This is a genomic window from Prosthecobacter dejongeii (assembly GCF_014203045.1).
GTDB lineage: Bacteria > Verrucomicrobiota > Verrucomicrobiia > Verrucomicrobiales > Verrucomicrobiaceae > Prosthecobacter > Prosthecobacter dejongeii.
Genome location: NZ_JACHIF010000003.1, coordinates 288,358 through 519,043, shown reverse-complemented (window position 1 = coordinate 519,043; position 230,686 = coordinate 288,358). Strand labels below are relative to the sequence as shown.

Below are 230,686 nucleotides of genomic sequence, written 5' to 3'. Positions count from 1 at the left end.
CCAAGCTTCTCGGTTACTCCTCTGACGCCATCACTTTCGCTGACGGCACCACCGCCAAGGGCAAGTTGATTGACGACAAGATGACTCTTACCGTGGACGGCGTGGATACTCGCTCCGTACCCGACGCTGAGAAGTCCCTGGCCTGGAACAGCCAGTATCTCGGTGAAGGTTGGAAGAAGGCCTTCATTGCCAAACGCGACGAAGCGCAGGCTGAATTCAAGGAACACTACCCGAACCGCGATCCTCAAAAGAGTGCCACGCACCAGAAAGAAGCTTTTTACCTGCACATTCATTCTGCCACACCTCCTGCTGAAGGTGCCCATGGAGACGGTCATGCAGCTGAGGCTAAAGCTGAACACGGTGAATCCCACGACGCGCACGCCGCCCACGGACCAAAAGTGGTGCTGGAAAAGAAAGACATCGCTTTCTACTCCAACTACACACCGAAACTGAACACCTACTACGCTATCTACTTCACCCTCACAGGCCTGCACGGCCTTCACGTGGTGGCCGGTGCACTGGTGCTCACCTACTTCCTCTTGTTTGACGGCAAAATGCTTCGCAACGACCCTGAGCGCCTTGCGAACCGCGTGGAAGTCGGTGGCCTGTTCTGGCACTTTGTGGACTTGGTGTGGATCTTCCTGTTCCCACTTCTTTATCTCCTGTAATCGCCAGCTCTCCTCTTCACCTTTTCCCTCTCAAGTTTTATGGCCGACAGTCCTGAAGAAATCCACAAGTCGATCAAGAAGATCCTCATCGTCGGAGGAGCCCTTGCATTCCTCACCGCCGCTACAGTGGGTCTTTCCTATGTGGAATTGCCCACCCACAGCATGAACATTCTGGCGGGCATGATCCTGGCTGCTTTCAAGGCAGGTCTTGTCGCGCTGATCTTCATGCACTTGAATCATGAAAGCCCCCTGATTTACAAAATCTTGGCTTTCACAGGAGCCTTCGCCATCGCGTTGTTCTTTCTGTTCGTATTCTCTGCCAGTGATCCACTCGTGTTCAGTGGATTCTACGACAGCAACAACTGATCTCCCCCTTCACTGGTTATGTCCCTCAAGCACTTCCACATTGTCTTTCTCTTTTTCGCCATTCTCGGTGACCTGGGTTTTTGGCTGTGGACTCGCATGCTCCCAGAGCAGGCGGCTTCTTTGGGGGTGACTGGCCTGGGTGCTTTCGCTGGTTGGCTCAGTCTTGTCATGACGGCCTATGGCATCTGGTATGTGGTGAAAAAGAGCCGCACCATCATTGTCTGAATCCTCTCACCTTGCTTCCACCATGAGCGCTTTCTTTTTCCAGCTTGCCTGCGCCACCTGCCGCCCAGATCCGGGCAGTGTGATGGCTCAGGCTCAGGATTTAGCCGTTCTGGTGATGTTGGGTTTCCTTGCCCTCGGTATGGGTGCCGTGGGTTTGATCTTCATTAACTTTGTCCGTAAACAAAACCGTCTCTCCGCTGACGCGCAGCTTTAATTTTCTCTCGTAATCTCTCATGAGCGTCTCTGACATCAATACCTGGATCGGCATCACTCAAAACGCCTCTGAGCACGGCGGTCTTGTGGATCACATGCTCGGCTTCGTCCATTGGTTCATGCTGGCCCTGTTCATCGGCTGGTCCATCTTCCTCACGATCGCCTTCACGCGTTTCCGTAAGTCGAAAAATCCCTCTGCGGATTACCACGGCGTTCGCGGCCATGCCTCCACCCACATCGAAATCGGCGTGGTCGTGGTGGAAGCCATCCTTCTCTTGGGTTTCGCCTTTCCTCTGTGGTCCCGCCAAGCTGATGACTTCCCGACCAGCCCAGACACCATCAAAATCCGCGCCCTTGGCGAGAAATTCCTCTGGAACTTCCAGTATCCTGGCAATGACATGATGCTGAGCACCTGGAGCATGAAGGGAATCACCCCGTCAAACGTGACTGGCCGTGATCTCATGGACCCGAATGGTAAGGATGACTTTGTCAGCCCTAGCACCATGAAACTCCCTGTCGGCCGCCCAGTCATTGTGGACGTCAGCAGCAAAGATGTGATTCATAATCTGGCTCTCGTGCCAATGCGTTCCGCCCAGGATGCTATACCAGGCGTGAAAGCTCATATGTGGTTCAAGCCGGTGAAGACAGGCACTTGGGATATTATCTGTGGTCAGCTTTGCGGCCCAGGTCATGCCCAGATGCGAGCTGTGCTGGAAGTCATGGATGGCAAAGAATATGATGAGTGGGCCAAGGAGCAGTCCGCAAGTGCCGCAGCGAAGTCTGCAGCAGCCACTGCACCTGTGACCGCAGCTAAGTAACTCGACGCATCCCTGTTCAGTTTTTTTCGGGAATGTCCCGCTTCTGATCAGGGAGCGGGACATTTTTTTGACTAACTTCCATTGACCATGATCTGGACCCGCTTTCAAAAACTCGCCCTCATCGCTTTCATCACTGTCGAAGTGTTGATCTTTGTCGGCGCTGTGGTGCGGGCCACAGGTTCAGGGCTAGGTTGCCCGGATTGGCCAAAATGCTATGGTTGCTGGGTCCCACCAACGAGCGCGGAGGACATTGATTTCAGCCAACTGAAGATCGAGAAATTCCGCGCCAAGGCCGCCGCGCATGGACGCGATCCCGCGACGATCACGCCTGAAACGATCAAAGCGGAGTTCGATGCTACGGCGACCTGGATCGAATACTTTAACCGCCTCACCAGCATCCCTGTCGGTATTGCCACAATCGCTCTATTCATCGCCGCGTTTGGTGAATACCGCAAAGGGCGGACTCGTGTTTTCCTTGCTGCGATAGCTTCAGCTTTGTTGGTGGGGATCAATGCTTGGCTCGGGGCCAAAGTGGTCTTCAGCGCCCTGAAACCTGGCACCATCACGGTGCACATGGCTTTAGCTATTCTATTGCAATGTGTCCTGGTCTATACAGCCTGGAGTGCCAATGATCAGCCGTGGAAACTTTCTTGGAAACAACACGTCCACAACGGTTTACGCTGGATCGCTTGGATTCTGTTCGGTCTCATCGCCATTGAAGGCGTTCTGGGCTCCCAAGTTCGCCAATTAACGGATATGTTGGCTCAGACTCATGCTGGACATCCGCGTAGCGAATGGGTAACAGAGCTGGAGCAGAGCTGGGTCTATCTCCTCCACCGCAGTTTCTCCTGGCTCATTCTCTTTGCAGGGGCTGCCTTTCTACATCTCAGTCGGCGTCACCTGACACGCGTGGGTTGGTTGGAATGGAGTGTTTTTGGCCTGATCTTCAGTCAAATGATGCTGGGGGTTGTCTTGGCCCATATCGGTATTGTGGGCATCGCTCAGGTGCTGCACATCGGTCTGTCCTCGTTGCTGGTCAGTGCGTTGTTTCTCTGGCTGCTGGGTTCCACAGGAAAGGTTGTCAGTGTTTCTGGCGAATCGTCACCAGCGCGTTAAGTTGTCACCCCAATGTCTGAAAGCGCTAGCCCCTCCCCCGAGACTGCCTCCAAAACCTGGAGCATGAATGACTTGCTCGTGCTCACCAAGTTCCGGCTGAGTGCTTTGGTTATCGTCACCACTTTCGTGGGCTTTTGGCTGCGGGTAGGCACAAACTTGGATGGATGGCTGCTTTTCCACACTATTTTAGGCAGCAGCTTGGCCGCCTTCGGAGCCGCCGTGTTTAACCAGCTCATGGAGATCGAGCCTGATTCGCGCATGCTGCGCACGGCAGATCGTCCCCTGCCCTCAGGCCGCATCAGTCCCAGTGCCGCATTCGGCATCGGCTGGCTGCTGAGTTCTTTCGCTCTCATTCACCTTGTCGCCAAAGTGAACTTTGAAGCTGCGGCGCTCACGGCGCTGACGCTCTTCACCTACCTCTTTATTTACACTCCTCTGAAAAAACAATCGCCTACCAACACGCTTGTGGGTGCGGTTTCAGGGGCACTGCCTCCATTGATCGGCTGGGCAGGTGCGGCGGGTCAATTGCCTCACGAAGCCGCCTACGTGCGCTGGGAGCTTTTGTGGGAGCCCGGGGCCATTTACCTTTTCTCTTTACTCTTCCTTTGGCAGCTCCCTCACTTCCTGGCCATCAACTGGATGTATCGTGATGAATACCGCCGTGGGGGATTTGTCATGCTGGCCAATGATGATGAAGCAGGGGTGCGTACCTCCAAACATGCCTTGGCTTACTCCATCGCCACGCTTCTGCTGATGTTTTATCCGGTGCAGCAGGGCCTGGTCGTCACCTGGCTTTTCCTGCCGCTAGCTCTGGCCCTGGCAGGTTGGCTGTGCAAACTGGCGGTGGATTTCCAAAAGAATCCCGAACGCGCGTCTGCCCGTAAGCTTTTCTTTTGCACCTTGATGTATCTGCCCGGCATCCTTTTCATCTCTGCCATCGCCTGGAAGCGAGCTTGATGAGGACCTCTGCCGCAAAGCCCTACCTATTTGATTTTTCACTATGTCCCAGCCCCTTTCTCCCTCCAAACCTTCCCTCACCCCGTGGGCCATCTGGATTCCGATCATCATTGCGGTACTTGGCGTGGTGGTTTTCTACAATTACCTCATCGCCATGCAGCAGCAGGCCAAGAGCGAAGATAAAAATCGCCCGGCCATCCTAGGTCGCTTGGAGCGGGATCTGGAACTGACAGAGCGCGATGGCCGAAAGGTCCACCTAGATGAATTGCGGGGAAAAGTCCTGCTGGTGTCCTGGGTTTACACCCGCTGCCCACGAGGCTGTGCGGGGGTTATTGCCAAGCTGAAGAAGCTTCAGGAAGAGTACAAAAATAATCCGAATGTGCATTTCATCTCCTTCACTTTGGATCCTGAAGACACCCCGGAAATGATGCAGAAATTTGCCCGTGGTATCAATGTGCAAGATAAGGATCCCTGGTGGTTTGTGAACGGAACGAAGGATGAAGTGCGCAACTACATGACCCAATTCATGAAATTCCGCCCGGTGCAGGATCTCCCTGAGGCTGACCGTCTGTCTCCGGATGACAAATACATTCACGACCTGCGCGTAGCCCTGGTAGATCACAAAGGTCACGTGCGTGGCACGCAGTACGATCTGATGAATGCCGATCCTCAATTTGGAGATTACTTTGAGGCCCAACTTCGCAAGGACCTGGACTTCGTGCTCAAGGAAAAGGAACAGGGCAAATAAACAGCCTCGTTTTCACACCCCTCACATTCCTCTCTCGAATGACTGTTTACGACCTACCGCCGATCAATGCCACCTTGAATGCCTGTGCCACGGTGTTCATCATCTTGGGCCTCATCTTCATCAAGACCGGCAACAAGAAAGCTCACATTGCCTGCATGGCCACAGCGCTGACGTTTTCGGCGGCGTTTTTGGGTTGTTATCTGTATTACCACTTTCATGTGCTGCATGTGAAATTCGCCGGCACAGGGGGTATCAAAACGTTCTACTATGGGTTGCTCATCACCCACGTTTTCCTCGCCATCGTGAACTTACCCATGATCATCATGACGGTGATCCCAGCACTCCGGCAGCGCTTTGATAAGCATAAGCGCATTGCCAAATGGACCGCGCCCATCTGGCTGTATGTCTCCATCACGGGGGTGATCGTTTACCTCATGTGCTATCAGTGGTACGGCCCGCCGATCCGCTGAGCAGGCCATTGTTGAATCTTTTACTTCAGCGATTCCAGTTCCACGCGTCGGATTCGCAGGCGATTGAGCCCGCCGATTTTGGAATCTCCTGCGCAGTAGGCTAGCAGAACTGCGTCCGGCACCCAGTGAATGGCGGTGTAGCAATACCAGCCTTCGGGATCGGACTCGATGAGTTTCTTGCGGCTCCAGGTTAGGCCACCGTCTGAAGACAGGCCAATCACCAGCGGCGTGCGCTTTTTCTCCACCATGGGATGGTCACCACTGTGGTCATTCCAGACGGCCAATAGGTCCGGAGAGCCAGGCACGCGCTCAATGCTGGCGGGGGAAGTAGGAGACCTCAGGGGGCCTGGGGAGACAGGAGTCCAAGTCTGGCCACGATCACGCGAGCGGCACTCATACTGCACGCCCTGATCCGTGCGGAAGAAGGTGAGCAAGGAGGAGTCGGCCAGTTCCACAATGCCAGGTTCTTGCAGGCCAGATTGGGTGGAGGGGACTGGCAGTGCTTGCCACTGAGGAGCCTCTTTCCAGGTCTTTCCTTCGTCATCGGAGATCACCCACAGACCGATGGCCCGACCATCGAAAGACTTGCTGCTATCCGGGTTCGAATTCCGAGACCGATGGGAAGCCAGGGGGGCGATGAGTCTGCCGCTGCTGTGCTGAATGACGCGGTCATTATTCATCACAAAGTAACCCGGTGCCTCCAGCATGAGCACGGGGTCACTCCATGTTTGTCCTTCATCATCGCTGAAACGCACATGAGGGCGGCAGTCCAGCCAAGTGTTTTTAAGCAGGTAGAAAAAGGCGATGCGACCGCTTTGCAGTCGAAGGAGGGAGACGCTCATCACATTCGCGCCGCCTTTGTTTTCCAAGATGATGCGTGGGGCATCCCAGGTGCGGCCTTGATCATCCGACTGGATGGAAACAATGCGGGCCGCACTGTGATCTGAGGCTCCACCGAAAAATTGGGTGTAGTAATAGAGCAATCGGCCCGACTTGAGTGTGATAAAAGAGCCTTCTGAGTTGCGAGGGAACTCTGGTGTCGGTTCCAAATTTAAAACCACAGTGTCAGCGGCAGCCTGGAGTTGCAGGGCCAAGAGCAGAGCGAGGAAAAAGCGCATGGGGCTACTAACGTTCATCATCGCGCTCTCCCTTCGTGCGAATATGACATGATAATATCTCTTGCGTGCCCCTAGGTCGCACGCTGGACTGAGAAGCATGGCTCAAAACCTCGATGCCCTTCGTCTGGCCCTGCAACATTCCCCGGATAATGTGCCCCTGCTGCTGCTCTATGCCTCTGGCTGCATGGAAGAAATGATGCATGATGAAGCGGAGGCGGCCTATACCAGCGCCCTGAAATACGACACTGAAAATGCGGAAGCTCGCACGGGGCTAGCCCAGGTGGCCCTCCTGCAAGGACGCCTCTCTGAGGCGGCAGTGCGAGCCGAACAACTGATTGCGCAAAAACCTGACTACGCGCCAGGTTACCTCCTGCTCGCCCGTATCTTGGTCACTGAAGGGGAGCTGGGCCGTGCCCGCAGCCTCTATGATAAGGCTTTGATCCTCAACCCAGCCCTTTCCGATCCAGGTCTGGAAAAGAATCTTCGCAACATCAAACCCAACGATGAGGGAACTGAGGGGCGCAAGCGCGCGGGCCTGGCTTCCAATGGTGATTATGTCGAGGCAGATGATGAAGACGAAGATGAGGACGACAGCCAGCCCCGAGGAGGATCGGCGTTTGACTTGGGCCTTGCTGACTTTGAAAAACCCAAGCTAAACTTCAGCAGCGTGGGCGGCATGGAGGCGCTGAAGGAAGAGATCCGCATGAAGATCATGTATCCGCTTCAGCACGCAGAACTGTTCAAAGCCTACGACAAGAAGGTGGGCGGTGGAGTCCTTCTGTATGGTCCTCCAGGCTGTGGTAAGACGCTCATCAGCAAAGCCACGGCTGGAGAGATCAAGGCCAACTTCATTGCCCTCGGGCTGCATCAGATCCTGGACATGTGGATCGGCAACTCCGAGAAAAACATGCATGAGGTCTTCGAGCTGGCCCGCAAGAATGCGCCCTGCGTGCTCTTCTTTGATGAAGTGGATGCACTGGCCGCTGACCGCCGGGATCTGCGCCAAAGCGCGGGGCGAAACCTCATCAACCAATTCCTCTCTGAGATGGATGGAGCCGACTCCCAAAATGATGGAGTATTGATCCTGGGCGCGACGAATGCTCCTTGGCACATTGATCCCGCCTTTCGGCGGCCAGGCCGCTTCGACCGCACTCTCTTCGTGCCGCCGCCAGATGAACCTGGCCGCGCCTCCATCATTGAAGTGATGGCCGAGAAAAAGCCCATTGGAGAACTGGACCCACGTGCTCTGGCAAAGAAAACGCCTGACTTTTCCGGGGCCGATCTCAAGGCCGTCTTTGACCTCGCCACTGAGGAGGTTTTGACCGAAGTCATGCGCACTGGCAAGGTGGTGCCCCTGACCACCAAGGAACTGATCAAGGCCGCAGGCCGCCATAAACCGACCACGAAGGCCTGGTTTGAGAGTGCCAAAAACTACGCCATGTACTCGAATCAAAGCGGATTCTATGACGATGTGTTAAAGTACCTCGGGCTCCTCAAACGCTAGTACCTCATGTCTGATTACGAAGCCACCAACGCCAGTATGCACTTCGCACGCGGCCGTCTCTTGCAGACGCAGCATCGCTACACCGATGCCGTGCAATCCTATCAACAGGCACTGGAACTGGATCCCAATCACACACCCAGCTACGTCATGCTGGCGCTGTGCTGGCTGAACGATGATAGCACGGTGGCCAAGGCGGTGGATGCCGCCCAGCGCGCGGTGGGACTGGAGCCTGAAGATCCCTTTGCCCATGGTGTCTTGGCTCTGACGCTGAATGCCAAGGCTAAGGATGGCCAGACAAGTGCCATTCAAGAGGCGCTGAAGCATGCGGAAGCAGCCATCTCGATTGACCCCGACAGTGACTTTGCCCACGCCGTCACTGCCCGCATTCATCTACGGCTGCGCGATTACCCGCAGGCGGAAGCTTCGGCGCGGAAAGCCCTGCAACTGGATACGGAAAACACCATGGCCACCGAAGTCCTCTCGGCTGCCCTGTTGATGCAAAAGAAGGACCAGGATCACCAAAGCCTGATTGATTATCAGCTCCAAAGAGATCCTGATGATGACAGTGCGCACACCAGTGCCGGGTGGCAGGCGCTGATGCAGGGAGATCACAAACGTGCCAACCAGCATTTCATGGAAGCCCTGAGGCTGAGCCCGATGAGCGAAAGCGCGCGCATGGGCCTGGTAGAATCCTTACGTGCACGTTCAACCATCTATCGGCTGCAGCTTCGCTTTGCCCATTTCATGAATCAGTTCACCGAAGGTCGGCAGAACATGATCATGTTAGGAGGATTCGTGGCCTACAAGGTGGCCAGTACCCTGCTCAAGGGCGTGTCTCCAGTACTCAGTTCGATCGTGATTGGTGCCTGGCTTTTGTTTGCCCTCTGGTCGCATCTAGCGCGTGGCTTCAGCTCCTTCTTCCTTGTCATGGATCGCTTCGCTAGGCAGGCTTTGCGCCCTCGAGAATATTGGGAAGGCGTTGTCGTGGGCGGGCTGATCTTTGCATCCTTGGGTGCCCTAGTGATGGGTTATGTCTGGCAGATTGAGGCGGGCAGCTACAGCTCCTTGGTCTTCCTTCTGTCCGCCGTGGCCAATGCAGCTGCCTTCACCAATGACCACCATCTAGGCCGTTACCTTTACGCTATCGCAGCAGGCATCGCTGGCTTTGGAGCTCTCTACACCGCCACTGCCATCTTCGGTGGAATCGCCCTGCCCTCAGCCGAACTGTTTGGAGTCACGGCCCTGCTGATTGGAGTGGTGGTGAGCTGGCTGCGGCCCTTCCGCGTGCTGTATGCCTGAGCAGCCTAACCATTCATTTAGCAAAAACGCTCACGGCAGCTTCATCAGGTAAGCGAAGAAATCCTTGAGGTCGGCATCGGTCATGCCGGTGGTCAGGGCCTCGGGCATAAGGGAAATCGGTGAGGCTTCCAGTTTTTCGATCTCTGGCTGTTTCACGGGAGTCTTGTTACCGGCGATGTCCTTGAGCACGATGCCACTGGCGTCCTGGGCATCCATGATGCCAGTGAGCATCTGGCCATTCTTCAACTTGACGATGTAGTTGCCGAAACCTTCGCGGATCTCCAGGCTGGGGTTGAAGATATTGTCGAGCCAGAAGTCAGGGTTGGCGCGATCATAACCAGTGAGCTCCGGGCCGATGATGTTGCCTTCACCGAAGAGCTTGTGGCAGATGGCGCAGCGGGCCATGAACTGGAGCTTGCCTTTATCAGCATCTCCCAGGCCGGTTTTGATGACGGCCTTGATGCGTGCCATCTCCTTTACTTTGGCTTCGGTGGGGCCGGTCATGAGAAGATTCTTCCAATGCTTCTCGATGGCCGCATCCATCTCCGGATCTTTGTAAAGGCTGAGCTGCCGGGCAGTATCAAGGGTGATGTGTTTAGGCTGCACTTTGCCATCGTTGACAAAGTTAATCAGTAGGAGTGCCCATTCCTTGCGGCCCGCCAAAGTGCGTAGAGCATCTTCACGCAGAGCTTTATCGCCGGCGATCTGGGCCTCATAACCGGTGAGCAGGGCTTCGGGGATGCGGCGGTCGTCGAACTTCGCCGCCGCCTGCAGGATGCCGCGTTTCAGGCTGGGGGCATTGGCCCCTCCTTTCAGAATGGCCACCATGGGGGCCACGGATTCCTGTTTGCCCAGTTCCGCCAGGGTCTTGGCGATGGAGATGCGTTGCGCGTTTGAAGCTTTGGAGTCCGAGAGGAGCTTGAGCGCGTCTTTGAGAGCAGCGGCATTGCCCGTGCGCAGGGCCAGGGCTAAATTGCCACCAGACTGCTTGGCCATGTAGTCGTTCAGAGCCTTGGACAGGCTGTCTGGCAGTGGCGGCATTTCAGCGCCTTCAAAAGCTGCCGCGATACCTGCGATGATCTTGCCACGCAATACTTCATCTTCAGACAAGGCCAGCAGATCGGCGCAGGTCTGTAAATTCTCCTCACCACCGGCAAGGGCATAACGTTTGGCCAGCTTCTCCGCGAGATGCTCTCTGAAAGGTCCTTTGGCAAAATCCGGGCTGTCTTTCAAAAAGCTCAATATCACGTCCCTGTTCTTCTCTGCTTTGGATTCCAGAGCCCACCAGGCCAGAAGAGGTAGATGACCGCTTGCGTCATCAAGATTGACATCACGGATCACAGAGAGCGCCAAACCGGCTTGAAGGCGTTTCGCAGAAGCCAATAATTGCGCCCGAACTTCAATGTTCTGACTCTTGGACAAATGGTTCAATGTTTGCAGCGCATTCCAAGACATTGGGCGCTCCCCGACAATCTTGGCAGCCCACCGTTGCACGTATGGGTCCTTGTGGCTTGTAATCTCAGGGGACATCAACACCTTATGGATAAACTCGTTAGCCATGGGATCCTCATAAGCCATTAACATGTCCAGCGTCCAGAGTGCATCCAGCGCATGCGGATCGTTGCTGCGGGCCAATTTTGCGAGTGGCTCGGTCAGCTCTTTCAAACCACGCCAGGCAATCTCCAGTGCGGCCTGTTTTCTAAACCATTCGTTGGTGTGGCTAAGGTGGCTGAGCAGTTCTTCAGGGGAGGCTTTGGCCAGATCAAAGGGCTTGAGCTTGGGGGCGCCTGCCGCAGGACGCACACGATAGATGCGGCCGCTGGTCTTGTGCCAGTCATCCACCGGGCTGACGTGGCTGAGGCGGGTGTCATACCAGTCGGCCATGTAGAAACCACCATCGGGGCCAACGCCTGCCCACACTGGGCGGAACCAGCGATCAGGCGAGCTCATCAGATTCTCCTCGTCCTTGCTGCGGAAGGTGGAGCCATCGGGGAAACGCTCACTGACATAGACGACATTCGCCAGGGAGTTGGGGGCGATGATCTTGCCTTCATAACCGCTGCCGAGTAGACCGCCTTCATAGATCGCGAAGGCCTGAGGGAAACGTTTGTTGTCTCCTTCGTGCTTCATGTGCTCGAACCAACCGAAGGCGTAGGGGTTGGTCAGAGGACCGTGCTTACCCCAACCTTTGATGCCGTAGCTGCCCTGCTCATAATGCATGCCTCGGGTGCTGCCGTTGTTGGTGCCAGAGAAAACCCGACCCTTGCTGTCAATGTCCAGGCTGAAGGTATTGCCACCGCCCTCGGCGTAGATCTCGAAAAGCTTTTTGTTAGGATGATAGCGCCAGATGCACTGGCCTTCCCACTTCACATTTTTGGTATTGGCACTGCTGACGTTACCGGTGGTGGTGCTGCCATTGGCCCCATAAAGCCAGCCATCCAGGCCCCACTGAAGATTGGTGGCCACAGCATGGGTATCTTCCAGGCCGAATCCGGTGAGTTCCACTTCAGGGTCGCCATCGGGCAGACTATCCTGGTTGGCATCGGGATAACTGAGCAGGTAAGGCGGGTTCAGCACCCAGATGCGGCCCATCCCGGGTAGGGCGGCGCTGGCGATATTCAGGCCCGTAATGACATCCGTGTGCTTGTCGAAAGCGCCGTCGCCATCGGTGTCTTCAAAGACGGTGATTTTGTCTGCGCCTTTTTCGCCACGCGGCGGTGGCAGAGGCACCTTGTCAAACTTGGCACGCAGATGCTGGTCGTAACTGACGATCTTCAGACCTGCCGGAAACTGATACTGGCGATACTGAGTGACCCACATGCGGCCTTTGGAATCCCAACTTGCGTAAAGAGGCTGCTCGACGGCAGGTTCCGAGGCCATGAGATCCACCGCCACATCGCTGCGGGTGGCAAATTTTTTCACGGCCTCCATAGGAGGCGTCGGCGGGGTGTCGTCCGCCATCACTCCACGGCCTTTGCGTGTCTCCATGATCTTTTTGACCTCTTCATTGCCAGCCACGGCACCGGGCTGCTGCGCAGAGATGGGCAGGCTGAGGCCAAGCAAGGCGGGAAGGAGAATACGGGCGGAGGTCATTGGAGATAGAACAGCAGAGGAGATGTGGTTTCCGGCGGGCTTGTTATGAGAGGTGGTATTCCTGTGACTTTGGGCGTAAGCGGAAGATGGAACGCAACAAGGGAGATGCAGCACCCTGAGAAGGCAGGATACTTAGATGCAAGGGAGCTTCGAGGTTCCAGATGCCGCACTCGGAGAGTGCAGGGTACTGTACTATTCGCGTGAGCCGGGGGTGATCTTCAGTTCGACCTCCTTGCCTTCGCGAATGACGGTGATGGAGGTTTCTTTACCGATCTTTAGCTCGCCCATGAGGGAGGTGTAATCATAGATATTCAGGACATCCCTGCCGGCGAGCTTGACGATGATGTCTCCACCTTTGACGCCGGCTTTACCCGCAGGGCCGATGGGGGACACGCCGCTGAGTTTCACGCCTTTGACATCGCCCTGGGCATAGTCGGGAATGGTGCCGAGGTAGGCTCGCAGACCGCCACGGCTGTCTTTGTTTTTCGGAGCCTCCATGGCCACGAAGTCAGGATTGCTATCCGCTGTGGCAACGCCGCGTGCAATGAGGCCCATGAGTTTGGTGATCTTGGCCGCATTGACGTAGTCAATCTTATCCGCTGTATCGCTAGGTTTGTGATAGTCCTCGTGGCTGCCGGTGAAGGCGTTCAGCGTGGGGATGCCGCGCTGGTAGAAGATGGTGCTATCAGTCGGCAGGTAAGCATCGGTCTGCGTGGTGATGGGTAGGCCGATGGGGGCATTGCGTTTCTCGATCTCCTTCGGCCACCAGGTGCTGGAGCCGACCCCTTGAAGCACGAGCGTTTTCTGGAAACGGCCAATCATGTCCATGTTCAGGCAGGCAGCAAACATGCCGGTGAGCTTGCCATTCGGATCACCCTTGAACATCTTGGCCAAGGCCTCCACATAGTGGCTGCTGCCTAACAAACCGAGTTCTTCACCGGACCAGGTGGCGAAGATGACATCGCGGGTGAGCTTCACTTTTCCCTGCTTCTTTTGCTCGGCCAGCCACTGGGCGATTTCGATCACGCCAGCCACGCCGCTAGCATTGTCATCGGCCCCATGGTGGATCTTGTTGGACTCATCGCCTTTGGCGCGTGAGTTGCTGCCGCCTTTGCTGCCCAGGTGGTCAATGTGGGCGCAAACGATGAGCGGGGCCACATGTGGATCGGGTTTGTCCCGCGCGGGCAAGACACCGATGACATTGCGTCCGGTTTTCTTTTCCTGTCGGATATCAATCTGAGCGCTGAACTTCAGGCCTTTGCAGTCAATGCCGCCCATGAGATCGCCCGTATCCAGCTTGTCCTGAAGTTCTTTCAGGGTCTTGCCCGCAGGTTTCAGGAGGTCATTGGCCAGGGCATCAGTGATGCTGATGGCAGCGAGGCCGGAACTGGCCAGAGAGGCATCGAAGGACATGGGCACGAGCTGCTCCACCACTTTGCTATTCGGCCCACTGACGATGATGAGACCGCGTGCGCCTTTCTGGCGGGCGACGAGGGCCTTATGCCGAAGGCTGGCGTAGCGGGTGAGTTCATTGCGTCGTTCCTGGGTGATGCCTTCCGGCAGGTAACGCAGCACGAGCACCCATTTATCCTTCACCTCCAGGTGAGCGTAGCTGCTGTAAGTCTCCATCTTTTTCCCGTTCTCGCTGGTGGCCTCATCCGGGGTCTCAATGCCGTAACCTGCAAAGACAATGTCGCTGGCCGCCACTTCGCCTAACTGAGAGAATGACAAGGGGCGCCAGTCTTTATCGGTCACGAGACTTTTGCCTTCAGGCTGAAGGGTCAAGCGATTGCCATCGCCCAAGGCGACACCGGCGGTGAATTCGAAAGGCTCGAACCACTCTTCATCTCCATAAGGCACGAGGCCGATGCCTTTAAACACATCCGCCACATATTGAGTGGCCAGCTTTTCGCCAGGCGTTCCGGTGAGGCGACCGTCGAGAGCATCGCTGGCGAGGTAGGTCACATGCTGGCGCAGATCGGCCTCCGTCACCTCGCCTTGAGTGGTGGCGAAGTCGGGTTGTTCAGCAGGCGGGACGGCCTTGACCGCTGACTCATCTTTGACCAAACCCAGGGCTTTCCGTGCGGCTTCGTGGTTCCAGTCGGCCAGGAAAATCTGGCTCTGGCCATTGCTGGTGCGGCCTGTGGTCCAGGAGAGTTTTTTGCCATCGGGTGTGAAGACGGGCAGGCCATCAAAACCATCGGTGGTGGTCACGCGCACGGGGTCGTGCTTGCCTGCGGCATCCACGATGTAGAGCTCGAAATTGGCGAAGCCATTGAGATTTGTAGTGAAGATGAGGTAGTCACCACTGGGATGAAAGTACGGGGCCCAGCTCATGGCGCCTAGCCTAGTGATGGGGCGTGCGTCGCTGCCATCGGTGTGCATCGTCCACACTTCTGCCACATCGCCCTTCGGAGTGAAACGGCGCCAGCAGATGCGTTTGCCATCGGCACTGAAAAAGGGTCCGCCATCGTAGCCGGGCACGTCGGTCAGCTGCTTCACATTCTGGCCATCAGCATCGCTGATGTAGATGTCCATGAAGTACTGCTTGTCCACCTTCAGGCGCTCGGCGTCTTCTTTGGACAGTTCCTTTTCATAAGCCGAGCGGTTGCTGGCAAAGACGAGTTGCTTGCCATCCGGGGACCAGCCGCCTTCGGCATCGTAACCACGTGTGTGGGTCAGGTTTTTCAGACTTTTATCCGCCAGGGTGTATTCCCAGAGGTCGTAATTTTCATCGTAGTCCCAGGAGTATTTGCGCACACGGCTGGTGGCGCGGTCTTTGATTTCCGCCTCCTGGAGTTCCTTGGATTTGGGGTCGGTGTGCGTGCTGGCGAAGAGGACTCGTTTGCCATCGGGATGGATCCACGCGCAGGTGGTTTTGCCCATGCCAGGGGAGATGCGTTCTTGATCGCCCGTCTCCAAGTCCATGAGGTAGATCTGGTAAAAGGGGTTTCCCTCTTCACGCTCTGACTGGAAGACCATCTTCGTTCCATCAGCACTGAAATACCCTTCCCCGGCCCGGCGACCTTCAAAGGTGAGCTGGCGGATGTTCGTGAGGTAGTCGGCCTCCGTCTGGGCGAAGGCCGAGGTGAGAATCAAGCAAAGGGGGACGAGCAAGCGCATGATGAGAATGGGAAGAACATACGCACCCAGACGCGTCTTGCAGTCAAGGGAACGTCCAGATCTAGAAATCCGTATCTGGAGTCGCGAGGTCCAGTTCCTTGATCCAGGCGTTGCGGTAGCGGACGTCGTGGCCTTCGCATTGGAGCTTTAAACCTTGGGGGGTATCGGTGATGCCTTTGCCGCCGTCGTTGCCGCCATCCACTCCGGAGTTGGGGCCGCCCCAGACTTTTTGGATCTCGACATTGGTGTGTACTTTCTGGCCGTTGAAGTACATGGAGACGCGGGGTTTTTCCACCAGGACGCCGTCTTTGAACCGGGCGGCGCGGAAGGTGATGTCGTAGGCGTTCCATTTGCCCAGGCCCGCGAAGGCGTGGTATGGCGAGTCGGTCTCATTGATCACGGCGCCCATGCCGTGCTTGGTGCGGTCGCCTTCCTGAATCTGGATTTCGTAGCGGTTTTGCAGATAGACGCCGCTGTTGCCACGGGGGTTCATGACGAGGAACTCAATGTGCAGACGGAAGTCGCGATAGGCTTTGTTCGTGACGATGTCTGCCGCGCCGTATTTGCCACCATCGGCCGCGCGATCATCGGTCATGATGCAGGTGCCGCCATTGACGGGATCTTCGACGACCTTCCACTTGATGGGCAGGGCTGAGGCAAAACGGGGACCTTTCCAGTAGGTCCATTTGCTGTCCAAAGTTTCGCGGCTGCCATCGAGGATGACCTCGGCCCCTTCGATGGGTTTGGCCCCGAGGCCGATGGGCTTGTCTTCAGCATGGAGGGCTGTGGCGAGGGCGATGAGGAGACAGGCGGAGAAAGTGCTTTTGAACATGGCTGCCTTTACCAACGCTGTTCAGAGTCCTGAAATTCAAGGGAACTTAGGCGAGGCGAAAGCGCTCCTGAATGGCGCGGACAGCCCACACGGTGCTGAGTCCTACTAGTACGCCGAGGGCCATGGATGGCGGAATATCCGAGGGCCAATGGGCGGCGACGTAGAGGCGGGAATAGGCCACCAGGGCAGCCAGCCCATACAGAAGGATGCCCCAGCGGCGATGGAAAAGCGCGACCACGGTGGCGAGGGCAAACATATTGACGGTGTGGCTGCTGGGGAAGGACTTGCCTCGGGTCTCCGAGCGCGGTTTGCTCGGGTGCTGCTCGGGTGCTTTGAACAGCCGCAGGATATCCGGTTTGCCAGGGGCCAGGTCACGGACAATGAGGCCCTCGACAGCATCGCGAGGCCGGACACGGCCCACCGTTTTCTTAAGCGTGTTCGAGACGAGTCCATCGCCGATGCCGATGGCCAAAGCGATGCACAGCAGCAGCCAGCGGCCCTGTTTCCCACCACGCCAGAGAACCAGTAGCGCCACGATGGCGAGGAGAGGAATCCAGGCATTGATGGCGGAAACAGCGGGCATCAGCCAATCCAGCACTGGATGGGTCCAGTGGAGATTGATGCGCTGCAGAAGCTGGAGATCCCAGGGGAACATCAGGGGGCGGGAATGGCAGGAACGGGGGCTTTGCCAGGCTTCACCCACTGGTGAAGTTTGTGGCCAAGGAATACATCGAGGATGCGGGGCTCGCCCTTGCCCAGGGTGACGTTCACTTGGCCGAGGAACTCGACTTTTTCAAAGCAACTGGAGATGGCAGGGAAGACATTGCCGGGTTTTTCGCGACCATTTTGGAAGATGAGGGCATCGTCCCCCAGGCGCTCCTCGGGCCCGGGCCAGACTTCATACTGGGACAGGACCTGGCCGGAGCGCTCCCACCGATAGACGCGTGGGTGCTGCGGCATGGTGAAGGCGAGCTGGGCGGCATCCGTCCGCAGATTGCTGGTGAGAACGAAGGTGTTTTGCGGGCGTGGGACGCGATCCAGGAAGGCTCCAGCCTGACGGCCTGTTTCTGTCCAGCCGCACATCTCATGGAATTTTTTCAGCTTCTTACTCCCTTTCAGATCCGTGAGCAAGACGACGCCCACAGCAAGGTGAGCGAGGACAAAAAAGGCGATGCCAAGACGCAGGGGCCAAGTTTTCCAAAAAGGGTGAGCCGTGAAGGGCAGCTTCCCATTCACCCAGGCAGCCAGCAGGATGAAAGCGGGCACATAAAAGACCGCAGGCCAGTTGGGATTGATCTCCTGGCGCAGTGACAGGGCCAAGATCGCTAGAAGCGCCGGCACGGAGCAGAGCAAGAGGTAATGGGAACGGCGATCCAGTGACCGGTAAGACTTGACCGCGAGGAATAGGACGGTCATCAGGCCCGCGAAGGTGAAGGGAGAATAGACGAGCGTTTGCAGCGTGGGATACTGGAGGGTACGGCCGAGCCAGCCGACCAAGTCCAGCTTATCGCCCTGAAAGTGGTGCTTCGTATGCTCCAGGGTGATCCAGTCATGCTGGGTATTCCACCAGAGCACGGGGGTGATAAAACCGGTACCTATGATGACGGTGAGCCAGAGGCGGGGGTTCCACAGCAGGGCGCGGTCCTGCCTGGACACGATGGCGAAGACGACCATGAGCAGAGGGAAAACGAGCATCATCTGCTTGCTCAAGGTGCCCAGGCCGATGGTCAGCGTGAGACCCGCCCAGCGCCAGAGGCAGGTGGGTTTCTCCAGGGCTAGCCAGAAGAGCAGCAGCGCCAGCGACCAGAAAAACAAGAGGGGGGCATCAATGGTGAAGAAGAGATTCAGCCCGATGTTCCCGGGAGTAAATAGGATGAGGAGCGCAGCCAGGAAAGCGGTGGCTGCACCAAAAAGGCGACGACTCAGCACGAACAAGGTGGCCAAGGTGGCCGTGCCGAAAAGCAGCGGTGCTAGACGAATGCCCCACTCTGCATCGCCCGTGAGGCGACCGATGAGGCCCATAAGCCAGCCGATCATGGGCGGCTTGCTAAAATAACCCCAGTCCAAGCGGCGGCCCCAGTCCCAGTAGTAAGCTTCATCGCCAGCCAGATCGGCCTGGGAGGTGAAAAAAAGCATGAAACCCAGGCGAAACATGAAAACGCACGCCAGCAGCCAGGCAAAACGGCGGCTCCAGAGAGCGTCGGGGGAGGAGTCGGTCGAGGAGGTCAAGAGGGTAGGCTAGGCGGGGAATGGGCGCTGGCAAGATGTGGCATGTTCCACAACCGATGAATTTCGATGCAAAAGTGCAACGTTGGCCCTACCTGTGCGGTCAGAATCCATATCATGCCGACCACCCCCGACGCGCCGCCCCTCACCGGGAATCTGCTGCTGGCTGTGCCCTCCATGCAGGACCCCAATTTTAAACGCACGGTCATCTTTGTGGCCGCGCACAATCAAGAAGACGGGGCCTTTGGCTACGTGCTGAACCGCCCTCTGGACCAGCGGGTGGCGGACCTGCTACCTGACCAAAATCTAGGTGCCCTCGGCCAAGTGCCCGTTTACATCGGCGGGCCCGTAGCCACGGACAAGCTGGCCTTTGCCTCCCTGCAATGGAACCGGAAAAAGAGCATCCTCCGCTGCCAGACCCACCTATCCGTAGCAGATGCCATCCATGAACTGAGCATGGGGCATGAAGTACGTGGTTTTGTGGGTTACTCTGGCTGGTCGAGCGGCCAAATCGAAGGCGAAATCGAACGCAAATCCTGGATCATCTCCCCGGCGAAAAAAGTCATCCTCACCGTGGATCAACCGTCCGCCATGTGGGGAGCTGTGCTGGATGAGATGGGCCCTATTTATCAACTGATGGCCAACACACCGGAACGGGTGGATCTGAATTGAGGTCTTTAAGTGATGCGGGCACTCCCACTTGCAAAACGAGGGGATAAGAAAAACACTTTGGGAAATGAGCGCCGTCAAAGCAGTGCAGGCAGGAGTGCCCGCATCACTTATTTTTGCCTGAATGAAGGTCATTACACGAGCTGACTTCACACCTTTTGACTGGGAGGCTGTCATGATTTCTCGACGAAGGAGACTCCCACATCTGACTTTACCAGGAGCCATTTATTTCGTGACATTTCGACTAGGTGATGCAGTGCCTTTGGAAGTGGCGCAGCAGTGGAAACAGGCACGCACGGCATGGTTGGAGCAAAATCCGCCGCCCTGGTCCGAAGAGACCGAAAAGGAATATCACCGCCGTTTTACGATGCGAATGGAAAGGTATCTGGACGCTGGGTATGGGGCTTGTGATCTACGCACAGAAAATCTACGTAAAGAGGTGCTGACGAGCTTGTACCACGATGATGGTCGCCACTATGATCTAGGCGATGTGGTGATCATGCCTAACCATGTGCATGTTTTATTAAAACCGCTTTCGCCAACACCGGTCTCGAAGTTGATGGGGCCTGCCAAAGGAGCGAGTGCGAGACGGATCAACCAGATGACCGGCAGGTCTGGGGTGCTATGGATGGACGAGTCTTTCGACCACATTGTGCGAAGCTTGGAGTCATTGAAGAAATTCCAGCGCTATCTGGCAGCTAATCCCAACAAAGCAGGTCTGTCGGAAGGAACTTATTTCTATGAACAAAGATGGGCGATTCGAGACGAGTGAGGTTCACTTTTCCTGGCACCGGATTCTGGAAAGTGATGCGGGCACTCCTGCCTGCAAAACGAAGGCCGAGAGAGGTCCTTACGGAAAGGTGCATCGTCAAAGCATTGCAGGCAGGAGTGCCCGCATCACTTTCACCTGGACCTAACGTTCTTTAACGAAGAGCAGTCTCAGGCTATTCAGGCATACGACGACCGTGCTACCCTCATGCGTTAGCACGCCCAGGGTCAAAGGCACGAGGCCAAACAAGGAGGCCACCGCCATGATGATGACGGATCCCAGGGAGATGGCCAAATTTTGCCGGATGATGCGGCGGGCCTGCTGGCTGATGTGACGGGCGGAAAGAAGTTTTTCAATCTTGTCCTGCATGAGAACGACATCCGCCTGCTCCAAGGCGGCATCGCTGCCACGCGCACCCATGGCGATGCTGACGTAGGCCGCGGCGAGGCTGGGGGCATCGTTCACGCCATCTCCCACCATGGCCACTTTTTTACCTTTCTGGGTTAGCTCGCGGATGGCCTTCACTTTATCTTCGGGGTGCAATCCTGCGCGGACATCCGCCACGCCCAATTCCTCTGCCACCTGCACCGCAGCGGCCCGGCGATCTCCCGTAAGCATGATGGTGCGCACGTTTTCAGCAGCCAGGGCCGAGAGCACAGCCTTGCTACCGCTGCGAATTTCATCTTTCAGCAGTATCCGGCCCATGGTCTGGGCATTCAGCACCCAGACTTCGGAAAAGCCTAAAGGCGCATCTGGCACGTCCTTCAGCCAGCGGGCAAAGTCCCCCTGATTCATCAATTCGCGCCGCCCCACGTAGGTAACGCCATCTTTGGTTAGGCCACGCAGCCCCTGCCCTGGAATGGACTGAAACTCCAGCAACTCACCGGGTTCGATCCCCAGCTCTTTGGCATGACGCGTGATGGCGTGGGCGATGGGGTGATTTGAATTGGCATCCAGCGTCACGCACAGACGCAGCACATCGGTCTCATGCCCTGGAGGGAAGCTTTCCACCAGTGCTACCTTCAAATTGCCTTCTGTCAGCGTACCCGTTTTATCCATGGCAATGACATCCACCTCGGCCAATTTTTCGATGGCAGCACCACCACGAAAGAGAATACCACGCCGCGCCCCCCAAGCGATGGCCGCCAAAATGGCGGAGGGAATGGAGAGAACGAGAGCACAAGGACTCATGACGACCAGGAGTGTCATGGCCCGATAAAAGGCTGACTTCGAAACCTCCGTATTCTCAAATGGGAGGATGCCGAGGGCGAGCCACCAGACCAAGAACATGGTCGCCACAGTCGCGAGCGTCAGCAGCGTGTAGTTGGTGCCAAAACGATCTGTGAAACGCTGGCTCGGAGCCCGCAGATGCTGGGCGTTCTGGATCATGGTGATGATCTTCGCCAACGCACTCTGGGTGGCAAGACGGTCCACTCGCATCTGAACGAGGCCCCAGAGATTCAGGGTTCCGCCGAAGACCTCGGCCCCGACACCTTTGTCAATCGGTACCGCCTCGCCTGTTAGGGTAGATTCATCAGCCGCAGACTCTCCCAGAGTGATGGTGCCATCCACGGGGAAAAGCTCTGCCGGACGTACTTGCAGGACATCGCCAATTCGAAGAGCGGAAACTGCACGCTCTTCGGTTTTGCCATCTGGCAGCATCACACGCGCATGTTTCGGGGCCGCCTTCGTAAGGGCATTAATCTCGCGATGGGTGCGGTGCAGAACGTAATGCTCTAAAGCACCTGAAGTGGAGAAAAGAAACAAAAGCAGAGCCCCTTCCTCCCAGGCCCCGATAGCCACCGTGCCCGCTGCCACAGCCAGCATGAGGAAGTGAACGTCCAGGCGCTTTTCCTTGAGGTTTTCCCACGCATCCTTGGCCGCATCCCAGCCACCACTGACGAGAGCGATGCCGAACAAACTTTGCACCAACCAAGCAGGCGAAGAAAAAACCTTTTCTGCGAGCAATCCACTCACAAGCGTCACTCCGCAGATGGCAGCCTGAACGGCCATCTCCTTCCATTCCTCCGCACTTTGTTGCTCGATTTCCTCGGCTGCAGGCCATTCGAAATCACGCCATTTCCAAAAACGCGGAGCCGTGATGCAGCTCGGTTTTTGTAGAGTTAGTGCGCCTTCTTTACGGGTCAGCGTGAGGCCGCTCACCGTTGCGTTGGAAGAGCTAGGCCGCGTTTCCGCATCCAGGGCTCGCAGCACTTCATTGAGCTGCGCCTGGAGCAGTGCGGTATCGACCTGCCCCAGCGTGGCGATTTGAACACTGCGCTCTTCAGGATTCAGACGAATGGCCTCCACCCCTTGCTGATCGAGGAGGAAATCCGCCAGCGCGTGTGTCCAGGAGGTGTCTTGCGATGTCAAATCAGCCATGGGCTGGAAAATACGCAGGATCGGGCGTATTGCTATGTGTCTTATTGGCCGAAAACTTGCGCCTTTTTGCGACGTAGTATCTGTAATCCCCCCAATGAAAAGTTCCTCTCAGTTTTCCCGCCGTCAGTTTCTGCGTGGTGCCGGCATCATGCTCGGCCTACCGTGGTTTGAGTCGGTGTCGTCCTTTGGCGCTCCGGTGGTCAAAGGCACACCACAGGCCCCTCGGCGTCTGGGAATCTGCTTTTTTGGCAACGGGGTGAACCCACATCATTGGGGCGCGTCCAACACACCCGGAGGTTTAGAGTTTCTGCAAACGCTGAAACCTTTGGAGCCCGTGAAAAACAAGGTCATGGTCTTCAAAGGCCTGTGGAATCCCTCGACGGTTACTGGGCCCGGAGGCCACTACCCGAAGATGAATATTCTTTCAGGCTTGAAGGTGAAGCAAACGACTACGGATGTGGAAGTAGGCCTGACCATGGACCAAATCATCGCCAACAAGATCGGCCAGCAGACCCCTGTGGCCAGTCTTGCCATCGGCACGGAAGGGCCTAAATACAGCACTGACAGCGGTTACACTTCCCTTTATTCGGCCTACCTTTCCTGGAGCAGCCCCACGACACCTGCACCGAAGGAGATCTATCCTCAGCAGGCTTTTGACCAACTCTTTGACGACGGTAGCAAACGCGCCCGTGACAAGAGCGTGCTGGATCTGGTGATGCAAGACGCCAGCAGCCTGCGGGGTAAGCTGAGCCGCCGCGATGGCCAGAAGCTGGATGAATACCTCACCTCCGTCCGGGATCTGGAGCAGCGCATCGCACGTTCTGAAAAACTCAGCACCGCTGAGGCAGCGACCCGTGGGTGGCAGCCCAGCGTGAAGACGCCTTGGCTCGCCCGTCCCGCCTCAGGCATCCCAGCGCAGCAGGAAGAGCACGTGAAACTCATGCTGGACATCATGGTCCTGGCCTTCCAGATGGATCGCACTCGCGTGGTGACGAACATGCTGACGAACGACCTTTCCAACATGAACTTTGGCTTCCTAGGCGTGAAAGGCGGCCAGCATGAGTTGTCTCACCATGCCAATGATGCGGACCGGCTGGCCTCCTACCAAAAGGGCAATGAATACATGGTGAAGGTATGGTCCGAGGCCCTGCAGAAGATGGAAGCGACCAACGAAGGCGAACGAACTCTGCTGGATAATAGCATGATCATGCTGACCTCCAGCCTCTACGATGGCAATGCCCATGACTCAACCCAGCTCCCCCTCCTCCTCGCCGGTGGTGGCGGCGGCACCCTGCGTGGTGGCCGTTATTTCGACTACAGCAAGGACCCAAACCGCAAGCTCTGCCGCCTGCATCTAGCCATGATGGAACGCATGGGCGTGAAGACTGCGCATTTTGGAGATGCAGATAATCCGCTGCCTGATCTCGTGTAATCTAGGCAGCTTTATCTGACCTGCGCGTTAAGCCTGCGGCCTGAGACTGGTCAGTTTCTCTTCGGCCTCCTTCCAGGCTACCTCGTGGGGCAGGCGCTTGGAGGTGGCGGCAATCGCGGCGGTGACGCCAGCGGCTTCTCCCATGGCGACAGCATTGCCTGTCACACGGTAGCTGGCGTGGGCCACGAAGTCGCCACTGATGCAGCGGCCTGCCATCATGAGACCGTCCACATCCTTGGCAATGAGCGCACGCAAAGGGATGTCATAGGGGGTAAATTTCGTCACGCCACCTCGCTCAATGGTAAGCTGGTCATTGTCCTTCTTGGACTTCGCATGGATGTCCACGCCAAAGGTCACACGGGCAACACCGTCTTCGTGACGCGCTCCGTTGACGAGGTCATCCTTCACCACCGTGTAGCGGCCATGGATGCGTTTGCCATCCCGCACGCCGATCTGCTCTGCCGAGGCGATAATCTGGAACCCCTCCCAGACACCGCCCAATTTCCGCAGGGCACGGGTGATGGCAAAGATCTCTTTGCGAGCACGAACCGTGGCTGCGGTGAGGGCATCGGCATCATCAGGGCGAATGCCATACTCATGGTTAGCCATGATGAGCACCACATTGTCCCGCACATGAAAAAGGGTGGGCATTCCGTAGGAGGGATCTATGCCTGCTTTTTGGATGTCCGCTTTGAAGTTCTTCGTCGCCTCCACATGCCACTTCAGATCGCCTTCATAAAAGGAGATGTACTTCTGCATCTGCGTGACATCCTTCACCACCGCCAGAGCATTCATGGTGAGAGGCTGGCACAGGCACTGGCTGGATTTGTCCTGCCCCATATTTCCGAGGTCCCAGGAGCATCCAGCCAGGGCACCGAGCACCCCATCGCCGGTAGTATCAATAAAAACGGGGGCGCGCCAAGCCTCGCGGCCGGAGGCAGATTCCGTGATGACGGTGGTGAGGCGTTTGCCTTCCTTGTAAGCGGCCACGGCGCGGGTGTGCAGTCGAAATTTCACCCCGGCCTCCACGCAGAGATCCTCTAGCAGCAGCTTCATTTCATCGGGCTCATACACGAAACGCCCGTTGTCGCTGCCACGTCGGGCACCACGTTCATCCAGTTTGGCGATGATCTCACGAGTGAGCCCCGGTTTATCGAAGTCAAAGATCCAGGTCAGCAGTCCTGCGGTCCACACACCGCCCAAGCAACCATGCACCTCAAACAAACGCACCTTTGCGCCTGCACGCGCCGCCGTGATGGCCGCTGCCACGCCTGCTGGCCCAGCGCCGCAGACGATGACATCCGCATCCTGCACACAAGCCAAGTCATGCCCTGGCTCCGCATAGCGTGAAGGGTCCGCCGGTGTTCCCGCAGCAGCCTGAACCAGTGAGGGAGCCGCAAGGGCACCTCCCAGAGCTGTTTGAAAAAAGTGGCGGCGATTGAGATCGGTTTTGGCAGGCATGGTAATGAATACTGAGCCAAAATGAGGCCTCTTGCCAAGAACGATTGAGGGCAAAAGGAAGACTTTACATGGAGACCAGAGGCCCTTCGCAAAGAAGGATTCTTTCTTTTTTGGCAACTCGTGTCAGCTCTGCGGTAAAACCAGATTTTGAGAACAAGGCAAAGTGCTTCTTCCACTTTTTGAGGCGGGGAAAGCTCTCCGCTTTGGTCTGCAATTCGGTAAGCACGGACACGTCCATTTTACGAGAGTTCCAGCGACACTCGCCAAACAAGGCCGCTTGCGATTTACGGCTGATGGCAAAGACGTCCACCTCAGCACGCGGAGTCCAGGCACGCCCCACGGCGTCCGGTTTGAACGGCAGTTTGCCGACCAGACCCAGAGACTCCAAGTGACGTCGTGCCAGCTCTTCGTAACCCGTTTTACCCACGTAGGCATCAAAGCGGGAGGTGATCTTCTCCATGTGTTCCGTCATTCGATTTCTCTCCACCAGATCTGGATGCGGATGAATGAATTCAAAATGAAAACGCATGAAGGGATCGCGGATCTCATATCTGCTGAGGCGAGTCTGTGCCACATTCGGAGCTTCGGCTGACTGCACCCGGCGTACCAGTTTGAGAGCCAGGAGATGATGCAGGTATTTGCCCACATGCGTGATTGGCAACCCTGTAATTTTGGCAATGGTCACAGGTGTGCGCAACCCGCCGCCAATGGCCTCCAGCAAGCCCAAATAAGTACGCGGCTCGGCGATTTCATCATGAATCAAGAACAAGGCCTCATGCCTGAACAAGGTAGCCGGAGACAGCAGCAATTCACGAATGTTGGTCAGCACGGGTGAGCGGTCATCCCACATCTCCAGGTACTTTGGCACCCCGCCCAGCACGCTGTAGGTTTCGACAATCTGGGGGGCACTGTAATGCGGCAGGAATTGACTAAGGTGAGTGGGAGAAACCTCATCCAACAACAGCGAAGCCGTGGCACGACCGTAGAGCGGCTGCTTCGGCGTGAAGAACTGCTCATGCATCATGTGATACTGGGAGCCGCACAAAATCAGCTTGAGTTGGGAGCCTTGTTTATGGCCATCCCAGATTTTCTGCAGCAATGAAGCGAGGCCCGGAACGCTTTCCAGAAGGTAGGGAAACTCATCAATCCCCGCCACCAAAGCCTCCGTTTTAGCTAGGGCGAACATTTGCTTAAAGGCATCTTCCCAAGTGGCAAAGCTAAGCCTCGCGGCAATCTCGGCCTCCAAGCAAGAAGCCAGGGCTTCGGAAAAACTTCGCAGCAGGATCTCCGGCGTGCTGCGATGTGCCACCCAGTAAAAACCACGAATTTTTGTCCGTGGACGCCCTGACATCCAGTGAGTGATTAACGCAGTTTTACCGATACGGCGCCGCCCATAAACCACCATGAACTGCGCGCCAGCCTTACGGCGAAAGGCATCCAACAAACCAATCTCCTCCTGACGATTCACAAAAACCGGGCGGTCCAGCGTCGGATATTCTTCAAGTGACATAATTTGTAATATACTCACTTTGTCACTTATTCAAGATCTCATTCTCAGCTCACTTTCTTCAATAATTATTGAATTGAGTAATATACTGATCTTGTCACTTGTTATAAATGTCGTTTTATGACTGCATTCGTTTCTTGTGCGATTAAAAATCTGCGACCAGTTTTAGGGCTCGTCTCCCCACTCCATGAATCGCATTGACCGCCTCACGGGCATGATCCTGCTGCTGCAAAGCCACCGCGTCATCACGGCGGAGCAGATTGCTGAACATTATGAGATGAGCGTGCGCACAGTGTATCGAGACCTTGCGGCACTGGGAGAAGCTGGGGTGCCCATCGTGGCAGAAGCAGGAGTGGGCTACAGCCTCATGCGCGGTTATCACATGCCTCCGGTGATGTTCACGGAGCATGAAGCCAGCGCCCTCTTCATGAGCGGTGAAGTAACAGAGCAAGTGGCGGATGATTCCCTGCGCGGTGCCCTGAGGTCGGCCCTGCTCAAGATCCGGGCGGTCCTGCCGAAAGAGCGTCAAGACCAACTGAATCGGCTCAAGAATGCCGTGGGTGTTTGGCTCTCCTCACCGCGCAAGGACGAGGAGCAGCGCTCCATCATGCCTCTGCAACATGCGGTGATTCAACGCCGCTGTGTAAGCCTGGCGTACAATGCAGGAGGACGCGGGGATATCACCAGCCGCACGGTGGAGCCTCTAGGGATGATGTTTTATGCACGGGAATGGCACCTCATCGCCTACTGCCGTCTGCGCAGTGAATTTCGCGACTTCCGGTTAGACCGAATCGTGCGCTGGGAAGTCCTGACCGAAGGTTTTCAAGGGCACGAAGGCTTTTCAGTGAAGACCTTTCTGGCTGAAAATCTGGATGCGCACGAAATCGTACCGACCACCGTTCTTTTCGGCCCCGCCATCATGGATCGAGTTCGTCGTGAGATGCCCTGCACCTGTGCCCCAGAGCAAGTGCAGCCCGATGGACGGACGCGGATCGAACTGCTTGCCTGGTCTCAGGAATGGCTGATCGGCTGGCTCATGAGCCTGGGCCCGCAGGCAGTGGTGGAGCATCCGCCCGCGATGCGGCAACGGATGCGTGAAGCGGCGTTGCAGATGGCAGCCCTTCATGCCTGAAGTTTTTTCAGTCTTTCGAAATCACTGCTGACATAGGGTTGTCAGTCCCCCCTGCTTTCATGCGTGTGTCCTGCATCAACAGCAGGCATGAACTTCAATCCTATACACACACCATGAAAAACAACGCCATCAACTGGTTCGAAATCTTTGTCACCGACCTCAGCCGCGCACGCACTTTTTACGAAACCATTCTGAACGCCAAGCTCCAAGATTCCGGCATGGATTGCTGCGAAATGGCCATCTTTCCCTATGACAACATGCAGGGCATCGGCGGTGCCCTGACCAAAATGGAAGGCTGCAACCCAGGCCCCGGTGGCTCCATGGTTTACCTCAATGTCGAGGGCGATCTGGATGCCGTCCTTTCCCGCATCCCAGTGGCCGGAGGCAAAGTGATCCGCGACCGTTTTGCCATCCCACCTCACGGTTTCATCGGCATCCTTGAGGACACCGAAGGCAATGTGGTGGGACTGCACAGCATGGTCTGAGGATATTTAGCGGCCTGAGGTATCTGACTTCAGGCCGCACAAATTCTTATGAAGCCCGTTGGCCCATGGCGACTAGTTTTTGCTCCCCTTCACTCCACGTCACCTCATGAGGCAGGCGCTTTGACTTGGCGGCCAGAGCGGCCACCACGCCTGCTCCTTCGCCCATGCCCACGGCATTGCCGGTCACTCGGTAGCTGGAATGCGAAATGAAGTCACCACTGATGCAGCGCCCTGCCATCATGAGGCCGTCCACATCGGCAGCGATCATGGCGCGCAGGGGAATGTCATAGGGCTTCACTTTGATTTTGGTAGCATGAATGGGGGCCTTCTTGTTGTGATCTGCCGTGGTGGCATGGACATCCACGCTAAAGGTGGCCCGGGTGACACCATCTTCATGGCGGGCACCCACGACCAAGTCGTCCTGCTTTACCACATAACGACCCACAATTCGGCGGCCATCGCGCACGCCGATCTGTTCCGCCGTGGCCACGATTTGAAGCCCCTCCCATGCGCCCCCGAGGCTGCGCAGTCCGTTGATCATTTTGTGCATCTCCGCGCGAGCCCGCACGGTCGCTGCGGTGATCTCCGCAGCATCCCAGGGTTTGATGCCATACTCATGATTAAACATGGCAAACACGAGATTGCCGTGAACATGCCAGAGTGTGGCCCCTGCATACGAAGGGAAATGCCCGGTGCTAGCGATGGTGTCCTTGATGAGCTTTTTCTTGTCCGCATCTTTATTCTCACCGGGCTTCGGCACGCCAAAGCGGACAAACTCACGCAGTTGCTCGACATCCTTCACCATCAGCAGTGCATTCAGCGACATGGGCTGGCAGGGACACTCTTTGGCCTCCCCGATTTCAAATTGGCAACCGGCCTGCGCGCCCAGGTCACCATCGCCCGTGGCATCAATGAAAACGGGGGCGGTCCAGGCCTGGCGGCCAGATTTTGACTCTGTCACAATCGTGGTTAAGCGGCGACCTTCTTTAAATGCAGCGGCCACGCGCGTGTGAAGTTGGAATTTCACGCCCGCCTCGACACAAAGCTCCTCCAGCAACTGCTTCAAAGCCTCAGGATCATAACAAAACCGGGAAGTGCTGGTGGAGTTTGCCCGGGCTCCTCGCGCATCCAGTTGATCTCGCAGTTCCTTAGCGAAACCAGGTTTGTTAAAGTCGAGAAAATACCCCAGCAACCCCGCTGTCCACACACCGCCCAGGCAGCCACGCCATTCAAACAAACGCACCCGCGCCCCTGCACGGGCAGCAGTGATGGCAGCGGTGACTCCCGCGGGCCCCGCACCACAAACGATGACATCCGCATCCTGCACCAGAGGTAGTTCGTGCGCGGGCTCCTGGAAAACGCCCGGCTTGGCATCCACCTCCTCTGCGGCCAGTGTCAGCCCAGTCGGCAGGATGGCACCCGAGAGGGCAGCACGAAGAAAGGCGCGACGTTTAAAATCGGAGGAGGAATTGAGGTCAGACATGGCAGGATATGACAAACGCTGCCATGCACCTCCGTTTTACCAAAGGTTTTCCCATTTGGCAGCCCCAGCATTCCCTGTGTAGAAATGCAACACACCCACCGTGCCCGCTTACTTCGACCACAACGCCACCACGCCCCTGTCTCCTGCGGCCCGCGCGGCCTGGCTACGTGCCAGCGATCAACATTGGCACAATGCCTCCAGTCTTTATCGTGAGGCGGGCCTCACCAGTCAGGCCCTGGAAGCAGCGCGGGAGCAATTCGCCGATCTCCTGGGCGTGGAACCTGAGCGCGTGGTCTTCACCTCCGGCGCGACCGAGTCTAACAATACGTTGTTTGCCGGGCTTTCGAAATGCCTGCCTGCGGATGGGGTCGTGGCCATTTCTGCCATTGAGCACCCCAGCGTTCGTGAAGCCGCGCGCGCCTGGCTGGGGCGAGGGCGCGTGATCGAAATTCCCGTGAATGACCAAGGTGTGGTCCAACCAGAAGTGTTGCAAGGCATTCTCCAGCAGCATTCCCCTGCCCTGGTCTCCCTCATGGCGGCCAACAATGAAAGCGGCGTGCTGCAGCCCTGGGAGGAACTGCTGAAAATCTGCCGCGAATCCGGTGCACGTTTCCACAGCGATGCTGCGCAATGGATCGGCAAGCAGCCTGCCGACCAGCTCGGCACTTGCGACTACCTCACCGGCAGCGCTCATAAATTTGGTGGGCCTAAAGGCATCGGCTTTCTCATCCTGGCCGATGCCGAAGAGAGCTTCCCCCTCCTGCACGGCGGCCCCCAGGAAAATAGCCGCCGGGCTGGGACCGAAAACTATCCCGCCATCGCCGCCATGGTAGCAGCCCTGGAATCCGCGACTGAAAACATCGAAGCCGCTCAAGAGACTCAAAGACAGCACCGGAATGCCTTCGAAGTCGAGATGGAAAGCACCTTTCCCGGATTGCGCGTGATTTCGGAAAAAGCCCCTCGCCTCAGCAACACATCGTTGTTGGTGATGCCGCGACATGACAATCTCAAATGGCTCACCCGACTCACCCGGCGCGGTTTTGCCATCTCCACCGGCTCCGCTTGTAGCTCCGGCAAAGAGGGATCCTCCGTCGTCGTCCAGGCGCTCGGGGCCAGTTGGGAGGAGCTGAAGCGAGTCGTTCGGATCAGCAGCGGTCCCGACACCTCGGCGGAGGACTGGCAATCTCTCGCCGTAGGCTTTGCAGAAGTGGGTGCGGAGCTGGATGCAGGTGGCAGGCCCAAGTGACGCAGGCACTCTTGCCTGCACATTATGGAGCATTAAATCTCGAATGACCCGGCCTAACGAGCGATGAACATAATGGCATAAGTAAGGTACCAAACGAAAGTGGACCATCAGGAAGATGGCCCACTCGGAGTCGCAGGGCTGGTCAGGACCAAGGATGTTGCGATATTCGGAGACCTGCAGGCAAGAGTGCCTGCATCACCTCACGCCGCGTTGACCAACAGGTCCTTCGCAGCTTTCTCGATGCCTGGAAGAAGTTCATCAGGCAGCTCGGTGAGCAAAGGCAGGACAGGGCCGGTTTTAGCGATGCCAGCGAGGGCAACAGCGTGATGAAGGACTAAGATCGGACTATGGGCATTGCGCTGATCTTCCAATGGCAGGAAGATCTCGCGAATCTGCTCCGCGCGATCGTAGTCCTTAGCGTCAATGGCACGAAGGAGGTCCATGCTCAGGCGAGGGGCGACGCAGACGCAGCCTGCGGTGAAGCCCGTGATGCCGAAATCGCGCAGGTGAATGATGGCAGGCTGCTCGCCAATACCGCTGACGATGAGGTCCGGGTTCACCAGGGAGACCAGCTTGGTAAGGTAGAGGTCATCGGCCGGGTTCGGCTTCACCACGGCGTATTTAATCCAGGAAATGAGGCCGTCATTGACGAGCTCTGCCGCATGCTCGGGGGTGATGTAGGATTCATCCTTGATGTAGAGCACCAACTTCATGCCCGCTTTTTCCACCAGATGACGGATGGCCGTGGCCACACCCGCAGGCTTGGAAGGGAAAAGCGTCGGCAGCAGCATGGCTGTCGGGAATTTGTGATCCTTCAGGATGGCTGCCTGGTCCATCGCGGTGCCGTACATCGGCCCGATGCTGGGCACCATCCAGAGATCGTCTGGGGCCAGATCTGCGAGTATGGTCAGCAGCGCATCGTATTCGGAGATGGCGATGTTGTAGAGATTCGCATTGCCACCATAAAGCAGGGTGCGGATGCCACCCGCATACATGTGATCGATCAGCTTTTTGTTCTCCTCACGGCTGAGGCTGAGGTCCGCATTCCGGCACAGCGGCGGGACGGCGATGACGGAGCTGCGGAGGTCGGCGGTGGTGACAGGCGTGGTCTTCATGAAGTGTCGCGCAGGAAAGAGGTGGCAGGCGAGAGGTCAACTAGAATCACCCGAGGTTGCAGAATCGCTGATTCTGACGCATGAACAGGGATTCATATGGCCAAAAAACCCGTTGTACTGATTATCCGTGATGGCTGGGGCATCAATCCCGGCGGCAAAGCGCAAGCTGAAGCCAATGGCGATGCCACCCTGCTGGCACGCACGCCGTTTCACGATCACCTCTACGCCACCTACCCACGCGGCACCGTGAGCGCCAGTGGTGAAGATGTGGGCCTGCCAGATGGCCAGATGGGCAACAGCGAAGTGGGCCACCTGAATCTGGGTGCCGGGCGCGTGGTTTACCAGGACCTCACCCGCATCAATAAAAGCATCCGCGAAGGTGAGCTAGCTACAATGCCAGCTCTCGTGGAGGCTTTTGACAAAGCCAAAGGCAAACGCCTGCACTTCCTGGGTCTGGTCAGTGATGGCGGTGTGCATTCCCACCAGGAGCACCTTGTGGCCCTCTGCAATGCCGCTAAAATGGCAGGTGTGGAGGACATCATGGTCCATGCCATCACCGATGGCCGCGATACCGACCCGAAAGGCGGCGCTGCCTACGTGGCCAAGCTGGAAACGGACCTCACCTTCAGCGGGGCCAAGATCGCCACCGTCATCGGCCGTTATTATGCCATGGATCGCGATACCCGTTGGGACCGCAACAAGCTGGCTTGGGACGCCATTGTTCTGGGCCGGGGTGAAAAGCGCACCGATGCGCCCCACACCGCCATTCGTGCCGCTTACGATCTGGACCCACGCGGCGACGAGTTCCTACTGCCGATGATTTTCTCCAACGCCGATGAGCAGCGCATTCGCGATGGGGACGTCATCGTCTGGTTCAACTTCCGTGCTGACCGCGCCCGCCAGCTCAGCGACGCCTTTTTGAAGACAGGGTTTGAAGGCTTTGACCGGGAAGTCCACCCGCTGGTCAAATATTACACCCTCACCGAGTACGATGCTACTTACTACGCCCTGGGCTGCCGAGTCATCTTTGATCCTGAAAGCCTGAGCAATAACCTAGGCCAGATCATTTCCGCCGCCGGGCTTACCCAGCTACGTGCCGCTGAAACGGAGAAGTATCCGCATGTGACTTTCTTCTTCAACAGCGGGGTGGAAGAGCCGAATCCTGGCGAGGACCGCTATCTGGCCATCAGCCCAAAGGAGGTGCCCACCTACGACAAAAAACCGCAGATGAGCGCCCCAGACCTCACCTTTGAAGTCCTGCGCCGTCTGGAAAACTACGATGCCGTGATCATGAACTTTGCCAACCCAGACATGGTGGGCCACACTGGCGTGGTGCCTGCCGGGATTCACGCCTGCGAGACGATTGACTTCGGCGTGGAGCTCATTGTCAAAAAGGTGCTAGAACTGGGTGGCAAACTCTTCATCACTGCCGACCACGGCAACTGCGAACTCATGCGCAATCCTGATGGCAGCCCGAACACGGCCCACACCACCAACCTCGTCCATGGCATCTACGTGGCCGCGGATGCCGCCGATTACACCGTAAAAAACGGCAGGCTGGCTGACATTGCTCCGACTCTGCTGGACATGCTAGGTGTAGCACAACCTGCGGAAATGACCGGAGAAAGCTTGATCGTCCGCAAGTAATCTGCCCTACATTCCTCCCTCCTTTTCCGTCTTTAGCAGGGAAAAGGGGGGCAAGAGGGTCTGGAAAGACCGAATCAGCTCCTGTTCCTGTTTTTTTGACACTCCTTCTTGCACGCCTTGCCCAGTGAAAATGGGCAAGAGTTCGGGCATGGCAGCAATCTTCGGCGTCTGAAAGCTTGCAGTTTCGCCACATGCCCCTAGCTTTGCCCTTCCCTACGTCTCTTTTCAAACGAACACATGCGTTTCCGTAATCTTACCCGCCGCCGCGAGATCGGGGCCAACTGCTACCTTCTCGAGTCCGGCAAAAATCGAGTCGTCCTGGACGCCGGGATGCACCCGAAAGAGGTGGGTTTTAATGCTCTGCCAGACTTTGGCGCCTTGCCGCATGAAACGGCGGACAGCATTCTCATCACTCACGCTCACCACGACCACATCGGCGCGCTGCCGGTGCTGATGCGCAAGCAGCCGAAGACGCCTGTGTTCATGACGGAACCGACTGGGGAAATCACCAGCGCCATGCTGCATAACTCGGTGAATGTGATGACCTCTCAGCGTGAGGAGCAGAGCATCCATGAGTATCCCCTTTTCACCCACCGTGAATTGGATGAAAACCGCGCCCAGTATGTGTATCGCGATCTGGAGCGCCCTTTTGAGCTGCCCAATAGCGAGCTCATGGCCAGCTTTCACGATGCGGGCCACATCATGGGCTCTGCTGGCATCATGATCCGCCAAAATGGCAGCAGCCTGTTCTACACGGGCGATGTGAATTTTGAGAACCAGACCATCTCACGCGCCGCCGATTTCCCGACTGAAGGCATTGATGTCCTGGTGGTGGAAACCACCCGTGGCACCTATGAGCGGCCTGCCGACTACTCCCGCAAGGGTGAAAAAGAGCGTCTCGCTGCGCTGATCCGCGATACTTTTGATGCCAATGGCTCGGTCCTCATCCCGGTCTTTGCTCTGGGCAAGACCCAGGAAGTGATGCTGATGCTGCATGAACTGCGTGAGGAAGGCCTCATTCCTGAAATGCCCCTGCGCATCGGCGGTCTCGGCACCAAGGTGACAGTGCTTTACGATCACTACGCAGACCGTGTGCGGCGCAACTACCCCGGCTTCCGCCTGCTGGAAGATGTGAGCATGCTGGTACCCCCACGTCGCAAACGCGGCCCAGGACGCCCACAAATTGATTACCAGCCGCGCACCATTTATGCCCTCTCCAGCGGCATGATGACCGAAGGCACAACTTCGAATTCCTTCGCCAGCAAGTTCATTGATAACCCGCGTAACGCTGTCGCCTTCGTGGGTTACACAGATCCCCTTTCCCCAGGTTATCGTCTGCGCACGGCCAAGGCGGGAGAGAAGATCAAACTTTCCCCAGACCTGCCTGCGGTCGAGCTACACGCTCGCATCGAAAGCTTCGACCTCAGCGCTCACGCCACTCGCGAACAAATCGCTGAATACGTGGAGAAAGTGAAGCCGAAGAAGCTGCTCATGGTTCACGGTGAAGAACCCTCGCAAGCCTGGTTCAGCGCTCGCTTTGCCGAGACTCTCAACCGTGACACCGAAATCATCCGGCCCGAGACTCATTCGCCGATTGATCTCTGGTAATGCCCTTCGTAGCCGCCCGCGCCAGCCAGGGGGCTGAACGAAGGCTCAGCTTTCGTCTCCCAAACCCACCTCCTGGCGGACGCTATCACATGGGGCAGGAGTCTATTTGACTTCGGACGGTTTGCCAGCACTTTCTCCGCTGGGCAACCGCCCTTTTTCCCATGCCTCTTCTTGACCGTCTGGAACGTGTCTTCTTCTGGCTCTCTGGAGCTTCCGCCGACCACCTCGATAGCTGCCCAGCCTGGGAGCGACGAAAGTATGTGGCCTTTGGTGCCACGGTGCTGGTGCCCTGCACCTTTGCCACCATCGCCTGCGCGTATGCGCTATCCACGTTAACAAACAATGGGTTCGTCATCGCGGCGGTGTCGCTAGTTTGGGCTTTCATCATCCTGACGGTGGACCGCGCCCTGCTGGCCACCTACCGTGCGTACCAAAACATCTTCCGCAAGCTCTCGCAGTTCAGTCTGCGCATCGTGGTGGCGGCACTCATGGGCATCACGATTTCGCACCCGCTGACGTTGCTGCTTTTCAAGGATACCATCACCTCGGTGGTGGAAAAGGAACGGCAGCAGGAGATCGAAGCGGCACGCAAACAAGCTGCTGATCAAAAGGCGCTGGTAGAGGCGCGAGTGAAACCGCTTGAGGAGCAGATCGTCAAACAGCGTGAGGCCTGGAACGCAAGCTTCACGGCAGCCTTTCTCGATGAAAATGGCAAGCCCGTGGAGAAGCCTCTGACGGATGATGAGAAGAAGGCCAAGGCGGAGCGCGAAACAAAAATCGCCGAAGCAGTGGCACCCGGCAAACTGCGCCTGGAAGCTCTAGACAAAGAGATGGCTAAGCTGAGTGCGGACTACCAAAAGATCGCCGCCGAACTGAACCAGTGGCAGACGGATTTCGAGCGTGAGGTCAATGGCCAGCGCAGCGGCATTGTGGGCCTGGGGCCACGTGCGAAGAGCATCCAGGAAGACCAACTCACCTGGCGGCGGGCGGAGTCAGCTAGGCTCAGTGGGCTGCTGGACACGCTGACAAAAAACCGTGTGGCTCTGGTAGCGGAAATCAAAGCGGCAGAAGATGGCGTGAATGCGGCGCTGGATACCCAGGCGGAGGAGGCGGCAGCAAAGCTTAAGGCTGAGGAGAATCGCATCGCCGGACTGCGCCAGCAGGTGCAGCAGCAGCAGGCGGATGCCTTTGTGGGCCAGCAAAACTCGATCCGTGAGACGCTGAAGGTGCAGATTGATACTTTGTTAGGCCAGCTCAGTGCGCTGCATGTCGAAATCGCCCAACTGGCGAAAGATGAGGAGGCCCGCATAGCAGGCATTCGTGCCGAGCCACGTCGCGACATCCTCACGCAAACGCTGGCTCTGCATAACTTGTTTGAAAACGGGGCGGAAGGTGGTCGCTTCGCTTTTATCGCCTACATGGTACTTTCAGCCCTGTTCATGCTGGTGGATACGATCCCGCTGGTGGTGAAGTTCTTTTCCAAAGCCGGGCCTTATGACTCCCTGGTGGACTGTGATGAGGTGAAGTATGCCCGTGAACGCATGGCCTTCTTGAAAAGCTTTGACCGCTACATGAAGCAACTGACGGAGAGCCCGTTTTTGCACATCACGCAAAATCGCCCTCTGGAGCGCGCGCTCATTGAGGGCGTGGATCGCAGCCGTGCGGCGAAGGCTTTCCTGGAGCACCTCATGGACCTGGAGCAGGCGTTTCAGGAAAAGGTACGTCTGGAGCGCGAGCGCATGGCCGCTGGTGGGGTGGCGGGCAAGGCCGAAATGCTGGAAGAAATGGCCGCGACTTTTTACGCGGATCTTCGCGAACGCATGGAATCGTTCTTCCGTGACGATGGCCGCCGCACACCCGTGACCGGACGGGCCTGAGTCCTTCCCTTTTTCAGCCGTCTTCCTGACTTCTCTCCAACTCGGAGAGAAGGATGTCGTATCGTTTTTCTAGACTGGACTCCATGAGCAGGCTGCGTTGAGCTGCGCTGCGCCTGACAAAGTGGTAGGAGAGGATATCGCAGACCATTTCTGGGCAATCAATCTTCAGAAGGGCCGCACGCAGATTTCTCATGGATTCACCCGCGCAGGCAGTGGCATCTGGCAGGAGGTCGAGTGACCGATCTTTCAGCTCGTTGATGTAGTCGGCCTCTGTCTCGATGATGGTATCCAGAGGTTTGACATTGGCGATTACAAAGGGTTTCTCCTGTTGCCAACTGTCGAAACGGATACGCTTCACTCCCTGAAGCATGACGTGAGAGGTGCCATCTTCTTGTTTTTTACACGCGCGGATGAGGCCTGCGGTGCTGACGGGAAGGAGATCGTAGCCGCCGTCGTCGTTTTTCACTCGAGTACCGATGCAGAACATACGATCCGTCTTCAGGGCATGGGCCAACATGAGACGATATCTTTCTTCAAAGATGAACAAAGGCAGAAGACAGCCGGGAAACAAATAACAGTCTCCTAGCACCATGACCGGCATGGTATCCGGCAGGGAAAAGGAAGAGTGAGACTGGCTTGAGGGGTCCATAAACAGCGATGATGCGTGAGAGTTACGCACCAAAGCGCTGCTTGGCGCAAACTGTCTTCTCGAGAAAAAAATGAGGGACCCGGAGCAAATGGCCCGAGTCCCTCAGAATGAGCAAATGCCCGCCTAGCGTTGATTAAAGACCACCCTGGCGCCGGGGTTCAGATCCTGGGCGAGATTCGCTCTCGGGTGGATTCGGCGCGCGACGACTAGGGGCCACATTTTCACTGCCGCGAATTTCCTCCAGCATGCGGAGTTTTTCCTGCATGGGTGCGGGGATGGTGCGGCGCTCCTCTTCGTTGTTCAGGTTCCAGCTTTGCTCCTGGCCATCCTTCGGCTTGGCCGTGAAGATGGTGCGGTCACGCTCCTTTCGCAGGCTGTAGATGCCACTGTCATCACTGCGGGTGACATTGGCGGTCTCGCGTTGTTCGAAAGTCTGGGTACGGCGTTCGCCATCGCGAGCATTGCGGGAGTGACCGCGATCTCCATCCCTGGAGGGGCCATTGCCGTCTCGACGATCTGAGTCGCGGTGCCCAGGTCCACTCCAGGAGGGAGCAGGTGGGACGGGCCCTTTATTGCCATCCCGGCCCCATTCGCGCATGCGCTCCTGATATTCACGCATTTGGTTCTGGTACCGCTCCATGGATTCACGCATCTCATTCATCATCTCGGGGCTGCCGCGGCCACCGCCGAAATACGTGCCTCCAAAAGGCTGGAAGTAACCGTCTCCACGCCGAGGTTCGTCCCGACGCGTGGGCATCATCCGCTCTGCGATGGTGACGATGACCTGCTTTTCACTGCCGCCAGAAATGACGGTGAGAGGCACGGCATCGCCCTTCTTTTTGCTACGAACAAGAGTCTGCAACTGCTCCATATTGACGAGTTTTTGGTCTTCAAAACGGATGAGAATATCATCCACCTGAAGCCCAGCAGCCTTGGCCGGAGTGTCTGGCATCACTTCCTCCACCAGAAGGCCAAACCCCTCGGCCAGACCAAAGTGGGAACGCAGCTCCCGAGTCACATTGCCAGTGAGAACGCCGATGAAAGGGGTGGGCTTTTCATCTTCTGCGCGGGGATTCGGCGACCGCTCGAGATCTGGCGGGGTGGGGCGACGAGAAGGCGGGGCCTCTGCAGATTTAGGGGCCGACTCAGGGGCAGGTGCGGGTGGTGAATCTTGAGCACGCAGGGGCGCATTCAGCAGGGCTAGCAGGCCCGCCATGGCGGTGATGATGGCGTAGGTAGGTTTCATGGTTGGGGGTGTTTTGAGTTTTGGAAAAGTTACTGGAAGGAGACCGGCAGGACCACGCTGTCCTCACGGGGCATTTCTAGAGTGATGTGCGCCCCGTCCCGAGGATCAATCCAGGCGTGACGTTCCATGGATACCAGCTTCACGTGCTGCTCAGGTAGGCGAGAGTCTTCATTATACTGGATGCCTTCATCTTGAGCGCCGACGACTTCACGAATGGTGCTGATAGGCATCACCGTGGGGGGTGAAATGGCGGCGTAGGTGGGCTGTGCGGTCGTGGCCCCGGTGCTGGGCAGAGCACTCATCACCGCCACGGCAGCGGCTGCGCCTAGGGAAGACCAAAGGACGGGGGTAAACCATTTTTGACGTGGGCTTTTCACGGGCGCGCGCATCCACTGGCTGTCCAGTTCCAGCTCATGCTCGACCTGGCGAGTGAGGGCTGCGGAAGGTCCACGCGGCTGTAGGCCTGTGAGTAGAGATTCTATTTCATGTTCGTTCATGTCAGGGCCTCCTGAGTGGGGGTGAAGGGAAAGACATTGGTCAGGGGTGGGGCAGCGGGCTGGATCACCAGATCTTCACGCCGCGGTGAAAGGCGTTTTTCCAGAGCCTGGAGCGCATAACGATAGCGCCCCGAGACGGTGTTGATGGACTCGCCTGTCGTCTGGGCGATCTCGGCAAAGGTAAGCCCGCCCCAGAGTTTCAGAGAGATGACTTCGCGCTGGTCTTCAGGCAGGGTTTGCAGGGCCTCCTGCACGATGGCAGCGGTCTCGCGCTGCTCCGGGCTGGTATCAAAAACGGGGGCATCTCCCATGGGCAAGGCCACCTCTGAGGCGGACTCACGTTTCGCCCGGCGGGTATCGCTGCGGCGCTGGTCCAGAGCGATGGTGCGGACAGCGGCATACAGCAGAGGGATGTGCTCGGCATTGCCCTCAGGAAAGCGGCGCCACCAGCGCACGAAGGCCATCTGCACCACGTCTTCCGCATCTGCCCGGGTAGGACAGAGCTGGACGGCGTAGAGCAACAGCTTCGGCGCGACTTGGTCGAAGCAGTATTTCCAGGCGGTGGTGGCGGCTTCCATGAGAGGGCGTGGCAGGTTTCCAGGGGCTTAACGTCACCCCTCCTTTGTTTTGTGTGCGAAAACCGCCTTTTTGCTGAATGATGGGCAATGACGGTAGGGCGAGCCTGCTTTTCCCCTTCCCCCTTGGGCCAGAATCCGCTACCCAGAGAGGCATGGCAGACGAGACTCCCCATTCATCGCACCCGACGGAACTGAAACAAACCATCGGCGGCTGGCAGATCCTCTTTTACGGTCTGGGCTCCATGCTGGGAGCGGGGATTTATGCCTTGATCGGACGCGCAGCCGAAACCCTGGGAAATGCGGTATGGCTGGCTTTCTTGATGGCCATGTTAGCGGCCCTGCTCACGGGCCTGTCTTATGCCTGTGTGGGCAGCCGGTATGCGCGCGCAGGGGGAGCGGCGTATGTGACCCAGCGCTCGCTACGCAAACCGTGGCTCAGTTATGTGGTCGGCATCGCCGTGATGATGAGCGGGCTCACGAGCATGGCCACGGGATCCCAGGCCATTGCGGAAAATTTAGCCCGGGCTTTGAATGTGGAATTGCCCATCAAGCTGGTGGCCATCGGCCTCGTTTTTCTCGTCGGTTGCATCATCTATCGCGGTCTGCGTGAGAGCATGTGGGCAAACATCGTCTGCACCGTGGTGGAGGCATCGGGCTTGATCTTCATCATCGCCGTGGGTGTGCGCTACTGGGGCGGAGTGGACTACTTTGAAACAGCGAATGACACCGTAGCTGGTGGCTCAGGCTCTGGCATCACACTGACCATCATCATGCAGGGGGCGGTTCTCACCTTTTATTCGTTCATCGGTTTCGAGGACATTTTGAATGTGAGCGAGGAGGTGAAAAACCCGCGTCGCAATGTGCCCTTTGGCCTTGTGGGCGCGATGATCCTGGCGACTCTGATTTACATGGCGGTGGCCATCACAGCCGTTTCGGTGGTGCCATGGCGGGAACTGGCGGCCAGCAAGACACCGCTCATGGAGGTAGCGCACCGCGCGGCCCCGTGGTTTCAGGGCATAGACGGTGTGTATGTGGCCATCACCATTTTCGCCATCGGCAATACGGCCCTGCTCAATTACATCATGGGATCTCGCCTGCTTTATGGCATGAGCAAACAAGGTCTGCTGCCCGCGCTGCTGTCTCGCGTGCATCCCGTGCGACGCTCGCCCCATGTCGCCATTGCGGTGCTCTTTTTCATCGTCAGCGCGCTCATTTTGAGTGGCGGTGTGAAGCAATTGGCCGAGTCCACGGTGCTGCTGCTGCTGACGGTTTTCACCGTGGTGAATGTCTCCCTAGTGGTGCTGAAACTCCGCCCCGGTGAGGAAAAAGGCGGCTTTGAAATCCCCATCCTCATCCCGGCCTTGGGTGCCTTCGTCTGCGCGGCTCTCATCGCTGTGCGCTTGCAGGCGGCCTTCACGACCGGTGGAGAAGCCGAACGCACCGCCCCCATCATTGCCCTAGCCATCATCGGCACAAGTTTGCTCCTTTATCGAGTCTTGAAACCGAAGAACGTGGTGCCGCAGGTGGATCTTTAGTGCCGCTAAGCCGCACGTAGGCCGGATGTGTTCGGCGCGAAGAGTCCCACCAGAGCATCAATCCTATTCGCCGAACTATCCGGCTGGTTTCTGAAGGTGCGGGCGACGAGGAGAACTCCACCTTTCCCTGAAGCCGGATAGTTTGGCGATGGCGGCTAGCGGCTTTACGATCTTTTTTTCGCCAAACACATCCGGCCTACGAAAGGGCCGCGAGGAGATTCCTTCTTACTTGTGTTAAATCGGTCGAACAAAATTCGAGGTGTTCCCATCCAAGAGGATAGACATTCCTGGCACGACCAATGCTTGGAGGGTCTATCGAATCCAAAACCAAACATTATGATGAGGTTCCCTCGCCCCGGTTGCTGGTATCGTTTCACGTCTGCCGATTGGCAATTCATCCGAGATGCTTTAGCGCTCACACAGCGAGAGAAAGAGAGTCTCGTCTCACTGCTGGATGATCCGGACACTGTCCGCATGATCCTGGATCACCCCAAACTTTTTGAAGCGCTTCTGGTTAGTCGGCAGGCAGCGTTTCTTTCGCCAGAGTTGTTCTTTTATGTCACTGTGCGCCACACGCTGAAGCGGGTAGGGGTGGATGACCTGGAGGTGGCCGACTACATCGCCGCCGTCTGTGCAGACTTCGGCCTGCCAGCGACGGCCGCGCAGAATCTACCGGAGCGTAAGCTGGAAAGCCTCTACAGCATTGACTACATCACCGCCCTGGAAAGTGCGGGCAGTCATGAACGCTTCTTTATTCATGTGCAGTGCGCGAATCAATTTCTTGTACTCACCAGTTTGTACCCAGACTTCTTGCATCGCCGCGCGGAGAGACGGGGCGCGCCGGATCTGGAATTTTATGAGCAGGTAGTAGTGAGCCACCTGGAGGCCGCTGGCAAACACGCTTTAGCCGAAGAATTCGCTCTGGATGATACTCTGGCCCATGTGGCGCAGAGCTTCCCCCCCGCGCGCCGGGCCATGAATCACACGGTGCGTGAATACCTCAGCCTAGGCGCTTGACCTCTTGACCATGCCGCCTGTGCAGTAGAGCATGGGCGGCACGGATGAGCGACGCATCAACACCCCAGATCCTGGCCTGTTTAGGGCCCGAAGGCAGCTTTTCACACCTGCTCACGCAGATGCGTTTCCCGACAGCCCAGGTACAGCTCATGGCCAGCATTGGCGAGGTGTTTGACTTCATCCGCAGCCATGAAGAGGCCCTGGGCATCGTGCCCATCGAAAATTCTTCCGGCGGTTTCATCGTTGATACCGTGGATCGCCTGGTGGATGAACGCTGCGGCCTGAATATCTTGGAGGAACTGACCCTGGATGTAAAGCTGGCCCTCCTGGGCCGAAAAGGAGTGGAGGTCAAAACCATTCATTCTCACGCCATGCCTTTCTTTCACGGTGATGAGTGGCTGAAAGCCAATTACCCCGAGGCGAAACGCATCGTGGAAGCCAGTACGGCCAAAGCGGCTGAAAAGGCAGCCACATTGGAATGCGCAGCCGCTATCGGCCCCCGGCAAAATGCGGAGCGCCACGCGCTGGACATCCTGCATTTCCCCATCGCAGGAGAAGTGCCCAACATCACTCAATTCTTTTTGTTAGGCCACAAAGCCAACGCGGTTTCCACAGCCAATAACCGCACGGCTTTGGTGGTGGAGTTGCCAGATCGAGCAGGCAGCCTGTGCCGTTTCCTCACTCCGCTGAGCGACAGCGCCATCAACATGAAACGGCTGGAGTCCCGCCCCATCCGTGGCCAGCCTAACAAGTATCGTTTTTACATCGAGATCGAAGGTTCCCCTGCTGAATCCACCGTGCAGGCAGCCCTTGAGCAAACCCGGGCGGATGGTGCCGTCATCCGGAGTGTGGGTTCCTATCCTGCCGGGCGTCGGTTTGAATCTTGATGCCATCGGTTAGGCACGAAAACATGCCTACACAGTCCAGAAAGGTGCGAAGTCGTTGCGAAAATGGTCACCTTTCTGCGTTAATTCCATTCCCCCCATGCCACCCCTACCTTTGAAAAAATCCACGATGGCCTTGGCTGCGATGGGCCTTCTCGGCCTGCCAGCTCTAGCTTTGCACACTAAAAACGCTGGTCCGGCGAAAGTCGAAATCAAATTTAACCTGCCACCACCGCCGCCGCTTTCTCCCGAGGAAGCACTGAAGGCCTTCAAGATCGAAGAAGGATTCCGTATCGAACTGGTGGCCGCTGAACCCATGGTGGAGGCCCCCATCGCTATCAGCTTCGATGACCAGGGCCGGCTGTATGTGGTGGAGATGCGCGGCTACATGCGCGATGTTGAAGGCACGACCGAAAATGAACCCACGGGCCGCATCAAACTGCTGGAGGATACGGATGGCGACGGTCGCATGGACAAGGCCAGTGTTTTTGTGGATGAACTGGTGATGCCACGCTCCGTCATGGCCGTGAATGGTGGCGCCCTGGTGGCGGCCCCGCCTAACCTCTACTTCTGCAAAGACACAGATGGCGATGGCAAGGCAGATGTGAAAGACATCGTGGCAACGGATTACGGCACTGCGGGTGGCCAGCCCGAGCACATGGCAAACACACCCACCTGGGCCATGGACAATGCCATCTGGAGCGCGGGATACAGCAGCCGCTTCCGCCTGCGCGGGGGTGTGTGGCAGAAAGACACGGGTCTGGGCCGTGGCCAGTATGGCCTATGCCAGGACGACAAGGGTCGCCTCTACTTCAACTACAACTCCGACCTCCTGCGCTGCGATCTGCTGCCCACCGAGGCGTTTTCTCGCAATCCCCTGCTGCGCAATGCCACCAGTGTGAATGCCAAGGTCGTCACCGATCAAACCGTGTGGCCCACCCACCCGACGCCGGGTGTAAATCGCGGTTACGACCCCAAATCTCTGCGGGCGGATGGCACTCTGACCAAGGCCACTGCGACCTGTGGTGCGCTGATTTACCGAGGTGATGCCTTCCCGGCCTCGCACTACGGTAACGCCTTCATTCCTGAGCCTTCAGCAAACCTCATGAAGCGCATGATCGTCACGGAAAAAGACGGCGTCGTGACCGGAGTCAATGCCACTGAAAACAAGGAATTCCTGACCTCCACCGACGAACGCTTCCGCCCGGTGCAGGCCACGAATGCGCCAGATGGTGCAGTTTACGTGGTGGACATGTATCGGGGGATCATCCAGCACAGCAGCTTTCTCACCCATTACTTGGTCGCAAACATCGAGGCTCGTAAACTGGACCGCCCTTTTGATCAGGGCCGCATCTGGCGCATCGTGCCCATCAAGGAAACATCCGTGAAGTCCACCAAGATCCCTGCCACCACAGCAGAGCGCGTCGCCAGCCTGAGTCATGCAAATGGCTGGGTGCGTGATACCGCCCAGCGTCTGCTTGTCGAATCTGCCGATGTCAAAGCCGGTCCCGCACTCATAGAACTGGTGCAAGCTCCTACCGCCAAACCTCTGGCGCGCCTGCATGCGCTCTGGACGCTGGATGGCCTGGGCCTGCTGACGCCTGACCTGCTGCGCACGACGTTGAAGGATAAAGACCCCACCTTAAAAGCCACGGCGGTGCGCCTGGCGGGTCGTGATCTCGCTCCCGAAGTTCTGGCCATGACGACCGAGGCGGATACGCTGGTGCGCGCACAGCTTGCCATCAAGCTTTCCTCCTTCAACCTGCCCGATGCCGATGCCGCTTTGGCCAAACTGCTAGCCGCAGGTGCGGGTGAAAACTTACTGGTGCGTGAAGGTGCCATGACAGGGCTGCGGGGTCGTGAAGATGCTTTTGCCAAACTGGTGGCCCAGCAAGCAACCGCTGATAACAAAGCCAGTGTCTCACCTACTTTGGAAATGCTGGGCAGCTTCATCGCCATGGCCGGGAAAGCGCAGCCCTTTGAAGAAACACTGACACTCGCCGCCAGTCAGCCCAAGGGCAGTGCGGTGCAGGCGGCTCTCATCAAAGGCCTGTCCAATCCCAGCGGCGGCAACACCAAATCCGCCCCGAAACCCAAGCTGCTATGGCTGGACAAAGAGCCAGAATCTCTGGCCGTGCTGAAGAAATCCGTCACGGCTAAAACGGCGTCGGCCCAGTTTGCCAGCATCACTTCCCGCCTCGCTTGGGTGGGCAAACCCGGCGCACCACCTCCGCCAAAGATCGTTCCCCTGACAGCAGATCAGCAGGCTCGTTTTGAAAAGGGCAAAGTCATCTATGCGGGACTCTGCGCCGCCTGCCATCAGGCCCACGGTTTTGGCCTGGACGGTCTGGCCCCGCCGCTGGTGGATAGCGAGTGGGTGCTGGGTAAGCCGGATGTGGCTGCGCGCATCGTACTGCATGGCCTCGCGGGTCCGGTGAAAGTGAGCGGCCGCACCTGGAATTTGGCCATGCCACCCCTGCCCCACCTGACGGATGAAGATGTCTCCAGCGTTCTGACCTATCTGCGCCGCGAGTGGGAGCACAATGCCTCACCCGTGGAACCCAAAGACGTGGCCAAACTTCGCGCCCAATTCAAAGATCGCGTGGGCATGTGGACGGCGGAAGAACTGAATCCGCCGAAGAAATAGCCGCACCTCGGCGTTTGATCTTTTTCCTATGCCGCATTCCTCCCAAGGGGATGCGGCACCTTTTTGACCGCTCGCATTCACCATGAAATCCCTCTTCTTTCTCCCTCTGCTCGCCCTGACGGCCCAGGCCGCCACACCGGCATTCGACGACCCGAAACCGCAGCGTTACGACTTGACGAAACGCGCCAGTGAGATTGACCCACGGGCCAAGGAGTACCCGGCCATTGACTTCGTGTTTACAGATAAAAAAGGCAAACCGCAGGACCTGCAGCATGCCAATGTGGACACCCGGGTGAAACCGCAGGGCAAGCTCGTGATCTGGCTCATGGGTTACAGCGGACCGTTGTTCGAGCGTGTGAACAGCTACGGCCTGCACGCCATCCAGGTGCATTACGCCAACAAATGGTTTGGCCTCATTCCGGCCGCCCGGCGTGACGATGGCAAAAGTCTGGGCAACATGCGCCTGGAAGCCACAACAGGCCAGGACCACACGGACCTCGCCATCATTGAGCCCCAAGATGGCATGATGGAGCGCTCTTTTCAGTTTGTGAAATGGCTGGCCAAAGAAAATCCCCAGGGCAAGTGGGAGCAGTTTCTCAATGCGAAGGGAGACGGACTCGACTGGGATAAAGTGATCGTTTCAGGAGCTTCTCACGGAGCCACCAGTGCGGCTCGTTTTGCCAAGCAGCAGAAGGTGGATCGAGTGGTGTGCTTCTGTGGGCCGCGCGATAATCTGGACGAATGGCAGGGATACCCCTCAGCCACGCCTGCAAATCGCTACTTTGGCTTCAGCCACGTGCTGGATGGCGGCTGGACGGATGACCATTATTGCCGCTCCTGGGAAATGATGGGGCTGCATCAATTCGGCCCCTTGGTGGATGTGGACATCAGCGCGCCGCCGTATACGAACAGCCGCCGCTTGATTACGAATTTCGATGTTAAGGGCGATGCCAAACGCGCCCACAGTTCCGTCACCCCTGGTGGTGCAGCGGCGAAAGGGCCCGATGGCAAATTCCTGCATGAAGAGGTGTGGAAGTACCTTTTCAACCACCCCGTGGACGAGGTAGGCAGCGCCGTGCCGCAGGATGGGGACTGCGTGAAGGACCAGAAGAAGTAGAGGAAACAAGCGAGCCGTGGGGAGGGCGAGATGCGTTGGGCATCGGCCTTTCCAGCGTCTCTCCTGGACGCCATGGAGAGGGAAATGTCCTCGTTGGCAAAACCGGTGGTTCCCAGTGGCTTCGCCACCTCCACCACCGGCTACTTTCCAAGCTCCCTTCCGGGAGCCAAGGCGGGGATTGATCAACAGCAGTCCCACCCTCAGGCTATGCTCCCGCAGGGAACGTGGCAAACGCAGGCGTGCCTGGAACCGCAGGCTTTGCTCCTGGGGGCAGAGTTGAGGCTAGCCAATCGAAACTACGCCAAACCTTGCCGATATTTCCCGAATCGCGAGGCTTTGCTCCCGGAGGGAGCGTGGAGGGTAGCTGGTGGTGAATACTGCGGAGCAGGCGGGAACCACCGGATCGAAAAGGTCAAAACACCCCGATCTCACAGGCGTCCTGGAGGGACGCTGGAAGGGCCGAGGCACCTATTGCACCGCAGGGCTTTTCAGCAGGCGAGCCACGGCGCGGATCTGAGAGAGCTCCAGGCCTCGACGGCGCATCTGGCGTTCATTCCAATGAAGCACGAGGCTGCGACCGTAATTACGCATGGGTGCAAAGGGGGTGATCAAGATCTCCTTTTCATCCAGACCCCGCACGCCAATCTCTGGCAAGACTGCTGCACAGGCCCCCATCTCCACCAGTTGCCTAACCTGAAGCATAGAACCGCACTCGAACTGCGGACGAAAGTCCACGCCAGCCTCTGCCATGGCATTGCGCAAAGAGGTATCCATCTGGCCGCCATCGCGCCCGGCAGCAAAGGGGAGCGTCTGCCACAGACTGGGCTGGCTGGCATCACGAGTGCCCTTTTTCATTAGCTTTTTAGGAATGCAGAGAACGAAGCCGAGACGCATGAGTTTTTCCACTCGGGCATGGGGGCCCAAAGCATCTTGACGAACGACGGCGAAGTCCACCACCCCTTCATGGATGGCGGCGGCAAGGTTTCGACTGCGGTAGGGCACGACGCTGAGATTGGCCCCGCCGAGCAGTGTGGCGATCTGTGGTAACGCGGGCATGACCAGCCATTCCAGCACGCTGGCCCCGGTGCCAATGGTGAAGGATTTTGCCTGCCCAGATTGCTCACGGCGGAAGTCTTCCAAGTCCTGCAACTGTTCTTGGATCAAGGTGGCCAAACGCTCACCCGCAGGGGATAACGAGAGCGTCTTGCCCCGGCGACGAGTGAGCTCCGTGCCGAAGAACTGCTCGAGCTCGCGGATCTGCCGACTGATCTGGCTCTGCCGATTCGTGTCATAAGGAGCGGCTTTGGCGATGCTGCCCGCCTGGGCCATCTGCATGAAACTGCGCAGCCTATCCAGCGTGAGACCACCTTTGGAGAAGAGATTTTCAAACATGACTGTTGAGTCATGTATCCTGCAAATACCGATGTTTTTCAAGCTCAGCTCTGTGGCAGGGTGCGAGTGGAATGAAACAGCAAGCTTACGACCTTATCGGAGACATCCACGGCCAGCACGGTAAACTGGCAGCTCTCCTCCAGCACCTGGGCTATAAACCACAAGGGGATAGCCACCGCCACCCAGAAGGGCGGCAGGTGATCTTCCTGGGTGACTACATTGACCGTGGCCCGGCCATCCGCGAGGTGCTGCACACCGTGCGTGGCATGGTGGAGGGGGGCGATGCCCTGGCCATCATGGGCAATCACGAATACAACTGCATCTGTGCCCTCACGCCGAATGGACTGGGTGGTTTTCTTCGCAGTGAAAAGCAGAACCGCGGAGGGCAACTGGAGACCCTGGCGCAGTTTGAAAATCACCCGACCGAGTGGCAGGAGTGGCTGCTGTGGATGAAGCGCCTGCCCATGTTTTTAGACCTGGGCGGCCTGCGCGCTGTGCATGCCTGCTGGGATGGCAAGCGCCTGCCCCGACTGGCGGGAAAAAGCATCGAAGATCCAGACTTCCTCCTGGCCTGTGCCACGCGGGGCACACCGGAATTTCGTGCTGCTGAAAATGCGCTCAAAGGGCCGGAGCTTTCGATGCCTGCGGGACTGGTGTATCACGATAAAGAAAACATTCCCCGCCGCAGCGTGCGGGTCCGCTGGTGGGACATCCCAGAGACCGCGCGAGTCACCGCCCTGGCCATGCCGGAACCTTTTGATGCGGAAGGTGAGGCGGAAAGCTTTAACCTCAAGCGCATCCCACGCTACCTGCCGGAGGAACCGCCTGTTTTCTGCGGCCACTACTGGATGCCGCCGCACAAAGAAAAAGCACCGCTGGCTGACAACATCGCCTGTCTGGATTACAGCGCAGCGCGCGAAGGCCCGCTGGTGGCCTATCGTTGGGACGGTGAGCAAAAGCTCAGTGCCCAAAAATACCTCACGGCGACTCTTTAAATCCTCTCCCCAGCCTCTACGAATGCCTTTGATCCAACTCATCCGCCATGGTGAAAGCATCGCCAATTCTGGCGGCGTCTCCAAAACGCCAGCTTGCATCCCACTCAGCAAGCGCGGGGAAGACCAGGCGCTGGCATTAGTGGCGCAGTTCCTGCGGCCTCCAGATCTCATCGTCGTCTCACCCTACATCCGCACGCACCAGACGGCGGCTCCGTTGTGCGCCCGCTTTCCAGCAGTCCCCGTGGAGACCTGGCCCGTGCATGAATTCACCTACCTGAATGAAGTCCAGTATGCGAACACCACGGAGGACCAGCGCACGCCGGGAGCCCGTGCGTACTGGCAGCGCCGTGATCCTTCACATTGTGAAGGCGCAGGGGCGGAGAGTTTCGCCAGCTTCATGGCTCGTGTGGATGATTTGATCGAGCGCCTCACGACGCGGCATGAGCGCCACATCTGCATCTTCACCCACAGCTTTTTCATCAATGCCGTGCAGTGGCGCTGCCTGCACCCCGAGGCGGAAGTGGATGCCCACTTTATCGAGGGGTATCTAGACTTTCGACTCGCCAATCCCGTGGCCAATGCTGAAGCGGTGATTTATGCAGCCCCGAAAGCACATTCCCAATCGGTGTTGGTTTGAATTTAGCGGCTTGCATCGCAAGACCACCCCTGTCTGGTGACGTTCTCTCTTTCCGTTCCGACCATGATTACCAAACGCCGTCATCTCCTCCTTCTGGCCACCCTCGGTTTTACCTCCCTGGCCCAGGCTGCTGAAAATCCCTTCACGGGCCGCTGGGCGCTCACCCTCCAGGGTGATCGCGCTGGCTGGCTGGGCGTGGAGGAAAAGGGCGGTGCTCTTTCTTCCAGCATCCTCTGGGGTGGCGGCAGTGTGCTGCCGACCGATGGCACGAAGATCGAGGGTGACAACCTCGTCGTCACCCGCCTTTCCAATGCCAAGCGCAAGGATAAGGCAGGCAAAGAGATCACTGAAAAAGTGACCGAAACGCTCACCGTCACCGTTTCTGGCGATAGCCTCAAGGGCAACACCGTAAAGACTAAGGCCGATGGCAAACCCTTCGGCCAAGCCGAATTCACCGGCAAGCGCATCCCAGCCATCCCAGCGACACCCGATTTATCCAAGGTGAAGTTTGGCGAGCCGATCAACCTCTTCAATGGCAAGGACCTCAGCGGCTGGCGCTTGGTCAAGGAGGATGACCTCAATGGCTGGGGCGTCGAAGACGGAGCCCTGATCAACCGCGTGGTGAAAGAGCCCGGCAAACACTTCGGCAACCTGCGCACGGAGGCGGAATTTGAAGACTTCAATCTCAAGCTGGAAGTCCGCACCCAGGAAAACAGCAACAGCGGCATCTATCTGCGTGGCGTTTATGAAGTGCAGGTGATGGAAAGCTTTGGCCGTCCTCTCGACTCCCACCACATGGGTGCCCTATATAGCCGCATTACCCCCTCGGTAGCCGCAGAAAAAGCCATCGGCGAATGGCAGACCATGGACATTACCCTGGTGGACCGTCATCTGACGGTGATCCTCAATGGCAAAACCATCATTGATAACCAGCCTGTGCTCGGCTGCACCGGCGGTGCTCTGACCAGTGACGAATTCAAGCCCGGCCCCCTCTTTCTCCAGGGTGACCACACCAATGTGGATTTCCGCAACATGGTGCTGCGCCCGGTGGTGAAGTGAGACCGCACTGACCTTCCAGGCCCGCCCTCCACAGTGAGGGCGGGCTTTTTTGTGGGCAATGAGCCCCGCAGTTTCCTGCGAGAGATGCACCTGCCACTTGCGACCCCGACAAAGTCGCCTACTCTGCCCGCCCCTATGGCCCAGCAGTTCAAGATTCTCATCGCCGGTAATAACGACCCCATTTCGAGCAAAGGTATCGATCTCCTCAAAGCGGAGCCGTCCTTTTCCGTCGAGGTGAACATGGATCTCAAGGCGGAAGACGCCATGGTGGAAGCCTCCCGCGATGCCCACGCGATCATCGTCCGCAGCGGTGCCAAGGTCACCTCGAAGGTGCTGGACGCCGCTCCCCTGCTGAAAGTGGTGGGACGCGCCGGCGTGGGTGTGGATAACATTGACGTCCCAGTCGCCAGCAAGCGCGGCGTAGTGGTGATGAACACCCCAGGTGGCAACACCATCTCCACCGCAGAGCAGGCCTTCACCCTCATGATGGCCCTTTCCCGCAAGACGCCCCAGGCGCACGCGACCATCGTCAGCGGCAAGTGGGACCGCAAAAGCTTCCAGGGCACTGAAGTCTATGGCAAGACGCTCGTCGTCCTCGGCATGGGCCGTATCGGCGCAGAATTCGCCAAACGAGCCAAGGCTTTTGGCATGCGCGTGGTGGCGTATGACCCTTACCTTTCCAAAAACCGCGCTGAAAGTCTAGGTGTGGAGCTGTGTGAAGACCTGGATGCCGCCATCGTGCAGGCAGACTACATCACCATGCACATGCCGCTGACGCCGGAGACGAAGCACATGATCAATGCGAAGCGCCTAGCCTCTCTGAAGAAAAGCTGCCGCATCATCAACTGCGCCCGTGGTGGCCTGATTGACGACGCTGCCCTGGCTGCCGCCCTCACGGATGGCACTATCTCCGGCGCTGCGCTGGACGTCTTCGAGGTGGAACCCCCACCGGCTGACTACCCGCTGCTGAAGGCCCCGAACACGGTCTTCACCCCCCACCTCGGTGCCTCCACCGAAGAAGCCCAGGAAAACGTCGGCATCGAGATCGCTGAAGTCATCAAGGCCCACCTGCTGCAAGGCACCGTGGTGAACGCGGTGAACATGCCGAACGTGGACCCGAAGACCCTGGCTGACCTGGGGCCTTTCCTGAAGTTTGGCGAGCTCCTCGGCCGCCTGCTTTCCCAGTTCGCTCCGGCCCGCTCAAACGTCGTCAGCATCAGCTACAGCGGCAAAGTAGGGACCGGAGACACCACGCTCATCTCCCGTTCCGTGCTGAAAGGCTTCCTGGAGCGCGCCGTCGGCGCTGAGCAGGTGAACTACATCAACGCCAATGGCGTGGCGGAAGGCCTGGGCCTGCGCACCACCGAAAGCCGAGTGCCTGACGCGAGCGAGTTCACGGACCTCATCGAAGTCCAGGCCAGCAATGGCACGGAGACGGCCAGCATCGCCGGCACCTTCTTCGCTGGGGAGCCTCGCATCGTGAAGGTCAATGGCCGCCACATCGAGACGCGCCCAGAAGGCACCCTGCTGCTGATCGAAAACCAGGACCGCCCTGGCATGATCGCCGCCTACTCCACCATCTTGGGCAAGCACAAGATCAACATCGCCGACATGTCCCTGAGCCGGAACAAAGAAGGTGGCACCGCCCTGACCCTCCTGACCTTGGATTCGACCCCGAGCACGACCGTCATCAGCGAGTTGGAATCCATCGAAGGCATCAGCCGCGTGCATTGCGTGGTGGTCTAACTCACCGATTTACCCTCCCCGAAAGGCCGACGAGCAATCGTCGGCCTTTTTTTGGATTGGTTGGATACGACGAGGATGAGGGGCGACTGGACTACCACTGTAGCGCTGTTACAGACTAGCTTCATACCTCGGTAAATTCATCTAAGACGCTTGCAAAATGCCCTAGAGAAAGCAACGTCATCGAAGAATGAGCACGCCATCAAGCATTCGTTACGAGATAGAAAACAAGACGAAAGAGCTGCGTCAGATTGATCTGGAATACCACATGCAATTGGCGGCTTCAAACTCGGGTGAAATCGCCGATTCGATGCGTCACCTGATCAAGTCTCAAGCTGCGCAAGCCTCAGAGATGCTTAGAGTCAATCAAAACCAATTGAGCACTTCAATCAAAATGGTTGAGATGATGGAAATGGAGAATGATGCTCTTGGTGATATTGCTGCGGGTCTGGATACTCTGAGCTACCATTTTTCCGAGGCCAACGAGACACTCGGCGAGATCTCCGAAAAGCTAAGCGAAATAGGCCAGACATTGACCCAAATGGGACAACTGATGTGGGAAAATCATCAGCAGTTACGCCTGATTGTGGATGCACTGCAACGTCCTTACGAGACAAAGTTGAAGGAGCTGCGACGTGAGGGTGAAAAATGGCTTCGGCAGGGCGCGAGGCGAGGTGGCGAGGACCGGATTGAGGACTGGAAGGATGCCATGCGGTTGTTTGAACTAGTCGTGGAAAATCCGATTGGGAAACAAGACTTCACGGCATGGTTTCATCTCGGTTTCTTAAAGTGGAAGCTGCAAAGCAACTATGTGGAGGCGGAAGCCGCTTTTGGCAGAGCCCAAAGGTTAAGTGCCGTGGACGCAGATGTGTCAAATACACGTCAGGTGGAGTGGCATATCATAAGCCTGCGTCATCAGGCTCTCATGCAGCAGGAGCAGAATAAGAATGAAGTCGCCTTGGCCACGATTCAGAAAGCTCTCCAGATCAAAAAGAATGATGCGTGGCTGACTTTTGAGGCTGCACGTTACGCGGCTGGGTGTGGACTGGCCAGTGATGCAGGCCAATTCCTTGAACAAGCGCTTGATCTGGAGCCGCTTGTCTATGTTCAGATGCTTGCAGACCCCCAACTTTGCTCTCTGTGAATACTGTCACTGATATCGCTGCCCGCCGCCTGGAGAAAGCAAACGTGCGCATGGTGGAGCTGCGTCGCTCCGCTGCTGCATGGAAAAAGACCTTGGAGCCGATCATCGGCTCGGTAGACCCCAAAGTCATTCCTAGTGGAGTTGAGCTTCTGAATGTTCTGCACGCCATAGTCACCGAAGAGGAGACAAAGGGTTACCTAGCGATAACGTTTTGGTCTAACAAGAAAGTTGAACAGCTTTCAATGGTGTTGGAAGCCTGCAAACAGCAGGTTGATGGTCATCGTCGATTTTTGCAATCTTCTGAGAATTCCGCCATGAACGAGTGGCCTCAAGAGATGCAGGCCATGGAAAAAGCCCTCGCAGCACTGAAAGTGGATACGCAAAAGCGCGCCGAAAAAAAATCCGATGAACTGCGGGAGGAGCACATCAAGAAGTTGTCCTCAGTGGACGCTACCCTTGGGATGGGATGTCTCGGTTTGTTAGCAGGAGGAGCTATTTTTATTGTCGTGGCTATCGTCGCTGTGATTTTCCAAGAAGCTGTAAAGGAATATGCAAAGACCCCCCTCTTGAAACAATTTGAAGAAGAAGTGAAGAGTAATGGTGTCATGGGTTTTATGAATTTTATCCCTACCATTTCAGACCAGTGGATGACGCCTGAATTTTGGTGGGTAATCGCAGGCGGCTTAGGTTATTACGGTTGGATAATTTTCCCAATCATATTCTTTGTCGTTGGCATATTGAACCACATCCGCCATATGATGAAAATTAATCGCATGGCGGAGCAAGTGGAAGCGCAGTCTAAAGCGGAGAACGCTGGTAAGTTGGAAAAGATGAAAGTCGAACTTACGGAGCTTCAAAAGAAGATTGCAGATCATTTGCCAACGAATCGACTGCATGCCGCCACCAAAAAACAGGTAGCAGAGTTATCGAACGCATTAACTGACATCGTGGGGCAACTGCTGACATACAGGCGAAAAACGGGCGAGTGATTTTGCAAAGGCCCGTGCTTTCGTTTTTGTATCATCAACGCGGCCGCCGCCCTATGAACGTTTTTTTCACCCGCCTGGCTCGCCTGGCCGTTTGCGGATGCCTGGGCCTCGCCGGCTGCGGGGGTGAAAGGCCGCCCGCCCTCCTCCAGGGCAGCACCATGGGCACCACCTGGAGCCTGCAAATCGCCGACTCGATCCCAGAAACCACAGCCCAAGAGATCGCCACTGTCATCCGCCAGGATTTACAGAAACTGGAAGCCGAACTCTCCCACTGGCAGGCAGATTCTGACCTCACTCGCTGGAATCAAAACCTGAGCACGGAGTGGAAAGAAGTTCCCGCTGCCTTAGCGGAAACGGTGGCCCTGGCTCAGCGCATTTCCCAGGAAACCGATGAGGCGCTGGATGTCACCCTCGCGCCCCTGGTTGCCCTCTGGGGATTCAACCAAAAGGAACGCCGCACTCAGCTCCCAACTGAGCCTGAGATCCAAGCCGCCCTGGCGCTGGTAGGCTGGGACAAACTGGAGGTAGAAACCCAGCCGCCCCGGCTAAAAAAACACCATCCGAGGGTGCAGATCAATGTGGCTGCCGTGACGGAAGGCTACGCCATGGACCTACTGAACCAAAAGCTCCAGGACCGGGGGCTGAAAAACTTCCTGCTCGAACTGGGAGGCGAAGTTTTAGCCCGAGGCAATGCGCCTGATGGCCACCCCTGGCGGGTCGGCGTACAGGCACCCGACGGGGACAAGGCCGAAAGCCTCGAAACTCTAGCGCTGAGGGAGACCTGCATCGCCACCAGTGGCAGTTACCGGCATCGGTTTGAAAAAGACGGCCGCACTTACAGCCATTTGCTGGATCCACGCACAGGGCGGCCCATTGAGCATCGGTTGGTCTCCGTTTCCGTCCTTCACCCGCAATGTGCGCTGGCGGATGGATATGCCACGGCCCTGATGGTCCTCGGGCCAGAAAAAGGCCGGCAAGTGGCGCAAAAGCTGGGGCTGAGGGTGATTTGGCTGGAGGAACCGTGAAGGAAATCCTTCTTCGCATTCGCAAGGGGCGAGTGCTAGTCGTATGCTCTTTACCCATGCCATTGATTGACTCTCTCGAATCCCGTCTCGGCCGTTTCGCCATTCCGGGCATCATCCAGGCGATTGCCGCCCTCCAGCTCTTTACCCTCATCATTTCTATCTTCATTGGAGATGAGTCACGCCCAGCGTATGAGCAGTTTCTTTTGCTGAAGCCGGACCTCATCCTGCAGGGGCAGGTGTGGCGGCTTTTCACCTACATTTTCATTCCGAGCCAGCAGCCTTTGTTTGCCGTGATTGGGGCCCTTTTCATGATGTGGCTAGGCCGTGGGCTGGATGAGGCCTGGGGGCCCTTCCGGGTGAATCTGTACGTCATCGGCGGCATGATTTCTCTGGCTACGGGAGCCCTCATTTTCGGCTATGAGGCAAATGCCATGTGGTTTTACTTCGCGGCACTTTTTGCCTTTGCTACCTTTTTCCCGAATGAGGAAATCCTGCTGTTTTTCATCCTGCCAGTGAAGATCAAATGGATCGCCATCTTTGCCGCCGCCACGCTGGGGCTGAATGCCGTAGGCTCCCCTGCCCTGCTTATTCCCATCTTCTTTGCACTTCTGAATTACGCCGTCGCCTTCGGCCCAGGTTTTATCAAAGGCCGCCTCCACTCTGCCAAGGTGGCGAGTCGCCGGAACGAATTTGCCCAGGCAGCCAACAGCGGGGCAGCGTTCTTCCACCAGTGCAAAGTGTGCGGAAAAACCGAGGTGGATGACCCCGCCCTGAACTTCCGTGTGACCGATGCCGGGGATGAAATTTGTTCTACGTGTCGAAAGTTAGGCTGATTGGCACGCCGCCACTTGCTAAGTGGTGGCAAGGTGTCACCTTTCCCACCCCACCTATGCGCTGTCCTAAATGCGGTAGCTCCCAAGATAAGGTCATTGACTCCCGCGAGGCACGCGAGGGCCATTCCATCCGCCGTCGGCGCGAGTGCATGAAGTGCAACTTCCGCTTCACCACCTATGAAATCGTGGAACGGGAAGAACTGCGGGTGGTGAAACGCAATGGGGCACGGCAGAGCTTTGACCGGGAAAAGCTCATGTCCGGCCTGCGCAAAGCCTGCGAAAAACGCCCCGTGAAGATGGAGCAACTGGAACAGCTCGTGGACGATATTGCCAATGAGCTGGAGGAAGAAGGCTATCGCGAAATCCCCTCCACCGTCATCGGAGCCAAAGTCATGCGCCGCCTGGAGGCCATTGATCATGTGGCCTATGTCCGTTACGCCTCCGTCTATCGCCAGTTTGAGGACGTGGGTGAGTTCATTGATGAGATCAAGTCCCTGGATAGCCGACGCGTGCGAGACAGCAGCCAGGAAGAGCTGTTTCATTGATGAAAACCTGCCGCCGTGATGCCTCTGGCTATCATTTGGCCCCTTTCCTTTCATGTCTGAAAAAACCATCTTTCAAAAGATCGTGGATCGCGAGATCCCAGCACCTCTGGTTTACGAGGATGAGCTCGTGGCTGCATTCAATGACATCGCCCCCCAGGCACCCATCCATGTCTTGATCGTGCCCAAAAAAGTCATCCCCCGCGTGGGTGAGGCGGTAGCAGAAGACCAGGCCACCCTGGGCGCGCTGTTGCTCGCCGCCGGGAAAATCGCCGATAAACTGGGCATCAAGGATCGCAGCCAAGGCTTCCGCCTGGTCATCAATCATGGCAAAGACGCGGGTGAAACCGTGCCCCACCTGCACGTTCACCTGCTGGCAGGTCGGGATCTCGCCTGGCCTCCGGGTTAAAAGGGGGAGAAAAAGTTGGGCCATAGGCGCAACTTTCACCCCCATCCGTAGTTTTAGTCTCAGAGATGAACATGGAACCGCTCACCCCCAACGACCCCCTTTGGAAAGTGCTTGGCCAGGCCAAGCCGGTCGAGCCACGTCCAAATTTCACTCAAAACGTTGTCCGTCTCGCCCGTCAAACCCCGCAAGAGCGTGGATGGCTGGCGCAGATGCAGGCCTGGTGGCAGGAAAAGGAAGGTGCGAGCATCGGCCTCACCTGGGCCGCTGTGGCTGCCGTGGTTTTGCTGACGACAACCCTGGTGTATCAACCCACAGCCTCTTCACCCCAGGTAGCGCAGACGGCCGCGCCTACCGCTGAAGCGACCGCTGTTGAAAATGACTTTCCCCTTGTGCCTGAATTTGAGACTGAGTGGAAAAATCTGGAACAAGTCGGGGATCTCCTCGCCGTGCATGACACATCTCTCCTGACCGATTCGGAGATCAATGTGCTGCTCTACTGAGGCTCCGCAGGGTAGCCGATTGAGCCATTAGGATTCGCATACCAGAAGCCAGCACATTTGGCTGCATAGAATCCTGCAATGCGGCACAGAGCATGCCCGTAGAGATGAGATGCCCGAAGCTCCCACGAAGGTCCGTCACTCCATCCTGGCAGCGACGACGCTTGCTGCTTTTTTGATGTATCTGGACCGGGTCTGCCTGGCCTGGATCGTGGGTTCAGAGTCTTTCAAGGAAAGCCTGCACGTCACCCGTGACGAGATGGACTGGGTCAAAGGGGCATTCTTCTGGGCCTATGCCCTGGCTCAAGTGCCGGCGGGTTGGCTGAGCGACCGCTTTGGCGGTCGTGTGCTGATGACGGTGTACATCGCCAGTTGGTCGCTCTTCACCCTGGCCACCAGTTTCTCGGTGGGTTTTGTCACCCTTTTCATCGCGCGGCTGGGATGTGGGTTAGCAGAGGCTGGGGCCTACCCCGCCAGCAGCAGCTTCATGACCAAATGGGCGCAGGTGGAGTCCCGTGGCCTCGCCAGCAGCATCATCTCCATGGGTGGGCGCATCGGCGGTGCTCTGGCACCTTGGCTGACCGCCACTGTCATTTTGAGTCTGGGTGACTGGCGCTGGGCAGGTTGGCTGTATGGTGCCTTTGGCATCGTCGTAGCCGGGGTCTTTTGGACGGTTTACCGCGAGCACCCCAAACTCCACCCCGCCTGCAATGCTAGCGAGGTAGCCCTGCTGGCGGAAGGGCGTGGCGACTTCTCCCCCACCAAAGCACCGCCACGCCGCTTTCCCTGGGTGCCCGTGCTGCAAAGTGGCAACTTGTGGCTGATGAATGGCTACCAGTTTCTCACCAATATTGGTTGGGCCTTCCTCATTCTCTCCCTGCCCGACTACCTGACCAAGGCCGTGGGGCTCAGCGAAAAAGAGACGGGGACCATCTCCACTCTGGCCCTGACCATCGGCATTGCCTCGCTGCCGCTGGGAGGCATGCTCACGGACTACTGCACGCGCAAGCTGGGCTGCCGCTGGGGACGCCGCCTACCACTGGCGACCACGCGCTTTCTCGCAGCGGGATCTTACCTCATCGCTTTGACCCTGGACTCCCCCATTCCTCTCGCCATCGCCTTCGGGGCTGTGGCTTTTTTTGCCGATCTAGCCCTGCCTGCCGCCTGGGCCTGCATGCAGGACATCAGTGGTCGGCATCAGGCGCAGCTCTTTGGCTGGTCCAACATGTGGGGGAACTTTGGTGCTGCCATCCAGCCGAAACTTTTCGCCTTTGTCCTGCTGACCTTTGATGACAACCATGACTACCAGGAAGGCATCCTTCTCTGCGCCGTGGCCTTCGTACTCGCCGGCGTCTTGGCTTTAGGAATCAATGCCCAAAAGCAGGTGGTGGAAGAGACCAATCTGGAGGCGACCGTGAATGCCTGAGAAATGCGGGCGCACGCATACAAGGAAGTTCGAGGGGGAATAATCGCGCTTGCAGGCAGCCATGGAGCGCGGCCAAAATAGGCCTTAATCATGATGACGAAGATTTTTCTCACCCTGCTGATGCTCGGCACTTTAATGGCGCGGGGACAGACGCCTGAAGAGATTGAAAAGGACTATGAAACCAAAGCCTCTAAGGCCACGGAGAAACTCCAAGCGACACTCCAGCGGGAAGGCACAGCCATCGCCGCGAACTTAGTTTCCAAAGGCGATACCGCAGGTGCGGCCACCGTCTCAGAACAATTAAGTGCTAAACTCGATGGGACCAAAATTCCTTCGGCTCACCCGGCGATTACCCATCTTCTAGGGCAGTATGATGCGGCTCGAGCCAACGCCCTGAAGCCGATCCAAGACAGCACCCTTCAACGGTTAGACGCGCTGCTGAAATCGCCCACGGGCAAGGACATGCAGGCCGTTTTAAAGATCGCTAAAATTCGTGAAAAAGTGACCTTGGGCAGCGTGTCCTCGGCCGCTGCTGAAGCCAGTCCCCAGGCAAAGTCGTCGAAGGTCGAAGAGTTCTTTGTGGAAAAATCTTGGTACAGCGCAGTGGGCACGGAATACCATTTCACCAAAGACCAAAAGGGCTTTCGCAAGCACGGCGCGACGAAGACGCCTCTGAAATGGAAAGTCCGCGCGGGCGACATCGTGGAAGCTGAAGGGCAAATGTTCCCAGACTCCCCACCGGTCCTGTTTTATTTTAAATTCACCAATGACAAAGAGGCCACCTTTGGGCGAGGAAGCGTGAACGCTTTGGGAGATCCGCTCACGGCCGAAAAGCCGTGATGCCCTCCTACTTCACCCGCAGCCAAGCGCGCCAGTGAGGCAGCAGCCAGAGGACGATGAACAAGATCCACAGGGTGCCCACACAGCAAGCGAGGCCCAAGCTGGAGATACCACGATTCCCAGCAAAGAAGAGGCTGGCAAAACCGATGACGGTGGTCATGCCTGAAAAGAACACGGCTTTGCCCGTGGTGGCCTGCACATAACGGATGTCATTGCCCGTGCGTTTCAGGGCCAGCAAGATGTGGATGCCATAGTCAATGCCGGTGCCTAACAGCAAGGGTATCGCGGCCAAACTGGCCAGATTCCACCCCAGGCCTAACAAACTCATGGTCGCTGCCAGGCCGCCTAAACCCCCTGCGAGGAGGAGGACGGAAAGCAGCAGATCTTTAGCGCCGCGGAAAGTGATCAAAAGGGTGATGCTGATGATGCCGATGATGGGAAGTAGCTGCTGATTGAGGTCATGCTGGACGATGGAGGAGAGGGCTCCACCCAGTGTTTCCCACCCCGCCACCCAGGCCCCGGTATCCGGTGTGAGCAGCTTTTGCACGGCGGCCAGTTTCGCCCGGTCCGGAAGGCCTGGTTTACCCGCGAGGCTGATGGAGGCCAGGGCCACACCTTCGCCCGCTTTCATGTCCGCTTTAGCAGCGCGTGCGCCCGTCGCCAAGAGGCGGCCTAGCACGGGTGCGGCGGCGGAGGTAGCTTCATCCTGAGGCCAGGGGCCGTCAAGAGCTGGCTTCCAGACACCACAGACACCTCGCAGCAGAGCTACTGCCGCCTCGGCAAACCCGGCTGCGTCCACGGCCTTTTCCAGACGCGGTTGCTCAGCCAACAGCCATTGAATGAATTCGCGATTCGCCGTCTGGGCTGCAGGATCGCTGATGAGCAAGGTGGGCAAAGCCTGACGGATAAGCGTGCCGTCTTTGACCGCTGCATCGAGCTTCACCGAGAGTGCCTGGGCGCGAGCGCGGAGGTCCCCCTCTGGCCCTGTGATGAGGATGGGCAGGCTGGCTTCGTTTTGCTGGCCGAGGCGGTCCTGCATCCACTGCAAAGTGTCCATAGACTCGCTATTGGTTGGGCGCAGAGACTCCGCTCCCGTCATGAACTTGGGCAGACCGTAGGTGGCAAACACCCACGCCATGCCACCTAACAAAAAGAGCGTTGCCAAGATCGCCAAACCCGGGCGAGCTGGTGGCCCGGTGATTTCCACCACTGAATTCGGCGGTTGTTTACCTGCTGTGAAACGAGGCGCAAAGGCCAGCATCACACACAACCCCACAAGGACACCTAAAGCCACCAGCAGGCCCAATTCAGCCAAGCCTGGCAGACCACTGAACAGTAGAGAAAGAAACACCGTGGCCGTGGTGCAAGCCCCGGCGATGATCCCGGGTGCGGCCAAACGACGCAGCCCTTTGGCATCCAAGTGCGGGTGCTGCCTAGCTTCCTGAATGATGAGCACGGCGTAATCCACGATGATACCCAGGACGATGGCGGCAAAGCCCAGGCTCATGATGGAAAGTTTTCCCACCAGCAAGCCCCCCGCGCCCATGGTGAGCACCATGCTGAGCATGAGGAGGCCCTGGATCCAGAGCAGCGGCTTCAAGCGCCGAAACATGACCCAGAAAAGCAGCGCAATGAGAACCTCTGTGATGCCAATGGTGCTGGACATGTCCTTTTCAATTCCCGCGCCGATCTCGGCCTGGAAGGCTGGCTCACCTGTGTAGCGCAGCGTCAGTTTTTGGTCACCGCGCCAGTCGGCCACCTCGGCTTTGATCTGCTGGAGCCACGCCTCAGCGGATTTGTAATTGCCCACACTCGTGGCAGGGGTCACTAGCAGCAGGCGGAACATGCCATCTTCGGAAACGAGGCCGAACATGGAACCTTCCAGCGCACTCATGGCAGAGGCGTCTAGACTATCCAGCAGGCCCAGCGGATCATACGAGGCGCGCTGCACCTTTTCGGCATCCAGGGAATTGGCCACCGTTTGTAGAGACTGCTGGATTTTCACCTGGGCCCCTTCCCCCTCCAACCGGGCGCGCACAGCCCGCAATTGAGCGGGGTCTGCGTTTTGCAGAGACCAAGCCATCAAGGCCGCCCCAGACTGAGCCTGCTGCTCCATGGGCTGGGCCCAGCGCACCTCCTTCACCAAATCCGTGCGCTTTTGCAGGCGCTCGGCCAGGGTCGTCATGGCGGTCTCCGCCGCCGCTTCATCTTCAGCCTCCAGGGCAATGAGCAAATCACTGCCGCCAGCAAAGCCGTCCCGCAGCAGTTTCAGCGCGCGCACTTCAGGGACCTCACCCGGCAGCGTGGCGAGGATATCCGTCTCCAGTTTTAGCCGCACTAGCCCGCCGATGAAAAGCGGCAGGATCAAAAGGGCAATGAACCAAGGTTTGGAAAAAAGCGCGCGCATGGGGAGGGCTGCTATCAAAGGACCAGCCGTGGCCTCTGGAAAGGAGGTTTTTCACAGAATGCAGAGCAAGAGCCCCTTCCCCGACCCCGTTTCGATGGCATGATTCGTCCACTTTTTGCCGCCATTCTGGCGCTGGCCATGACTCTTTCTCTGCCTGCTGCGGAATTGACCCCTCAATCCTTCGAGGGAGAGGTCACCCTGAAAGTCGGTTATAAGTATCTGCTGTCCCTCCCGGAAGGCTATGCGGCCGCTGCCGATAAGAAGTGGCCCCTCCTCGTCTTCCTGCACGGCGCAGGGGAGCGCGGGGATAATCTGGAACTGCTGAAAAAACACGGCCCGCCGAAACTCATCGCGGCGGGGAAAAAGTTCGAAGCCATCGTGGTCTGCCCACAGGTCCCCACGGGAAACGTCTGGAATGAACAGGGCGTGAAAGCGCTGACGGATGAGATCATCCGCACTCACCGGGTGGACACCTCCCGACTTTACCTCACTGGCATCAGCATGGGGGGTTTTGGCACCTGGGATACCGCGCTGGCCTACCCAGACACGTATGCCGCCATCGCCCCGATTTGCGGCGGCGCTGGCATCGGCTTCCTCCTGGCAGATCGCCTCAAAACCCAGCCCTGCTGGATCTTCCATGGCGATCAAGACAAGGCCGTGCCGGTAGAATACTCTCTGCAGATGCATAAGGCCCTGCAAAAGGTGGGCAGCCCGGCCAAACTCACCCTTTACCCAGGAGTCGCTCACGATTCCTGGACACAGACCTACGACAATGAGGAATTTTGGACTTGGCTCTTCGCTCAGAAGAAGCCCTGAGCCCATGACACCTCACCTGACGATGACGCGCGACTCTGGCCGCACCAGAGTCGGCAAGCGAATGGCATCCCAATTCGCCAAGCGCACGCAGCCCGCGCTCTGACTGCGACCGATCGTGCGAGGGCTGGCGGTGCCGTGCAGGCCGATGCCCGACTTGCTCAATCCACACCAAATAATGCCCACGGGGCTGTTCGGTCCGGGGGGCAGTTGATAAGCCTCTTTGCCACGCACACCGGCTTCGAGGAATTGTTTGTCATAACGGAAGCTCGGGGTGGTCATCATCGTCTTCACACTCCAGGTGCCCACGGGGATGAATTCCGGTTTCCCCGGGGTGATGGGAAAGGCGGCCAGGAGCTTTTCATCGCTGGTATAGACAGCAGCCATGCGCTCCGTAGTATCCACTACGATGGTGTGTGTGCTGAGTGCGGGGTCTTTGGCAAAGCTCTGCACAGGCTTCACGTCCTCAATGCGGAAAGAGCGCACATTGGGCACCACCACCACGTCTCCAGGTTGCAACTGGGCCATGTTCAGCTCCGGATTGCACTTGGCTAAAAAACCTTCGTCGGTGTGAAAGCGCTCTGCCACCAACTCGGCATAACTGCGGTAGGCCATGTAGTCGTACTTCACCTGGTCCTCTGGTTTTTCGGGCAACTTGGGGTTCACAAACTTGGCCAGATCACTGCGGATCTTAAAGGCGGCAAAAACCACCGGCACCTCTTTGGCAGCGGCTTTGAGAGCAGGTGTCCAGTCATAAAGATCCCTGTTACCACTGGCAAAGTTGTAATTCACCACGGCTTTGTAAGTGAACTCCCCCACGGCTCCATCCAGCTTGCCAGGGCCAAAGAGGTGCTTGTCCAAAAAGATCTGCAATTGCAAAATCGTGTTTTGGTCCTTCGGCACCTGAGCATCCGCTGCACGATCAGCACCTTCCTGAGCCTGAAGCATGGCCGAGCCACAGCCCAGCAAGAATAAAACAATCCAACGCATGCGCCTGACCATGACGCGAAAATCCAGCTTGGCGAGGAGAGGTTGCAGGGGAAAAATAACGCCTTCGCTGGGGACCGCCTGGAAACACACTTGAGCGAAAAAACCCATTGGCAGGGACTTGTGACCATGTAGGTAAGCGTTTCTCGATCTCCGCCATGCTTTTCCCTCTCGATGCTCTCCTCGCCTTTGCCCTGCCCTCCACGGCGGAATTGATGGATGCCTTCCCGATCATCATCTCCCTGATCATCATCGAAGGTCTGCTGAGTGTGGACAATGCCCTGGCCATCGCTGCCATGGCGAATCACCTGCCGGAGAAGCAGAAGTTCTTGGCCCTCAAGTTTGGTATCATCGGGGCCTATCTTTTCCGTGGGATCTGCCTGGCTTTTGCCGCCTACATCATTGCCAATCCTTGGCTAAAAATCTGTGGGGCCGCTTACCTCGTGTATCTCATGAGTGAGCACTTCACGGGCGGTGGGGATGAAGACAATGATGGGAAACCGGACAGTGCGAATCAGCGCGGCTTTTGGCCTACGGTGATCGGCATCGAAATCATGGACCTCAGCCTGAGCGTGGATAATGTGGTGGCTGCCGTGGCGATGAGCCCGAAACTCTGGGTGGTCTGCACGGGCGTCTTCATTGGCATCCTGGCCTTGCGCTTCGTCGCCGGGGCCTGCATCCGACTGCTGGAAAAATTTCCCATCTTGGCAGACACCGCGTTTGTCCTCATCGGTTACGTGGGCGGCATCCTGGTTTACGAATTGCTCAGTGATCCGGCCAGTGGCTTTCAGGTCTTTCCAGGCCCGGTGCATGTCGGCCCAGAGCGCAAGTTTATCGGCATCGTCCTCATCCTGGGCATCTCCATTTTGTATGCGAAGGTGCCTGGAGTTCAGGTGGCGTTAAAGCCCCTCTTCAAAGCCTTGCTGGTGCCGATGAAAATCGTCGCGATGACCGTGGGCTTGGCGCTGAAAATCATTCTGCTGCCGTTCACGCTCATCATCAAACTCTTCAAGTCCAAGGAAGTCACGCCGACCCCTCCGCCGAGCCTGTGATACCCCCTGGCGCGGCTACTCCCGCGTGATGGTTTCATCCAGATTAAGGAGCACACGAGAGATTTCTTGGGGGCTCAGTAGGCTGAGAGTGGCACGCTCTTCTGCCGTGGGCAGACGGGCGGTGCAGCGCTGAAACGCCGCCTCCAACCCGTCTTTCTTGACGATCTTTTCCAACGCCTGGGCGAACTCCACAAAAGCGGTGTCGTTGAGCAGGGTCAGGGCCTGAAGGGGGGTGTTGCTACGCAGACGGCGCGTGCAAGTACTGAAGCCATCTGGCGCATCAAAAACACTCAGCCCTGGAGGAGGTGTGGCGCGAAAGATGAAGGTGTAGAGGCCACGACGATAACGGTCTGCACCTTTGCTCAAAGGCCAGCTTCTTTTCACCTGACCGAGGCTGAGCACGCCCTCTGGAATAGGTGGGTAAACAGGCGGGCCACCCAGCTTCGGCACCAGCAGGCCACTGGAGGTAAGGCAGACATCGCGCACGATCTCGGCATCCAGGCGCAAGCGGTTCTGACGCCCGAGCCACATATTGTTAGGATCTCGCGTGACGGCCTGCGGATTCTGAGAGGCCACGCTGCTCTGCCGATACGTCTGACTGGTGACGATGAGGCGGTGCATGTGCTTGAGGCTCCAGCCGTTTTCCATGAATTCCACAGCGAGCCAATCCAGCAATTCAGGATGGGTAGGCAGGCTGCCCATGGTGCCAAAGTCATTTTCAGTGTCCACCAAACCCCGGCCAAAGTACTGCTGCCAGAGGCGATTCACGATGACCCGCGCGGTGAGGGGATTGTCCCGACTGACCAGCCATTTGGCTAGGTCTAACCGGGTGGGGTTGGCCACCGTCAGATCATGCAAAACGGCGGGCACAGCGGGCTTTTGCTCAGCAGCCGGGCGGGTAAAATCGCCTTTGATAAAAAGCGTGGTTTTGCGTGGCTGAGGCAGCTCCTTCATGACCAAGGTGGTCAGGCCTCGCTCCAGCAGGCCGGTGATCTCCATGTAGCGCTCATTGAAAGCACGAAACTCCTGGTCTGCCACCCCCGGACCACTGGCGAAGAGCAGCCGCTGCTGCGTGAGGCTACGCTGAGCGGCGGGCCGCTTCAGCGCGGCTTGCCGATCTTTGGGCAGTTGTGCACGGCTAGCTGGAGAAAGCTCTGCCTCCCACTGCGTGAAGTCTTTTTGATGACGAGCGATGTAGGCGGTGATCTTTTCTTGAAGCGCTTTTTGTTCGGCCTGAAGTGCGGCTTTATCCAGATGCGGGTCTGGCAGGTTGAGAGTGGGTTCGTCCTGGTTATTGAGGAAGGCGAAGAACTGGAAGTATTCCTCATGGCTGATGGCATCGAACTTATGATCATGGCACTGGGCGCAGCCGATGGTGAGGCCTAACCAAACAGTGCCGGTGGTGGCCACACGATCAAAGACGGACTCGATGCGGAATTGCTCCTTATCAATGCCGCCCTCTTGGTTGATCTGGGTATTGCGATGAAAACCCGTGGCCACGAGCTGGGCCAGGGTGGGCTGGGGCAACATATCGCCGGCGAGTTGTTCGATGCTGAAACGATCAAACGGCATGTCGGCATTCAGCGCCTGGATCACCCAGTCGCGGTAGGGCCAGATGCTGCGCGGGGCATCTATGCTGTAGCCGTGGCTGTCCGCATACCGGGCTTGGTCCAGCCACCAGCGGCCCCAGCGCTCCCCGTAGTGCGGGCTTTCGAGCAATTGGCTGACTTCCTTTTCATAAGCTTTTGGAGACGTCTGTGCAGCCTGCACAAATGCTGTCACCTGGGCCGGGGATGGGGGAAGGCCGGTGAGATCCAAATACAAACGGCGGAGCTGGGTCTCCATCACCGCAGGTGGGGCCAAAGACAGGCCTTCCTGAGTCAAGCGTGCCTGGATAAAATGATCCACCGGATTCAGCTTCTGTGCTGCTGCTGGGATCCCCGCTTTCTTTGGGGCGATGTAGGCCCAATGCCGGTCATCGCTGAGCGGCTCATTGGCGGGAGCCTGGGCACCTTCGGCGATCCACTGCTGGATGAGCGCGATCTGAGGGGTATCCAGAGGACCGCGCTTGTAAGGCATCTGAGCGATTTCGCCATGGGTGCCCGCGATGACTTGATACAGCAGACTTTCTTGGGCTTTTCCTGGCAGCACGGCGGCCCCTCGCCCTCCCCCTTGAAGGGCAGCGGCAGCGGTATCTAGGCGTAGCTTCGCTTTTTGAGTGGTGGCACCGTGGCATTTCACGCAATGCGTCTGCAGCAGCGGCTTGATCTGGGCCATGTAATCCACCGCCCCGGAAAGGGGAGCTTCCAGGGCCAGAAAAACGAGGAGGGGCACGCGCATCATCAGAAAGCTATTTCGTCGGCATCAGGCTCTGGCTTTCACCGGCCTGAAAACAAAAAACCGCACCCAGGTGAGTGGGTGCGGCTGGGAAATGAAAGCGGCGGGTTGGGGCGTCGCTTTCAAAGGATCATGCGTCCTTCTTCTTTTTCTTTGGAGCTGCGGTGAACTCTTCCTTGCTCAGTTTGCCATCTTTGTCCTTGTCCTTGCCAGTGAAGGCTTTTTCGGCCTTGGCGGCGTCTTTTTTGGCCTGTGGGGAAGCGGCCCACTCTTCTTTGGTGATGGAGCCGTCGCTGTTTGCGTCCAGCTTGGCGAAGGCCTTTTCAGGGTCCATTTTGGCTTTCTTCGGAGCGTCGCCTTCAGCGGCGTTCAGAGTGAAGCTAGCAAGGGCCAGTACGGAGAGGATCGTGGTGATCGCTTTCATGATTGTTCTTTAGTTCTGTTTGGTTTTAGCAGAGGGGGTTGAGATCAACTGACCCATCCGCGCCATTAAACGCGGGGGCTCTCACACAGTTTCAGCTATTTTTTCTAGAACGCTGTTTTTTCGTTTCAGAGCAGCCGGGCCCCAGCCTCCGCCAGCGGGCTGCGCTCGCCCTTCGCCAACGGAACATGGGCGGCAAAAGACTGCCCACGCATGCGCTGGCGAGTGTAAACGAGGCCGTTTGAGCGGCTATCCACGTACGGATTGTCAATCTGCGCGGGATCTCCCACGAGGACGAGTTTGGAACCACGGGACATGCGAGTCACGACGGTTTTGGCCTCTAAAGGGGTGAGTTGCTGTGCTTCATCCAAGATGAAGAAACGATCTGGAATGCTGCGGCCACGGATGTAGCAGAGAGCTTCGATCTCGATGACCCCCTGCTGGATGAGACCATCATAGGGCGCGGCCCCTTCTGGCTGGGCAGGAGTGCGGTCGGGGAGGAAGCGATTCTTTTTCCGCTGGGGTCCTTGATTGCTATCCACCGGGCGCATCAACAGATCCAGCGCATCATAAACGGGCTGCAGCCAGGGGCGCATTTTTTCCTGGAGTGATCCGGGTAAGAAACCCACGGTCTGCCCCATGGCCACGATAGGGCGGCTGACGGTGAGACCATTGTAGGTGCGGCCAAAGACCTGCGAAAGACCGGCCGCCACGGCGAGCAGCGTTTTACCCGTGCCCGCCTGGCCGTAGCAGGTCACGAGGCTGATTTCTGGATCCAGCAGCGCATCCAGCAGACAGGCTTGGCCCAGATTCATGGGCTTCACATTGCGGCCTTGCCCCACCTTGATGGATTCAGGCGTGTGGAGCAGCCGCACGAGATCGCCGTGGGCATTTAACTTCGCGGGCATGGAGGTTTTCTCCCCGGCCATGAGCAGGACGTAATCGTTGACCACCGCATCGCCTAACCGATTGGCCGAAATGGAAAGTTTGCCACTGCTGGCGAAACGCTGGATTTCATGGGCACTGACCTCTAGGCGCGCGATTTCAAAATTGGAGACCTCTCGGGGTTCCACCTTGTCATGCAGGTAGTCTTCGCACTCGATGCCGACCGCGCGGGCTTTGAGCTGCATGTTTAGATCCTTGCTCACCAAGATGACGGGTGGGCTGATCTGCTCGCGCAACCATAGGGCGCAGGCCAGGATGCGGTGATCCACCTTGTCAATGTTTGGAAAGATGCGCTCAAACTCGCGCACGCTGGCCACTTGCTTGGCCGCTTCTGGATCATAAATGAGGACGCGGATGTTTCCTCCGCCTGCTGTTTTAACCCCATCGGTGACGGAGGCATCGGGCGCGGAAAAGGTCTTCATTAATGCCCGGTGCACCTCGCGCGCATTGGCCCCCCGCTCCGTCATTTCATTTTTAAAGCGGTCTAGCTCACTGAGGACATCCACGGGAATGCAGACGTGATGCTCAGCAAAGCGGTGGATACAGGCAGGGTCATGAAGGAGGACATTGGTGTCCAGAATGAAGGTCTTGGTGCCGACAGGACTGGCTGAGTGGCGGTGACTGGCCGCTGATTTGCGTTTGCGTGGAGAGGGAGATCGAAGGACGTGCTGACTGGAGCCAAGATTGACGTTATCAATGAAGGTTGGGGCTACGTTGGCAGGATGGTCGTCGCGGTCCATGAGGTAGTTGGGTTATTGGTTAGGCGTGGACTTGCCGGGTGGGGTTAGTCTTTTCACCTGGCGCATTTGGGATGCCAGGTCTGTCAGTCCACAGTGTGATTTTTGAATTTGAATCACGGGCGTTTACAGGCTGCCAGATTGTAAAGCAGGCAACAAGCCATTTATTCACAATGAATTGTAATTCTGTGAAGAACTTATCCGTGACGATGATGTCACGCCATGAGGTCTGCTAGATGGCCTCCAGAAAAAGCAAAACCCGCACCAGTGAAGGAGCGGGTCTGCAAAGAAAGAATTTGGGAACGAAAGACTAGGAACCAGAGATAGCGTCAGAACCGCGCTCACCCGTACGGATGCGGACAGCTTCGATCACGTCACTGACGAAAACCTTGCCATCACCGATCTTGCCGGTGTTAGCAGCCTTCACGATGGCATCAACGACAGTCTCGCTACGGGCGTCTTCGACGACCACCTCGATCTTCACCTTCGGAAGGAAGTCCACCGTGTATTCGGAACCACGGTAAATTTCTGTGTGGCCTTTTTGGCGGCCGAATCCTTTGACCTCAACGACGGTCATTCCTTCCACTCCCACTTCAGAGAGAGCTTCTTTGACGTCCTCGAGTTTGAAGGGCTTGATGATCGCTTCGACTTTTTTCATGGCTGTCGCTATTAGATGTGTGGTTTGGCGGGATTGCAACGACCATAGAGAATCATTTGTGATTTTCCTGATCGAAGTTCGTGAAAACAATGAAGCGGAAACCATGCCAAGTTTTAAAATCATTCAAAACTCATGTTAAAGTTACGCTTTTCCGCCAAGGTTCTTCTCATGGTGAAAGTCCTCGTCGAATGCTGATTGCAGTTTCCCGGGCAACTGCTCTTTATTGCGCACTTTCCTCGCCTCTTGAATTTATCGCATGAGCCTAGACACCGCCGCAGCCCCCCCACCGAGCAAGCGCCGTGTTTTTGCGTCCCGACTGTTTAGCACACTTATTTTGTGGGCCATCATCTGGGCGGCGGTACAGTGGGAAAAGAATTGGCTCCTCATCGCACTCACAGGTTTCTTTGGTGTGGCGGGTGCGGTGGAGTATTATCGCCTGTTACGCATTGATGCGCAGGCCCGCTCCTTTAACATCCTGGGGCTGACGATCTGCCTGGCCTACTGGGCGACGATGACGTGGTGGGTGATGACGCAGAAAAAAGCCCCGCCCATGTGGCTGGAGTTGGCGGCTCTGACGACCAGTGTGCATGGGGCCTTTCTGCTGTGCTATCGGCACCAGCTCGAAGGCACGGTGACTCTGCAGCGCATTTTTTCCACGGTCTTCGGCGTGGTTTACACGGTGATCTTCTTCGGCTTCATCGCCCGTCTCATGTACTTCAATGGTGATGGCCACAACCCCACCGGACTTTTCCTGGTGATCTACCTCGTCATGGTGACGAAGTTTAGTGACATGGGGGCCTATGCTTTTGGGGTAGTCTTCGGGAAGCACAAGATGATTCCCCACATCAGCCCTGCGAAGTCGTGGGAAGGTTTGGTCGGTGCTTTTGTGACATCCTTTCTCGCGGCGGTCATCATGCTGTGGTGGAAGCCGCTGGAGCTTCAGCCGCTGAACTGGCTGCATGGCCTCATCCTCGCCCCCATTCTTTGTGCCGCCGGCATCACGGGAGATCTAGCGGAGTCTGTGATCAAACGCTGCACGTCCATCAAGGATTCTGGGCATGCCTTTCCTGGCATCGGCGGCATCCTGGACCTAACGGATAGTTTGCTGTTCACGGCCCCGGTGTTTTACTTCTACCTGGAAGCCATCTCCGCTTAAATTATTGAAGTCGGCACTGCCCACCCTCTAGGGGAATGAAGAAAACCTGCGGCAGCCACTCCCACCCACGTGTTTCTTTTTTCTGATGTCTTCTCTGACTGACCGCCCGTCCTCGTCTCCTCGCAAAGTCCTGCTGCTGGGCTCCACAGGCTCCATCGGCACCAGTGCTCTCAAAGTCGCGCAAGACATCCCTGATCGCATGCAGGTGGTGGGACTGGCTGCGGCGCGCAGTGTGGAGGCCCTGGTACAGCAAGTGAAGGAAACGGGAGTGAAGCAAGTGGCGCTCACCGATGAAGCTGCCGCGGCCAAGGCGCGTGCGCTTTTACCTTCGGATGTGATTCTTCATGTGGGCCCGCAGGGCCTGGTGGATCTGGTGCGGGCGAGTGATGCTGACATGGTGCTGGTGGCCATCGTGGGCGTGGCGGGTCTAGCCCCCGCTCTGGCAGCAATTGAAGAAGGCAAACACCTCGCCGTGGCGAGCAAAGAGATCCTGGTCATGGCAGGGGAGGCGGTGATGGCGGCTGCGAAGCGCAAGGGCGTGAATGTCCTTCCCGTGGACAGTGAACACAACGCGATCTTCCAATGCCTGGAAGGCCACCGTGGCAGCGATGTGCGGCGTCTTTTAGTCACGGCCAGTGGCGGCCCGTTCCGCCAATTGCCAGCGGATCAACTGCCACACGTGACGGTGGCGCAGGCCCTGAAGCACCCGACTTGGAGCATGGGCCGGAAGATCACGATCGATTCCGCCACGCTGTTTAACAAAGGGTTAGAAATGATCGAAGCCCGTTGGCTGTTCGATGTGCCCATGAGCCAGATCGAGGTGGTGGTGCACCCGCAGAGCATCGTGCATAGCATGGTGGAGTTTGTGGATAACAGCGTGATCGCGCAGCTAAGCCACAGCGACATGTGTTTCCCCATTCAATATGCCGTCACGTGGCCTGAACGGGTGCCCAATAACCTGCGCCCGCTGGATTTCGCGCAACTGGCCTCCCTGCACTTTGAAGCTCCACGCACCCAGGACTTCCCTGCCCTGGACCTGGCCAGGCATGCTGGGGAAGTGGGGGGCACCCTGCCTGCCGTTTTAAACGCGGCCAATGAGGTGGCCGTGGAGGCTTTTTTGACTGAGCGCACCACCTTCCCAGACATCTGGAAAACAGTGGCTCGGGTGATGGAAAAACATCAGGTCATCCAGCATCCGGATCTCACCACACTGATCGAGGCCGATGCATGGGCACGCCAAGAAGCGGGCCTGAAATAATCCCCGAATCAAAGACAAAAAAGCCGACGGCTTACACCGTCGGCTTTGATGGAATCTAATGATGAGTTCGAGATCCTATTAGCGGATACCTAGCGCACTCAAGGTCTGATTGTTGACATTGCCAGTCACGGCCAGGCCACGAGAGGACTGATAACGAGAGATGGCCGATTTCGAGGCAGGGCCAAGACGTCCATCCACAGGACCACGGTAGTAACCACGACGGCGAAGCTCTGACTGCACGGCCGCATTCAGCTCGGCCAGACGTGCTCCACGCCAGTAGTCATAGGGTACACGCTCGCGGCTGCTGTAATAAGAGACGCCAGTGCCCTGGTAGTAGTAGGGTGCGTTTGGTGGGCCGTAATAGTAACCGCGGCCTGCATAACCGTTGCCCAACGTGATAGCCCAGGATGTGCGTGGATGAGCAAAAAAGCGGCGGCGGTCGTCATCGTCGCGGTGATCATGATGATCATGACCGCGACCGCGATCACCAAACCACGAGCGAGAGCTGCTGGACGGTTTCTTACCCGGACCACGGCGGTCATCTTTGTCTTTGGCTGAGGCCTCTGGAGAGATGGCCAGCAGACTGATCGCAGCCAGGGCGGCAATGCCCAAAGTCCGGGACGATTTATAAAAGGGAGTTTTCATAAGCATTGAGTTGGATCGAATGGCTTCAAATTTTATTCGAATGATTGAGTTTTTTTGGTTGTATCGAGGGATGAATTGAATGGAGTTTTTCACTTAGCCTAACCAAAAAGACCACCGGATTTTTGACCGGTGGTCTTGATGATTCACCGCTTACCAATACCTGGAAGGCACTAGCCCACGGCGGCTGTAAAACACCACACCGGGCTGCCTAGAATAATAGGAGCGGCGGGGTGGGCCATAGTAGTAACCACGGCCTGCATAACCGTTTCCAAACGAGATCACAAAGCCCGAGGAGCGAGGATAGCTGTAGTAGGGATTGCGGATGACGCGGTGCCCACGATAACGCGGCTGGTAGTGGTGATGATGGTGATGCCCACGATAGACACGGCTGTAATGATGGCCGTGGTGACGATGGTCACGGGCTTCTGAATTCATGGGAAAAGCAAAAAGACACACGGCCGCAAGAGCTGCGGTGCCCCATGCTCGCACAGAGGAGATGAGTGAGGTTTTCATAGCGGTGGGTTTGACCCGCCCAATGTGGCCTCTATTCAAGATTTCTTCATTTCATGCACATAGCCCTGCGATTCGCATTTTGCCTTTCAGCGCTTAAGAATTTCCTTTCCCTGGGCGGTAAATTTCCACCAAGAGAATGCTTCCGAATGCTGTAAAAAATGCCTCACTGCTAGCAAGGTGTAGAACACACAAGGGTCATGGCGCGGCCCCATGATGGGGGCCAAGTCCCGAAACAAAGACAGGGGTTCACGATTCAAAAGATCCAGCGGCTGCATCACCCCTGCTAGGCGCAGGTCTGCTGCTAGCTTTTGACCGATATTGGGCAGATCCTCCAGACGCCGGATTTCCGCCGGTGCTTTGATCTTGGAGCGTGATGGAGAAGCAGACATGGGGCTAGGCTAACCGCTGAATGTCCCTGGAAGCAACCTCCGAAGCCATGAACGATCCGGTTCGCCCCCCCAAAAGCTCTGCTACGCTCTTGACCCACCCGGTGCGCCTGCGCCACACTCGCAGTCCTTTTTCAAAACTAACCCCAGAATCCAGAACACCTGTTTATGAGTCGGAAAATTCGTTATGGCATGGTCGGCGGCGGGCGTGGTGCCTTCATCGGCGCAGTACACCGCATCGCAGCCGCAATTGATCAGCAGATCGAACTCGTCTGTGGAGCTTTTTCGTCCGATCCACAAAAGTCCAAGGACAGCGGGGCAGACCTGTTTCTGCCAGCGGACCGCTGCTACGGCAGCTACGAAGAAATGATCAAAGCGGAAGCTGCCCTGCCGGAAGGTGAGCGCATGGACTTCATCGCCATCGTGACGCCTAACCACGTGCATTTCCCACCCGCTAAGATGGCCCTGGAGCATGGCTTTCACGTCCTCAGCGACAAGCCTGCCACCTTTGACCTCAAGGAAGCCCAAGAGCTGGCTAAGCTGGTGGAAAAGACGGGCCTCATCTATGGCCTCACGCACAACTACACGGGCTACCCGCTGGTGAAGCAGGCCCGCGAGATGGTGCACAACGGCACTCTGGGCAAGATCCGCAAAGTGGTGGTGGAATACCCCCAGGGCTGGCTGGCCACGAAAGTGGAGGAGAGCGGTCAAAAGCAGGCAGCCTGGCGCACGGACCCCACCAAGTCCGGTGCAGCGGGTTGTGTGGGTGACATCGGCACGCACGCAGAAAATTTGGCGGAATACATCTCCGGCCTGAAGATCAGTGAACTGGCGGCAGACCTTTCCACCTTCGTTGAAGGTCGCCTGCTGGATGACGATGCAAACATCCTGCTGCGCTTTGACAATGGCGCCAAGGGCGTGCTGCACTGCTCCCAGATCAGCGTGGGTGAGGAGAATAACCTCAACATCCGCGTGTATGGTGAAAAAGGCAGCCTGGAGTGGCACCAGAAGGAGCCTAACACCATGTTGGTCAAATGGCTGGACCAGCCGATGCAGGTGTATCGCACGGCCAATGGTTATCTCGGTGCTGCCGCTGCCGCTGGTAGCCGCACACCACCGGCTCACCCAGAGGGCTACCTGGAAGGCTTTGCGAACATCTACAAGAACTTTGCCAACACCATCCGCGCGCGCATGGAAGGCCGTGAGCCGACCGTGATCGAGAACGACTTTCCGAAGATCGAAGACGGTGTCCGTGGCATGGCTTTCATCGAGGCCGTGGTGGCTTCTAGCAAGGCCAATGCCGCGTGGACGAAGGTGGGCTAAAATGACGGGAAAATGATCCGGGGGAGGTCGCTAGGCAAGTCTCCCCCGGCATTCGTTGTTTGGAAGAGCAAGCAGGGTAGCAATATCTCTCCACCCCTCCCAGAAAGCCGGATAGTTTGGCGGTGGGACTCGAGAAACATCAGTGCTTGTCGCGCCAAACACATCCGGCCTACGGCTGCCTGAGGTTTCGCGCGTTTCAGGTGCTTCCTAAACTTTTAAACAGCATTAAAAAAGGCACCGGGTTTTCCCGGTGCCTTTCTTTTTGAGGAATGTGTCCGTCGCTTATGCGCCCACCACGTACTCATACATGCCGTGACGGCCTGGGTATGGGATGGGGTATTTGCCGCTGGCATCTGCCAGGAGAGGCGCAGGGCCGTCCAGAGACAGCTTGTCCGCATTCGGGGCGAACTCATGGTCATGGTTGACGACTTGGTCGTAAGTCACCAACTGGCCCGTGTGGGCAGACATACGGCCCATGACGGTGACGAGGCTGGCCTTGGCTCCGCGCTCGACTTCGTTGTAGGGCTTGTTGTTAACGATGGCGTCAATGAGGTCTTCCCACTCCATGTCGTAAGGGTTTGGCTCCTGCTTCGGACCACGCCAGATGATTTCCTTGGGGTTCTTGTTCTGCCCTTTAAAGGTCATCGCACGAGAGGGGAAGTGACCTGCGGTGGAGATGACGGCCATGCCTTTGCTGCCGTGCACGTAGGAGGCGAACTCGTTGTGCGTTTTCATGGCATTGCGGCCTTCCAGCCAGAATTTGCTGCCATCGCGGAAGGTGTATTCCACGCTGTAATGGTCGAAGTTCTGGTCAATGTGGTCGCCACGCTCCGTGCGGCCGCCGGTGGCCTTTGCCTCGATCGGGAAGTCGTTTTTCATCCAGCAGATTTCATCAATGTTGTGGATGTTGAAATCGCTGAAAGCCCCACCGCTGGCCCAGAGGAAGGAGTGGAAGTTTTTGATCTGCCAGACGAGTTCGCTCGGGTCTGCCTTTGGATCACGCGGCAGGGTAAAGCAGGTGCCCACTGGACCCTGGAGACGGTAGGCACGACCCAGGATGATATCACCGATTTCGCCCTGCTGGATGCGGTCGAAAAGCTCACCCCGCACGCGGCAGTGGCGGCACATGAGGCCGACGCCGACTTTCAGCCCCTTGGCTTCCGCTTCCTTGCCCAGCTCCAGCATGCGCTTGCCACTGGGGCCGTCCACGCAGATGGGTTTCTCCATGAAGACGTTCACGCCTTTTTCGATGGCGTATTTGAACTGTACCCAGCGGAAAGCGGGGGGCGTGGCCAGCACGACGACGTCGCCAGGCTTCAGCATATCAATGGCGTTTTTGTACGCATCGAAGCCGATGAACTTGGCATCGGCAGAGACGGAGAAACGATCTGGATGTTTGCCGCTGAGGCCATTGAAGCTGGCTTCCAAGCGGTTTTCCTGGACGTCTGCCATGGCGATGAGGCGGGTGGACTGCTTCACCCCCATGGAGTTGCTGGCAGCGCCCGTGCCACGGCCGCCGCAGCCGACGAGGGCGATGTTGATGGTGTCATTCCCAGCCGCGTGGACGTGCGGCAGAGTGACCCCAGAAAGGGCGGATAACCCGGCAAAGGTCTTGCCCGTGGTTTTGAGAAACTCGCGACGCGAGGAGATGGAGGAGTTGGTTTCCATAAAAAGGATATAAGCGTGGCAGAAAAATACGCATTTAGGCAAGCATTACTTGCCAGGGAAATCAGGGCTGCACGCGCGGTGTCTGGGGAAGCTCGGCAGGTTCAAAGTCGAGGACGTCCTGGTGGGTGCGCAGAGCCTGGCGGGCTTTGTCAAAAAAGGAGGACAAGTCTTCGGCATTGGCCAATTTTTTATCCTCGATCAGTTCGGTGAGTTTCTTGATCTGGGCATCGGCATCCAGGTTCACACTGCGCATGGAACGCTGGGCGGAGGCATAAACGCCCTCAAATTTACCCTGGGCTTCAGTGAAGGCGCGGCGGGCACCTTCCTCACGAAGGTGCTCTTTTTCAGCTTCGCGGAAGTCTTTGCTGAACATGCGTTTGAAGAATCCAAAATTGGATTTCGGTTTCTCATTGGGGCGCTTGGAGGCCGCCTCGAAGTAATCCTGAAGCGCAGCAAATTCCTGCATGGGTTTTTGATACTGCTTTTGCAGGAAACCGATGCCGCTGGTGATGACGCTGAGCCGCTCGACCTCGTTTTTTGAAAGGGCCTGTCCAGCCTTCACCTTGCCTTCCAGCAGGTTGATGTACTCGATGGTCTGTTTGTTCCCTGAGAAGATGTTTTCAAACTCTTTGTAGGCGGTGGCCATCTGCTGGCGCTGCTCCTGGCGCATGCCGATGAGCTTTTTATCATACTCGTCATTCAGCCCCTGGAGAGCAGCCTGGTGCTGGGCATTTTGCGCGGCGAGGCTGCGCTGCATTTCTTCATCCTTCGCCTGCAAGGCCAGCTCCTGCGCGGCTTTGAGCTGATCCATTTCCTCACGCAGGCGACCTGCGTCCGAATGATAGTGCCAGATGCCATAGCCTAGAGAGGCAATGACCAGGGTGAGGGCAATGTAGCGGGGATTCATGAGCTTTTGGGGGTAGGGTCCAAAAGCTTCCGCCTCCAGCGCCCAGGCGCAAGGTGGATTACTACCCGGCGATTGGGGGTCAATGAGCGGAATTGGCCCCGATGGCCTCCGTCATGGCCCGTGCAGCGGGGGCACGCCAGGAGATGGCCACGGTAGGCAGCAGCCCGCCCAAAATGAGAAAGGCCACACAGGCCACCAGCGGCCAGCGCTCACGTGGAAGGGCATCAGGGATGTCAATGACATGCTTTGGCAGCACCCCCAGAAATAGCACTCCAAAGAGGCGGATGAGATTGATGGCATTGAAAGCAGTCGCTAAAACGATGGCGATGCCGAGCCATGGATGACTTTCTAAAGATCCATGGAACAGCAGATCCTCCGCACAATAACCCAGCGTGCCTGGCAACCCGGCGAGAGCCAAACCAAAGATGAGGAAAAAGGTGGCGAGGCGGGGTGCCTTCACCGCGAGGCCTAGGTAGTCCGCCGGGTCTGCGGCATCGCGAATGCGCACCTCAATGACACGCACCACCGCGATGAGACCTGAGGATGAAGCGGCGACCACGAGCCAGTGGATCAATGCACCTGTGATGCCTTGCGCATTGGCCGTAGCTAGGCCTGCCAGAATGAAGCTGGCCTGACTGACACAGATGTAAGCCAGCAAGCGACGGGGTTTTTTCTCAGCAAACCCGCGCAGGCTCGTCACAAGGGCCGTCACCAAAGCGGCCATGCCGAGGATCTGCAGAGCGTGCCGCGCCGTCTGCGGTAGGGAGGTCGCCTCACTGCGAGCGATGAGCAAAGCGCCCAAATGACCATTAAAAAGCAGGGCTGTGGGCAGCAGCGGACCGTGCTCAAAAGCACTCACCAACCAGGAGTGAAAAGGAAAGATCCCTTTGCGCAAAATGACGGCAAGAATCAACAGACTGAAAGCGAGGATGCTGACATGGGAAAGATCCTGCATCTCCACCGTGTGTAGGATGAGCACCGATGCGGAGAAGGCCACGCAACTGGCGATGAGGAAACCCTGGGCGAGCTTCTGACCTTTCATGGGGCCAAAGAAGCCCAAGATAAAAGGCACACTGGCCAACCACCATCCCACCATCATCACCACTAGATTACCCGCGGCATAAGACAACTGAGTGGAGAGGGCGATGAGCAGCATGCCGCCGAGTTGGCGGCCATCCGAATCCCGCTGAGGTGCCAGCAGAATGAAAAACAACGTCAAAGCAGCCAGAAAGATCATGGGCACCGCATTGAGTGTATCCACATCAAGCCAGGGCAGAAATGAATCCAGCAAGCCGGGAGCATGAGGCACCGCCATGGCCTGCAGACCGGCTGCCAAGAAGCCTAACAAAGAAAGAAAACCAAAGAGCAAGGCCCGTGGGCGGGCGACCTTTGCGCTGCCTGAGGCAAGGCAAATCCCTGCCCCCACCAAGAGAGAGGCAAGACCCGCCGTGAGAAATGGAAAAGATAAAGAGTCCATGAAATCAAAGAAGAAAATCAGACGTCGGTTTTGTCAGAGTGACCCAGTTCAAAAAGGGCCAAAGCACCCGCGACTTTTTTGACCGGAGCGATGACAAAACGGTCCACGATGCTGTCATAAAAACCGCGCCCGAGCGCCACGCGGTATAACCAAAGTTGCACCGACTTTGGCAGCAGAGACTCATAATGCTCTCCCGTTGGGTCTAGGTGACCGCCGGCGGCGGCATGCACCCGGTGATAGTCATGCAGCATGGACGGAGCGCGGAGAAACTGCATGGTGCGCACCATGGCGTGGCCGATGATGTGGAAGATGGCCAGCGTGGTCCATCCCAGACCGATTTCGGCAAAGATGATGCCGAGCTGCGTCTGTGAGGCGTAAGCGAGGGAAGTCTTCGCATCGGCACAGGTACGATGAACGAGGGTGCCCAAAATAGCCGTGGTGAGGCCGATGAAAATGACCAAGCCAGTGGCCACCCAAGAACTGCGGATGAGGGGCTCGATCCGTAGCAGGAGGTAAGCGCCCGCATGAACGGAAATGGCCCCGTAAAACACGGCACTGGAGGGGGTAGGCCCTTCCATGGCCCGTGGTAACCAGCCGCAGAAGGGCCCCTGCGAGGATTTCCCCGAGGCCGCAAAGATGAGCAGCACGGCAATGACCGTAGCAGCCGTGCCATTCAGATTATTGATATGACCGGGCCACTCACCCCTGAACATGCCAGTCCAAGCAGCCGTGCCGAACCAATGATGCGCCAAAAAGATGGCAAGCAAAAGAGTCACATCCGCGATGCGGTAGATGCCAAAAACCCGCAGCGCATTCCGCACAGGCTCACGCCGATATTGAAAGAAACCTACCAGCATGACAGCGGTGATGCCCACGATCTCCCAGCCCGCCATGAGCAAGTCTAAGGAACCTGCGGTAAAGACTAGCAGCGCCCCGAAGGTGAAGAGATGCAGGAGGAGAAAGAAGCGATAGAAGCCTGGGTCCCGATGCAAATAACGCACTGAAAAGGAACCTACGATGCCAGCCAGCACCACGGTGACGCCCATCATGGGCAGGGACAGACGATCCACCAGGAACGACAGTGGGTAACCGTAATGATCTACGTGAAACCAATCCCCCAAAGAAAGCTGAATGGAAGGCGTGCCGGCCTGCCACATTTTCAGCCCGATGGAAGCCACCGCGAGAGTGAGTAGGGCATAGGCACCCCTAGTGAGGCGAGAGAGCGCCCTTTCTGAAAGGTGCCCTCCAAGAAGCCAGACGAGGCCTAACAAAAGAAAGAAAACACCGGGCAGGGCGACCACGGATAGGATGATTTTTTCAGGGGACATGGGAAGGACAAAGGTCGAATCAAAGGAAGGCACCGATCACGCTGCGTGGGTGAGATGGGGATCAATCCGAGCGACAGGCAGGTGCTCGATCTTACCGGAGTAATAAGCCATGGAGGAAGCGGCTACGGGGAGAGGCTCCTCATCTCCTTCCAGTTTTTCAAAGACACCATCGCGATAGATTTCGATGTGGCCATCTTCGGGGTCCATGGTAGCGAGACGGATCCAGCGATTCACCAAAAACTCCTTCAGCAAGGGATTCGCCAAGATGGTGCTCATGACACGCTCAGGCGTGGTTTCCACCACAAAGAGGATGCGCACGGGTTCATGGATCTCCACCATCTGAAGAGGCAAACCTGTGCGGAGGTCACCCTGAAAACCATTCATGACGCCCACAAGACCCGTGACATTGTGCGGCAGCTTGGTCCCACAGCCGTAGCCTTCGTTGTCCACAAAAGAAAAATAGTATTCCAAACTGATGCCGCCACAGACGGGGATCACCGCGCCCAAGACAGCAGCGAGCGCCTTGTTTTCCAGGTCTTTCGTCGCATCATAACTGACCAAGAAAGCACGACGATCAAAGAACAGACCACGGGTGGCCTCACGCCGACCCACCAGGGTGACGGCATTTGTACAATGCCCATACTCAGGTCGTGGCTCGCCCAGGTGCTCGGCGCGCTCTTGCACGTGATGCAGCCCGCCGGAAGCATCCAGGCCCTTTCCAGCAGCTTCAAAGCGCCGGGCACGCTCATGCGCACTCATCGCACGGGCCTTGTCCAAAGACTCGCGCACACTGGCTAGGTCACCTCGATGTGAGTCTGGCACAGCATCCAGATCATAGAGATCAATGTTGTCATTGCAGGTGTCATGATAGCCACCGATGAACCAAGTATCGTCAGGTATGACGATGCCTTTGGCGCGCAGGCTTTCACGCACTTCAGGCCGATTCGCCATAGCAGCAAAGACGCGGGCATTCGGGCCACCTCGGCGGCCGCCGCATGCGCCACAATCATGCGCAGATTCATGGGGATTATTCAGGCTGGTAGAGCCGTGGCCCAGCACCACGACCAGACGGGCATGGCCTTTGTGCAAACCAGCAGGCCCCAGCACGCTGGCCACACGATCAGCCTTCTCCTGCGTGCTGAATCCCAGCAGGAGCCCCGACGTGGCATCCTTTGACGTGGCGTCATCACGCATGAAGGAAAGCTCTGTGCGGGGCTCCGGCAGGAAGATGTCATTCAGTTTACCCATGAAGCGTGCATAACTCAGTGGGCTGAGCACACGCAGAGCCATGGGGAAGAGGCTAAAAAAACCAAGGAAGGCGGTGCTGAAAGAGCCACGCACCAACGTCCGGGAAGAGATGTAACCATGGCGCACCACCTTCGCCCATACCCGGCGCAAAGACTGGCGCTTTGCATCCGTGGCAGAGTGCCCATCCATGGGCTTTTCGCGCACCTCATGCGCGGGCTTTACCACCACGGGGCAAAGGGGCACACCATGGGCATCATCAATGCCTGTGTAATCAATGGCGCAGCCAAAGAACCCGGCGGCACCGTGAGTTTCAATGCTGGGGTCAATCTCTTCCAAAGCACGCCGGATGGACTCCTCACGCTCATCAATGCAGAACATGACCTGAGCTGCAAGACGGCAGGTATCAGGCCCGATGCGTGGCATGGCGCGGTGTTTGGCCAGAGGTATCAGGATCTGGCGTTCGTGACGCCGCTCATAGGCGATGTGCAGCAGGCGACGGCGCTCCAGTTCATTGCAGGCTTCCAGCTCTTCACAGAGGCCTGTGAACACGCCTTCAGGCAGGGCCTGGAGGTCTTTGCTCGGCAAGCCTAAAAGCTGGGCTGCATCGTAAAGACGGGCCTGGTGAGTGAGGGGGTCTGATGACACCACCGGGGCCTTCAGCCGACGCCAGGACTTGGTATCTCCCATGACGGATTCAAGCGCGACCGCTGTGTAGGTGAGGCGGAGCGCCAAAAACTCCATGAGGGAGCAGCGCACGCGATCATGCGGAGCCAGGGAGGGATCTTTTTCCAAACAACGGACGAGGCCCGCCCAACCAGCAAGAGGCAATAGCTCGGCGATGATGTAGTCTTGCCACTCTGCCTCTGGCACCCCGAGTTTAACCAACATTTCGTTCACCACCGCCTCAGCCTCAAGCCCACGCTTTTCCTGGTCGGAAAAGACTTGGCCAATGCGGCTAAGGTGAGCAGGATAGACGGAGAATGGCAGCGCGATGATCTGGCGGGCGGCTTTGAGCAGGCCTTGCTCCCGCAGTGGCATGGGCCAGTAGGCGATGCCCTGATCCAGGTAGGCGCCAGTGAGGCGAATCAATGGCGGATGCACGATGAGGTCCAGATCTACCCCACGACTGGCCATAACAGCCTCGCGGGGGCGCTTGGGCCTCGGCAGAGCGGGGGCTGGCTGGGGCTTGTAACGGCGGGTGCAGACCTCCCAGAGAGCTTGGGGAGAATCCGTGGCCAATGCACGCGCAGCGAGGGGATCCAGATCTGTGCGGAAGGCCTGGAGCATCTCTCCCTCCTCCACGTGCCAGGCGATGTTGCGGCCATTGACACGGCGCACGCCTGGGATGAGCAAGGCGCGGCGAAGCTGGCGGCGTGTCAAGCGGCCGGGGATGATCTCAGCATCGGCCTCGTTCTTCACCGCAGCATCAATGTCCTGATCCAGGATGCGCCCGCGCTGGCGTTCTTTTTGGTAGGCCTCTTCCGACATGTAGGGCTCCGTCTTGAAAACGTGAGCGGCTTCTAGCACAGCTTTTTCAAAAGGCTGGTGCTGGAAAGCATGCAGCGTATTGTGATGGATGAACACGCCGATGGGCCCCTGGGCAGGAAGGTAGTGGGAGGCGTGGTCCAACAAATGATGCAACTTCTCATTCACATCTCCAGAGGCCGGAGCGGCAGGGTGACCGTGACAGTCGCAGGGGGCAGAGGAAGGGGATGCGCTCATGAGTCAGTGATGCCATGAACTAACGCGAGGCCGGGCCTTCATGCTATCCCCTCGACAAGGGGTATTCCCCCCCTGAGGAGGGGACCCCCAAAACGGGGGAGAAATTTACCCTGCCGAGGGGATGGGATTTCAGCAGCGGACCTGCGTCTTTGTTCACGTCCCAAACTACATCCACATGTCAGCACCTACCGCCCCAACAGTTAAGCCCCCCGGCCCCGTCCCCGTCGGTAACTTGAAAGGTTTTCAGGCCTATCTGAAAAACGATCTCGTTTCCGGCTTTCTGGTTTTCCTCATTGCTCTGCCTTTGTGCCTGGGCATCTCCATTGCCTCAGGGGTACCCCCCATTGCCGGTATCTTCACAGCGGTCATCGGCGGATTGCTCACCCCTTTCTTGAGCAACTCAGAGCTCACCATCAAAGGCCCTGCCGCAGGGATGATCATCATCGTCTTGGGCTCAGTGCAGGAGTTGGGTTACGAAAAAGCCCTGGCCGTGGGAGCGGTGGCAGGCGTCATTCAGATCTTATTCGGTGCTTTCCGTCTCGGTACCCTGGGCGAGTTTTTCCCGGTAGCCGCTGTGCACGGGATGTTGGCCGCCATCGGTGTCATCATCGTAGCGAAGCAGGTCCATGTGGCCCTAGGCGTGGCCGCTCATGCGAAAGAGCCGCTGGAATTGCTGGCTGAGATCCCAGAAAGTATCATGCACATGAACCCGGAGATCGCCCTCATTGGGGCCATTTCTCTGCTGCTGCTCTTTGGCCGTTTGTTCATCAAAAACAAAGTCGTGCAGGCCATTCCCGGTCCCATGCTGGTCCTCATCGTCGCCACACCCCTGGCCGTGTATTTCGACATCGCTCATGAGCACATGTACCAGTTCCACGGCCACGCCTACTCCGTCGGTCCCAAGAACCTGGTGACCCTGCCTGGCAACATGCTGAAGGCCATCACCCATCCTGATTTCTCCGGCCTGCTCAGCCTCACCAGCCTGAAATGGATCGTCATGTATGCCCTCGTAGGCACGCTGGAATCTCTACTCAGCGCCAAGGCCATTGACCTCCTAGACCCATGGCAACGCCGCACGAATCTGAATCGCGACCTTCTGGCCGTGGGTGTCGCCAATACCTTAGTCTCTTTCATCGGCGGTATCCCGATGATTTCTGAAATCGTCCGCTCTTCCTCCAATCGTAACAACGGTGCGCGTACACGTTGGGCGAATTTTTGGCATGGTGCTCTGCTGCTGATCTTAGTGGCCAGTGTGCCCTGGTTGCTGAATATGATTCCCTTAGCAGCCCTGGCCGCCATGCTGGTCTTCACCGGTTACAATCTCGCCTCGCCAAAGGAATTTTACCACATGTGGCATGTCGGCAAGGGCCAACTCCTCATCTTCCTGGCCACCATGATCGCGACGCTGGCGACCGATCTCCTCATTGGCATTGCCTTCGGCATCGTGGTGAAACTGATCCTGCACATGATCAGCGGTACCAGCGTGGGCAATCTCTTCGTTCCACATGCCGAAATGAGTCAGGATGAAATCGCTGGTCACCCAGTCTTGACGGTCAAAAAAGCCGCTGTGTTCAGCAACTGGCTTCCCCTGCGCAAACAGCTTCTGGGTCTGTCTCAACACCCCAAGGTGAAGGTGGACCTCTCCCAGACGCACCTCGTGGATCACTCCGTGATGAAAAAGCTCGAAGAGATGGTACAGGACTGGAAGTTGGAGAATCGAGAGCTCATCATTGAAGGTCTTGAAGACCACCGCCCCGTGTCCGAACATCCCCAGGCAGCCCGCCTGCTGAGACAGCGCGCTTAATCCACCAACCTCTCTCCCTCAATTCATGCCCGGGCCAGACACGGCCCGGGCATGGATTTCACATGTCTTTTATCCCCCTGCTCAAAACATGACCCCAAGCCCGACATTGAAAAAAAGGTTTCTCCTGTCAGCCCTCGCCCTGCTGCCCTGGATGAGCCATGCTGGCACTTCGGCAGTTTCCCCCAGCCCGGTGGAAACCGTGGCTAAAACGGATCTCATCACCTTCGACACAGAGCTGAAAGGCCGGGTGGAAGTGCGCGACAACAACTATGATTTCAACAGCTCCGTCAACGGTCCTCAAGACGCCTCGTGGTTGCTCACCCGCTTTCGACTGGGCATGCTGGTGACGCCGACTTCCTGGTTCAAAGTGTATGTGCAAGGGCAGGACATTCGCGAGATCGGCGGCAGTCGGCCAAACAACATCGGCAGTTTCGGGGCCGATGGGGACGATGTTTTTGATGTGCTGCAAGCCTGGGCCGATTTCGGTCATGATGCAGATGGCCTGAGCTTACGCGCGGGACGGCAGCCCCTCAATTATGGCGATCAACGCCTGCTGGGGAATCCGCAATGGTCCAACCCCACACGCGCCTGGGATGCGCTGAGACTGCGCTATGCCCAGGAGACGTGGCAACTGGATCTGTTCGTGGGCAGCCCGGTGAACTTTGTCAACAACCGCTGGAATCAGTCGGACTACTTCAGCACTCGTGAAGCGCGCAACGCGATCGTCAGCGGGCTGTATTTCTCCTCGAAATCTTTGATTCCGTGGCAGAGCGTAACGGACTTTTATCTCTTGAATGAACAGGCCAACAAGGCCGCTGGCGCGCCAGGTTCGCCGCTAGGAGCCGTGGGTAAGACCAACTTCTTCACCCTGGGAACCCTCATGAAAGGCGACCCGAAAAAGCTGCACAATTGGGACTACGAAATGGAAATGGCCCTGCAATATGGCCGCGTGGCTGGGCTGGATCATCTGGCCTTCGCTGGCCACTGGGGCACGGGCTATAACTTTGAGCATGCGTGGAAACCACGTCTGGGTGTGCAATATAACTACGCCAGTGGTGATGACGATGCGACGGACGGCACCAACAACACCTTCCAAAACATGTTCCCCGGCAATCATGCCCTCTATGGTTTCATGGACACCACTGGCTGGATGAACCTGCAGAATCCGCAGTTGAATTTCTCCATCCAACCCACGAGTAAACTCAAGCTGACTCTGGACTACAATCTCTACTGGAACGCCACTAACAACGACGCCTGGTATGGGGCCAACACCACCTCCACCGTCCGCCCGGTAAATGCCGATGCACGCCGCGCCAGCAGCTTTCGCGGTCAAGAAGTGGACCTAAATGCCTACTACAAGCTGAATACTCATGTGGCCCTCCAAGCAGGATACAGCGTGTTCTTCGCCGGCAAGTATCTGGCACAGACGGGTGCCAGTGATACAGCCCAGTTTGGCTATGCGCAGGTCCAGGTGAATTTCTAAAACCCCACAAAGAATCAGTCGATGCAACACCAAGGGCTGAGCCTAAAGTAGCCAGAGCTTAGCTCGTCAAGGCTCCGCCTTTGGTGCGACTCGTTGTCTGTTGGGCTGGGTGTAAAAGAACGGGAAAGGCCGGGAGTTTCGTTTGGTCTTTAGACTTCGTTCGCTGAAGATCCTTCCCTCACTTCCCCTTCTTGCCTCCGCGTTTCGGTTTGCCGTAAGTGACTTTCTTGGTCTTGGGCAGCACTCCGCCTTCGTCGGGATTCAGCCCGGCTTGTTTTTTGAGTTCGCGGATTTGGTCGCGCAGAAGGGCGGCACGTTCGAATTCCAGTTTGGTGGCGGCTTCGGCCATTTCGCCTTCCAGCTCGCGGATGACATCCACGACGGCAAAGTCCCCCCCCGCTTCACGCAGGACATTGTCTTCCACTTCCTTGGCTTTGCCCAGCGTTTGTAGAGACTCCTGCACGCCCCGGCGGACGGTCTGTGGGGTGATGCCATACTTTTCGTTATGGTCCATCTGCACTTGGCGCCGGTAACCACTGATGCTGAGCAGGGAGCGGATGCTCTGGGTCTCGATATCGGCAAACAAGACGACTTCTCCAGCCACATGCCGGGCCGCGCGACCAGCGGTCTGGATGAGCGAGGTTTCGCTGCGGAGAAAGCCCTCTTTATCGGCATCCAGGATGCAGACGAGGCTGACTTCGGGCAGGTCCAGACCTTCACGAAGGAGGTTAATGCCGACAAGCACATCGCAGTCGCCCTTGCGCAGGCTGCGCAGGATTTCCACGCGTTCGATGGCGTCAATGTCGCTGTGCAGGTAGCGGACTTTCATGTCCAGATTCCGCAGGTAATCGGTCAGGTCTTCAGCCGTGCGTTTGGTCAAGGTGGTGACGAGAACGCGCTCACCTTTTTCGATGCGTTGACGGCAGAGTTCGATGGTTTCATCAATCTGGCCTTTCAGGGGCTTGAGGGTGATGATGGGGTCCAGCAGGCCGGTGGGGCGGATGATCTGCTCCACCACCAGGGCTTTGCCTTTGGTTTCGACATCGAACTTCTCCACTGGCTGGGAATTGCCGCTGACCCGCACGGCCAGGCCGGGGAGAGCAGCGGGGGTGCCTTCTTCTTCGCCGATGCGGTCGCGCTTATGCGGGATGTAGGTGTCATTTCCGACGACGCTGTTTTCGATCTCGAACCGTGCAGGTGTGGCGCTGACATAGACGAGCTGGCCCACGGCATCCATGAACTCAGGGAACTTCAGCGGGCGGTTATCCAGGGCACTGGGCAGGCGAAAACCGTGCTCGACCAGGACAGTCTTGCGCGAGCGGTCCCCCTCATACATGCCGCCGATCTGGGGGATGGTGGCGTGGCTCTCATCCACCAGGCAGAGAAAGTCGTCTGGGAAAAAATCCAGCAGGGTGCCCGGTGTAGCCCCAGGCACGCGGCCCGTGAGGTGGCGGCTGTAGTTTTCGATGCCCTGGCAAAAGCCCATTTCCTGCATCATTTCGATGTCATGCTCCGTGCGCATTTTCAGGCGCTGGGCCTCGAGGAGTTTGCCTTCTTTTTCAAAGTTGGCCACGCAGGTCTCCATCTCATCGCGGATCTTTACCACAGCTCGTTTTAACTTGTCGTTAGGCGTGACGAACTGCTTGGCAGGGAAGATGGTGTAGTTCGGCATCTTCAGGGTGACGGTGCCAGTGAGGATATCCACAGCGCTGATGCGGTCCACCTCGTCGCCAAAGAACTCCACGCGGATGGCCTCGCTATCCAGGTAAGCGGGGACGATCTCCACCACGTCTCCCCGGGCACGGAAGGTGCCACGCTTGAGCTGGATGTCATTACGCTCATAGAGCATGTCCACCAGCTTGGTAAGAAAGGTTTCCCGACTCATCTGCTGGCCCACATGCACGGGCACCATCATGCCTTCGTAGTCTTCGGGCGAGCCCAAGCCATAGATGCAGGAGACACTGGCGATGACGACGACATCTTTGCGCGTGATGAGCGCGCCCATGGTGGAAAGGCGCAGGCGCTCGATCTCGTCATTGATGCTGCTGTCCTTCTCGATGTATGTGTCGGTGCGCGGAATGTAAGCCTCGGGCTGGTAGTAGTCGAAGTAACTGACGAAGTACTCCACCGCATTGTTGGGGAAGAAGTTCTTAAACTCCGAATAGAGCTGCGCCGCGAGGGTCTTGTTATGAGAGAAAACCAGGGACGGTTTGCCGATCTCGGCAATGATGTTGGCCATGGTGTAGGTCTTGCCAGATCCCGTAACGCCTAACAAAGTTTGATGCCGATTGCCAGCGCGGACGGATTTTACCAGCTTGGCAATGGCCTGGGCCTGATCGCCTTTCGGTTCGTATTCGCGATTGAGTTGGAAGGGGGAAGCCACGTGGGGGAGAGGGTATCGAAAGGGGTGGGGCAAGGCAAGCGGCGGCTGCGACGAAAGCCAGCCTCTAGCATACGCGGCAGGTCAAAGGGCAGAGCATTGGAACTTCACCGCTGTCCCTCCGCCGCCACACACTCCGGCCCATTTCGTAGGCGCTTCATTCCGGCACGCTACCTGGGCACCACGGCCACGTAATTGCGCACGGTGCTCCACCCAGGACGGCTGATCTCCTGGCCATCGGCCTGCCGGGCGTAGAGGGCAGTGGAGCGTCCACCATCCAAGTTTAGGGCACGCAGCACAGGCATCCCGGGCAGCAACCCGTCACTGGCGAGTAGATCCCCCAGTCCTGCTAAGGTGGTGCTGCGTACTGTCCCCACGGCCCACTGCCGCTGGCCATCCGTGGCGATGAAGGTACGGGTGGCGTGCTTCGTGCGGTTCAGTGTGGGCAAAGGCCGGCCTTCATCCACCAGTCGTGGCCCAGCCTGCACCATTTGCGTCACCCCTTGAGTCCCTAAAAACTCCGAGTTCCACACGAGGTAGGGTTCTTGACCGATGACGACGAGGGCCCCCGAGACGAGGCTGCTGCGGGTAAACTGGCCGGTCTGGCCCTGGGCCGTGATCATGAGGCCCAGCGTGGAAAAGTCCGGGTGGAAAAAGCCCCCATTCACTCCTGCGATGGCTCCGGCTTGGCGCATGACGGAGATCAAAGCTCCACCCCCGGCCAAGGAATCAGGCTGATCCAGCACCTTGAGCGCGCACTGCTGACTGTCGAAAATGATCACACTCACTTCAGCGGCCCCTTCAGCGCTGCGGGCGGTGAATTCATGCAGATGCGCCCCTGCATTCAGAGGGCGGCTGCGCACGGACGAGGCCTGCTGCCAGGGGGACAGAGCCTGCGGTGGGGCCTCTTGCGGCGGAGGCAACTGCACGAGCCGCTGCGGCTGCGGTGCAAATATAGGCGTGGGAGGGGGCTGCGAAGCCGGGTAGGTCGGCGCAGCCTGGTAGGCCTGCTGGGCACACTGGGGCAGGCACAGGGCGGCTAGGGCAGGTAGCAGGCGGGCTTTCATGAGGGCAGATGCAGGTCAACCCTGGAGGGCTGACTGAGCATACGCCATTAAAGCTTCCGGGCTGCTTTGCAGCCACTTTTGCATGGATTCCAGTGCGTGGGCCCGGTGGCTGAGCTGGTTTTTCACTTCAGCAGGCAGTTCGCCAAAGGTCTGGCTGTAATCTTCTGGCGTGAACATGGCATCGTAGCCAAAACCCCCACGCCCGCGCTCGATGGTGCTCACCCGGCCTTCAATGATGCCGTGAGTGACATGCAGTACTTCTCCATCCCGCACCAGGGCGAGGCAGCAGCGAAAGCGGGCCGGGAAGATCTGGCCAGGATTTGTGCTCACGCGGCGAAGGCGTTCCTTCAGCGCACGGCGGTTGTCCTCATCCGTCGCGTTTTCTCCGGCGAACCGGGCCGAGCGCACCCCTGGCTCCTTGTTCAAAATATCCACTTCCAGGCCTGAATCGTCCGCCAGAACCAGGAGCCCAGGGCGGGCTGCACTGGCCGCCTGTGCCTTGATGATCGCATTGGCTTCGAAGGTCGTCCCGGTCTCTTCAGGCATGACCATCCCAGGGATGGATCTCAGGTCTTCGACCTGCCATTCGGTGCCGAGCATGGCGGAAACTTCCTGGGTTTTGTGGGCGTTGGCGGTGGCGAGCAGCAGTTGCGGCATAAACGGAGTGAAAGGTTTTGTGTAGCGTAAGAAGATCAGTGGATCAATTTGAAGATTCTTTAGCCTGAATATGGTGATATTGGCCTGCTAGCATCCAGAATCAACGGAGAAGTTGGCAGGTATTTATTACTCAATATTTAGATTAAGTGAAAAAGCGGGCACGATCTTTCCCTGATCTTTCTATCCCGGGGGATTCAACAAAGAAGATCGGCCATGATGAGGAACTGCATTTTCTGCCCCAGTTCCTAGGTGCGGAGGACTTCCGGGTGAAAAACAGGCCTACAGGCCCTGCTCTTGAAGTAATGAATCTGACGCCACCTGTGACGAAACTGCTGAAAAAAAGCTCATTTGCCCCTGAAAATCAGCGGTAAAGCGAGGTCCCCGCTGCGACGTACCGCATGCCTGAATGGGATTTTCCTTTGACCCCACCCCCCCACGCGGCTAAAACGGGCATCCCTTTCCATGCCTGCATCAGACCGTCAACACACGCTGGCCAAGCCCGCCTCCATCACTGGCACCTCTCTGCACACCGGTGAGCAAGTCACCCTCACCCTGCAGCCTGCGCCAGAAAACTTCGGTTTTAAATTTCGCCGCATGGACCTGGAGGACAAGCCCTTCATCCCGGCTCTAGTAGAGAAAGTGCAGAAGGTGGAGCGCGCCACCACCATCGCCGAAGGCGGCGTGAATGTGCACACGGTGGAGCATGTCATCAGCGCCCTGGCCGGCATGGGCGTGGACAATGCCATCATTGAGATGGATGCCAACGAGCCTCCCATCGTGGACGGCAGCTCTCAGCCTTTTGTCGAGCTCATCAAAAAAGCTGGCCTGCAGGAGCAGTCGGAACCGCGCAAAATCTTCGAAATCCGCGAGCCCATTTACCAAGAGACGCGAGATGGCACCATCATCACCATCGTGCCGGATAAAAAATTCCGCGTGAGCTGCACCAATGTGGGCCCTGGTGGGCGCTTTACCCAGTATCTTTCTCTGGAGATCAACCCCGAGACTTACGAGAAGGAAATCGCCCCGGCACGCACCTTTGTTTATTATGAAGACATCGCCCCGCTGATGGAAAAAGGGCTGATCAAAGGGGGCACCCTTGAGGCCGCTGTGGTGGTGCGCGGAGACACGCTGCTGTCCAAGCAGCCCCTGCGGTTTAACAATGAGTTTGTTCGCCACAAGATCCTCGACATCATCGGGGACCTGATGCTTTCTGGCAAGCGCATCACCGGCCACGTCATCGCCGTGCGCCCAGGCCACGGGCCAAATACAGAGATGGCCCGCGCCATTGTCTCCCAATACAACGCCATGCGGGCCATGGTGCCACCAGCGGTCAACATCCCGGGCGGGGAAGCCGTGCTGGACATCAATGAGGTGATGAACATCCTGCCGCACAGGTACCCCTTCCTGCTGGTGGATCGCATCATCGGCTTCGAAGGCGAAACGAAGTGCCGTGGCATCAAGAATGTGACCATCAACGAGCAGTTCTTCCAGGGTCACTTCCCAGGTCACCCCATCATGCCCGGCGTGCTGCAACTGGAGGCCATGGCCCAGGTGGCCAGCATCGTGCTCCTGCGCATGCCCAGCCACCAGGGCAAGATCGGCTACTTCCTCAGCGCTAACAACGTCAAGTGGCGCAAGCCCGTCGTACCGGGGGATACCCTGATCATCGAGACCGAGATCACTAAGGCCAAGCGCAGCGTCGCCCAAGCCATCGGCCGTTGTTTGGTGAATGGCCAGGTCGTCTCCGAAGCTGAACTGATGTTTAACGTGGTGGACCGTTAAACAACCCACCCGCCGGAACTCTTCCTGCTTTCTCCTCCCCAGTCTGACCCACTGCCTTCCCCTTCTGCATGCCCATTCACCCCACTGCCATTGTTGATCCTTCGGCGAAAATCGGTGCCGATGTCACCATCGGTCCCTACTGCATCATTGGCGCAAACGTGGAAATTGGCGATGGCACTTCGTTGCAGCATCACGTGACGATCATGGGCCCGACCAAAATCGGGAAGAACAACCGTTTCTACGCCTATGGCTCCATCGGCCAGCAGACGCAGGATCTCAAATACGCAGCCGAGCCCACGTACTTGGAGATTGGCGATGACAACACCTTCCGCGAATTTTGTTCCGTCCACCGCGCCACCAGCGCCGGGGATAAGACCTTGATCGGCAGCCATAACAACTTCCTCTCCTACGTCCACATCGCCCATGACTGCATCGTGGGAAATCACGTCATCTTTTCGAATAACGGCACCTTGGCGGGTCACGTGGTGGTGGAGGATCACGTCATCCTCGGCGGCCTCAGTGCCGTGCATCAGTTCTGCCGCATCGGCACACGCAGCATCATTGGCGGGTGCTCCAAAGTGGTCCAAGACGTGACCCCGTACAGCACCGCCGATGGCAACCCCGCCCGTACCCGTGGGCTGAACATCGTCGGCCTTCAGCGGGCCGGTTTTTCCCGCGACCAAATGCGCGCCATCCGCGCGGCCTTTCGCAAAGTCTATCGCAGTGGTTTGAACAACGCCCAGGCCGTGGAAGAGCTGCGCAGCGGTTCCCTCAGCGCCGAGGCGACCCTCTTCACTGACTTCGTTGCCAATACCAAACGCGGCATCACCCCGGGCAGCAAAGCCGGCGTGGAAGACGGTGAGGACTGACGCTCCGACCTCGGGACGGAGCTGCCTAAGCGCGTTGCAAAGCCCCTGAGGCAAGATCGAGGACAGAAACCTTCCTCCACTCACCAAAGCTGAGTTAGAGCATATACACGCAGCGCTTGAGAGGGAACATCTCTGGACCTACCAGCCGATTTCTACATGGACCTTGGAGGCACTAGAAAACGGGCACGCACGGCGCTTATACTGGGGGTAAGATAGGCTGGAAACTGCAACAGGCATTGAAACGATAGTCGCAAAGGCAGCTCGATAATTGAGGCAATCAATAATCTTGATCCAACTCCAACGAGCAGATTAAACTCGGTCCTTCATGCGCTATTTCCTGCCGGATCTCCGCTTATCATGTGAATTACCTCCCCAGTCTGCCGTTGCTGATAAACTTGGCGGGCTGCCTTGGGGAATGAGCCAAGAACAATGGCCTAAATGCAAGGATTGTGGAAAGTCACAGTCTCTACTGGCTCAGTTCATTCATGATCCTGATCGCTTTGATTTAGGGAGAGAAGGCCGTGTGTTGAATGTCTTTCAATGCAACCATAATCCTGGAATGTGCAACACCTGGGAGGGTGGTTCCGGAGCCAATGCCTGCTTCATCAGCGAACCCGAAGAGCTTACAAATCAGCTAGCAGAGCTACCAGAGGACATGCCCCCTCTAGAGAGAGAAGCCATCATCATCGGCTGGGTAGAAAACGAGGACGGCATTGATGCTTCAAAGGAGGGCCACTTTTATTCTTCAGACACCTATTACACCCTCCCAGAATTGGAAAAAGAGAAGGTCATCATGGGGACAAAACTCGGAAGCGTTCCGTGGTGGGTTCAAAGTCCCGATGAAACTCCTAAAGGCGACTGGCGATTTGTAGCTCAACTCTCCGACTTCTACAGTTTTCTCACGCCGCCCTCTGCCAAACACCTCGACATAAGCGAGGATCCTGAAAGATGGGAGGGACGGACGCACCAATGCGACGGCCCCAACTTTGGGGGCTGCGGAACGGGTTTCATCTTTCTTAATTCGGCACCAAAACCAGAAGGTTGGTTTTTCTGGCAATGCTGAATTGCTAGTTATCGGACATCCCGCCACAGCCATGTGAGGGCTTCGGGGAGTTTCGGGGCTATGCCTCGGCTGCCGTGAAAGCATTCGGTCCAGTCCATGCGGTAGTCGTAATTCATGTACTTGAGGCTGGCTTCCATCATGCGGTTGGCCAGGGGCCAGTTGCCGAATTTGTTGTCCAGGTCATTGACGCCATCCAAGAGATACACGCGGATGGGTTTGCGCTCAGTCACACGCAGCAGATAGGGGTAGGCATTGCCGCCTCGGATGTCCACAAAGGTGCCCACCCAACTGAGGACTTTGTGAAATTTATCGGGTCTTTCCCAAGCAGCGGTGAAGGCGCAGATGCCGCCGGAGGAGCCCCCAGCGATGGCCCAGGCCTGGGGATCTTGACGGAACTTCACGCTGTAACGCTTTTCCACCTCCGGTAGGATCTCGGTGAGGAGGAAGCGGGAGTAGGCATCTCCCAGACTGTCGTATTCAAAACCGCGATTACCGGCTTTATCTCCCGGCTTTTGGTTAGACTTGCGACCGGGATCAATGAAGACACCGACGGTCACGGGCATCTTTTTCTGGTGAATGAGGTTGTCAAAGACGGTGCTGACACGCAGGGAGCCATTCGGGTCCACATGGCGGCCGCCATCCTGCCAGACCATGAGGCAGGCTTCGCTGCCTGCCTGGTATTGCTGAGGCACATAGACGCTGACCCCGCGCAGGGTGTCTGGGAAAACTTGGCTTTGGGACCAGTCGAATTTCTCCAGGCGGCCCACGGGCACCCCAGGCTGCTTTTCACTGTCTGCGGTGTAGTCGTAGTGCTCCAGGTGCACGGTGCCTGCCACCCGGGCCATGCCATCCACCTCGATGCGGTAGCCAAATTCCTGGAAGTTTTCCATCTTCTGCACCAGCACCTGCAGGCCGTCATCCCCCACACGGATCATGTTGCCAATGAGAGTGCCATTGCTACGGACCACACGGGCGGGATTCATGTCCATGACCGCCCAGGCCACCGTGGTGGCTTCGACCTTGGTTCCGGGTTTGCCTTGCAGCAGGCGCTGACGGCCGAACAGACGGATGACTTCGTCATGCACCTTCCCGAGCTGCGCGGCATCGGGAGAGGTTGCGAGGGTCTTTTGCAGGTTGGCCAGGGAGACTGGAACTTGCTTAGGTGCCTGGGCCAAAACGGACGAGGAAAGAGCGAGGAAAAAAAGGAACAGGCGCCAGAACATGGGCTCAAGTAAACGAGGGCAAGCCCCTGTACTTTCGCCGAATGCAGGGGAAAACCGATTCGGACTCTTGGGCTCAAGCTAAGCCTTCGATTCCCCCGCTGTCTCTTTCGGGCCGCCGCTGATTTTTTCCGCCAAGGTCTGCACAATGACATAGAGCCAAGGAATGAAAAAGACCCCGATGACGGTGGCTGCGGTCATGCCAAAACAGACGGCCGTGCCCAGACTCTGGCGGCTGGCCGCCCCTGCCCCGCTGGAAATCACCAGCGGCACCACGCCGAGGATGAAGGCCAGAGAAGTCATGATGATGGGCCGGAGACGCAGACGTGCCCCCTCCAGCGCCGCCTCGCGGATGCTCATGCCCTGCTCGCGTCGGCTGCGGGCAAACTCAACAATCAAAATGGCATTCTTCGCCGCCAGGCCGAGCAGCATGACCAGACCGATCTGCACATACACATCATTGGTTAACCCACGCAGCCAGGCAGCAGTGAACGCGCCAAAGATGCCGATGGGCAGGCCAAAAAGTACGGCAAACGGCACGGCCCAGCTTTCATACTGAGCGGCGAGCACAAGGAATACAAAGAGCAAGGCGAGCGCGAAGATGGTGACTTGCTGACCTCCTGCCTCCTTTTCCTGAAGGGCCGTGCCCGTCCATTCATACCCGTAACCAGCGGGCAAGTTTTCTTTGGCCAGATCCTCCATGGCCGTGATGACCTGGCCAGAGCTCACACCCGGTTTGCCCGTGGCCGAGATCTCGGCCGTGCGATAGACGTTGTAATGCGGCAGAAGGTCCGAGCCCGTGGTGGACTCCACCTTAGCAAAGGTGCTGAAGGGCACCATGCCTCCTTCGGCATTGCGTGTGTAGATGCCGTAGATGTCCTCAGGCTTCATGCGGTATTCAGGCTCGGCCTGCACCTTCACCTGAAAGCTGCGGCCAAAGAGCGTGAGGTCATTCACATAAATACCACCCAGGTAAGCCTGGAGGGAGCTAAAGACACCATCCAGCGGAATGCCCAGGGTTTTGATTTTATCACGATCCAGCTCCACCAAGGTCTGCGGCACGCGGGTGCTGAAGAAGGTGAAAACACGGGCCAACTGCGGATGCTGTGAGGCGGCTGCAAGGAAACGATCGGCCACTTCTTGCAATTGCTGGGGGGTGCCGCCGCCTTGATCCTGAAGCTCAAACTGCACCCCGCCGGCATTGCCCAGACCCTGGATGGGCGGTGGCGATGTGGGGATGACCATGGCCTCCGGGATCTGACTCACGCGGGCAAAAATATTGGGGACGAGCTGCGCCACCTGCATGGAGGGGTCCGTCCGCTCCTTCCAGTCCTTGAGAGACACGATGCACACCCCTGCACTGGAACTGCGCGCGCCGCTGAGGAGATTTAGCCCGCCGATGGTGATGACGTCCTGCACCCCAGGCGTCTTTTGCAAAATCTCTTCCACCTTCCGCAGCACACGATCCGTGCGCTCCTGCGAGGCACCATCTGGCAGGGTGGTGACCACAAAAAGATAGCCCATGTCTTCATCCGGCAAGAAGGAGGTGGGCAGCCGATTCAGCAGGCCGATGATGCCCGCGTAAATGCCAAACAGCAGGACCGCCGTGATCAAACCAAAGCGCATCATCCAACGACACACGCCTACGTAACTTCCAGTTAGGCGATCAAAAAAGCGGTTAAAGACGCCGAGCAGTCGGCCAAGGGGTCCCTTGGAGGTCTTGCGCGGACGCAGCAGCATGACACAAAGCGCGGGCGTGAGCGAAAGCGCCACCAGGGCCGAAAGGATCACCGAGACAGAAAGCGTCATGGCAAACTGCTGATACAGCTTCCCCGTAATGCCCCCCATGAAGGAGACGGGAATGAAGACCGAACATAACACCAGCGCGATGGCGATGACGGGGCCGGAGACTTCATCCATGGCCTTTTTAGTCGCTTCCAGCGGACTCAGCCCATGCTCGATGTGGTGCTCCACTGCCTCCACTACCACGATGGCATCATCCACCACGATCCCGATAGCCAACACGAGGGCGAAAAGCGTCAGCGTATTGATGGTGAAACCCATGACCCCGAACAGGGCAAAGGTGCCGATGAGAGACACAGGCACAGCCAGCATGGGGATGAAGGTGGCACGCCAGTTTCCCAGGAAGATAAAGACCACCAGCACCACCAGCACAAAAGCCTCCACCAGTGTGTGCATCACCTCCTCCAATGAGGCCGTCACAAAAAGTGTGGTGTCAAAACTGACCTTCGCTTCCATGCCAGGAGGAAAGCTCTTCGCCAGCTCTTCCATGCGCTCGCGACAGGCAATGGCCGTATCCAAAGCATTTGCCGTAGGAAGCTGAAAAATCCCGATGAGAGCGGCTGCCGAACCATTGATGCGACCAAAACTGGCGTAGTCTTTGCCGCCTAATTCCGTGCGTGCCACATCATTCAGGCGCACCACGGTGCCATCTGTCAGCGTGGTGATGACGATGCTGCCAAATTCCTCCGCACTCACCAGACGACCGCGAACGTTGACGGAAAATTGAAACTCCGTGCCCTTCTCCGCAGGCGGCGCGCCGATCTGGCCGGCAGCAGCCTGAATGTTTTGCTCCTGCAAAGCACGCGTCACATCCGTCGCCGTCAGCCCCAAGTTCGCCAGCTTGTCCGGCTGTAGCCAGACCCGCATGGAGTAGTCCTTTTGAGTAAAAATATTCACCGCGCCCACGCCCGGCACACGGGCCATCTGCGGCTGCAAATTCAGGAAGGCGTAGTTGTTGAGGAAGAGATCGTCATACTCGCCATTCTTGGAACTGAGCGCAAAGACCAGCAGCATGTCGGGTGACTGCTTGGTCACTGTGATGCCGTTTTTTACCACGTCCGCAGGCAGGCGTGACTGAGCACGGGCCACGCGGTTTTGTACATCCACGGCTGCATCGTCAATGTTCTTGCCCACGCGAAAGGTGACCTTGATGGAGGCCTGGCCATCGCTGGTACTGCCGCTGGACATGTAAAGCATGTCCTCAGCGCCATTGATCTCCTGCTCGAGCGGTGAGGTCACGGTCTCCTCCACCACTTGAGAACTGGCACCAGGGTAGGTCGCCGTCACCTGGATGGTGGGGGGCGTCATGTTGGGGTAACGGGCGATGGGCAGCGTGCGCAGCCCCAGCCAGCCGACCAGCACAATGAGGATGGATAACACCATCGCAAAGACACGACGTTTGATGAAGAAGTGGGCCATGGCGGTGAGTCCTTGGGGAAAAGATTACTTCGCTGCCGGGGCGGTGGCTTCTGGCTTTGCAGGCGCAGGGGCGGGGCTTTCAGCCTCAGGCTCGGTGGGATTCACCACCATGCCGGGACGCGCTTTTTGCACCCCTTCGATGATGACTCGATCTCCCTCACTCAGGCCGCTGCTCACGATGAATTGATCATTGTATCGTCCATCCGTTTTCACGGGTTTTTGGATGACTTTATTGCCTTCACCCACGAGTAAGACGGACTGGAGACTCTGGGTTTCAATGACGGCCCGCTGCGGCACCAGCAGGGCATCGGGCCGCTCTTCAGGCTTGGCCCGCACGCGAGCAAACTGGCCGGGGCGCAGGAGGTTTTCCGCATTCGGAAAGCTGACCACGATCTTCAACGTGCCGGTCCTGGAATCCAGGGCGCGATCGGCAAATTCAAAGCGGCCTTTGTGCTCATACACTTTGCCATCGCTGAGGATGAGCTCGAATTCCATTTTCGCGCTATGCTCCTCTTTAGCGACTTCATCACCCATGAAGCGCCGCTGAAAGCGCAGGTAGTTCTGCTCCGCCACATTGAAGCTCACCCGCATAGGATTCGTGGTGGAAACGGTGGCCAGCAGCATGGTATCGGCGCTGCTGCCCACGAAGTTGCCCACATCCACATTGCGCGCGCCGATCATGCCATCAAACGGGGCCACCATCGTCGCATAGCTGAGGTTGAGTTCTGCTGTGGCCAGGGCAGCTTTCGCGGCCAGGAGGTCGGCCTCGGCTACTTTCGCCGTGGTACCTGCGGTATCGCGATCTTGTTTGGAAATGGCACTGGCAGCCACCAGCGGCTCCAGCCGTTGCAGATCGCCTTTGGCCCTTTCGAGGGAGGCTTCCGCCTTGCTCACATTGGCCTTAGATTGGTCCACCACCGCTGCGTAGGAGCGTGGATCGATTTTAAAAAGCAGGTCTCCTTTTTTGACGAGACTGCCCTCCTTAAACGGGGCTTCCGTGATGAAGCCACTGACCCGGGCGCGGATCTCCACCGTTTCCGAGGCCTGAGTCTGCCCCACGTTTTCCACGTAGATCGGCACGTTCTGTTTCGTCACCTTTCCCACGACGACTGCGGGCGGCGGTGGGGCGGCCGCTGGTCCTGTTTGAGGAGGTTTGCAGGCAGGCATCAACGAGAGGCCTAACAATGAAAGCACACTAAACCTAACGGAGGGAAACAGTCTCGCATTCATAACCAAGAGGAGAACACATCAGCACAACCTTGGCCAATGATTCCCACGGAATAAACGCCACTTTCGGGCCTGTCGCCGCAGTTATTCACGCCTGATTTTTCAGGCATCCAGCCCTGCCGCCAGGTGCGATTACAGGGATGCTGTCATCGGCCCGCGAAGACTCTGTGCGGTGACTTGATAGACCTTTGTCTCGATGTCTTCCACCATGCGGCGCACATGCGGCCATTTGGTACGGTCCCGCATGATGTCCATGCTGCGCTGGTAGGATCCCCACTGGATCACCTCAATGTCCACATGGCGCACGCCCCAGTCATTCATCTGGCCTTGAGTCGGCTTGTAGAGATCAATCGTGCCCGTTCCCACCAAAGCACTGCCGTAGTCATCCACCTCGTAAACGACATCTGGCTGGCCCGCGATGCGGAAACGCGTGCCCACCGGGTAGCGGGACCAATCGGCCGCCGCACTGCGCACGGAGCCGAACTTCAAAGGTGTGCCCAGGGCATTCTTCACGCCATAGACGATGTGGTCATCTTCATCGTGGCAGTAGGCTGTGGTGCGCACGGTCATGCGGCGGCCTGACACCTGAGTGGCGGCCATCAGTGGTGGCCGTGGTGCCTCCATGACAAAGTAGTAGCGTTTCATTTCCTGAGGCCGGAATGGCACGCCTGCGGCCAGCGCTTTCCGGACTTCATAACGCACTCCGGCTTGCAAAGGCGATCCCGCCTTCGCCTTCGGCGATGCCCACCCGACGGTCTCAAGCGGTGCCAGGGCACAGGAACTCAAGGATGAAATCGTCACCACAGTGGCGAAAGACCAGCAAAGGAGGCGCGGTGTACTCATGATAATATTTATGATTTCGAGATATTTTAGTGAATATCTAACCGCATTTCAATATAAAAACCATAACTTACAGCATTTTTAATCTTCTTTGGTATTTAAAAGTGCTTAAAAAGCACTTCTTAAGGCCGCGCTCAGGGCTTCATTCGGCCTGCTTCACCACCCTTTTCACCCTTTCTCATGATGGGATCGCCTACTCGCCAGGGGAGGCGTCGCCAGCATGCGCTTCTGCCTGCCAGAAAGTTCGCCGAAACAACCTCCCTGCACGGACGTTTCACTGGCACTTTGCCCTCCTTTATGAAGCGACTCTCCTTCTTTATCCTCTTCCTTTCCCTGTGCGGACCTGTCCTGGCCGATGAGGCGAGCGACCTCCTCCAGCAGTCGGGAGTCAAAGGTGGCATTGTCGTGCATGTGGGATGTGGCGATGGGCAACTGACCGCCCGTCTCAAAGCCAACGAGCGTTATCAGGTTCAGGGCCTGACCCAGGATGAGAAAGCGGTGGCCTCCCTGCGCGAAGCTTTGCACAAAACTGGGCAGTATGGAGCGGTGGCGGTGGAAAGCTGGAATGGCAAGCACCTGCCTTACATCGAGAACTTCGTAAACCTGCTGGTGGTGGAGGACGCTGCTGTGAGCAAAGAAGAAATAGACCGCGTGCTAGCCCCGCTGGGCGTGGCGATGGTGCGAAAAAAAGGGACCTGGGAAAAGACGGTGAAGGCCTGGCCCACAGGCATGGATGAGTGGACGCACTACGCCTATGATTCCAAAGGCAACACCACTTCCAAAGACCTGCTGGTGGGCCCACCTACCCGCATGCAGTGGGTGGGAAATCCGCGCTGGAGCCGTCACCATGACCGCATGTCCTCCGTCAGTGCGAAGGTCTCCTCGGGCGGGCGCATCTTTTACATCATGGATGAGGGCAGCCGCATCTCCATCCTCATGCCTGCGAAGTTCATGCTCATCGCGCGCGATGCCTTCAATGGCACCATCCTCTGGAAGAAGCCGATCCCACAGTGGAGCACGCACCTGTGGCCGCTGAAGTCCGGCCCCACTCAGCTCACCCGCCGCCTCGTTTCCATCGGGGACAAAGTGTATGTCACCCTGGGTATCGCAGCCCCCATTTCCTGCCTGGATGCGGCCACGGGCGAAGTCATCCGCGAGTATCCGCAGACCGCTGGCACGGAGGAAATCCTGTATCGCGATGGCACCTTGTATGCCTTGGCCAATCAGGAACCTTGGCGTTTGAATGAGGAGTTTGCCGTCAAGGCGCAGAGCGATCAAAAACGCGTGGAGACGGAGTTCAACTGGGATGGCAAACCGCGCAATCTCTTCGCCATCGAGGCGGAAACGGGCAAGACCCTTTGGAAAAAAGAGGATCGCATCGCCCCGGTCACGCTTTGCCTGGATGACAAACGCATCGCCTACTACAATGGCGATGGCCTGGCCTGCCTGGATGTGAAAACGGGCGAGACAAAATTTGCCGATGTGCCGGCGCAGCGCCGCAAGCTCTACGAGTTCAACTTCGCCCCGCGTGTGCTCCTGCACAATGACGTCATCCTCTACGCGGGCGGTGATGGCAGCATGAAGGGTGTGGATGCAGACACGGGCAAGGACATGTGGACGGCCTCCCATGAAAAGAGCGGCTACCGCAGCATGGAGGACCTCATTGTGGCCCAGGGCCTGGTCTGGAACGCCGGCACCACGAGTGGCAACCAGAGCGGTGAATACACAGGGCGCGATCCGCTGACCGGGCTGGTGAAAAAGAAATTTTACCCGGATGTTCCTGAAGGCACTTATTGGTTTCACCATCGCTGCTACCAGGCCAAGGCGACGGAAAAGTACCTCATGCCATCGCGCACGGGCATCGAGTATGTGGACATGGAAAAGCAGCACTGGGATCTCAATCACTGGGTGCGCGGGGCCTGTCTTTACGGTGTGCTGCCTGCCAATGGACTCACCTACGCGGGCCCGCACAACTGCGCCTGCTATCCGGAGGCGAAGCTGGATGGCATGAGCGTGCTGGCCTCCCAACCCCGCTACCCCATGCCTGCCTACACGCCGGATGCTGAGCGCCTCAGCCAAGGCCCGGCCTACGCCGAAGCGGTGGAAGAAAAAGACGCCGATGCCAAAGACTGGCCCACCTACCGGGCGGATAATGCCCGCAGCGGCTCCTCAAACCAAGACCTGCTGCCAGACCTAGGCCTGGCCTGGGAGGTCAAACTAACCCCACCATTGAGCACCAGCTCCAGCGCCGGAGGCCTCACCTTTGTCTCTGAGGTGGATCGCCACACCCTCCACGCGTTTGATTCCGCCACGGGCCAGGAGGCCTGGCACTTCATCGCCGGGGGGCGCATTGATTCCCCGCCGAGTTACTGGAAAGGCCGCGTGTACTTTGGTGGCAAAGATGGTTATGTCTATTGCCTACGGGCCAAGGATGGCGCGTTGATTTGGAAGTTCCAAGGGGCCCCTGCCCCACTCAGCCATGCCGCCTGGGAGATGATGGAAAGCGTGTGGCCGGTGCATGGCAGCGTGCTGGTGGAAAATGGACTGGTCACCTTTGTCTCCGGGCGTTCCTGCTTCCTGGATGATGGCCTGTGGTTCTACCGTGTGGATGCCAAGACCGGCGAGATGAAGGTGAAGGAGCACTACGATGATCGCGACCCCGACACAGGTGGAGACCTCAACGACCGCCACAAAACCCTGCAAATGCCCGTGGCGCTCAATGACATCCTCAGCAGCGATGGCAAGTGGACCTACCTGCGCACGCAGAAAATAGGCAACGATGGTAAGCGCGTGGAGGTGGGCCCGGTGTCCGGTGACTTTGACAAACAAGGCGGTGCCCACAAAGGCGAAGGCCAGCACCTGTTTGCGCCCATGGGCTTCCTGGATGACTCGAATTTCCACCGCAGCTACTGGGTCTATGGCAAGAGCTTTGCCGGGGGCCATGGCGGCTATTTCCAGGCGGGCAAGTACGCCCCCGCTGGCCGCATCCTGGTACACGATGACAAAAACGTCTATTCCTACGGACGCGAAGCCCAGTACTACAAGTGGACGACTACCATGGAGTACACCCTGTTCTCCACACCCAAAGCTCCCCCCGAACAAGCCTACGACACCGAAGGTGCTACCACCGAACGCAAAGGCAACTCCGTGGTGCTGGGCCCCGATGGCCAGCCCTTGGCCGTGCAGCCTGCCAAAGAAACGCAAGTGGGCCACAGCGAGACCATGAAGGCCAACGCCGCCAAGAAAAAGGGCAAGGGCAAAGGGGCCGCGAAAGGCAAGGCTGTGGCCAAAGGCCAGCCCGTTCCCGGCTCCGTTCAGTTCCCTGACATGGACGTGCTGGACCCCAGCGGAACGGCGCTTTCCATCGAGGCCTGGGTGCTGCCAGACACCGCCAGCGGCACCATCCTCCACCACGGTGGCCCGCTGCAAGGCGTGGTCTTAGACATTCGGGAAAAGAAACCGCAACTGCATGTCCGCAGTGCAGGTAAAGTCACCACCATCGTCGCGGCAGAAGCCTTGACCGAAGGCTGGCACCACATCGTGGGCACGCTGGCCCAGGACAAGGTGATGAGCCTTTACCTGGATGGTAAGTTGGTCGCACAAGGCACGGGAGACCTTATCGCCGCACGGCCCAAAAATCCGCTCATGCTGGGCAGTGGCCAAGGCGCCGCAGAAGGCAGTGCGGGGAGCTTCAGCGGGCTGATGGATCAATTTGCCCTGTATCACCAGGCACTTACACCCGCACAAGTGGAGTCACGTTTCGCCGCGCCGGATACCCAGCCCAAGGAGGCCATCCTGGTCTGCAACTTCGACAATGGCGACTCCCGGGACAGTTCGGGCAACCAAGTCCACGGCGTGGGTGCTGGCGTGGAAACGGGCAAGGGCAAAGTCGGCGCAGCCCTTTGGTTCAAGGGCGGGGCCAGCGGCGGTGGCAAAGCGGGAGGCAGCTTTGTCAAACACACCTGGGACCGCTACGTGCCCATCGTGGCGCGCAGCATGGCCCTGGCCGGCAAAACTCTCTTTGTCAGCGGCCCACCGGATACGATTGATGAAGAATACGCCTTTGAACGCCTAGCCGCACGCGACCCGGAAATCCTCAAGGAACTGGCCGAGCAAGATGCCGCACTGAGTGGTGAACGCGGGGCCAAGATGTGGGCCGTGAATGTGGAAACTGGGGAGCAAAGCGCTGGCCTGGAAATCACCAGCCCGCCCGTGTGGGATGGCATCACCGTGGCACAAGGCCGCGTTTACGTGAGCACCATGGATGGCCGGATTCAATGCTTCGGCAAGAAGTGACTGCCCGCCCCTAATCCCCCCTCTGGCAGTAGAGTATGCATAACTCTCCGAGTGGAGCGTCCGCCCCAACACAGCCCCGTCCGCCATGGAGCGCACGCATCTTGCGTGCTGAGTTCCGCGTCCCCGCGGAACTCCCATCTCATGCGTCATCCGCCACTTTGCACATCCCATGGAGCGCGGCGGCGCTGGCCGGCTCATTCCGGCTCCACGACTTCCGGGATGATCAGTGGCGCACTCTGGCCTACCCGCCCGCTATAAAGATCAATGGTGCGGCGGGCCAGGATATCAATGATGGCGGGTTGCAGGGTGCGTGCAGCCACGTTTGAGACCGCCACCCCAGCCCACACCATGGGGGACTTGTACTTCACCACCTGCCACACGGGCAGCAGGCGGCGGTACCACTTGCCAGCCGTCTGCATGGCCTCATGCGTGGCGATCTTGTGCGTCATTTCCCAAGTCTTCAGCGCCGTGCTAGCGCTCACATCCACCAGACGGCCAATGGAGCGTGTCTGCAAAAAGTCGGAAACATCCAGAGCTGCCAAATGCACCGCTCGGCTAAACTGGCTGAGGCCCGGTGCCAGCAGCGGTTCCGGGTGCTGCGGGTGGTAAATACGGGCGATGTCCCGCACCAGACGTGGTACCTCATCCACCAGGGGTGGCAGCCACTCTGGGTTCACCCGTTTCTGCCAGCGCAGGCGGTTTTTGCAGGCTTCCACCGCCTTGCGCGCCTCCACATCTTTGGGTGAATCCGCTGCATTCAGATAGCCCGCCACCGTGGACTGCGCGGCCTTCACATCCATGATGAACCGGAATGCCATCCACAGCAGCCAAGTCGCCGTCCCACAGATAAAACCCGCCAGAAAGGTGAGAAGGTAAGTCATGGGAAGAAACGGGGCTGAAATGAGTGCCGTGATGAGAAATGCCTACCCACGCCCCATGGTAGGCAGCGGATGAAACAGGAAACGCCTTCTACATTTCCAGGAAGTTTTTCAGCAGCTTTTTCCCTTCCTGAGTGAGGATAGACTCTGGGTGGAACTGCACCCCATGGATAGGCAGTTCCTTGTGCCGCAGGCCCATGATCTCGCTCTCATCATCGCCCGCCACGGCGGTGATCTCCAGGCAATCCGGCAGCGTGTCCCGCTTCACCAAAAGGGAGTGGTAACGTGTGGCCGTGAAGGGCTGCGGCAGACCTTTGAAGACAGATTCCCCCGTGTGCTTGATGACGGACGTTTTGCCATGCATCAGGCGCCCAGCGCGCACCACATCCCCCCCGAACACGTGGCCGATGCTCTGGTGCCCCAGGCATACGCCCAGCACGGGGATGCTCTGGCCAAAGGTGCGGATGACATCGCAACTGATGCCCGCCTCTTTCGGCGTGCAGGGCCCCGGGGAAACACAGATGTGGTCCGGCTTCAGCTTGGCGATCTCTTCCAGGGTGATCTGGTCATTCCGGTGGATCTCCATCTGCGCCCCCATCTCGCCAAAGTACTGGACGAGGTTGTAGGTGAAAGAGTCGTAGTTATCGATGATCAAAAGCATGGCTGGTCAAACCATCCGCGCCCAGGGGGGAAATGCAAGCTGCGGCCTCACCTCACAGCATGCCACTTTCACGAAAGCTGAAATACGGCTGCCCACGGTTCTCCCCCGGCAGGCCGATGATGACATGGTCCACAAAGTTCAGTCCCAGCACCTCCGCGCCCTCCTTCAGTCGGCGCGTTAAGCGCTTATCCGCATCGCTCGGGCTGGGATCTCCCGAGGGATGATTGTGCACCACCGCAAAGCCGTAGGCTTTGTGAACGATGGCCGATTGCAAAATTTCACGCGGATGCGCCACCGTCTCATTCACCGTGCCGCGAAAGAGCTCCTCATCCCGTTGCAAATTCAGCCGGGTATTCAGCAGCAGCACGCGCATGGATTCATGGGCCAAACATTGCATCTCCGCCGCCAGGTAGCGGTAGATCAGTTCGGGCGAATTCATCGGCGTATCCCGCGCCCACTCGCGCTCAGCCCGTTTGCCGATCTCAAAGGCGGCCGCTAGATGCGCAGCCTTTGCCGGCCCCAGAGCACGGGAGGCAGCCAGCTCCGCCGGACTCGTGCGGGAAAGCTGCCGCAGCGTGCCCACCTCCCGCAAAAGACGCTGAGCCACCTGGATGGCATTTTCCCCTTTCACCCCGGTATTGATAAAGATGGCCAGCAGTTCCGCATCCGTCAGGACGCCGGGGCCTAGACGCAGCAGGCGTTCGCGAGGGCGATCTTCCTCCGGCAGGTCATGAATGCGATGGGACATCTCCCATGAAGGCGTGCGTCATAGCCGCTGAAAAGCAAAAAAATCATCAGGACGGCCTAGGTTGTCCCGTTATGCTAGCCGCCCTCATGCTGAAAAGCCTCCACAGTCTCTTGCTAGCTCCCCTGCTCCTTCTGCTGGGCTTGCAGGAACTCATGCCGCAGCTCCTGGGCACGCTGGATCTCCAGATCCTAGGAGAGGAAATGCTTTCCGGCTTCCGGCACATCTTTCCTGAGGGGCTGGACCACATCGCCTTCATCCTCGGCCTGTTCTTTCTTTCCCGCACCCTGCCCATTCTGCTGGTGCAGACCACCCTCTTCACCCTGGCCCATTCCATGGTGCTGGGCCTCGTGGTCATCACCGGCCTCGCCGTGCCGGGTCATTGGGTCGAAATCGGCGTCGGACTCAGCATCGCCCTTCTCGCTCTCGAAGGCCTTTACCCCACGCGCCTGGAGCGCTGGCGACCGCTAATGATCCTGGCCTTCGGCGGCATCCACGGCCTCGCCTTTGCCCATAGCTTTGTGCAGACGGCAAACATCCGCCGCAATCCCGTCTCCGCCCTCTTCGGGTTCAACCTCGGCGTCGAGCTCGGACAACTCGTCCTCATCGCCGCCCTCGTCATCCTTTTCAGTCCCTGGTGGCAACGCCCCTGGTACCGCCCCCGCATCTGCCTCCCCGCCCTCAGCCTCATCGCCCTCTCCGGCCTCCACTGGGCCTGGGCCCGTTGGTAAAAGTGCGCCCGGCTGGATTCGAACCAGCGACCATCGGATTAGAAATCCGGTGCTCTAATCCACTGAGCTACGGGCGCATTCGATGGTTGGAAGGGGCTTTAGTTGGCTCTAGCGGTTTTGCAACATTCTTTTCATGTTCTCTCCAGCAGTGCTGTCAGGGCCGGAGCGTCATGGATCAAAAAGCAATCTGGGGAAAAAACGACGGGGCGACTGCGCTTTGCAGGCTTCTAATTGGCGAAGCATTCGTGTGGATGAGGCTGGGCGATACAGCCAGACGGATTGCTCAAGGGCAGATTTGGAGCAGGGCCACTAGAAGAATGTACCCCATGGTGGTATTTCACCGAAGCAGAGACTTGCGCTTGCATCACTTTCCGCTCATGTGATTCACTGATTCATTTGTCAGGTGATCATGGATGGGCCGTTTCACAGTTCTAATAGCAACCTAGCGGAGAGCGGAGGCAAGCCAAAAGAGGCCTTCCGGACCACTCGCTGGAGCATGGTCCTTCGAGCTTCAGATTTAGAGAGCCAAGCGGCCCAACGTGACATGGAGCACCTGTGCCGCGCCTGCTGGTATCCCATCTATGCATTTGTCCGGCGCCAAGGCTATTCACCAGAGGATGCCCAAGATTTAGCCCAGGGCTTTTTCGTGCATGTGCTGGAAAATAACGTGCTGGCTCATGCCGATCCTGAGCGGGGAAGATTTCGTTCCTTTTTGTTAGGAGCATTGCGGCATTTTGTCAGCAATGAGGCCCGGAAACAGCGCACGGAAAAACGCGGCGGCAGGGTCACCTTCGTCCCGCTGGATGCGAATGACGATGAAGAACGTTTTGACCGTGAACTCGCGCATCCCGATTCACCGGAGAAGCTCTTTGAACGCAACTGGGCTGAAAATCTCCTGCAACGGGCTGTCAAGGCCCTGGAGGCGGACTACGTCAATGCGGGCAAGCTGCATCTTTTCACGGCGCTCCAACCTTACCTAGCTGGGAGTGCAAACCCGAATTCGTATGAGGAGTTAGCGAAAACGCTGGGCATGAGCACAGGAACGATTGCGGTCTCAGTTTATCGAATGCGGAGGCGCTATGGAGAACTGCTGCGCGAAGAGATTGCGCAGACGGTGGAGAACCCTGCCGATATTGAGCAGGAAATCCGCATGCTGTTAGAGGCAGTAGCATCCTGATCGGAATGAATGCCTCAACACCTGTGGCACTTGGTGTTAGGCCACTCAGTTTGCCCAAAGGCAAAGCTTTCCATCAATGCTGTTGCTCATGGAATTCTTTCACCCAACGCAGGACCTCTGCCATGGGCTCAATGAGATCTGCGGGCACAAAGCGATCCATGTCCACCTTCTCATAAATAGCTCGGGCTAAAGGAATGTGTTGCATGATGGGTATGCCCTCCTGCTTGGCCACCTCCACCATGCGGCGTGCCACATAGTCTTCGCCTTTGGCCAGGACCTTGGGCATTTGGTTGTCTTCTTCGCGGTAATAAATGGCAATCGCGAGGTGGGTGGGATTGGTCACCACCACGCTGGCTTTACGTGTGCGCTCCATGGTGTCGTTCATCACCATTTCTTGGTGCAGTTGTTTGCGTTTGCCTTTGATCTCAGGGTTCCCTTCGCTCTCTTTAAATTCACGTTTTACCTCGTCTTTGCTCATTTTGAGCTGTTTGATGTGCTGGAATTTTTGGAAGAAATAGTCGGCCGCAGCGATGGCGACATACACGAGGGTGATGTTCACCGCCAGGGTGCTGAGCATGGGTTTGAGCGATTGAAGAACGCCTTCTTTGCCTGCATAAGGGATCCGGGTGAGAGGATCCAGAGCATCTCGTGTCACACAAAAAATCAGGACTGCGATGATGATGACCTTCAAAGCTGACTTGCCAAATTCGACGAGGTTCTTCATCGAAAACATTTGCTTGGCTTTATCCAGAGGATTGATCTTTTTGAGCTCGGGTTTGATGGGTTCTAAGACTAACAAAAAGCCGATCTGAACAAAGTTGGCTGCGATGCCCACCACCATGACGACGGCTAAAAGGGGCGCAGAAAGAAGCAGTATTTTGAAAACAATGCCGTACAGAACTTCATCAACTACCTCACGAAAGGGCTGTGTGTAAAAGGCTGTGGGCAGGGTGAGCAGGGCCTTGCATTCTTCCACATAAGGAGGCCACAAGATCGAGATGGTGACAAAGCAAGCGACCGTGAGAGCGGCGGAATTGACATCCTGGCTTTTAGCGACTTGCCCCTTTTGGCGAGCATCGCGTAGCTTTTTCGGCGTGGGTTGTTCCGTCTTTTCACTCATGATTCATTTGAAAAAGCCCTGATAAAAAAGACTCCATCGCTCTGGGGTCATGATCTGCCCCCGGAAGAATTCCAGGAGAAAGACGAGATACAGAATGATGAGCAGAGAAGCGATGCCACTCTTGACCGGCATGGCCAGAAAGAAGACATTTAATTGAGGGCTGAAGCGGTTCATCAGTCCCAGGCCGAATTCTGCTATGAACATGGCCACGATGATCGGGGCCGAGTAGGTGACGATCAAACTCATGACGCCATCTAACAAATTCAGGCTGGCCATGGCAAAGGTCTGCTGAAACTGGGGAAAGTAAGAGAAGACCGGCCAGGTGACGTAACTATCGTAAATGATCGTGAGGAAGGCGGCAAAACCTCCCCCCAGAAAGAACAAGACACCTAACACCTTGGTGAATAAAACGCCGAAGAGGGAGCTGCTGCCACCAGACATGGGATCAAACATTTCCGCCATGGAACTGCCACGCTGGTTATCAATGAAGAAGCCGGTTCCTTCAGCGATCCAGAAGACCAGACCCGTGCCATACCCGATCAACAGGCCGAGGACGATTTCTTTCACCAAGACCCCCAGCAGATACAAAGGCCAAAAGCTGGTATCTGGGATGCTGATGCCTGCTTTCAAAGTGATGGGAATGGCCATCAAACTCAGGGAAATGATGACGACTTGCCGTGCCATGCCCTGGATGAACTGATCTCCAAAAAAAGGTGAGATCAGGAGCGCAGACATCATGCGTGGCACGGTGAAGGCGATGACGAGAAAAATCGTCCGCACATCGGGATTCTCCATCATCGGCGTAGAGTCGGAAAGGTCTCAAAAATATGCAGGGTAAACTTGAACATCTCAGCCCCGGTCCAGCCTGCGGTGAGCAACAAGACCACCGTGACGACGATGAGCTTCACCGCAAAGCCTAGAGTCTGTTCCTGCACCTGGGTGAGTGCCTGGAGGAGGCTGACCAAGACCCCTACCACCGTCGCTACGATGATGGGAGGCATGGACAAAATCAGCACCAAAATGAGGGCCTGATTGGTGGTTTCGAGCAGAAAACCTTGGTTCATTCGCAATAAGGCGCAAAGGGGTTACACATTAGCCTCCACCACCCGCAGCGGGTAGTACATAGGTCAGGACCAGGCCATGGATGAGCCGGGCCCACCCATCGATCAGCACAAAAAGGAGCAGCTTGAAGGGCAGAGAGATGGTCATGGGTGAGACCATCATCATCCCCATCGCCAAAAGAATATTTGAGACGATGAGGTCAATGGCGATGAAGGGTAGGTATAACAAAAAGCCGATCTGAAAGGCCGAGGTCAATTCACTCACCGTGAAGGCTGGGATCAGGACAAAGAAACTGCTATCGGAGATTTCAATCTTCGACTGATTTCCCCACACCCGACGCGCTGTATCGAGGAAGAAGATTTTTTCATGGGAGGTGGTGTGACGATTTAAAAACTCCCGAATGGGGGTGGAGCCCTTTTCCAGCACCACCCGCAGTTTAGCGGCATTAAAATCTTTGAAGTCTTCATTTTCCACAGCCGCGAAAGTCGCCTGCCCCACGGGTGCCATGATATAGATGGTGAGAATGACAGCGATGCCATTGAGCACCATGTTGGGTGGAATCTGCTGAATGCCGAGCGCGTTCCGCACCAGGCTAAGCACCACGACGAGCTTCACATACGACGTCGCCATGATGGCGAAAAACGGCGCCATAGAAAGCACCGCAGTCAGCAAGATCAGCGTGAGAGGATCTGGAATCTGAAAGGAAGTCATGATACAAAAAGCTCTGTGACACGCACACCGAGATGACCGCCCACCTCGATGATCTCGCCCCTGCCGATGTCTTTGCCATTCGCACAAATGCTGATGCCCTGACCAGTCAGTGTCGGCAGTTCAAAGGTAAAACCGACGGCTAAGTTCCGCAGTTCTCCCACAGTCAAAGTCGTCTGACCGACCACGAAGGTGAGCTCTACATTTAGATCGTTGATGGAGGAGGCGGTGGCGACATCAGCCATGGTGCTTGAGGATGGGGGAGTGAGTTGTTGAAGGGAGAAAGCAGTGCCCGTGGCATGTCCAATGCCCAGATTTCTACCCGAAACGGAGAGCGTGCAGACGCCCCCAGTTTGGTAGCGTGAGAGATCCGCCAGGAGTACGTCCCCAGCTTCCACGGTTTGGAGCTCTGCCAGAGTCATGCCCAGAGTGCCTGCCACCAAATGAATGGGGAGAGGAATGGCACCGTCTTCGATGCTGGGCTCTGCAGCTGCACGAGTGACCAGGCTGGCCAGATGGCTGAGAGCGGCATCATCTCCAGAGAGAGTGCCATGCATCCAGCCAATGTCCGCTCCGCGGTTCAAAGTCCAGCCGATGACTTCTTCAGGCGCATGGCGGAAAGTAAAAGGCTGAACTCCCGTGATATTCACATCCACGCCAGCTTGGCCTAAGGCTAGAAAAATCTCTGCTAAACAAGATTCCAGCAACCCGCAGGCTAGTTCTTGGGGCATTTCATGAAGGTCAATACCTGCAAGCTCAGGCGATAAGAATGCCAGCTCAGGCAGCCGATTGATCTCCAGCCCAATGACATGACCGCCTAACAATAGATGGATCACCCAACTGCCACGGGCCGGGGCTGGTGAATGCAGAAGCATCCATTCCGTAGGCTGGCCATTCCAGGAGAAACGCAGAGGACGCCTCTGGCCAGCGAGACGATTGGCCAAACGAACAAACTCTGGGCGCAAGACTGACATGGGAGATGACGCAGGAAGAGGACTCACTCGACTCAAGGGAGGGGTTGGTTAGGGCTCTTGGTTGGCAGCGGCCAGATCCCAAGGGGTTTGTCGGTTGCGTGAGCGCCCGTCTCCGGGCTGCCCACCTTGCTGAGAGACACTGACCCAAGCAGCCTCTGGCAAGGCGAGTTTTTCATTTAAACGCTGTGCTAACTGGGGAGTGGCTTCATTGAGAACACGAGCCCAGTAACCCGATGTCGTTTCGAACTCGATTCGAAGCTGCCCCCCTTCCCCATGCCAGACACGCACTTCAGTATCTGGGATCAGGTGCTCAGCCAGTTTGATACGCACCTCCTGCGCCTGGCCGTGGAGGGGATCTGTGACCAAAACACGGTCAGCCATTTCGGTCATCAGGGCACTCACTTGTTCCAGCCGATGCACGTGGACACTAGGATCCACCTGGCCCCTGTTGCCGACCGATGTCATGGACGACTGCCTATCGAGAGATTGCAAAATCGCGTGTCCTAAATGGGTGGGCAGCGGAGCTAACTCTTTCGCCGAAAGAGTTTCTTCGACGGTGTCTAGGGCAGCACCGTCCAACAGCGGGCGGCTCTCTCCGCGCATGCCTAGGCTCGTAAAGGCAGTATTGGAAATGAGATCTGGAGTGATCTTAGATGCGTTTTTTTGCGAAACCGCAGGCTCTATCTCGGGTCTGATCAAAGCCTGAAGTTTAGCCAGCGCATCTTCCACTAAGGTCGTTTGTCCTGGGGTATCAACTGCTCCTGAGGCAAGCACCTCCCGCACCTGTGTGAAGAAAGGAAGGAGGCTAGCGGGGAGGTTTCCCGCCCCTTCACCCGTTTGCAGAAACAAACGTGCTTCTCGGGGCAGCGAGAACTTAACCGCACCCTCGCTGGTGGGCAACTGACCAAGATTCTGCCCCGCCACAGGCCCACTAAAATAGGAACGGAGGGCTTCCATCACAGCTGGCTGAGGTGCTGCGCCCTCCAGCACATGAAGCAACGCCGTCACTTCCTGTTCCGAGACTGCCTCATCCAGATTAACACCATCTTCAGTCCTCACCTGGGGCAATTCACTGGTGGCCTGGCGAACGACGAAGGCTGGAACCTGTGAAGCCTCCTGTGGGCTGGCAGAGATCAAACTACGGAGTGCGCTCAAGGCGGCGGTATCTCCGAAGGTGGCCGACACCTGGGCAGTAAGCATCTGAGGTATGATACCCTCTTCAACATGGGCTGACGGGGTAGAAGTGTGACTAACCAAAGATTCAATTGAGTTCATAACGCGTGTTCTCCGTGAGCGATTCCGGGTGGCCTAAGGTAGGTCGGGTAAAATCTTCCAGCTCTAGATCGGCCAGACGTTCGGCCTCTAGGTTTTGCTCATGCTGCCAAGCCAGACGATGCTCGATGAGTTTATCCAGATCCCGTGTGGCCTGTTTGTGGGCATTCTTAGCGTCTTCCAGGGCTTCTTTAGCGCGATCGAGCTCGCCTTCAGCCTTGTGGACTTGGTCTAGGTAGTCCAGCTCTCGCTCGCGCATGGAGGAAATTTCGAGGCGCATGTCTGTGATGTCCCCTAACTTCACAGGTCGTCGCATGATGGACTGAATCAGGCGCTCCTCCTCAGCGATGCGCCACGCGGTGAAGTCCTGCTGGAGCTTTTTCTTTGCCGCTAAATTTTCCTCTGCTTCCATGACGACTCGCCGAGCCTTCGTGACGGCTTTACTCGCCTTATCCTCGCGATGCTCGCGAACAAAAACCATGTCATGGAGGGGATAGCGTGGCATGGGGTTTACCGGGAGAGTTGGATCATTGCCTGTTGAGTCTGCTCAAAGCTGCTTTGCTCATTCAGACCTTGTTTGAGGAAATGATTGATCGAATCGATTTTCGCGATGGCTTCGTCAGCCGCAGGGTCACTGCCTTTTTTGTACTCTCCAATTCGCACCAGAAGCTCGACCTCTTGATATTTGGCCATGAGGCTGCGGATCTTACCTGCTGCCCGGAGATGGTCAGGCGTATTGATGGCGGTGAACAGACGGCTGACACTGGCGAGTGCATCAATGGCCGGGTAGTGATTCGCCGAGCCTAGTTTTCGACTCAGGATGATATGCCCATCTAGGATGGAACGTGTCTCATCGGCCACCGGTTCCGTCATGTCATCCCCCTCCACCAGCACGGTGTAGAGTGCGGTGATGCTGCCTTTGTCAGAGCAGCCTGCGCGCTCCATCATGCGGGGCAGAGTGGCAAAAACGGAAGGTGGAAAGCCACGGCGTGTGGGCGGCTCCCCGGCAGCCAGACCGATCTCACGCAGGGCACGTGCAAAGCGGGTGACGGAGTCCATGAGCAAGAGCACTTTCATGCCTTGATCTCGAAAATACTCCGCGATCGCCGTCGCTACATAGGCGCATTTTAGACGTTCCATGGAGGGGCGGTCTGACGTGGCGATGACGGTAATCGCGCGCTTCACACCTTCTTCCCCCAGATCGCGCTCTAAAAATTCACGCACCTCACGGCCACGTTCCCCGATCAAAGCGAGGACCACAATGTCTGCCGTGGTATTGCGAATGACCTGGCTGAGCAGAGTGCTTTTACCTCCACCAGCAGCGGCAAAGATGCCCATGCGCTGCCCCTCACCACAGGTCAGCAACCCATCCAGAGCCCGCACGCCTAGACTGATAGGCTTTGTGATCAACTGACGGGTCATCGCATTCGGGGGATCTGCCGTGACCGCATAATAATCATCAATCTTGAAGGGCCCCTTCCCATCCGAGGGATTGCCAAGCCCATCCAGTACCCGTCCCAGCATTTCCTTACCCACCGGCACGCGATGAATCTCCCCCGTGGGAATGACCTCCGTGGTGCTGGAAATGCCCATCAACTCCCCGAGCGGAGTGATGAGGGCAAGGTTTTTGGAAAATCCCACCACCTCACCCAAAATACCTTCATCTTCCCAGGGGTTTTTCAGGCGGCAGAGTTCGCCGATCTTGGCTCCAGGGGCATAGGCTTTCAAAATGGTCCCCGTGACCTGAGTCACACGGCCACGCAGACTCAGCGGCGGGATGGAATCCATCCCTTGCTGCAGACGCTGGGTTAGCGACTCGAAGTTGAAAGCAGTCATGTTCATCAGGTCATTTCATGGCTCGAATGAGCGCTTTCTCGATGGCCTTCAATTGCGTCTCCAAGGTGGCATCCACCACCCCGATCTCGGTTTCCAAGATGCAGCCATTTTCCGCCAATCGCTGGTCAGGCTGGACATCCAAAAAATGGATCTTGGGGAATGTTTGCATGATGGCCTGAAGGCGGCCTTTGATCCACTCTGCCTGGTTAGGCGAGACCCTCACAGTGATCTGGCTTTCATTCCGCGTGCTTTCCAAAGCGCGTCTAACGATCCCCTCGACGACATCTTGTGGATTCATGGCCCCCACCACTTGGCGTAGAGCTCTCATCACTAGGTCCACCATCACGCCCTCCACTTTGGAAAAGTAGGCGGCACTCTGCCCCATGCATTCCACGATGTGCTCGGCGATTTTGGCCTTCCCTTCTTCTTGGCCTTTGAGGAATCCCTCCTGCCGCCGCTCTTCAGCCTGGACTTCTGCCTGCTGGCGGATGAGGGCAGCCTCATGCCGTGCTGCCTCGATGATTCGCTCACCTTCGAGAATGAAGGCATGCTCATCTTTTTTCAGGATCTTGGATGCAGGAGCTACTTTGACTCCACTGGTTTCTAAGCAAAGCATTTCATCTCTCCCAAAGTTAAAACTTCTCGGTTGATCTGGCGGACGCGCTGCCACGCTTTTTCGCGTTGGTCTTGCGGTAGGGGTTGAGTGACTTTGGCCTGCATTTTCAAAGGCAACTTCAGCAGCAGCCGACGCCGCAGCCCCTCAGCACCGTCATTCGTGGCGCTGATCAAAACATCCCAGCCCAGTGAATGCACTTGATCCGTTAGGCTGACATTCTCTTGCGCAGGAAAGGTTTCAGATTCGGGCACGATCATTCGTGCACGGCGCAGCGCGAAAGCATGGGTCTCTTCCCCTAAATTTGCCTTTAGTTCCTGGATCTGCTGCTTCCCAATGATGGCCGAGATGCGCGGCCAACAAAGTGCTGCGCCTGTGAAGCAGGCAAGACGTTCCAAAGTAGCAGGGCTGAGGAGGGCGAGTCGGCGAGGGATTTCTTCAAAATCCCAAACTCCTTCACAGTCATCCAATTGGAGAGTCTGCAGCAGCCAGGAAGAAAGATGCGACTGCCCATGGGTGCCTTGTGACAAAACCCGAACGACTTTTGCCTGAGGCAAACCTGCCACGACTTCAGGATGAAGCCAGTATTGGGGTCGGCGGTTAAAATCAAAGATGACCCGGAAGAGATCCGGATTGATCTTTGCCTGGCTAGCATACCAGTGACCGCTCGTGTTCATGAAAGAGATGGGAAAAATCTGGGGATGACGAGGATTAAGTTAGGCCTTGGCCTTCTTTCCCCGAAAACCAAACAGTGACAGAGCCACTAAAAAACCAACCCCGGTACAAGCAGCCGGGATGACCCAGACGGGAAGACGCGCCTGCCATTCGGTATAAAAATTCGTGGAGGCGACTTTCGGCGGGGGAGGCACGGCCTCAGCCGGGCTCATGATCAATTCCACATTTTCAAAGGTCAGACCTTCCACCGATTTTGTAATGAGGTTCTTCAGATCGGGCCCAGAACTTTCCACTTCATAACCGGGGCGAAATTTGATGAAGACTGAGGCCGATGCGGGCAAGGTTTCATCCCCCAATGGATCATTGTTAGGCAAGGCAATGTGAACCTTCGCCGCGACCACTCCGTCCACCTTCATCAGGGTATCCGAAAGCTCCTGACTCAAGGCATCAATGAAGCGAATGCGCTCCTCCGTCGGCGAACTAACGAGGCCACTTTTTTGGAAGACTTCACCCATCTTCATCAGCTTTTGCCTCGGAAGGCCTAAGGCTTGCAGAGTCTGCATGGCCATGGGGAAATCCTCCGCAGGCACGTGAAGACTCCACATCCCCTCTTTGCCAGCGATCTTGGTACAATCGATCTTTTGTTCCATGAGATGGGCCATGATCTCATTGGCCTCCACTTCATGGAGTTCACTGAAGAGCGGCACTTTACTGCACGCTGACAGCATGAACGAAATCATCAGTGGCATAAGCCAACGGAATTGAGACAGGATTGCTCGCACAGAAAAAAGGGAAAGAGGGTTGGATGAAATGGGGACTGACGAGTGGAAACTTTAGCCCCCTTTGCTGAGTTCCTTGACCGTGTTTGTGCCAGCCTTGGACGCATTATCCACGCCCATGACAGACATGGTCCAGCGCGCGACTTCCACTTGGAGGGCCATGATTTCGCCAAAATCAGTTCCTAGATTCAAGGGGTTGGAGGCAGAGATCTGTTCGAGCTTGGTGGTGATGTTGCCGAGAGAGTCGTTGTAGCCTGAATTAAACTTGGCCACGCCTTCTAGAATCGAATCCCCTAAAGTACGAAAACCGGTCGTCTCGACCTGGCCCACAGGAGGCTGTGCAGTGGTGTTTGCACCCGCAGGTAACACGCCTGCCACTAGGGACCGAAGACGGTCCAAATCTGCGGCGGAAGAAGCCTGCACAGTCACAGGCAGTGGAGCCGAAAAAGCGGCTGGAACAGAGGCCTGAGCAGCGGCGGAAAGGGCGATGGGGGTCATGGACGGCTGAAATGGGGTTTGAGTTGTTCCGGTGTCATAGAGAGGACATTGCCCGCCAGAGTGGCGGCATCGGCATCCGTGGTCTGCGTGGCCACTTCCTGGAGAAGGGCTAAGCCCTCCTCTTCAGCCCCGCACAGGCGCTGCGCCACGCCCAAATGGGCGCGCGCAAGCGCACTGTCCGGGTTGAGTGCCAAGGCACCTTCACGCAGAGTTTCCACGGCCATATGTTCATGCCCCGTGAGCATCGCCACAACGGCGGCCCCGATGACGGGCATCTCACTTTCCGGTCTGACGGCAGCGACACCGTCAAAGATAGCCACGGACTCCTTATGAAGACCCTGCCATGCTGCTGCATAACCGAGACGCATGAGAAGCCTAACAAGTTCTGAATCAATAGGGACCATGGTGATGATGGAAAGCGCGGCGGCCGCCCAGTTAGCGAAGGTTTGAAACAGCGTTTTTAGAAGGCTCTTGGATGGCCTTCACAAGGTTAGAAACAGCGGTCGCGGCGTTCGTGACCTGGTTCACACGCATCTGCAAAAGCACGACAGCCCCTGGATCTGAAAAGTCCGTGGTGGAGGCGTCGCTGACGACTTGGGTGGTCTCAGTGTTGAGGGTATTGGCCATTTGCGTGATGCTGGTCCAAACGTTGGAACTGCCAAAAAGCGGAACGGTGGAGGTAACTGCCATAATGTGGTGGTGTTGAGGTGGGTATGCGGGTTCAGTTCTCGTGAGTTTGCAGAGCAGACAGCCGTTGCATTTTCACGAAAAATTCGAGGACACGCCCAGCCGTCTGGACGCTGTCCGAAAGACGAGTCAAAGACTCAAATTCTGCGGTCGGAAGACCGGCATCTTGATAAACCTTGATCTGCTCTTTCCAGGCATCAAGGTAGGTGCTGACCTCCGCGGCAAAGGTGCCTTCGGTATCAGCCGCGAGTGCCTCAGTGAAGTCTGGAGTGTCAATGCGAGCCTTCAAGGCAGCATCTCTAAGTGTGTTGGCAAACATGGTTAGGGAGCGATCGTGGTGTTTTCTTTCATCACCTTGTCTCCTTGGCGGAGAGTGCGGCGCTGACCTTTTTCGATGATGGTCACAGTCCCGGCAGAGATCTGATCTACAGTCCCCCCATAGGGAAGACGAGAGCCTGCGAAATACACACCGCCTGTGCTCAGGCGGATGTAGCCTAGCTCTGCGGTTTCACCCCGGATGGATGCCACCGTTGCTTCTGGAGTATCTATGCTATCAGGACTGAGGAAGGTCTCCGTCTTTGGATCCACGGTGACAGGAGGGTTTGGCTGAGAAACAACAGCCGATGGTGTAGCCACGGGAGCCACGGGCTCGCCGAGCTTTTGCGGCAGTTCAAATGATATAGGCAATGCCTGGGCGACGGTGGAGCGCTGCGGCTCAATCTCCACGTCATCTTGGATCTCATGGATTCCTGGCACTTCAGAGAGAAGGGTCTGCTTCATGCGGATCCACGGTTCCGCAGAGTTCAGTTTGCCAGAGATACGCAAGGCTCCTTCACTGAGGCTGGAGACTGTTAAAGGCAACCTTTGTGCCTCAAGGAGGGAGCGTGCGGTGGAGGCAATTTTTTCGAGGCTGTAGATTTTGGTGCGCAGTCCTGGCACAGTGGCGCGCAAGGCAGCCTGGAGTTCTCTCTGCCGACTTTCGGTATCCACATAACCAGAAACCGTCAAACGCCCTGCGGATTCATCCACTTGGATGGACTCCACCAGCCCCAGCTCTTTCACGACGGCTTTCACTCGTGTGATGGGAAGAGAGGCCTCTGCATCGGCGACTTCTTTCTGCGGTTCAGCACTCTTTTTCTGGGTGGAGAAAAAGTCATTATAGACGACAGCCCAGCCCAACAAAAGCAGCACCCCAGCCAGGATGCCCAAGATGGGGCCCAGCCTGGAGGCGGATGTGAGGGCTGGCTGCGATGCAGCACCCACCGGGGCTAGTGGCGTCACCCCAGATGGAGCAGCCGCTTCAGCCGTGACGGCTTTATTTCCGGGGCTGTCTTCTGGGACGACCTCAGGAGCCTCGACCTCCTTCTCTAATTCAGGAATATCTGCCGCAGACAGCAGCGGCCAAGCCTGGCCAGTCGGCCCGAGGACCAAATGCGAACCGCCGAGGGAAAGGAATGTAAAGGCAGGCCAGGCTTGCCGTGCCTCCCTCACCCTTTTTCCATGGATGAACACACGCCCGCCAAGCGGTGCAACCGTGATGCCGGAGGTGGATGAAAGCTCAAACTCCACATGCTGCGGCGCGACCAATACATCATGAAGGACGACATCACATTCATCGTCGCTGCCGACCAAGGTCTTGCCTTCATACAAACCAATCTCAGCCCCCTGATGAGGACCGGCGATTACTTTGAGTAGCCACTGTTGCTTGGGTGCACTCATTAACGGGAGGGATAAGCAGGGATGGGATTCTTTTTACCCGTAGAACTCGGGGTGGGCGGTGGGGTCACCCCCTCATCATCTGGCGAAGACATGGCTCGCGGAACGCTGGCAGGTGCTGGCAGGAGTGCGTTTGGCCGCTTGCCACTACCCGCGATTTCAGGGGGTGAAGTCTGAATGCCTGCTGCCAACCGCCGAGCCAGATCCTCCACCTTTTCTCGGGAAGTTTGCTCCCCAGTGAGATAGCTCGGGAGGGCGAGTTCGTTACCGTCTGGTGTGGTGTAATTAGCCGGGTCTGTGGCCTCAGTGCTCAGATCCACGATGCGTGGGGTGATGAAGAAGAACCGCTGGGTGCGCTCATGATTTCTCTCATTTCGGGAGAAAAGTTTTCCCAATCCAGGCACCTTAGACAGCAGTGGCACCTGCCGGGTATTGCGCACACGGCGCTCCACTGAGTAGCCGCCTAACAGAAGAGTTTTGTTCTCCGGCACCATGGCCTGGGTATTGATGGCACTCTCGCGGGTGGAGGGGATGTTATCCACACGTGTGTCGGAAAAGCTCCCGTCAGTGATGTCAATCTGGAGACGGAAATCATTGCGCACGCCTTCCCTCACGATGGTGGGAGTCACGCGCAATTGAATGCCAGTTGTTACGTCAAAGAGGTCCACTTGGAGATTGCCTTCTACTCTCACATAAACCTTCTCATCGGTGCGGATTACAGCTTGCACGTTTTCCATGGTTAAAACTGACGGGCTGGAGACGATTTGCCCGGCACCCACCTCCTCCACGGCCCTTAGACGAGTGAGTAATTCATACCCGCCAGCACTGATGAGGGCAGTGGCATTTAAGCCAGCACCACGGGCGAGGTTGCTCCCATCAAAAAAGCTAGGCGTCTGGCCCTGCGTGTTATTTCCATCGAAGATGCCACGATCTGCATCGAATCCCAGCCGCCCAAGGTCATTGCCATTTTTGCCTAAACCCAGGATCTCCACGCCCACATTTCGCAGGTTGTCTGAATCCACATCGACAATCGCAGCGGTGATTTCGATGGCCTTCGTCTGCACATCCAGCATGCGGATAAGCTCCTCATAGAGTGGCATACGTGCAGCTACATCACGCACGAGCACCGCATTGAGACGGGTGTCAGCAACGATCATCGGTGCGCGGGGATCAGTCTCCTCCACAGCCTCTAGAGGCGGCGCCCCCTGCCCTTGTGCCTGCTGAGAACCCGTTGGATCGTAGGGGTTGAAAGGACGTGGCGGAGTGGCAGCGGCTGGATTGCCGATGGCGGCCAAGCCTTTTCCCCGGAGTCCAGGCCGTGTGACCCGATTGCTCGTTTCCTCCACACCGGTGGAGAGCAGACTGCCTGCAGGTTGATTCGCCATTAACCGCTGCAAACTGCTGACCACCCCTGGGACAACGCGATTGGTCGTTCCCGTGTTCACATTGATATCGTTCGCGCTGGCATAATTCAGACGGAATGTCCGCACGGTGATCTGTTCATTGATCCGCTGGTTTTCCTGATTGTCCAAATCACGGGCGAGCAGCTCTGTGGCCTGAATGAATTGAGGCCCTCCCACTAGAAGTAAGACCCCACTCCGGTGACCGGGCTTGATCTGCACCTCGCGTCCCTTCGGCCCACTGGCATAACCGATGCTAAACAGGACTTCATTGAGCGCCTCAGGCGTAAGGTATGGGAGTGCGAGTGGGCGAGAGATCACTTCATCTGCACTTTCGATGACCATGCGCACACCATCATAAAACCACACCAATTCGTGAGCTTCGCAAAGCTGATCGAAGACGGCTTGGGTCTCGACGTCTTTAAAGCTGCCACTGGTCACGCCCTTGACAGAGTCACTGATGCTGACGGGCAAGTTTTGAGAGACCATCAGCTCTTTGAGCAGATCACGCACAGACCGCTGTTGTGCCTGAAAGCTCACGCGCTTCGCTCGCCAGGGGATGCGGTCATACTCTTGCGCAGAAAGTTCACTCCAAGAAAAAGCCCCCAGGGCCAGACAGAAAGTGATGAAGAAAGGTCGGGAGAGATTCATCATCTTAAGATTGGGTCAGCCAGTTTTTCCAAAACTCGAGTTCGTTCACCAGGGCCTCGGCCGCTTGAAGAAAGGTGGGAATCGAAAGATCTTGCTCAGCCAACGAGCGCCAGAGGATCAATTCGTCCGTCTCGGGTTCTAAGCTCAAAATCTCCTCACCACTGAGCTTGCTAAATCTTGCCGCATGTAATGTTAGGCAACTTGTCAGCAGATGCTGGGATGAAGTCTGGCGGCGCGCCACCAGGTCATCCACTCTACCGATGACGCCCAGCAAAATCACCTGCGCATTCTTCTGGAGGGAGAATCGCAGTTCATGATCTTCCAGCCAAAGTGCATAAACACCATTTGGTTTAGGCTCAGGCACTGAAAGCCCGACTTCATCACAAAAGACCGCGAGAGCTTCGCGCAGTGAGGTGGAGGGTGGTGAGATGAAATTCATCACAAAAAGAATCAGGCAGCGATTCGGCCTAGGGGTTGAATAGTGATCTCCTCCGTCAGCTCCTGGTGGCTCAGCACGGGCAGTTCGTAGAACTCTTGTTCGATGAGTTTCCGGGTGTATCTGCGCACGTCCAAAGACGTCAGCAGCACGGGCCTCTGATTCGTTTCAAGGATGTCTCCAACCTCCCGTCGCACGGAAGTCAGCAGGGCCTTCACCGTCATTGGCTCGAGGGCAAGGTAAGCTCCAGCGGACGTTTGCCGCACTGCTTTACGGATCTTTTCTTCGAGGCTGGGCTCCAGCAAATAAACCGCGAGGATGTTTTGGCCCCGACTGAATTTGTAACTGATGTAGCGTTTGAGGCTAGCACGCACATACTCAGTGAGCAGCACTGCCTCCTTTTCTTTCTGCCCCCATTCAATGAGGGCTTGCAAAATAGTTCTCAAATTGCGTATGGAGACCTCCTCCTGAACCAACCGCTGGAAGACCTCGGTAATTTTTTGCACAGGAAGCACGCGCTGCACTTCCCTGACCACTTCCGGGAATTGAGCCTCCATTTGTTCCAGGAGATATTTCGTTTCCTGCAGGCCCACAAAATCGCCCGCATAACGTTTGAGGATGATGCTCAAATGGTAAGTCAACACCTGAGTCGGTGCCAGATAAGGCACCCTGGCCTTCTCGAGATCTTTGACTCGCGCCTCAGGCACCCAGAGGGGCAGCAGACCCCGGACAAAGGGCTTTTCTTCCGTAAACTCAATGCCGAGCATGCGCAGTGAATCTGGCTTTTCACGGGCCAGCACACACTTCGCCTGAAACATCCCCTCAGCGATGGGGACCTCATGCAGCAAGATCTTGTATTGTCCGGCAGGAAGAGACTCATTGAAGCGCAGATGGATGCCTGGGAATGGCACTCCTAGATCGTGATACAGGGCCTTTCTGACCCGGATGAGCTCATCGTTCATCGCATTGGCATCCACCACTTCTTGACTCGCAGCGGAGACATCCATCAGCAAAGGCACGGTCACAGAAAACTCGTCACCATCGTCCCGCTTTTGTTTGATCGCAGGTTTAGCTCCACTGGCTGCGGCAGCGGGGAGGTTGCGCTTATCATGCTGCACCACGGCTGGGGTAAGTTGAGTTTGGAAATTGGCATAACCGATGGCACCAGCAATCCCCCCTAAGATGATGAAAGGGATTTTTGGGAAGCCTGGAATCAGGGCAAAAGCAAAAAGGAAACCCGCCGCAATCATGAGCGCTTTAGGTTGAGAAAGCAGTTGCTTACCCACGTCCCCGCCGAGTGCCCCCCCCTCTTCCTCATTGCCCACGCGGGTCACGATCATCCCCGCTGTGATCGAGATCAGGAGTGCTGGAATTTGGGATACCAGACCATCTCCAATGGTCAGAATCGAGTAAGTGGTAACGGCCTTTCCGATCTCCCAGCCCTTTTGCAAAGTGCCGATGGCAATCCCTGCCGTAATGTTGATCGCCGTAATGATGAGCCCGGCAATAGCATCCCCTTTCACGAACTTCATAGCACCGTCCATGGAGCCATGAAGCTGGCTTTCTTTTTCGATCATGCTTCGGCGCTTTTTGGCATCCTCCTGCGTGATGTTTCCTGCCCGCAGATCCGCATCAATGCTCATCTGTTTCCCAGGCATGGCATCCAGAGTAAAGCGCGCCGCTACTTCAGCGACACGTTCCGCCCCCTTTGTGATGACCACAAACTGAACGATGGTGATGATCAAAAAGATCACCACACCCACGATGAAATTCCCTCCCACGACGAAGTTGCCAAAGGTAAAAATGATGTCCCCAGCATGCGCCTCCAGCAAGATGAGGCGCGTTGTCGTGATGTTCAGCGAAAGGCGGAACAGGGTGGTCACCAACAACATGGACGGAAACGTCGAAAACTCCAAGATGTGCGGCACATACATGGATAGCATGAGCAGCAGCATGGAGATGGACAGATTCACCGCTAGCAGGATGTCCAGGAGCCAAGGTGGCACCGGCAGGATCATCAAAGACAGGATCAAAACCACGATCACCGCCATGATGACGTCGTAGTATTTACTCCCTTTGGTTAGGGCATTCTGGACAGAAGCAAGCATGGGATTAACGTCGTTCGTGATTCAGCAGGCTGGCCAAAAAGTCTCGGGCAGCTTCCTGCTGGCCCTGCTCCCAGAGCGCTTTGGCAAAGACCAACCCGACTGGCACCCGCAGGTGTTCTTCACATTGTTTAAAAGCACGCGTGGCGGCACGGGCAGCAGCGCCGGGGGAGCCCGCTAAGAGCTCTGCCAAAGCTAGACAGCGCTGAACCTCTGAATCTTCTGGAAATGCCCGATACACAAGTCTCAGAAGCACACGCGCAGGGTCCGGGCGCCTTTGTTCGAGGTGCAGGTAAGCCATGGTCATCATCCAGTCACGCTGGCGCTGCGTCAGCGCGAGGAAGGCCACAGGCTCTTCATCCTCTGTGTTCAGGTGTGGTTGGAGGTTATCATTGAGAGACTCCATGATTAGCCTTTCAAAAGTGCATAACGGTATTGTTCCCCCAAATCATGGACCGCCCCCAGGTGCTCCAGCAGGTTGATTGCGGCCTTTAACTCTTCCAGGATATTGGGATCTTCTTGCTGGCTGGCTTCTTGGAGTAAGCTGCGCATGACTTGGTCTCTCAAAGGATGAAAAACACTGGGATGCAGCACGCTCTGATCCTGCACTTGAGGGCGCAGGGCATCGAGCACGACCTTCTCAAAAGTCTCCGCCTGTAGCATGGCCTCCAACTGGCGTTCCACTGCCGCATTGATGGGCTGGAGATGGGTATCCTCCGGCAGCAGCGGATGAGGGGATTCATCCGCCAATTCAATGGAGGACAAACCTACACGCGGCTGAAAGGCCTCTGGAGTGAGTTGCATCATGCGTAACGGACAGACGAGCTGTTTTGGTCATGAACGGCGATGAGCCACTCCAATGCTTGGTGGATGCCAGGAAGGGTAAATTCACGTGCCTCGAGGCGCACTGCAAAAAACAGCTCCCCTGCACCTGCCAACCCTAAGCGGGTAGGAAAGGGCGCTGGACTGCGGTAATGGCATGATTCCAGCAGTCGTTTGCAGGCCCTTTCATCAGGCACCTCAATCCGGCGAATCAAACTCAAAGACACCGTTTCTTGACGATCTCCGATCCACTCAATGGCCAAGGAACCTAGCTTTTCCATGTCCAAAAGCACGGTGCCATTGTCACGAAAAGTGAGGTTTTCCAGGCCGATGGATTTTCCAAAGTCAGCCAACGTCTCGGCAATGATGCTCATAGACTCACCTCCTCCCGTGAGATTTCAGTATCCATCGCCTGCTGCAGAGCTTCCAGCATCTTCTCCCGGATATCCGCCGAGGGATACAGCTTCAGCGGTATGAGCCTGATTTTTTCTCTAAGTTGAGTGAGGAAGTAGATGCGCATCTCAGAGTCCTTGACGCCGATTTTATTGGTGATCTGAATGAAGTTGTTGGGATCGATCCAGCGCTGCGTAGTCATCTCCAGCAACTCACGCATGAGATCATGAGCTGTGTATTCATTGGCCATGCGGGAAGCTGAAAGATGTCGCAGTTGAATGAGGACGGACTTTATCCACCAGGTCTGCCAGCACGCGGTAAAGGTTCCCCATCTGCTGGACGTAGTTGATGTTGTTGACGGCAGTCTCGAGGTGGGCGGACTCCATGGAAGGCCCCATGCCATGAGCGTCCAGGTCACTGCCTGCGGCCTGTATTAGGAAATCCAGAGCCTGAGTAAATCGGCTCTCTCCATAACGTCCCATGATAGCCTGATACATGTCAGACACCGTGGGGCGGCCTAGAACGGCAAAGCGGTAAAGATCACGCAGCTTTTCCAACTGTTCGAGCCCCTGCTTTGAAAAACTGAGCACGTCTGAAGCGATGTTGATGCCTGCGCGAATGGCGGGACCCGCTTCTTTGAGAAGCGTTTCTTTCACATTCGCGGCTTTCTTCGCCAGCGCTTGCAGCTCTGGGCTGTCTTCTCGCTTCAGGCTTTCTTCAGTAAAGGCGATCGCTGCATACTGCTCGCTCACATCGCTAAATTCGCGCTGCAGCATGTCCTTCAGTTCTTGCTCACTGACTCCCGCACCGCGCTTCTTCACCGCGTCCATGAACTCATGGAATTTCTCAGAAGACTGAGATTTCCCAGTCATGTTGACGTACTTTTCAGCAAGTTCCGTCGAGCTGAGTTTCAGAGATTCCTTAGAGCCCGCTTTGCGCTCAGAGAGTTTTTTCTCCACTTTTTCTGAAGCGACAAAGGTCATCTCTTCAGCAGCGTTCTGCAAGGCTGTAGAGGCATCCATCTGCATCGTCACCGTCTGGCCCTTAAACTGGCCTTCCTGGCGCTGAGCCTGGGCAAGTGAATCTGCCAGCCCCTCCTTACTGGAAAAGGAACTGACAAGTGCCCTCATGTCCGAGCCGATGGTACTCATGCCACCACCTCCCTACCCTCAGGCTTTGGATTCTGAATTGTCTCTGAAAACACAATAGTCTTTGCTATGCTTAACCCTTCAAAAAAGCGGGATTACAAAGCCGAGAAGGATTTTATCTCACCCCTCAAATATTTGAGCGCTGAACGATCTGGGCCTGGTTGGATAAAAAGTCCTGGTAGAGCTTCAAGATCATGTCTGTGAGCGTTTTACCAATGTTGGCCAATTCGTCCGTGATGGATTGCGCCTCTTGCAGCAGCTTCTGCGTGGCTTCGTATTTCTTCTGGATCACCCCAGCCAGATCCGCCTCCAGCTTCAGCGCGGCCGCATCTTCCTTCATCTTTGCAGAGGCCAGTTCTGCCCCCCCCGTAACGATCTGTCCCAGAGCTTGACCGATGCCGCTGCCCATCTGCCCGCCAGCGATCCCACCAGCCCCCGTTTTAACTCCGAGCCCTCCTCCCACAGCCGTGCTCGCGATGGATAACGCACCCGAAATAATTTTGCCAATGGCCTCCGTGCGAGCCGCCTGGATCTCCTTCATCGTGGACTCGTAGTTCTTTTGGGCGGCGACTTGCATCTGCTTCGCTTGATCCAAAACATTGTCATACTCAGCCATGACCATGTGGTGTTTCGCTGTTGAAGCGAGTTGGCGAAGCTCCTGGGCCGCGACGAGCATCTTGCCCAGAAACTCAGAGTAATCTGGGTAGGCGCTGTTGTTGATCAGGTCGAACAACTGCGTTTCCGTCTGCTTGAGCTGGGTTTCGATCTGTTCAAAAGCCTTGGTAATTTCCGTGGCATTTTTTTCCAGGTAATCCTTCCCACCTTTGATGATGCCGGCAGCCAAGGCGCTGACTTGATCATTCAAGATGAGCACAGCGGCCGTCAGCGTCATGCCGGTGAGTGCTTCCAGATTTAGATTCTTGAGCTGTTGCTGGATTTCGTTCAGCGAGATGTCTTCTGGCCCGATGAGTGGATAGCTCAAAGTGATGGCCGTGGGAGGACTCCCCCCCTGGGACCCTTCCTTTCCAGGGGTGATGCTCACGGTCAATGTTTTGTTGGCCCCATTCGTCTGCTGAAGCGGTTGTGAGTTGTCAATATTCGGAGTCTGACTGGGGGTATTGGAAATGCTGAACGATATATTCATACCAAATCGTGATCGTAATGTTTGTTAGAATGGAAAGATGAATCGCCACTTAGGCTGCCTGAAAGTGCATCAAATCTTTCATGGAATTGGCCGTTTCATCGGCAGCATTGAAGATGGCAGAGATGGTTTCCATGGAGGTCTCCATCATCACTTGCAGGTCCTCTTGGAGTTGCTCGATGGTCTTACGCAGCAACTCGATCATGGCCTGAATCGCTTTGGCCAGAGCTTCAGCTTCATCCGCCTTGCGCCGAGCTTCAGCCGCATCTTCGCGGATGTCAGCCACGAGGACACCGCCGACTCCCTGTGTGATCTGCATGGAGCCTTGAATCACAGCACTGGTGATGGCTTGGCGAGCTGCCAGCCTGAGAACGGGCTCTAGACTCGCGAAGAGTGTTTCCTTGATCGTCGCCCGTGCAGCGGCCATGGCAGTTTCTTTGGCCAGGTCTTTCAGCACGTGACTGGCGCCTTTATCAGCCGCTTTCTTGGCCGTCTCTTCCGCCAGTTCCCAGGCCATGGTGGAAAGTGATTTTTTTCCCGCTTGCTCCAATCCCTCTTTAGCCAGCTCTTTCGCAACGTTATCGAGCCCCTTGCTAGCAATGTCCTGAAAGAGATCCCCCCCCGCTTTGACCACCTCTCTCATGATCTCCTTCGTGCTCATTTTGATGCCATGTTCTGCCAGCTTACCCGCAGCCATATTCGCCCCTGTGCGGATGCCGTCCACCACAGCCCCTAGGCCGCCCACCATGGCCGCCCCCATCGCGACATAGCCCAGGATTTCAGTCGCCTTGGTCATGCCTGCGATGGCTTTGTCACTGAGAAACCCCCCCCCACCCGCGGCTTTGATGACAGAGTCCACAGCCATCACCATATTGATAACACCTGAGGCCATCAACGCCGCCGTGGCTGCAAACAAACCGGCTGCCGCGACCACGTTTCCGGTAAGCGCATAACCAATGGCCGCGATGGCCGTAAAGACGGCAGAAATGACATCGAAGATCGCCTTGAAGAAATTGGCGATGGCCTGGAAAATATTGACCTTCTTGTCAGCTTCGCGGCGTTTGGAGGCCTCTTTTTCGATCTCCTTCATCTGCTCATTCATCTTATCCAACTGCTCACGGTTTTCGCGATTCAGTTCGTTGAGCCGGCCCTCGATTTCATTCTTCGAGACAGCCGTCATCAGTTGATTTAAAGCATCCTGGAGCAAGCCGATACGCAGAGTGAGATCCATGGCGCTCAGGTTCATCTTTGGCGGTGCCAATTGGAGGATGCCATCCTTTGAGGGCAAGACTCCTGTGGCATCAACATTTGAAAGCAGCGTCAGCGCCTTCGTCAGCGATTCACCTGCGGTTTTGGTGACTTCTTTGAGCGTCGAATGTAAAGAAGCCGGGTCAAAGCCAGGGATGGGAGATGGCGTGGTGTTGATGTTCATAACATTCAGTCGGCCGCGTCGCTTTTTTCCAGGAGTTCGAGTAAATTTTCCGCTTGTTCCAAGATGGCCGCATGGGCTGGTTTTTTCCGGGCGATGTAGGTGCACGCATGCAGCGCCCCCTCAGCATCTGAGACTTTACCCTGGGCGATGTAACACTTCGCCATGAGCAGCGGCGGCTGAGGATCTTCCATGTCAAGCATGGTGAGGAATCCGTAGGCTTTAATGGCTTCCTCGTATTTCTTTTGTTGCTCGCGGCAGGCACCCAGTCCCGTCCAAAAACGCCGATCAAAATGATTCAAGATGGAGAGAAGCTGAAAGATGCGCTCCGCCTCATCATATTTCCCGGCGTTGTATTGGTTATACCCCACCATGTAGATGACCTCCATGCTCTGTGGCGTGAGGTTGGTGAAGTCTTGGTAGGTGCGGCCATTGGCCCCAAATTTTTCAAAGAAGTTTTTCCAGTCTTCGGGCGAATCGAACGGGAGGCCACCCACGGCGGATTTGGCTGCTTTTTGGAGGTCGGACATGAAATAGGAGGAGTTTGGTTGAAGTAGGATTAACTAACATTGCGGAGCTGGCTCTTCACGAGGCCATCCATCTTCTCTTGGATCTTGCTCATCACTTCATAAGCTTGGTTGAAGCGATTCAGTGTTGTCTGGTAGTCCAACATCGCATCTTGCGACTGAGTGGATTTGCGGTCGATGTAGGACTTCAAAGAGCTGCGAGAGCTACCCCACTCCGTGTAGTTGGCCTGGTCATCATTGCCGTTATTCTCAAAGATGGTGAGGCCCTTCTTGGCATTGGTGGCTTCGAAGAAGTCCATGTTTTGAGTTTCATAACTCAAGTCAGGGTTGGTTGTTTTACCGTTCTCGGACTGAGCTCGAGTTTTACCGGCTTGGGCCTCCAGATCGGCGTAAGCCGAATTGGCTTTCGCTAAGTCATCGCGGATCTCCGAAGTGACCGCCTCTTTCATATTGAGCTGACCACGCAGCACGCGGATGCGGGCCTCCATGAAGTAATAGAGGTACATCGCTGGCGAAAGATTGTTGACCTGATTGACGAAGCCGAAGGCATTATTTTGCAGTGGCTGAAGCTCCTTGGTCACCTGGATGTAAATGGATGTCTCCACAGCAGGGTTGGTGGTCAGCTCGATCTTGGAATCTACAGGCTGCCCACTCAGCGTCCCTGCGACGGAGACTTTATTGAGTCCTGAAACGGGGGCATTTTCAGCGATGAGGTAGTATTCAAAAACAGGATTTCCCTGCGCATCCTTGATGCCACTATTCACCGTCGCCACACGATCATAAACGATGTGGGGGCTATTGGCCGTGGGCAGAGTGCGTGGAGTGATGGAGGTGACGACCGTTACCTTCTCCTGCGGATTGAGCTTCATTTTATTCCCCTCAGCAAAGACGGCATCAATCCAGGCTGAGTAGGCATCATAAACAGGGATGCCTCCATCCCCAAGCCCACTGGCTAAGACAGCTTTATGTTGATCAGCCGTCATGTCGCTGAAGTTCCCACTCCACGCGGCTCCATTCCACATGATCGTGCCCCTATTCTGGAGAAGATCCTGGCCGCCGGCGGAATATGCGACTGAGGTCGTAAAGGATGTGAAAGGTCCGTTGGGTATGGAAAGCCCATCAGGTCTTCGATACTCGGGCCTCTTCAGCATGATCGCGAAGACCTCCTCCATGAACTCACGCTTCAGGAATTCCTTATCGTAGGGGAAGTCTTCTGATCCGGCTTTAGCCGCGTCTGTGATGACGTTTTGGAAATTGGCGATGCGCTGATCCAGTGCTGAGATGTCACTCTTGAGTGCCTCATTGGTATTGTTCCGGAAGTAGTCTAAATGCCCGGCATTGGCGGCATTGGTGCCATAGGCGTAAAGGTTCGCCAGTTCCTGAGTTTTAAAATTGATGGTCGCCATAAGTAGGAATGCTGAGGTGGCTTTTAGATGCGAAAGCGATTGCCCACGGCGCGTACTGTCGCTGAGGGCCTAGCGGCCTGGTGCAGATCAAGCGCTTTTTCGTTGATCCGTTCTTCCAGGTGCTCCCATTCGCTGAGGAGCTTGGTGAAAATGATTTGGTGCCTTTCAGGCACGCGGGGATCGCTGATCAGGATGGTTTTGCCGATGTCAGGTTCCAGATGGTTTTCCCGGTAAAAAGCATCCAGTTTTTCCACCGCTTCACGCCCCTGGGCCAGCAGGGCATCCAGGCATTCGATGTGTGCTTGGACACGCTGAACGTCGGTCATGGCAGGAGGGCTATCATTCATGGTCGAGAGAGTCAGGGGATCACACCATCATGCCAGACTGCACGGCGCGGGAGACGAGGTTACTTTGACCGCTCGGGGTGGTATCCTCCGTGCCCCATTCAAGGCCCAAGTCTTTGCGGAGTTCATTCATCCGCCCGTCAAAAAGAGCCTGTTGCTCGTCTGAAAGATCATCACTCTGGACCAAATCCATGAGCAGTGAATCCTCTTTGATCAGGCTAACAAACTGTTGAACAATCTCTTGTGACTGAGTAAAAAGCACACCTGCTTGCTGGATCTGCCTTTGCTGGGTCTGAAGCGCTTTGTTGAGATTCTCTTGAAGAATTTTTAGCAGTTCAGGATCGGTTTGGAAATTACCCGCGATGGTACGCACGGCTTGCGTGAAGTTGGACTCTCCTAGGGGTGACGAATCCTTTGTGTTCGATGGGCTCAGCGTCTGTGGGATTAACCCGAAAGCTCTCAGGCTGAGTAGCAAACTCTGCAGCCCCAGACGTAACTCTGCGGCGGTGAGGACCTCCCCTCCCGTAGTATTGTTGCTCTGAGAAGCACCTGCTGAGCCAAGATCTGCAAGCCCCTGCAGGACTCGTTTCAATTGCTCAGCCGTTCTCGATGACTCCGGCAAGACACCCGTGGTCTGTGGCTGCCCTGTCGGCCCTGTGGCGACCTGGCCGGTCAAAACTGCGGCGAGCTGCTGCGCAACAGATGAGAGCTGTGGCAGAGAAGCTGTGGATACCCCAGTGAAAAGCCCGAACAGCGTCTGTAGCGCTACTGACTGCAGCGGCGGCGGCGACGTTTCTCCTGGCGTCGTTGGTGTTTCGGTAGGGACGGTGCTCTGCAAGGACTGCCCCAGAGCAGCTAGGTTTTGAAGGAAGCTCTGAAAAGGCGTCGTGGTGACTGACGCAGTGGAAGTGCCCCCGCTAGAAATTTGGCTGCCTGGAGGGGATACTTGAGGATTGCTTTCAAGCAGTGAAGCGAGGACCTGCGATGACGTTTGAGGAATGATCTGAGAACCACCTTGCTGGGGTGACGACAGCACATTCAACCGATCTAGAACGGACAGCAACGCAGCAAGGCCGGAGGTCAACTCTTGCGGATTGATCTGAGGCACCGTGCCTGATGAAGGCGAGAGGGAGGCAATTTGATTGAGCAAGCCTAACAAAGGATTGCCCTGCACAGATTGCCCCTCAGAAACTGTCGAAGATGAGTCCACTACCAGGGGGGCGCCGGGCAATCCCGTCTCTATTAAAGGCGTATTCACCGGGCCATCAGGGGGCTGCCCCAGCACTGGGGAGGACGGCGTGCCCACAGGGATCTCCCCGCTGCTCCCGGGTGCGACATCCGTATTGTTAGGCAGCCCCGTCCCAGCCAGACCTTCCTGCGTGGGAGGGAGATCGAGAATCTTCAAATTTCCGCCGCCCAAAATACCGGTGAGCAGGCGCCCGGCACGGCGCAGACTGTCTCCCAGCGGGTCTGTACCTGGCCCCGTAGGAAAGACATCCGAAGTGCTCGTGAATGTATTCGGAGTCGGGCTTTCGGGGTCTGGCGAGGAAGGATTCGGGGTGTTTGACTCGGTAGGCCGCAGGGGATTGAGGCCTCCACCTTGCGTGAGATCTGTGATCTTGCTCAGGAGTTGATTCGCATTCGTGGAGATGTCTCCTTGAAGTGGAATTTGGGAGCCATCCCCTTGAAGTAGTTGCAAGGCCGCAGCCAGCCGTCGCTCGATCGCTAACAGTTCCGATTTGGCCGTCGCATCATCGAGACCGCGGGATTCAGACTGCCGCTCAGTTTCCTTGCGGAGCAGGTCAATGATGTCATTGAGATCACTCAGGGCTTGGTTGGCAGCGGCGATTCTAGCCAGCGTCTGCTCATAAGCATCCTGCATTTGTTTGATGTAACTGGTGGTGAGGTTCGCCACCTCCAGCAGCTCAAGGTTGTTGAGCTTGCCGTCGCCATCATAGTCATAATCAGTCAACCCGAGATCGCGGAGAAAACCTTGCATCTCTGGAGAAATGGAGACGTCGGTGGGATCAAGCCGGAGCTTATTGGTGATGGCGACGGTGCCGATGATTTCACGACCACCCGCGTCTCCCAGGTTGTTGCCATTGTTACTCCAGTTGTAGGCAGAACCCCCCATCTGAAGTACATGCCCATCATTGCTAGCGCGATCCACCTCACGGCCGTTCAGATCGGTGTAGGAACTGACATTCGGCCAGGCATTGTTGCTGAGGTTGTTGATCGTGAAGGCATGTGCTCCACGAGTGATGAGCAGGTTAGTCGTGCTCCCTGGAGTGACGGTGATCTTCGTCAGATTTGGCAAGACGAAGGTGGACGTGTTTTCAAACTTCCAGCCACTGCCACCATTGAGGTTATTGACGCTTCCATCAGGCTGGACCAAAATTCCTGCACCACTGGAATCTGTGAGCGTCCAGAAGCCAGTATTACCCCAGGTCGAAATGGAGTATCCATCGCCCAAATCATGCATCGTGGGCGTCTGATGACGAATTTTGGCAATGGGCGCATTATCAGCAAAGCTAATCACGCTGTTCGCGTGATTGATGATATCCCCAGTCGCATAGTAAATATTCAGCGTCTGGTAATAGCGATCTGAGGGGAAAGGATTGGTGTTAGATAGAGTGCTGAGTAAGGCCAGAGCCTTCCCCTGCACAACCGATGCAGCATCCCTGGCAACGACGGCATGGTGCCGTGAGTTAATGGGGTCTCCTTGATTGACCAGATAACCTGTCCCCAAAGTGTACAGCTCAGCCGCTGCCCATTTCAGGTCGTTGGCCAAGTTCCGCTCTGGCGTGCCGCCACTGGTGCTGTTGATCAGGCCCTGAGCACGATTGTCCAGTGACTGAGCCTGGCTGTAGAAAGGCCAACCCTGGGCACGGACGCCATTGACCATGGCATTGTAGTGCTGATCCCGCAGACCATTCGCGGCTGAAACGAAGGGATCTTTCTCTGCAAGCTCGTTGGCTTCAGGAATCCTTGAAGTCATTTCCTGGAGGCTGCGGATGGCCAAACCATACATGCCGGTCTCAGACAATGTCTGTTGCAGTCCCGCAAGACCACTCAGGGCCGTCTGGGAGATCAGGGTCTGGTGTTGGAGGTACACATTGGCGTAGGCCAATGAACCATCCAGCGCACCCGCACGTGCGGCGAAGCTGAGTTGATCGACTTTGATGATCTCCATGAAAATGAGGGGTCACCAGTGCATCCGCGAAAAAAAACGGCGGATTACAAGAAAGTTGCTAAACCTAGCAGCGAAATCAAAAATGGCGGCCTTGGTTATGGCTCGTTTATTCAAAGACCGCTTCACTGAATGGCTCATCACACAGGGCACTCCCCCCAGCGTGTATCAGCCAGGTGGGCTGCTAGGCTACCCCCCCATGGGATGGGAAGTGAAAATGAAGCACTGCGCTATCGCCTACGTCGTTCGCCCGAAAGATCCAGCCACCTTAGTCATCATCATGTTTGAGCGTGAGCAGAGGCGCTCAGGCCTCGACAGTCCATTCATGGACATGATCCGTTTTCTTTCTCAAGTCCGCAGGAGTGATGCTGGCATCACCCATGTGACAGGGCGCATTCATGCCATTGAGGGAAGACCTAGCGACAGTCTCGAGACTCAACGCATGCGCCCCTTTTATCAGATCCATTTAGGAGGGGAATACTTCACCGATGAAACAGGCGTGGAGTGGGTGCGCGGCTCATTGGAAAAAGCTTTTGAAGGGCTCAAAAGGAAAAAATAACAGCCCCTAACCAACAGTGCGGAGGTTAAGGTTAGGATAATTTTGCCGCTCGGCTGTAATCCAGATCGAGACTTTGGGTGATGTAAATTCAGGTCCTATTCACAGGATACGAATCATTCACCCAGATACGTCTCATGCTACCAATCGAAGAAATCAATACCCTCGTGGCCGAAGCGGGCCCGCTCGACAGCGAAATTCTTTCCGTCTCCCGAATTGCAGACAATGCATGGGCCATCGAGTACGAACCCGTGATGGTGGAACTGGAATACGACGCCTCCCGAGGCCGCCTGCTTCTTCAGACAGAGATCGGCGTGGTGCCAGAGGAACAAAAAACCCAACTTTTGTCAGCGATGCTCAATGTGTCTTTTCTATGGCGTGAAAGCGGAGGGCTCCACCTCGCCATGGCAGGCCGAGAAGGTGCTGCCATGATGATGGTGGACCTCGCGGGCGATGAATTAACGACGCCATCTATCGCAACGGTAGCGGGCAATCTCGTGGAACGAGTCTTGATCTGGCGTGGCATCTTCGCATCTGCCATGAAAACAAATCAAGAAAACACAGCCATGCCTTCTGCCATGAATCAGGCCTTTATCCGGGTCTGATATCACCCTCATCAGAACTTCCTCCCTATAACTCAACTCACTCACCTAAAGATAATATGAATAGCGTCACCTTGAGCAATCAAGCAACAGCACGAGATAATTTACAGAAAATCTCCGATATGCTGAAACAGCAATCAGACGGCTTGAAGGTCTATGGCAAAAAAGGTCCAAATCAAGAAATCACTTTGTATGTGAAGACCGCTGACACAAGCTCCATGGGGAAGGTGAAAAAGTTCTTTGAGAACATCTTCCAAGTCAGTGCGAGTCGGCGGCAAGTAGCGAATGAAACAATACGCAACCTGATCTCCGAACTTGCAACGCAAGGTTCTAAAAATCACCATTTAGAAGATGCACTCAATAATTTCAGTGAAAGCAGCATTCTATCTGGCCATGATCAAAATGGCAAAAAAGCGCATCGGGTCGAAAACTTGAATTTATTCCTGAAAGCAGCTCTCAATGTCTATGATAAAACATTCATGCAGAGTCAAATTCGAGATGAATTTAAACCTCAAGCAGAAAATAAAGTTAAAGAACTAAAAATCAAGACCGTTGAGTGGGAGAAGGGTGAAAGCATACAATTTAGGGATTTCAAAGCCAGTCCATTTAAACTGAATGGTGTAAAATATGAGCCTGTCAAACATCTCGCAACGGGCGGTTATGGACATGTATTTCAGTATAAGTCCGATGATAATCCATCAAAAATAGTAGCTCTGAAAATTTCAATAACAGAAGCGGTCGAGAGGAACACAGACCAGAATAGACTAGGCGCGCTTACTGAGATCCAGAATCATATAAACGTCTCTGCAAAGATTCAAAAATCAGCAATTGATTACGTCGGATCATGCTGTTTTCCCGATGGATCCATTGGGATTCTGACTGAATTTGCTCCACATGGAGACATCGAAAAAATGGCTCTCAAAATCCACGAGAAAACGGTTCCAGATAATCAAAAACCAGGGCCCGGCCAGTTGACAAAAAGTCAGGCGAAAGTGGTGTTACTGACCCTCATTAAAGATATGGCTAAGAGCTTAAACTCTCTTCATGAGGAAACTGGCATGACCCACTTAGACTTTAAGCCTGCAAACATGCTGTTGAATGAAAATGGAATAGGTCTTTTGTCAGACTTTGGAACTTCCTTTGAAGGAACTGAGAACATCCGAGATCAAATGGTCAATATTGAGGGAACGGCTTATAAAGCCCCCGAACTCTCGATCATTGATAAAAAGGAGTCTGAAGCTATTACAAATGCTAAATCTCCCCTAAACAAGCGTAAAATGATACATCTTGCTCAATTGAAAGAAGACATCGCTATCCTGTTCCCCGAAATGGATCGGGAAGATAGAGAAAAGATTGTAAATCTAGCTCATATTAAAAAACATGAGGCACATCTCACCCAACTGAGCGGAGAGATAAGCTCACTTCCAGAATTCTCAAAGAATAAATTTCAAAACACTTTTAAGATGGATATTTGGGGGCTAGGTGCCTCCGCGTATCAAATACTTACTGGCAACGCAATCGGACAAGACACAGTGCCTAAAACGGCTAACCACCGTCTTGGAAATTTCTCGGAGACAGATGGCAAACTAGCCATTGTGGGAGACAGTAAAGGATTTCTCAACCAAGGTGGCTTAGCCCCATCCACAAATGATATTGCCCTCGATACATTCTTAAACTTTATCCTAACAGCGAAGCCTGAGGATCGCCCAACAGCCAAAGAGATCCTGGAGAATCCGCTTCTAAAACACTCCTCTATCGGCAGCGAGGAGGTGCGAAACATCATTAAAGGCTTCTCAAAAAATGACAACGAAATGATTGATCTCGCACGTGGTAAGTTGAGATTATAATGACCTTTGACGAATGTCTTTGCTTCATAAGAAGTTTTTAATCAAGGCCCGCCTCAAGACACAGATAAAACAGTTCGTCCATTTAAATTCCACTTGAGTGAGTTTGCATAAAGTTGATTCATAAAATCAGGCTGTGTTTGAACGTCTTTATCACAGTCTATTTTATTTAGAGCGTGCTATGAATTCTTGAGAAAAGAGTGTTAAGCATCAGCATAGCAAAGGCGACCCAGTCGCCGCAGTATGCACTTTGGAGCCTTTTCTTGTGTTTGTAACCATCGTATCCTGCACGTACTCCGCTCTCAGGCGTGGACTGCATCGTGCGACCCTCCAAGATCACAGCGCTTGGCTGGGCGTTCTTTTCAGAATACATTCCGCCATGGCCTCCATGCACCCAGCCTTGATCCAGCGTTGCCATGGCTGGTAAACAATAGCCCAGTCATGAGGCAGCATCCCCCAAGGGCAGCCAGCCCGGGCGATGTAGCGAACGGCATTGAACACATCGCGCAAGAAGCGCTCCCTTTGCAGAGCCTCTTCCGTCATGAGTTCAAAGTAAGGGAGGCAAAAATACCACTCTTCATCACTGACATCGGCGAGATACGGAGGCTTGGGGTTCACGGTCGGGGCAGCCATCCCAGCTTATGACCACTCTTTCCACCCTCGTACAGCGCCTTATCAAAGTTCATGACACGCTTTAGGATACTCTCCACGCTTGGTAAGAACCAAAACAGCATGGTATCATACCCGCAGCTATTTTAACAAAGTCTGAGAGGTCAAAGGAAAATGGGGAAGCTCAAGGGATGAGCCATGCTCCAGCGTCTTTCAATGAGCCGAGGTGGAACCAGAAAACGAATAACGTCCAGTTCTTCAGCCAAGCTCCAGAAATCTTTTCGACGTTCAGATTTTGCCAGCACCGATGGTTTATATTAGCTTGGCACGACTTATCATCCCCAGCATTTATCGCATCATAACAAGACCGCATGTTTAGCATGCGGCCCTGAATCTGAGGTTCGTGATTGGTTAGAGGATGTTATAAAGCCATTCCTACCAAGCAGCATCGGGCAACTCTATCTTCCTCAATTGCCTTGGTTTTGATAGATTTCTGTGAGTCGGTTCAGTTTCTCATCCAATTTGTTAAAGTCGAGTCCCTCCAACCCTTGATTGATATGGTTCAGGGTGTCTTTGGGGTCATGGCTAGTTAAGCCGTTATCAGACAGCTTTTCACCCAGGCTTTCTGAATTTCGACTCAACATCTGCAATCCTTCGGCCATACCCTTGATGACATTGATGGCAAAAAGTCTTTTACTGGACTCGGGAATACTTTTCCACTGCTCTGTTTCGTCTCGGTTAGAAGCCGTATCTCGGTAAAAAAGTGTCCCCCCCTCGAACGGAGGGCTAAAGCTAGCGAATAGCACATTTGAAATAGGATTATCGTCTCCAGTAGAGAATCCAAGCTTAGAATCCATCTTCAAACTTCCAGCCATCCATTCCTCGAAAGCTTCCGGCGATGTTGCAGTCAGTATTTTTAAGAAGTTCGTGGCACCCGAAAATTTATCCTTCAGACTATCAGTGTCTATTCCATAACCAATAGATTTGTCTTTTCTCTGCACTTGCCCCATCGAAGGATCAATTAGGTTTAGCCTACCTTCTTCATTGATCATGATGTTACTAAAATTACTGCCGTTAGCCATGTTGTTACCCATATTCAGGTGATCATTGAATCCCATAAACTGCAATAGGACCATCGATTGACCTACGGATTGCCCAAAAGAGTTTGACCGTAGTAGCTCTAGCTTCTTTTCAGGTGACAAAAGATTTCCCTGCTGAGCATTTTCCACCATTTCAAACTTCATGACTTTCTGGTGCTTAACCAGGTTTTGCTTCATACCGTCTCTGTGAGAACTACCTTGCAGCTTAACTAATTTTTGCTCAATTTTCTTAGCTAGGCCCAAATTTTCCCCTTTGATGGCTTTGTCCAGATCTGTTTGGAGCGACTTGACTTCCTGTTCGATCTTGGAGACACATTCCCCATAGAGATTCGAATTGTCTGGAACATCTAAAAGCACCATGTTAGGAACATCAAAAGGTAGGTTCTCACCTACCGCAGTGCGAAAGGTATTGAGGATCGAATAGGCACTGTCGGCTATCTTATAAGCTTCATTGTCTATTTTGAGGATTGACTTCTCGCCGGTATTTTTCTCTGCGATAATCACCCCCCCCGCGCCGCCGTCAGAGACTTTCCAGGAGACGTTTTCATCCATAAAACCATCGATGCCCGCTTCCGCAAACTCCTGGATGGAGTGGGTGATGTGCTCTTGAATCTTGGTTTTAACTTCGGTATTCAGCCTTTTGAGGTCTTTGACCGTGATCCGGTCAGAACTGATTTCCCCCCTACTCTGCAACTTCAACATGAGCTTGGCTCCTGCATCTCTGCCTAACCCTGCTTTTTGAAGATGTTCATTCAGAGATTCAGTGACTAGTAGCACCGCTTTGGCACGTTTCTGCAAACGCTCGTTTTTTGCGGTTGGTCCCCAGCGACTCAGTCTGCTACTCTTCGTATGTAAATTTTCGCCGGACAATCTTAGCGAGACCTTGTCACCTTTGACGAAGTTCTTCGAATCTTTAAAGGTATCCACGAGCTGGGTGAACGTGGGCTTGTTAGCGGTATTGAGTGTGGTAGGCATGACTGTGGGCTGTGTTAAAAGTAGATTTGGAAAGAGGAGTAAAAATCAGACGCGGATACTGCCCAGGGGGATCTCCAGGGGGTCTAAAGACACGTTAGCAAGAGATTCACTGGGGGCCTGGAAGGTATTTCTCCACTGTGGAACGATCTCTAAAAGGTTACCCAGGATGGCCTGCATCATTGGTAGGTCCATGGAAGCTGCGGGACTGTCGAGAAGGAGCACCACCTCCCTGTCGTTTGGGTCTAGGGCCATGCGGGCACCGCCTGTTGCTTCCCAAGCATAATTGTAATTCAGCAGCAGTGGCATGAGGATCGCCAGATTTTCCTCCGGCACGGAACCGATGATTGCGCTGAAAACGAGTGTCTCGCGCTCTTCCACCCAGATGATTTCAATAAGCACATCATCCCCTCCTTGGAGTAGCCATAAGTGATCCTCGTGATGGGCGATGACTTCATCAAGATCCATCTGTGGACCGATCTGTGTTAGTAAGTGGTTGAGATGTTCTGGTACTGGCATGGGTGAGCGGTATTGCTGGAGGTGACTGAGGACGTGCCCTTGGCATCGAACATCCGCCAAAGGCAGAGACGCCGTATCTTTGGGAACACGGCTTCCCTCATGTGCATCCGCCGAAGTGACGGCGGGGATTACAGATGCCTGATTTTTTTTCAGCCCTCAGGCCACGTTTTAAAATTCACCGTAATTCAGGAATGACCAACGGGTGATGTAGTCAATAGCGGGTTCTTTTTGACCTGTGACTCTCCAATCATCTCATGAATCTCAATGCCCTTCTAGACTTACTCCCCCCTGAATTCCGACTTCAAGATAGCGCCAAAGATGCGCGCGGAATTTGTGAACTTGTGGTGGATTCCTCATTGAAGATCAGCATAGAAGAACAGCCCCTCACGCAAGATCTGTACCTTTACAGCGTCGTGGCCTCCATCGCTGAAGCAGACCCGACGCCCCTCTTCGAAACATTGCTGGAGGCGCAGCTTTTTAGTCGGGAATTGGGAGAAGGGATATCCTTTGGATTCGACCGTGCAGAGAGTGCGGTGCTGATCTGGCGTAAGTTGGGCGGTGAGAATGCCGATTCGGAAAGCTGCACTCGATCCCTGACAGAATTCATCAACTGGGCTGAGCATTGGCAGGCAAAACTCAACGCACCTGTGGTGGAGGCCGACGAGAGCGACGCAGGAGTCTCCATGCCAGAACACTTCATCCGCGCCTAATTTTTTTAAAGCTTCCACCCTCTCTAAACTTTGGTTTTATGAAAACCTTTGGAATCCAGCTAAGCCAGTCAAGCGGGGTGCTCAATCCCGTCAATATCCAGCGCCAAGCGCCGCAAGGTGAGACGGACCCCTCCATCTCGAACAAGCAATCGAGGCTGGCTCAAACGTCCATCATGACAAGTACTCCAAATGCAAAAACACTGCAGGAGAGGAACATCACCGCTAACAATGTGCTCAGTAAAGAGGGTCTGAAAGTGGCGCTGGGGAAAGCCTCCCGATATGGCAACATCAAGGATAAGATGATGCGGACTGCCTTTAAGATGACGCATCGCAGTAAGAACCCAGACAAAGACTTCGGCAGCTTGCACAAAAGCGTTTTACGTCTGGCGGAACACCACGAAAAGTTGGTTAGCGAAGGAGCTTCGGCCTCGGTGCGACTGGGGAGTTTAAAATGCCTGGAGACGACCCTGCAAGCCATGCAGGAGAAACATGTGGGAAAGAATGTTCTCAAAGGAAAGGACCTGAACCAGGCGGCTAAAGGCCCCGTGCAAGACATGTTGCAACTGGTGCGGCATGAAATCGCCTGCCAACCGCAAACGCATCGAGCCAAAGCGTATCAACTCATGCATGAGTTTGAAGGGCTGGTGCAGCAAGGCAAAGAACACAATGTGAGCGACCGCATGCAGAAAAAACTGGATCTGCTGGTGAAGGTGGAGGATCACCTCCTAACGGCCCGTGAAGGGGGTGTGTCCAATAGTAAGGACATGCAGCTCCTGGAGTTGGTGCAGAATGAAATGAGCCGCCTGAAGACGCATGTACCCTTGGAGAAAGAGCTGTCGAAGGTTTTTGCCTCGCTGCAAAAAAACAACGGAGATCAGCCTGGGACGGAGTTTATTCTGCGCCGTGACAAAGAGGGGCATCTGCAAAAACTAAAGCATGTGCATACGCGCCAAGTCGATCACTTGGCAGAAATGCGGGAGCAGGCCAACGGTGAACATACGAAGATGAAGGAACGGCATGAAACCCTCGATTTCTATGCTCCACTTGTGCACACCTTAACGAACGCTCTGGTCGAAACCTTTGATCCCTCAAAGCTCAATCCTGTCACGAAGCTGATGCGTGAGTCTGATGGTCTCGAGGTGGCTCGTGGTGAATTTGTGAAGGCTTCACACCTGGACTCATGGGCAGGAACCGATGTGGAGATGCCGGAGAAATTGCCGCTTTTAACCGATCATGGAATGCCAGATATCGAGATAGACCCAGGTCTGTCTCAAAAGTTCGCTGATGTCATCCTGCAAGGTGCAGATAGTCAGGCTGTGATCGAAGATCTGGGCAATGCATTAGCCAAAGCACTGCGCGAACTGGATCCCACCCAACAAATGAGTTATGCCACCAGTGATGGCAAGCTTCTGAAAAGCGAACTCCTCAGCATGCTGGCTGAAAACTGCCCTGAACTGATGTCTGAAGGCGTGCCGGACCCGCTTTCAAAAAGCTTCAGCTTCAGCTATGAAAATGCCAGCTCTGAATCGCAGCAACTGCTCGACAAAGTCTTTTTGAAGGCCGTGTCCCAGCTTTCTAACCGTCAGGTTGATGACGATACCGTGATCATCGGAGGTGAAACCTTCACCAAGAAAAACGAGCTGGGAAAAGGCTCCTCGGGCATTGTTTACCTATACGAAGGAACATCGGGCAAACAGATCGCCATCAAGCATCCTTCACACAATCCTAGCTCTGACGTCGTGAAGACTCGAGAGATAGCTTGTCGTGAAGTTCGTTCTCATTACCAGGCGATGGGAGAGGGACACCCACACATCGTTAACATGACAGGCGTGATCCGGAACTCCGAAGGAGATGTACTTGTGGCGATGGATTTAGCCCCGCGTGGCGACGTCTTTGAAGCGACCAAGAAGATAGACACGGCCTTGCAGAATGGGCAGATCACGCAGAAAACCGCCACCATTGTTCGACTCACCCTACTGCAAGACATGATCAAGGGCCTGCAACACATGCATGAGTCTAGAGGCATGACCCACCTGGATATCAAACCCCTGAACTACTTCATCAATGAAGAGGGACTGGCCATGCTGGGAGACTTTGGCACGTCAGACAACCATGCATCCTTTCGAGTGCCTGAAATCGCTGTGGATAACCCTCGCTGGCTGGCCCCAGAAATTGCCATTAACCAAGTCAATACAGATGGCATTCGGACAGGTGTTTCTAGAAAGCTCAAAAATCAAAGGAATGAGAAGATCGAAGCTGATTGGAAAAAGATGTTGATTGATTTTAATGAGCGCGGCGTGTCACGGAGAGAGATCGAGATCGAATGGCAAAAACTCAATGATCGCTACGATAAGGACATCGAGAAGATCACAGGAGCCATCAATTTTGAGGTCTCGAACAAGGCGGATGTTTGGAGCCTCGGCATCACGGCTTATGAGATGTTTGTGAAAGAGGGCCCTTTCAAAAAACCGGAGGATCAATTTTTATTTCAAGTTGAACAACGCCTGCGGGATTTCGGTTCCAACCCCGAAAATCGGTTACGTTCCAAGGGTGAGGGCACGGAGGGATTCACTGCTCTGGATAGGCTGCTCAATCAACTGCTGAAACCCGACCCGAAAGAGCGCATCAGCCTGAGTGACGCGCTTAACTCCAGTGTTTTCAAAGAAGGGGGTGTGGGAACGACTGAGGCACGAAAACTGATCCAGGCGCTGACGGATAAGAATGCTGATCCTGAAACGATTCAGGAGTGCTCTAAAAATCTGGGAGACTAACCAACGATTGAACTGCCCTCGCCTACCGCTCATGGCTGCCGTTTCACCCTTTTTCGGATTAGCGATTTTGTTGGGAGGCTTATTGGGCCTACTCGCCTGGTGGCTGCTGCCAGAGACGCTTGAGCTTTGGCGCCAGGGCATCATGATTGCTTTAAGCGTGAGCTTGGGTTTTCACATCGCTCAAGCTATCCGGGCGACGCAGCGAGGTGGAATCTTAGCCCTGCGGACGTGGCTGGAAAGCCTAGCCTTCCTGTGGGTGATGGCGGCCTTTTGGGTTCTGCCATCCCTGCAAGGATGGGTCTTATTGGTCGGCGGCTGGTCATGGCGTTGGATGGTGAAAAGGCTGTGGAAATGAAGGCAGGCATGACACTGGAGGCAGCGATTTTAGCCCACCGTCAGGGACGAGTGGGTGAGGCCCGGGCTGAGTACCAAAAGATTTTAACTGCGGAACCGGATAACGTGGTGGCGCTGCAATGGCTGGGGGCCGCCTACGCCCAAGGGGGAGATTTTCTGGAGGCGATGGATCTCTACAACCGGGTGATCAAGCTCAAGCCCGATTATGCAGAAGCGCAGGCGAACCGAGCCAATGTGCTGCGGCTTTTGACGCGGTATGATGAGGCGCTGGCAGGCTACGATGCTGCCCTGCGACTGAGACCCGACTATGCGGAGGCACACTGCAACCGGGGCATCACCCTGCGTGATAAACATTGCCTGGAGGAAGCCTTGCTGAGCCAGGAGCGGGCCATCTTCATCAAACCTGAGTATGCCCAGGCTTGGAAAAATAAGGGCAGTGTGTTGAATGATCTGGGGCGTTTTGAGGAAGCCATTGTTTGTCAAAATAAGGTGATTGAGCTCTGCCCTCACGATGCTCAAGCTTTTGTGTTTCGGGGGCATAGCCAGCATCGGCTGCGGCGATTTAGGGAGGCCGTGGAAAGTTATGATGCAGCGCTCCAGCTCCGGCCTAACTATGCGGAGGCTCATTATGATCGTAGCCTCTCTCTACGGGAGTTGCTGCGGCTGGAGGAGGCCATCCAAAGTTGTGAAAACGCCGTGCAAGTGCGGCCCGATTATGCAGAGGCTTGGTGGAATGAAGCAGAGATGCGCATCCTCAAGGGAGACTATGAGCGTGGGTGGCCCATGTTTGAGTGGCGGTGGCGCTCTGCCCACTACGGCAAGGTCATGCGGTGTTTTACTGCGCCTTTGTGGTTAGGCGAAGAGGATCTGGAGGGGAAGTCCATCCTGATCCACCTGGATGGAGGATACGGAGATACATTGAATTTTTGCCGCTACGTCTCTTTGCTGGTAGAGCGCGGGGCGCAGGTGAGCCTGGAGGTGCAGACGGGGCTGGTAGGATTATTGCAGGAGAGTTTCCCATGCGTTCAGGTGATCGGCACTGGGCAGGAGCTGCCAGCATGTGATTTCCAGTGCCCGATGATGAACCTTCCAGGGGCCTTTCGATTGCCACTGGAGTTGATCCCCTCGCGTCTACCCTACGTCCGGGTAGCTCAACGCTATTTAGAGGGATGGGTAGCGCGACTGGGTCAAAAGCAGCGCCCCCGGATCGGCCTTGCTTGGTCAGGGAGTCTTGATCACTCCAACGATGCCCAGCGCAGCATGACATGCCTGGCCATGGCAGGGCTCTTGACCCAGGAGGCAGAGTTTCACTGTCTGCAAAAGCACCTACGCGAGGTGGACCAGACGGCGGTGAGGCAACTACCGATTCGGGTCTGGGAAAGGGAGTTGGAGGACTTTGCAGAAACTGCGGGCTTGGTGATGGCGATGGATCTCATCGTTTGTGTGGATACCTCCGTCGCTCATTTGGCAGGTGCTTTGGGAAAGCCGACCTGGCTTTTACTGCCTCACGTGCCGGACATGCGTTGGCTGCTAGAGCGAGATGATTCCCCCTGGTATCCTGGGGTGATGCGCCTCTTCCGCCAGCCTCAGAGTGGGGACTGGGAGGCGGTAGTGACAAAAGTGGCCGAGGAGATGGGACGATTCCTCCAGCTCCCAGGGAGCTGATGCTGGGCTGATTTTATAGGGAATGTCAGTGATTATGTAATGACGGGGAGGTGGAAGGGTGATGCATCCTTAGGGTGGCTCATGCACCTGCTGCCGACTTTGAAGTTCTCATTTCAGTTTTAGCCTTTTTGATGGATCCTCTCATTGATAATTGAATGCCGGAAACCTTGCCTGATCCCAATCCTGCTGCAGACATGACCTGCACCACCTGCGGTGCACCGATGGCAGTGGGTGAAAGGTGCGCCCAGTGTTTGCTGCGTCTGGCTTTGGAGGTGGATTCTTCAGAGGCGGATCCTTTCTTTGAGAAGCTTCGCTGGCATGGTTTTGGCGATTACGAGGTGATCGAGGAAATCGCCCGTGGAGGCATGGGTGTGGTCTATCGGGCCCGGCAAAGGAGTCTGGAACGAGAGGTGGCGCTGAAGATGATCCTAGCGGGAGAGCTGGCGGGGAGGAAGGCGCTGAGGATGTTTCAGACCGAAGCTCAAGCTGCGGCCAATCTGCACCACCCCAACATCGTGCCCGTTTACGAGATCGGTGAACATGAGATGCAAAACTACTTCACCATGCGTTATGTCCCAGGCGGGCGAACGGTGGCAGATTGGGCAGCGACTCAGCGTGAAAATCCGCGTGCGATTGCCGCCGTCGTGGCCAAAATTGCGCGGGCGGTGGCCCATGCCCATGAGCGTGGGGTACTGCACTGTGATATCAAGCCCTCCAACGTGCTGTGGGACCCGAGGGGTGAGCCGCTGGTGACAGACTTTGGTTTGGCCAAGTTATTGGACCTGACTGAACCTGCGATGACCTACACGGCCATCGTGGGCAGCCCTAGCTACATGGCCCCAGAGCAGGTGGATCAAAAGGCGGGCATCATCACCACAGCGACGGATGTTTATGGGATAGGGGCCTTATTGTATGAGATGCTTTCAGGGCACCCGCCCTTCGAAGGTGGGTCTGCCCTGGAGATCCTGCGCAAGGTGTCTCAAGACGCTCCGCGCACGATAACGACCGTGCCCAGAGACCTGCGTGTGATCTGCATGAAGAGCCTGGAAAAGCGGCCGAAAGATCGGTATTCGACGGCCATGGCTTTGGCGGAGGATCTGGACCGCTTCGCCCGTGGAGAGCCTGTCTCCGCAGCGCCCAGGACCTGGGCCCACACGATGTGGTATTGGGCATTGAGAAAGCCACGCTCTGCCGCATTGCTGGTGCTGTGTGCCATTTCGGTTTTGTTCGGCATGACCGGCATCATCATGCAATGGCTGGCCACCGAGCGGGCGAACCGAATGCAGGCCGCAGCTCTAGAGCGTGTTCGCTGGCAAGAGATCGAGCAATGGCAGAAGGAAGGAAATTCCTCTCAAGCGCTTACTTATCTAGCGAAGCTGATCCGGCAAAAACCCAACCACTGGCAAGCGGCAATGTATGCCATGTCCATCGTGGACCAGACCTCCCTGGCAGTCCCTGCGGGGCCTAACATCACCCCTCCGGTAGCCTCGACCGCTACGGCTAGATTGTCTGCTGATGGTCAATTCATCATCACGGCAGGCAGTGATGCAAAGGTGCGTATCTGGGAGGCAGAAAGTGGAAAGGAAACACGAAACATCCCGGTAAACAGTCCCGTGACTGAGATGGCCACGGGTACTTTTGTGCCGCTGGCCTTGGCGACGCAGAGAAACGAAGTCTTCATTTTACCCGGGCTAGACAAAGAGTGGGTGACCTTGCCACGCGGGGCTGTGGAGCCTGTGAAGAAAGTGCTATTTTCTGCAAATGGTCATCTGCTGGCAGCAGTGTCCGAATCGAAGATTGAGGTCTGGTCCATGGACGATTTATCCGGTGCCGCGCGAAGTCTGAAATTAGACGAGGCGGTGGAAGGGATGCTGATCTCCGCCGAGGGATCCTACTTGATAGGCTGGAACAAGACCCAAGTCAGCGTGTGGGATGCCAGTACTCTCAAACTACGCTGGAGCTTTCGTGCGCATGAGGTGCTGCACCAGGCCACACTCTCTGCAGATGGAAACACCCTGGCCGTGGTGGATGGCTCTTACAGCGTGAGAATCTGGGAAGTGGCCAAAGGAGCTGAAATCAATGTGATCGCCAGCCCACTCTCCTCGATCAGGCAGGTAGCGCTCTGCGGGGATGGGAGTCGCCTCACCATGGGAGGGGCTGGAAATGAGCTTTTGCTCTATGATTCGAAGTCGGGCCTGCCCCTGCGCGCAGCCACCAAACACCACTACAATGTACGCAACATCGTCACGGATATCCGGGGCAAATATGTTTATAGCTACGGCTACGATGATGCGCTGTGTGTGAGTGATGCTGTGACGGGAGAGACCTTGATTGAGCCCTTTAAAATCGGGCAAATTTTTCAAGAAGCAGACATTCACCCCTCTCATCAGGGGCAGACCATTTTAGTCCATAACCGGGCCAAGAATACCTTTCGTGAAACCCTCAGTGTCTGGCAAGGGACACGAAGGAAACAGGCAGTTCAGCATGGCGTCCAGGGACAACGAGACTTTCATTTCAGTCGCATGAGCAAGGATGGGCAGTTAGGGTGTCTCGCACTGAACCCGGGAGATCGTTGCTACATCTATGATCTGAAGACCGAAAAGATTTTACTAGATCAGAAAGCCAATGGGGATGTTTACGCCACCTATTTTTCCCCAGACATGAGCAAGTGCTATGCACTGACGGCGAATGGCTGGATCCATGGCTGGACACTCGCGACCGGGAAGGAACTCTGGCCGCCTAACCAACAACCCGGAAAGATACGCCCAGCGATCATCACCGACGACGGCACGCGCCTTATCGCAGGACATAACGATGGCCATATCCGCATCTATGACACCGCCACGGGAAAGGTCATTCAGGAACTGGAGCACCCAGGTGAAGTTAAAACCCTGCGCTTAGCCCCAGGTGGGAAGGAGCTATTGCTTTCAGGTTCCACAGATAAACTCGCCCACGTCTGGGACTTACGTTCAGGTAAAAAGATACAGACTTTCAGAGGACATGACCACACGATCATCGCCTCTGGGTGGAGTCCAGATGCGCGATCCGTGGCCACCGCCTCTTATGACCGCACGGCACGGCTCTGGAGCGTAGAAACAGGCCAGAGCATAGGCACACCCATGCAGCACCCGGCCTGGCTTTCGCATGTGGAATTTAGCCCGGATGGGCAGCTCATCGCCACAGCTAGCCGTGATGGTACGGCGCGGCTTTGGCATGCTGAAACGAGCCTGCCAGCCTCTCTCTGGATGGAGCAGGGCTCCACGTGTGAAACGGTCCACTTTACTCAGGATGGGCGGGCCTTGCTTATACGTGACCATAGTGGCTTTAGATTTTGGGACATCGAACGGGCACAGCCACTCACCATCCACTACCAGGAACCCGTTTCTGGTGGATTAGGTATGGATAGCGAGAGCCATCGCTCCATGATGAATGCAGATGGCACCCAAGTGTTTCTGGCCAGCAATATGAACTACGGGGCGCTGTGGTCCATCTCACAGCCCAGGATGACTGCTCCCTCATGGTTCCCTGATTTCATAGAAGCACTGGCGGGCTTGAACTTCGACCATCCAGATACAGCGAATGACAGGCGAAATGATTGGCTGAAATTGAAGGAAAAACTGCTCGAAGAGGATGATCAGGGGGGCTTTGAACCATGGGCGAGAAAGACTCTTTCATCCGCTCCTGAATGAATGGGGACTTTAGAGTTTGTTCTACCTACTGGAGCACATAAAATTCATCTGACGGCGGCGTTACTCAACGCAGCTATGCACACCGACATCTCTTCCAGACTGGACAGATTCTTTCCCTCTGACATAGGCTGCACGCATGTTTGGGAAAAGCCTACTCCTTCTTACCCTCACCGCCTCGATCCTGAGCCTTCAAGCGGAGGACGTTTTAAAGTACGTGGATGCCCGCCCCGGCAGCCTGCCCATTCTCATCACCGTGCCTCACGGGGGAGATCTCAAACCTGCCAATATCCTCGCCCGCCGTTATGGCGTGACCGCCAAAGATAGCAACACGGCCGAGCTGAGCGTGATGATCTCCGAGGAACTGCGGAAGCTTTACGGGGGAGCCCCTCATCTCGTCATCTGTCGCCTGCATCGGTCCAAATTGGACTGCAATCGTGAACTGAATGAGGCCGCTCAAGGAGATCCCGTGGCCACGGCCACCTGGAAGAGATTTCACGAGGCTGCCGAAGGTGTGGAACAGCAGGTCACCCGCAGCTTCGGTGCGGGCCTCACGATCGACCTCCACGGCCATCGTCATGAAGAACCACGGGTGGAACTTGGTTACCTCATCTCCGGCAGCCAACTCAACACCTCGGATGAAGCACTGGATCGAGACCCCAAGTACCTTCGCCTCACCAGTGTGAAAGAGTTGGATCAACGCTCCCCCCAATCTTTTTCCGCCCTCATCCGCGGTCCTCAAAGTCTCGGGGCCCTGCTGGAGGCCCAAGGCTTCCGCTCCATCCCCAGCCCCGGCAAACCCTCACCCGGCAAAGCTGTCTATTTTAGCGGTTCCTATGATGTGGCTGCACATGGCTCTCGGGATGGAGGCAGCATCAGCGCCATCCAGGTGGAGTGCCCCTGGAATGGCGTTCGCGATACGTCTGAAAACCAGCGCCGCTTTGCCAAAGCCCTGGCCACCGCCCTCGGTGACTACTTCAAGATTCATTTTCAGATGACTCTGGTGCCAGATAAATCAAGCCAACCTGCGAGGCCTTAAGACTCAAAAAAAAATCCCGGCCCGCGTGAGCAGGCCGGGATCATCAGCTAAGAGCCACGCAGGCCCACCTAACTAGAATTGCTTATCCGTCACCGCGCCTTCGCTGGCGCTGGTGGTGAGGGCGGCATACTTGGCCAGCACGCCACGGGTGTAGCGGGGCTTCGGCTGCTTCCAGGCCTTGAGACGGGCGGCCAGTTCCTTGGCAGGGATGCCGAGAGTGATGGCACGCTTTTCAGCATCAATAGTGATGGCGTCGCCATTTTTGATGACGGCAATCGGGCCACCGACGAAGGCTTCCGGGGTAACGTGGCCGACCACAAAACCGTGGCTGCCACCGCTGAAACGACCGTCCGTGATGAGGGCCACATCTTTGCCCAGGCCCTTGCCCATGATGGCGGAGGTGGGGCTGAGCATCTCGCGCATGCCGGGGCCGCCCTTAGGCCCTTCCATGCGGATGACGATGACGTGGCCTTTTTTCACTTTGTCATTCAAGATGGCATCCAGGGCTTTCTCTTCGGATTCAAAGACGATGGCCTTGCCGGTGAAGGTGAGGCCTTCCTTGCCGCTGATCTTGCCCACGGCCCCTTCAGGGCAGAGGTTACCTTTGAAGATGACGAGGTGGCTGTCTTTCTTGATCGGGTCGCTCAGCGGGCGGACGATCTGCTGGCTCTTCGGATAGACGATCTTGGATTTACGCACGTTTTCTTTCATCGTACGGCCCGTGACGGTGAGGCAGTCACCATGCATCAGGCCTTCTTCCACCAGGATACGCATGAGCGGCACGGTACCGCCGATCTTCACCAGATCGTTCATGAAGTATTTGCCACTTGGCTTCAGGTCGGCCAGCACCGGGGTCTTTTTGCCGATGCGGACGAAGTCTTCGATGGTCAGCTTCACACCCGCGCTGTGCGCCATGGCGATGAGGTGCAGCACGGCATTCGTGGAGCCGCCCAGGGTGATGATGAGCGTGATGGCGTTTTCAAAGGCCTCCTTCGTCATGATGTCGCGGGGCGTGATGCCCAGCTTGATCATGTTCATCACCGCAGCGCCGGCGTCGAAGCAATCGATGAGCTTGTCGTCGCCGACGGCGGATTGGGCACCGGAGTTTGGCAAGGACATGCCCAGGGCCTCAATGGCGCTGGCCATGGTGTTGGCGGTGTACATGCCGCCGCAGGAGCCTTCGCCAGGGATGCTGTGCTCTTCGATGTCAATGAGGTCGGCATCGGTAATCTGGCAGTTAGCGTGTTTGCCCACGGCTTCAAAGACGGTGACGATGTCCGCATCCTTCTTCTCATGCCCCACGCAGCCGGGCAGGATGGTGCCGCCGTAAACGAAGACGCTGGGGCGGTTCAGACGCGCCATGGCCATCACGCAGCCGGGCATGTTTTTGTCACAACCACCGATAGCGACAAAACCGTCCATGCCTTCGCAACCGACGACAGTCTCAATGGAGTCCGCGATGACTTCGCGGCTAACCAACGAGTATTTCATGCCTTCGGTGCCCATCGAGATGCCATCGGAGATGGTGATGGTGTTGAAGATCAGGCTTTTGCCACCAGCAGCATCCACGCCCTTAGCCGTTTCTTTGGCCAGGCGGTCAATGTGCATGTTACACGGGGTGACCATGCTCCAGGTACTGGCGATGCCGATCTGGGATTTCTGGAAGTCTTCCCGCTTAAAGCCAACCGCATGCAGCATGGCGCGGCTGGGCGCACGCTCGACACCGTCCACGACGATGGCGCTGTGTTTACGATGGAGGGATTCGGGTTTCTTGGATGCTGCTTTCTTGGCCATGATGGGGTGGGCGCGCATCTTGCCAGCAGCCGCGGCGGCTTGCAAGCAGGGAACATGCGCCAATCCTGCCCGTGCAAGAACTCACGCCGCCTGCGGGCGCTGCTTGCGGATGGCGATGTAGGATTTCGGAATGAGGCCCAGAAGCCGCTCCGTGAGGATTTCACAATCCGGAAACAGCAGGTCCATTTCACGCCGTGTCAGCAGCCGGATGCTATTCACCTCATAAGCTACCTGCTCACGAGTGGGCCGATGCACCCAACCCCAGAGAGTCACCCACCTGACCAGCACCATCTGCCATTTTTTAGGCAGGTGGTGAATGTACAAGCCGACGTAATGCGGCTCGATGGGGCATTCATAGGCAGGTGTTTGAACCCACAGATCCTTTCCCACCCTCCGAGCTTCCCGCGCGAAGGCCTGCTGGTCCTCCCAAGTCCCCACGTGCTCAATGACGCTGTTGGAAAAGAGGATTTGGTACGACTGATCCGGTGCGGTCAGCGCCCGGCCATCGCCCAAAAGAGTGCGGATTTGGTAGTTGGGATGACTGCCCTGCTCCCAAGGCACTTCATGAACATTCAAAGTGTCAATGCTGCCGACCGTCGGCTCATGCTGAGTCCAAAAACCCGGGTAACCTCCCACATCCAGAAGCTGGTCCGTGCGCAGAGGCGAGAGGTGCTGTTTAAAAATCGCAAACCGTTGGCCTCGAAATCGCCGCATCAAGGGGGCGAAGATTTGGTAGAGATTTAGGCTCATGATGAGAACAAAGTGGTTCTTAAAAAAACCTTATTCAACTTAGCCAGCACATGCCAAACAATCAAGACACCTGCAAATACGATTTATAAAACTTACGATTTTATTGCATTCCGCTTAATCGCCCCGCAAAGCCTCCACATGCACCGCCCGCACACGGGCCTTGGTATTCCAAGTGGCAAAGCCGAACGGCAGGCAGTGGTCAATGAAGCCGGAACGCAGGGTCACTTGGCGGCCTTTGATGCTGGCATTCACCACGATGCGGTCATCCACCCAGGCACGCAGATCTTCCGGGCGGACCTCGATCCGCACCTTGTACCAGCGGTTGTTTTCAAAACGCTGCTCCGCCCGTGTTTGGTTCTCATTGGCATCCTGGAAGTCAATGCTGGAGATGCCGGTGACGGTGCCACCCCAGCCACCGATGACAAAGGTGGCGTGCGACTGGTGACTGCCGACGGGAAAGGTAGCCATGCCAAAGATGTCGCCTCCCTCCACGCGCAGAGCTTCATAGGTGAGGGCGTAGTTTGTCTGCGGCAGGTCGGGGGTCCAGCCCACCCACTTGGCCCCGGTCATGGGCTGCCCGGCGGCGAGGGTGAGTTCGCCATTCGCCACCTGGATTTTCCCCTCGTCCGGGATGCCCGCCTGCTGCCATTGTGCGGCGGCGGCTCCTGCCAACAAGGACCACGTACGCGGAGCCTGCGGCGTAGGTTTGACGGCAGGGCCACACCCGGCCAAGAGCAGACTGAAAAGGCAGAGACGAAATAGCATGTGATGATCCTAACGCCTGGCTGTGCTTTTGGCGATGCTTCTGCGTGGACGCCGGGCCGGATGCGGTGTTTGATGCCTGCATGACCATCGAAGCCCTGACTGAACGCATCTGCGCCTTTCGCGATGCCCGTGACTGGCAGCAGTTTCACAATCCCAAAGACATGGCCGTGGCCATCGCCGCTGAGGCTGGGGAACTGATGCAGCACTTTGTCTGGAAAACCCAGGCCCAGACTCAGCAGGTCATCACTGAAAAACGAGCCGAGATCACCGATGAAATCGCCGACGTGGGCATCCTGCTTTTTGAGCTGGCGCACAATTTAAACATCCCGCTGGCCGAGGCTATGCAGGCGAAACTGGAGCGCAATGAACTGCGCTACCCGGCCGATAAAGCCCGGGGCAACAACCTGAAATACAATGAACTCTGAGGCCACCCCCTCCGGGCCCGATCCCACCCCTGCCGTCCACAAACGCCGACCACGCTACAGCGGTAAAAACCCGCGTCGGTTTGAGGACAAGTACAAGGAGCTGAATGCCGATAAGTACCCGGACGAAGTCGCGAAGGTCCTGGCTGCGGGCAAAACCCCTGCTGGCCAGCATGTCCCCATCATGGTGACAGAGGTGCTGGAGTGCCTGCAACTGCAAGCGGGGCAGCGCGCGGTGGACTGCACTCTAGGTTATGGCGGGCACACCCGCGCGATGTGGGAGCGGCTGCAACCCGGTGGGCACCTGATGTCCCTGGATGCGGACCCCATCGAGCTGGAGCGCACCCTCGCGCGTTTGCGCACGGATGGCATGGGGGAAGACAGCTTCACGGCCCGCCGCTGCAACTTTGCCGGACTGGTGAAGGCCCTGGCCGACCAAGGTTGGGCAGAGGGAGCTGATGCCATCTTTGCCGATTTAGGTCTGTCCTCCATGCAGATTGATAACCCGGCGCGCGGTTTTACCTTCAAACATGACGGCCCCCTGGACATGCGCCTGAACCCGCAGCGGGGTAAACCGGCCTCGGCTTGGCTGGCCGAGATGACGCCTGAAAATCTCACCCTCCTGCTGGAGGAAAATGCCGATGAGCCCCGCGCGGCGCTCATCGCCCAGCACCTGTGCAAAGCCGGGCGGCAGGCACCGCTCACCCGCACTAAAGCCCTAGCTGAAAGCATCCGTCAGGCACTGCCGCGCACCGTTTCTGCCGAAGATGCGGATGCCACCGTGCGCCGTGTCTTCCAGGCCATCCGCATCGCTGTGAATGAGGAATTTACCGTGCTGGATAGCCTGCTGCGTGCCCTACCCGCCTCCCTCAAACCTGGAGGGCGGGTGGCCATCCTCACCTTCCATTCAGGCGAGGATCGGCGGGTCAAAAAAGCCTTTCAAGAGGGGCTGCATCTGGGGCAATACAGCACCGCTGCCCGTGAAGTCATCCGTGCGACCCCGAGTGAGCAGCACCAAAACCCACGCTCCGCCCCGGCTAAACTGCGCTGGGCGATCCGCGCAGAGTGATTGACAAAATCACTGAAACGTGAATTTTCACGAGTGCCTAGAATAGACATCCCCCGCAAATCTATTTATCGCCTCTCCATCTATCAGCGATGCTTAAGCAAGCTGCGCGAAAATGATGTGGATACTGTCTCTTCGGAAGCGCTGGCCAAAGCGGCTGGCGTGAAACCGACGCAACTGCGCAAAGACTTGGCTTACTTCGGGCAGTTCGGCACGCGGGGTCTAGGCTACAATGTGGAAGTCCTCAGCGCCACGATCTCCGAGGTGCTCGGCCACAATCGCCTGCAACCGGTAATCCTGGTAGGCGTGGGGAATTTAGGCTCTGCCCTGCTGCGTTACGGTGGCTTCCGTAAAGAAGGATTTGAAGTCGTCGCCGCCTTCGATGTCAACCCCAAGCGCCAGCCGGACCTCGCCATTCCCATCCTGGCCATCACCGAGATGACGGACTTTATCCGGCAGAATCAGGTCAAGATGGCCATCCTGGCCGTACCCGCCAGCGCGGCCCAGATTGTGACCAATCAGATGGTGGACGCGGGCATCCAGGCCGTGCTGAATTTCTCACCTTCCGTTTTGGATGTGCCGGAACACGTCGTGGTAAACAGTGTGGACCTGGCTGTGGAGTTGGAGAATTTGAGTTACTTCATTCGTTAGGCTGGAGGCAGTCGAGGTTCGGCACGTCGGCCAACAAGCCTGTGATCGAGCTCAAACGTCGGAAGGTAAACGTAGCCGATAGGCAGCATCGCAGCGGGCGGCGCAGTGTTCGGGTTCATAGCGTTCAAATCCAGCTTTTTCATACATGCGGACGGCCTCTTTCAGCACCGCTGCGGTCTCCAAGCGCACTTCGGTGAACCCGAGCGCAGTGGCACGGGTGAGGGCGTGTTGCAGCAGGGCTTTGCCGATGCCCAGTCCTCGATACTGGGGGTGAAGGTACATTTTCCGCAATTCGCAGAGGCCCTCCCCTTGCGGTTGCAGGCCCACACTGCCGATGATTTGACCAGCGGCATCGGTCACCACATCAAAGCAGCCGCCACGCTGGGCGTAATGGCCTTCCAGATCAAAGAGATCGGCATCGGTCGTTTTGGGGTCCACTCGCAGGTCATAGTCTGCCAGCACGCTGAAGACCAGAGTGCGCACGGCTTCGCAGTCGGCTTGGGTCGCGGGGCGGAGGGTGAAATCTGGTGGCATGGGCAGAAAGGGACTTCCTTTGACCGCCGAATGCAAGCCCCTCAGCGACGCCGACGCCGACGCCGCAGGGCCAGGCCAAAGCCAGCCAGGGCCACGAGGCTGAGGCGCCCAGGCTCCGGAACGAGGACGATGGAGAGGATGCCGGTGCTGAAAAGTTCATCCACATTCCACAGCAGGCCCTCAGGCAGGCTGGGCAGGTCATAGGTAGTGAAGCCGCCCGTGACAGGTGCGCTGAGGCCTGTCCAGTCAAACAGCCGCCACTGGTCATTCGCGGCCCAGGCACTCATTTGGTTAGGATTCAGCACGCGCAAGGTGCTGCCGATGCCGAAGCTGGCCTGACCGGCAATGGCCAGTTGATCTGCGGCAGCAGCCTGGCCCGTTTGATCGCCCTGCCCGGCTCCTGAAAAGAGATCTAGGACCAGGTTGGCGCTGTTTTCCAAGGTCAATGCGCCAGTGCCTGACGTGACGAGTGTGAGCCGCCCGGCTGCGATGGAGATGCCGGGCAGGCCGGGATTCAAAACGCCGCCTTGGACAAGGATGGCATTGTCCGCTGCCGGGGCGATGCGGCCCGTGCCGCCCAGCGTCGCTCCGGCACTCACCCGCACATTGCCCAGGCCAGTGGCGGAGCCCGTGAGGGGATTGTTAGCTAGGAGGGTGCCCTGCGTCACGGTGGTGTCGCCAGTGTAGGTGCTGTTTCCCGTTAGCGCCCAGGTGCCGCGGCCTTCTTTCTCCAGGCGGGTGATGATGGTGGCGCTGGTGTCTGGGATGCTCACCACTTCATTCAGGCCCGTGTTCGTGCCGCTGAGGCGCAGCACGCGGTCTGAAGTGTTTGTGCCGCCGACGGTGAACGGGGCAGTGAATTTGACGGTGCCTGTGCCGATGTTTTCCAGCACGGCCACGGTGGAAGAGATGTCTGTGGCAAAGTCACTGTTCGTGATGGTGATGGGGCGGTTCGTCACGGAATCGCTGCGGCCCACGTAGCGGATGATGGACACGGCAGGGGAATCCGTGCCGCTGGTGGTGGCATCCGAGAGGGTGATGATGCCTGCGGTGCCATTGGCATCGCCCGTGCCGAGGGAGCTGACCTCGCCAATGTTGGCCAGCTTTTCCACCTGGAGGATGCCCCTTGAGATGATGGTGCGGCCCGCGTAGGTATTCTCTGCGCCCAGCATGATGAGGCCATTGATGGCGGCCATGCGCAACTCTAGGTTATTCTCATTCACCCCGGGTCCGCCCAGATAGCCGGTGCGGAAATCGCTGGGGATGGTGACGGATCCTGTCAAAGTCAGTCGAGAGAGAGCCGTGGCTCCGCCGACGATGCGGTTATCCGTGCCCGTGCCGACGGCCTGTACGTAATCCACAGAGCCGAGGGTGGAAGCTGTGCTGCCACTGCCAAGGATGACGCGAGCGCTGCGGGCTCCGGTGCCGATAAGCAGCTCGCTCGAGCTGGATAAATCCCCACCGCTGAGCTGCACCGCGCCTTCATACACTCGCAGGCTGCCGGTGAAGGTATTCACACCACTGAGGATGAGCCATCCAGGCCCGGTTTTCGTGACAAAGGTGGGCACCACGGCTGCGGCGGTGTTCAGGCTGTTGCTGATGGCGGAGGTGATGACCAGGGGAGCTTGGGTATTGTTTTGAATGATGTTCAGCTCAGGGCTGATGGCAGCGATGGCAGGGCTGGGTCGCAGGATGTTGGTTTCAATGCGAGTCGTGTTCGCCCCCACGGTGCTAGAGATGAGGATGGCCCCCGTGGTGAGGGTGGTGGTGGCATCGCCATCGGTGATGAGTGTGGCCTGCGGCTGGGCAAAACGCAGGCTGTCTGCCGTGGCATTGGCCGTTAGGGTGGTGGTGGGGATGCCGGCGGTGATGTCAGCATTGCCACTGAGTGTGGAGGCGGTGGAGGCCGTGTATCCACTGATGGAGGAGAGCGTCACAATAGGCCGTGTGCCGCCGGCCAGCACACCCGTGGCGGCCCATTCGTCGCCATTCACACTGTCGCGGATGAAGGCAAAAGCGCGCCCGTTGTTGGTGAGGAGCGTGTTGTTACTGCCTGTGGTGGTGAGCACGCTACCGCCGGATGGAATGTCCAGACCGAGCAGGCTGGCAAAGCTGCGCGTTAGGGTGCCAAAGGTGGCCGTGAGACTGGTCGCGCCATTGGGGTTGAGCTGGATATTGGCGTAACCGGTGGTGGTGAGGTTGCCGTGCGTCTGCGCATTCACCGCGCCAGCTTTGCCGGTGAGCTTGAGCGTGCTATTGGTTAGGCTTAAAGCCGCTGCGGCGACACCATTGTAGAGGATATTGGTGGTGGGGGAGGTAGCGGTGGAAAAGTCCAGATGCACGGTGCCTGCTGTGGGTGTGATGGCCCCAGTAAAGACCTGCGTGCCTGCAAAGGTCAGGGTGCCGCCGCCGTCTTTGAAGACGACATTGGTGCCTGGATTGAGCCGCCCCTGAATGGTGATGTCACCACTGCCGCCAAAGGTGGTGGTGACTCCAGAGCCTGCCGCCGTGATGGCCTCCGTGGTGCCATTGACCGCTCTGAAAACCAGCGTGCCAGATTCACTGTTGATGCGTGTGGGTTGATTGACGGTTACTGCACGGGTGACTTCATTGTTGCCACGGGTATTGACCAGCGCGCCCGTGCCATTGAAACCCAGCCCATTGAGGACGATGGACTCATCCACACTGATGCCACCCGCGAGTCTCAATGTGGCATCGGCCAGGACGGTGGTGTTGCCCAGAATGGTACCCAGGGCGCTGGCGTGGGAGATTTCCACCACGCCACTGCCGATCTGGGTGGCCCCCGTGAAGGTATTCGCCCCGGTCAGCACCGTCTTGCCCGTGCCATTGAAATACAGAGACAGCACACTGGCCCCATTGTTTTCGATGACGGAATTCACCGTGAGGGTGCCGCTTTTGGAAAGGTTGGTCAGCCAAAGTTGGCCAGTGCCCGTGCCAGCTCTCAAAGCGCCCAGGCTGCCCACCACACCCACGTCCAGGCTCATCGCATCACGGGTGAGCTGGATGCCACCGGTGGTGCCTAGGCGCAGCACATTGCCCGTGCCGATGTCCACGGTGCGGGAGGAGGTGGCATCGTTCATGGACAGGGTATTGATCTGATAGGTGCCCGTGCCACCCAAAACGTTGCCCGTGGAGTCCGCGTGAATCGCCACATCCGCCGTGGCCCCTGAACTGGAAAGCAGGCCTGCGGTGGCGTAATTTGAACTGCCCATAAACGACGTCAACTTGCCGCCAGAGGCCTGCATCCACGCGCCGTGACCGGAGGTATTCACCAGAGCCGACCAAGGGCCTAAAAAACCATCGCCCATGGTCGTGCTGACCCCATCCGGCTGACTGGTGGTGAGCGTGAGCGAGCCGGGACTGGTGCGCACCACATTGCCTATACTGATCTTCATGCTGCCACCGAAACCTGGAGTCAGAACCAGGTTTGATCGGGCCACGGACACGGCGAGATCGCCAAATCGCTGGGTGTTATCGGTGAAGTCTTTGCCCTGAAGTATGAAGACGCTGGGGGCCGTGCTGCCACCGATGAGGCTGAGGCTGCCAGGAGTGGCCAGCCCGCTGTAAAGCATGTCTGCCTGCGGTGCTGAAGGAGCGGCGAAATTCAGAACCGTGATGCCAGCCGCCGTGGCTCCACTGCGGCCGATGATGGTGGCACCGCCGTAGGTGCTGGTGCCATTCAGCGTGACCACGCTATCCGTCGAGGTGGAAAAACGCTGAAAGCCAAAGTTGCCGCCGCCATCGGTGATGGCTGCATTGATCACGGTGTTCAGGATGCTGCGATTGGTGAAGATGCCCGCCTCCTCACTGAGGGTGATCTGGCCATTGAACTGCATGTTGCTGCTGTCCACCCGGATGGCGCCATTCCCCTGCCCGTTCCCTGCGATGGTCATGGGCATGTTGTAGATATTGCCCGTACCTCCTGCGGCCAAAACGCTGCCGGACTGTACCACGATGCGCTCCATGCCGCTCACCGTATTGCTGCCTGCCAGCAGCAGGAAGATGCCATTGATGGAAGAACGGCTGTTCACATTCAGCACACCGGTGAGGTTCGGGTTGGCCGTGGAAAAGCGGATGTATTGGAAGGCATTGATGCGCGCTTCATCCTTGCGCTGGAGCGTGAGGCCATTGCCCACCATCACGGAATTGAGATTGATAAACAGCACGCCTGAGCTGCCGCTGGAGGAGTTGTTCGCGGCCTCGATAATGGCGTTGTTGGCAAACTGAATTGTGCCGCCACCGATGGTGTAGGCGCTGGTGACTGGCAGGTCCTGCAGGGTGGAGGTGCTGAAGGGATTGAAGACCATGCCGCCCACCTTCACGGTGCCCTCCACGGTCACGGTGCCGCCGGTCTTCGTCGCGCTGGTGCCAAAGGTGGCGATGGTGCTGCCCGTGTTATCCCACATGACAGGGCCGCTGCCATTCCACCAATTCGTATTGGTCAGGTTCCAGTTGCCGTTACCGTTTTGCACGCCGTTTGTTACGGCATCGGCATCCCAGGTGAGCTGGGCAGGCAGCGGGCTGCTGGCTAACATCAGCAGGCCAAAAAACAGGGGCAGAGGAGATGAAGCATTCATGGTGCAGGAGAGTCGCCGCCCGCGCCGGGCCGTGGACTTCCTGCACCATGAGGTGCCTGTTTTGGGCTTCAGTTTCGGGGGGGTGTAAACTCACTCAGCTTGGCGTGTGCCAAGACACGCCATGCGGCCCGAAGTGGGCACAAACGGATAGGTTTCCATCCCCCGAGCATGTGCCCAGCCCTAGAGCTCCACGCGGAAGGCATCTTTGTCCGTGACGCTTTCGGCAAATCCCACCAGAAGCTCAATCACCTGCTCCACATCCCGCAGGTCTGCCATCTCCACCACGCTATGCATGTAGCGCAGTGGCAGGGAAACGAGGGCACTGGGGATGCCGTGCTGCTGGGTGAAAATGACATCCGTATCCGTGCCCGTAAAGCGGGAGGAAGACTCATGCTGGATGAGCATCTTTTTTTCTTCGGCCACAGCCATCAGCCGCTTTACCACCTCGGGATGATTGGCACTGCCATGAGTTAAGCTGGGGCCACCGCCCAAGGTCACTTCGCCATGCTTTTTCACATCCACATTCGGAGTGTCTGTGGCATGCGTCACATCCAGCACGATGGCCACATCCGGCATCAGGCGATGCGCGGCCATCTTTGCCCCATTGCCGCCGATCTCTTCCTGCACGGCATTCACCGCCATCACGGAAGCGGGCAGACGAGTCTTGCGCTGACTGAGGTGCGCGATGACCTCCGCAATGATGAATCCGCCGATGCGGTTGTCCAAAGCGCGGCCGACCAGGCGATGCGCGCCGATCTCCTCCACCGTGTCTGAATACACCGCCGGGTGGCCTACGCGGATGCCGGCATCGCTGACCTCGCCCGCGCTGCGTGCGCCGATGTCAATCCACAGCTCATGCACCTTCGGCGCTTTTTCATTGTCACGATCTTCACGGATGTGAATGGCGATGTTGCCAATGATGCCGCGCACCGTGCCTTTGTCTCCCAAGATGTCCACGCGGCGTCCGCGGGCTGTGGCCACATCACTCCCGCCCACACGATCCACGCTGATGAAGCCTTCCTTCGAGATGTACTTCACCATGTAACCGATCTCATCTGCATGAGCTTCAAACATGATCTTCTTCGGCTTCTTGCCCTTGCCATCCAGTGTGGCCCAGGCGGTGCCATAAGCATCGCTCTCCACCCGGTCGGCAAACTTACCCACATACCCCGCCCACTTACGCTGGCCACGTACTTCAAAGCCTGTGGGGCTAGGCGTGGAAAGGAGATCAAAAAGAAAGGTCTTGGAGGCGGCGGTCATGGTGTGTGGAGGGAGATGGAAAGAAAGATGACGGTGCAGGAAACGTCAACTCAGCTCCGAGAGTTGGAAGTAAAGATGCCCTGACGTTACTTCACCGCAGTCCTTCCGCCTCATCTCACTCCTCCACCGTCAGGGGATCCAGGGCCGCTGGGGGTTGGGGTTTCACATCCAGGTCCAGCACCAAGCGAAAGCCAAAGTCCGGCTGGGCGCGGGAGCGGCGGGTGGCTTGCCTATTTTCAGGCTGCATTTTCACCAGACTCCCGGTGGCCCAGGAGCCGCCGCGCAGGCAGTAAAGATTTGCCGGGCGGCCGGGGCGAGGGGTCAGCCTGGTTTCGGTCCATTCGGCCACGTTGCCAGAGAGGTCCTGGAGGCCGAGGGCATTGGCCGGAAAGCGGCCCACGGGGGCGGTGCAGGCGTAAGGGTCCTCAGGCGCGTCGGTAGGCAGGCGGGCGGGCCAGAGCGGGTATTGGCGGGCCTCCGGGCCAGCAAAGTTGCCCACGGGCAGGAGCGTGGTGGGCGCGGGGACCGTGGCGGGTGCATCGGGGCCTGGGTCCTGAGTTAAGAGGGCGGCTTGGCTCCATTCGGTATCCGTGGGCAGGCGGTAGGCCTGGTTTTCCTTTAGCCAGCCAGCGGCCAGTTCCTGCGTGGTGAGCCAGTTGCAGAAAAAGCGCGCTTCGATCTGGCTGATGCCGCACACGGGGTGGTCTGGCGTTTGCGGAAAGCCGGGCCGAGCCCAGTTGCTGGGGCCGTCATCTGAGCTGGCCGGGGAGTCGGGCAGCTCCGCACGCCAGCCAGGCAAGGCGGCCTGGCGGGTGCGGATGTAGGCGGTGAAGTCCCGCACGCGGGTTTCATGCTGGGCAAAGAGAAGCTGGCTGCCCGGCAGGGGGACAAAGCGCATGCCCAGGCTATTTTCCCAGGGCTGGGTGCGGGTGGCCTGGCGGGGTTCTGCCCGGGAGCGCAGACTGGTGGTGAGGCGTCCATCCCGGATCCAGGCCCCGGCTGCCCCTCCCAGGCCCAGGACTAGAAAGGCGGCCGCCACGGCAAGCACGCGGCGGCTGCGGGCTTTTTTGGCATGACCTAGGCGATGCTGCGTGGCAATCTTTTCCACGGCACTGGCCATTTCCTGCACGGAGGAAAGGCGGCGCTGGGGATCATCCGCCAGGGCATGGCACACGATGCTGTCTATCTTTTTATCCAGCCCGGTCTTTTCAGAAAGAGGGGTGAACTGGCCCATGGGGACGGACCCGGTAAGCAGCTCATACAGCAGCACACCGAGCGCATAAATGTCTGCCCGCACATCCGCCGTGCCAGCACTGCGGGTGACCTCTGGCGCCACGTAGTAGGGCGTGCCGAAGGTGTCCCGCGTCTGAGTGAAGCCATAGGCGGTGGAGTTTTCCACCAGGGTTTTAGCCAGGCCAAAGTCCGCCACCTTGACCGTGCCATCGGCACCAATGAGGATGTTCGCCGGCTTGATGTCCCGGTGCACCAGCCCACGCTGGTGGGCATGGGAGACGCCGGCGCAGACTTTTAAAAAGATGTCCAGCGCGCGCTCCAGCTCCAGCCGCTGGGCGCGCAGCAGGCGGCGGAGGTCACACCCGTCCACATACTCCATGACCAGAAAGTGGCGGCCATTCGCCGTTTCTCCATGGTCCAGCACGCGCACCACATGGTGGTGGCTGAGCTGCCCCAGCGCGGCCACTTCCGCCTCAAAACGAGCCGTCACTTCGGGGTCGCGGGTCAGCCTGCCAGACACCACTTTCATGGCCACCACTTTTCCCCGGGCGGTGAGGACAGCGCGATAGACTTCCCCCATGCCACCGCCGCCGATGAGTTCCTGGATCTCATACCCCTGCACATTCAGAGACAAAGGTTCTTTTTCCTCAATCTCCGCATCCATGTTGGCAAAGAGATCTCTCTGCATGGTGCGCGCCACACAGGCAGGGCAAATGCCGCCCACCATCATCTTGGGGGCCAGCTCCTTCCCACAGCGGGGGCAGGCGATCAAGCTGGAACGCGTGTCACTCAAAGCACAGAACACTCATCAGGTAGCGCAGTTCTTCATCCGCATCAGATTCCGGGGCCAGGGTAGCCGCCACTTCTGTGCGCAGTTCTTCGGCAAAACGGCGGCGCGCGCGGTGGACTTCCAGCTTCACCTGGTTCTCCGTCATCTGCAGCGTCTGGCCCAGTTCCGCGTAGGGTTTGAGCAACTCGGGGCAGATGAGGCCCTCTTTCAAAGTCTCAAACACCGCCGTGCGGTTCCGCTTCAGGTAGCGGGCCTCTAGGCGATCCATGGACCGCTTCACCACCGCCCAGGCCCAGCGGCGGTCAAACCACTGATCCGCCGCATCCGGCTGGCTAGGCACGTCAAAGACCTCCACATCATCCATGGAGACAAAGGTTTTCCCGCCGCCCCGCTTCTGCCGCGCTGCATCCCGGCGCACGGTGGTGAGGTGATTGCGCAAAGACTGGCGCAGGTAACTGCGCAGCCGCCCACGCTCCGGGGAGACATTGTGCAAGCCGCCGCCCTGAATGAAGTGGGTCATGAATTCCTGAGTCTCATCCAGGGCCTCTTCGCGGTCGCACCCCAGGGCACGCAGGTAAGTGTAGATCGCTGGCCAGTAGCCTTTGCAAAGCTCTTCCAGCGCGGTCTTGGAGGCCGCATCATCGCCCTCACGGGCCATCACCACCTGCGTCCAGGCTGTGACCGGGAACGAAGCGCGAACGGTGGAGGCAGGGCGCAAAGACATGCGAGGAGGGGCAGCAATCATCCCACTCCGACGATTGCGCGGCAATCTTCATTCGTAGGGATGGGATTTTTTCTTTGCCGCGAAACCGCTCCTTTAGCAAGTCCCGTCATGTCCCCACTCTGTAGGACTGAGGCCCATCCGATGTCCGCCAATGCAGCCCCACCTTCAGGATGAAGCGACTGCGGCAGGACGCCGCGCACCCCACACCCACAAAAAAAGGCACCCGAGGAGGGAGTCCCCGGATGCCTTCGTCTTGAGGTGAGAGGCTTACGCCGACATCACCGGATTCAGCTCTCGGGCGAACTGCTCCGGCGAAGGGGCGTTCTTGATGGCCTTGGCCATGGATTTGCTCAACCCGTCGAGAGAGTAAGGTTTCAGCATGATGTCCACGGGTGGGTTGCGCCCCTCGCCCAAGGCCACGAATTCATCCGGATCAATGACAAAACCGCTGCACACCACCACGGGCACATCATGGCCCGCAGCACGCAGTTGTTTGAAAGTATCTCGTCCGCTCAGCTTCGGCATGTAGATGTCCAGCAGCATCACGTCCACGCGCTCACCGCTGCGGAAGAGGATGTCCAGCGCCTGCTGGCCATCGCTGGCCTCCAGCACGCGGTAGCCCAGGAAGGTCAGCATATTGACTGCGATGGAGCGCACGGGTGCCTCATCATCCACCACCAGGATGTTACCGCGCTGGCCTGCCAGGCTGTTGCTGACCTGGGCTTCCACCAGGGGTTCTTCCTCCACATTTTCAGGGTCTGCCGTGCGCGGCAGGAAGATGCGGAACTCCGTGCCCTGACCGACGATGCTGTCAAACTCGATCCAGCCGCCGTGCTCACGCACGATGTCCTGCGCCATGCTGAGGCCTAGGCCGGTGCCCTTGCCATCTGACTTGGTGGTGTAAAAAGGCTCAAACACCCTTCCCCGCGCTTCTTCCGGGATGCCGTGGCCATTGTCCCGCACCACGATCATGGCAAAGTCTGCCGGGGCTTGATCCCCTGCTGGATTACGATGCGTCACATTTTCAATGCCGATCTCGATGATGCCACGGTCCTCTGGCAGCGCATCGCGGGCATTGAGACAGAGGTTCAGGATGACCTGCTCTAGCTGGGTCGCATCTGACACGACAAAGGAGGCGTCCATGCCAGCTCGCACACGGATCTCCACCCGAGGGTCCACACTGTGCTTCAGCAGGGTTTGCACCTCGGCCAGCAGCTTCTTCACGTTCGTCACCTTGCGCAGGCTCTGGCCTGCACTGCGGCGGGAGTAGCCCAGGAGGCTTTTCACCAGATCTGCCGCACGCTGGGTGGCCTGATTGGCACATTGCAGCTTGGCCCGCACCTCCGTTTGGTTGGAGGCAGGTTGCAGCTCAGCCAGCGTCAGGTTGCCACGGATGGCGGTGAGCATGTTGTTAAAGTCATGGGCGATGCCGCCTGCCAGTTGGCCCAGGGTGCCCAGCTTTTGGGATTCGCGCAATTGCCGCTGCAGGCCGCGCATCTGGCTGCAATCTCGCACCATCCACAGGCGGCCAATGACCTCCCCCGTATCGGTCGTCATGGGAGCCGTGCGGACGCTGAAGTTGCGCCCGTCTTTGCCCGCTAGGTCGGCCTCTACCTGATCTTGAAACGCGGGGTCCTGGAGTCCCTGGTTCAGCCACTGGGTCATCTTCTCCTCTTCCGCAAAACGGCCCGCCATGGCTTTGAGCAGAGCATTCACATCCCGGCTACCGGCTTCTTCCAAAGGCCTGCCTAGAAATTCATCCAACTTTTGGTTAGAGGCGATGATCGTCCCCTGGGCATCCACCACGGCCACGCCCTCATCGCTCGCGGCAAAGATGCCTTGCAGCGCGGTGAAGGCCTCCCTCAGCAGGCGCTCCGCATTCAGCAGGCGCTGGGCGCTCTGGCAGGCGTGGGTTTCCGCCGCGTTCAGGGACTGGCGGTGTTTGGCAAACAGCATGTTGATGTCACAGCGCAGTTTCCAAAAATCTGCTGGCAGCCACTGCGCCACTTCCTTTGTCGGGGGCACCCCGCGCAGCACGGAGGAGGTGGCATTCATCACAGCGACGATGGGTTTCAGCACCCAGCCACTCAAAAGATAGGCGGCCAGGAGAACGCCCCCACCCAGCAGCACTCCTTCCATGCCAAAGAACCACTCCAGCGAGTGGCCCATGAGACGTGCCGCGCCGATGGCCGGTAAGAAGCCGAAGAGCACTAGCGGGAGTAGAAATCGGAGTCGGAGTGAGTTCATGTCAAGGTGGCGGAGAGGATCTGCGGAGGCTGGGAAAGGAAAGTTTCGGCATCGAAGCCCGGCAGGGGAGCCGTGAGGCGGAAGAAAGTGTGACTGCTGAGCTGGCTGACGGTTTGCTGCACCGCCTGGTCCAGGCTGGCTTTCACGGCCTGCTCCACCCGGGCATTAAGATGTGTCTCCAGCCAATTTTGGACTAAAATTTCCATATCGCCAGCCGAGATTGGCTCGGGAGCTGAAGGTTTTTTGTCTAGGGATGATTCTAGACCATCCAGCCGATCCTTCAGCGTGCTGACGCCCATGGCTGCGCCGAAGAGGTCCTGCCGCATCTGCTTCAGCTCTGCATCCAGTTCCACCCGCATCTGCGCCAGGTCGCGGCTTTGCAGACTCTGGACCGCGCTGAAGTGATTCGCCGCCGGGGCCGTCTGCGCCGGGGGGGCCTCCACCGGAACAGACCGGGGGGCTGGTGTGTGGGCAGCCAGCGCCAGACTGGCCGCGATGGCTGGGCCAGGCGTCATGTAGCTAGGCATACGGCGGGGTGGGGGTGCCAGCAGGCCACTGCACTGCTGCACGGCCAGCGCGGCCAGTCCCGTGGTAGGTGCGGCGGGCATCTCCTCCGGTGCTGCCGCAATCAGCGGTTGCTCGGTTGCGCCCCAATTTACGGGGGCATTCATCGGCACGTCCTGTTTCTCCACAGCCTCTCCCACCACCTCAGGGCGCGGCGCGGCCTGGTGACGCTGAGAGAAAAACGAAAAGGAGAAGGACATATGGAATTTGTAACTGTTATGTAAATTTATATAAAAACCATAAATATTCCAGAAAAAAGTAAAGTTTTTTTGAATATCCGCTTTCCCGTGAGGTGCCGCATCCTGCACGAAGGCCTTCCGCGTGCCCTACGCAGCGTGCGAAATGAGGTTTTTTTTAAAGCCTCGGTAATACCACCTCAGACCGCCCTGGCACGCGCCCCGCCTTGACGCCCCGCCAATCCGCCTTACCAAAGGAGCGACGCCCGCACTGGCTTTCCGGCAGCGTTTCGTTTTTTTGGTCCCTTCGCCCTCTCTTCCATGTCCTCTCCTGCCCACAACTACACTGAAGACAGCATCAAATCGCTCGACTGGCGCGAGCACATTCGCCTGCGTCCCGGCATGTACATTGGCAAGCTGGGCGATGGCTCCCAGCCTGAAGACGGCATCTACGTCCTGCTCAAAGAAGTGGTGGATAACTGCATTGACGAGCACGTCATGGGCTACGGCAAACTCATCGAAGTGGAGATCACCGAAGATCACCAAGTCACCATCCGCGACTACGGACGCGGCATTCCCCTGGGGAAGCTCATGGAGTGCTGCGCCCAGATCAATACCGGGGCTAAGTACGATAGCGAAGTCTTCAAACGCTCCGTCGGCCTCAACGGCGTCGGTATCAAAGCTGTCAATGCCCTGAGCACCCATTTTAAAATCCAAGCCTATCGTGCGGGGCAGACCCGTGCCATGGAATTCAGCCAGGGCCTCGTCCGCAAGGACATGAAAACACCCCAGGCCACGGAAGAGGCCGATGGCACGCGCATCATCTTCCGGCCCGATCCGGAAAACTTCACCGCGCACGTGCATTTCAAGCTGGAGTACGTCCGCGAAATGCTGCGCTTTTATTCCTGGCTGAATCCCGGGCTGACGCTGAAACTCAATGGCGAAAGCTTTAAGTCCAAGGAAGGCCTGCGCGACCTCATCGCCGCGAAACTGACCGAAGGGCCCCAGTACCCCGTCATCCACCTGGAAGGCACCGATGTGGAAGTGGCCTTCACGCACGGCACCGGCTACGGCGAAGAATTTTACACCTTCGTCAATGGTCAGCACACCACCCAGGGTGGCACCCACATGGCCGCCTTCCGCGAAGCCATCGTCCAGGAATGCCGCGAGTTTTATAAAAAGCAGTTCGAGCCCAGTGACGTGCGCACCGGCATCATCGCCGCCGTCTCTGTGAAGGTCCAGGAGCCCATCTTCGAAAGCCAGACCAAGACGAAGCTCGGCTCCACCCACATGGAGCCCAATGGCCGGAACCTGCGCAGCCACGTCATCAACACCGTGGTGAAGGAACTGGACAACTACCTGCATAAAAAGCCTGACATCGCCAAGGCCCTGCAAGAAAAAATCCTCTCCAATGAGAAGGAGCGCAAAGAAATCTCCGGCATCCAAAAAGCCGCCCGCGACAGCGCCAAGAAGGCTAAAATTCATAACAAAAAGCTGCGCGACTGCCGCATCCACCTCGACTCCAAAGACAAGCTGCGGGAGGAAAGCACCCTGTTTATTACTGAGGGTGACAGCGCCTCCGGCTCCATCACCAGCAGCCGCGACGTGAATACGCAGGGCGTCTTCTCCCTGCGTGGAAAACCGCTGAACTGCTTCGGCCTCAGCCGCAAGATCGTCTATGAGAACGAGGAGTTCTACCTCCTGGCGAATGCCCTCCAGATTGACGAAAACATCGAAGACCTGCGCTACAACAAGATCGTCCTAGCGACCGATGCGGATGTGGACGGCATGCACATCCGCCTACTGATGATCACCTTCTTCCTCCAGTTCTTCCCAGAGATCGTCCGCGCCGGTCACCTCTTCATCCTCCAGACCCCCCTCTTCCGCGTGCGTAACAAAAAGGAGACCTTCTACTGCTACAGCGACGAAGAACGCCAGCGCGCCATCCACAAATGCGGCAAGGCAGCGGAAATCACCCGATTCAAAGGTCTCGGTGAAATTTCCTCGCACGAGTTCAAGCACTTCATTGGCCCCCAGATCCGTCTGGAACCCGTTATGATGCCTGAGCACAAAAGCATCAAAGAACTGCTCACCTTCTACATGGGGAAAAACACCCCAGATCGCCAGATGTACATCGTGGATAACCTGCGTGTGGAGAAGGAACTGGACTTCAAAGACGAGGAAGCCCTACCCGCCGCCGCGTGAGGGCCGCGCCTGTTGCTGGAGGAAGAATAACCAAAAGTGCGATCATGAAAGCACGTTAGCAACGGAAACCGTGGAGCGGCTTCGGGCCACGGAAGAAGTTAATCTTTCGAAGACGGGAGCGAGCGGAGCAGGTGTTTGATCTCCTCCTTCATTTCTTCGTCCGTATTCACCGTCTGCCGCACTTCATCTTCCAGCACAGATCGGTAGGACTTTAGCATTCTGAGTAAGGCATTTCGGAGTGCAGGTTCCGTCATTCCGAGAAAGTTTGCAAGGCTCTGGGTATCATGATGGCGCAGGCTACCGCCTGACAGTAGCACTGGACGAAGTGTCTGAAAAAGAGCCTTACGGCCGTTCATTTCATAACGCTCCTCCAGCCGGGACAGCACCGCCTGCAGCAAGCGATTAAGCCACTCTCGGTCAAAGATCATCTCCGGTGTTTCGCTCGCGTGGCTGGCATACTTTTCGTAATGCCTTTCTAGATGGGGATCGAGATGGATGGATACCTCCAGGGACTCTTGACGCTTCACTTTGTGATGGCGATTGATCAAAAATCGTGAGAGCGAGGTGGCCAAAAAGGTCCGTAGGCGGCCCTTATCCTGGTGGGTCTCTTTCAAAGATTCCAGCCTCAGGAGCTTGGCGAAAAAATCCTGAAGGGTATCCTCTGCATCGTGATGACTGAGGCCCTTTTTCCGGATAAGGCAATACAACGGCGACTGATACTGACAGTATAAAAGATTCAACGCCCGATGACTGATCTGAATGTCATCATCACGCAGTTGATCCAACAAGGTCCAAGAAGTTGTTGGAAATCGGCCATCAGTGAGTGAAGCGAGCGGCATGAACAGGTGGATTCGATAAAACAAGAGGCGGCTCTCTGGCAATGCGTTTCTGGAGTCGTTTATCGAGGCTGCCCCTGCGGCGTCAAGGGGCGCCATTCCAAATACTTAATCTCATTCCCCCCTTGGGTGTTTATCGCCAGCCAACCGTGCGGTAAGGTCACCCCTGAGACGGCCTGGATCAGCTTTCCATCGATGAGAACACGCAACTGATCACTGAAACTCTGAAGCTCGATTTCGTATTCCATTTTGCCACTGGGGCCCAAAGTGATCATGGCGCTAGGCATAAAACCTTTCGGTGAAATCTTGCCATTGATGCGCTGGGTGGTGTTAACCCACCCTTCGAACAAAAGATCTGACCCGAACCGAGTCGCACAATTCACCTGATAACCATACCAGGCTCGGTCCAGAAGTGCCGTGGTGGGTTCGTTCCGATACTGCTGGGGCAATTTCTTTCCCGAGGGATGAGGGTACAAAGTAAGCTTGTGGGGATGATCTTCATTCCAGCGTGAAAAAAGAATGATGCGACCTGCCAAAGGGTGCATGATTCGCGCCTTGAGACGCAAAGCGGCATGCTCTTCCTTGACCAGTGGGGCAAAACCACTGCCGATATCATACCAACCTTCGCCGATATGGCTGATCTTAAACAAGCTCACCAGCTCAGGTTTCTCCAGCAGCAGCGAGTGCCATCCATCCGGACTGACTTTGGGCGTGCCCGGTTCCAATAGGGGCCCCACAGCCGCATCCGTCTCTGATACCATGGGTGGTCGCGTAGAAATCACGGAGTCCCCCGCTGACGGTGCGGAATCTGACGTGCGTTTCAAAAAATAACCCCCAAGAAAAAGTGCGAGTAGGAGGGCGAGAAAGAGCCCCTTCCCCAGAGGTTGACGCGAAGGTTTTTTCAAGAGGGCTTTGACATCTTCTGCCAGTAAAGAGGCCGTTGGATACCTTAACTGCGGATCTGCCTGCAGCGCCTTGGCGATCACCGGCCAGCACCGCGCCTCTAGTCCATGATCTGTAGCGGCGGGCAAGCTAAGCACGCCCTGAGGAACACGGCCCGTTAGCATCTGGTAAAGCGTGGCCCCAAGGCCATAAATGTCTGCACGCTGATCTACCTGGATGTCTCGGTTATGCATTTCAGGAGCTGCATAACCAGGCGTGCCCAGGCCTAACAAGACACCGGAAAAATGATGGGCGTTTTCTGTGATGAGCTTGGCCAAGCCGAAGTCCAGCACCTTCACTCGGCCTGCGTGATCCATCATGATGTTTGAGGGCTTGATATCACGATGAATGACACCGTATGCATGAGCGGCACTTAAAGCCTCACACACCGCAAGAGTGATGTTGAGAGCTGTGGCGAAATCAAGTTTGCCCTCCTGAGCGATGAGGCGCGCTACATCCACACCATCTAGGTACTCCATCACGAAATAAAGCAGTCCATCGGCAGTTTCGCCCGATTCATAAACATTGACGATGTGGGGATGATTCAGGCTGGCCATCACCTGGGCCTCTTGGCGAAAGCGTGCGGTGTATTGCAGGTCATCCTGCTCCAGTTGAGCGGGTAGGACCTTGATCGCCACGGTTCTTTGCAGGTGCGGTTGGCAGCCTCGATAAACCGCGCCCATGCCACCCCGACCTAACAAGTGACTGATTTCATAGTCTGGCAGGGCTTTTCGCAATTCATCCACCTCGGGAGGTTGCCACTGGCGCAGAGAACGGATCACCTCACTGTCTGCGGCGGCCAGGAGTTGCCCCATGACCGAGGGCGTAAGCGAAACGGAGCCCCCCTCGACTGAAGGCTCATCCGGCATGGTTCTGGAGACTAAAAATCACGGAAATGTTTTTTTTATAATGCGGGCGTTACGGAGCTCCTAGAGCGCGGTTTAGCAGGATGTCCCCATGAATATTCCTTACCTCACCTCACATGCATTCACCACTCTTTTTAAACGCCTGTCATGCTGTGTCATGGCTGGCACTTTTTTAAATTCCTGTGCAGAAGTCGCTCGAACTTTGGAGGATCCTAACCGCATGGCTGTCTTGGGCGGTCTGACCGGGGCGGTCATCGGCAGCGCTACAAGTAATGGTCAAAACAGTCAGCAGCGGGCACTTATGGGCAGTCTCATCGGCGCTGGGGCTGGGGCGGGTGTTTCCTTGCTTTACAAAGCCTCTTTGCAACAAAGACAGTATGCGCAGGAGCAGGCGAACTATGCCCTGGCATCCAACAACAGCGTGATGCGTGGGGTGAAAGCCTCTGGCGCGAGTTACGTCGCCGTCCCAGTGCAAGGAGACTCTCAGACGGGTTCCAAACGCGCGATGGTGCGTGTCAAAGTGCGTCAACGGTCTGACGGCTCTTTCGTCGCAGGAAAGGCCGAGGAGAAATCTTACCCGGTGACCACTGCTAGAAATGGTTCGGTGGTAAACGTTGGCGGTCAGAATGCTGTTTTTTATACCCCCTAACAAACTCTGCATCACTCCATTTTACTGAAGCTATGAAAGCCTTTCTTTGTGCTCTAATGAGTGTGGTCGGATTATCTGCTTGCACAGAACTTCAAAGTCATTCGTTTGATCGTGCCTTTGCCGAAGCTGTCGTGAGTAATGACACCAGGACACTTTTTTCGACCTGCAATCGCACCAATGCCACACGCCCTATCAATGGGTTGCAGCCCATTTATTATGTCGCGAGCCACGGCAATGAGGATGCGATAGACCTGCTCTATAACAGTGGAGCATCGCTCAAAACGCGCAGTCCTGAAGGCCGATCTTTGGCTTATGCGGCTGCGGTGAATGGACATTCTGCCACGGCTGCTAAATTAGTTAAAATCGGCGGTGGCAGTTCCTCAGACCTCGCCGCAGGTCGTGCCCAGTGGCAGCGTAACAGAGAGCAGAAAAAGGCCCATGATGCGATGATGATCGCGGGCATGGCTTGGATAGCAAATCAGATGTTTCAAGACAGCATCTCCAATGACGCCAAGTCTGAAAGCGATAAGAGGCTGGAATACTTTCAACATCTGCAAATGGATCGAATGAACGGGACTACCAGTCACTAAATGAGCCACCGCGCCTTGCCTCATGATTTTCCCTTAGGCCTTTGTTAAATCGGCTAACCGAAAGCGTGATCGAGTGCCCCTTCCCTCTCACCTCGGCTGGCCGAAAAGACGTCGGTGGTTTGCCTCGATGTGGCCGATGAGCTCTGCCAACGGCATGCCGCGTATCTCAGCCAGTAGGGTGTAGCTCACCCGCAGATTCGCGGGGTGATTCAGCGGCGCGGTGGCGGGGCCCAGAGGGTGGTCATTCAGCTCCGGTGGTGGGGGCATGTCCGGCGCATCCGTTTCGGCCAGCAGGCGATCCAGCGGCACGGCCTGAAAGGTGGCGCGCTGGGCCGCTTTGCGTGCCTGGCCAAACGCGGGCGAGAGGGAAAAGTACGCGCCTTTTTTCACCCACCCAGGCACCATCTCCACCGGGCCGCTGTAAGAGTGCAGCAGGAAACCGCGCGCGGGCAGCGGCTGGTTGCGTAGGCTCTCCTCCAGCAGGCCCCAGGCACGCAGGCAGTGGATGGTGGCGGGGCGCTCCAGCTTCACGGCCAGGGCGAGCTGCGCGTGGAAGCAGGCCACCTGCGTGGGCACATCGTGATTTTCCACCCAGCGATCCAGGCCGATCTCTCCCACAGCCGCTTCGGGAAAAATGTGCAGCCAGTGCTCCAGCGTGGCCAGCCAGCCCGCCCCCCGCGCCGCCACATACCAGGGGTGCAGGCCAAAGGAGGGCCGCACCCACGCGTGGGCCTGGGCCAGGGCGGCCACACCGGGCCAGTCGGCCTCCGTGCAGCCATTCACCACCGCCTCTGCTAGCGGCAGGTCTGTGGCTAGAGCGGCCAGCCCCTGCGTGCGCCACTCTGCCAAACGAGCATCCTGGAGATGGTTGTGGGCATCGTAGAACATGGCAGTGATTTGGGAATAACTTGCCCCCTTCAGACGTTTTATGAAGCGTTTTCAGCGCAGCGCTGTCAAACATCTTCCTTTGTCCATGAAACACACCCTCACTCTCCTCGCCCTCGCCGCCAGCCTCTGCACCAGCGCCCTCGCCGGCGAAGGTGAAAAAGTCAGTCTGCCTGCCCCGCAGGTCTCCGGCACCAATCAGGATGGCAAAACTGTGGCCTTTGCCGACGTGTATGCGAAAGGCCCCACGGTCGTCTTCTTTTACCCGAAGGCCAACACCCCCGGCTGCACCAAGCAGGCCTGCTCTCTCCGCGATGCCTTTGCCGATCTGAGCAAAGACGGCGTGCAGGTGCTAGGCGTGTCCTTTGACAAACCGGAAGCGCAAAAGAAATTCAAGGACGACTTCACCCTGCCCTACGACCTCATCGCCGATCCCGAAGGCAAGATCGTGGATGCCTTCAAGGTGGACCGCATCGTCAAAGGCAGCATGAATCTCGCCAGCCGCCAGGCCTTCCTGATCAAGGGCGACAAGATCGTCTGGAAAGACTCCAAAGCCTCCACGGCTGAACAGGCCGCCGACATCAAGCGCGTGCTGGCTGAAACAAAGTAAGGAAGCGAGATCTCCCACAAAAAAACGCCGCCTGGAAACAGGCGGCGTTTTTTTATTGGAAACCGCGCGCCAGCTTTTAGCTCACGGCGCGGTCCGTCTGGAAGATGCCAGCGTGAGCCAGGAACACTTCCCAATCGCGAACTTGGTAGGTATTGCGAATGAGCTGGGTCACGGGCAGTTCACGGGGGGCAGAAGGGCGGCGCAGGAGTTTCAGCCCCGCTTCTTCTGGCAGCTTGCTGCCCTTTTTGCTATTCACCTTTTTATCGGCCAGCACACAGTTATCCCAGGTGCTTTTGCCTCCGCGAGAAACCGGCACGATGTGGTCAATGTTCCCTTCGTTAGGCTTCAGCTTGCGTCCGGTGTATTGGCACACGCCACCATCGCGCTCCCAGATGGCCTTGGCACAGAACTTCGGCCGGCGCTTGGGCACACGGTCAAAACGCGCCAGCACCAGGACGGTGGGCACACGCACCGGACCGTGGACCGTGCCGATGGCATTGTCCCCCTCATTCACCGGCAGGCGCATCCAGTCCTGCCAGGTGACGGGGGTCATGTCATCTTCAGCGGAGATGTTCAGCGCTGTGGCATTGCCAGCGGCCATCATGCTAAAGGCATCGGCAGGTGATTTCACACCGATGGCTTGCCAGTTTCGATTCAAAACTAGGACAGTAGATTTGTTCAACACATCATTCATGCTTCGGCTCCTTATTGACGGGAATTGACGGCACGAAGGGACGACGCGGTGTTCGTTCCTCTATGTTGGGCACTTATCGTGCAGCAACTTAGGCATTTGCCAAGTGGCAAATTTGTCAGCTTTATGGTTACGCCTGCCAAAAGACTTTTGACGAAGGCAAGGTTAGGGAGTTTCCAGAAAGAAACTTTACCAGGTGAGCGCCCCAAATTCGGGCGGTTCACATTCAATCTTCCGCCTTGTCTCCCGCCGGGCACATTTTCACAATGCGCGGCTGGAACTGCCCTAGCACTTCCACTAGATCTTGCTGCGCGGCCATGACGTTGTGGATGTCCTTATAAACCCCAGGCACTTCATCAATGCCGGCGCTGAGCAGCTCGACCCCAGCTGCGGCGAGTTGTTTCCTCACACCGCCCCAGGTGAAGCTCTGCTTGGCCTCCGCCCGGCTCATCACCCGTCCAGCCCCATGGGAGGCGCTGTTCAGAGAGCCCGCTTGCCCGCGGCCTCTCACTACAAATCCAGGTGTCGCCATGGAACCGGGGATGACACCCAGTTCCCCCATCGCCGCTGGGGTGGCCCCTTTGCGATGCACTACCACCTCGCGCTCCTGGCCCTGGATGACGTGTATCTCCTTCCAGGCAAAGTTGTGATGATTTTCGATGTCGAGGATCACATGGGCCCCCACTTTTTTGGCGATGGTTTTGTGGATCAATTCATGGTTAGCCGCCGCATAGCGCCCCATGAGGTTCATGGCAGCCCAGTATTCCTGGCCCGCTTCTTCCTCAAAGGTCAGCCAGGACAGGTGCTTCATGTCCTTCGGCAGGTCGTAGCGCCGCTCCGTAGCGATGTGGCTGTAATGCTGGCACACCTGCGCCCCTGCACCTCGCGATCCACTGTGGGAGAGCAGGGCTAGGTATTCACCGGGCGGCATGTCGAAACCGGATTGCTTCAGCGCCTCCACCTGATCCACGGTGACTTCAAAGGCACCGAATTCGACGAAGTGATTCCCCGAACCACTCGTGCCGAGCTGCGCCCAGGCCTTGTCTTTGAACCGTCGAGTGATGGGACTGACATTCCAGTCCTCATCCATCACCTCGTGATTCCGTTTGTCTTTAAACGCACCTCCCATGCCAAAGTTGGTTTCACGTTCCAAGATGTTGGCGAGGCGACCTTTCTGCCCGGGGATGATGTTAGCCTTTCGATCATAAACGCTCAACCTCATGCGACAGGCGATGTCCACGCCCACGGCGTAGGGGATCACGCATTGATCCGTTGCCAGCACCCCTCCGATGGGCAGGCCGTATCCCTGATGTGCATCCGGCATCAGCGCCCCCGCCACTGCGACCGGCAGCGCGCAGGCATTCGCCAGTTGCTGCACAGCCCCAGCTTCCAGACCCGAACCCCACTGCTGCCAGGGGGCCAGGGCATCGCGCTGTTTGTTAGCAGGCACATACAGAGCCCGGGCCAAAGCCTCGCGCAAAGGGTCACCTAGAAAAGCCGCAGGATCTGCGATGATGGCGCAGATGTCTTCCTCCAGCCGGGAGGGATCGCCGCCAGAGCTGGCATGATTGGCAGCGAACGCCAGACCAAAGTCCAGCGCTGCCCCCTCGGGAATGCCGAGGCGGGTGAGTGATTGAGAGTTCATAAAACGAGTGTTGTTAAAATGGAGGAGTGAAAGACTCCAAAAGTTAGACGCGAAGCCTGCTGCGGCTTCATCATAGAATTAGTTAGGCGGCCCCGATGAGACGCCTCGAAGCGGAGGGGAAAAGCCAGAAAAACAGGCTTCTCTCCTCCGCTTCGACATCGCCAGCCAGCGCCGCAAAAAGCCGTTCCTGGGCGATTTTTTCTCTCAGACGGTCTCTTCTCAAATTCTGTCCGTAAGAGCGACTGCAGTTGGTCAGTTTTTCCAGTCGGTATCTGCCAGGCCCTTCCAACTTTGCTTCAATCCAGGCCAGCCTGCTCTCCGTTTCTGGGTCAAGGATCTTTCCTTCTGTTTGTAAATGTGGAACGACTCGCAATTCAAAGAGTTCCGGCTGACTGAATTCCAGCACCCACTGAGGATAACCGGACCATAGAGCCAACGCTGGCTTAAAATAAGAAATCCATTTGGCATCCAGCAGCCTGCGAGGACCAAAATCCGTAGGCCATAGCCAGGAAAGTTGGTGATCCGTAATATACAACTGCTGACGGCGTTTGCTGTTGGTAGGTTTAAAATTTCTTCGCCAATGATAGCGGATGACGTTGATCTTTTCGAGAATAGCCCGGAGAACGTCAGCATCCTCCCTTCGTTCGGCATCTTCGGTTAGGAAATGAAGGCGTTTCCAGCCTCGCCGGATCGGGGGTTCTAGCAGGGCTGTCTCCATTTGCTTTCGCCGCAGCTTTTTGCGCTCGCGATGCAGGGATAGTAACTGTTTATCGTTGGTTTTTTGGGTTTGGGGGTTCATTCAGTAAGTGTGAAAAGTCGGTCCACGGGGACATGCACCCCGCTATGCCGGTTAAAAGCCGGCTGCTTCGCTATCTAAGCTTTGGACCGTTCAAGAAATGGCGACCCTGACGGGAATCGAACCCGTATTATCCGATAGAAAGTCGGAGGTCCTGAGCCGTTAGACGACAGGGTCAAAAAAGATGGCGGAACGCGGAGGGCATGCTCCCCATGCGGCACCTAGCCGCACGATCTCTTTAGCAAAGAGTCCCGGGGCCTCGCCCGGATCACGTTCCAGAAAAAGTGTCCCCGGCAGGATTTGCACCTGCGGCCTGCTGCTTCGTAAACAGCCGCTCTCTCTGCTGAGCTACGGAGACGTAGAAATGGACTAACAAAAAAGGTGCAACACCTTGGATTCGAACCAAGAACCTCTGAGGTCTGAGCTCAGTGCCTCTGCCAGATTGGGCTAGTGCGGCGTAAACAAGGAGTGAGGCCATCTTGGCCTCAGCACGTGAGGGCTGGAAGCCCACACTCCTTGAATTGATAAAATCGGTCTGGCGGGAGTTGCACCCGCATCTCTCGGGTTATGAGCCCGGTGCTTTGACTGTTAAGCGACTGACCGAAAGAAAAAGGGTCGGATACCCCGGTGCTGCCCCGGGCGCCTCTTGTCTCCAAAACAAGCGAGTTCGCTGGCTCTCTCGTATCCGATTTTAAAAAGTGGACGCGTGCCCCAGACTTGCACTGGGTAAGGCGGCTTTGCAGGCCACTGACTCGGCTCTTTGTCTTGCACGCGGTTGGGGTGCGAGCGTCTTTCGCTAGACACACCGTTGGTTAGAAAAAATTCCCTCAGCCGGATCTGCCCCGGCACCGTCTCCGTCACAGGGAGGAATGCTGCTATTACACCATGAAGGGAGTGTGAAAAAAGACTCAGAGCACGCGGGAGACATGCTCCGAGTCGAGGGATGGAGGGCGATCAATCGCCGCCGCTCAGAAGAAAGCGGTTGCTGATGGCCTTGAAGGAAAGCCTGCCACCCAGAGTGCTGCTGAAGCGCTCCGACAGCGGGCGAATGACAATCCCTTCGCGCTCATTTTGAGTGCCTGGGTAATGGCCTTCCGCCAGTGATAGGAGAGACTCCAGGGAATGACCGAACGATTGCCCCAGTTCCACGATGTCCACCATGGGCACCTGGATCTTCTCGAGAAATTTCGAGGCTTCGGGATGATCCGAGCTTCGATGGCATCGGCATTCAGGATGGGCTGAATGGAGTGGACGAGCTGGATGGAGGCGAGTTTACGTTTCATGAGCGTGGATAAGAAAAAGAGTGCGGCCTGCCGGTGCTGCCCCGGCGCGCTCTGTTTGGAAGACAGACATGCTTGCTGTTACATCAAGGCCGCATGAAAAAGGTCGCTGGAGTTGGTAGCGCGCCAACCTGTGCGGAGCTTCAATCCGCCGCTCATCTGTCTGAGCCATCCAGCGATTTTAAAAAGTCCCTCCGCGTGGTGACGCTCCACGGTCTTCCGGTTATCAACCGGGTGCTCTGCTGTTGAGCTACGGAGGGGAAAGTGATGCGGCCACTCTTGGCTGCAAAGGGGGGAGGAAATGGGCGGAGCACCAGAGAATCGCACTCTGGACGCTGGTTAGGCGCAGCGGTTTTCAAGACCGTTTCCTCGTCTGTGCCGGACGTGCTCCGTGATTAAAAAGGGAAAGTGCCCGCACCAGGAATTGCACCTGGAACCTCAGCCGTTAGAAGCGGCGCGTGCAAGTCTGTTACACCTTGCGGGCTTGATGAAAATGGGGGTGCGGCGTCACGGTAATGCTCCGTGTCGGTCGGGGAACTCCTAGGTTACAGCCAGGCTCGTGTCTTTAACGAACTACCGCCGCGTAAAAAAGAGGCAGGGGCTGGAGTTGCACCAGCCGAGCGTGGCTTATGAGACCACGCTGAGCACTGGCTCTCCCTGCTATTTCTATCAAGGGTGGACGAGGACGGTAACGCTCCGTCACTTGCTGGATGCGAGCCAGCCGTGCAAACTTCTACACTACAAGCCCTTTTGGAAAATGGATCGAGGCCATGGAACGTGGGGACAGGCAGCCTGCCCTGACCTAACTTCCCCCGGGGCGATCCTGTGTCCCTGGGGAATGTGGTGGGCGATCCTCTGCGGCGAGTCCCCATGCTCCATGATGATTGGCGCGGCGGGTGGGTACTGCCCCTACATTTCCAGGGTTTGGAGTCCTGTGCATTGCTTGTCTACCACCGCCGCTCTTTGGAATGGCCGCAGAAATCCACGCGTGATGGATGAACTTATGCGGCCATTCATGCGTGACGTGTGGAACATACCTTTTGGTTAGGCTGGGTTTCAGCACGTCACGTCTGAATAGAACGAACACCGCTGCCACGCACGGGAGGAGGGGGTAAACCTCGTCGCTGGCGTCGCACCCGCAGGGTATTTCACGGCGGATGTTTCGGTGTTTATGGCACACCTTCCGGAAAGCCTCTTCGTGATGTCGGGAAAGGGGCGTGGACTGCCTGCATTCAACTTGAATGCTTAGGAAATACTACGCGATTAATAGCGCTCGAAATTCATCTTTGCAGACTCCGCAAGACGGCGTTTTCGCCGGGTCTCGGGCAGGCCGTTTCAGGGCCGCATCTGCGATGGTCATTCGGGGGTCTCGCTCCGGCATCTGGGCGACAGACGCCGGAGCTTTGACGGGTTAGCGGCCCCGTCCAGGTGACGGGGGCTCAGGGATGTGGGTTGTTAGGGGAATGGGTGAGTGGAAGGATCTTCCGGAGGGATGGGATGCGGGTGGGATCTGAGCGGAAAACAAAAAGCCCTGCTGCCTTTCGAAGGGCGAGCAGGGCTTTTTAAAAGGCCGGTTCTGGGTAAAACCTGCGGCTTAGCCGCGCTGCTCGTAGACCTCCATGTTCGGGGTGCTCCAATACATCTCATGATGGCCCAGGCTTCTAAATCCTGTTTCCAATCGGATGCTAAAGCTCCCTGCTCGGCACTCAGGAAGTGCTCGGAGGCTTGGGGAGTTTGTAGCTATCGGTTTCATGGAGGTGCGTGCTGAAGGTAGGCGGAGTTTGACACAGTCTTTGAAGACGTCAAATCCAAATAATCATTTTTTTTATCGAATGGGAACCGAAATGAAACTTTTGTCCTTAGGCTTTCCTAGGGAGCTGGAAAAGCAATTTCCAGGCTCTCCACATTCGATTCCATGCGCTCTAAAAAATCGCCTGTTTCAGGCACGTTAGCGCAGGGGTCCAGGACTATGCTCTGCACGCCGATGGCCCGGAGCTTATCCACGCTTTTGCCATCGGGCTGGCCTTCCCAGAACATCCACTTGGCCGGGTGCTTGGCCAGCAGCGCCTGTAGCTCGGCCATAGCTTTGTCATCCGGCACGGTCTCCGGCTCCCACAGCACGGACTGGATGTCCAGACTGTAACGGCGGGCCATGTATTGATACACGGGATGCGAGGCCACGAAGGGCACTTTGGCCAATCGTTTGCCCACGTCTAACAAACGTTGATCCAAAGAATCCAGATCTTTTTTCAGCTCCGTGTAACGGTCCGCAATGGCTTTCTTGGAGTTCTCAGGGACCAGGGTTTGCAGGGCCTTGGACACTTCCTGGGCCTGTAGGGAAGCCTGGCGGAGATCTAGCCACGTGGTGAAGGCGGTGCCGCTGTGGCTGTGCTCCCCACCTGGGCCGTGACTGTGCGTGGTGGCGTCTTTGACCTCGATGTATTGATCCGAATACGCGCTGCCCGTGTTCACCACTTTTTCATCGGGCAGGGTGGTGGTGTCCACCCATTTGGAATAGCTGGCACCATTCATCAGAATGAGATCTGCCGCCTGATATTTCGCCAGCGTCTCATCATCCGGCTGCCAAAAGGCGGGGTCTTCATCCGCAGGCGCGGGAAAGTGGACCTCCACCAGATCTGCCCCGAGACGCTGGGCGAAGTATTTTAGCGGGTAATTGGCCACATAGACCTGAGGTTTACCGCTGGCGGCTTGAGGGCTGCTGGAGGTCTTTGGGGATGGGGTGCAGCACGCCAGCGTAAGCAGGCATGAGAGGGCGAAGAGGACTTTCATGAAAGGTTAAACGACAGAGAAATGAGGGTGGATGAAACGGCGGATAGGGGAAGAGTGTTGCCTACAGAATTCAGCGCTGCCAAAGAATGTCTGGGGTGATATCTGACACAGTCGCACATCCGGTTAGGCCCATGGCCACCTCAAACTCCGCGCGCAGGATGTTCAAAACGTGCGCCACGCCGATGGGGCCAGCGACACTGAGACCGAAGATGTAGGGCCTGCCGATGAGGACAGCGCTGGCCCCCAGAGCCAGAGCTTTCAGCACATCGGTTCCCCGGCGGATGCCGCCATCCACCAGCACCGGGATACGGCCTGCGACCTGCGCGGTGATCTGTGGCAGTACGTCCACGGTGGCTGGCAGCGTATCCAGGATGCGTCCGCCGTGATTGGAAACGATGACGCCCGCAAAGCCATGCTGGATGGCCAGTTCCGCATCGGCCGATGACAGAATGCCTTTCAGCAAGATGGGCAGCGTGGTGATGGAGCGCAGCCAGGCGATGTCCTGCCACGTCGGTGCTTCATCCAGCAGCGCGCCGAAGGCCACATTTTCTCCTGCTTGGCGTGGGCGCAGATCGGGCGGCGTCATGCCGCGTAGATTGATGGCCTCCACCCCCGGTGGCAGGTGAAACTGCGCGCGCTGTTGGCGATTGCGGATGCCATTCAGCGGTGCATCCACCGTCAGTACCAGGGCCTGATAACCGGCCGCCTCCGCCCGCTGCACCAGGCGCTGGGTAAAGGCGCGGTCTGGCTGCATGTAGAGCTGAAACCACAGGCGCGTCTGCGCCGCAGCGGCAATTTCCTCCAGCGGCACTGAGGCACGCGTGCTGACGACCATTCCTGCCTTTAAAGCCGAGGCTCCTAGCACCGTAGCCAACTCCCCCTGCGCATGCGCCATGCGCTGGTAAGCGATGGGTGCAAGGAAAATGGGGTGGTCATATGTCTGGCCTAAAAGAGTCATCCGCGTGTGCCCACCGGTCATGTCACGCAGCACACGGGGCAGCAGTTTCAGGGCATCATAGCCACTGCGATTTTCCCGCAGGGTGATCTCATCGGCCGCGCCGCCCGCATAGTAGGCCCAGGCCTGCTCCCCCAAATGCTGCCGTGCAAGTGCCTCATAATCCGTGAGCGCGACGATCTCTGGCGGGATCTGGGACAGGGCTGGCAGAGGGAAAGACATGGTCATCCCATGTGTCCATCTGCCCAGGTGAATGGGCAAGTGGATTGATGATAAGCCTAGTTTGAAACACTTCAGTGGTTGCCTATGGCACGATGAAGAGAAATGATAAAGACACAGCTATTTGCATGGTAATGGCAGGGGAAAGAGTGGCTCAAGAAAACTCGCACGCGGTGCCTCACCATGACCTGTTGAAAGCGAATATCTGCATCAGCAGTTCCACCACACGGGATGAAAGAGCGAACGAAGACTACGTCTTGTAATCCCAGCCTGGGCAGTGGCCTAACGCGAAGCATGGTTTCTTCACATTTCCGAAGATGTCAGGGGGCAAATGAGCTGGGTTGTGGCTCACCATGCGGAGAAGTGTCTTTGCACGCCCCTCGCTCGGGCATGCAGGATGAATCACTCTGGGGAATGCCGTTCGCCGCAACCCCACCTTGTCCCCCTGTCTGCCCCGCCAAATGGCGGGCCGTCACTGAAGCAGAACCTGGGCCACCGCTTTCTTGCTGAAGAGTCGTTGGGATTTTTGGCTGCCAATGCGCAGGCTGAGAAGCTGAACTTGGTCTTCGAAAAGTTCGTTAAACACCGCATGTCGCAGCGTGCAGGCTTGCAGCCCCTGGGGTAGCACGATTTCAAAGAAGAGCGTCAGGACGGGATCGCCGCTTTTGAGACTGTCGGCCTCCAATTCACGACCTACCCAAAGGAGCGGCGCGATGTGACCTGCGGCATCGGTGACCACAAAGGTTTGCGCCAGGTAGGCCTGAATTTTCGAGTCGAAAGTCGTGTCTTGAGCGGGGGGCTTTTCCTGCTGCTTTTGCAGGGCCAGCTCGAGATCGCTGAGGAAAACGGTGAGGCTGATTTCGAGCTTTTGGGTGACGGCGTTGAACTCAGCCTCCGCAGTGGACTGATGCAGCGAATGCGCGTGCAGGCAGGGCGCGAGCAGTGCAGCGGCGGCAGCGAGGATGAGACTACTTTTTCTCATCGGGCTTTTCCTCGGCCTGCTTTTTCTTCGGCTGAGTCAGCTCCCGCATGGGGTTCGGAGCCTTGTCATCCTTGAAGAGTTGGAAGCGGCTTTTCACCGGACGGCGGGGCCAGAAGTTGTTCTCCACATTGCAATCCACCAGCTCCTGGCGGGGGTCAAAAGTCACGGACTTCAACTCCTTGGGCGTGAGGTGCAGCTTGGAGGTTTTCTCGGTGTTAAAGCGCCAGATCTCCGCAGGCAGGGTCAGTTCCTCACTGCTGCCGTCGGTGTAGTCCAGCTTCAGGATCAGAGGCGTGACAAGACCTCCCACGTTGGTGAACTCCAGTACATAAAAGTTGTGCTTCGTTTTCAGCAGTGTGGGGTCTATTTCTTCTTCCTTGAGGTCTTTGAGCAGGGTTTCGTATTTCTTCTTTTCGCTGGGCAGCACGGTAGCTTCATCGAAGGTATCATAGAAGTCTTTCAGCTCGGGGAAACGGTCCACGCGCTTGGGCAGTGGGGCATTGCGCTGGCGGGTGAGGGTTTGCGGCAGATCGTCTTTTTCCTTTTTCTTCTTCGGGTTTTCCACAGTGGGGTCGCGGCTGTCCAGTTGCAGCCACTTCACTTCGTCAATGGACACATCCACGTGATCCACGCTGTAAAACCAGCCGCGCCAAAACCAGTCCAGATCCACCCCGCTGGCGTCTTCCAGGGTGCGGAAGAAATCAGCCGGGGCAGGACGTTTGAACATCCAGCGACGGGCATAGATTTTAAAGGCGTGGTCAAAGGCTTCGCGCCCCAGGATGTGCTCGCGCAAGATGTTCAGTGCCACGGTGGGCTGGCCGTAGGCGTTTGGGCCGAGATCGGCGATGGACTCGGAATTTGTCATCACCGGCACACGATCACTCAAGCGCATGTAGTCAGTGAGGCCGCGTGCGTCCCGGCGGTGTTTCCAGTTGTTTTCCCACTCCTCTTCGGTGAGGTATTCCAGGAAGGAATTCAGCCCCTCATCCATCCAGGTCCACTGGCGTTCATCGGAGTTCACGATCATGGGAAAGTAGTTGTGCCCCACCTCATGGATCACTACGCCGATGAGCGCGTACTTGGTGCGCTCGGGGTAGGTGCCGTCTTTCTCGGGGCGTGGGCCATTGAAGCAAATCATGGGGTATTCCATGCCGCCCACGGGGCCATTCACCGACCACGCGACGGGGTAAGGATAACTGAAAGTGTAACGTGAATAGGTCTGGATGGTGTGGGCGATGGCGTGAGTGGAATACTTGTCCCACAGCGGCATGCCTTCCTTGGGGTAAAGAGACATGGCCATGACTGGCGGGCGAAACATGCGATCCGTGATGCCGCCCTGGCGCTCGGGTGTAGGTGGAAAGGTGGCGCCCTCCACGGCCATGGCATCCCAGATGAATTTGCGCGAGCTGGCAAAGGCAAAGTCGCGCACGTTTTCCGCCTCGAAGATCCAGGTCTTCTGGCCTTTGGCCTTGGTTTTTTCTGCCGCCTTGGCCTCCTCTGGGGTGACGATGAAGACGGGCTTTTTCGTTTCTCCTTGGGCGGCCCGCAGGCGCTCACGCTGGGTCGCGGTCAGCACCGTTTCGGGATTTTGCAGCAGGCCGGTGGCGGCCACCAGGTGGTCTTCCGGCACGGTAAGGTGGACTTTGTAATTGCCGAACTCCAGGGTAAATTCGCCGGTGCCGAGGAACTGCTTATTCACCCAGCCCGCGTAGTCCGTGTAGGCAGCCAGACGGGGGAACCACTGGGCGAGGGTGTAGATGCAGTTGTCATCTTCCGGGAAGTGCTCGTAACCGGTGCGGGCATTGATGCGCTTGCAGTCATTGATGGGGTAACTCCAGGCCATTTTAAAGACCTGGGTGCTGCCGGGTTTCAGCGGCTGGGGCAGGTCCACGCGCAGCATGGTTTTAACGATCGTGTGAGGTAGGGCCTGGCCTTCGGCATCGGTGACGCGGGTGATCTTCAGCGCGCCATCATACGTCTCATAAGCCAGCAGGCCATCCAGCGCGGAGTAGGTGACCTTGGCGGGATCAATGCCACGCTTAGTGTTAGGCGTGAGGCGGGAGTCCGCCTGGTGGGAGAGGTAGTTTTGGTCGAGCTGGACCCAGAGGTAGTCGAGGGTGTCTGGGGAGAGATTGTGATACGTCACCGTGGCCTCAGCGCTGAGGCTGCGCTTCACGTCATCCAGCGTGGCGTGGATCTCATAGTCCGCACGGTTTTGCCAGTAGGCGGCACCCGGTGCGCCGGAGGCGATGCGCTGGGGGGTGGGGGTAGGCAGCAGTTGCTCCAGCTGCTGAAATTTCCCCACTGGGGCCCCAGGTCCAGCAGCAGTGGCGGTGAGGGCGGTGAAAAGGCAGGGCAGCAGGAGCTTCATCGTGCGCCATTGTTCAGATGTGATTGAAATTGGCAATCCCTGATTGCAGCCAAGAGCGAAGTCTGGTTGCATGCGCTTCCGATGATCTCCAGCTGCCGTGCCCTTTTTGGCCTAACCAACAGTCCCCCATGAGCTGGGACACGCTGCTGCTACTCTTTCTCGCAGGCCTGAGCGCGGGGTTCATTGACTCCATCGCCGGAGGCGGGGGGCTAATCTCATTGCCAACGCTGCTGTGGGTGGGACTGCCACCGCACCTGGCGCTAGGCACAAATAAGATGCAGAGCACCTTTGGCACCCTACTGGCGGTGCGGCGCTATGCCCAGGCGGGGCTGGTGCAGTGGGCGCAGGTGCGGCTGGCGGTGGCGGTGACCTTTGTGGCAGCGCTGCTAGGCACTCTGGCGGTGACGCAGGTGAGTGCGGATCTGCTGCGAAAGCTGGTGCCCTGGCTGCTGCTGGGCATCGCCGCGTATGCACTGGTGAGCCCGCGTTTTGGCCAGCAGGCCAAGCGTGCCCGGCTGACGCCCACCATTTTCGCCTGCCTGGGTGGCTGCGTGCTGGGGTTTTACGATGGCTTCCTGGGCCCGGGCACGGGGACCTTCTGGACAGTGGCTTGTCTCTCACTCCTGGGGCTGAATCTCCTCCACGCCACCGCTTACACAAAGGTGGTGAACCTCACCAGCAACGTCGCTTCCGTCTCCATCTTCATCGGCGCGGCGAGTGTACGGTATGACATCGCTGCGGTGATGATCGCCGGACAGCTCCTCGGTGCCCGGCTGGGCAGCGGCCTCGTCATCCGCCATGGGGCCCCTTTCATCCGCATCATGTTCCTCCTGGTCGTTTTTTCCCTGGTGGTGAAGCTGCTGTGGGATCAGTGGGTGGCAGGCTCTTGATCCCAGGGCGAATGCGGTGCATCTTGGTTGCTCGCACGCCTCCCCTTCCCTTTCCCCATGCCACGCATCCTCGCCATTGATCACGGAACCGTCCGCATCGGACTGGCCATCAGCGACGAGATGGAGCTGACGGCCAGCCCTTTAAAAACCCTGGAGTCGAAGGCGGATGTGGAGCGTGAGATCGCCCGCATCGCGCGGGAAAAACACATCGCCCGCATCGTCATCGGCATGCCTTTTCTGATGAGTGGCAACCGGGGTGAAGCAACGGAGCGGGTGGAGAAATTTGCCGATCGCCTGGGCAAAGCGCTGCAGCATGAGCTGCCCATCGAGTTCGTGGATGAGCGACTTTCCTCCGTGGAAGCGGAGGCCTCCATGTCCCGGGCGGGCATCACGGATAAACGCCAGCGCAACGAGATCGTGGATCAACTGGCCGCTGTGGTCATCCTGCAAGATTACCTCAACAGCCAGCGCGGCCCGGCGGGCTTTCTCCTGCCGGATGAAACTTACGACCTGGAATGGACAAATGAGCCGAAGCGACGCCGAAAATAAGCTGGGGCTCAACAAAGGCCCAGGTCCGGGACTGCGGCGTCTGCGGGTGGTGGTGGCCTACTGCGGCACGCCCTGGCGCGGCTGGCAGGCGCTGGCCATCGGCGGCGGCATCCAGGATGAACTGAGTGCCGCCGTGCTGAAAGCCACGCGGGCCGCCACCACCGTCCATGGCTCTGGCCGCACGGATGCGGGCGTGCATGCCCTGGGCCAGGTGGCCCACATGGATGTGCCGGTGAGCCTGCGCATGAGCGATGAAGCCTGGGTGAAAGCCGTCAATGCCTGCCTGCCCCTGACCATCCGCCTGGTGGAGGTGCGGGCTGCGGAGCCGCCCACCTTTCACTCCCGTTACGATGCGAAGGGCAAGGTGTATCGCTACCGCATCTGGCGCGCGCCCCAGCTTTCCCCTTTTGAATCTGACCGCGTCTGGCACATCCACGGTCCGCTGGACATGGCCGCCCTCCAGACCTGCCTGGATAGCCTGGTGGGCACGCATAATTTTGTGCGCCTTTCCGCGAATCGCGGCGACATGCCCGAGACTATGCGCCGCGCCCTGCCGGAGAAAACCACGCGCACCATCCACCGGGCGGAGATGCGTGAGGACGGCGACGTTTTGGAACTGGAATTCGAGGGCGACGGCTTCCTCTATAAAATGGTCCGCCTCATCGTGGGCAGCCTCATGCTGGTGGCCCGGGGGCGCGCCACGGTACCGTGGTTTCAGAGTCTGCTGACGGATGACACCGCCCCGCAGAGCAACCAAATGGCCCCTGCGGGGGGTCTCTACCTCGCCCGAGTGATCTACTGAGCTGCGGGCTGCGACCGCAGGCCCCACAGCACCTTCACGGCCTGGGCGGCGGCCTGGACATTGTGCACGCGAAAGATTTGGCTGCCCTGGCGCATGCCTGCGGCGATGCAGGCGACGGTGCCCGCATCCCGATCCACCGCATTCGGCAGGTCCAGCACCTGGCCGATGACGGTTTTCCGCGAGACAGGCAGCAGCACCGGGCGGCCCCAGCGCTGGAGCTGATCTGCATGACGGTAGAGCGTGAGGTTGTCTTCCCGCTGCTTGGCGAAATCAATGCCTGGGTCCAAAATGATGTGCTCTGGGGACAGGCCCGCCACTTCGGCCAGGGCCAGCTTTTCATCGAAAAACTGCGCCATGGTCTCCAGGATGTTCGCATAGCCCACGTGCGTGTGAGGCACCTTCGGCTGGCCGATGCTGTGCATGATCAGCAGGCTGGCCCCATACTCCGCACACAGGCGTGCATTGGTGCCATCTGGCAGGGCGCTGATGTCATTGATGAGATCGCCGCCATGCGGGAGTACGGCCTCGATGACGGCAGAGCGCCAGGTATTGATGGAAAGCAGGGGCGGCCACAGTTGCTCAGCGTCCCAGGGGGCATCCTCCACCTTGGCCAAGAGATCTGGCCAGGCCGCCATGAAAGGCAGCAGGCGCTGGATTTCCTCCTCCACGCTGATGGGGCCGCGATTGGTCCGCGCGCTCTCTGCGCCGATGTCAATGATGTCTGCCCCCTGCCGCAGCATGGCCTCCGCCTGGGCCAGGGCCTTTTCAGGGTCCAGCGTGCCATCGCCACAAAAGGAGTCGTCATTGATATTGACGATGCCCATCACCAGCGGGCGGCGGGGGAAGTGGAGGGTGTGGTGGCGGGCTTTCCAGATCATAGCGGCCAGGTTTCAGGCAGGGGTACAGTGGTACGCTGGCGCTGGTGAAAGCGGACGGTTTCGCGATAACCGACACTGCGCACAAAAGCCAGTGCGTGGCCAAAGTCGGCCCCCACATCCGTGGGTTTATGCGCATCGGAATTGATGACGATGGGCACACCGGCACTGAAGGCCATCTCCAGCATCTCGCGGGAGGGGTAACAATCGGTCAGCCCTTTGCGCAGGCTGGCGGTGCTCACCTCCATGACGCCGCCCGTATCGGCCAGGGCCTGAATGACGGGCGCGTAGTAGGGGCGGAGATCACCAGTCGGTAGCGCGCCAAAGCGTTTGGCCAGGTCCGGATGAGCGTGAAAGTCATACTGGCGGGTGCGCACCATTTTCTCATACAGCCGCCAGTAGAGCCGCCACATCTGCTCGATCTCGGTGGGGGTTTTGAAATGGTTCATGTATTTGGGATCGTCCACGGCCAGGTCTTCCTGGATGTAGTGGACGCTGCCGATGAGGTAATCCCACGGGGCCAGCGTGGCGGTCTCATCCGTCCAGGCTTCGCGGCCTTCCAGGTAGTCGCACTCCAGGCTGAGGCGCACGGGGATGCGCACGCCCTGGCGGGCCTCCTCTACCATGTCCAGGTAGCGGGGCAGTTCATCCAGACGCATGCGCCATTCATCCAGGTGCTGCGGCATGGGATTGTGATCTGAGATGCCGATCTCAGCCAGGCCGATGCTCTGGGCATGGCGGGCATAGTCCAGGGGGGAACCCTCCGCATGCTGGCAGAGGGGGGTGTGGTTGTGATAATCCGTCAGCATGCCTCTTCTTGGCGGCAAAGCAGGCTGGCTGCAAGTCCCGCCCTGGGCCAAGTGCAGGACCATGGCGGGAAAAAGTGCGCGCACGCTCTCCCACCGCGTGCCCTTTGCAGGGTCGTCTTCGGCGGGAGGAACGCTTTGGGTAACGGGGCTTTAGATCGCCCAGCCTTCGCGGTAGGTCTTCGTCAGCAGCTTGTTCGCTTCCGGGAAGTTCTTGAAGCTGAGGTTCGCCGCATCCCATTCCAGGATCTTGGGCTCCAGGGGATCGCCCGTGCGGGAGTCAATGGGGCCGGGGCAGAAGCGCGTGGCCACATTGCCGAGCTGCACGGCCTCGGAGAGCGGGCCTGCGTAGTGGAACCCATCGCTGGTCTTGCTATTGGTTAGGCAAGCATCCACCCAGACATGCCAGTGGCTGAGGCCTTTTTCCTTCGGGTATTTGAAGGTGGTGAATTTATCCGTGGGGTACAGACGTGGACCGGCGACGTGGCCGAGGACCATGTTCCCGGTTTCACCGATGAAGAGGGAACCGCTCTTTGGCAGTTCCAGGTTATCGGGCATCTTGGCCAGCTTGCGATCAGGGCGCAGGCCGCCATCGCTCCAGGTCACTTTCAGGGTTTTGTCCGCCGTCAGTTCATTGCCTGGGAAGACAAATTCCACCTCTTCGGAAGTGGGCCAGATGTGCTGATTGATGCCGCTGTTTCGCGCGGTGACGGTGAGGGGTGCATTCAGATCCAGGGCCGTGAAAACAGGGTCCAGGATGTGGCAGCCGAAGTCGCCCATGGCACCACCGCCGAAGTCCTGCCAGTCACGCCAGATGAAGGGGTGATAACAGGCGGCGTATTCACGCATGGGCGCACAGCCGATCCACAGATCCCAGTTCACATTTTTCGGCACGGCGCTGCCCGGCAGGGGCTCCAGGCGCTTGTTGCGCTCGTTCCCCGTCACAGCTACCCAGGAATACACTTCTTTGATTTTGCCAATGGCACCTTCTTTCAGCAGGCGGGTACCCAGGCGATACTCGATGGCGGAGTGAATCTGATTCCCCATCTGCGTGGTTACGCCGGCTTTCTCTGCCTCCAGGCGCATCTGGCGGGACTCCCACACGGTGTGGGCAAGGGGTTTTTGGCAATACACGTGCTTCTTCAGGCGCAGGGCATCAATGGAGGCCTTCGCATGCATGTGGTCCGGGGTGCCCACCGATACGGCATCGAATTTATCCCCCAACTGGGCATACATTTCGCGAAAGTCAGCAAAGTGCGGGGTGCCGGGGAAGGCCTTGTCCACCTGATCAAAGCGGGTGCTGTCAATGTCGCAAAAGCCCACGTACTTCACCGCTGCGTGCGCGCCGATGTTTTTGATGTCGCTGAATGCCATGCCATTCGCGCCCACGGACACGACCTGGAGCTTCGAGTTCGGGTTGGCAGACTTCACCACCGCTGGAAAGGCGACGGAGGCAGCGGCGAGGGAGGTGTTTTTAAAAAAGGTGCGGCGGCTGACAGGCATAGGCACAGGACTACGCCTGCGGGGCCTGCGAGCTTGCAGCGGCCCAGTCGCGCATGCGGGTGCGCATGGAGGCCAGTCCATTCAGCCGGGTGGGCGTCAAAGCCTTGTGGAAGGCGCATCCGACCCAGATTTCAGGCTCCATGGCCACCACCTCTGCTGGTTCCGAATCCGTGTAAAGGTGACACAAAAGAGCCACTAATCCCGCGACCATGGGCGAGTCTGCTGCGCAGCGAAACTGGCAGCGTCCGTCCTTCATTTCGCCCTGCACCCACACGCGCGAAACGCAGCCGGGCACGAGGAGATCGTCCGTGCGCAGGGCCTCCGGCAGCGTCACCGCCGGGATGAAGGAGGTGAGGGCAGAAAGGCGCTCCTGAACGTTTTCGATGAGGTTCAGGTCGGCGATGAGTTCGGCTTGTTTATCCCGCAGGGTCATGGGCACCAGCATGGCCACGCTTTGACCTGCCTGCCACTCGTTTCACTGGCAAGTCCGCTGTGCCGGGGCTAAAAAAGTGCATGTCATGGAACCGGGAAGAGACGCAGGAAGCGGCAGAGCGAGTGCAGCGGGAGATCGCCAAACGGCGCGCCCGGGGCGAGGCCCTGCAGCCGCTGGAGGCCCCGCAAAAAAGCCGTCACCTGTGCCAGAGCTTTTGGGGTCAGGCCTGGTGCAGCCACCTGGCGAACTACCAACACTATGAGGCCCGCCTGCCCGCTGGCCGCAGCTACCTGCGCCAGGGCAAGGTGTTGGACCTCACCGTGGAGCCCGGAACGATCAGCGCCGTGGTGGCCGGGACGGAGCTTTACGACACCCTCATCCACATCCGCCCGCTGGCGGCCGATCGCTGGCAGGAGATCGTCCAGGCCAGCCAGGGTCAGGTGAACTCTTTGTTAGACCTGCTGACGGGCAAGCTGGGAGATGGGCTGATGCAGGTGCTTTCGCATCCCGAAGACGGCCTATTTCCTCAGCCCGGCGAGATCCGTTTTGACTGCTCCTGCCCAGACCACGCGGATCTGTGCAAACACGCGGCGGCGGTGCTGTATGGCGCAGGCATTCTCCTGGATACGCAGCCGCAGCTCCTCTTCACCCTGCGCGGCGTGGATCAGGCGGATCTGCTGAGCACGGCCCGTGAATCCTCCGCCGCCGGATTGAGCCAAGCGAGCGAGCTGGAGGGGACGGACCTCTCTGCGCTGTTCGGCATTGATTTGGATGAGGGGAAGTAAGTGGGGGCGAGGGATGGCCATCGGAGGCCACCTGCTGGTGAGGGTAGTGGCGAGTTGGGGGCGAAGTTGGGGCGGACGAGATGCTTGGGGGCGGACGCATCACTCGGAGAGTGATTCATCCTGTACCTGCTGGCGCGGCCCGCAGAACGGCCCCCGCCCTGGAGGGGCGACGGAAGGTAGCCGGGGGTGGAGCGAGGCTTGGCGAGCGGGAACCCCCGGACCCACCTAACAAATAACGCGTCCACACCCGCCGCGCCCTGGAGAGGCGCGAGAAAGGTGGAACCCGCTCCCCATTCCGCCGAGGTGCAGGGGCTGGCGGACCTTTCTCGCGTCCCTCCAGGACGCCTGCCAAAACGCATCTCGGGTGATTCGCCAGACCGGGGGTTCTCGGTGCTGCGCACCTTCACCCCCGGCTACCCGCTTTCGCCCCTCCAGGGCGGTGGGGAAGCGTATCGAAGCGAGCAGTTCCGCGCATTGTAGTACCGTCCCGCATGTGGGACGGTCTGCGCGTGAGGGGCGTCGCGCTCACTGGCTTTTGACATGAAAGACCGAGGGGCCATCAAAGACCACCTGCTGGCGCAAGCAGCGACGGGTTGGGGCGAACGATGGCTTCTTGGGGCGGACGCATCACTCGGAGAGTGATGAATACTGTACTGGCTGGTGAGGCCCGAATCCCCCAGCCCTTATGGCTCAAACAGAAACTCGCTGGTGTTCAGCAGCGCCCAGGCGAGGTCGCGTGGGCCGGATTGTGGGTGCTGGGTGAGGTGCTGGAGGGCGGCGTTTTTCTCCGCTGTTTCTGGCAGGCGACTGAGGATGCGAAGAAACAGATCCTCCACCTGCTGGGTGGGCTCGGCGGGGCCACGCAGGAGCTGGGGGGAGGTGGCCACGCGCTCGATGAACGGGCTGGCGATCATGAATCCGGTGAGCTGGTGGGAGATGAGAGGCCGAGTTTCATCGGCCCATTCCCGGGTGCCTTGGCCTAACCAAAAGAGCGGATGCGCAGCCTTCGGCACCTGTGGCATTTGGGCGCTGGAGCGGGCTTCGGCATCCTCAGGCGGCAGCATTTGTGCCCAGGCATCCCAGGTAACGAGAGGGGGCAGGCGGCGCAGACGGGGGGCAGCAACGAGGGCGTGCCAGGGTTCCTGAGTCAGGGCCTCACGATGATAAGCGGTGGTGCGCGTGAGAATGCGCAGGAACTCACGCGGACGGTAACCACACTGTTGAAACTCCACGCCCAGGGCCCGCACCACCTGGAAGGCTGGCTGGCTGGCATCGAACTCTTCATACAACGAAGGCACCGTCCAGGTGGGTGGGGCAGCGCAGCCATGACGCGTCAGTACGCAATGCCAGGGCCGCGGCTCAGCCTCGAACCTTTGCGAGCGCCCGGACTGAAACGGCAGGCCAAAGAGCTGATGCCACAGACGCAGGCCGCCCATCTGGGCGAAGCGATCGTTTTGCGGGCCGGTGAACCAGAGGGCCAGTTGATCCCGCAGCGGGCGGGCGGGATCGGGCTGGGCGTCCAGGGCCTGGCGGCCATCGCTGGGCATCCTTTTGGTTAGGGGTAGGTAGCGGGCGGGCACGGCATCGCCCGGCTTGCCATTGACATACGAGTAGTTAGGCGGCAGGCGCAGACCGGTGGCTGGGGTGTCAGCAAAGCAGTTGGCAAATTCATAGGCCTGGCGTTGGGTCCAGTCGGCAAAGGGATGATCATGACAATGCGCGCAGTGCAGGTCCGCCCCTAAAAAGGCGCGGGCCACCTCCGTGCTGGCGCGCAGCAGGTCGCCGCCATCGCGCGGCAGCAGGTGGGCTGCGGGATCGCTGGCCGCCGGGCCGGGAGCGCGTAGTACTTGGGCTAGCAGGGTGTTATACGGTAGGTCTTCGCGCACGGCTTGGCGCAGCCACGTGATGAGGGCGGCCTGAGATTGCCCACCCACGTCATCGCGCACGCGGAGGCCCTCGGCCAGATCCCGAAAGCGCACCTCCGCAGCGCCAGGCTCAGCCAGCAGGCGATCCACCCACTGTGCGCGTTTGGTAGGAGAGGCATCCGCTAAAAACTGCCGCACTTCCGCAGGCGTGGGCAGGCGACCGGCGAGGTCAATGCAGGCGCGACGCAGGAAGGTGGCAGCGCTGGCTGGGGGCGGCAGCGGTGGCTGTGGATCTCGGCTGCGGGACTGCTGCATCTCCTCCGCACGCGCTTTCACCAGCGCAGCATCCAGGCGCTGGGCAGCGGCCTGCACGGCGGCTTCCGGCAGCGGGGCGGCGTGGCTGAAACTCAGGCCCCAGGGGCTGAGGAAGATCCCGAGGCAGGCGAGGCGTCTCATGCGGATGAAACGGCCCGAAGGACATTTGCTTAGACGTCATTCGTTTTGCTGGCCTGCCTTTGGCTCACCTGTGCTACATTCCCGTTCCCGTGCTGCACGCCGTCAATCCTGACTTCACCCTCCTCGCCGAAAGCGACGACTACATCGTCGTGGACAAACCCGCGCCCCTGCAGGTCCATCCCAGCACGCCCAATGGCACGTGGACGCTATGGCATGGTCTGAATGCACTGCTGGCCTATGAGATGGCGAATGGTGGGCAGATCTCCATCATCAATCGGCTGGATCGTGAGACTTCCGGCACGGTGCTGGTGGCCACGACCCAAGCGGCGGCGCGGCGTTTTGGCATCGCCATGCAGGAGCGCCAGTTTCATAAAACCTACCTCGCCCTCGTCCACGGCTGGCCCGCGTGGGAGACGCTGGATTTCCAAGGGCCCATCTTGAGGAAAGGCGAGGTCATGGACTCGCCCATCTGGGTGAAACAGCTCGTGCATCCCGAAGGCGCAGCCTGTCAGACGCGGTTCCGCCTTCTGCGCACCGTGCAGCACCCCACGGTGGGGCCGCTGGCGCTGGTGGAGGCCTCCCCCGTGACGGGGCGCATGCACCAGATCCGCGTGCATCTGGCCCACCTCGGCCACCCGATTTTAGGCGATAAAATCTACGGGGCGGATGAGCGCTGCTACCTGGATTTCATCGAGACCGGCTGGACGCCGGACCTGGAAAAGCGCCTGCACTTTTCCCGCCAGGCCCTGCACTCCAGCCGCCTGGAAGTGCACACGCCCGACTTCCATCACGTCTGGGAAGCGCCCCTGCCTGTGGAGATGGAACGGTGGCTGTGAAGGGGGGGGAGTTTGCACTCTCCGGGTGCGGTGTGCTGAAGGTGACGTGGATTTAGATGTGGGGGAGTGGGAGGGGAAGCCCCTGGAGAGGAGCGTGGGCACTCTTGCCCGCCTCTAAAACATGGGGAGCGCTGCGACCCTGACTTTCTGTCTCGGAGGTTGTTCGGTCTCAAACCAGCGGACGAAGGAGGCCTGGGGCGAACGTTGCGGACAAGTGCGAAGCCGCGAAGCGAATGTCCGCGCTCCCCTCAGCATACGAGGGCGTTAGAACGGGGTTCCGCGAGGACGCAGAACCCAGCACGCGAGACGCGTGCGCTCCATGGCGGACGAAGGTGGCCTGGGGCGGACGCATCACTCGGAGAGTGATGAATACTGTACTGAAAGCCCAAAAAAATTCCACCCACTGGATCTACCGAGAAGAAATGTCGCCGTCGTATCTTCGTTACCTTGCCATGCTGTTTCGTCTCGCCCTGCTGACTTTGCTCGTCACCCCTTCGCTTCCGGCGGTGGAGGCGGAGGCACTTTTTGTTAGGCGGGTGTGGCCCTTGTTTCAGGAAAAGTGCCTGGCCTGTCATGGGCAGGACGAGGCGAAGATCAAAGGTGGGCTGGACATGCGCACGCTGGCCGCCACGCTGAAGGGGGGCGACAGTGAGACGCCTAGTCTGGTCCTTGGAAAGCCGGAGGCCAGCCCGCTTTACCTCGCCACCACCCGCGACCATGAGGACTGGGAGGCCATGCCGCCGAAGGAAAAGGATGCCCTCACCGAAGCCCAACGCGAGTGGCTGAAAACCTGGATCACCCAGGGGGCGCCGTGGCCGGAGGAGGCGCAGCGCCAAAAGATCGCCCAGGTGCACGCGAAAGCTTGGGAGGCGGAGGATGGACTCATCATCAAGACCACGGGGGCGCTCTCGCCCGACTGGGCAAATCGCCGTTACCCAGCCGCCGCGCTGTGGGGTTACCAACCGGTGAAAAAGCCCACGCCGCCCGTCACCGCCCCGCACCCGATTGATGCCCTGCTTTCCCTGCATCTGCCCACGGGGCTGAAACCGGCCCCGGCAGCGGATGCGCGCACTTTCATTCGCCGCGCCACCTTTGACCTCATCGGCCTGCCGCCCACGCCGGAGGAGGTGCATGCTTTTGAGCTGGCGATGAAGACCACGACCGATGTGGAGGCGACCTACACCCAACTGATTGATCGTTTGTTAGACTCACCCCACTATGGCGAGCGCATGGCGCGGCACTGGCTGGATGTGGCGCGCTACGCAGACAGCAGCGGTTTTGCCAATGATTACGAGCGCGGCAATGCCTGGCGCTACCGCGACTACGTGGTGCGCAGCTTCAATGCCGACAAGCCCTACGATCAGTTTATCCAAGAACAGATCGCGGGCGATGAGATGGTGGCGAATACCGCACAGGCCGGCAAGAGTGCCCGCCCCACTTCGGAAGGCCTCATCGCCACGGGCTTTCTGCGGATGGGGCCGTGGGAACTGACTGGCATGGAAGTGGCCAAGGTGGCCCGACAGCGCTTCCTAGATGATGTGACCAACAGCGTGGGCGAGACCTTTCTGGCCCACTCGCTGCAATGCGCGCGCTGCCACGATCACAAATTCGATCCCGTGCCCACGCATGATTATTATGCCATTCAGGCCTGCTTTAGCAGCACGCAATTGGCCGAACGCCCCGCGCCGTTTCTCCCCTTAGAAAACACCGCAGGCTTCGAAGAACGCCAGTATCTGGAGCAGCGTTATGCCGAGCACGTGAACGTGCTGCGCAAACTGGATAACCAAATGCTCGTCAACGCAGAAAAGTGGTATGCGGAGAAAAAGCTGGATCGCCAAGCCTGGGACCAAGCTGTGGCGGCAGCCCGTGCAACGATGCAAAACGGGGGTGCGAAGAAAGGTCCTGGCCAAGGTGGTAAGGGCAAGGCACGGAACTTCGTGGGTGTGTATGATCTGGCCCGTAACAGCCTGCAAAAGCAAGGCCTGCCGGAGGATCAGTATCCGCCCAAATTGGTCGGTTTTCAGCCCGTGGACTTCGGAAATGAGCGCGTGGCCCGCAAGGGACTGGAGCGCCTGAAGTGGGAGATGGAACGCTACGAACCCTATGCCTTCAGCGTTTACAATGGCCGCACGCCGACGATGACCAGTGTGAACCAGCCGCTGCGCGTGCCGCAGGATCGGCTGACCGCAGGCGAGCTGGAGCAAACAGCCATCCTGGGCGGGGGAGATCCCTTTTCACCCACCACGCCGGTGCAGCCGGGAGTGCTGACGGCCCTCTTTGAAACCGCGCAGGTGCAGGCCCAGATCCCCGCAGAAGTGGAGGGCCGCCGCAGCGCCCTGGCGGCCTGGATCGCCCGTGCGGACAACCCTCTCACCACCCGCACGATCGTGAATCGGCTGTGGCTCTGGCACTTCGGGCAGGCGCTGGCGGGGAACCCCAATAACTTTGGCAGCACGGGCAAAAAACCCACGCACCCGGAGCTGCTGGACTGGCTGGCCGCGACCCTGGTGGAAAAGGGCTGGAGCCTAAAAGAAATGCATCGCCTCATCATGAGCAGCGCGGCCTACCGGCGGAGTGCCGAGGGGGACATTCCCCAGCCGGCGGACAGCAGTGTCCACGCTCCTCTCAATGCAGCCTCCCTCACCCGTGAAGAAATGGAGGCTGCCTACGCCGTTTTCAAACCACGCCGCCTCACCGCTGAGGAGCTGCGAGACACGATGCTGAAAGTCACGGGCGAGCTGAACCCCACGCTGGGCGGCATCCCGAATCGCCCAGAAATCCACCGGGAAGTGGCCATGCAGCCGCGCCAGGTCATGGGCACCTTTGCTGCGGCCTGGGTGCCAAATCCCCTGCCCGCTCAGCGGCACCGCCGCAGCCTGTATGCGCTGAAAATTCGCGGCGTGCGGGATCCCTTCATGGAGGTGTTCAATGAACCCGGCCCCGACTTTTCCTGCGAGGCCCGCGAGGTCTCCACCGTGACGCCACAGGTCTTCAGCCTGTTCAATGGCCAGGCCGCGTATGACCGCGCACTGGCGCTGGCCCATCGCGCTTTAAAAGACCAGCCTGCCGATGCCCTGAGCCGCGTGTTTGCCCTGGCCTATGGCCGCGCCCCAACCGCTGAGGAAAAGACCGCCTGCACGACCCACTGGCAGGCCATGGAGGTGAAGCAACAGGCCCTCACCTTCACCACCCAGCCGCCGCCGCTGGAGATCACCCGCGAGGCCGTGGAGGAGAACACCGGAGAGAAATTCAGCTTTCAGGAAAAACTGCCCGCCTACGCCGACTTCGTGCCTGATCTGCAACCCGCCGCTGTGGATGCCCGCACCCGCGCCCTGGCGGATGTGTGCCTGGTGCTGCTGAATTCCAACGAGTTTGCGTATGTGTATTGAGCCGGTTTGAACTGCCCATTCTTCTCGTCCCGGAGGGACGAAAGCCAATAGCCGGGGGTGGAGGTGGCGCAGCCGCCGAGAACCCCCGGACGAACGGGATGCAAACACTCCCTATTAGAGGGGCCTCCTGGAGGGAGGCGAGAAAGGTCGCTCGCTCTCCATGCCCGCCTTTTCCCACTGCGGAGTCTGAGGGGGCCGGCGACCTTTCTCGCGTCCTTCCAGGACGCCTGATTGGCTGATGCCGAACATTTTCTCTCACCGGGGGTTTTGCTCGTCCCTCGCGCCACCCCCGGCTATGGGCTCACGTCCTTCCAGGACGAAAGGCGGGGAACAGCTATGTTGATTTTTGGCGCTCTTTTTAATCTTGAGCGATCTTAAAAAAGGAATCCACACGCCTAACAAAGGATACTTCATCGCCATACAAGGAGTCCATTCAGGCATACTTAATCCCATCCGCTCTTTCTGTGGGCAAGGTTTACGGGACATCCAAAAAAATTTCAGAAAAATCTGTCTCTTTTAGACATTCGTAGCGTTGAAGACGGGAGACTGCACCCACCCCATGAACTCCCCTCTCTTTCCCTGTGCCGGAGCGCGGGCGCTGCATGCGCCGACGCGGCGCGAGTTTGTCTATGGTCTGGGCACCTCCCTGGGCAGTGTGGCGCTGACGTCCCTCCTGGCGGCGGAGGCCCGCAGCCCTCTGGCCCCCAAGCCGCAGCAGGTCCCGGCCAGGGCCAAAAACTGCATCTTCCTCATGATGGAGGGCGGGCCGAGTCACATTGATTGCTTCGATCCGAAACCAGCGCTGGAGAAGCTGCACCTGAAGGAATTTGTGCGCGAGGGCGCGATGAAATCCGCCATGGAAAGTGGCAAACGCTACTACGTGCGCAGCCCCTTTAAATTTGCCCAGCATGGCCAAAGCGGTGCCTGGATGAGCGAGCCGTGGCAGCACCTGGCGAAGGTGGCGGACGAGCTGTGCTTTTACCGCGGCTGCCAGGTGGATAGCGTGAATCACCCCACGGCCATGTACCAGATGAACTGTGGCAACCGCTTTGGCGGAGATCCCGCCCTGGGGGCCTGGGTCTCGTATGGGCTGGGCTCGGTGAATCAGGACCTGCCCGGCTTTGTCGTCCTGCCAGAGATCAGCTACCCGCAAGGCGGCAGTGCGAACTGGGGCAATGGCTACCTGCCTGCCGACTTCCAAGGTACGCCCCTCCGGCCTAAAGGCAGCCCCGTGCTGGATCTGCAGCCGCCCCCCGGCATCTCCCCCCAGCACCAGCGGGCGAACCTGGACCTGCTGACTCAGCTTAACCAAAAGCATGTCAACAACCATCCCTGGCATGACGAGCTGAAGGCGCGCATGAATAACTACGAGCTGGCCTTTCGCATGCAGATGCAGGTGCCCGAGGTCATTGACCTGGAAAAGGAAGATGCCGCGACGAAAACGATGTACGGCATGGGGCAAGACGCCACGGATGCCTTTGGCCGCAAGTGCCTGCTGGCGCGCAAGCTGGTGGAAAAGGGCGTGCGCTTTGTGCAGCTCTACGCTGGCACCTGGGACAGTCACGACTACATCGAGCGCGCTCATGGCAACCTCATCCGGCAGGTGGATCAACCCATCGCCGCGCTGATCGCCGATCTCAAACAACGCGGTCTGCTGGAGGATACCCTCATCGTCTGGTGTGGCGAATTTGGCCGCACGCCGGACAATGGCGTGCGCGGCGGCACCCAGTATGGGCGGGATCACAACCCCAAGGCCATGACGATGTGGTTCGCCGGAGGCGGCGTCAAAGCGGGACACACCATCGGCGCGACGGATGATCGCGGCATGGAGGCCATCGAAGAAGTCCACCACGTGCGCGATGTCCACGTGACCCTCCTGCGCCTGCTGGGGCTGGATGACAACAAGCTCACCTTTTACCACGCGGGTCGTTTCAAACAGCTCAGCCAGTTTGGCGGTCAGGTGATCGATAAACTCATCGCGTAGGGGGAGGTCTTTTTGACTCCGTTGACGGGAGACCCAGTGCCCCCGCCCTGGAGGGGCGAAAGAGGGTAGCCGGGGGTGCAGCGAGGCTTGGCGAGCGAGAACCCCCGGACACGGAATAACCAAAAACGCGTCAAACGCAGAGCGCCCTGGAGAGGCGCGAGAAACCTCCGTCCGCCCGTTCCATCCCGTGCTTCCAAAAATGCGTTCCTGCTCCCTGCAAACGGGAAGCAGGGCGGGCGAGGGCTCTTGGAGGTGGAGGGCAAAGGTGTCGTTTTTGGAAAAGGCACCTTCTTGCGAACGAGGTTTTGCGTGCTGCGACCACCCCCTCACCTTGGCCTCTCCCCACGCAAGCGCGGGGAGAGGGAACGCGCTTGCGTGGGGAGAGGGAACGCGCTTTGGAAGCTCCGAATACAAGGGCGAACGAGGACTGATTCCGAGCGAAGGAAGTTGGTTTGGTCTTCCGTGGACGGAGTCGAAAAGACATCCCCCCTCGCCCCGCTTGCGGGGAGCAGGGCCAGGGGTGAGGGGCTGTGGAATGGTCTCGGGGCTGGAGTACAGAGGAGTCGTTTGAGAGAAAAGGGCACCTTCTTGCGAACGAGGTTCTGCGTGCTGCGACCACCCCCTCACCTTGGCCTCATCCCCCAGTTCCTGGGGAGAGGGAACGCGCTTTGGAAGCTCGGGATGAGAGGGCGAACGAGGTATGAACGGCCTAGAAATTCACGCCGAACCGACGCGGCCACATCATTTTTCAAACCGCTCTAACCAAAAGCGCACTCATTCCCCAGCACTGGCGACGGGTGCTGAGGTGGGACGGCCACCCATGCAGCTAGGCGGAAACCACGTAGCAGTTTAATGGCGGGCGAGCGCTTTCTTTTTCTTGGCGGGAGGGGCCTTGGCGCGGGATTTCGCCGCTTTTGCCGTGGGCTTGGCGGCTGGCTTCGCCGCCGTTTTCGGGGTAGCTTTGACCTGCACAGGGGGCAGGGTCTCCGCCAGCGTGACCTGGGGGGCCTCAGGAGCAGGCTCTCCTTTGAGGGCGCGCAGTTCTTTTTCCAGTTCTGCCAGGCGGCGGGAGGTGGCATCCAGCTTCTTCGCCACCAGACGGGCGACAAATTCAAACAAGGCCGCGTGGAAGGCCGGATCTTCCTCGCGCGGGTGGATGTCCTGGAGGAATTTCTGGTCCACCGCCAGGCACAAGGCCCGACTACCGGCGATGACAGAGGCGGCACGCTTGTCCTGATTCACCAGGGCTAGTTCGCCAAAAACATCGCCCACACGAGCAATGGAGGCCACTTTTTTACCGGCCACTTTCACCTCCAGCTCGCCATTGAGCAGGATGTAGATGCGAGAGTCGATGGTGCCCTCGCGAATGATGATATCACCCGCATCACACTGGAGCAGGCTGGAGGAATTCAGCACTTCGTCCAACTGATCCTCCGTAAAACTGTTGAGGAATGGCACCGAACTGAGCGGTGCTGGCAACTGGCCTTCCTCGTGAATGTAGGCATACTCTTTCATGGAATGCTGGAGACTATTTCACGTCTCGGCGGAGATGAACAGAGCAATCCCCATGCAAACGCAACTTTTTTGTCCCCTGAACGGGCGATGAACGCTAGCGGGCGGATTTGGGCTGGGGATGCCCGCTTTTTTTTTGGCAACCTCGTGCCCACAGGCTCGCTCAGGTGCCGAAGCAGCGATCTCCTGCATCCCCCAGACCAGGGACGATGTAGCTGCGCTCATTCAGCCCTGGGTCCACCGCAGCGGTGACCACAGTGACATCCGGGTGCTGGGCGGCCAGAGCCTGTAGGCCCTGGGGGCAACTGACCACACAGATGAGTGTGATGCGCGTGGCCCCGGCCTCTTTCAGTTGGGTGACGGCACTGCACGCACTGCCGCCCGTGGCCAGCATGGGGTCCAGCAAAAAGACATCGGCCTCTTTCAGCACGGCGGGCAGCTTGGCATAATAGGGCATGGGCAGAGCGGTGGCTTCATCCCGCGCGATGCCCACATGCGCCACCGTGGCCTCAGGCACCAAGGGTAAAATGGCCTCCTGCAGGCCCAGTCCCGCGCGCAGGATGGGCACCAGCACCACCGACCGCGCAAAGGCACTGCCCGCCGTCTCCACCAGCGGCGTCTGCACGCGGACAGGGGCGGTGGCCAGACTGCGGGTGGCCTCCGTGAAAAGGATCTCTGCCAGGCGCTGCAAGTGCCAGCGGAACTGCCCGCAGGACGTGTGCTGACGGCGCAGCTCCGTGAGGTGGATCTGAGCCAGCGGATGCACGACGATAACGGGAGAAATCATGCCGCCAAACTGGGCGCGCTGCCCGCCCCTGGCAACGAAGACTTCACTTGGTGGTCTAACGGGAAGTGAAATAGCGGTGCTGTGCTCGCAGGCTTTTGACGTGGAAGACCGATGGGGCCGGACGAGACGTCTTGGAGCGGACGCATCACTCGGAGAGTGATGGATATTGTCCTGGCGGGTGCGGCCCGCCCTGGAGGGGCGACGGAAGGTAGCCGGGGGTGGAGCGAGGCTTGGCGAGCGGGAACCCCCGGTCGCCTAACAAATAACGCGTCCACACCCGCCGCGCCCTGGAGGGGCGCGAGAAGCGTGCCCCCCCCCCAATCAAGCCGAGGTCCAGGGGCTGGCGGGCCTTTCTCGCGTCCCTCCAGGACGCCTCCTTAAAAGGCGTTTGGAGTGATTCGCGAGACCGGGGGTTCTCGGTGCTGCGCACCTTCCCCCCCGGCTGCCCGCTTTCGCCCTTCCAGGGCGGGGTATGCAGACGTCGAAGCGAGCGGTTCCGTGCGTTGTAGTCTTGTCCCGTACGCGGGACGGTTTTGGGAACGTGGGGGCGTCGCGCTTGCAGGCTTTTGAGGTGGAAGACCAATGGGCCCGTCCAAGATAAGTTGGGGTGGACGCATCACACGGAGAGTGATTCATCCTGTACTGGCTGGCGCGGCCCGATTCCCCAAAAAGAAAAAGGTCAGGGAGAATTCTCCCTGACCTTTTTATTTTCCTTCAGCAAGAGAGTGATCCTCCCCTCAGACCCCACAAGGGCGGCGGCGGCGTAGGATGACCATGAAACCCACAGCGGCCAGGGCCAGACTGCCGGGCTCAGGTACCGGAGCCACGGAGAAGTTGGTAAACGACAGCACCGTCTGGTTATCTGTGATGGTCCCCAGAAGGTTCACGTTCGCGACCGTGGCGGCATCGAATTCAAACGTCAGGTCATCCGCACCGGCAGGCGCATAGAACTGGAAATCAATGGTGGCCAATCCCCCGCCGATGGTCAGCAGATTCAGCACATTCAGCGTTTCCACCGCGTTAATATTCTCAATGGGAATGCCGCCACTCAGAAGGGAGAAATTCGCCGCACTGAGCGCCGCGAGGTTCAACCCCGCACCGGAGGCCACATTGAAACTGGCGGAATACAGCACCCCTTCACTAAGGGACAGGTTAGCCACCGTGGCGGAGGAGTCCCAACTATTGATGGCACTGGCTCCCGTGACGCTATTCACCGTGCCGGTGAGCAGCCCCCCGAGATCGGGCAGACTTAGCAGGTTCACATCCAAATCTCGCCCAAAGACCAGCGAGTTCCCAATCGTCTGCGTGTAAGCAGCGAGCTGGACATCCGCCACGAGTGAGATCCCTGCCTGCACCAGGCCACCGGACTGATGTGTCCAGGTGACGTTCCCTGCGGACTGTGAACCGGGATTGTAGAGCGTGGTATCTACCGTGAGGGCGATGACACCCCCTGCACCGGGGCGGCGAGCCTCAAAGTCAGGATTAAAAAAATCCGAAGACGAGATCAAGCTTTGCGCCTGAACCAGACCTGAAGAGGCCAAAACGAGACCTAGGGCCAGCTTCACGAAGGAAGAACGGGCACAGCCTCGAGGGGAGCATGTGAGCGGTTTCATAAGGGTGAGTTGATGATTCTGCAATGACTGCAATAACCGGATACAACATTACCACCATAATCGCCACGCTTTACAATCGTTTATGTAAGAATAATGTTAAGGTTTATCTAGAATAAACAAATACATTCCTTATATTTAATACATGTTTAATACTAGCTTTTGAAAACGAGTAACAGAAAAATTCCTGATTTTCCTCTTGCAGTTTAAATCTGCAAAACCTTGATTCTCAGAAGATTGAGATCTTGGTTTTTCTTCCCCTTCAGTTCTCAACCTGGGGGGTCTAGATGCCTAGTACTGTCTTTTGATTTGCACGATCGTGCTTAGAACCTGAATATCCCACTTATGAATTTTATTGGATTTTTAACTCATTCAAAACTTCTGCTTGCAGGGATTTTGCACCTGAAAAGCTGCTGACGGCTTAAATAAATCTAGAAAATCGTGAGCTAAGAGCCCCTGAATACAGGGCAGTCACGCGTTTGCGCATCTCCCTCACGTCTCTAAAGCCCCTACATTGAACAGGCCTGAGGAAGAAAATCGTCAAGATCCTTGCGAGGAAACCCCTCATCAAGCTCCATAGGATCGGATTTTTGCAACTTGCAAGGAGATGGAAGCATAAAAACAGCCAAAGGAGCATGAAAATTAAACAGGCTCAAATCTGCTAGGCAATAAAGGCTTTATTTTCCTTTTTTTCTTAAGTTTCTAAACCCCCATTAATCCTCTGAAAATCATCACGGTTCGGTTCTTTTTATGAGAGGCTCTTATGGTCATCTATGAGATGCAATTTCGGCAGGCACAGCAGGCGCAGAGCGTAAGAAAGTGCGTCCTGAACTGGACGCTGGACGAGCCGACCCAGGCAGGATGTTTGATCTAAGATGGCTGTTTCATGAAGGCCCCCAAAGGGCACTACTAAGAGAGTGCGGAGGCTGAAAATCGCTATTGAACCATGCATAGGTGTCCCCTTTGCCAGGCCTTCTCATGAACTTACTTTTTGTTAGGCTGTAGAAGCGATAGCTCGATTGAACCATCGAAAGATGCATCACCACAGCGTCAGACTTGTCACGGGCTTTCCCGGTCCAGCCCTGCTTCTGCGCTTGTCCTTTATCTCGTATCCCGATAGAACGGTGTAGGAAATACGCGTTTCCCCATCCCAACCTCCACCTGCCATGTCCTCCTTCCTTGCCGAAGTCCTCGGCACCCTTATCCTGGTTCTCCTCGGAAACGGCGTCGTCGCCAACGTCGTGCTCGGTCAGACGAAGGGGAACAACGGCGGCTGGATCGTCATCACGGCTGGGTGGGCCTTTGCTGTCACCATCGCCGTTTATTGCACCAGTGCCATCAGTGGTGCGCACCTGAACCCCGCCGTCACCCTGGCCATGGCCAGCATTGGCAAGTTCGACTGGGCCTTGGTTCCCAGTTACCTGGCCGCGCAGATGCTGGGGGGCTTTCTAGGGGCCGTTCTCGTCTGGCTAGCCTACCTACCGCACTGGAAAGTCACGCCAGATGCCGGGGCCAAACACGCGGCTTTCTGCACCACACCCGCCATCCGCCACCCCATCTCCAACCTCCTTTGTGAAGCCATCGGCAGCGCCATGCTCGTGATCGGCCTGCTCGCCATCCTGACGCCAGAAAACCTCGTGCCCGGCACTGGCTTTGACAAAGCTTTCTCCCCTGCCCTGGTGGGCATCCTCGTCTGGTCCATTGGCCTGTCCCTCGGCGGTCCCACGGGCTACGCCATCAACCCCGCGCGCGATCTTGCCCCCCGCCTGGCTCACGCCCTCCTGCCCATCTCAGGCAAAGGTAGCAGCGACTGGGCCTACGCCTGGATCCCCGTCTTAGGCCCCATCCTGGGCGGCATCGCGGGTGCCCTCCTCTACCAGGCCCTGTGGTTCGTCCCCACCTTGCAGCATTAGGTCGTTTCCAAAATCTTGCCCGAAAAGCGGCGGCGAAGCGGGACGATAGGCAATGGTTTTCGATTGGCAGTTATCCTCAAAGGAGCAGCCTGTGTTTTTGCTTTGCCATTGATCCCACAGCATCCACCTTTTCATTCGGACAATCTTTTGGAAATCGGTCTTTGCTCGCGTGCGATAGCTGTCCCCATGGAATACACAGGCGTTGGCCCGATGGCGATGGGATCTCATGAGCTGAGTCTCGCCTCTTGGCGAAACTCCAGGAGCTGTTTGTTTGGCCTTACAACCTATCCCAAGACAGCGGCGGAATGACTGGAGGGAGGAAACCTTACCGCCCCCCTGAAGATTCAAGCCTGCACCCGAAGCGCACCATTTCACCAAAACATACTGGTGCTAGCGGCACGTATCAGCCTCGCCCTATCGAGACGCAAAAACCTCCCCCTTATGGCTACTGCACTTTTAGACCAGAGTTCATTAACGCAGTTTGGGACAGCACTGTCTCTTGGCGGCCATTCTAAGCTTATGCCCACTCTTTTTCTGACAACGTTTTTGACAACCAGTGCACGACTAAGGCGACCTAAAACCGGCCGCAATAGGAATGGGGGAAGGACAGGGGCTGAATCGAAAGACTCCAGCACCCAAAAACCAAACAGCCCATCGAATGATGGGCTGCGAGGAAGGTGATTATAAAAGGGCGGCTAGACTAGATATCGTCTTCCACCAGTTCGATGTTTTTGCCACCGAGCTTCTCAAGAAAGGACTTGGTGCCTTCTTGGGAGAACTTGGGATCGCGAGCTTCGATGCAGACAAAGAAGCCATCATCGGAGAACTTAGCGAAACGCTTGGAGACAAACAGGGGGTGATTCAAACGTGGCAGGCCGATCATGGAGAGCAGGCCGAAAAGCACCGTGAATGCGGAGAATAGAATCGTCAGCTCGAACATCACTGGGAAGAACGCAGGCAGCGTCCAGATGTGAGTGGGCTTGGCCTGCACGACGGTGGGGTACGTTTCAGCCAAGGTCTGAAGGAATCCGAAACCAATGTCCGACCAAAAAGTGGTCTGGGTAAGGGTCTGAAGGGTAAAGGCCACACAAGTGCCGGTCATCCCGCCGAAAAAGACGAAGTAAGGCAGCTTGGAGCGTTTCACGCCCATGGCATGGTCCATGCCGTGAATCGGAAACGGCGTATGCACATCCCAGCGCTGGTAGCCAGCATCGCGGACATGCTCGGCGGCATGATAGAGATCCTGAACGCTGTCGAATTCAGCGAGGAAGCCGTGTACTCTTTTGAGGGTGGTGCTCACGATGGATTTAAAAAGGTGAAATTTGAAATCCGCATCAGGCGACGGTCTTGGCCACGTGGCGGTCGGAGTAGTTCATGAGGTCCTCCTCCTGGATGCCCTTCTCGTCGTGATCGCTCGCATGAGGATTGGACTGAGGCAGCACGCCCTTGACTTCACCGATAGCGATGACAGGCAGGAAACGCAGGAACAACAAGAACAGCATCATGAACAGGCCGAAGGTGCCAAGGAAGGTGTATTTATCCACCCAAGTCGCCTCATACACACGCCAGGAACCAGGGGTGAGGTGGCGCTCCAGCGTGGTGGCGATGATGACGTAACGCTCAAACCACATGCCGGCATTCACGCACATGCAGACAAACATGACGACCCAGAGATTGTGGCGGAAGGGGCGATACCAGAAGAGCTGAGGAGCAAACACGTTGAACCCGAACATGAAGTAGTAAGCCCAGGTGGAAGGACCGTAAAGACCGCGAAGCTGGAAGGTCTGAAGCTCATACTTGTTCGCACCGTAGTAAGCGATGAAGAACTCCATGCAGTAAGCGTATCCGACGATCGTTCCTGTGAGCAGGATGATCTTGGCCATGTTATCAATGTGCTTCGGCGTGATGAGGTCACCCAGGCCATAGATCTTCGAGACCGGGATCATGAGCGTGAGCACCATGGCGAAGCCGCCGAAGATAGCACCAGCCACGAAGTAAGGCGGGAAGATGGTGGTGTGCCAGCCAGGAACAATGGAGGTGGCGAAGTCGAAGGACACCACGGAGTGCACGGAAAGCACCAGCGGAGTGGAGAGCGCGGCCAACAGCATGTAAGCCGTTTCATAGTGGCTCCAGTGACGGTTGGCACCGCGCCAGCCCAGGGAGAAGATGCCGTAAAGGGTCTTGCGAAGGCCAGGCTTGCAGCGGTCACGGAGAGTAGCCAAGTCAGGCACCAAACCGAGGAACCAGAACACGGCGGACACCGTGAAGTAGGTGGACACGGCGAACACGTCCCAAAGAAGCGGCGACTTAAAGTTCTGCCAGACGGCGTTGGCATTCGGGATCGGAGCCAGGAACCACACCATCCAAACACGACCGACGTGGAAGGCCGGGAATAGACCGGCGCACATCACCGCGAAGATGGTCATGGCCTCAGCCGCTCGGTTCACCGACGTACGCCACTTCTGACGAGTTAGGAAAAGAATGGCGGAGATAAGGGTGCCAGCGTGGCCGATACCGATCCAGAACACGAAGTTCGTGATGTCCCAAGCCCAAGCGACAGGCTGCTTCTGACCCCAAACACCGACACCGGTGGAGATGAGGTAAGTGAAGCAGAACACCGTGAGCAGCGTCAGCAGGACGGAAGGAACAAACAGCACCCACCATAGCATGGGCTGCTTGTTTTCCACGATCCCGCAAATGCGGTTGGTGATCCAGGAGTAGGAACGGTTGTTCAGCACCAGAGGCTCGCGATCCAGGATGCGAGCGGGGCCAGTGTGGGCTTCCGTTGAGTGAGTGGTAGCGGTGGCTTCCATGGTTCCGGCTTAGATTTGGTGGGCGCTCCAGGCGGCAATGTCTTTCCAGCCTGGCATGTTTTTGTTAGGATTGCGCAGACGGGCCAGGTAGCTCGTGCGAGGCTGGGTACCGATGTATTTGAGAAGCTGATAGTTGCGAGGGGAAGCCTTCGACTTCACCACAGCAGATTTCGGATCGGCAAGGTCACCGAAGACGATGGCATCCGTGGAGCAAGCAGCCTGACAGGCCACCTTGACGGAATCCGTCGGGATGCGGAAGTTCTTCGAATCACGCTGCTTCTGCTTCTGCTGGATCTTGGCTGCTTCCAGGCGCTGGACGCAGTAGGTGCACTTCTCGATGACACCACGCATACGAACCGTGACGTTCGGGTTCTTCTGAAGCTGCACGGATTCACGCACACCGGTCTTCTCAGTGGTGGAAAGCGGGCCCCAGTAAAGCTCGTCCAGAGGACGCTTGTTATAGTCGAACCAGTTAAAACGACGAGCTGTGTAAGGACAGTTGTTGGCGCAGTAACGGGTGCCGATGCAACGGTTATAAGCCATGGCGTTCAGACCATCCGTGGTGTGCACCGTCGCATTCACCGGGCAGACGGTTTCACAAGGAGCGGATTCGCACTGCTGGCAGGCAACGGGCTGCTGCACCATCTCAGCATTTTCAAGCTGCTCGACGGTTGGCTCGATATTGACGTCGTCCGACTTCGCGTTGCTCTCACCCCACGTGGCGCTGGCGAAGTAGCGGTCCATACGGATCCACTGCATGAGACGGCCTTTACGGACCTGGTCTTTACCGACAACGGGAATGTTGTTTTCGGAGGTACAAGCGATATTACAGGCGTTGCAACCCAAGCACTTGCTGAGGTCGATCGACATGCCCCACTGATGCTGCTTCTCGTAATCGAAGCCTTCGGGATTCGTCTCGCTGCGCACGCCCACCTGCCCTTTGTAGAAGGAGATGTTCTGCGGGATGTGGCCGTCCATACCCGTAGTCTGGGCAAAGTCAGGCTTCTTGGCGAAGGTGTCGAGGGTGCCTTCACGATAAAGGGCGCGGCCTTCCATCGTGTTGTGCTCCTGGGTCACCGCCAGATCATAATATTCTTCGAGCTTCTCGATCTTAGCGCCAGTGAAGACGTAGTCTCCCAGCTTCTTGCGCAGCGGGTAGGCGTTGAAACCACGGACAAAACCTTTGCGCTTATCGAAGTCGCCCGAGCCGATGAAACCAAGGTTTTCCTGGCCGTAACCGACCGGGATCGTAATCGAATTCGATACGTGGCCGGGAGCTTCGATGGCGGCGATTTTCAGGACCGTGTCACCAATAGTGATTTGGACCTTCTGGCCTTCTTTGAGACCCAGTGAACGGAAAGTGGCGGCACCGATCCAGGCGGCGTTGTCCCAAGTCAGTTTGGTGATTGGATCTGGAGCTTCCTGCAACCAAGCGTTGTTGACATAACGACCGTCATAGACACCTGAGTCTGGCGTAAGGACGACTTCGAGGGAGTCAGCAGTCGGTGCGACAGGGGCGATCTTGGCAGCAGCGACCAAAGTGCTGATGGCAGCGGCATTCACCACACCGGCAGCCTTCACGTAGGAAGAGCCTTTGAGGAAACCATCGCGCAGGGTCAGGTTCCACTTCACTTCATCCAAGCTACCTGCAACAATGCTGAAAGTGTCACGCACTGCCTGATAAGCAGGATCCTCCGGAGCAGGGGCACCGGCTTCTACCTTGGCAGCTTCCGCAGGGCCGATTTTCTTGCGGCCCAGGATGGCGAGAAGCAATTCGGTTTCGCTGACACCGTCATAGAGAGGCAGGATCAGCGGCTGGACGATGGAGTAAGTGCCATCCGCAGCGCGGACGTCGCTCCAAGATTCCAGGTAATGAGCTGAAGGGATGTGCAGAGCAGCTTTCGAAGCGGTGAGGTCAGCCAAGTGACCTAGATGGATCAACTGAACAGCCTTGTCCTTGATCGTTGTGGCCAGAGATGCGGCGTCTGGGGCATCGAACAAAAGATTGGAAGGCGTGAGGGAGATCACAGTCTTCACCGTGCCAGCGGTCAAAGCCGTGGTGAGATCGGTCAGGGTGCCTAATTCAGCTTCGCCCGTGGACTGCAGCAGGCCAACGGTTTCACCGTAAGCGCCGAGGGCATTGTTGATAGCGGCAACGAGGGCGTGAACTTCAGCGCCGTAGCGGGAACCTGCGAGAACAACGGACTTGCCTTTGTTATCCAACAAGTCTGCGATGGCCGGAGCCAGCCACTTCTTGAGCTCTTCGGAAGCTGTGTCTGCCAGAGCTTTGGCGGAGGCTTCCCCAAGTTCCGAAGCGATGACCGCTGCGGCAACAGGGATGAGGCTGGCAGCCAGAGGCTTGCGGTGGTCGGCCATACCACCCGTGACGGTGTAACGGTTTTCCAGCGCGTAGAGACGGTTCATGTCACCGCCAGGAGCGTCTTTGGAACGCTGCTTGGTGAACTGCTTGATCGGCTCGCCTGCGACAGGGTCGAGACCGAGGAAATCACAATCAAGCGAAAGGATGCGCAGCGCCTTGCTGAAGCGCACAAAGGTCTTCACACCGGCACCCAGCACATCTTTGTTGGACTGGGCGAGACCTTCAGTGCCGAGAGCTTCGTAACCGATAAGCTTGACCTGAGGCAAAGCCGCCTTGATTTCGCCCAGGAGGCGATGGGTGGTCGGAGACGTGGTGCTGCCGATGACAAGGGCCAGATCGGCACCTGCGGTTTTCTTGGAGGCTTCAAGAGCCGCCGTCAGAATCTTATTGGCAGACTCCCAGGAGGTTTTTTTGCCAGCAGCCAGAGGGGCCTGGGAACGCTCTGGATCATACACGTCCAGGATGGAGGCCTGAGCGAAGCTGTCCAAACCACCACCGAGGGGGTGAAGAGGATTTCCCTGAAGGTGCGTGGGGCGGCCTTCATGGGTGATGGCGACGATTGGGATGGCACCCGTGGCAGTCGGCTTGACAGTGGCGTAAAGAAGAGGCTTGCCAGGAACGACCCACTCCACGTGGTCGGTGTAAGGCAGGATGTTCGTTAGCGGACGGCGGCAGGATGCCAGACCCATCATGGCCGTGGAAGCCCCCATGAGCTTGAGGAAATCACGGCGAGAGGTCTCGCGCTCTTCCTCGTTCAGAGTGTCACCAGCGGGAAACTCGACACCGAGTTTGTTCAGAAACTCCGAGCGCTGCTCAAGTTCGCCAGTGCTGCGCCAGTAGCGCTTGCCGGTCTGAGGCTCTTCGGGGTGATTCCAGATGCGTTTCATGAGGGGCGATAAAAAAGGGGCGCAGGGTTAGCGGTGGCAGGATGTGCAGTTTTCAGGTGGTTGCACCTGCCAGTGCTTCTTGAGCTGGCTGCCCACTTCGAGCTGGGTCACCTGCTTGCCAAAAGTGAGGGAGGCCAGAGAGACAAGCTCTTCAACCGAGGCAGCTTTACCGCCCTCCTGGATGGTTTCGGCGATCTCGCCGGCCTTCACGCCTTTAGCGATAAGGCTCTGATAGAAAGAAGCACGATCAAGCTGCTCAGGCTTATAATTTAGGTTTGTGATCTGGTCCAGCGGGCGCAACTTCTGCTCAGGATTGCGGTGGCAATCGAGACACCAGCCCATGGACTGGGGCTCCGCATGTTTCACGATTTCCATCTCATTGACCTGTCCGTGACAGGACTGGCAGGAGATGCCGCGATTCAAGTGAGCGCTGTGATTGAAATAAACATAGTCAGGAGCCTTGTGCACCTTCACCCAGGGGATCGGCTGCTTGGTCTCGTGAGCCTTGACGACCAACTCCAATTTCGGACTGGCCGATTTGATGTTGCCTTTGCCCGGGCCATGGCAGTTAAAGCAAGTCTGATTGGTCGGCACGTTGGCGTGACTGGAATTCTCCACAAAGGAGTGACAGTAACGACAATCCAGGCCGAGCTGGCCTGCGTGAATCTTGTGGGAGAATGGCACAGGCTGTGTCGGCTCGTATCCCACCCGTGTGTACTTCGGTGTGAAATAGTACGCGACGCCCACACTCACCCCAAAAGCGATGAATGCGACCCCGACGGCCAGCTTGAGAGGCAGCCAATTGGTCCAACGCGGAAAGAAATTACCCATAAAATCTCGGTGAATGCGCTTGTGAAAAATTTCACAAGCAGGTTAGAGAATAGAAGTCCGGGAGGGCTTTGCAACTCTGGAAATGAATTTTTTAGCTGTTTCTGAGACGAATGCACAGCCTGAATGTCGTCACCACTCCAGATGGAGAACTTTGCGCTTCAGATCAAAGGTGACGCAGTAGTCCTTGAGGAAAAAGCTGCCTACCCGGGGTGGCCCTGGGGAGATGTCCACTTCTGCCTGGGCAAATCGGTCTCCGATAAGCGTCAAATCCGATAATTTCACAGTGCGCAAATTGGCTTGATGGGAGCTGACCGTGCCACCGACGCCCATGAGGTACATGCCGCGGATGGTCTCCCCCTGGTCCTGCACCCCCAAGCGTTTGGCCACTTCTTCGCTGATTTCGATGCCATTGAAGGAGCCGCTATCCACGATCGCTTCCCAGCTTTTACCCCCGGATTTGAGGATGATATGAGGCACGCCTTGTTTCACTGTGAACGGGGCCTGGGCCTTTCGCGTCTTTGCCTGCGGCTTGAAGGCTGAGCCAAAACCGAAGGTGATGTGCTGCGTCCGGTAATCCAGCGTCAGGTAGGTGCAATGGCGATGCGCCAGATCAAAACCAAGGAGACTTTTAGGAAAGGCCGAATGGACGACGCGATTTTCAAACGTGCGAACGAGGCAAGGGTAACCATTCAGCGTCCAGTCCCCAATGACGAGCGGATTCAGCAGGCCGATGCGCCCCTCCTCCCTACCCACCACGCCCTGCAACTGAACGGTGGCGGCCTCCGCATTCAGGACGGATACGCCATGTGACACCGCCGTACCTGCCTGGATGATGGTGCGTGAGGCCCCTGTATCATACATCATGGGTGTGAAGGCCTGGCCATTGATGGCAGCCTTCATGACAGGTACCCCACCGACCAGTCGGAATGGCAAGGTCACAGGTCGGGAAGGGCGGACGTTTTCCCGGCTCATCTGCTGGAGAAATTGATCCTTGGTCAAAGCCTTGGCATCCATCTTAGCCAGCGTCTTGGCGGGTACCTGACGGTGATCCGCTAATTCCGAACAACCAACCAACCAGGGTAAAAGAAGAAGGGCAAAAAGCAGACGCATCGCTGGCCGATCTAACGGGGGCTGCGGACCGCCGCAAGGATGAATGCGAGGCTGGGCGAAAGCGCGGGTCTTTGACAGACTCGGAGCAGGCTTGAAAACACAGAGCTTGTGGTTATCCTACCACCATGAAATCTCCTGCGTTGGAAAAAAAAGTCAGCGAGCTCCAACTGCGAGTCGCCGAAATCGAAGCCAAAATGAGCGGCCCTGAGTCCAAAGGCTGGCGCAAGATTTCGGGAGCAGCCAAGGGGGACAACCACCTCGCCGAAGCTCTAAAATTAGGCAGTCAATGGAGGAAAAGAGCCAATCAGGAGGATTGGTGAGGTGGCTTTTACCATCCTCGATACCAATCATTTTGCCGAGCTGGTACATGGCACCGAACGGGGAGAAAGACTGAAACAACGGTTTTCGAAACATGAAGCCGATGTTTTTACTACCATCATTACAGCTCAAGAAGTGACGGAAGGCTGGTCGGCCTTTATTCGAAAACAAAAGGCGGGTAGCGCCAAACAAATTCACGGCTATCAGCAGTTTCAGCACAGCCTCGAATTGTTGATGGACCTCTCAATCCTTCCCTTTGATTCTAACTCGGCGGCTGTTTTCTTGCGCCTGCGCAAGAGTTTTCCACAGGTCGGCACACAAGACCTGAAAATCGCGGGCATCTGTATTGCCCATGACGCCATCTTGCTCACGCGCAATCTCAAGGACTTTAAATCCCTGCCTGACCTACAAGTGGAAAATTGGCTGGACTGAGGGAAGGCTGCCTGCTGCCTCTTCGTGCATTTGTGCACGGTGGTTTGAAGGAAGTGGGCTTTTCAGTCCGTGGTATAGGTCCCCCTCTGTTTGATGTCTTTGCTCGCACGCCACCCCATTCTTCGCCTTTTCGCCTCGCCTCAGCACCTGTGGCGCACTGTCTCGCTAGGGATGAAGAGCATTTGGCTCAACAAATTACGTTCTTTCCTCACAGCTCTAGGGGTCATCTTTGGCGTGGCCTCGGTGGTGGCAATGTTGGCCATCGGAGAAGGGGCCAGCCATGAGGCGCAAGAGCAGATCCGCCGCCTGGGCAGCCAGAACATCATTTTGGAAAGTGTGAAACCCCCCGATGGCCAAGGCTCCTCCGCAGAGGCGCGCAGCATGGTGCTGGAATACGGCCTGACCACGCGGGACATGCAGCAAATCCGCCAAACAGTACCGGGCGTCAGCGTGGTGGTACCCAGCCGCATCCTGAGTGAAAACATCTGGAATCTGGACCGCAGTGTGGATGGGCAGATCCTAGGCGTGCTGCCCGTTTACCCGGAGATGCGGAATCGCCGGGTGATTCAAGGGCGCTTTTTTACCGACCTGGAGCTTCAGGAAAAACTGCCTGTCTGCGTGCTGAACCAGACGGCTGCGACCAAGCTATTCCCACTTTCCACCCCCAAAGGCAAATCTGTGCGGGTGAAAGGCTATTACTACAAGATCCTGGGCATCATGGAAGATGAGGGGCAGCGCATCGGCGGAGAGGGCGGCAGCAGCGCCAGCAATGCGGGCAGCGCCCAGGTGATGATCCCCTTTTCCACCTTGATGGATCAGTATGGGGAAACTTTTTTTCGCATGCGCAGCGGCAGCTTTGAGGCGGAAAAGGTGGAGTTCCATGAAGCCATCGTCAGGGTGGACGATGTGACCCAGGTGGAAAGCCGCGCGAATGCCATCCGCCATCTACTGGGTAAGAACCACAAAAAAGAAGACTGGCGCATCATCGTGCCCGTGGAACTGCTGCGGCAGGCGGAGCGCACCAAGCAAATCTTCAGCATCGTGCTGGGCAGCATCGCCGCCATCTCCCTGCTGGTGGGGGGCATCGGCATCATGAACATCATGCTGGCCAGTGTGACGGAGCGCACGCGGGAGATCGGCATCCGCCGTGCCATGGGTGCGCGCCAGGCGGACATCGTGGTGCAGTTCCTCATTGAAACCGTTCTGCTTTCAGGTGCAGGCGGGGTGATGGGCGTCATTCTCGGGGTCTCCATCCCCATCGCGGTGGAGCACTTCGCGGGGGTGACCACGGTCGTGAAAGTCTGGTCCCCTGCCCTCGCTTTCCTCATCTCCGTTTTTACGGGCATCGCTTTCGGCATTTATCCAGCCCGCCGCGCTGCGCGAATGAACCCCGTGGAGGCCCTCCGCCACGAATGACGTCGGTCTTTAGTTGCTGAATCCATAATTATTGCTGTATTTCACAAAAATACCCGCCAAAACTGTCACGAATGAAGAGAATTCTCATTATTGATGATCACCAACTGATGCGCGACGCTTTCAAGCACGCGATGATGACGCTGGGCACCTACGAATTCGGTGAGGCAGGCACTTACCAAGAAGCGCAGGACATGATGGCCACGCAAAACTGGGATGTCGTCATTTTGGATGTCACCATCCCTGGTCGCAACGGGCTGGATTTCCTGGCGGAAGTGAAAGCACGCCCACATGCCCCCGCCGTTCTCGTGTGCAGTGGGCACGATGAATCCGTCTATGGAGTACGAGCTTTCAAAGCGGGAGCCGCAGGGTATGTGTGCAAAAGTGCCGGCACGGGCGAGTTCCTCAAGGCGGTGAAAGAAATCCTGGTGGGGCAAAATTACATCAGCCCGAATTTAGCACAAAATCTAGCCGCTTTTGTCCGGTCAGACTTCCAAGAACAGCCACACACCACGCTGTCTGAGCGCGAATTCCAAGTGCTGCGCAAACTGATCAATGGCGATGCGATCAAGGAAATCGCTTCGGATTTGAATCTTAGCAGCAAGACCGTCAGCACCTACCGGGTGCGCTTGATGGAAAAGCTGCGGGTCAAATCTCTGCCTGAACTGGTGCAGTACTGCATCCAACACGGGCTGATGGAAAAGGCAGGCTAGACCGTCTGCTTTTGCCAAGATACGAAGGGGATCCCTTCCCCAAAAAACGAAGTTTCTGCACTACGAGACATCAAAGATCTCGGCAGTTCCTCATCCTAACCCTTCCCAAACAGGCACGGTGCGGAAGAATGTCTCCGAGGAGCGGGAGTTAATCGGCAGAAGACCATGTTTTTTTTGGCGCTGATCTTCGGCACCGTTCCTCCTGCCCTTGAGGGTTTCGAAGCATACTCTACGCACGTTACTTTTTCAGCATCTCCTCGGCCCAGGTGAGGATGCGGCCCACTTGCTCGGCATCTTCGGCGATTTTTGCGGCCTCAAGAGCGGTCTTTGCTTCGATCAAGCGCCTAACCAAAGGAATAGAAACGATGGATTGAGCGGCGACTTCCACATCGGTGTAGCGTTGTTTCAGCACAGTCAGATCAGTATCGCCCGGTGAGAACTGGCTGAAGTCCGGCGCGGGGACCGTGGCAGTTTGATCCAGTTCACTTTCGAGGATGAGTTCATCCAGCGCCTGGCCAGCAGCGCCGTAGTCGCCTGCCCGCATGAGGGAGACGATGGCCTGGCCACGGGCCTGCATGGCCTGAGTGGGGGGCACGCCCAGGGCATCCACGGCGGTTTTGAGACGTTGGGCTTTTTCCTTCACCTGCGCTTCAGCACTGCTGCGTTTGCCCTGGCGGCTGGGGGCTAGGTTCACGGCCTTGGCCTGCTGCTCGGGGGTGAGGACATCCCGCAGGGCCAGCAGGGTGCGCAGGCGCAGTTTCTTCACCTCAGCTTCCGCTGCGAGCAGCGGGGTCAAAGCCGCTTCCGCTTCTGCCGCTGTGGTGGTGGGCTGGCGGAGCAGGCGCGTGAGTTCCTTTTCATGCTCACGCACTTGTTTTTCCACGGGCTCAGCCTCCGCCATGACATCCTTGACCAAAGTCGTCATTTTTTCTTCCTGATCTTGGGTTAGGCCCAGTTCAGGTTTGACGGAGGTGATCATTTCTGGGGTCAAAAGACCGGCCTCCAGCCAGTTTTCTGGCCCGGCGATGAGAGGGGAGGTGAAGCAAAAAAGAAGCAGGAAAAAGTGTTTCATGGCAGTTCGATTTGAAGGTGGGCAGGAAGAAGGAAATCACTGGGGCTGGCGGCGTGGGTCTCCAGCCCGGCAAAGAGCGGCGTAGAGGGGCGATCAAGCAGCACTGGCAGGGCCTCGACCAGGCGTGGAGTGCGGGCAGGTAGGGCCAGCCAGGTGACCAGGGCCAGCAGGGCGGCGGCTCCCAAAGGCAGGGTGAAGAGTCGTAGATTCAGCGCGGGTTTTTGCTCACGCGCCGGAGCTTGAAGAAACCGGGGCGACCACCCAGGTGCCTGCTCTTGCTCGGCCTGGCGCTGGGCCTGGAAGCGTGCGCGGAGATCGTTATCGGAGACGGGTTTCATGGTCGGAGTCAGGGGTTTGTAAGAGGCTGCGCAGGCGGGCCTTGCCACGTTCGTAATGCTGCCGCACGGAGCCCAGCCCCACCTTCATGACGAGGGCGGCCTCGCTCAACGTGAGGTCTTGGTAGAAGACGAGGTGCAGCACCTCGGCCTGGCGTGGGGGCAACTGAGAGAGAGCGGCACGCAGTTGCAAAGTTTGTTCGTCCAGCTCCACCTGCCGGGAGGGTGAAGGGCGTGGATCGTGGGATTCTCCCTGGAATTGAGCCCACAGTTTGCCCAGCAGGGTTTCGCGGCAGCGCAGCCGCCGAAATTCTTCGTGCGCGGTGTAGCGGATGACGCCGAACCACCAAGTCTTGAAGGTGGAGGTGCCCGCAGGATGGGTGCGGCCCTGGGCCAGTTTCAGGTAAGCGTTTTGCAGCACCTCCTCCGCCCGTGAAAAGTCCCCCGCGCAGCAATGCAGAGCCCAGCCGTGGGCATCGGCATGCAGGGCTTCGAGTTGGTTGGCGAGTTCGCGCTCCATTCATTTGCCCTCTAGGTGACCTGGGCCTGCGGTCTGTATGACAGTGCTGTTTTAAGAGCCGGGAATGTAGATCCAAAACGTGGCACCGCCGCCTTCGCGATTTTGCCCGCCCGCATTGCCTCCGTGGGCCATGGCGATGGAGCGCACGAGGCTGAGCCCCAGGCCCATGCCGGAAGTCTTTGGCCGGGCGGCACTGCCGCGTACGTAGCGGTCCCAGATGACTTCCAATTCCTCTGGATGCAGGCCAGGGCCAGTGTCTTCCACGGTGATGATGGCCCCGGTGCCTTCGCCCATCCAGCTCACTTTGATCTCACCGCCGGCATGGGTGTAGGCCAGGGCATTGTCCAGCAGATTGGAGACTGCCTGGGTCAGCAGTTCGCGGTCCACATTCAAGGTGAGGCTGAGGCCAGTGCCGAGGGTAAGAGTCAGCCGACGATCTTCGGCTGCGGGGATAAAGAGCTCCACCAAACTGCTGAGAAGACCATCCAATGAAGTGACCTGACGATGCAGGCGCAGGGCCACATGATCCCCCGCACGAATGGTGAGGAGGGTCTGCACAAGCTGGGTGGCACGGTCAATTTCCTCCAGGCTGCGGGCGGCGGCCTCGCGGGCCATCACATTGTCGGTTTGATCATGAAAGTGCTCTAGGTTCCCACGCACGCGTGCCAGCGGGGTGCGCAGCTCATGGGCGAGGAAATCATTCGTGGACTGCAACTCACGCGTGAGTGCGCGGATCTGGTCCAGCCCGGTATTCACCACGCTGGCCAGGGCCTTCAGTTCCGGGATGGCGCTGGGGGCGCGCAGCCGCGCACTGCTGCCGGGCACGCGCATGCGCTCAGCACTGATGATGAAGGACTGGATGGGCCGCAGCACGTCATTGAGGAACCACACCACGGGCAGGAAGGAGATGAGCGCAGCGGTGAGGCCGGCGAACCAGAGATGCCGCTCAATGTTCGCTAGGTGCCGCCGCGCCTGCGCATCTGACCGGCCAAACCACAGCGTGTTCCCATCCCACAGCCGGATGGCCCCCACGTGCAGGCGCAGGGTTTGGTCTGGGGAGGTCACTTCCATGAGGTCCATATCGCCAGCCTCCAGCAGGAATTTCACGGTCTGCTCAGGCCAGGTGAAGGCCTTCATTTCAGCGGGAATCTCCTCATGCAGGACCTTGCCAAAAGCGGTGGTAAGGCGCAGGCCATTCCAGTCAATGTGCTGGCTGGCATGAAAGACTTTTTTCATCCCATTGAGCCCGCCATTCGTGTACAGCACGGAGTATTCGATGAGGTCATCGGTGACACGATTGCGATCCACCTGGCGCATGTCCTGGCTGACGGCGATCCGTACGAAGGTGAGGATCAAGAGAATGTTCACGATGACAATGAGGCCCATGAGCAGGGCCAGACGCCAGAGTGAGGGGAGTTTTTCAGGCCAGAGTTTTGAAAACATATCCTTTGCCTCGAATGGTCTCGACCAAGATGCCGCTGCCTGGCATTTCCAGTTTACGCCTCAGTCGGCAGACCATGGCATCCACCACATTGGTGCCGGGGTCAAAGTGGATGTCCCACACCTGCTCCAGCAGAAATTTTTTCGGCAGCACGCGGCCCTCATGATTCATCAGCACCTCCAGCAGGCACCACTCGCGAGGTTGCAGCTCCACGCTTTCCGCGCCGCAGCTCACGCGGCGGCGCACGAAGTCCAGGCGGCATTTGCCGAGGATGCGGTGGGTGGGCACATGATTATTCACTCGGCGGTGCAGCGCCTCCAGCCGGGCCATCAATTCCTCCACCGCAAACGGCTTGGTCAGGTAATCATCGCCTCCAGCGGCCAGGCCACGCACGCGGTCAGACACCTCCGCCCGGGCGGTGAGAAAGAGCACTGGCGTGCGCAGCCCGCCCCGGCGCAGCTTTTGCACCAGGGTGAAACCATCCGTGTCTGGCAGCCCCACATCCAGGATGATGACGTCATATCCCTGCTGCTTCAGCGCCGCCAGGGCCTCTGCACCGGACTTTTCCCACTGCAAGCGGTGGCCGCCATCCGCCATCCACACGGCCACTTGGCGAGCGAGCTCAGGTTCATCTTCGACAAGCAGGAGATTCATGAAAAAAGTTTAGAGGGTACTAAAGAAACGGGAAGCTGAGGTGAAAGTGTCTGCTTGCGACGAATGGGCGTAAGCATCTACGATTCAGAGAATCTTTCAGAAAAATTCGGCCTATTTTTGATTCATCATTACCAAACGGTAAGGTGACTTTCGGGGGTTTGTTTCGATAAAGTGCAGTCGTTCGTGAATATCACGAATATACATCAATATCCCCCACTTGATCCACACACGGTTTTCGAATCGTTCTACACTTTCCACCTCGCCATGCGCCGCTACTTAGCATTTTCATTCATCGTTCTCGCCCTAGCTGGCGCGATGACTGCTATGCTGAAAGTCCATGCCGAGCATCCGATGCAGAGCCCGCATCCGGAAAACAATTCTGGGAGATCCACCGCTCCGGGGGGGGTTGGTGGGCACCAGTCGCAACTCTCGGCGGTACCTGGAAACATCTGATTCCGGGTGCCGCCGAGATCGTTCGACTCTCCCTAGCGCAAAGCGCGCCACGCTTTCTCAAAAGACTTAGGTGAGCTATCCTGCGCCCCGTAGCGTGCACTGGCATACTGCTGAGCCAGGGCCACTACCTCTGGCTTGCTGCTGCTAAGGCGCTGGGCATAGGCCAGGGGACCTTCATTTTCCCTTCTTGCGGGTAGGCCTAGGCCTTCAAGATGACGGCAAAAACGCCGCCAAGTTTGCTGCCAGGGGTCCGTCTGCCGCGCGGGACGGCGCAGCCACAGGCCCATGAGCCCCGCCATCAGCACGACTAAAAAGGCACTGATGATGAGGAGGTAAGACTTTTTTAAACCACTGGCCCCCAGCCAGCTCAACCAGCCGAACTGGGACTCGCCATCGAAGTTGATGACCATCTTGTACCACTGGTAGTTCACCTGCTCCCACATCTGACGGGCCTGCTCCATGGACCGCCAAAGGAAACTATTGCGCTGCCGCTCCAGGGCCTCTTCACCACCCAGGAAACTCTGCAGTCCCAGGTCTAGACGCCCAGGAGCGAGAGCAGCGGTGGGGTCCACCCGCATCCAGCCCGCGCCATCCAGCCACACTTCAGCCCAGGAATGCGCATCCGATTGCCGCACGATCATGTGCGTGCCCGTCATGGAAAGTTCCCCACCCAGGTAACCCATGACGACCCGGGAGGGCACGCCAGCGGCCCGCATGAGGGTGGCAAAGGAGGCGCTGAAATGCTCACAAAACCCGACGCGCCGACGGAGGAAAAAGTCCTCCAGAGCGGTGGGGCCTAAATAGGAGCCGGGCTCCAGCGTGTATTCAAATCCCTGAGTGCGCAGGTAATTGAGCCCCGCCTGCACCACCTCGGTATCATTGGCCGCACCAGCCCGCCAGCCCTGGGCGAGCTCGCGCAGGCTGGCGGAAAGGACGGGCACACGCAGGGCGGCATTTCGCTGAAAGTCTGGCAGCGGTTCCCAGGTGAGCTGGGGGCGGGAGTGCACCTCGATCTGGCGCATCTTACGCACGGTGTCGTGAGAGTTCAGCACGCGCTCGGAGGAGAGCTGGTAACTATTTCCTCCGCCGGAGCCGCGCAGGGGGTAATCCAGGCCGGGCAGCCAGTATTGGCCATGAGGCTCCAGCGTGATGATCTGGCGGATGTCCTGCCCCTGGCGCTCGCGATTGCCACTGGGCGCATAGCTGAGCGTGAGGCCACGGCTCCAGCTCAGCCCCTGGCAATCCCACAGGACCACACAGCGCCAGTAACGTTGATTGTTAGGCGGCATATTGCCATCGGGGAACTCCACGCGGAAGGCGGTCTCGGTGCTGCGGGCCACTTGCAGGACCTTGCCGGGATCTAAAGAGGAAGGCACGCCTGTGACGGCGGTGCGGCCAGAGCCGAGACGGACGAGGTAGTCCAAACTCACGCGGGGAAAGGTGAGGAAAAGCAGCACCACCAGAGGCAGGGCCTGGAGTAAAATCCGCCCCGTGAGCCGCGCCGGGCCCCACACACCCGGCACCCCACGGCGAAAACGCACCATGCAGCCTGCGATGAGGATGTAAGCAGTGAACATGAGCAGGGAGCGGGTGATGCTTTGATCCGCCATGAGGCCACAGAGGCAGAGAAACCAGCCGATGATGGCGATGACCTGGAAGTCATGAGGCGTGCGAGATTCCAGCATTTTACCGCCGGTCAGCACCACCAGCACAGCGATGCCTGCCTCCATGCTCATCAAGTCTCCCTGACTGAAATACACACCGGCGATGCCGATGACGATGACCGCCAGGGGTAACCAACGATGCTTCACGGGCTGGGTGAGAAGACTGCGATAAGACAGGCTCAAAAACAGTAGCAACAGCACCGGCAGGGCCACGAGATCCTGCAGGGGAAGCGCGGTGAAAAAGAGGACGGCGCTGAGCAGGGCCAGGGGGCCACGTGGCACGCCTGCCCGGTGCTCATGGCTAGCGGGCACCTTTACCGGACGGGTGGTTTCAGCAGCAGACAGGCCACCGGTGTGGATCTCAGCCAGAGCGGCGAAGCAGCGGCGTGCGTGGGTCTCCCCCTGGCCTGCGGGGATGACCTGAGAAGGCAGCTTCAGCGAGTAGGCGTGGCCCTGCTGCTCGCACATCTGGATCCAGCGCACCAACTGCCCGGCGCGCTCACTCACGGGCAGCGGCAGGGCATCCCAGTCCATGGCCACCGTTTCATTCACACCTCGAGCCCAGGTTTTCACCAGCAGCGGGCGGCCCCGGGCGACGGCGCGCCAGTCAATGTGCTTTGGGGAATCTCCCGGCTGCCATTCACGCAGACCGCCGAAGTCATCGCCCTCACGACTGGGGATGGACTGGCCCCCACTGCGACCCGCTGCGCTGTTTGAAGGCTGCGGCTGAGGAGTGGGTAGGGGTAAGTTTCCTGAAGCCTGCGGCAGGGCCCGGCGCGTGAGTTCCACATTCACCACGCGCTGGGCACGCAGCAGGCCCAGCGGGTAAGCACTGCGCAGCAGCAGCTTCACAGGCCCCGCACCCGCAGGCAGGCGGAGCTGCAGCCGCACGGACTGGCCACTGGGGATCTGCTCCACAAAGGTGCTTTTTAGCGCGCCGATGACGAGGATCTCCAGACCGCACGGCGTCATGCCAGAGGCGGCGCGCAGTTCCACCGGCAGCACCTCCCCCTGGCCTGCCTGATAAAGC

At 57.4% G+C, this 230,686-nt stretch carries 191 protein-coding genes, 6 tRNA genes and 2 pseudogenes (2 of these 199 running past the window's edge); 79 read left to right on the top strand and 120 right to left on the bottom strand.

Going from position 1 to position 230,686, the window contains the following annotated elements; translation table 11 throughout:
- The 9 genes from HNQ64_RS23910 to HNQ64_RS10005 all read left to right on the top strand — a co-directional run.
- On the top strand, positions 1 to 668 hold the 3' end of the coding sequence (locus tag HNQ64_RS23910) for a cytochrome c oxidase subunit 3 (protein WP_246431005.1). Its footprint begins 745 nt before the window's first position; the window shows 668 of its 1,413 coding nt (coding positions 746-1,413); its start codon lies off the left edge, out of view; the stop codon is at positions 666 to 668.
- 39 nt (positions 669 to 707) lie between these two features.
- Positions 708 to 1,034: a cytochrome C oxidase subunit IV family protein gene (locus HNQ64_RS10040; RefSeq protein ID WP_184208067.1), complete on the top strand. Its 327-nt coding sequence runs from the start codon at positions 708 to 710 to the stop codon at positions 1,032 to 1,034.
- 18 nt (positions 1,035 to 1,052) lie between these two features.
- A complete protein-coding gene (locus HNQ64_RS10035) occupies positions 1,053 to 1,259 on the top strand; it encodes a hypothetical protein (protein WP_184208065.1) in 207 nt (68 codons plus the stop codon).
- A gap of 22 nt (positions 1,260 to 1,281) precedes the next feature.
- Entirely contained in the window at positions 1,282 to 1,473 is a 192-nt protein-coding gene (locus HNQ64_RS10030; RefSeq protein ID WP_184208063.1) for a hypothetical protein, read from the top strand.
- A 19-nt stretch (positions 1,474 to 1,492) separates the two neighbouring features.
- Positions 1,493 to 2,290: a cytochrome c oxidase subunit II gene (locus tag HNQ64_RS10025; protein WP_184208061.1), complete on the top strand. Its 798-nt coding sequence runs from the start codon at positions 1,493 to 1,495 to the stop codon at positions 2,288 to 2,290.
- 87 nt (positions 2,291 to 2,377) lie between these two features.
- Positions 2,378 to 3,406 carry a COX15/CtaA family protein gene (locus tag HNQ64_RS10020; RefSeq protein ID WP_184208059.1) on the top strand — a complete coding sequence of 343 codons (1,029 nt, stop codon included), beginning with the start codon at positions 2,378 to 2,380 and terminating at the stop codon, positions 3,404 to 3,406.
- A gap of 63 nt (positions 3,407 to 3,469) precedes the next feature.
- Entirely contained in the window at positions 3,470 to 4,363 is an 894-nt protein-coding gene (gene cyoE / locus HNQ64_RS10015; protein ID WP_246431004.1) for a heme o synthase, read from the top strand.
- 43 nt (positions 4,364 to 4,406) lie between these two features.
- The gene (locus HNQ64_RS10010; RefSeq protein ID WP_184208055.1) at positions 4,407 to 5,111 is read left to right on the top strand and encodes an SCO family protein; all 705 of its coding nucleotides are present in this window, start codon (positions 4,407 to 4,409) and stop codon (positions 5,109 to 5,111) included.
- A 38-nt stretch (positions 5,112 to 5,149) separates the two neighbouring features.
- Positions 5,150 to 5,581, top strand: coding sequence for a DUF420 domain-containing protein (locus HNQ64_RS10005; RefSeq protein WP_184208053.1), 432 nt, complete (start codon positions 5,150 to 5,152; stop codon positions 5,579 to 5,581).
- A 20-nt stretch (positions 5,582 to 5,601) separates the two neighbouring features.
- On the opposite strand, the gene HNQ64_RS10000 is transcribed toward HNQ64_RS10005, so the two are convergent.
- Positions 5,602 to 6,699, bottom strand: coding sequence for a sialidase family protein (locus tag HNQ64_RS10000; RefSeq protein ID WP_246431003.1), 1,098 nt, complete (start codon positions 6,697 to 6,699; stop codon positions 5,602 to 5,604).
- Positions 6,700 to 6,796: 97 nt separating this feature from the next.
- Between HNQ64_RS10000 and HNQ64_RS09995 the strand changes: the two genes are divergently transcribed.
- A complete protein-coding gene (locus HNQ64_RS09995; protein ID WP_184208049.1) occupies positions 6,797 to 8,203 on the top strand; it encodes an ATP-binding protein in 1,407 nt (468 codons plus the stop codon).
- Between the two features lie 6 nt (positions 8,204 to 8,209).
- Positions 8,210 to 9,502, top strand: a complete 1,293-nt coding sequence (locus HNQ64_RS09990) for a tetratricopeptide repeat protein (RefSeq protein ID WP_184208047.1) — start codon at positions 8,210 to 8,212, stop codon at positions 9,500 to 9,502.
- A gap of 30 nt (positions 9,503 to 9,532) precedes the next feature.
- Here the strand turns inward: HNQ64_RS09990 and HNQ64_RS24465 are convergent, their stop codons facing one another.
- The 6 genes and pseudogenes from HNQ64_RS24465 to HNQ64_RS09965 all read right to left on the bottom strand — a co-directional run bounded on the left by HNQ64_RS24465 (position 9,533) and on the right by HNQ64_RS09965 (position 18,686).
- Positions 9,533 to 9,973, bottom strand: a complete 441-nt coding sequence (locus HNQ64_RS24465) for a c-type cytochrome (protein ID WP_408004360.1) — start codon at positions 9,971 to 9,973, stop codon at positions 9,533 to 9,535.
- A gap of 1,335 nt (positions 9,974 to 11,308) precedes the next feature.
- A pseudogene (locus HNQ64_RS24525) lies at positions 11,309 to 12,433 on the bottom strand (DUF7133 domain-containing protein); the annotation flags it as partial.
- Positions 12,434 to 12,787: 354 nt separating this feature from the next.
- Entirely contained in the window at positions 12,788 to 15,718 is a 2,931-nt protein-coding gene (locus HNQ64_RS09980) for a M28 family peptidase (RefSeq protein ID WP_184208043.1), read from the bottom strand.
- A gap of 61 nt (positions 15,719 to 15,779) precedes the next feature.
- Positions 15,780 to 16,550: a 3-keto-disaccharide hydrolase gene (locus HNQ64_RS09975; RefSeq protein WP_184208041.1), complete on the bottom strand. Its 771-nt coding sequence runs from the start codon at positions 16,548 to 16,550 to the stop codon at positions 15,780 to 15,782.
- A gap of 46 nt (positions 16,551 to 16,596) precedes the next feature.
- Positions 16,597 to 17,205 (bottom strand): phosphatase PAP2 family protein, encoded by a 609-nt coding sequence (locus HNQ64_RS09970; RefSeq protein WP_184208039.1) that lies wholly within the window; start codon positions 17,203 to 17,205, stop codon positions 16,597 to 16,599.
- On the bottom strand, positions 17,205 to 18,686 hold the full coding sequence (locus tag HNQ64_RS09965; RefSeq protein WP_184208036.1) for an ArnT family glycosyltransferase: 1,482 nt from the start codon (positions 18,684 to 18,686) through the stop codon (positions 17,205 to 17,207). Before HNQ64_RS09965 ends, HNQ64_RS09970 begins: the two co-directional genes overlap by 1 nt.
- A 207-nt stretch (positions 18,687 to 18,893) precedes the next feature.
- Between HNQ64_RS09965 and HNQ64_RS09960 the strand changes: the two genes are divergently transcribed.
- A complete protein-coding gene (locus HNQ64_RS09960) occupies positions 18,894 to 19,448 on the top strand; it encodes a YqgE/AlgH family protein (protein WP_184208034.1) in 555 nt (184 codons plus the stop codon).
- 121 nt (positions 19,449 to 19,569) lie between these two features.
- Positions 19,570 to 20,217 carry a transposase gene (locus tag HNQ64_RS09955; protein ID WP_184208032.1) on the top strand — a complete coding sequence of 216 codons (648 nt, stop codon included), beginning with the start codon at positions 19,570 to 19,572 and terminating at the stop codon, positions 20,215 to 20,217.
- A gap of 141 nt (positions 20,218 to 20,358) precedes the next feature.
- Here HNQ64_RS09955 and HNQ64_RS09950 read toward each other — a convergent pair whose 3' ends face one another.
- Complete coding sequence (locus tag HNQ64_RS09950; RefSeq protein ID WP_184208030.1) at positions 20,359 to 22,596, bottom strand: heavy metal translocating P-type ATPase; 2,238 nt, start codon at positions 22,594 to 22,596, stop codon at positions 20,359 to 20,361.
- A 94-nt stretch (positions 22,597 to 22,690) separates the two neighbouring features.
- On the opposite strand from HNQ64_RS09950, the gene HNQ64_RS09945 reads away from it, so the two are divergent.
- Entirely contained in the window at positions 22,691 to 24,028 is a 1,338-nt protein-coding gene (locus HNQ64_RS09945) for a DUF1552 domain-containing protein (RefSeq protein ID WP_184208028.1), read from the top strand.
- Positions 24,029 to 24,055: 27 nt separating this feature from the next.
- Here the strand turns inward: HNQ64_RS09945 and HNQ64_RS09940 are convergent, their stop codons facing one another.
- Together HNQ64_RS09940 and HNQ64_RS09935 are read right to left on the bottom strand one after the other, a co-directional pair.
- Positions 24,056 to 25,489, bottom strand: coding sequence for an FAD-dependent oxidoreductase (locus HNQ64_RS09940; protein ID WP_184208026.1), 1,434 nt, complete (start codon positions 25,487 to 25,489; stop codon positions 24,056 to 24,058).
- Between the two features lie 64 nt (positions 25,490 to 25,553).
- Positions 25,554 to 26,999, bottom strand: coding sequence for an ATP-binding protein (locus HNQ64_RS09935; RefSeq protein ID WP_184208024.1), 1,446 nt, complete (start codon positions 26,997 to 26,999; stop codon positions 25,554 to 25,556).
- 184 nt (positions 27,000 to 27,183) lie between these two features.
- Here HNQ64_RS09935 and HNQ64_RS09930 point away from each other — a divergent pair, with 184 nt between their 5' ends.
- Both HNQ64_RS09930 and HNQ64_RS09925 read left to right on the top strand, forming a co-directional pair.
- Entirely contained in the window at positions 27,184 to 28,128 is a 945-nt protein-coding gene (locus HNQ64_RS09930; protein ID WP_184208022.1) for a helix-turn-helix transcriptional regulator, read from the top strand.
- 113 nt (positions 28,129 to 28,241) lie between these two features.
- Positions 28,242 to 28,613 carry a VOC family protein gene (locus tag HNQ64_RS09925; protein ID WP_184208020.1) on the top strand — a complete coding sequence of 124 codons (372 nt, stop codon included), beginning with the start codon at positions 28,242 to 28,244 and terminating at the stop codon, positions 28,611 to 28,613.
- A gap of 46 nt (positions 28,614 to 28,659) precedes the next feature.
- On the opposite strand, the gene HNQ64_RS09920 is transcribed toward HNQ64_RS09925, so the two are convergent.
- Positions 28,660 to 30,096: an FAD-dependent oxidoreductase gene (locus HNQ64_RS09920; protein WP_184208018.1), complete on the bottom strand. Its 1,437-nt coding sequence runs from the start codon at positions 30,094 to 30,096 to the stop codon at positions 28,660 to 28,662.
- Positions 30,097 to 30,196: 100 nt separating this feature from the next.
- Between HNQ64_RS09920 and HNQ64_RS09915 the strand changes: the two genes are divergently transcribed.
- Positions 30,197 to 31,342, top strand: coding sequence for an aminotransferase class V-fold PLP-dependent enzyme (locus HNQ64_RS09915; RefSeq protein WP_184208016.1), 1,146 nt, complete (start codon positions 30,197 to 30,199; stop codon positions 31,340 to 31,342).
- Between the two features lie 200 nt (positions 31,343 to 31,542).
- Here the strand turns inward: HNQ64_RS09915 and HNQ64_RS09910 are convergent, their stop codons facing one another.
- Positions 31,543 to 32,457: a dihydrodipicolinate synthase family protein gene (locus HNQ64_RS09910; protein ID WP_184208014.1), complete on the bottom strand. Its 915-nt coding sequence runs from the start codon at positions 32,455 to 32,457 to the stop codon at positions 31,543 to 31,545.
- A 96-nt stretch (positions 32,458 to 32,553) separates the two neighbouring features.
- Between HNQ64_RS09910 and gpmI the strand changes: the two genes are divergently transcribed.
- From gpmI to HNQ64_RS09895, 3 genes are all read left to right on the top strand, one after another.
- Positions 32,554 to 34,104, top strand: a complete 1,551-nt coding sequence (gene gpmI / locus HNQ64_RS09905) for a 2,3-bisphosphoglycerate-independent phosphoglycerate mutase (protein ID WP_184208012.1) — start codon at positions 32,554 to 32,556, stop codon at positions 34,102 to 34,104.
- Positions 34,105 to 34,341: 237 nt separating this feature from the next.
- The gene (locus HNQ64_RS09900; protein ID WP_184208010.1) at positions 34,342 to 35,712 is read left to right on the top strand and encodes an MBL fold metallo-hydrolase; all 1,371 of its coding nucleotides are present in this window, start codon (positions 34,342 to 34,344) and stop codon (positions 35,710 to 35,712) included.
- A 161-nt stretch (positions 35,713 to 35,873) separates the two neighbouring features.
- On the top strand, positions 35,874 to 37,589 hold the full coding sequence (locus HNQ64_RS09895) for a DUF4407 domain-containing protein (RefSeq protein ID WP_184208008.1): 1,716 nt from the start codon (positions 35,874 to 35,876) through the stop codon (positions 37,587 to 37,589).
- Between the two features lie 13 nt (positions 37,590 to 37,602).
- On the opposite strand, the gene HNQ64_RS09890 is transcribed toward HNQ64_RS09895, so the two are convergent.
- From HNQ64_RS09890 to HNQ64_RS09875, 4 genes are all read right to left on the bottom strand, one after another.
- A complete protein-coding gene (locus HNQ64_RS09890; protein WP_184208006.1) occupies positions 37,603 to 38,238 on the bottom strand; it encodes an LON peptidase substrate-binding domain-containing protein in 636 nt (211 codons plus the stop codon).
- 133 nt (positions 38,239 to 38,371) lie between these two features.
- Entirely contained in the window at positions 38,372 to 39,484 is a 1,113-nt protein-coding gene (locus tag HNQ64_RS09885; protein WP_184208004.1) for a S1C family serine protease, read from the bottom strand.
- A gap of 29 nt (positions 39,485 to 39,513) precedes the next feature.
- Complete coding sequence (locus HNQ64_RS09880; protein ID WP_184208002.1) at positions 39,514 to 39,981, bottom strand: hypothetical protein; 468 nt, start codon at positions 39,979 to 39,981, stop codon at positions 39,514 to 39,516.
- Entirely contained in the window at positions 39,978 to 40,559 is a 582-nt protein-coding gene (locus HNQ64_RS09875; protein WP_184208000.1) for an RNA polymerase sigma factor, read from the bottom strand. Before HNQ64_RS09875 ends, HNQ64_RS09880 begins: the two co-directional genes overlap by 4 nt.
- 152 nt (positions 40,560 to 40,711) lie before the next feature.
- Between HNQ64_RS09875 and HNQ64_RS09870 the strand changes: the two genes are divergently transcribed.
- The 5 genes from HNQ64_RS09870 (at position 40,712) to HNQ64_RS09850 (ending at position 47,759) form a co-directional block, all read left to right on the top strand.
- Positions 40,712 to 42,094: an APC family permease gene (locus tag HNQ64_RS09870; RefSeq protein WP_184207998.1), complete on the top strand. Its 1,383-nt coding sequence runs from the start codon at positions 40,712 to 40,714 to the stop codon at positions 42,092 to 42,094.
- A gap of 336 nt (positions 42,095 to 42,430) precedes the next feature.
- On the top strand, positions 42,431 to 43,111 hold the full coding sequence (locus HNQ64_RS09865) for a hypothetical protein (protein ID WP_184207996.1): 681 nt from the start codon (positions 42,431 to 42,433) through the stop codon (positions 43,109 to 43,111).
- Between the two features lie 44 nt (positions 43,112 to 43,155).
- On the top strand, positions 43,156 to 43,998 hold the full coding sequence (locus HNQ64_RS09860; protein WP_184207994.1) for a prephenate dehydratase: 843 nt from the start codon (positions 43,156 to 43,158) through the stop codon (positions 43,996 to 43,998).
- 97 nt (positions 43,999 to 44,095) lie between these two features.
- The gene (locus HNQ64_RS09855; protein WP_184207992.1) at positions 44,096 to 46,642 is read left to right on the top strand and encodes a PVC-type heme-binding CxxCH protein; all 2,547 of its coding nucleotides are present in this window, start codon (positions 44,096 to 44,098) and stop codon (positions 46,640 to 46,642) included.
- Positions 46,643 to 46,724: 82 nt separating this feature from the next.
- Positions 46,725 to 47,759 (top strand): BPSS1187 family protein, encoded by a 1,035-nt coding sequence (locus HNQ64_RS09850; protein WP_184207990.1) that lies wholly within the window; start codon positions 46,725 to 46,727, stop codon positions 47,757 to 47,759.
- Between the two features lie 468 nt (positions 47,760 to 48,227).
- Here HNQ64_RS09850 and HNQ64_RS09845 read toward each other — a convergent pair whose 3' ends face one another.
- Complete coding sequence (locus HNQ64_RS09845; protein WP_184207988.1) at positions 48,228 to 49,151, bottom strand: LysR family transcriptional regulator; 924 nt, start codon at positions 49,149 to 49,151, stop codon at positions 48,228 to 48,230.
- A 71-nt stretch (positions 49,152 to 49,222) separates the two neighbouring features.
- On the opposite strand from HNQ64_RS09845, the gene HNQ64_RS09840 reads away from it, so the two are divergent.
- The 13 genes from HNQ64_RS09840 to HNQ64_RS09780 all read left to right on the top strand — a co-directional run bounded on the left by HNQ64_RS09840 (position 49,223) and on the right by HNQ64_RS09780 (position 61,290).
- Positions 49,223 to 50,146 carry a metallophosphoesterase gene (locus HNQ64_RS09840; RefSeq protein ID WP_184207985.1) on the top strand — a complete coding sequence of 308 codons (924 nt, stop codon included), beginning with the start codon at positions 49,223 to 49,225 and terminating at the stop codon, positions 50,144 to 50,146.
- A gap of 22 nt (positions 50,147 to 50,168) precedes the next feature.
- Positions 50,169 to 50,783: a histidine phosphatase family protein gene (locus HNQ64_RS09835; RefSeq protein ID WP_184207984.1), complete on the top strand. Its 615-nt coding sequence runs from the start codon at positions 50,169 to 50,171 to the stop codon at positions 50,781 to 50,783.
- A 63-nt stretch (positions 50,784 to 50,846) separates the two neighbouring features.
- Positions 50,847 to 51,842: a 3-keto-disaccharide hydrolase gene (locus tag HNQ64_RS09830; protein WP_184207982.1), complete on the top strand. Its 996-nt coding sequence runs from the start codon at positions 50,847 to 50,849 to the stop codon at positions 51,840 to 51,842.
- Between the two features lie 84 nt (positions 51,843 to 51,926).
- Positions 51,927 to 53,588 (top strand): phosphoglycerate dehydrogenase, encoded by a 1,662-nt coding sequence (gene serA, locus HNQ64_RS09825; RefSeq protein WP_246431002.1) that lies wholly within the window; start codon positions 51,927 to 51,929, stop codon positions 53,586 to 53,588.
- Between the two features lie 187 nt (positions 53,589 to 53,775).
- Positions 53,776 to 54,729 carry a methyl-accepting chemotaxis protein gene (locus HNQ64_RS09820; protein ID WP_184207980.1) on the top strand — a complete coding sequence of 318 codons (954 nt, stop codon included), beginning with the start codon at positions 53,776 to 53,778 and terminating at the stop codon, positions 54,727 to 54,729.
- A complete protein-coding gene (locus HNQ64_RS09815; protein WP_184207978.1) occupies positions 54,726 to 55,718 on the top strand; it encodes a hypothetical protein in 993 nt (330 codons plus the stop codon). The genes HNQ64_RS09820 and HNQ64_RS09815 overlap by 4 nt, the downstream gene beginning before the upstream one ends.
- A gap of 53 nt (positions 55,719 to 55,771) precedes the next feature.
- Entirely contained in the window at positions 55,772 to 56,743 is a 972-nt protein-coding gene (locus HNQ64_RS09810) for an FAD:protein FMN transferase (protein ID WP_184207975.1), read from the top strand.
- Positions 56,744 to 56,799: 56 nt separating this feature from the next.
- Complete coding sequence (locus HNQ64_RS09805) at positions 56,800 to 57,576, top strand: hypothetical protein (RefSeq protein ID WP_221305402.1); 777 nt, start codon at positions 56,800 to 56,802, stop codon at positions 57,574 to 57,576.
- A gap of 56 nt (positions 57,577 to 57,632) precedes the next feature.
- Positions 57,633 to 58,121: a transcriptional regulator NrdR gene (gene nrdR / locus HNQ64_RS09800; protein WP_184207971.1), complete on the top strand. Its 489-nt coding sequence runs from the start codon at positions 57,633 to 57,635 to the stop codon at positions 58,119 to 58,121.
- A gap of 52 nt (positions 58,122 to 58,173) precedes the next feature.
- Positions 58,174 to 58,527, top strand: coding sequence for an HIT domain-containing protein (locus HNQ64_RS09795; protein WP_184207969.1), 354 nt, complete (start codon positions 58,174 to 58,176; stop codon positions 58,525 to 58,527).
- Positions 58,528 to 58,598: 71 nt separating this feature from the next.
- On the top strand, positions 58,599 to 59,027 hold the full coding sequence (locus HNQ64_RS09790) for a hypothetical protein (protein WP_184207967.1): 429 nt from the start codon (positions 58,599 to 58,601) through the stop codon (positions 59,025 to 59,027).
- 109 nt (positions 59,028 to 59,136) lie between these two features.
- On the top strand, positions 59,137 to 60,450 hold the full coding sequence (locus HNQ64_RS09785; RefSeq protein ID WP_184207965.1) for an MFS transporter: 1,314 nt from the start codon (positions 59,137 to 59,139) through the stop codon (positions 60,448 to 60,450).
- A 90-nt stretch (positions 60,451 to 60,540) separates the two neighbouring features.
- Positions 60,541 to 61,290: a hypothetical protein gene (locus HNQ64_RS09780; RefSeq protein WP_184207963.1), complete on the top strand. Its 750-nt coding sequence runs from the start codon at positions 60,541 to 60,543 to the stop codon at positions 61,288 to 61,290.
- 7 nt (positions 61,291 to 61,297) lie between these two features.
- Here HNQ64_RS09780 and HNQ64_RS09775 read toward each other — a convergent pair whose 3' ends face one another.
- The gene (locus tag HNQ64_RS09775; protein ID WP_184207960.1) at positions 61,298 to 63,697 is read right to left on the bottom strand and encodes an MMPL family transporter; all 2,400 of its coding nucleotides are present in this window, start codon (positions 63,695 to 63,697) and stop codon (positions 61,298 to 61,300) included.
- Positions 63,698 to 63,796: 99 nt separating this feature from the next.
- On the opposite strand from HNQ64_RS09775, the gene HNQ64_RS09770 reads away from it, so the two are divergent.
- Positions 63,797 to 64,513, top strand: coding sequence for a carboxylesterase family protein (locus tag HNQ64_RS09770; RefSeq protein WP_184207958.1), 717 nt, complete (start codon positions 63,797 to 63,799; stop codon positions 64,511 to 64,513).
- A 12-nt stretch (positions 64,514 to 64,525) separates the two neighbouring features.
- Here the strand turns inward: HNQ64_RS09770 and HNQ64_RS09765 are convergent, their stop codons facing one another.
- Complete coding sequence (locus tag HNQ64_RS09765) at positions 64,526 to 65,500, bottom strand: L,D-transpeptidase (protein WP_184207956.1); 975 nt, start codon at positions 65,498 to 65,500, stop codon at positions 64,526 to 64,528.
- A gap of 155 nt (positions 65,501 to 65,655) precedes the next feature.
- Between HNQ64_RS09765 and HNQ64_RS09760 the strand changes: the two genes are divergently transcribed.
- Positions 65,656 to 66,549, top strand: coding sequence for a TerC family protein (locus tag HNQ64_RS09760; protein ID WP_184207954.1), 894 nt, complete (start codon positions 65,656 to 65,658; stop codon positions 66,547 to 66,549).
- Positions 66,550 to 66,564: 15 nt separating this feature from the next.
- Here the strand turns inward: HNQ64_RS09760 and HNQ64_RS09755 are convergent, their stop codons facing one another.
- The 4 genes from HNQ64_RS09755 to HNQ64_RS09740 all read right to left on the bottom strand — a co-directional run bounded on the left by HNQ64_RS09755 (position 66,565) and on the right by HNQ64_RS09740 (position 71,647).
- A complete protein-coding gene (locus tag HNQ64_RS09755; protein WP_184207952.1) occupies positions 66,565 to 68,892 on the bottom strand; it encodes a PSD1 and planctomycete cytochrome C domain-containing protein in 2,328 nt (775 codons plus the stop codon).
- 124 nt (positions 68,893 to 69,016) lie between these two features.
- A complete protein-coding gene (locus HNQ64_RS09750; protein ID WP_184207950.1) occupies positions 69,017 to 69,310 on the bottom strand; it encodes an EF-hand domain-containing protein in 294 nt (97 codons plus the stop codon).
- Between the two features lie 125 nt (positions 69,311 to 69,435).
- Positions 69,436 to 70,992, bottom strand: a complete 1,557-nt coding sequence (locus tag HNQ64_RS09745; protein ID WP_184207948.1) for a PhoH family protein — start codon at positions 70,990 to 70,992, stop codon at positions 69,436 to 69,438.
- Positions 70,993 to 71,299: 307 nt separating this feature from the next.
- Positions 71,300 to 71,647 (bottom strand): P-II family nitrogen regulator, encoded by a 348-nt coding sequence (locus HNQ64_RS09740; RefSeq protein WP_133793193.1) that lies wholly within the window; start codon positions 71,645 to 71,647, stop codon positions 71,300 to 71,302.
- A 256-nt stretch (positions 71,648 to 71,903) separates the two neighbouring features.
- Here HNQ64_RS09740 and HNQ64_RS09735 point away from each other — a divergent pair, with 256 nt between their 5' ends.
- Together HNQ64_RS09735 and HNQ64_RS09730 are read left to right on the top strand one after the other, a co-directional pair.
- The gene (locus HNQ64_RS09735; RefSeq protein ID WP_184207946.1) at positions 71,904 to 72,803 is read left to right on the top strand and encodes a phosphatidate cytidylyltransferase; all 900 of its coding nucleotides are present in this window, start codon (positions 71,904 to 71,906) and stop codon (positions 72,801 to 72,803) included.
- A gap of 85 nt (positions 72,804 to 72,888) precedes the next feature.
- A complete protein-coding gene (locus tag HNQ64_RS09730; protein ID WP_184207944.1) occupies positions 72,889 to 74,061 on the top strand; it encodes a 1-deoxy-D-xylulose-5-phosphate reductoisomerase in 1,173 nt (390 codons plus the stop codon).
- Positions 74,062 to 74,139: 78 nt separating this feature from the next.
- On the opposite strand, the gene HNQ64_RS09725 is transcribed toward HNQ64_RS09730, so the two are convergent.
- The 3 genes from HNQ64_RS09725 to HNQ64_RS09715 all read right to left on the bottom strand — a co-directional run bounded on the left by HNQ64_RS09725 (position 74,140) and on the right by HNQ64_RS09715 (position 75,608).
- Positions 74,140 to 74,706: a peptidoglycan-binding domain-containing protein gene (locus HNQ64_RS09725; protein WP_184207942.1), complete on the bottom strand. Its 567-nt coding sequence runs from the start codon at positions 74,704 to 74,706 to the stop codon at positions 74,140 to 74,142.
- Positions 74,707 to 74,856: 150 nt separating this feature from the next.
- Positions 74,857 to 75,141, bottom strand: a complete 285-nt coding sequence (locus HNQ64_RS09720) for a hypothetical protein (RefSeq protein WP_221305401.1) — start codon at positions 75,139 to 75,141, stop codon at positions 74,857 to 74,859.
- Between the two features lie 164 nt (positions 75,142 to 75,305).
- Positions 75,306 to 75,608 carry a helix-hairpin-helix domain-containing protein gene (locus tag HNQ64_RS09715; RefSeq protein ID WP_184207938.1) on the bottom strand — a complete coding sequence of 101 codons (303 nt, stop codon included), beginning with the start codon at positions 75,606 to 75,608 and terminating at the stop codon, positions 75,306 to 75,308.
- A gap of 165 nt (positions 75,609 to 75,773) precedes the next feature.
- On the opposite strand from HNQ64_RS09715, the gene HNQ64_RS09710 reads away from it, so the two are divergent.
- A complete protein-coding gene (locus tag HNQ64_RS09710; RefSeq protein ID WP_184207936.1) occupies positions 75,774 to 76,928 on the top strand; it encodes a Gfo/Idh/MocA family protein in 1,155 nt (384 codons plus the stop codon).
- 282 nt (positions 76,929 to 77,210) lie between these two features.
- Here HNQ64_RS09710 and HNQ64_RS09705 read toward each other — a convergent pair whose 3' ends face one another.
- From HNQ64_RS09705 to HNQ64_RS09685, 5 genes are all read right to left on the bottom strand, one after another.
- On the bottom strand, positions 77,211 to 78,596 hold the full coding sequence (locus HNQ64_RS09705; protein ID WP_184207934.1) for a Gfo/Idh/MocA family protein: 1,386 nt from the start codon (positions 78,594 to 78,596) through the stop codon (positions 77,211 to 77,213).
- A gap of 61 nt (positions 78,597 to 78,657) precedes the next feature.
- Positions 78,658 to 79,503, bottom strand: coding sequence for a hypothetical protein (locus tag HNQ64_RS09700; RefSeq protein ID WP_184207933.1), 846 nt, complete (start codon positions 79,501 to 79,503; stop codon positions 78,658 to 78,660).
- A gap of 79 nt (positions 79,504 to 79,582) precedes the next feature.
- On the bottom strand, positions 79,583 to 80,980 hold the full coding sequence (locus tag HNQ64_RS09695; protein ID WP_184207931.1) for a proton-conducting transporter transmembrane domain-containing protein: 1,398 nt from the start codon (positions 80,978 to 80,980) through the stop codon (positions 79,583 to 79,585).
- Positions 80,981 to 80,997: 17 nt separating this feature from the next.
- Positions 80,998 to 82,308, bottom strand: coding sequence for a proton-conducting transporter transmembrane domain-containing protein (locus HNQ64_RS09690; protein WP_184207929.1), 1,311 nt, complete (start codon positions 82,306 to 82,308; stop codon positions 80,998 to 81,000).
- Positions 82,309 to 82,344: 36 nt separating this feature from the next.
- Positions 82,345 to 85,278 carry a DUF2309 domain-containing protein gene (locus HNQ64_RS09685; protein ID WP_184207927.1) on the bottom strand — a complete coding sequence of 978 codons (2,934 nt, stop codon included), beginning with the start codon at positions 85,276 to 85,278 and terminating at the stop codon, positions 82,345 to 82,347.
- Between the two features lie 175 nt (positions 85,279 to 85,453).
- Between HNQ64_RS09685 and HNQ64_RS09680 the strand changes: the two genes are divergently transcribed.
- The gene (locus HNQ64_RS09680) at positions 85,454 to 87,082 is read left to right on the top strand and encodes a SulP family inorganic anion transporter (protein ID WP_184207925.1); all 1,629 of its coding nucleotides are present in this window, start codon (positions 85,454 to 85,456) and stop codon (positions 87,080 to 87,082) included.
- Between the two features lie 88 nt (positions 87,083 to 87,170).
- Positions 87,171 to 88,565 (top strand): alginate export family protein, encoded by a 1,395-nt coding sequence (locus tag HNQ64_RS09675; protein ID WP_184207923.1) that lies wholly within the window; start codon positions 87,171 to 87,173, stop codon positions 88,563 to 88,565.
- 178 nt (positions 88,566 to 88,743) lie between these two features.
- Here HNQ64_RS09675 and HNQ64_RS09670 read toward each other — a convergent pair whose 3' ends face one another.
- From HNQ64_RS09670 to rdgB, 3 genes are all read right to left on the bottom strand, one after another.
- Positions 88,744 to 90,948, bottom strand: coding sequence for a helicase-related protein (locus HNQ64_RS09670; protein ID WP_184207921.1), 2,205 nt, complete (start codon positions 90,946 to 90,948; stop codon positions 88,744 to 88,746).
- A gap of 167 nt (positions 90,949 to 91,115) precedes the next feature.
- Positions 91,116 to 92,012 (bottom strand): phosphodiester glycosidase family protein, encoded by an 897-nt coding sequence (locus HNQ64_RS09665; protein ID WP_184207919.1) that lies wholly within the window; start codon positions 92,010 to 92,012, stop codon positions 91,116 to 91,118.
- 15 nt (positions 92,013 to 92,027) lie between these two features.
- The gene (gene rdgB / locus HNQ64_RS09660) at positions 92,028 to 92,669 is read right to left on the bottom strand and encodes an RdgB/HAM1 family non-canonical purine NTP pyrophosphatase (protein WP_184207917.1); all 642 of its coding nucleotides are present in this window, start codon (positions 92,667 to 92,669) and stop codon (positions 92,028 to 92,030) included.
- A 462-nt stretch (positions 92,670 to 93,131) separates the two neighbouring features.
- Between rdgB and HNQ64_RS09655 the strand changes: the two genes are divergently transcribed.
- The 3 genes from HNQ64_RS09655 to HNQ64_RS09645 all read left to right on the top strand — a co-directional run bounded on the left by HNQ64_RS09655 (position 93,132) and on the right by HNQ64_RS09645 (position 96,383).
- Complete coding sequence (locus HNQ64_RS09655) at positions 93,132 to 94,451, top strand: bifunctional UDP-3-O-[3-hydroxymyristoyl] N-acetylglucosamine deacetylase/3-hydroxyacyl-ACP dehydratase (RefSeq protein ID WP_184207915.1); 1,320 nt, start codon at positions 93,132 to 93,134, stop codon at positions 94,449 to 94,451.
- Between the two features lie 68 nt (positions 94,452 to 94,519).
- On the top strand, positions 94,520 to 95,320 hold the full coding sequence (lpxA, locus tag HNQ64_RS09650) for an acyl-ACP--UDP-N-acetylglucosamine O-acyltransferase (RefSeq protein WP_184207913.1): 801 nt from the start codon (positions 94,520 to 94,522) through the stop codon (positions 95,318 to 95,320).
- A 325-nt stretch (positions 95,321 to 95,645) separates the two neighbouring features.
- Complete coding sequence (locus HNQ64_RS09645; protein WP_184207911.1) at positions 95,646 to 96,383, top strand: hypothetical protein; 738 nt, start codon at positions 95,646 to 95,648, stop codon at positions 96,381 to 96,383.
- A gap of 8 nt (positions 96,384 to 96,391) precedes the next feature.
- Here HNQ64_RS09645 and HNQ64_RS09640 read toward each other — a convergent pair whose 3' ends face one another.
- The 4 genes from HNQ64_RS09640 to HNQ64_RS09625 form a co-directional block, all read right to left on the bottom strand.
- On the bottom strand, positions 96,392 to 97,606 hold the full coding sequence (locus tag HNQ64_RS09640) for an alpha/beta hydrolase (RefSeq protein ID WP_184207909.1): 1,215 nt from the start codon (positions 97,604 to 97,606) through the stop codon (positions 96,392 to 96,394).
- A 78-nt stretch (positions 97,607 to 97,684) separates the two neighbouring features.
- A complete protein-coding gene (locus HNQ64_RS09635; protein ID WP_184207907.1) occupies positions 97,685 to 100,825 on the bottom strand; it encodes an efflux RND transporter permease subunit in 3,141 nt (1,046 codons plus the stop codon).
- Positions 100,826 to 100,849: 24 nt separating this feature from the next.
- Positions 100,850 to 102,055, bottom strand: a complete 1,206-nt coding sequence (locus HNQ64_RS09630; RefSeq protein WP_184207905.1) for an efflux RND transporter periplasmic adaptor subunit — start codon at positions 102,053 to 102,055, stop codon at positions 100,850 to 100,852.
- Between the two features lie 129 nt (positions 102,056 to 102,184).
- Complete coding sequence (locus HNQ64_RS09625; RefSeq protein ID WP_246431001.1) at positions 102,185 to 102,895, bottom strand: 3D domain-containing protein; 711 nt, start codon at positions 102,893 to 102,895, stop codon at positions 102,185 to 102,187.
- A gap of 294 nt (positions 102,896 to 103,189) precedes the next feature.
- Here HNQ64_RS09625 and HNQ64_RS09620 point away from each other — a divergent pair, with 294 nt between their 5' ends.
- The gene (locus HNQ64_RS09620) at positions 103,190 to 107,188 is read left to right on the top strand and encodes an outer membrane protein assembly factor BamB family protein (protein WP_184207903.1); all 3,999 of its coding nucleotides are present in this window, start codon (positions 103,190 to 103,192) and stop codon (positions 107,186 to 107,188) included.
- A gap of 194 nt (positions 107,189 to 107,382) precedes the next feature.
- Here the strand turns inward: HNQ64_RS09620 and HNQ64_RS09615 are convergent, their stop codons facing one another.
- The 3 genes from HNQ64_RS09615 to radC form a co-directional block, all read right to left on the bottom strand.
- Complete coding sequence (locus tag HNQ64_RS09615; protein ID WP_184207901.1) at positions 107,383 to 108,069, bottom strand: hypothetical protein; 687 nt, start codon at positions 108,067 to 108,069, stop codon at positions 107,383 to 107,385.
- Between the two features lie 88 nt (positions 108,070 to 108,157).
- A complete protein-coding gene (locus HNQ64_RS09610; protein ID WP_184207899.1) occupies positions 108,158 to 108,727 on the bottom strand; it encodes an anthranilate synthase component II in 570 nt (189 codons plus the stop codon).
- Positions 108,728 to 108,779: 52 nt separating this feature from the next.
- Complete coding sequence (gene radC, locus HNQ64_RS09605; protein ID WP_184207897.1) at positions 108,780 to 109,475, bottom strand: RadC family protein; 696 nt, start codon at positions 109,473 to 109,475, stop codon at positions 108,780 to 108,782.
- Positions 109,476 to 109,546: 71 nt separating this feature from the next.
- On the opposite strand from radC, the gene HNQ64_RS09600 reads away from it, so the two are divergent.
- Positions 109,547 to 110,203: a HupE/UreJ family protein gene (locus HNQ64_RS09600; RefSeq protein WP_184207895.1), complete on the top strand. Its 657-nt coding sequence runs from the start codon at positions 109,547 to 109,549 to the stop codon at positions 110,201 to 110,203.
- Between the two features lie 3 nt (positions 110,204 to 110,206).
- Here HNQ64_RS09600 and HNQ64_RS09595 read toward each other — a convergent pair.
- Positions 110,207 to 110,280, bottom strand: a tRNA-Arg gene (locus tag HNQ64_RS09595).
- Positions 110,281 to 110,699: 419 nt separating this feature from the next.
- Here HNQ64_RS09595 and HNQ64_RS09590 point away from each other — a divergent pair.
- Positions 110,700 to 111,380 (top strand): RNA polymerase sigma factor, encoded by a 681-nt coding sequence (locus tag HNQ64_RS09590; RefSeq protein ID WP_184207894.1) that lies wholly within the window; start codon positions 110,700 to 110,702, stop codon positions 111,378 to 111,380.
- 73 nt (positions 111,381 to 111,453) lie between these two features.
- On the opposite strand, the gene sctU is transcribed toward HNQ64_RS09590, so the two are convergent.
- From sctU to HNQ64_RS09440, 30 genes are all read right to left on the bottom strand, one after another.
- Positions 111,454 to 112,500 carry a type III secretion system export apparatus subunit SctU gene (gene sctU / locus HNQ64_RS09585; protein WP_184207892.1) on the bottom strand — a complete coding sequence of 349 codons (1,047 nt, stop codon included), beginning with the start codon at positions 112,498 to 112,500 and terminating at the stop codon, positions 111,454 to 111,456.
- 3 nt (positions 112,501 to 112,503) lie between these two features.
- Entirely contained in the window at positions 112,504 to 113,298 is a 795-nt protein-coding gene (gene sctT, locus HNQ64_RS09580) for a type III secretion system export apparatus subunit SctT (RefSeq protein ID WP_184207889.1), read from the bottom strand.
- Positions 113,295 to 113,564 (bottom strand): type III secretion system export apparatus subunit SctS, encoded by a 270-nt coding sequence (gene sctS / locus HNQ64_RS09575; RefSeq protein WP_184207887.1) that lies wholly within the window; start codon positions 113,562 to 113,564, stop codon positions 113,295 to 113,297. Before sctS ends, sctT begins: the two co-directional genes overlap by 4 nt.
- Before the next feature lie 28 nt (positions 113,565 to 113,592).
- Positions 113,593 to 114,273: a type III secretion system export apparatus subunit SctR gene (gene sctR, locus HNQ64_RS09570; RefSeq protein ID WP_184207885.1), complete on the bottom strand. Its 681-nt coding sequence runs from the start codon at positions 114,271 to 114,273 to the stop codon at positions 113,593 to 113,595.
- Entirely contained in the window at positions 114,270 to 115,244 is a 975-nt protein-coding gene (gene sctQ, locus HNQ64_RS09565; RefSeq protein ID WP_184207883.1) for a type III secretion system cytoplasmic ring protein SctQ, read from the bottom strand. The genes sctR and sctQ overlap by 4 nt, the downstream gene beginning before the upstream one ends.
- Before the next feature lie 48 nt (positions 115,245 to 115,292).
- A complete protein-coding gene (locus HNQ64_RS09560) occupies positions 115,293 to 116,444 on the bottom strand; it encodes a hypothetical protein (RefSeq protein ID WP_184207881.1) in 1,152 nt (383 codons plus the stop codon).
- Positions 116,445 to 116,505: 61 nt separating this feature from the next.
- Positions 116,506 to 117,021 carry a type III secretion system stalk subunit SctO gene (gene sctO / locus HNQ64_RS09555; RefSeq protein WP_184207879.1) on the bottom strand — a complete coding sequence of 172 codons (516 nt, stop codon included), beginning with the start codon at positions 117,019 to 117,021 and terminating at the stop codon, positions 116,506 to 116,508.
- A 5-nt stretch (positions 117,022 to 117,026) separates the two neighbouring features.
- Positions 117,027 to 118,352 (bottom strand): type III secretion system ATPase SctN, encoded by a 1,326-nt coding sequence (gene sctN, locus HNQ64_RS09550; RefSeq protein WP_184207877.1) that lies wholly within the window; start codon positions 118,350 to 118,352, stop codon positions 117,027 to 117,029.
- Positions 118,353 to 118,362: 10 nt separating this feature from the next.
- The gene (locus HNQ64_RS09545) at positions 118,363 to 118,968 is read right to left on the bottom strand and encodes an HrpE/YscL family type III secretion apparatus protein (protein WP_184207875.1); all 606 of its coding nucleotides are present in this window, start codon (positions 118,966 to 118,968) and stop codon (positions 118,363 to 118,365) included.
- Positions 118,956 to 119,642: a SctK family type III secretion system sorting platform protein gene (locus HNQ64_RS09540; RefSeq protein ID WP_184207873.1), complete on the bottom strand. Its 687-nt coding sequence runs from the start codon at positions 119,640 to 119,642 to the stop codon at positions 118,956 to 118,958. Before HNQ64_RS09540 ends, HNQ64_RS09545 begins: the two co-directional genes overlap by 13 nt.
- A gap of 39 nt (positions 119,643 to 119,681) precedes the next feature.
- Positions 119,682 to 120,389: a type III secretion system inner membrane ring lipoprotein SctJ gene (sctJ, locus tag HNQ64_RS09535; protein WP_281382913.1), complete on the bottom strand. Its 708-nt coding sequence runs from the start codon at positions 120,387 to 120,389 to the stop codon at positions 119,682 to 119,684.
- A gap of 84 nt (positions 120,390 to 120,473) precedes the next feature.
- Complete coding sequence (locus tag HNQ64_RS09530; RefSeq protein ID WP_184207870.1) at positions 120,474 to 120,917, bottom strand: hypothetical protein; 444 nt, start codon at positions 120,915 to 120,917, stop codon at positions 120,474 to 120,476.
- The gene (locus HNQ64_RS09525) at positions 120,914 to 121,321 is read right to left on the bottom strand and encodes a hypothetical protein (protein ID WP_184207868.1); all 408 of its coding nucleotides are present in this window, start codon (positions 121,319 to 121,321) and stop codon (positions 120,914 to 120,916) included. The genes HNQ64_RS09530 and HNQ64_RS09525 overlap by 4 nt, the downstream gene beginning before the upstream one ends.
- Positions 121,322 to 121,352: 31 nt before the next feature.
- Positions 121,353 to 121,607 (bottom strand): hypothetical protein, encoded by a 255-nt coding sequence (locus HNQ64_RS09520; protein WP_184207866.1) that lies wholly within the window; start codon positions 121,605 to 121,607, stop codon positions 121,353 to 121,355.
- Positions 121,608 to 121,638: 31 nt separating this feature from the next.
- Positions 121,639 to 121,923, bottom strand: a complete 285-nt coding sequence (locus tag HNQ64_RS09515) for a hypothetical protein (RefSeq protein ID WP_184207864.1) — start codon at positions 121,921 to 121,923, stop codon at positions 121,639 to 121,641.
- 2 nt (positions 121,924 to 121,925) lie between these two features.
- Entirely contained in the window at positions 121,926 to 123,323 is a 1,398-nt protein-coding gene (locus HNQ64_RS09510; protein WP_184207862.1) for an FHA domain-containing protein, read from the bottom strand.
- Positions 123,323 to 125,374 carry a type III secretion system outer membrane ring subunit SctC gene (gene sctC / locus HNQ64_RS09505; RefSeq protein WP_184207860.1) on the bottom strand — a complete coding sequence of 684 codons (2,052 nt, stop codon included), beginning with the start codon at positions 125,372 to 125,374 and terminating at the stop codon, positions 123,323 to 123,325. Before sctC ends, HNQ64_RS09510 begins: the two co-directional genes overlap by 1 nt.
- Before the next feature lies 1 nt (position 125,375).
- Positions 125,376 to 125,810, bottom strand: a complete 435-nt coding sequence (locus tag HNQ64_RS09500) for a CesT family type III secretion system chaperone (RefSeq protein WP_184207858.1) — start codon at positions 125,808 to 125,810, stop codon at positions 125,376 to 125,378.
- Between the two features lie 11 nt (positions 125,811 to 125,821).
- Positions 125,822 to 127,915, bottom strand: coding sequence for a type III secretion system export apparatus subunit SctV (gene sctV / locus HNQ64_RS09495; protein WP_184207856.1), 2,094 nt, complete (start codon positions 127,913 to 127,915; stop codon positions 125,822 to 125,824).
- Between the two features lie 4 nt (positions 127,916 to 127,919).
- Entirely contained in the window at positions 127,920 to 128,318 is a 399-nt protein-coding gene (sctY, locus tag HNQ64_RS09490; protein WP_184207854.1) for a type III secretion apparatus assembly chaperone SctY, read from the bottom strand.
- Between the two features lie 2 nt (positions 128,319 to 128,320).
- Positions 128,321 to 128,719, bottom strand: a complete 399-nt coding sequence (gene sctX, locus HNQ64_RS09485; RefSeq protein ID WP_184207852.1) for a type III secretion apparatus assembly protein SctX — start codon at positions 128,717 to 128,719, stop codon at positions 128,321 to 128,323.
- Positions 128,716 to 129,108 (bottom strand): CesT family type III secretion system chaperone, encoded by a 393-nt coding sequence (locus tag HNQ64_RS09480; protein ID WP_184207851.1) that lies wholly within the window; start codon positions 129,106 to 129,108, stop codon positions 128,716 to 128,718. The genes sctX and HNQ64_RS09480 overlap by 4 nt, the downstream gene beginning before the upstream one ends.
- Entirely contained in the window at positions 129,105 to 129,377 is a 273-nt protein-coding gene (locus tag HNQ64_RS09475) for a TyeA family type III secretion system gatekeeper subunit (protein ID WP_184207849.1), read from the bottom strand. The genes HNQ64_RS09480 and HNQ64_RS09475 overlap by 4 nt, the downstream gene beginning before the upstream one ends.
- Positions 129,367 to 130,278, bottom strand: coding sequence for a type III secretion system gatekeeper subunit SctW (sctW, locus tag HNQ64_RS09470; RefSeq protein ID WP_184207847.1), 912 nt, complete (start codon positions 130,276 to 130,278; stop codon positions 129,367 to 129,369). Before sctW ends, HNQ64_RS09475 begins: the two co-directional genes overlap by 11 nt.
- Before the next feature lie 124 nt (positions 130,279 to 130,402).
- A complete protein-coding gene (locus HNQ64_RS09465; protein WP_184207845.1) occupies positions 130,403 to 131,419 on the bottom strand; it encodes a hypothetical protein in 1,017 nt (338 codons plus the stop codon).
- A 49-nt stretch (positions 131,420 to 131,468) separates the two neighbouring features.
- Positions 131,469 to 132,848, bottom strand: coding sequence for a type III secretion system translocon subunit SctE (gene sctE / locus HNQ64_RS09460; RefSeq protein WP_184207843.1), 1,380 nt, complete (start codon positions 132,846 to 132,848; stop codon positions 131,469 to 131,471).
- A gap of 5 nt (positions 132,849 to 132,853) precedes the next feature.
- Entirely contained in the window at positions 132,854 to 133,375 is a 522-nt protein-coding gene (locus HNQ64_RS09455; protein ID WP_184207841.1) for a SycD/LcrH family type III secretion system chaperone, read from the bottom strand.
- A gap of 29 nt (positions 133,376 to 133,404) precedes the next feature.
- Entirely contained in the window at positions 133,405 to 134,778 is a 1,374-nt protein-coding gene (locus HNQ64_RS09450; RefSeq protein ID WP_184207839.1) for a hypothetical protein, read from the bottom strand.
- Between the two features lie 23 nt (positions 134,779 to 134,801).
- Positions 134,802 to 135,125 (bottom strand): hypothetical protein, encoded by a 324-nt coding sequence (locus HNQ64_RS09445; protein WP_184207837.1) that lies wholly within the window; start codon positions 135,123 to 135,125, stop codon positions 134,802 to 134,804.
- 19 nt (positions 135,126 to 135,144) lie between these two features.
- A complete protein-coding gene (locus tag HNQ64_RS09440) occupies positions 135,145 to 138,315 on the bottom strand; it encodes a DUF1521 domain-containing protein (protein ID WP_184207834.1) in 3,171 nt (1,056 codons plus the stop codon).
- Between the two features lie 97 nt (positions 138,316 to 138,412).
- On the opposite strand from HNQ64_RS09440, the gene HNQ64_RS09435 reads away from it, so the two are divergent.
- The 3 genes from HNQ64_RS09435 (at position 138,413) to HNQ64_RS09425 (ending at position 141,317) form a co-directional block, all read left to right on the top strand.
- Positions 138,413 to 138,871 carry a hypothetical protein gene (locus HNQ64_RS09435; protein ID WP_184207832.1) on the top strand — a complete coding sequence of 153 codons (459 nt, stop codon included), beginning with the start codon at positions 138,413 to 138,415 and terminating at the stop codon, positions 138,869 to 138,871.
- Between the two features lie 134 nt (positions 138,872 to 139,005).
- Complete coding sequence (locus HNQ64_RS09430) at positions 139,006 to 139,473, top strand: type III secretion system chaperone (protein WP_184207830.1); 468 nt, start codon at positions 139,006 to 139,008, stop codon at positions 139,471 to 139,473.
- A 56-nt stretch (positions 139,474 to 139,529) separates the two neighbouring features.
- Positions 139,530 to 141,317 (top strand): protein kinase domain-containing protein, encoded by a 1,788-nt coding sequence (locus HNQ64_RS09425; RefSeq protein WP_184207828.1) that lies wholly within the window; start codon positions 139,530 to 139,532, stop codon positions 141,315 to 141,317.
- A 234-nt stretch (positions 141,318 to 141,551) separates the two neighbouring features.
- Here HNQ64_RS09425 and HNQ64_RS09420 read toward each other — a convergent pair.
- The 3 genes and pseudogenes from HNQ64_RS09420 to HNQ64_RS09410 form a co-directional block, all read right to left on the bottom strand.
- Positions 141,552 to 141,947, bottom strand: a pseudogene (locus HNQ64_RS09420) (transposase); the annotation flags it as partial.
- A 443-nt stretch (positions 141,948 to 142,390) separates the two neighbouring features.
- Entirely contained in the window at positions 142,391 to 143,998 is a 1,608-nt protein-coding gene (locus tag HNQ64_RS09415; RefSeq protein WP_184207824.1) for a hypothetical protein, read from the bottom strand.
- A 45-nt stretch (positions 143,999 to 144,043) separates the two neighbouring features.
- Positions 144,044 to 144,514, bottom strand: coding sequence for a type III secretion system chaperone (locus HNQ64_RS09410; RefSeq protein WP_184207822.1), 471 nt, complete (start codon positions 144,512 to 144,514; stop codon positions 144,044 to 144,046).
- Between the two features lie 254 nt (positions 144,515 to 144,768).
- Here HNQ64_RS09410 and HNQ64_RS09405 point away from each other — a divergent pair, with 254 nt between their 5' ends.
- The 5 genes from HNQ64_RS09405 (at position 144,769) to HNQ64_RS09385 (ending at position 154,739) form a co-directional block, all read left to right on the top strand.
- On the top strand, positions 144,769 to 145,224 hold the full coding sequence (locus HNQ64_RS09405) for a type III secretion system chaperone (RefSeq protein ID WP_184207820.1): 456 nt from the start codon (positions 144,769 to 144,771) through the stop codon (positions 145,222 to 145,224).
- Positions 145,225 to 145,262: 38 nt separating this feature from the next.
- Positions 145,263 to 147,995, top strand: a complete 2,733-nt coding sequence (locus HNQ64_RS09400; RefSeq protein WP_184207818.1) for a protein kinase domain-containing protein — start codon at positions 145,263 to 145,265, stop codon at positions 147,993 to 147,995.
- A 228-nt stretch (positions 147,996 to 148,223) separates the two neighbouring features.
- Positions 148,224 to 150,014 (top strand): tetratricopeptide repeat protein, encoded by a 1,791-nt coding sequence (locus tag HNQ64_RS09395; RefSeq protein WP_184207816.1) that lies wholly within the window; start codon positions 148,224 to 148,226, stop codon positions 150,012 to 150,014.
- Between the two features lie 167 nt (positions 150,015 to 150,181).
- The gene (locus HNQ64_RS09390) at positions 150,182 to 153,703 is read left to right on the top strand and encodes a protein kinase domain-containing protein (RefSeq protein ID WP_184207814.1); all 3,522 of its coding nucleotides are present in this window, start codon (positions 150,182 to 150,184) and stop codon (positions 153,701 to 153,703) included.
- 136 nt (positions 153,704 to 153,839) lie between these two features.
- Entirely contained in the window at positions 153,840 to 154,739 is a 900-nt protein-coding gene (locus HNQ64_RS09385; protein WP_184207812.1) for an N-formylglutamate amidohydrolase, read from the top strand.
- 72 nt (positions 154,740 to 154,811) lie between these two features.
- Here the strand turns inward: HNQ64_RS09385 and ilvD are convergent, their stop codons facing one another.
- The 3 genes from ilvD to HNQ64_RS09370 form a co-directional block, all read right to left on the bottom strand.
- Positions 154,812 to 156,551, bottom strand: coding sequence for a dihydroxy-acid dehydratase (ilvD, locus tag HNQ64_RS09380; RefSeq protein ID WP_246431000.1), 1,740 nt, complete (start codon positions 156,549 to 156,551; stop codon positions 154,812 to 154,814).
- 63 nt (positions 156,552 to 156,614) lie between these two features.
- Positions 156,615 to 157,283, bottom strand: coding sequence for a class I SAM-dependent methyltransferase (locus HNQ64_RS09375; protein ID WP_184207810.1), 669 nt, complete (start codon positions 157,281 to 157,283; stop codon positions 156,615 to 156,617).
- Positions 157,284 to 157,397: 114 nt separating this feature from the next.
- On the bottom strand, positions 157,398 to 158,048 hold the full coding sequence (locus HNQ64_RS09370) for a DUF6250 domain-containing protein (RefSeq protein ID WP_184207808.1): 651 nt from the start codon (positions 158,046 to 158,048) through the stop codon (positions 157,398 to 157,400).
- Positions 158,049 to 158,128: 80 nt separating this feature from the next.
- Between HNQ64_RS09370 and HNQ64_RS09365 the strand changes: the two genes are divergently transcribed.
- Genes HNQ64_RS09365 through HNQ64_RS09355 form a run of 3 tightly spaced genes read left to right on the top strand, consistent with a single transcriptional unit; the run spans position 158,129 to position 160,187 of the window.
- On the top strand, positions 158,129 to 158,473 hold the full coding sequence (locus HNQ64_RS09365; protein WP_184207806.1) for a nucleotide pyrophosphohydrolase: 345 nt from the start codon (positions 158,129 to 158,131) through the stop codon (positions 158,471 to 158,473).
- Positions 158,463 to 159,539, top strand: coding sequence for a 16S rRNA (cytosine(1402)-N(4))-methyltransferase RsmH (rsmH, locus tag HNQ64_RS09360; RefSeq protein ID WP_184207804.1), 1,077 nt, complete (start codon positions 158,463 to 158,465; stop codon positions 159,537 to 159,539). Before HNQ64_RS09365 ends, rsmH begins: the two co-directional genes overlap by 11 nt.
- A 33-nt stretch (positions 159,540 to 159,572) precedes the next feature.
- Entirely contained in the window at positions 159,573 to 160,187 is a 615-nt protein-coding gene (locus HNQ64_RS09355) for a redox-sensing transcriptional repressor Rex (RefSeq protein WP_184207802.1), read from the top strand.
- A gap of 51 nt (positions 160,188 to 160,238) precedes the next feature.
- Here the strand turns inward: HNQ64_RS09355 and HNQ64_RS09350 are convergent, their stop codons facing one another.
- The 7 genes from HNQ64_RS09350 to HNQ64_RS09320 form a co-directional block, all read right to left on the bottom strand.
- Complete coding sequence (locus HNQ64_RS09350; RefSeq protein ID WP_184207800.1) at positions 160,239 to 160,721, bottom strand: GNAT family N-acetyltransferase; 483 nt, start codon at positions 160,719 to 160,721, stop codon at positions 160,239 to 160,241.
- A 41-nt stretch (positions 160,722 to 160,762) separates the two neighbouring features.
- On the bottom strand, positions 160,763 to 165,319 hold the full coding sequence (locus HNQ64_RS09345; protein ID WP_184207798.1) for a beta strand repeat-containing protein: 4,557 nt from the start codon (positions 165,317 to 165,319) through the stop codon (positions 160,763 to 160,765).
- Positions 165,320 to 165,499: 180 nt separating this feature from the next.
- The gene (locus tag HNQ64_RS09340) at positions 165,500 to 166,579 is read right to left on the bottom strand and encodes a M42 family metallopeptidase (protein ID WP_184207797.1); all 1,080 of its coding nucleotides are present in this window, start codon (positions 166,577 to 166,579) and stop codon (positions 165,500 to 165,502) included.
- Between the two features lie 115 nt (positions 166,580 to 166,694).
- The gene (locus HNQ64_RS09335) at positions 166,695 to 168,584 is read right to left on the bottom strand and encodes a bifunctional serine/threonine-protein kinase/formylglycine-generating enzyme family protein (protein ID WP_184207795.1); all 1,890 of its coding nucleotides are present in this window, start codon (positions 168,582 to 168,584) and stop codon (positions 166,695 to 166,697) included.
- A gap of 13 nt (positions 168,585 to 168,597) precedes the next feature.
- Positions 168,598 to 169,326 carry an RNA polymerase sigma factor gene (locus HNQ64_RS09330; protein WP_184207793.1) on the bottom strand — a complete coding sequence of 243 codons (729 nt, stop codon included), beginning with the start codon at positions 169,324 to 169,326 and terminating at the stop codon, positions 168,598 to 168,600.
- Between the two features lie 267 nt (positions 169,327 to 169,593).
- The gene (locus tag HNQ64_RS09325; protein ID WP_184207791.1) at positions 169,594 to 171,573 is read right to left on the bottom strand and encodes a hybrid sensor histidine kinase/response regulator; all 1,980 of its coding nucleotides are present in this window, start codon (positions 171,571 to 171,573) and stop codon (positions 169,594 to 169,596) included.
- A complete protein-coding gene (locus tag HNQ64_RS09320; RefSeq protein ID WP_184207789.1) occupies positions 171,570 to 172,337 on the bottom strand; it encodes a hypothetical protein in 768 nt (255 codons plus the stop codon). The genes HNQ64_RS09325 and HNQ64_RS09320 overlap by 4 nt, the downstream gene beginning before the upstream one ends.
- Positions 172,338 to 172,634: 297 nt before the next feature.
- On the opposite strand from HNQ64_RS09320, the gene HNQ64_RS09315 reads away from it, so the two are divergent.
- Complete coding sequence (locus HNQ64_RS09315) at positions 172,635 to 174,518, top strand: DNA topoisomerase IV subunit B (RefSeq protein WP_184207787.1); 1,884 nt, start codon at positions 172,635 to 172,637, stop codon at positions 174,516 to 174,518.
- Positions 174,519 to 174,616: 98 nt separating this feature from the next.
- On the opposite strand, the gene HNQ64_RS09310 is transcribed toward HNQ64_RS09315, so the two are convergent.
- Together HNQ64_RS09310 and HNQ64_RS09305 are read right to left on the bottom strand one after the other, a co-directional pair.
- Positions 174,617 to 175,357: an RNA polymerase sigma factor gene (locus HNQ64_RS09310; protein ID WP_184207785.1), complete on the bottom strand. Its 741-nt coding sequence runs from the start codon at positions 175,355 to 175,357 to the stop codon at positions 174,617 to 174,619.
- A 59-nt stretch (positions 175,358 to 175,416) separates the two neighbouring features.
- The gene (locus HNQ64_RS09305) at positions 175,417 to 177,165 is read right to left on the bottom strand and encodes a serine/threonine-protein kinase (RefSeq protein ID WP_184207783.1); all 1,749 of its coding nucleotides are present in this window, start codon (positions 177,163 to 177,165) and stop codon (positions 175,417 to 175,419) included.
- Between the two features lie 88 nt (positions 177,166 to 177,253).
- On the opposite strand from HNQ64_RS09305, the gene HNQ64_RS09300 reads away from it, so the two are divergent.
- Positions 177,254 to 177,811 (top strand): glycine zipper domain-containing protein, encoded by a 558-nt coding sequence (locus tag HNQ64_RS09300; protein WP_184207781.1) that lies wholly within the window; start codon positions 177,254 to 177,256, stop codon positions 177,809 to 177,811.
- A gap of 32 nt (positions 177,812 to 177,843) precedes the next feature.
- Positions 177,844 to 178,401 (top strand): ankyrin repeat domain-containing protein, encoded by a 558-nt coding sequence (locus tag HNQ64_RS09295; protein ID WP_184207779.1) that lies wholly within the window; start codon positions 177,844 to 177,846, stop codon positions 178,399 to 178,401.
- Positions 178,402 to 178,488: 87 nt separating this feature from the next.
- Here HNQ64_RS09295 and HNQ64_RS09290 read toward each other — a convergent pair whose 3' ends face one another.
- On the bottom strand, positions 178,489 to 179,289 hold the full coding sequence (locus HNQ64_RS09290; RefSeq protein ID WP_184207777.1) for a TatD family hydrolase: 801 nt from the start codon (positions 179,287 to 179,289) through the stop codon (positions 178,489 to 178,491).
- An 85-nt stretch (positions 179,290 to 179,374) separates the two neighbouring features.
- Between HNQ64_RS09290 and HNQ64_RS09285 the strand changes: the two genes are divergently transcribed.
- On the top strand, positions 179,375 to 179,896 hold the full coding sequence (locus HNQ64_RS09285) for a peroxiredoxin (RefSeq protein WP_184207775.1): 522 nt from the start codon (positions 179,375 to 179,377) through the stop codon (positions 179,894 to 179,896).
- A gap of 76 nt (positions 179,897 to 179,972) precedes the next feature.
- On the opposite strand, the gene HNQ64_RS09280 is transcribed toward HNQ64_RS09285, so the two are convergent.
- From HNQ64_RS09280 to HNQ64_RS09220, 13 genes are all read right to left on the bottom strand, one after another.
- Positions 179,973 to 180,590 carry an HNH endonuclease gene (locus HNQ64_RS09280; protein ID WP_184207773.1) on the bottom strand — a complete coding sequence of 206 codons (618 nt, stop codon included), beginning with the start codon at positions 180,588 to 180,590 and terminating at the stop codon, positions 179,973 to 179,975.
- Positions 180,591 to 180,813: 223 nt separating this feature from the next.
- Complete coding sequence (locus HNQ64_RS09275; protein WP_184207771.1) at positions 180,814 to 182,232, bottom strand: RtcB family protein; 1,419 nt, start codon at positions 182,230 to 182,232, stop codon at positions 180,814 to 180,816.
- Between the two features lie 82 nt (positions 182,233 to 182,314).
- Positions 182,315 to 183,031 carry a hypothetical protein gene (locus HNQ64_RS09270; protein WP_184207769.1) on the bottom strand — a complete coding sequence of 239 codons (717 nt, stop codon included), beginning with the start codon at positions 183,029 to 183,031 and terminating at the stop codon, positions 182,315 to 182,317.
- A gap of 98 nt (positions 183,032 to 183,129) precedes the next feature.
- A tRNA-Glu gene (locus tag HNQ64_RS09265) sits at positions 183,130 to 183,205 on the bottom strand.
- Between the two features lie 108 nt (positions 183,206 to 183,313).
- Positions 183,314 to 183,386, bottom strand: a tRNA-Arg gene (locus HNQ64_RS09260).
- A 24-nt stretch (positions 183,387 to 183,410) separates the two neighbouring features.
- A tRNA-Leu gene (locus HNQ64_RS09255) sits at positions 183,411 to 183,485 on the bottom strand.
- Between the two features lie 73 nt (positions 183,486 to 183,558).
- Positions 183,559 to 183,631 (bottom strand) — tRNA-Ile (locus HNQ64_RS09250).
- 351 nt (positions 183,632 to 183,982) lie between these two features.
- The gene (locus tag HNQ64_RS09245; protein WP_184207767.1) at positions 183,983 to 184,189 is read right to left on the bottom strand and encodes a hypothetical protein; all 207 of its coding nucleotides are present in this window, start codon (positions 184,187 to 184,189) and stop codon (positions 183,983 to 183,985) included.
- A gap of 1,004 nt (positions 184,190 to 185,193) precedes the next feature.
- A tRNA-Trp gene (locus tag HNQ64_RS09240) sits at positions 185,194 to 185,268 on the bottom strand.
- Between the two features lie 909 nt (positions 185,269 to 186,177).
- On the bottom strand, positions 186,178 to 187,098 hold the full coding sequence (locus tag HNQ64_RS09235; protein WP_184207765.1) for a metal ABC transporter substrate-binding protein: 921 nt from the start codon (positions 187,096 to 187,098) through the stop codon (positions 186,178 to 186,180).
- Positions 187,099 to 187,168: 70 nt separating this feature from the next.
- Entirely contained in the window at positions 187,169 to 188,275 is a 1,107-nt protein-coding gene (locus tag HNQ64_RS09230; protein ID WP_184207763.1) for an alpha-hydroxy acid oxidase, read from the bottom strand.
- A 469-nt stretch (positions 188,276 to 188,744) separates the two neighbouring features.
- Positions 188,745 to 189,254, bottom strand: a complete 510-nt coding sequence (locus HNQ64_RS09225; protein WP_184207761.1) for a DUF6702 family protein — start codon at positions 189,252 to 189,254, stop codon at positions 188,745 to 188,747.
- The gene (locus HNQ64_RS09220; RefSeq protein WP_184207759.1) at positions 189,241 to 191,625 is read right to left on the bottom strand and encodes a M1 family metallopeptidase; all 2,385 of its coding nucleotides are present in this window, start codon (positions 191,623 to 191,625) and stop codon (positions 189,241 to 189,243) included. The genes HNQ64_RS09225 and HNQ64_RS09220 overlap by 14 nt, the downstream gene beginning before the upstream one ends.
- A gap of 128 nt (positions 191,626 to 191,753) precedes the next feature.
- Between HNQ64_RS09220 and HNQ64_RS09215 the strand changes: the two genes are divergently transcribed.
- From HNQ64_RS09215 to truA, 3 genes are read left to right on the top strand one after another with little or no spacing between them, the layout of a single operon-like run.
- Complete coding sequence (locus HNQ64_RS09215; protein ID WP_184207757.1) at positions 191,754 to 192,515, top strand: TSUP family transporter; 762 nt, start codon at positions 191,754 to 191,756, stop codon at positions 192,513 to 192,515.
- Positions 192,516 to 192,572: 57 nt separating this feature from the next.
- Entirely contained in the window at positions 192,573 to 193,064 is a 492-nt protein-coding gene (ruvX, locus tag HNQ64_RS09210) for a Holliday junction resolvase RuvX (protein ID WP_184207755.1), read from the top strand.
- Positions 193,039 to 193,866 (top strand): tRNA pseudouridine(38-40) synthase TruA, encoded by an 828-nt coding sequence (truA, locus tag HNQ64_RS09205; protein WP_184207754.1) that lies wholly within the window; start codon positions 193,039 to 193,041, stop codon positions 193,864 to 193,866. The genes ruvX and truA overlap by 26 nt, the downstream gene beginning before the upstream one ends.
- Here the strand turns inward: truA and folP are convergent.
- The 4 genes from folP to HNQ64_RS09185 form a co-directional block, all read right to left on the bottom strand.
- Positions 193,860 to 194,744, bottom strand: a complete 885-nt coding sequence (folP, locus tag HNQ64_RS09200; RefSeq protein ID WP_246430998.1) for a dihydropteroate synthase — start codon at positions 194,742 to 194,744, stop codon at positions 193,860 to 193,862. The two genes, truA and folP, sit on opposite strands and share 7 nt — an antisense overlap.
- Positions 194,741 to 195,634, bottom strand: coding sequence for a histidinol-phosphatase (locus HNQ64_RS09195; RefSeq protein WP_343075885.1), 894 nt, complete (start codon positions 195,632 to 195,634; stop codon positions 194,741 to 194,743). Before HNQ64_RS09195 ends, folP begins: the two co-directional genes overlap by 4 nt.
- A 66-nt stretch (positions 195,635 to 195,700) precedes the next feature.
- Positions 195,701 to 197,050, bottom strand: a complete 1,350-nt coding sequence (locus HNQ64_RS09190; RefSeq protein WP_184207752.1) for a Gfo/Idh/MocA family protein — start codon at positions 197,048 to 197,050, stop codon at positions 195,701 to 195,703.
- Between the two features lie 10 nt (positions 197,051 to 197,060).
- Positions 197,061 to 197,495, bottom strand: a complete 435-nt coding sequence (locus HNQ64_RS09185) for a SufE family protein (RefSeq protein ID WP_184207750.1) — start codon at positions 197,493 to 197,495, stop codon at positions 197,061 to 197,063.
- Between the two features lie 68 nt (positions 197,496 to 197,563).
- On the opposite strand from HNQ64_RS09185, the gene HNQ64_RS09180 reads away from it, so the two are divergent.
- Both HNQ64_RS09180 and HNQ64_RS09175 read left to right on the top strand, forming a co-directional pair.
- Complete coding sequence (locus HNQ64_RS09180) at positions 197,564 to 198,268, top strand: SWIM zinc finger family protein (RefSeq protein ID WP_184207748.1); 705 nt, start codon at positions 197,564 to 197,566, stop codon at positions 198,266 to 198,268.
- Between the two features lie 276 nt (positions 198,269 to 198,544).
- On the top strand, positions 198,545 to 198,748 hold the full coding sequence (locus HNQ64_RS09175; RefSeq protein WP_184207746.1) for a hypothetical protein: 204 nt from the start codon (positions 198,545 to 198,547) through the stop codon (positions 198,746 to 198,748).
- 203 nt (positions 198,749 to 198,951) lie between these two features.
- Here the strand turns inward: HNQ64_RS09175 and HNQ64_RS09170 are convergent, their stop codons facing one another.
- Positions 198,952 to 200,589, bottom strand: coding sequence for a DUF1549 domain-containing protein (locus HNQ64_RS09170; RefSeq protein ID WP_184207744.1), 1,638 nt, complete (start codon positions 200,587 to 200,589; stop codon positions 198,952 to 198,954).
- A 59-nt stretch (positions 200,590 to 200,648) separates the two neighbouring features.
- Here HNQ64_RS09170 and HNQ64_RS09165 point away from each other — a divergent pair, with 59 nt between their 5' ends.
- From HNQ64_RS09165 to HNQ64_RS09155, 3 genes are all read left to right on the top strand, one after another.
- Entirely contained in the window at positions 200,649 to 201,425 is a 777-nt protein-coding gene (locus tag HNQ64_RS09165) for an RluA family pseudouridine synthase (RefSeq protein ID WP_246430997.1), read from the top strand.
- 365 nt (positions 201,426 to 201,790) lie between these two features.
- The gene (locus tag HNQ64_RS09160) at positions 201,791 to 204,814 is read left to right on the top strand and encodes a PSD1 and planctomycete cytochrome C domain-containing protein (protein WP_246430996.1); all 3,024 of its coding nucleotides are present in this window, start codon (positions 201,791 to 201,793) and stop codon (positions 204,812 to 204,814) included.
- A gap of 559 nt (positions 204,815 to 205,373) precedes the next feature.
- Positions 205,374 to 206,798 carry a DUF1501 domain-containing protein gene (locus HNQ64_RS09155; protein ID WP_184207742.1) on the top strand — a complete coding sequence of 475 codons (1,425 nt, stop codon included), beginning with the start codon at positions 205,374 to 205,376 and terminating at the stop codon, positions 206,796 to 206,798.
- An 849-nt stretch (positions 206,799 to 207,647) separates the two neighbouring features.
- On the opposite strand, the gene HNQ64_RS09150 is transcribed toward HNQ64_RS09155, so the two are convergent.
- From HNQ64_RS09150 to HNQ64_RS09140, 3 genes are all read right to left on the bottom strand, one after another.
- Positions 207,648 to 208,313 (bottom strand): cyclic nucleotide-binding domain-containing protein, encoded by a 666-nt coding sequence (locus HNQ64_RS09150; RefSeq protein ID WP_184207740.1) that lies wholly within the window; start codon positions 208,311 to 208,313, stop codon positions 207,648 to 207,650.
- 160 nt (positions 208,314 to 208,473) lie between these two features.
- Positions 208,474 to 209,097 carry a uracil phosphoribosyltransferase gene (upp, locus tag HNQ64_RS09145; protein WP_184207738.1) on the bottom strand — a complete coding sequence of 208 codons (624 nt, stop codon included), beginning with the start codon at positions 209,095 to 209,097 and terminating at the stop codon, positions 208,474 to 208,476.
- A gap of 737 nt (positions 209,098 to 209,834) precedes the next feature.
- Positions 209,835 to 210,710 (bottom strand): PEP-CTERM sorting domain-containing protein, encoded by an 876-nt coding sequence (locus HNQ64_RS09140; protein WP_184207736.1) that lies wholly within the window; start codon positions 210,708 to 210,710, stop codon positions 209,835 to 209,837.
- Between the two features lie 1,163 nt (positions 210,711 to 211,873).
- On the opposite strand from HNQ64_RS09140, the gene HNQ64_RS09135 reads away from it, so the two are divergent.
- Positions 211,874 to 212,620: an MIP/aquaporin family protein gene (locus HNQ64_RS09135; protein ID WP_184207734.1), complete on the top strand. Its 747-nt coding sequence runs from the start codon at positions 211,874 to 211,876 to the stop codon at positions 212,618 to 212,620.
- Positions 212,621 to 213,320: 700 nt separating this feature from the next.
- On the opposite strand, the gene HNQ64_RS09130 is transcribed toward HNQ64_RS09135, so the two are convergent.
- The 5 genes from HNQ64_RS09130 to HNQ64_RS09110 form a co-directional block, all read right to left on the bottom strand.
- On the bottom strand, positions 213,321 to 213,920 hold the full coding sequence (locus tag HNQ64_RS09130; RefSeq protein ID WP_184207732.1) for a quinol:electron acceptor oxidoreductase subunit ActD: 600 nt from the start codon (positions 213,918 to 213,920) through the stop codon (positions 213,321 to 213,323).
- Between the two features lie 34 nt (positions 213,921 to 213,954).
- A complete protein-coding gene (gene nrfD, locus HNQ64_RS09125; protein WP_184207730.1) occupies positions 213,955 to 215,433 on the bottom strand; it encodes an NrfD/PsrC family molybdoenzyme membrane anchor subunit in 1,479 nt (492 codons plus the stop codon).
- 9 nt (positions 215,434 to 215,442) lie between these two features.
- Positions 215,443 to 218,700, bottom strand: coding sequence for a TAT-variant-translocated molybdopterin oxidoreductase (locus HNQ64_RS09120; protein WP_184207728.1), 3,258 nt, complete (start codon positions 218,698 to 218,700; stop codon positions 215,443 to 215,445).
- Between the two features lie 27 nt (positions 218,701 to 218,727).
- Positions 218,728 to 219,531 (bottom strand): cytochrome c3 family protein, encoded by an 804-nt coding sequence (locus tag HNQ64_RS09115; RefSeq protein ID WP_184207726.1) that lies wholly within the window; start codon positions 219,529 to 219,531, stop codon positions 218,728 to 218,730.
- Between the two features lie 129 nt (positions 219,532 to 219,660).
- Positions 219,661 to 220,641: an aspartyl protease family protein gene (locus HNQ64_RS09110; RefSeq protein ID WP_184207724.1), complete on the bottom strand. Its 981-nt coding sequence runs from the start codon at positions 220,639 to 220,641 to the stop codon at positions 219,661 to 219,663.
- Between the two features lie 125 nt (positions 220,642 to 220,766).
- Between HNQ64_RS09110 and HNQ64_RS09105 the strand changes: the two genes are divergently transcribed.
- The 4 genes from HNQ64_RS09105 to HNQ64_RS09090 all read left to right on the top strand — a co-directional run bounded on the left by HNQ64_RS09105 (position 220,767) and on the right by HNQ64_RS09090 (position 223,517).
- Complete coding sequence (locus HNQ64_RS09105; RefSeq protein WP_184207722.1) at positions 220,767 to 220,961, top strand: hypothetical protein; 195 nt, start codon at positions 220,767 to 220,769, stop codon at positions 220,959 to 220,961.
- Between the two features lies 1 nt (position 220,962).
- Complete coding sequence (locus HNQ64_RS09100) at positions 220,963 to 221,391, top strand: PIN domain-containing protein (protein WP_184207720.1); 429 nt, start codon at positions 220,963 to 220,965, stop codon at positions 221,389 to 221,391.
- Positions 221,392 to 221,484: 93 nt separating this feature from the next.
- Positions 221,485 to 222,807 carry an ABC transporter permease gene (locus HNQ64_RS09095; protein WP_184207718.1) on the top strand — a complete coding sequence of 441 codons (1,323 nt, stop codon included), beginning with the start codon at positions 221,485 to 221,487 and terminating at the stop codon, positions 222,805 to 222,807.
- Between the two features lie 71 nt (positions 222,808 to 222,878).
- Positions 222,879 to 223,517, top strand: coding sequence for a response regulator (locus HNQ64_RS09090; protein ID WP_281382912.1), 639 nt, complete (start codon positions 222,879 to 222,881; stop codon positions 223,515 to 223,517).
- Positions 223,518 to 223,755: 238 nt separating this feature from the next.
- Here the strand turns inward: HNQ64_RS09090 and HNQ64_RS09085 are convergent, their stop codons facing one another.
- The 6 genes from HNQ64_RS09085 to HNQ64_RS09060 all read right to left on the bottom strand — a co-directional run.
- Complete coding sequence (locus tag HNQ64_RS09085; protein ID WP_184207714.1) at positions 223,756 to 224,589, bottom strand: periplasmic heavy metal sensor; 834 nt, start codon at positions 224,587 to 224,589, stop codon at positions 223,756 to 223,758.
- Complete coding sequence (locus HNQ64_RS09080; protein WP_184207712.1) at positions 224,586 to 224,927, bottom strand: hypothetical protein; 342 nt, start codon at positions 224,925 to 224,927, stop codon at positions 224,586 to 224,588. The genes HNQ64_RS09085 and HNQ64_RS09080 overlap by 4 nt, the downstream gene beginning before the upstream one ends.
- Complete coding sequence (locus tag HNQ64_RS09075; RefSeq protein ID WP_184207710.1) at positions 224,908 to 225,444, bottom strand: RNA polymerase sigma factor; 537 nt, start codon at positions 225,442 to 225,444, stop codon at positions 224,908 to 224,910. Before HNQ64_RS09075 ends, HNQ64_RS09080 begins: the two co-directional genes overlap by 20 nt.
- Positions 225,445 to 225,495: 51 nt before the next feature.
- Positions 225,496 to 226,887, bottom strand: coding sequence for a sensor histidine kinase (locus tag HNQ64_RS09070; protein WP_184207708.1), 1,392 nt, complete (start codon positions 226,885 to 226,887; stop codon positions 225,496 to 225,498).
- Positions 226,865 to 227,539 (bottom strand): response regulator transcription factor, encoded by a 675-nt coding sequence (locus HNQ64_RS09065; RefSeq protein ID WP_184207706.1) that lies wholly within the window; start codon positions 227,537 to 227,539, stop codon positions 226,865 to 226,867. The genes HNQ64_RS09070 and HNQ64_RS09065 overlap by 23 nt, the downstream gene beginning before the upstream one ends.
- A 485-nt stretch (positions 227,540 to 228,024) precedes the next feature.
- Positions 228,025 to 230,686: the 3' portion of a transglutaminaseTgpA domain-containing protein gene (locus HNQ64_RS09060; protein ID WP_184207704.1), read on the bottom strand. It continues 302 nt past the right edge of the window; the window shows 2,662 of its 2,964 coding nt (coding positions 303-2,964); its start codon lies beyond the right edge, outside the window; the stop codon is at positions 228,025 to 228,027.

Excerpts from the sequence above, each read along its gene's own strand:
- HNQ64_RS10040 (WP_184208067.1), top strand. The coding sequence starts at position 708 with ATGGCCGACAGTCCTGAAGAAATCCACAAGTCGATCAAGAAGATCCTC.
- HNQ64_RS10035 (WP_184208065.1), top strand. The coding sequence starts at position 1,053 with ATGTCCCTCAAGCACTTCCACATTGTCTTTCTCTTTTTCGCCATTCTC.
- HNQ64_RS10030 (WP_184208063.1), top strand. The coding sequence starts at position 1,282 with ATGAGCGCTTTCTTTTTCCAGCTTGCCTGCGCCACCTGCCGCCCAGAT.
- HNQ64_RS10025 (WP_184208061.1), top strand. The coding sequence starts at position 1,493 with ATGAGCGTCTCTGACATCAATACCTGGATCGGCATCACTCAAAACGCC.
- HNQ64_RS10020 (WP_184208059.1), top strand. The coding sequence starts at position 2,378 with ATGATCTGGACCCGCTTTCAAAAACTCGCCCTCATCGCTTTCATCACT.
- cyoE (WP_246431004.1), top strand. The coding sequence starts at position 3,470 with ATGAATGACTTGCTCGTGCTCACCAAGTTCCGGCTGAGTGCTTTGGTT.
- HNQ64_RS10010 (WP_184208055.1), top strand. The coding sequence starts at position 4,407 with ATGTCCCAGCCCCTTTCTCCCTCCAAACCTTCCCTCACCCCGTGGGCC.
- HNQ64_RS10005 (WP_184208053.1), top strand. The coding sequence starts at position 5,150 with ATGACTGTTTACGACCTACCGCCGATCAATGCCACCTTGAATGCCTGT.
- HNQ64_RS10000 (WP_246431003.1), bottom strand. The coding sequence starts at position 6,699 with ATGCGCTTTTTCCTCGCTCTGCTCTTGGCCCTGCAACTCCAGGCTGCC.
- HNQ64_RS09995 (WP_184208049.1), top strand. The coding sequence starts at position 6,797 with ATGGCTCAAAACCTCGATGCCCTTCGTCTGGCCCTGCAACATTCCCCG.
- HNQ64_RS09990 (WP_184208047.1), top strand. The coding sequence starts at position 8,210 with ATGTCTGATTACGAAGCCACCAACGCCAGTATGCACTTCGCACGCGGC.
- HNQ64_RS24465 (WP_408004360.1), bottom strand. The coding sequence starts at position 9,973 with ATGGCACGCATCAAGGCCGTCATCAAAACCGGCCTGGGAGATGCTGAT.
- HNQ64_RS09980 (WP_184208043.1), bottom strand. The coding sequence starts at position 15,718 with ATGCGCTTGCTCGTCCCCCTTTGCTTGATTCTCACCTCGGCCTTCGCC.
- HNQ64_RS09975 (WP_184208041.1), bottom strand. The coding sequence starts at position 16,550 with ATGTTCAAAAGCACTTTCTCCGCCTGTCTCCTCATCGCCCTCGCCACA.
- HNQ64_RS09970 (WP_184208039.1), bottom strand. The coding sequence starts at position 17,205 with ATGTTCCCCTGGGATCTCCAGCTTCTGCAGCGCATCAATCTCCACTGG.
- HNQ64_RS09965 (WP_184208036.1), bottom strand. The coding sequence starts at position 18,686 with ATGCTTTTTTTCACCTCCCAGGCCGATCTGGCTGGCGATGAAGCTTAC.
- HNQ64_RS09960 (WP_184208034.1), top strand. The coding sequence starts at position 18,894 with ATGCCGACCACCCCCGACGCGCCGCCCCTCACCGGGAATCTGCTGCTG.
- HNQ64_RS09955 (WP_184208032.1), top strand. The coding sequence starts at position 19,570 with ATGAAGGTCATTACACGAGCTGACTTCACACCTTTTGACTGGGAGGCT.
- HNQ64_RS09950 (WP_184208030.1), bottom strand. The coding sequence starts at position 22,596 with ATGGCTGATTTGACATCGCAAGACACCTCCTGGACACACGCGCTGGCG.
- HNQ64_RS09945 (WP_184208028.1), top strand. The coding sequence starts at position 22,691 with ATGAAAAGTTCCTCTCAGTTTTCCCGCCGTCAGTTTCTGCGTGGTGCC.
- HNQ64_RS09940 (WP_184208026.1), bottom strand. The coding sequence starts at position 25,489 with ATGCCTGCCAAAACCGATCTCAATCGCCGCCACTTTTTTCAAACAGCT.
- HNQ64_RS09935 (WP_184208024.1), bottom strand. The coding sequence starts at position 26,999 with ATGTCACTTGAAGAATATCCGACGCTGGACCGCCCGGTTTTTGTGAAT.
- HNQ64_RS09930 (WP_184208022.1), top strand. The coding sequence starts at position 27,184 with ATGAATCGCATTGACCGCCTCACGGGCATGATCCTGCTGCTGCAAAGC.
- HNQ64_RS09925 (WP_184208020.1), top strand. The coding sequence starts at position 28,242 with ATGAAAAACAACGCCATCAACTGGTTCGAAATCTTTGTCACCGACCTC.
- HNQ64_RS09920 (WP_184208018.1), bottom strand. The coding sequence starts at position 30,096 with ATGTCTGACCTCAATTCCTCCTCCGATTTTAAACGTCGCGCCTTTCTT.
- HNQ64_RS09910 (WP_184208014.1), bottom strand. The coding sequence starts at position 32,457 with ATGAAGACCACGCCTGTCACCACCGCCGACCTCCGCAGCTCCGTCATC.
- gpmI (WP_184208012.1), top strand. The coding sequence starts at position 32,554 with ATGGCCAAAAAACCCGTTGTACTGATTATCCGTGATGGCTGGGGCATC.
- HNQ64_RS09900 (WP_184208010.1), top strand. The coding sequence starts at position 34,342 with ATGCGTTTCCGTAATCTTACCCGCCGCCGCGAGATCGGGGCCAACTGC.
- HNQ64_RS09895 (WP_184208008.1), top strand. The coding sequence starts at position 35,874 with ATGCCTCTTCTTGACCGTCTGGAACGTGTCTTCTTCTGGCTCTCTGGA.
- HNQ64_RS09890 (WP_184208006.1), bottom strand. The coding sequence starts at position 38,238 with ATGGACCCCTCAAGCCAGTCTCACTCTTCCTTTTCCCTGCCGGATACC.
- HNQ64_RS09885 (WP_184208004.1), bottom strand. The coding sequence starts at position 39,484 with ATGAAACCTACCTACGCCATCATCACCGCCATGGCGGGCCTGCTAGCC.
- HNQ64_RS09880 (WP_184208002.1), bottom strand. The coding sequence starts at position 39,981 with ATGAACGAACATGAAATAGAATCTCTACTCACAGGCCTACAGCCGCGT.
- HNQ64_RS09875 (WP_184208000.1), bottom strand. The coding sequence starts at position 40,559 with ATGGAAGCCGCCACCACCGCCTGGAAATACTGCTTCGACCAAGTCGCG.
- HNQ64_RS09870 (WP_184207998.1), top strand. The coding sequence starts at position 40,712 with ATGGCAGACGAGACTCCCCATTCATCGCACCCGACGGAACTGAAACAA.
- HNQ64_RS09865 (WP_184207996.1), top strand. The coding sequence starts at position 42,431 with ATGATGAGGTTCCCTCGCCCCGGTTGCTGGTATCGTTTCACGTCTGCC.
- HNQ64_RS09860 (WP_184207994.1), top strand. The coding sequence starts at position 43,156 with ATGAGCGACGCATCAACACCCCAGATCCTGGCCTGTTTAGGGCCCGAA.
- HNQ64_RS09855 (WP_184207992.1), top strand. The coding sequence starts at position 44,096 with ATGCCACCCCTACCTTTGAAAAAATCCACGATGGCCTTGGCTGCGATG.
- HNQ64_RS09850 (WP_184207990.1), top strand. The coding sequence starts at position 46,725 with ATGAAATCCCTCTTCTTTCTCCCTCTGCTCGCCCTGACGGCCCAGGCC.
- HNQ64_RS09845 (WP_184207988.1), bottom strand. The coding sequence starts at position 49,151 with ATGTTTGAAAATCTCTTCTCCAAAGGTGGTCTCACGCTGGATAGGCTG.
- HNQ64_RS09840 (WP_184207985.1), top strand. The coding sequence starts at position 49,223 with ATGAAACAGCAAGCTTACGACCTTATCGGAGACATCCACGGCCAGCAC.
- HNQ64_RS09835 (WP_184207984.1), top strand. The coding sequence starts at position 50,169 with ATGCCTTTGATCCAACTCATCCGCCATGGTGAAAGCATCGCCAATTCT.
- HNQ64_RS09830 (WP_184207982.1), top strand. The coding sequence starts at position 50,847 with ATGATTACCAAACGCCGTCATCTCCTCCTTCTGGCCACCCTCGGTTTT.
- serA (WP_246431002.1), top strand. The coding sequence starts at position 51,927 with ATGCACCTGCCACTTGCGACCCCGACAAAGTCGCCTACTCTGCCCGCC.
- HNQ64_RS09820 (WP_184207980.1), top strand. The coding sequence starts at position 53,776 with ATGAGCACGCCATCAAGCATTCGTTACGAGATAGAAAACAAGACGAAA.
- HNQ64_RS09810 (WP_184207975.1), top strand. The coding sequence starts at position 55,772 with ATGAACGTTTTTTTCACCCGCCTGGCTCGCCTGGCCGTTTGCGGATGC.
- HNQ64_RS09805 (WP_221305402.1), top strand. The coding sequence starts at position 56,800 with ATGCCATTGATTGACTCTCTCGAATCCCGTCTCGGCCGTTTCGCCATT.
- nrdR (WP_184207971.1), top strand. The coding sequence starts at position 57,633 with ATGCGCTGTCCTAAATGCGGTAGCTCCCAAGATAAGGTCATTGACTCC.
- HNQ64_RS09795 (WP_184207969.1), top strand. The coding sequence starts at position 58,174 with ATGTCTGAAAAAACCATCTTTCAAAAGATCGTGGATCGCGAGATCCCA.
- HNQ64_RS09790 (WP_184207967.1), top strand. The coding sequence starts at position 58,599 with ATGGAACCGCTCACCCCCAACGACCCCCTTTGGAAAGTGCTTGGCCAG.
- HNQ64_RS09785 (WP_184207965.1), top strand. The coding sequence starts at position 59,137 with ATGCCCGAAGCTCCCACGAAGGTCCGTCACTCCATCCTGGCAGCGACG.
- HNQ64_RS09780 (WP_184207963.1), top strand. The coding sequence starts at position 60,541 with ATGATGACGAAGATTTTTCTCACCCTGCTGATGCTCGGCACTTTAATG.
- HNQ64_RS09775 (WP_184207960.1), bottom strand. The coding sequence starts at position 63,697 with ATGCGCGCGCTTTTTTCCAAACCTTGGTTCATTGCCCTTTTGATCCTG.
- HNQ64_RS09770 (WP_184207958.1), top strand. The coding sequence starts at position 63,797 with ATGATTCGTCCACTTTTTGCCGCCATTCTGGCGCTGGCCATGACTCTT.
- HNQ64_RS09765 (WP_184207956.1), bottom strand. The coding sequence starts at position 65,500 with ATGCGTTGGATTGTTTTATTCTTGCTGGGCTGTGGCTCGGCCATGCTT.
- HNQ64_RS09760 (WP_184207954.1), top strand. The coding sequence starts at position 65,656 with ATGCTTTTCCCTCTCGATGCTCTCCTCGCCTTTGCCCTGCCCTCCACG.
- HNQ64_RS09755 (WP_184207952.1), bottom strand. The coding sequence starts at position 68,892 with ATGATGCGCGTGCCCCTCCTCGTTTTTCTGGCCCTGGAAGCTCCCCTT.
- HNQ64_RS09750 (WP_184207950.1), bottom strand. The coding sequence starts at position 69,310 with ATGAAAGCGATCACCACGATCCTCTCCGTACTGGCCCTTGCTAGCTTC.
- HNQ64_RS09745 (WP_184207948.1), bottom strand. The coding sequence starts at position 70,992 with ATGGACCGCGACGACCATCCTGCCAACGTAGCCCCAACCTTCATTGAT.
- HNQ64_RS09740 (WP_133793193.1), bottom strand. The coding sequence starts at position 71,647 with ATGAAAAAAGTCGAAGCGATCATCAAGCCCTTCAAACTCGAGGACGTC.
- HNQ64_RS09735 (WP_184207946.1), top strand. The coding sequence starts at position 71,904 with ATGAGCCTAGACACCGCCGCAGCCCCCCCACCGAGCAAGCGCCGTGTT.
- HNQ64_RS09730 (WP_184207944.1), top strand. The coding sequence starts at position 72,889 with ATGTCTTCTCTGACTGACCGCCCGTCCTCGTCTCCTCGCAAAGTCCTG.
- HNQ64_RS09725 (WP_184207942.1), bottom strand. The coding sequence starts at position 74,706 with ATGAAAACTCCCTTTTATAAATCGTCCCGGACTTTGGGCATTGCCGCC.
- HNQ64_RS09720 (WP_221305401.1), bottom strand. The coding sequence starts at position 75,141 with ATGAATTCAGAAGCCCGTGACCATCGTCACCACGGCCATCATTACAGC.
- HNQ64_RS09715 (WP_184207938.1), bottom strand. The coding sequence starts at position 75,608 with ATGTCTGCTTCTCCATCACGCTCCAAGATCAAAGCACCGGCGGAAATC.
- HNQ64_RS09710 (WP_184207936.1), top strand. The coding sequence starts at position 75,774 with ATGAGTCGGAAAATTCGTTATGGCATGGTCGGCGGCGGGCGTGGTGCC.
- HNQ64_RS09705 (WP_184207934.1), bottom strand. The coding sequence starts at position 78,596 with ATGGAAACCAACTCCTCCATCTCCTCGCGTCGCGAGTTTCTCAAAACC.
- HNQ64_RS09700 (WP_184207933.1), bottom strand. The coding sequence starts at position 79,503 with ATGAATCCCCGCTACATTGCCCTCACCCTGGTCATTGCCTCTCTAGGC.
- HNQ64_RS09695 (WP_184207931.1), bottom strand. The coding sequence starts at position 80,980 with ATGGACTCTTTATCTTTTCCATTTCTCACGGCGGGTCTTGCCTCTCTC.
- HNQ64_RS09690 (WP_184207929.1), bottom strand. The coding sequence starts at position 82,308 with ATGTCCCCTGAAAAAATCATCCTATCCGTGGTCGCCCTGCCCGGTGTT.
- HNQ64_RS09685 (WP_184207927.1), bottom strand. The coding sequence starts at position 85,278 with ATGAGCGCATCCCCTTCCTCTGCCCCCTGCGACTGTCACGGTCACCCT.
- HNQ64_RS09680 (WP_184207925.1), top strand. The coding sequence starts at position 85,454 with ATGTCAGCACCTACCGCCCCAACAGTTAAGCCCCCCGGCCCCGTCCCC.
- HNQ64_RS09675 (WP_184207923.1), top strand. The coding sequence starts at position 87,171 with ATGACCCCAAGCCCGACATTGAAAAAAAGGTTTCTCCTGTCAGCCCTC.
- HNQ64_RS09665 (WP_184207919.1), bottom strand. The coding sequence starts at position 92,012 with ATGAAAGCCCGCCTGCTACCTGCCCTAGCCGCCCTGTGCCTGCCCCAG.
- rdgB (WP_184207917.1), bottom strand. The coding sequence starts at position 92,669 with ATGCCGCAACTGCTGCTCGCCACCGCCAACGCCCACAAAACCCAGGAA.
- HNQ64_RS09655 (WP_184207915.1), top strand. The coding sequence starts at position 93,132 with ATGCCTGCATCAGACCGTCAACACACGCTGGCCAAGCCCGCCTCCATC.
- lpxA (WP_184207913.1), top strand. The coding sequence starts at position 94,520 with ATGCCCATTCACCCCACTGCCATTGTTGATCCTTCGGCGAAAATCGGT.
- HNQ64_RS09645 (WP_184207911.1), top strand. The coding sequence starts at position 95,646 with ATGCGCTATTTCCTGCCGGATCTCCGCTTATCATGTGAATTACCTCCC.
- HNQ64_RS09640 (WP_184207909.1), bottom strand. The coding sequence starts at position 97,606 with ATGTTCTGGCGCCTGTTCCTTTTTTTCCTCGCTCTTTCCTCGTCCGTT.
- HNQ64_RS09635 (WP_184207907.1), bottom strand. The coding sequence starts at position 100,825 with ATGGCCCACTTCTTCATCAAACGTCGTGTCTTTGCGATGGTGTTATCC.
- HNQ64_RS09630 (WP_184207905.1), bottom strand. The coding sequence starts at position 102,055 with ATGAATGCGAGACTGTTTCCCTCCGTTAGGTTTAGTGTGCTTTCATTG.
- HNQ64_RS09625 (WP_246431001.1), bottom strand. The coding sequence starts at position 102,895 with ATGAGTACACCGCGCCTCCTTTGCTGGTCTTTCGCCACTGTGGTGACG.
- HNQ64_RS09620 (WP_184207903.1), top strand. The coding sequence starts at position 103,190 with ATGAAGCGACTCTCCTTCTTTATCCTCTTCCTTTCCCTGTGCGGACCT.
- HNQ64_RS09615 (WP_184207901.1), bottom strand. The coding sequence starts at position 108,069 with ATGACTTACCTTCTCACCTTTCTGGCGGGTTTTATCTGTGGGACGGCG.
- HNQ64_RS09610 (WP_184207899.1), bottom strand. The coding sequence starts at position 108,727 with ATGCTTTTGATCATCGATAACTACGACTCTTTCACCTACAACCTCGTC.
- radC (WP_184207897.1), bottom strand. The coding sequence starts at position 109,475 with ATGTCCCATCGCATTCATGACCTGCCGGAGGAAGATCGCCCTCGCGAA.
- HNQ64_RS09600 (WP_184207895.1), top strand. The coding sequence starts at position 109,547 with ATGCTAGCCGCCCTCATGCTGAAAAGCCTCCACAGTCTCTTGCTAGCT.
- HNQ64_RS09590 (WP_184207894.1), top strand. The coding sequence starts at position 110,700 with ATGGTCCTTCGAGCTTCAGATTTAGAGAGCCAAGCGGCCCAACGTGAC.
- sctU (WP_184207892.1), bottom strand. The coding sequence starts at position 112,500 with ATGAGTGAAAAGACGGAACAACCCACGCCGAAAAAGCTACGCGATGCT.
- sctT (WP_184207889.1), bottom strand. The coding sequence starts at position 113,298 with ATGATGGAGAATCCCGATGTGCGGACGATTTTTCTCGTCATCGCCTTC.
- sctS (WP_184207887.1), bottom strand. The coding sequence starts at position 113,564 with ATGAACCAAGGTTTTCTGCTCGAAACCACCAATCAGGCCCTCATTTTG.
- sctR (WP_184207885.1), bottom strand. The coding sequence starts at position 114,273 with ATGACTTCCTTTCAGATTCCAGATCCTCTCACGCTGATCTTGCTGACT.
- sctQ (WP_184207883.1), bottom strand. The coding sequence starts at position 115,244 with ATGTCAGTCTTGCGCCCAGAGTTTGTTCGTTTGGCCAATCGTCTCGCT.
- HNQ64_RS09560 (WP_184207881.1), bottom strand. The coding sequence starts at position 116,444 with ATGCTTACTGCCCAGGTGTCGGCCACCTTCGGAGATACCGCCGCCTTG.
- sctO (WP_184207879.1), bottom strand. The coding sequence starts at position 117,021 with ATGCCACGCTATCCCCTCCATGACATGGTTTTTGTTCGCGAGCATCGC.
- sctN (WP_184207877.1), bottom strand. The coding sequence starts at position 118,352 with ATGACTGCTTTCAACTTCGAGTCGCTAACCCAGCGTCTGCAGCAAGGG.
- HNQ64_RS09545 (WP_184207875.1), bottom strand. The coding sequence starts at position 118,968 with ATGCTTTGCTTAGAAACCAGTGGAGTCAAAGTAGCTCCTGCATCCAAG.
- HNQ64_RS09540 (WP_184207873.1), bottom strand. The coding sequence starts at position 119,642 with ATGAACACGAGCGGTCACTGGTATGCTAGCCAGGCAAAGATCAATCCG.
- sctJ (WP_281382913.1), bottom strand. The coding sequence starts at position 120,389 with ATGCCACTGATGATTTCGTTCATGCTGTCAGCGTGCAGTAAAGTGCCG.
- HNQ64_RS09530 (WP_184207870.1), bottom strand. The coding sequence starts at position 120,917 with ATGACCCCCATCGCCCTTTCCGCCGCTGCTCAGGCCTCTGTTCCAGCC.
- HNQ64_RS09525 (WP_184207868.1), bottom strand. The coding sequence starts at position 121,321 with ATGGTCCCTATTGATTCAGAACTTGTTAGGCTTCTCATGCGTCTCGGT.
- HNQ64_RS09520 (WP_184207866.1), bottom strand. The coding sequence starts at position 121,607 with ATGGCAGTTACCTCCACCGTTCCGCTTTTTGGCAGTTCCAACGTTTGG.
- HNQ64_RS09515 (WP_184207864.1), bottom strand. The coding sequence starts at position 121,923 with ATGTTTGCCAACACACTTAGAGATGCTGCCTTGAAGGCTCGCATTGAC.
- HNQ64_RS09510 (WP_184207862.1), bottom strand. The coding sequence starts at position 123,323 with ATGAGTGCACCCAAGCAACAGTGGCTACTCAAAGTAATCGCCGGTCCT.
- sctC (WP_184207860.1), bottom strand. The coding sequence starts at position 125,374 with ATGATGAATCTCTCCCGACCTTTCTTCATCACTTTCTGTCTGGCCCTG.
- HNQ64_RS09500 (WP_184207858.1), bottom strand. The coding sequence starts at position 125,810 with ATGAATTTCATCTCACCACCCTCCACCTCACTGCGCGAAGCTCTCGCG.
- sctV (WP_184207856.1), bottom strand. The coding sequence starts at position 127,915 with ATGCTTGCTTCTGTCCAGAATGCCCTAACCAAAGGGAGTAAATACTAC.
- sctY (WP_184207854.1), bottom strand. The coding sequence starts at position 128,318 with ATGGAGTCTCTCAATGATAACCTCCAACCACACCTGAACACAGAGGAT.
- sctX (WP_184207852.1), bottom strand. The coding sequence starts at position 128,719 with ATGATGCAACTCACTCCAGAGGCCTTTCAGCCGCGTGTAGGTTTGTCC.
- HNQ64_RS09480 (WP_184207851.1), bottom strand. The coding sequence starts at position 129,108 with ATGAGCATCATTGCCGAGACGTTGGCTGACTTTGGAAAATCCATCGGC.
- HNQ64_RS09475 (WP_184207849.1), bottom strand. The coding sequence starts at position 129,377 with ATGGCCAATGAATACACAGCTCATGATCTCATGCGTGAGTTGCTGGAG.
- sctW (WP_184207847.1), bottom strand. The coding sequence starts at position 130,278 with ATGAGTACCATCGGCTCGGACATGAGGGCACTTGTCAGTTCCTTTTCC.
- HNQ64_RS09465 (WP_184207845.1), bottom strand. The coding sequence starts at position 131,419 with ATGAATATATCGTTCAGCATTTCCAATACCCCCAGTCAGACTCCGAAT.
- sctE (WP_184207843.1), bottom strand. The coding sequence starts at position 132,848 with ATGAACATCAACACCACGCCATCTCCCATCCCTGGCTTTGACCCGGCT.
- HNQ64_RS09455 (WP_184207841.1), bottom strand. The coding sequence starts at position 133,375 with ATGTCCGACCTCCAAAAAGCAGCCAAATCCGCCGTGGGTGGCCTCCCG.
- HNQ64_RS09450 (WP_184207839.1), bottom strand. The coding sequence starts at position 134,778 with ATGGCGACCATCAATTTTAAAACTCAGGAACTGGCGAACCTTTACGCC.
- HNQ64_RS09445 (WP_184207837.1), bottom strand. The coding sequence starts at position 135,125 with ATGAATGATAGCCCTCCTGCCATGACCGACGTTCAGCGTGTCCAAGCA.
- HNQ64_RS09440 (WP_184207834.1), bottom strand. The coding sequence starts at position 138,315 with ATGGAGATCATCAAAGTCGATCAACTCAGCTTCGCCGCACGTGCGGGT.
- HNQ64_RS09435 (WP_184207832.1), top strand. The coding sequence starts at position 138,413 with ATGGCTCGTTTATTCAAAGACCGCTTCACTGAATGGCTCATCACACAG.
- HNQ64_RS09430 (WP_184207830.1), top strand. The coding sequence starts at position 139,006 with ATGCTACCAATCGAAGAAATCAATACCCTCGTGGCCGAAGCGGGCCCG.
- HNQ64_RS09425 (WP_184207828.1), top strand. The coding sequence starts at position 139,530 with ATGAATAGCGTCACCTTGAGCAATCAAGCAACAGCACGAGATAATTTA.
- HNQ64_RS09415 (WP_184207824.1), bottom strand. The coding sequence starts at position 143,998 with ATGCCTACCACACTCAATACCGCTAACAAGCCCACGTTCACCCAGCTC.
- HNQ64_RS09410 (WP_184207822.1), bottom strand. The coding sequence starts at position 144,514 with ATGCCAGTACCAGAACATCTCAACCACTTACTAACACAGATCGGTCCA.
- HNQ64_RS09405 (WP_184207820.1), top strand. The coding sequence starts at position 144,769 with ATGAATCTCAATGCCCTTCTAGACTTACTCCCCCCTGAATTCCGACTT.
- HNQ64_RS09400 (WP_184207818.1), top strand. The coding sequence starts at position 145,263 with ATGAAAACCTTTGGAATCCAGCTAAGCCAGTCAAGCGGGGTGCTCAAT.
- HNQ64_RS09385 (WP_184207812.1), top strand. The coding sequence starts at position 153,840 with ATGTTTGGGAAAAGCCTACTCCTTCTTACCCTCACCGCCTCGATCCTG.
- ilvD (WP_246431000.1), bottom strand. The coding sequence starts at position 156,551 with ATGCGCGCCCACCCCATCATGGCCAAGAAAGCAGCATCCAAGAAACCC.
- HNQ64_RS09375 (WP_184207810.1), bottom strand. The coding sequence starts at position 157,283 with ATGAGCCTAAATCTCTACCAAATCTTCGCCCCCTTGATGCGGCGATTT.
- HNQ64_RS09370 (WP_184207808.1), bottom strand. The coding sequence starts at position 158,048 with ATGCTATTTCGTCTCTGCCTTTTCAGTCTGCTCTTGGCCGGGTGTGGC.
- HNQ64_RS09365 (WP_184207806.1), top strand. The coding sequence starts at position 158,129 with ATGACCATCGAAGCCCTGACTGAACGCATCTGCGCCTTTCGCGATGCC.
- rsmH (WP_184207804.1), top strand. The coding sequence starts at position 158,463 with ATGAACTCTGAGGCCACCCCCTCCGGGCCCGATCCCACCCCTGCCGTC.
- HNQ64_RS09350 (WP_184207800.1), bottom strand. The coding sequence starts at position 160,721 with ATGCCACCAGATTTCACCCTCCGCCCCGCGACCCAAGCCGACTGCGAA.
- HNQ64_RS09345 (WP_184207798.1), bottom strand. The coding sequence starts at position 165,319 with ATGAATGCTTCATCTCCTCTGCCCCTGTTTTTTGGCCTGCTGATGTTA.
- HNQ64_RS09340 (WP_184207797.1), bottom strand. The coding sequence starts at position 166,579 with ATGACCGCCGCCTCCAAGACCTTTCTTTTTGATCTCCTTTCCACGCCT.
- HNQ64_RS09330 (WP_184207793.1), bottom strand. The coding sequence starts at position 169,326 with ATGTCTTTGCGCCCTGCCTCCACCGTTCGCGCTTCGTTCCCGGTCACA.
- HNQ64_RS09325 (WP_184207791.1), bottom strand. The coding sequence starts at position 171,573 with ATGAACTCACTCCGACTCCGATTTCTACTCCCGCTAGTGCTCTTCGGC.
- HNQ64_RS09320 (WP_184207789.1), bottom strand. The coding sequence starts at position 172,337 with ATGTCCTTCTCCTTTTCGTTTTTCTCTCAGCGTCACCAGGCCGCGCCG.
- HNQ64_RS09315 (WP_184207787.1), top strand. The coding sequence starts at position 172,635 with ATGTCCTCTCCTGCCCACAACTACACTGAAGACAGCATCAAATCGCTC.
- HNQ64_RS09310 (WP_184207785.1), bottom strand. The coding sequence starts at position 175,357 with ATGCCGCTCGCTTCACTCACTGATGGCCGATTTCCAACAACTTCTTGG.
- HNQ64_RS09305 (WP_184207783.1), bottom strand. The coding sequence starts at position 177,165 with ATGCCGGATGAGCCTTCAGTCGAGGGGGGCTCCGTTTCGCTTACGCCC.
- HNQ64_RS09300 (WP_184207781.1), top strand. The coding sequence starts at position 177,254 with ATGAATATTCCTTACCTCACCTCACATGCATTCACCACTCTTTTTAAA.
- HNQ64_RS09295 (WP_184207779.1), top strand. The coding sequence starts at position 177,844 with ATGAAAGCCTTTCTTTGTGCTCTAATGAGTGTGGTCGGATTATCTGCT.
- HNQ64_RS09290 (WP_184207777.1), bottom strand. The coding sequence starts at position 179,289 with ATGTTCTACGATGCCCACAACCATCTCCAGGATGCTCGTTTGGCAGAG.
- HNQ64_RS09285 (WP_184207775.1), top strand. The coding sequence starts at position 179,375 with ATGAAACACACCCTCACTCTCCTCGCCCTCGCCGCCAGCCTCTGCACC.
- HNQ64_RS09280 (WP_184207773.1), bottom strand. The coding sequence starts at position 180,590 with ATGAATGATGTGTTGAACAAATCTACTGTCCTAGTTTTGAATCGAAAC.
- HNQ64_RS09275 (WP_184207771.1), bottom strand. The coding sequence starts at position 182,232 with ATGAACTCTCAATCACTCACCCGCCTCGGCATTCCCGAGGGGGCAGCG.
- HNQ64_RS09270 (WP_184207769.1), bottom strand. The coding sequence starts at position 183,031 with ATGAACCCCCAAACCCAAAAAACCAACGATAAACAGTTACTATCCCTG.
- HNQ64_RS09245 (WP_184207767.1), bottom strand. The coding sequence starts at position 184,189 with ATGGTGGACATCGTGGAACTGGGGCAATCGTTCGGTCATTCCCTGGAG.
- HNQ64_RS09235 (WP_184207765.1), bottom strand. The coding sequence starts at position 187,098 with ATGAAAGTCCTCTTCGCCCTCTCATGCCTGCTTACGCTGGCGTGCTGC.
- HNQ64_RS09230 (WP_184207763.1), bottom strand. The coding sequence starts at position 188,275 with ATGTCTTTCCCTCTGCCAGCCCTGTCCCAGATCCCGCCAGAGATCGTC.
- HNQ64_RS09225 (WP_184207761.1), bottom strand. The coding sequence starts at position 189,254 with ATGAGAAAAAGTAGTCTCATCCTCGCTGCCGCCGCTGCACTGCTCGCG.
- HNQ64_RS09220 (WP_184207759.1), bottom strand. The coding sequence starts at position 191,625 with ATGAAGCTCCTGCTGCCCTGCCTTTTCACCGCCCTCACCGCCACTGCT.
- HNQ64_RS09215 (WP_184207757.1), top strand. The coding sequence starts at position 191,754 with ATGAGCTGGGACACGCTGCTGCTACTCTTTCTCGCAGGCCTGAGCGCG.
- ruvX (WP_184207755.1), top strand. The coding sequence starts at position 192,573 with ATGCCACGCATCCTCGCCATTGATCACGGAACCGTCCGCATCGGACTG.
- truA (WP_184207754.1), top strand. The coding sequence starts at position 193,039 with ATGAGCCGAAGCGACGCCGAAAATAAGCTGGGGCTCAACAAAGGCCCA.
- folP (WP_246430998.1), bottom strand. The coding sequence starts at position 194,744 with ATGATCTGGAAAGCCCGCCACCACACCCTCCACTTCCCCCGCCGCCCG.
- HNQ64_RS09190 (WP_184207752.1), bottom strand. The coding sequence starts at position 197,050 with ATGCCTGTCAGCCGCCGCACCTTTTTTAAAAACACCTCCCTCGCCGCT.
- HNQ64_RS09185 (WP_184207750.1), bottom strand. The coding sequence starts at position 197,495 with ATGCTGGTGCCCATGACCCTGCGGGATAAACAAGCCGAACTCATCGCC.
- HNQ64_RS09180 (WP_184207748.1), top strand. The coding sequence starts at position 197,564 with ATGTCATGGAACCGGGAAGAGACGCAGGAAGCGGCAGAGCGAGTGCAG.
- HNQ64_RS09170 (WP_184207744.1), bottom strand. The coding sequence starts at position 200,589 with ATGAGACGCCTCGCCTGCCTCGGGATCTTCCTCAGCCCCTGGGGCCTG.
- HNQ64_RS09160 (WP_246430996.1), top strand. The coding sequence starts at position 201,791 with ATGAATACTGTACTGAAAGCCCAAAAAAATTCCACCCACTGGATCTAC.
- HNQ64_RS09155 (WP_184207742.1), top strand. The coding sequence starts at position 205,374 with ATGAACTCCCCTCTCTTTCCCTGTGCCGGAGCGCGGGCGCTGCATGCG.
- HNQ64_RS09150 (WP_184207740.1), bottom strand. The coding sequence starts at position 208,313 with ATGAAAGAGTATGCCTACATTCACGAGGAAGGCCAGTTGCCAGCACCG.
- upp (WP_184207738.1), bottom strand. The coding sequence starts at position 209,097 with ATGATTTCTCCCGTTATCGTCGTGCATCCGCTGGCTCAGATCCACCTC.
- HNQ64_RS09140 (WP_184207736.1), bottom strand. The coding sequence starts at position 210,710 with ATGAAACCGCTCACATGCTCCCCTCGAGGCTGTGCCCGTTCTTCCTTC.
- HNQ64_RS09135 (WP_184207734.1), top strand. The coding sequence starts at position 211,874 with ATGTCCTCCTTCCTTGCCGAAGTCCTCGGCACCCTTATCCTGGTTCTC.
- nrfD (WP_184207730.1), bottom strand. The coding sequence starts at position 215,433 with ATGGAAGCCACCGCTACCACTCACTCAACGGAAGCCCACACTGGCCCC.
- HNQ64_RS09120 (WP_184207728.1), bottom strand. The coding sequence starts at position 218,700 with ATGAAACGCATCTGGAATCACCCCGAAGAGCCTCAGACCGGCAAGCGC.
- HNQ64_RS09115 (WP_184207726.1), bottom strand. The coding sequence starts at position 219,531 with ATGGGTAATTTCTTTCCGCGTTGGACCAATTGGCTGCCTCTCAAGCTG.
- HNQ64_RS09110 (WP_184207724.1), bottom strand. The coding sequence starts at position 220,641 with ATGCGTCTGCTTTTTGCCCTTCTTCTTTTACCCTGGTTGGTTGGTTGT.
- HNQ64_RS09105 (WP_184207722.1), top strand. The coding sequence starts at position 220,767 with ATGAAATCTCCTGCGTTGGAAAAAAAAGTCAGCGAGCTCCAACTGCGA.
- HNQ64_RS09095 (WP_184207718.1), top strand. The coding sequence starts at position 221,485 with ATGTCTTTGCTCGCACGCCACCCCATTCTTCGCCTTTTCGCCTCGCCT.
- HNQ64_RS09090 (WP_281382912.1), top strand. The coding sequence starts at position 222,879 with ATGAAGAGAATTCTCATTATTGATGATCACCAACTGATGCGCGACGCT.
- HNQ64_RS09085 (WP_184207714.1), bottom strand. The coding sequence starts at position 224,589 with ATGAAACACTTTTTCCTGCTTCTTTTTTGCTTCACCTCCCCTCTCATC.
- HNQ64_RS09080 (WP_184207712.1), bottom strand. The coding sequence starts at position 224,927 with ATGAAACCCGTCTCCGATAACGATCTCCGCGCACGCTTCCAGGCCCAG.
- HNQ64_RS09075 (WP_184207710.1), bottom strand. The coding sequence starts at position 225,444 with ATGGAGCGCGAACTCGCCAACCAACTCGAAGCCCTGCATGCCGATGCC.
- HNQ64_RS09070 (WP_184207708.1), bottom strand. The coding sequence starts at position 226,887 with ATGTTTTCAAAACTCTGGCCTGAAAAACTCCCCTCACTCTGGCGTCTG.
- HNQ64_RS09065 (WP_184207706.1), bottom strand. The coding sequence starts at position 227,539 with ATGAATCTCCTGCTTGTCGAAGATGAACCTGAGCTCGCTCGCCAAGTG.